Source organism: Roseateles sp. GW821-FHT02E12 (assembly GCF_059421665.1).
In genome coordinates, this window is sequence record NZ_JBWKVK010000002.1 from 783,881 (window position 1) to 1,010,768 (window position 226,888).

A 226,888-nucleotide genomic window follows, 5' to 3' on the forward strand; every position below is an offset into this window, starting at 1 on the left:
ATTACCTGGAGCTGGCCAGCCAGTTCCACACCGTCATCCTGTCCGACGTGCCCGAGATGCCGGTGCGCCTGGCCAGCGAGGCGCGCCGCTTCACCTGGCTGGTGGATGTGCTCTACGACCGCCGCGTCAAGCTCATCATCTCGGCTGCCGTGCCGGCGGAGCAGCTTTACACCGAAGGCCCCCTGGCCCACGAGTTCCCGCGCACCGTGTCGCGCCTGCAGGAGATGCGCTCGGCGGAGTACCTCGCGCTCGCCCGCCGCGAGGTCGATACTTCGCTGACATGAGCCTTCGCCCCCTGATCCTGCTGCTCGTCGCCACGGCGGCCGCAGCCCAGCCCGCGACTCGCGCCGAGGTTGCTGCCCAGCGCGCCGCGATCGAGCAGCGCTTTGCGCGAGACAAGGCCGAGTGCGAGCAGCGCTTCACCGTCGCGGCCTGCCTCGACGAATTGCGCCAGCGCCGCAACGAGGCCCTGGCACCGCTGGTCCGCCGCGAGCATGAGCTGGCCACAGAAGAGCGGCGCCAGCGTGCAGCCGCCCAGACCCAGCGCGTGCGGGAGCGCGAACAGGCGTCGGCTCAGGACGAGGGCCAGCGCCGCGAACGCGCCGTCATGACGGTGCGGCCGTCCGCACCGTCTGTGCCCGCGTCACATCCGAGCCGCGCCCGCAGTGCCGAGGATGCCGAGCAGGCGCGCCGGCAGGCCGTCAACAAGGCCGAGGGCGAAGCCGCCAAGCGCCGCGAGCAGGCCCGAGAGCGTGAGCTGCACCAGCAGCAGCGAATCGCCGAGCACGAGGCCAAGGAGAAGCACCGCACCAAGCCGCTGGCGGCACCCTTGCCGCTGCCTGGGGCTGCCGCAGCCTCGGCAGCGTCGAAGCCGAACTGACCCCTCAGTCGAGGTTTTCGAGCTTGATGATGGCGAGCGACAGGTTGTCGCCGCCGCCACGGGCGCGCTGGCGCGCCTTGCTCACCAGCAGCTCGGCCGCTTCACGCGGCGGCAGGCTGTAGAGCACGCTGCCCAGCTCCTGGGCGGTGAAGTAGTGCCACAGCCCGTCGCTGCAGCACATCAAGGTGTCACCCACCTCCATGCCCTCGAAGCGCTCTGAGCTTGAGGTCGGGTCCTGCACCGTGCCCAGGCAGGCCGTCAGCAGATTGCTCTGTGGGTGCGAACTGGCCTCGGCTTCGCTGAGCTGGCCCTCGTCGACGAGGCGCTGCACGTAGGAATGGTCCATCGAGCGCTTGACGAGGCGGGCGCCGCGGAACCAGTAGATGCGCGAGTCCCCGGAGTGGATCCAGTGCGCGCAGCGGTCGCTGGTGACGACGAACGCGGCAATCGTGCTGTGCGGCTCCTCCTCGGCGGAGATGGCCGTCAGCTTGATCATCAGATGCGCCTCGGACGTGATCTGGCTCAGCAGCTCGGCCGGCAGCTCGTCCTCGGGCGAATAACGCTCGAACAGCTGGCGCGCGGTCAGGACAACCTGGTCGGCCGCCTTGCGTCCGCCGCTCTTGCCCCCCATGCCGTCGGCCACGATGCCCAACACGCAGCCCGCGATGCGCGGGTGAGCGATGACGGCCACCTGATCCTGCTGATAGGCCCGGTCCCCGCGATGGGTGCCGGTGGCTGCGGTGAGTCGGAAACCGACGGCGGTGGGTGAGGGCATGCCGAAAACTATACTGGCCAGTGAGCTTTCGCTCCGCCGCAACTTGCCCCGGAAACCCTCGGATGGATGAACAACTTCACTCGTTGCCGCGGCGGCTTATCGAGTTGCGCATGGAGCATGCCGACCTTGACGCCATGATCGACCGATTGGTCGAGCAGCCGCCCGTGGACGAATTGGCGCTGCAGCGGCTGAAGAAGCGCCGGCTCGCCTTGAAGGACATGATTGCGCGGCTTGAGGCCACCACGGAGCCCGATGACCTCGCCTAGGAGTGTGTTTGTACGCCGGGCATGGCGCCCGCAAGGCAGCCCAGCGACGCAATCTAGGCGTGCGACGCAGTGCAGGCTGGGTGCCTGCACCAGTCGCGCAACAACGAGTGCGTCGCTGGGCTGCCTTGCCCTTCGGGTTGCCCCGCAAAAACAGCGTCTGCGGCGTTGCAAATCCTCGCCGGGCAGGGAGCCCGGCTGCGGTTTGCGCCTTGCATCCACTGCTTTTGCGGGGCAACGGGCGCTATGACCGGCGTGCAAACACACTCCATTGACGACTGGCTCGACGCCCTCGATCAGGCCACCCCTCCCGCCCCGCCCGCCGCCGACGAACTCGAACAAGCCGTTCTGGCCGCCTTTGACGTCGACGGCCCCTTGGCGCGTCTGGACAAGGGCTACAAGCCGCGCGAGCCGCAGCTGCAGATGAGCCGCGCCGTGGCGCGCGCACTCAGCCGCCGCCAGGCCCTGGTGGTGGAGGCCGGCACCGGTGTCGGCAAGACCTTCGCCTACCTCGTGCCGGCCCTGCTGGCTGGCAGCCGTGCGCTGATCAGCACGGCCACCAAGAGCCTGCAGGACCAGCTTTTCCTGCGCGACCTGCCGCGGCTGACGAAGGCGCTGAACACGCCCGTGCGCCTGGCGCTGCTGAAAGGCCGCAGCAGCTATCTGTGCCTGCACCGGATGAAGGAGGCGCGCGTGTCCGGCGAATTCCCGGACCGTCGCACGGCGCTGTCGCTGGCACGCATCGAACGCTGGGCTCTGGGCACGACGACTGGCGACTTCGCCGAGATCGACGGCCTGGACGAGCGCTCGCCCATCATCCCCATCGTCAGCTCCAGCCGCGAGAACTGCCTGGGCCAGGAATGCCCCGACTGGCGCGCCTGCTACGTCGTGAAGGCCCGGCGCGAGGCGATGGAGGCCGATGTCGTCGTCGTCAACCACCACCTCTTTTTCGCCGACATGACGCTGCGCGACACCGGCGTGGCCGAGCTGCTGCCCAGCGTCGAGATCGCCATCTTCGACGAGGCCCACCAGCTGGCCGAGGCGGGCGTGCAGTTCCTCGGCACGATGCTTGGGACGGCGGCGCTGATCGACTTTGCCCGCGATGTGCTGGCCCAAGGACTTGCCCATGCGCGCGGTGTGCATGACTGGCAGGCCTTGCACGCCGGCGTGGAGAAGGCGGCGCGCGAGCTACGCCTGGCCGCGGCCGGCCCGCTGGCGACGGCCGGCCGCGAACTGCGCGGCACGCTCAAGCTTGGCTGGAAGGAGCGTGCCAGCCAGCCGGCATTCGGCACGGCGCTGGCGGGCGTCGAACAGGCGACGGCGGCGGCTCTGGAAGCGCTGACGGCCGTGCGCGACGCCTCGCCTGATTTCACCCGCCTCTGCGAGCGTGCCCAGGAACTGCGCGACCTGGCCAAGACCTTCGCCGCTGACCCCGATCCGGGCGACGTGCGTTGGATCGACATCAGCCCATATGCCGCCCGCCTGGTTGAGTCGCCGCTGGACATCCGCGACGCGATGCAGCAGCAGCTCGAAGGTGCACCAAAGGCCTGGGTGTTCACGTCGGCGACGCTGGGCGACGACGAGGGCCTGACCTGGTTCACCGAGCCCGCCGGCCTGACCGACGCCGAGGTGTTGCGCGTTGGCAGCCCCTTCGACTATCCGGCCCATGCCCGGCTTTACGTGCCGCGTGGCTTTCCCAAGCCCAGTGAGCCCAGCCACCCGGCCAGCGTCGCGCTGCTGGCCTCGCGTCTGGCCCGCGCCCTCGGTGGCCGCACCTTTGTGCTGACGACGACGCTGCGCAACCTGCAGACGGTGGCGGATGCACTGCGCGAGCGCTTCGAGGAAGGTGGCGACGCGATCGCCGTGCTGCAGCAGGGCGCGCTGCCCAAACGGCTGCTGCTGCAGCGCTTTCTGGACAACCCGGCCGCCGTGCTGGTCGGCTCGGCCAGCTTCTGGGAAGGCATCGACGTGCCAGGGGACGCGCTGCAATGCGTGCTCATCGACAAGCTGCCTTTCCCGCCGCCCAACGACCCGCTCGTGGAAGCGCGCGTGCAGCGCCTGGAAGCACAGGGCCGCAATGCCTTCTCGGAGTATTTCGTCGCCGAGGCGGCCATTGCGTTGAAGCAGGGCGCCGGTCGGCTGATTCGCACCGAGACCGACCGCGGCCTGCTGGTGGTGTGCGACCCGCGCATGGCGGGCATGAACTACGGGCGCCGGCTGCGGGCGGCGTTGCCGCCGATGGCGCCGGTGGCCAACGAGGCCGAGGCGCTGGCCTGGCTGCAGCGCCTGAATGAAGAACGGGCCTGAACGGCCCGTTATCTTCGAATCAGCTTCGACTTACCAAAGCTGCCACCAGGGCTTGCGCTTACCCTCATTGCCCGAGGCGTACACGCTGCTCGGGAAGTTCTTGTCCAGCACGCGGCGGGCGTCGTCGCGCAGCTGGGTCAGGCCGAGCTTGTCGTAGCTCTCGCTCATGATGAACAGGCCTTCCTCGATGCCGGGCGCGTACTGGAACTCGGCCACGGCTGATTGGGCGCGGTTGGCCGCGGCCACATAGGCTTTGCGGTTGAAGTAGTAGCGCGCGACGTGGATCTCGTAGGCCGCCAGCGTGTTGGTGATGAAGTTGATGCGCGTCGTCGCCTCGGCCGAGTACTTGGACTCGGGGAACTGCTCGACGAGCTGGCGGAAGGCCAGCAGCGCTTCACGCGAGGCCTGCTGGTCGCGCTCGGACACGTCCTGGTTGGCCAGGCGGCCGAACAGGCCCAGGTCTTCGTTGAAGTTGACGATGCCCTTCATGTAAAGGGCGTAGTCCATCGCCGGGCTGGACGGGTTGAGCTTGATGAAGCGGTCCAGCGTCGCAATTGCCTGCGCGCGCTCGGCCGTGCGGTAGTAGGCCCAGGCCACATCCAGCGTCGCTTGCTGGCCCATCGTCGTGCCCGCGGCGCGGCCCTCGATCTTCTCGAGCGACTTGATGGCGCGGTCGTAACTGCCCGCGTTCAGGTCGTCCTTGGCGTCTGCATACAATTTGTCCAGCGCCGCCTGGGAGTTCGGATCCTCCTTGGGGGTGGACCCGCAGCCGCTCAAGCCAAGCGCGAGCGCCATCAGGACAGTGCCAGCGACGAAGCGGCTGGCCTTGAATTTCTCAACAAACATGTCTGAAGTCGACGGCGATGCTGCCGGCTGGTCACAGGGAACAATGGACGCGGAGTATAGGGTGGGGGGTCAAGAAGATTTCGAGCAGGACGCCGAGGACAGTGGCGACGCCGAGCGGCGGAGCGCTGAAGTCGATGCCCAGGGGCATGGCGAGCGTCTCGATCGCTGGCTGACGGCACAAGCGCCGGAGTTCTCGCGCAATCATCTGCAATCGCTGATCGAGCGCGGCTGCGTGACGGTGGACGGCAAGGTGCTGGAGAAGGCTGCGCACAAGCTGCGCGCCGGCCAACGCGTCGAGATCGAGCTGTTGCCGACCGACGAGAGCCGCGCCTTCCGCGCCGAGGCGATGGCGCTGGACTTCGTCTACGAGGACGAGCACCTGCTCGTCGTCAACAAGCCGGCCGGCCTTGTCGTGCATCCGGCGGCAGGCAACTGGTCGGGCACGCTGATGAACGGCCTGCTGGCCTATCACGCCGCCGCGGCGACGCTGCCGCGCGGCGGCATCGTGCACCGGCTGGACAAGGACACCAGCGGCCTGATGGTCGTCGGCAAGACGCTGGAAGCCGTCACGGCGCTGAGCCGCATCATCGGTGCGCGCGAGGTGCACCGCGAATACCTGGCGCTGGCCTGGGGCCGTGTCGAGGAGCCCTTTGTCGTCGAGCAGGCGATGCGCCGCGACCCGATCTCGCGAGTGAAGATGGCCATCGCCCCTGCCAACCTCGGCAAGCCGGCACGCACTGATTTCTTCCCGCTCGGCGTTGGCGAGGTGAATGGCCGGGCCGCCAGCGCTGTGCACTGCGTGCTGCACAGTGGCCGCACCCACCAGATCCGTGTGCACCTGATGCATAGCGGCCACCCCATGATGGCCGACGTGCTCTACGGCGGCGCGCCTGCCCTCGGGCTCACACGCCAGGCGCTGCACGCGGCAAGGCTGTCCTTGACCCATCCGATCACGGGCGAGCCCCTGGTGGTGACCGCGCCGCTGCCTGCCGACCTGGCCGCTGCGTGGGCCGAGATCGGTGCCGCTGACCTGCCGGGCTGACACGGCTATACAATGCATTCCGGTTGTTGTGGCAGCCAGCGCGTCCCGAGCTCGACAAGAGGGGCGCGACCCGCGCGGTTAGCAGTCCATCCGCCCGCCGGTCAACCACCCCGATCGCGTCCCGCTGGAAGGCTGTTGAGCCCCACGGTGACGCCCGGACAGACCCCGTCCGCTTCGCCTGAGGAACGCTGTGAGCGCCCAGGCCCGGACGGATTGCCAAGCTAGGCTTGATTGAGGGCGCAATTGCGTTCATGAACACCCAGGATGCCAAGCGCGTCCTTGAGACCGCGCTGATCTGTGCCTCGCAGCCGCTGACGCTACGCGAGATGCGCAGCCTGTTCGCCGATGAACTCGGCGCCGACAGTGTGCGCAGCCTGCTCGACGAACTTTCGCGCGACTGGGAAGGCAAGGGCGTCGAGCTGGTCGCGCTGGCCTCGGGCTGGCGTTTCCAGAGCCGCCCCGAGCTGCGCGAATACCTCGACCGCCTGCACCCCGAAAAACCGCCGCGCTACTCGCGGGCTGTGCTGGAGACGCTGGCCATCATTGCCTACCGCCAGCCCGTCACGCGCGGTGACATTGAAGACATTCGTGGTGTCGTCGTCGCCAGCCAGATCGTCAAGCAACTCGAGGACCGCGGCTGGATCGAGGCCATCGGCCACCGCGAGACGCCTGGCCGCCCGGCGCTTTACGCAACGACCAAGTCCTTTCTCGACGACCTTGGCCTGGCCAGCCTGGAACAGCTGCCGGCCCTGGACGTCGGCAGCGAGCCGCCGGCCTTCGAGGCCCTGCAAGGCCAGTTGCTGGATGCTGCCGACGACCTGCCGGCCGAAGCTCCAGCCGAAGCCGTGGTTGAGGCGCCCGCCGAAATCGCCGCCGATATGCCTACTGAAGTACCCGTGCCCAGCCTGAGCCTGTTTGGCGACGACGGCACGCCCGCGCTTCCCAGCCCCAATCCCTCCGACCCCACCGCCCCGCCCCCGCAACTTCAGCCCGAATCCGCATGAACGACGCCGCCGATCAAGACAAGCCCCTGCCTACTGCCGCTGACGCCGAGGCGCCCGCTGCGCCCAAGCGCCGCCGAGCCGCGCCCAAGGCCGCGGCCGCGGTCGAAGCTGCACCCGAGGTGACGGAAGTTGCCGAAGCTGCCGTGCCCGTGAAGCGCACGCGCCGCAAGGCTGAGGCCGTTGCCGAAGAGGCTGCCGCGCCTGAGGCCGCGCTCGCCGAAGAGGTGGCTGCGCCGGCCCGCAAGCGTGCGCCGCGCAAGACGGCCGTGGCCGAAGCCGCGGTCGAGGAGGTTTCGACGGTGGCTGTCGACGCGCCCGCACCTGCGCCGGCTCCGATCTTCACGCTCGGGGCTGATGCGCCGGCTGTGTCGACCGGGGAGGGCGGCGACGGGGATGACGGCGAAGGCGAAGGTGAGGACGGTGAAGGGGGCGAAGACGGCGAGCGTGGTGGCCGCAGCCGCAACCGCCGGCGCAACCGCAAGGAACGCGCCGAGCGCCAGGCCTCCGTGCAGGGCAGCGGTGGCGGTAGCGGCGAGCTGCCCGGCCCGGTGATGGCGCCTGAGCTGGTCGAGGCCGCGGGGGCGCGCTTTGCTGATGTGTTGTCGGGCAACCTGGATGCCGAGTCTGAAGCGCCGGACGCAGAGCCGCCCGTGCTTGCGCCGGCAGCCGAGGCCGCCGAAGAAGGCGCCGACGAGGCTGAGGGCGAGACCAAGCGCGTGTTGGCCGCGGATGCCGACGCGCCCAAACTGCAGAAGGTGCTGGCCCAGGCCGGCATCGGCTCGCGCCGCGACATCGAGGAATGGATCGCGGAAGGCAAGATCGAAGTGAATGGCGAGGTCGCCCACGTCGGCCAGCGCATCTCCTTCGGTGACCGGGTGCGCGTCAACGGCAAGGAAGTGCGCGTGCGCATCTCGCCGCCGAATCCGCGCATCCTGGCCTATCACAAGCCCACCGGCGAGGTCTCGACCTTCAACGACCCGGAAGGCCGCCCGACGGTGTTCCGCTCGCTGCCGCGCGTGCAGGGCCAGAAGTGGCAATCCGTCGGCCGCCTGGACATCAACACCGAAGGCCTGCTGCTGTTCACCAACTCCGGCGAACTGGCCAATCAGCTGATGCACCCGCGCTTCGGCGTCGAGCGTGAGTACGCGGCCCGCGTGCTGGGCGCGTTGACCGACGAACAGCGTGCCAAGCTGCTCGAAGGCGTCAACGTTGAAGGCCAGACGGCCTCCTTCAAGAGCATCGAGGACGGTGGCGGCGAAGGTGCCAACCGCTGGTATCGCGTCGTCATCACCGAAGGCCGCAACCGCGAGGTGCGCAAGCTGTTCGAGGCCGTCGGCATGGTCGTCAGCCGCCTGATCCGCATCCGCTACGGCACCGTCGTGCTGCCGCGCGGCCTCAAGCGCGGTGTCTGGGTTGAACTGGGCGACGACGACGTGCGCGTCATCCGCCGCTTGGCCGGGCATACGTCCAACAGCGGCCAGGGCCAGGCACAACGCCAGGAGGGCCCAGGCCAGGGCCACGGTCAAGGCAAGGGTCAGCCGCAACAGCCTCAACAGCAGCAGGGCAACAAGAACGATCGCAACAAGCGCCGTTCCGACGACCGCCACGGCGGCGTCGGCCCGCGTCCGAGTCGTCCGCCAGAGGCCCAGCCGCCTCAGCTGGCCCGCCCGCCGCGCGAGGAGCGCGCCCCGCGCCGCGACGACGAGGAGGATGACGGCTTCATCCCTCACCACGTCAACCCGTTGGAGCAAACCTTCGACCGCCGCCACGCCACCAGTGGCAAGCGCGGCCTTCCGCAGGGCTTCGGTGCCGGCGGCAGCCAGCAGGACGACCGGTCCGGCAGGGGCGGCGGCAACAAGGGCAACGGCCCGCGTGAGCCCGATCCGATGCAGACCTCGGTGGGCTACATCGGCGGCGACGCCTTCCTGCGCCGTGGCGGCGGTGGTGGCGGCCGCGGTGGCAAGGGTGGCGGTGGTGGGGGCGGTGGTGGCCGCTCCGGCGGCGGCTACGGCGGTCGGCGTTGAAACTCGGCGGGCGGCGTAACTAGGGTCATCCCTGCCCGCTACAATCGCAGGCTTTGTCCAACACGCCCCATCAGGAGAACTCCATGGCAATCGAACGCACCCTGTCCATCATCAAGCCCGATGCCGTGGCTAAGAACGTCATCGGCCAGATCTACGCCCGTTTTGAAGGCGCCGGCCTGAAGATCGTTGCGGCCAAGCTGGTCCAGCTGTCGCGCGCCGACGCCGAGGCTTTCTACGCTGTGCACAAGGCTCGCCCCTTCTTCAACGACCTGGTGACCTTCATGATCTCCGGCCCGGTGATGATCCAGGCGCTGGAAGGCGAGGGCGCCATCCTGAAGAACCGTGACCTGATGGGCGCCACGGACCCGAAGAAGGCCGAGAAGGGCACCATCCGTGCCGACTTCGCCGACAGCATCGACGCCAACGCCGTGCACGGTTCGGACGCCGCCGAGACCGCTGCGGTCGAGATCGCGTTCTTCTTCCCCGGCATGAACGTTTACGCCGGTCGGTAATCCTCTCAAAACGGGGTCGGTGACCCCGGTCCAGGAAGCTCGTATGGATGCGGTCAACCTGCTCGGTTTGACGAACCTGTTAGGTTTCGATCTGCCAGGCTTGGCCGCCTACTGCGAGCAACTTGGCGAAAAGAAGTTCCGTGCGACCCAGCTGTTCCGATGGATCCACCAGAAAGGCGCGTCGGACTTCGAACAGATGTCCGACCTCGCCAAGTCCTTGCGCGAGAAGCTCAAGGGCCGCGCCCATATCGCGGCGCTGCCAGTCATCTCCGAGCATGTCTCGACTGACGGCACCATCAAGTGGCTGTTCGACGTCGGCGCCGGCAATGCGGTCGAGGCTGTCTTCATTCCCGAGGATGACAGAGGCACGCTGTGCATCTCGAGCCAGGCGGGCTGCGCCGTCGGTTGCCGTTTCTGCTCGACCGGCCACCAAGGCTTCAGCCGCAATCTGAGCACCGCCGAGATCACGGCCCAGCTCTGGTTTGCCGAGCACAACCTGCGCAAGCGCCTCAACACGACGGAGCGCGTCATCTCCAATGTCGTCATGATGGGCATGGGCGAGCCGCTGCAGAACTACGACCAGCTCGTGCCGTCGCTCAAGACCATGCTGGACGACCACGGCTACGGCCTGAGCCGCCGCCGTGTGACGGTCTCGACATCGGGCGTCGTGCCCATGATCGACCGGCTGCGCGATGACTGCCCTGTGGCCATGGCCGTCAGCCTGCACGCGCCGACCGACCCGCTGCGCGACCAGCTCGTGCCGCTGAACAAGAAATACCCCATCGTCGAACTGCTGGACGCCTGCAACCGCTACCTCGACAAGGCGCCGCGCGACTTCATCACCTTCGAGTACTGCATGCTGCAGGAGGTGAACGACTCGCCCGAACAGGCCCACGAGCTGGTGCGTTTGTTGAAGCACAAGGTCAGCTGCAAGATCAATCTGATCCCGTTCAATCCCTTCCCCGCCTCGGGTCTGACACGCAGCACGAACGAGCGCGTGCAGGCCTTTGCCGAGGTGCTGATCCAGGCCGGCATCGTGACGACCGTGCGCAAGACGCGCGGTGACGACATCGACGCCGCCTGCGGCCAGCTCGCGGGTGAGGTGCAGGACCGCACCCGCGCGCATATCCGCATGGTCAGGGCACCCGTGACGGTGGCCAAATCCACGTGACACGCCTTGTGCCGAACGTTGAGGATTTGATGAAGCGACTGCTGACCGTTCTGACCACTGTCCTGCTCGCCGCCTGTGCGGGCACCGGGACCGCGCCGACTGCTGATCGCGAGATCAAGACCGATTCCGACCAGACCGACGCCGATCGCAAAGCCGGCATTCGGCTGGAGCTGGCCCAGGGCTATTTTTCACGTGGGCAATTCAACACCGCGCTGGACGAGCTCAAGATGGCGCTTCAGACCAAGCCCGATATGCGCGAGGCGGTGAACCTGCGGGGCCTGATCTACGCGTCGATGGGTGAGAACCAACTCGCCGAGGACGCTTTCCGGCGCGCGTTGGTCGTCTATCCCAACGACCCCGACACCTTGCACAACTACGGCTGGTTCATGTGCCAGCAAAAGCGCTGGGAGACAGCCGACTCGCTGTTCGACCAGGCCGTGGCTCAGTCTACTTATCGCGCGCCGGCGCGCACGCTGCTCGCCAAGGGTGTCTGCGAAGCCCGCGCCGGACGCCTGCTGGTGGCCGAGAAGACGTTGTCTCGTGCCTTCGAGCTCGACCCCGGCAGCCCGGCCGTCGCCGTCAACCTGTCCGAGGTGCTGTTCCGCAACCGCGAGTTGGAGCGTGCGCGTTTCTACGTGAAGCGCGTCAACGCCCAACCCGACCAGGTCAATGCGCAGAGCTTGTGGTTGCAGCTGCGCATTGAACGCAAGCTCGACAACAACGGCACGGTCGACGACCTGGCCCTGCAGTTGCGCCGCAAGTACCCCCAGGCGCCCGAGACGCAGCTCCTGGACACCGGCCGCTACGACGAATAAGCCGCAACCGCGGCGCACAACAAGAACGACCAGACGATGGAACCCATCTCCGAGGGACGCACCAACCAGGCAGCCACCGCTGGCGCCTGGCTCAGGAATGCGCGCCAGCAACGCGGCCTGCACATCGCGGCGCTGGCCGTGATGCTCAAGGTGCCCCAGGCCAAGCTGGAGGCCCTGGAGGCCGACCGCTTCGACCTGCTGCCCGATGCCACTTTCGCCCGCGCGCTGGCCACGGCCATGTGCCGCGCGCTCAAGGTCGACCCGTCTCCCGTGCTGACCCTGCTGCCGCGCACCGACGGTAGCGGGTTCGACGTGCGCCCGGGCCTGAACCAGCCCTTCCGCGAGCGCGGTGCCGGCCCCATCGACGGTGGCCTGCTGGCTTTTGTCACACGCCCGTTGGTGTGGGGTGCTGCGCTGCTGCTGATCGCGGCGGCAGCCGTCTACTGGATCCCGGCCGGCTGGCTGCCCGAGCGTGGCGACAGCAGCGTCGCGACGGCCGCTTCCGGTGCCGTCGCCGCGAGTGCCGTGCCGGTGGAGTTCGTCGCAGCGCCGCCGGCTGCTTCGGCGCCCGACGTCGTGGCCACGGCACCCGCTTCCGCCCCTGTGCTCAAGCCCGAGCCCATTGCATCCGCGCCGCTGCAGATCCGCGATGTCGCGCCGCCTCCGGCCGTTGCAGCGGTCGCGCCTGCGCCAGCGGGTGAGCCGCTGCGCATCACCGCCACGGCCGACAGCTGGGTCGAGGTGGTCGATGCCAAGGGCCAGATGCTGTTGTCGCGAGTGCTGCGTGTGGGTGAGCAGCAGGAATTCGCCGGTGCCGCGCCCTACAAGCTGCGCATCGGCAACGTCAGCGGCACCAAGCTCGAATGGCGCGGCAGCGCCGTCGACCTAGGCGGCCGCAGCAAGGACAACGTCGCCCGTCTGGAGTTGAATTGATGAGCGGACTGATCATTCCCGAAGCCATGCCGGCACCACGCCGCAGCCGCCAGGCTCGCGTCGTCTGGGGCTCGCGCATCGTCACCGTCGGCGGCGACGCACCGGTGCGTGTGCAATCCATGACCAACACCGACACGGTGGACGCCATCGGCACAGCCATCCAGATCAAGGAGCTGGCCATTGCCGGCTCGGAGATGGTGCGCATCACCGTCAACACGCCCGAAGCGGCGGACGCGGTGCCCTACATCCGCGAGCAGCTCGACCGCATGGGCATCGATGTGCCGCTGGTTGGCGACTTCCACTACAACGGCCACCGCCTGTTGACCGAGCACCCGGCCATGGCGCAAGCCCTGTCCAAGTACCGCATCAACCCCGGCAACGTGGGCAAGGGCGACAAGAAGGACCGCCAGTTCGCCATGATGGTTGAGGCCGCGGCCAAGTACGACAAGGTCGTCCGCATCGGCGTCAACTGGGGCAGCCTGGACCAGGAACTTCTCGCGCAGTTCATGGACGAGAACGCCAAGCGCGCCCAGCCCTGGGACGCCAAGCCGGTCATGTACCAGGCGCTGGTCGAGTCCGCGTTGACCTCGGCCGCTTACGCCGCCGAGCTGGGCCTGAACCCCGACAACATCATCATCAGCTGCAAGGTCAGCGGTGTGCAGGACCTGATCTCGGTCTACCGCGAACTGGCCCGCCGCTGCGACTACGCGCTGCACCTGGGCCTGACCGAAGCCGGCATGGGCACCAAGGGCACGGTGGCCTCCTCCGTTGCGCTGGGCATCCTGGCGCAAGAGGGCATCGGCGACACCATCCGTGTCAGCCTGACGCCCCAGCCGGGCGAGTCGCGCACGCAGGAAGTGGTCGTGGCGCTGGAGATCCTGCAGGCCCTGGGCCTGCGGCATTTCAACCCGAGCGTGACCGCCTGCCCCGGCTGCGGCCGCACCACCAGCACGACCTTCCAGGAGCTGGCCAAGCAGATCGACGACTTCCTGCGCCTGCAGATGCCGGTCTGGCGCGGCAAATACCCGGGCGTCGAGGAGATGAAGGTGGCCGTCATGGGCTGCATCGTCAACGGCCCCGGCGAGAGCAAGCATGCCGACATCGGCATCAGCCTGCCCGGTACCGGCGAGGCGCCGGCGGCGCCCGTCTTTATCGACGGCGTGAAGGCGCTGACACTGCGCGGCGACAACATCGCGGCCGAGTTCCACGCTCTGGTCGAGAACTACATCGAGAAGCGCTTCGGCGCCACAGCTGCTGCATGAGCGACAAGCCCAAGATCCTCCCCGCCGTGAAGGGGATGAACGACATCCTGCCCGCCAGCGTCACCCGCAAGGACAAGCTGCCTAGCAGCGAACTGTGGAGCTGGTTCGAGACCACGCTGCGCCGTGTGCTGTCCAGCTACGGCTACCAGTACATGCTGACGCCCGTCGTCGAGCCCACGGCGCTTTTCGTGCGCGGCCTGGGCGAGGTGACCGACATCGTCGAGAAGGAGATGTATTCCTTCACCGACAGCATGAACGGCGACCAGTTGACGCTGCGCCCGGAGGCGACGGCTGGCATCGTGCGCGCCATGGTCGAGCACAACGCCCTCTACAACGGCCCGCTGCGCCTGTGGACCCTGGGCCCGATGTTCCGCCACGAGCGCCCGCAAAAAGGGCGTTATCGCCAGTTCAACCAGCTCGATGTCGAGGCCCTCGGGTTTGCCGGCCCGGACGTGGATGCCGAGATCATCCTGATGGTGCGCCGCCTGTGGCAGGCGCTGGGCCTGGTTGTCGGCCAGCATCTGCGCCTGGAGCTGAACTCCCTGGGTCAGCCGGCCGAGCGCGCCGCCCACCGCGAAGCGCTCATCAAGCACTTCGAGGCCCATGCCGACAAGCTGGATGAAGACGGCAGGAAGCGCCTGCACAGCAACCCGCTGCGCATCCTGGACAGCAAGAACCCGGTGATGCAGCCCGTCATCGAGGCGGCGCCCAAGCTGATGGATTTCCTCGGCGAAGAGACGCTGGCCCACTTCAATGCCGTGCGCGCCATCCTCGACGCGGCGGGCCTGGAATATCGCGTCAACACGCGCCTCGTGCGCGGCATGGACTACTACAACCTGACCGTCTTCGAATGGGTGACCGACCAGCTCGGCTCCCAGGGCACGGTCTGTGGCGGCGGCCGCTATGACGGCCTGTTCGAGCAGCTCGGTGGCAAGCCGACGCCGGCGGTCGGCTTCGGCCTGGGCATCGAGCGCCTGCTGCTGCTGATCGACGAACTGGGCCTGCCCGTGCCGTCATCGGCACCGCACGCCTACGCCATCCTGCCCGACGCTGCGGCACTGCCCCAGGCCATGCTCGTGCTGGAAGCGCTGCGCGAAGCCGGTGTCAGCGTGCAGATGCATGCCGGCGGCGGCTCCTTCAAATCGCAGTTCAAGAAGGCCGACGCATCGGGTGCCCGCTTCGCATTGGTCTTCGGCGCCGACGAACTGGCGCGCGGTGAAGTGGCGGTCAAGCCGCTTCGTGACGGCACCGAACAGAGCAGCCGCCCGCTCGCCGACGTGGCCACCTGGGCCGCCGATCTCCTCCCCGCATAATCCCGGGCCTCCCGAGCCCTTTATCGTTCAGTTTTTCGCACAGCTTTCCCCATGGCAGCCCATCTCGACCTCGAAGAACAAGAACAACTTGATCAACTCAAAGCGTTCTGGAAGCGCTGGGGCAACCTCATCACCTGGGTGATCACCGCCGCGCTGGCCGCTTTCGCCGCCTGGCAGGGTTGGAACTGGTACCAGCGTGACCAGGCCGCTAAGGCCTCTGCGATGTACGACGAGTTCGACCGCGCGCTGGCCGCGCAAGACCTCGACAAGGCCGCCGGTGCCGCGGGCGACCTGAAGGCCCGCTTTGCCAGCACCAGCTACGCAACCCAGGCCAGCCTGCAGGTCGCCAAGCTGCAGCTCGACAAGGACAAGGCCGACGACGCCAAGCAAAGCCTCACCTGGGTGGCCGAGCATGGCGCCGAGGGTGGCCCCTACCGCGACATCGCCCGCCTGCGCCTGGCCGGCCTGCAGTTCGATGCCAAGGCCTATGACGAAGCCGGTAAGACGCTGGACGCCATCAAGTCCCCCGAGTTCGCCGGCCTCGTCGCCGACCGCCGTGGTGATCTGCTGCTGCTGCAGGACAAGCGCGACGCCGCCAAGGCCGAATATCAGAAGGCGCTCGCCGCGCTGGAGAAGACCCAGGACTACCGTCGCGTCATCGAGGCCAAGCTCGCGACGCTGGGCGTGCCCACCGCCATCGACGCCACCGGAGCCCCGCAATGAGGCGCGCCGTCCTGATTTCGCTGCTGGCCGCATCGCTGGCCGGCTGCTCGACGATCAGCTCGACGTGGAACTCCTGGTTCGGCGACGAGAAGAGCAGGCCTGCTGCGCTGGAAACGCTGTCGGGCCCAGCATCCGGCCGCATCGTCTGGAGCGCCAAGGGCGACAGCATCGGGTTCCCGCTCAGCATCGCGACGCCTGGTGACCGCTTCGTGGTTGCCGGCAGCGACGGCAGCGTGCGCGCGCTGGCCGCTGCCGATGGCCGCGAACTGTGGCGTGGTGACGCTGGCGGCAAGCTCGCGGCGGGCATCGGCAGCGATGGCCGCTTTGCCGCCGTCGTCAACCGCGACAACGAACTCGTCGTGCTGGACAACGGCCGCGTGGCCTGGAAGAAGGCCCTGCCGACGCCCGTCGTCGCTGCGCCGCTGGTGGCCGGCGAACGCGTCTTCGCGCTGACGCTGGACCGTCAGGTCCTCGCCTTCGACGCGCTGGACGGTCGCAAGATCTGGGAACTGAAGCGCCCCGGTGAGCCGTTGACGCTGGCCAAGGCTGGCGTGCTGCTGGCCTACAAGGACACGCTGATCGTCGGCCAAGGCCCGCGCCTGGCCGGTGTCGATCCGGTCAAGGGCCAGTTGCGCTGGGAGGCCAGCGTGGCCACGCCGCGCGGCACCAACGAGGTCGAGCGCCTGGCCGACCTCGTCGGCCCGGCCGTGCGTCAGGGTGAGGTGGTGTGCGCGCGCGCCTTCCAGTCCTCGGTCGGCTGCATCAACGCCGAGCGTGGCAGCGCGCTGTGGAACCGTGTCGTCGGTGGTACCAATGGCATCGGCGCCGACGATCAGGTCGTCGTGGCCGGAGATGCCTCGGACCGCCTTTCTTCCTGGAAGCTGGCCAACGGTGACCTCGCCTGGTCGGCTGACCAGTTCCAGCGTCGCAAGCTCTCCGAGCCCGTGCTGCTGAACAAGCAGGTGCTCATCGGCGATTACGAAGGCCAGCTCCACCTGCTGGATCGCGACACCGGCAAGACCCGTTCGCGCCTGGCCACCGATGGCTCGCCCATCGTCACGATCGCGCTGCAGGGCGGCACGGCGCTCGTCGCGACCAAGAGCGGCGGCCTGTTCGCCGTCAAGGCCGAATGAAACCAGTTATCGCCCTCGTCGGCCGCCCCAATGTGGGCAAGTCGACGCTGTTCAACCGCCTGACGAAGTCGCGCGACGCCATCGTGGCCGACTTCGCCGGCCTGACGCGCGACCGCCATTACGGTGACGGCCGCCTGGGCGATCGCGAGTTCATCTGCATCGACACCGGCGGCTTCGAGCCCGACAGCAGCACGGGCATCGTCAAGGAGATGGCCAAGCAGACGAAGCAGGCCGTGGCCGAGGCCGACGCCGTCATCTTCGTCGTCGACATCCGCCTTGGCCTGTCGGCGCACGACAGCGACATCGCGCGCTATCTGCGCAGCGTCAACAAGCGTGTGCACCTGGCCGTCAACAAGGCCGAGGGCATGACCGAGTCGCCGCTGCTGAATGAGTTCCATGAACTCGGCATGGGCGAGCCGCACCCGATCTCGTCGGCCCACGGCCAAGGCATCCGCAGCCTGTTGGATGCAGTGCTGGAGCCCTTCGAGGACGCCAGCGAAGAGTTCGGCGCCGGGCCTCAGCAGGATGGTGTGATCCGCCTGGCCGTGGCCGGCCGGCCCAATGTGGGCAAGAGCACGCTGATCAACACCTGGCTGGGTGAGGAGCGCCTCGTCGCCTTCGACATGCCGGGCACGACGCGCGATGCAATCTCGGTCGACTTCGAGCGCAATGGCCAGAAGTTCAAGCTCATCGACACGGCTGGCCTGCGTCGCAAGGGCAAGGTGTTCGAGGCCATCGAGAAGTTCTCGGTCGTCAAGACGCTCCAGGCCATTGCCGACGCCCACGTCGTGCTGCTGCTGCTGGACGCGACGCAAGGCGTGACCGACCAGGATGCCCACATCGCCGGCTACATCCTCGACAGCGGTCGTGCGGTGGTGCTGGCTCTCAACAAGTGGGACGCCGTCGACAGCTACCAGCGCGAGACGCTGCAGCGCCAGATCGAGCAGCGGCTGACCTTCTTGAAGTTCGCGCCGATGCACAACATCTCGGCGCTGAAGCGCCAGGGCCTGTCGGCGGTATGGAACTCGCTGGCCGACGCCTACGCCTCGGCCTACCGCAAGATGACGACGCCGGTTCTGACCCGCCTGATCGCCGAGGCCGTCGAGCATCAGCAGCCCAAGCGCTCCGGTGTTTCTCGCCCCAAGATGCGCTATGCCCACCAAGGTGGCCAGAACCCGCCCATCGTCGTCATCCATGGCAACGCGCTGGATGGCGTGACCGAGGTCTACAAGCGCTATCTGGAAGGGCGCATCCGCGCGCACTACAAGCTAGTCGGAACGCCGCTGAAGATCGAGCTACGTTCTTCGAAGAATCCCTTCGACGAAAAGACCTAGGCTGACCCCGGCGCCACGGGGACGCTGTGTTAAGGTCTTACCCGTAGTCCCCTCACCCCCCGATAACTCGGAGCATACCGATGAGCAACAAAGGCCAACTTTTGCAGGACCCCTTTTTGAACCTGCTCCGCAAAGAGCACGTGCCAGTTTCGATCTATCTCGTCAACGGCATCAAGCTCCAGGGCCATATCGAATCCTTTGACCAGTACGTCGTTCTGCTTCGCAACACCGTGACGCAGATGGTCTACAAGCACGCGATCTCGACCGTCGTGCCGGGCCGTGCGGTCAACTTCCACGCTGGCGACGCTCCGGCGGACGCCTGATACCCACCCCCTTGTCCTCGACCTCATCCAACGCCGCGACGCCGCCCTCCGAGGCGGCGCGCGCCATTCTTGTGGGTGTCGATTTCGGTCGACGCAACGCGGCTCAGGGCTTCGACGAAAGCCTGGATGAGCTGGCTCTGCTGGCCGAATCCGCGGGCGACACGCCCGTGGCCAAGGTGATCGCCAGGCGGCCGGCACCCGACGCGGCCCTGTTCGTCGGCTCCGGCAAGGCCGACGAGATCAAGCTGCTCGTGCAGGCCCATCAGGCCCACACGGTGCTGTTCGATCAGGCCATCTCGCCGGCACAGCAACGCAACCTCGAGCGCGTCCTTGGCGTTCCCGTGGCCGACCGCACGGCGCTGATCCTCGAGATCTTTGCAGCCCGCGCTCAGAGCCACGAGGGCAAGCTGCAAGTCGAACTGGCCCGCCTGCAATACCTGGCCACGCGGCTGGTGCGGCGCTGGAGCCACTTGGAGCGCCAGAGCGGCGGCATCGGCATGCGTGGCGGCCCGGGTGAGGCCCAGATCGAGCTGGACCGCCGCATGATCGATGACCGTATCAAGGTCACGAAGGAGCGCCTCAAGCGCGTGCAGCGCCAGCGCGGCACGCAGCGCAAGGCCCGTTCACGCAACGGCGTGTTCAAGGTCTCGTTGGTGGGCTACACGAACGCGGGCAAGAGCACGCTGTTCAACGCACTGACGAAGGCGCGTGCCTACGCCGCCAACCAGCTCTTCGCGACGCTGGACACGACGACGCGCTCGCTCTACCTCGAGCAGGCGGCGGCCAGCGTGTCGCTGTCTGACACCGTCGGCTTCATCCGCGACCTGCCGCACAAGCTCGTCGAGGCCTTCCGGGCCACACTGCAGGAGGCGGCCGATGCCGACTTGCTGTTGCACGTCGTCGATGCCGCCAGCCCCGTGCTGGAAGAGCAGATGGCCGAAGTCGAGCGTGTGCTGGCCGAGATCGGTGCGGCCGATGTGCCGCAAATCATTGTCTACAACAAGCAGGATCTGCTGCCCGAGGATCAGCGCCCGCGCGAGATCGTCGACGCCGTGCTGCGCGCCAACGGCAGCACCGAGCCCTCGCCGCGTGTCTTCGTCAGTTCCCTCGATGGCAGCGGCCTGGCCGAGCTTCGCCAACTGATCGCGACCGCCATGCAGGTCCAGCCCTTGATTCCCGACGAACGAGACCCACGTTTCGACGCTGACCCGTTGCAATCCTCGGACTGCGACGAGCCCTCTTCCTCAGACCCTTCCCAGGCATGAGCAGCACTCCCCATACCCCGTCTCGTAGCCCGTGGGCGCAGCGTCTGATGACGCCGATTGCCCGCGCCGCAGGACGTTTGCTGAACAACGGCCGCAACGACGGCCCGCCCGACCTCGACGAGCTCTGGCGCGATTTCAACCGCAAGCTCTCGGGCATGTTCGGCGGCAAGTCCGGCGGGCCGTCCAGCCCGGGCGGTTCGGGTGGTTCACCCGACATGAAGAGCGCAGGCATCGGCGTGGGGCTCATCGCGGGTGTCGTCGCCTTGGGCTGGTTGGCCAGCGGCTTCTTCATCGTGCAGGAAGGCCAGCAGGGCGTTGTGACGTCCTTCGGCAAGTACAGCAAGACGGTCGAGGCCGGCTTCCAGTGGCGGCTGCCCTATCCCTTCCAGGCGCACGAGATCCAGCCGGTCTCGCAACTGCGCCAGGTCGAGGTCGGCCGCAGCTCGATCGTCGCGGCTACGGGCCTGCGCGATTCGTCCATGCTGACGCAGGACGAGAACATCGTCGACATCCGCTTCACGGTGCAGTTCACGATCCGTGATCTGCGCGACTTCCTGTTCGAGAACCGCGACCCGGAGCAGGCCGTGCTGCTGGCCGCGGAGTCTGCCGTGCGCGAGATCGTCGGCAAGAACACGATGGACTCCGTGCTCTATGAGCAGCGCGACGCCATCGCCACCGATCTGGTCAAGTCCATTCAGGCCCAGCTCGACCGCCTGAAGGCAGGCATCCAGGTCAAGAACGTCAATGTGCAGAGCGTTCAGCCGCCCGAGCAGGTGCAGGCTGCGTTCGAGGACGCGTTCAAGGCCAACGCCAACCGCGAGCAGCTCAAGAACGAGGCTCAGGCCTATGCCAACGACGTGATCCCGCGCGCCCGCGGCGAGTCCGCCAAGCTGCGCGAGCAGTCCGAGGGCTACAAGGCTCGCGTCATCGCGACCGCCGAGGGCGATGCGCAGCGCTTCAAGAGCGTGCTGGCCGAGTACCAGAAGGCGCCGCAGGTCACGCGCGACCGCCTCTACATCGACGCGATGCAGCAGGTCTACACCAATGTCAGCAAGGTCATGGTGGACAGCAAGAGCGGCTCCAACCTGCTCTATCTGCCGCTGGACAAGCTGCTGCAGCAGGGCAGCAGCGGTACGGTGACTGTGTCGCCGCCGCAGCCGACCACCGTGCCTGAGCCACAGACCGTGCCCGCTGCCTCCGACCTGCGCAGCCGTGACAACCAGCGCAGCCGTGACGGCCGCTGATTGAGGATCCTCTCATGAACCGTATTGCCGCCATCCTCGCCGGCGCTATCGTCGTGCTGATGCTGCTGTCGTCGACGCTCTTCATCGTCGACCAGCGCCAGTTCGCCGTCATCTACGCGCTGGGTGAGATCAAGGAAGTTGTTGTCGAGCCGGGCCTGAAGTTCAAGCTGCCACCGCCGCTGCAGAACGTCGTGCTGCTGGACCGTCGCGTGCAGACGCTGGACAGCCCCGAGTCGCGCCCCATCTTCACCGCAGAAAAGAAGAGTCTGGTCATCGACTGGCTCATCAAGTGGCGCATCACCGAGCCGCGCCAGTTCATCCGCAACAACGGGGCGGACATCCGCAACGTCGAGAACCGTCTTGCTCCCATCGTGCAGGCGGCTTTCAATGAGGAAGTAACCAAGCGCACCGTCATCGCCGTGCTGTCCGCCGAGCGCGAGAAGGTCATGAACGACGTGCGCAAGCGCCTCGCCGACGAAGCCAAGCAGTTCGGCATCGAGGTGGTCGACGTGCGTATCAAGCGTGTTGACTTCGCGTCCACCATCACCGACTCGGTCTACCGCCGCATGGAGTCCGAGCGCAAGCGCGTGGCCAACGAGACGCGCTCGACCGGGTCGGCAGAGGGCGAGAAGATCCGCGCGGACGCCGACCGCCAGCGCGAAATCATCGTTGCCGAGGCCTACCGCGACGCGCAGCTGATCAAGGGTGAGGGCGATGCCAAGGCTTCGGCCTTGTACGCTGAAGCCTTCGGTCGCGACCCGCAGTTCGCGCAGTTCTACCGTTCGCTGGAAGCCTATCGCGTGAGCTTCCGCAGCAAGAGCGACGTCATGGTCGTCGACCCGGGCAGTGAGTTCTTCAAGGCCATGCGGGGTTCCGGTTCCGCGCCTGCAGCCGCACCTGCGCATAAGTGAACGAGCTGCTCACCGCGCTTGCGCTGGTGATGATCATCGAGGGGCTGATGCCCCTGATCAGCCCGGCGCGCTGGCGTGAGGTCTTCAGCCGCATCCTCGCCTTGAGCGATGGCCAGATCCGCTTCATCGGGCTGGGCAGCATTCTGATGGGCCTGCTCGCGCTGCTCTGGTTGCGCTGATCCGAACGCTCATCTGAGGCCTGAGGCGGGGAGGGCACCGGTACAATGCCGTTTTTAACCGCCTGCCTTCGCCCATGTCCTCTGCTTGGCTGTTGCCCGAGCACATTGCCGATGTCCTGCCTTCGCAGGCGCGCCGCATCGAAGAGCTGCGCCGAGAGCTGCTCGACATGGCCCGCAGCTACGGCTGCGAGCTGGTCATCCCGCCTCTGCTTGAGTACCTGGATTCGCTGCTGTCCGGCACGGGCAGCGGCTCCGACATCAAGCTCTTCAAGTTGGTTGACCAGCTTTCTGGCCGGTCCCTGGGGCTGCGCGCCGACACGACGCCGCAAGTCGCCCGCATCGACGCTCATCTGCTGAACCGCCTGGGCGTGACCCGGCTGTGCTACTGCGGCCCCGTGGCGCACACACGGCCGGACGGCCTCAACACCAGCCGCGAGCCTCTGCAGTTCGGTGTCGAGATCTATGGCCACGCAGGCCTGGAAGCCGACCTCGAAGTTCATGAGCTGGCGTTGGATGCGCTGCGCCGCGCCGGCTTGAGTGACGTCATGCTGGACCTGGGTGACGCGCGGCTGCTGCAAGGCGTGCTCGACGGCGTCAAGCTCAGTGCCGAGGCTCTGGAGGCGCTGACCGCGGCGCTGGCCTCAAAGGATCTCGCGGCGCTGTCGGCACTGAGTGCCGAGATGCCGGCCGTCGCGCGCGACGCGCTGCTGGCCCTGCCCAGCCTGTTCGGCGGCCGCGAGGTGCTGGCCGAGGCCGCGCGCCGACTGCCCGACCATCCCCTCGTCAAGGCCGCACTGGCCGACCTGGACTGGCTGGCCGGCCATCTGGCTGCTGTCCACCCCGAGGTGGCGCTGGGCTTCGACCTGGCTGACCTGCAGGGCTACGCCTACTACACCGGCATCCGCTTCGCTGCCTTCGCCTCGGGTTGCTCCGATGCTGTGCTGCGTGGCGGGCGCTACGACGAGGTTGGCGCCGCCTTCGGCCGCCGCCGGCCAGCCGTTGGCTTCAGCCTGGACCTGAAGACGCTGGTGACGCTGGCGCCCGTGTCGCCGCTGCGCGCCGCCGTGCGCGCCCCCTGGGGTGACGATGCCTCGTTGCGCCAGGCCGTGCGTGCGCTGCGTGAGCAGGGCGAGACGGTGGTTTGCGTGCTCCCGGGGCACGAGCAAGAGGCCGATGAATTTGACTGTGATCGCGAACTGGTTCGCGAGCACACTGATTGGGTCGTCCGGGCGCTCTGAGCGCCGGCGACCCTTCCTAATCTAAAGCTAAGCAGGCAAACAAGATGCAGAGCCAAACCGCGCGTGGACGCAATGTAGTCGTCGTCGGCACCCAATGGGGCGACGAGGGCAAGGGCAAGGTCGTGGACTGGATGACGGATCACGCCCAGGGCGTGGTGCGCTTCCAAGGCGGCCACAACGCGGGCCATACGCTCGTGATCAAGGGCGTGAAGACCGCGCTGCAGCTGATCCCCAGCGGCATCATGCGAGACGGTGTGGCCTGCTACATCGGCAACGGCGTGGTGGTGGACCCGACTCATCTGCTGACCGAGATCGAGCGCCTGGAAGCCGCCGGCGTCGAGGTGCGTTCGCGCCTCTTCATCAGCGAATCCTGCCCGCTGATCCTGCCCTTCCACGTCGCTGTGGACAAGGCGCGCGAGCAACTGCGCGAGACCAGCGGCAGCGGCAAGATCGGCACGACGGGCAAGGGCATCGGCCCGGCCTACGAGGACAAGGTCGCCCGCCGCGCGCTGCGCGCCCAGGACCTGAAGCACCCCGAGCGCTTCGCCAAGAAGCTGCGCGAGCTGCTGGAGCTGCACAACTTCGCGCTGGCCGGCTACCTGCATGGCGAGACGCTGGCCTTCGAGCCCATCTTCGAGCAGGCCATGAAGATGGCCGAGGCGATCAAGCCCATGCTGGCCGACGTCGGCTACATGATCCACAAGGCGAGCAAGGCCGGCGCCAACATCCTGTTCGAGGGTGCCCAGGGCACGCTGCTGGACATCGATCACGGCACCTACCCCTACGTCACCTCCAGCAACTGCGTGGCCGGCAACGCCGCCGCCGGCGCTGGCGTGGGCCCGCAGATGCTGCACTACATGCTGGGCATCACCAAGGCCTACACGACGCGTGTCGGCTCCGGCCCGTTCCCGACCGAACTCGACTGGGAAGAGCCCGGCACGGTGGGCTACCACCTGTCCACCGTCGGCCAGGAGCGCGGCACCGTCACCGGCCGCGCGCGCCGCTGCGGCTGGCTGGACGCCGCCGCGCTGAAGCGCTCCATCATCATCAACGGCATCACGGGCCTGTGCCTGACCAAGCTCGACGTGCTGGACGGCCTGAGCGAGATCAAGATGTGCGTGGGCTACGAGCTCGATGGCCGCCAGCTCGACATCCTGCCGCTGGACGCCGATGAAATCGACGCCTGCACGCCGATCTTCGAAACCTTCCCTGGCTGGACCGAAACGTCCTTTGGCGTCACGTCCTGGGATGCACTGCCGGCCAACGCGCGCAGCTACCTGAAGCGAGTCGAGGAAGTCATCGGCGCGCCCATCGACATGGTCTCGACCGGCCCGGACCGCGAACACACCATCGTGCTGCGCCATCCCTATTCAGCCTGATTCGCCTGACACTTCAAACCTACTCGACGGAGACCCCGCCACCATGCTGACTGACGACGGCAAACACCTCTACGTGTCCTGGGACGAGTACCACCTGCTGACCGAGCGTCTCGCGCTCAAGGTGCACGCCTCCGGCTGGCAGTTCGACCAGATCCTCTGTCTGGCCCGCGGCGGCATGCGTCCGGGCGACGTGCTGTCGCGCGTGTTCGACAAGCCGCTGGGCATCATGTCCACCAGCTCCTACCGCGCCGAGGCCGGCACCATTCAGGGCCGCCTGGACCTGGCCAAGTACATCACCATGCCCAAGGGTGAACTGGCGGGCCGCGTGCTGTTGGTGGACGATTTGGCGGATTCTGGCGTCACGCTGAAGGCCGTGGTCGAGCGCCTGCGTGGCATGCCGTCCATCCAGGAACTGCGCTCGGCTGTCATCTGGACGAAGAAGGTCTCGGCCTACACACCGGACTACTACTGCGAGATGCTGGAGACCTCGCCCTGGATCCATCAGCCGTTCGAAGAGTACGACGGCATGGGGCCGGAGTTGCTGGCGAAGAAGTTCGCCGTTTGAATCGACTGAAGATGGGTGTCAGGCCAGACTCGCCGAAGCGCCCATCCAGGGTGCATCGGTGGGGCCCCGGTCACGCAGATGCGACCCTGGCTTGGAGCGCGGCTTCAAGCCTTTTCCGTCCTGTCATGATGTCCGCCGGACATCGCTTCCTGAGCCACAAACGACAAAGGCCAGCACTTTCGTGCTGGCCTTCTTTGTTTTGGTGCCCAGGAGAGGACTCGAACCTCCACGGAGTTACCCGCTAGTACCTGAAACTAGTGCGTCTACCAATTCCGCCACCTGGGCAAGGTGCTCAAGACTTCCGTAAAGAAGAACTTGGCCGTTTCAGGAAAGCTAGGATCATATCATCAAAAACTTGAAGAACACAAACTCCTCGCCTACGGGCGACGGCGCGGGCCCGCTCGGCGAGGTTGAGGGCACGCTGCAAGGCCATCGGGACGGCCATGGTTTCCTGATCCCCGACGACGGCTCCGCCGACATCTACCTGTCCTCACAGGAGACGCACGCCGTCATGCACGGCGACCGCCTGCGCGTGCGCATCGTGCGCTTGGACAAGCGTGGCCGGCCCGAGGGCCGCGTGCTCGAGATCCTCGAGCGCAAGAAGCGCCCGCTGATCGGCCGGCTGCTGCTGGAGTCGGGCATCTGGCTCGTCGCGCCCGAGGACCGGCGCATGGGCCAGGACATCCTCATTCCCAAGAACGGCATCGCCAACGCGACTGCGGGCCAGGTCGTTGCCGTCGAGCTGACCGAGCCGCCCTCGCTGTACTCGCAGCCAGTCGGCCGCGTCGTCGAGGTGCTGGGCGAAATCGACGACCCCGGCATGGAGATCGAGATCGCCGTGCGCAAGTACGACGTGCCGCACCGCTTCAGCCCCGACACGCTCACGCAGAGCGCCAAGCTGCCCGAGAAGTTGCGCGCGGCCGACCTCAAGAACCGCATCGACCTGCGCGACGTGCCCTTGGTGACGATCGACGGCGAGGATGCGCGCGACTTCGACGACGCCGTCTACTGCGAGCCGCACAAGCAGGGGCGCGGCAAGAATGCCTTCCAGGGCTGGCGCCTGCTGGTGGCGATCGCCGATGTGTCGCACTACGTGAAGCCCGGTGAGCCGCTGGACGCCGACGCCTACGAGCGCGCCACCTCGGTCTACTTCCCGCGCCGTGTCATCCCGATGCTGCCGGAGAAGCTGTCCAACGGCCTTTGCTCGCTGAACCCGTACGAAGACCGGCTCAGCATGGTCTGCGACATGCTCGTGTCCACCGACGGCACGGTCGCGGCCTACCAGTTCTACCCGGCGGTGATCTGCTCGCACGCACGCTTCACCTACACCGAGGTCGCGGCTGTCCTGGCCAACACCCATGGCCCCGAGGCGGCCAAGCGCCGCGAGCTGGTGCCGCATCTGCTGCATCTGCACGAGGTCTATCGCGCGCTGCTGTCCGAGCGTGGTCGGCGTGGCGCCATTGACTTTGAGACCACCGAGACGCAGATCGTCTGCGACGACAACGGCCGCATCGAGAAGATCATCCCGCGCACGCGCAACGACGCGCACCGGTTGATCGAGGAGGCCATGCTGGCCGCCAACACCTGCTCGGCAGACTTCATCCAGTCGTCCAAGCATCACGCGTTGTTCCGTGTGCACGAAGGCCCCACGCCCGAGAAGCGCACGACGCTGCAGGCCTATCTGCGCTCGCTGGGCATTGGCATGGGTATCTCCGACGACCCAACGCCGCGCGAGTACCAGGCCATCGCGCAGTCCACCAAGGACCGCCCCGACGCGCAGCAGATCCACACCATGCTGCTGCGCTCCATGCAGCAGGCCATTTACACCGGCACCAACTCCGGCCACTTCGGGTTGGCCTATCCGGCCTATACCCACTTCACGAGCCCGATCCGGCGCTACCCCGACCTGCTGGTCCACCGCGTCATCAAGGCCTTGCTGACCAACAAGCGCTACACGCTGGACGCGGCCAAGATGAACGTGCCGCAGGCGCCCAAGCGCCCAGGCCGTGCGGCCCCTCCCAATCCCGCTGACGCCCGCAACGAATCCGAGCGTTGGGAGGTCGTCGGCGCGCACTGCAGCGCCAACGAACGCCGTGCCGACGAGGCCAGCCGCGACGTCGAAGCCTGGCTGAAGTGCCGCTACATGCGCGACCGTCTCGGCGAGGAGTTCGCCGGCACCGTCAGCGCGGTCACGTCCTTCGGGCTTTTCGTGCAGCTCGATGCCCTCTACGTCGAAGGCCTCGTCCACATCACCGAGCTCGGCGGCGAGTACTACCGCTTCGACGAGGTGCGCCAGGAGCTGCGTGGCGAGCGCACCGGCATCCGCTACGCCACCGGCGCACGCGTGCAGGTGCAGGTCAGCCGCGTCGACCTGGATGGCCGCCGCATCGACTTCCGCCTGGTGCGTGACAGCAATGAGTCGCGGGTGCCGAGCCGTGGCGCTGCGGCGAAGTCGTCCGGCAAGCCGCCGGCCAAGAAGCGCGCGCCAAAGACCGCCGTCGAGGCGTTGGACGACGTGCGCCAGACGGATCGCGACGTGAAGCAGAGCCGCAAGGCCGTCGTCGCGTCCCTGCACCCCGTCAAGGCGGCGCAGCAGGCCGCTAAACGGGCAGCAAGCAAGGCGTCCAAGAAGACTGCAACCAAGGCGGCGCCGCGCAAGCGCCGCTAGGAGGCCCCGTCAGCGCTGTGCGGCCAGGCGTTCGATGAGATCGCCGGCGCGCAGCGTGCCCTCCACCTCGCCGGCGCGGCCGTGGGCGTCCACGCCGGCGCAGGCGATGGCATGCGCCTCCGATGCCGGCTGCTGCGCCCAGAGGCCGGCTAGCCAGCCGGCCAGCACGTCACCGCTGCCGGCCGTGGCCAGCGCAGGCCCGCCGCTGGCGCAGATCGCCGGCCGCTTGCCGGGCGACGCGATGACGCTGCCCGAGCCCTTGAGCACGACGGTGCAGTTCAGCCGCCGGGCCAACTCGCCGGCGGCGGCCAGCCGGTCGGCTTGCAGGCTCGCCGTGCTCATGCCCAGTAGGCGCGCGGCTTCGAGCGGGTGTGGCGTCAGCAGCGTGGAACCCGCAGGGCGTGCGCGCACTAGGTCCTGCAGCGTGGTGTCGGCGGCGATGGCATTCAGCGCGTCGGCGTCGAGCACCAGGCGTGGCAACCTCCGCAGCAGCCCTGGCAGGGCTGCCGCAATGCCCGGCCCGGCGCCGCAACCGATGACGCCGATGGCGCTGGGCAGGTCGTTCAGCCGGCCGCGCATCAGCTCGGGCCGGCCGGGGTCGGCGGCTTCGTCCGCCGCAAGCCCCAGCAGATCGACATAGACCCGTCCCGCACCGCAGGCCAGGGCCGCGCGCGCGGCCAGCCGTGCGGCGCCCTGCATGCCCGGCGCACCGCCCATCACCAGCACCTGGCCATGGCTGCCCTTGTGGCTGGTCGGGCCTCGAGCCGGTGCGGCCGTGGGCCCGAGCAGTTCGGCCGTGGGCGGCTCGTCCGGCGCGATGCCCAGGTTATCGAACCAGATGCGGCCGCAATGCGCCCGGCCCTCGCCGGTGAACAGGCCGGGCTTGAGCGTCAGCAGCGTCAGCGTGTGGCCGGCGCACACCGCACGCCCGCCGGCGGGCTGCCCGGTGTCGGCGAGCAGGCCGCTGGGCAGGTCGACGGCCAGGATGGGTGCGCCGCAGCCCTCCATCGCGGCGAACGTGGCCAGTATCTCGGCCGACGGTGCGCGGTTCAGGCCCAAGCCGAGCAGGGCGTCGATGACGAGGGAAGGGCTCTGCGGTGCCGCATGGCCGATGTGGACGGGTAGCCCATGCGCCATGAGCCGGCGAGCCGCCACCTGGCCATCACCGCCGTTGTTGCCGGGGCCGCAGGCGACCCAGACCGGGCCTTCACCCCGTCGCAGTGCCAGCGCCAGCTTGGCGACGGCCAGGCCGGCCCTTTCCATCAGGTCGGGTGAGTGAACGAGGGCGCGTGTCTCGATGCGCCGGCTGGCGGCGACGTTGAACAGCGGCAGCGTGGCGGTCGTGGGCAGCAGCGCGTGCATGCCCATGAGCTTAGGCCAGGCGCTGGGCGCCCAGCGCGCCGATGTCGAGCACGGGTGTTTGACCCGCCACCTGCTGGGCCAGTGCCTGGGCGGCGCCGCAGGCCAGGCCCCAGCCCCAACCGCCGGGCGACAGGTTCAGCCACAGGCCGGCACGGCCGCTGGCGCCGAGCACCGGCAGGCCGTCGGCCGCGAGCGCGCGCCGGCTTTGCCCATGCTGGACCTGGCTGTGCAGCACTGAACCCGGGAACCAGTGCTGCAGGCCCCGATGCAAGGCCTCGAAGTCGGTTGCGGCCTTGGCCCCGGCGCTGGTGACGCTCAACCCGCCGGTCACGCGCACGCGCTGGCCGGTGCGGGTGACGGCCAGGCCCAGCGTGGGGTCGACCCAGGCGGCCTTGGGGCCGAGGTCGGGATGGGCCTCTAGCAGTCGCAAGGGTGCGGTGACCGAGGTTTCATGCTGGGCGGCGAGCGGCAAGCGCCGGCCGAGCAGGTGGATGGCATCCAGCCCGTTGCACATCACGACGGCATCGAAGCGCTCATCCATGGCGTCAAGAGCTTGCGGCAGCGTGTCGCCGGCTTCGTGTTCGGCGCCGTTGACGCGTGTGGGTGCTTCAGGCGGTGGCGTGTATTCGTGGCGCAGCGTCAGCCCTGCGCCGTCCGTGGCGATGGCGCGCACGGTCGTGTGGAAACGAAATTCAGCGCCCAGGCGTTGGGCCTGCTGGCGGAGCTGCTGGGCGAACAACCGAGCATTGCCGGTGCCACCGTAGGCGACGGCGAGCGCGCCAGCCAGCGTTGCGTCGGCGTTCAGCCCGGGCTCGCGACGGCGTGCCTGTTCCGCGTCCATCAGTTCGACCAGCAGGCCCAGGGCCTTCCAGCCCTCCAGCCTGGCCTCCGCTGCGGCGACGCGTCGGGCATCGGTCAGCGCAATGAGCAGGCCGCTGGCCGCTTCGTCTTCGAGGCCCAGGCCGTGGCGCAGCTCCGCGGTGCGGGCCAGGCCGAGCTGGCTCAGCGCGGCCAGCGCCGAGGCAGCGTCACCGCCGCGCCGGCCGGCACGCCAACGTCGCCAACGCCAGGCGAGTGGGGCGGGCGTTGTTGACTCGGCCAGTTGGGGCAGAAAGGGGGAGAGCAGAGCGCTGCCGGCAAAGCTGGCCTGCTCGGCGACGCTGCCGCCGCGCTCGAACACCTGGACCTGGCAGCCCAGGAGGGCCAGTTCATAGGCCGTCGCCACACCGGCGAGGCCGGCGCCTACCACCGCGACGCGGCGGCTCAAGCGCTCACCCGGCGGGAACTGTTGGCGGTCAGGCAGGCGGCCGCGGTGAAGCGGCGTCGGCGGGGAAGGGCCATGGATTGTGTATACTCTGCGGGTTTTGCCGGGGGGCTCAGCGCTTTTTCAGCGCTCTGGGCCTCGGCAGAACGGTTGTGAGGGTGTCGTGGCTGAAATGTTCGGTCGCCACCTTTGCAGCAAATCGCAAACCGGCCACGCAAAGGTGTTGTGGTTTGCGGCGTCAGGAAACATAGGTTTCCAGATGCTGCAGCGCAATTCGGGCCGGATTTTAGACACAACCTTCGGAGTAAGACCCATGTCTGTCACGATGCGCGAGATGCTGGAAGCCGGTGTCCATTTCGGTCACCAAACCCGCTTCTGGAACCCCAAGATGGCCCCGTATATCTACGGCCATCGCAACAAGATCCACATCATCAACCTGGAAAAGACGCTGCCCGCGTTCCAGGATGCCCTGAAGTTCGTCCGCTCGCTGGCTGCCAAGCGCGGCACGATCCTGATGATCGGCACGAAGCGTCAGGCCCGTGAGGTTGTCGCCTCGGAAGCCCTGCGCGCCGGCATGCCCTACGTCGATGCCCGTTGGCTCGGCGGCATGATGACCAACTTCAAGACGGTCAAGACGTCCCTCAAGAACCTGAAGGATATGCAGGCCCAGATCGACGCCGGCACCCAGCCCGCGATCAAGAAGGAAGCGCTGATGTTCCAGCGTGACATCGCCAAGCTGGAAAAGAACATCGGCGGCATCCAGGACATGACCGCGCTGCCCGACGCGATCTTCGTCATCGACGTCGGCTATCACAAGATTGCCGTCGCCGAAGCCAAGAAGCTCGGCATCCCCGTCATCGGCGTGGTGGACACGAACCACTCGCCCGTGGGCATCGACTACGTCATCCCCGGCAACGACGACTCGGCCAAGGCTGTGGCTCTGTACGCCCGCGCCATCGCTGACGCCGTGCTCGAAGGCAAGGCCAACGCCACGAACGAAGTGCTGGCTGCGGTTGCCCCGGCCGGCGACGAGTTCGTCGAGGTCTCCGAAGAGGCCTGAGCCCTTTCGACCCCGCATCTGAAAGGGGCCGCGAGGCCCCTTTTGCCAACCGAAATCTGGAGAAGAGATATGGCTGCTATCACCGCAAGCATGGTGGGCGAACTGCGTGCTCGCACCGACGCCCCGATGATGGAATGCAAGAAGGCGCTGACCGAGGCCGACGGCGACCTGAGCCGCGCTGAAGAGATCCTGCGCGTCAAGCTGGGCAACAAGGCCGGCAAGGCCGCCTCGCGCATCACTGCCGAAGGCATCGTCGCCTCGGCCGTGGTCGGCGGCAACGGCGCGCTGATCGAAGTGAACTGCGAAACCGACTTCGTCTCGAAGAACGACGCCTTCCTGGCTTTCGTGAGCGCGCTGGCTGGCCTGGTGGCTGAACAGAACCCCGCTGACGTGGTCGCCCTGTCGGCCCTGCCGCTGTCCCAGGAAGGCTTCGGCCCGACCGTGGAAGACGTGCGCAAGGGTCTGATCGGCAAGATCGGCGAGAACATGTCGATCCGTCGCTTCCAGCGCTACACCGGCAGCAAGCTGGCCACCTACCTGCACGGCACCCGCATCGGCGTGGTCGTCGAGTTCGAAGGTGACGACGTCGCCGCCAAGGACGTCGCCATGCACATCGCCGCGATGAAGCCCGCTGCGCTGTCGAGTGCCGACGTCTCGGCCGATCTGGTCGAGAAGGAACGCCGCATCGCCACCGAAAAGGCCGCCGAATCCGGCAAGCCCGCCGACATCATCGCCAAGATGGTCGAAGGCTCGGTGCAGAAGTTCCTGAAGGAAGTCTCGCTGCTGGACCAGGTCTTCGTGAAGGCCGCCGACGGCAAGCAGACCGTGGGCGCCCACCTGAAGGCTGCCAACACGACGGTCAAGGGCTTCACGCTCTACGTCGTCGGTGAAGGCATCGAGAAGAAGGTCGACGACTTCGCGGCCGAAGTGGCTGCCCAGGTGGCAGCTGCCAAGGGTCAGTAAAGACTCTTGCGAAATGAAAGGGCGCCAAGTTGGCGCCCTTTAAACTTCCGGGTCACCACCAGGCCCCCCGACTTTCGAGGACACCATGCCCGCGTACAAGCGCATCCTGCTCAAACTCTCCGGTGAAGCCCTGATGGGTGACGACGCCTACGGCATCAATCGCGCAACCATCGTGCGCATGGTGCAGGAAGTCCGTGAGATCACGCAGATGGGTGTCGAAGTCGCCGTCGTCATCGGCGGCGGCAACATCTTCCGTGGCGTGGCCGGCGGCTCGGTCGGCATGGACCGCGCGACGGCCGACTACATGGGCATGCTGGCCACGGTCATGAACTCGCTGGCCCTGGCCGACACGATGCGCCAGGAAGGCATGATCGCCCGCGTGATGTCGGCCATTGCCATCGAGCAGGTCGTCGAGCCCTATGTGCGCCCCAAGGCGCTGCAATACCTCGAAGAAGGCAAGGTCGTCGTCTTCGCCGCCGGTACCGGCAACCCCTTCTTCACGACCGACACGGCCGCTGCGCTGCGTGGCGCCGAGATCGGTGCCGAAATCGTGCTGAAGGCCACCAAGGTCGACGGGGTCTACACGGCCGACCCGAAGAAGGACCCGACGGCCACCCGCTATTCGCGCATCACCTTCGACGAGGCCATCAGCCGCAATCTGCAGGTGATGGACGGCGCCGCCTTCGCGCTGTGCCGCGACCAGAAGCTGCCGATCAAGGTTTTCAGCATTTTCAAGACCGGCGCGCTGAAGCGCGTCGTGCAAGGTGAGGATGAGGGCACGCTCGTCCACGTTTGAAATCGTCAAGCTTTGAGTCAGTTGGGGGCAGAGCTACCCGCAGCCGCACGGGTGGCCTGTTCCGCAAGGAAATGAAATGAGCATTGCAGACATCAAAAAGAACGCCGAAGCCAAGATGGCCAAGTCGGTGGAGTCCCTGAAGAACGACCTGCACAAGATCCGCACGGGCCGCGCCCACCCCGGCATCCTGGACCAGGTCAGCGTTGACTACTACGGCTCCATGGTGCCGATCTCGCAGGTCGCCAACGTGACCCTGCTCGATGCCCGCACGATCTCCGTCCAGCCCTGGGAAAAGGGCATGGGCGCGAAGATCGAGAAGGCCATCCGTGAGTCGGACCTCGGTCTGAACCCCGCCAGCCAGGGCGACCTGATTCGCGTGCCGATGCCGCCGCTGACGGAAGAGCGCCGCAAGGACCTGACCAAGGTCGTGCGCAACGCCGGCGAAGACGCCAAGATCGCCGTGCGCAACCTGCGCCGCGACGCCAACGAGCACGCCAAGAAGATGCTCAAGGACAAGGAAATCAGCGAGGACGACGAGCGCCGCAGCCTCGACGAAGTGCAAAAGCTCACCGACCGCGTGATCGCCGAGATCGACAAGCTGATCTCGGGCAAGGAAGCCGAGATCCTGGCGGTTTGAGCGCCGTCCCCATGGCGCAAGACCGCCCGGCGCCGCCGCGCCACGTCGCCATCGTCATGGACGGCAATGGCCGCTGGGCGAAGAAGCGCTTCCTGCCGCGCTTCTTCGGTCACAAGGCTGGCGTGGACAGCCTCGTCAAGATCGTCCAGGCCTGCATCGACCGCGACATCGAGCACGTCACTGTCTTTGCCTTCTCCAGCGAGAACTGGAAGCGGCCGAGCGACGAGGTGTCCGGTCTGATGGGCCTGGTGCTTGCCGCGGTCAGCCGCTACCTGGCCAAGATGGGCGCGATGGGCGTTCGCATCCGTATCGTCGGCGACCGTGACGCGGTGTCCGACAAGTTGCGCAACGCCTGGAATGAGGCCGAGACCAGCACCGTCCACAACACCAAGCTGACGCTCAACGTCGCCTTCAACTACGGCGGCCGCTGGGACATCGTGCAGGCCTGCCGCAAGGCCATCGAGGCCGGCGTGCCCGCCAACGAACTGACCGAGGCCAGGCTGTCGGAATTCATGGCCATGAGCTATGCGCCCGACCCTGATCTCTTCATCCGTACGGGCGGCGAAGTGCGCATCAGCAACTTCCTGCTCTGGCAGGCTGCCTACACGGAGTTCGTGTTCTCAGACTGCCTGTGGCCCGAGTTCGGTGAGCGTGAATTGGACGCGGCCATCGCGGCCTTCCACGAGCGCGACCGTCGCTTTGGCGGCGTCAAAGAAGCGCCCACCGCTGCCTGAAGGCTCGACATGCTGAAGACACGCGTCATCACCGCCGTCGTACTGCTGGCCATCCTGCTGCCGGTGCTCTTCCAGGCCTCGCCCTGGCCCTTTGCCTGGGTCACTGTCGTCATGATGGGCGCGGCCGGCTGGGAATGGGCGCGGCTCAACGGCCTGCCCGGCACGGGTGCGATTGCGGCGGGCGTGGCCCTGGCCCTGGCCTGCGTCTGGACGCTGCTGATCGGTGGCCTGAACGCACCGCCGATCTGGGTCTGGTCGCTGGCCAGCCTGGTGTGGGTGCTGGGCGGTGCCTACGCGCTGCGCGCCGGCCCCGCCGGTTGGCCCCGCATCGCGCGCGGCGCGCGGCTGGCGCTCGGCGCCCTGCTGCTGTGGGGCGCCTGGCTGGCCATCGTGCAGGCTAAGGTGCATGGCATCAACTTCATCCTGTCGGTCTTCTGCCTGGTGTGGATGGCCGACATCGCGGCCTACTTCGGCGGCCGCACCTTCGGCAAGCGCAAGCTCGCGCCCAGCATCAGCCCGGGCAAGAGCTGGGAGGGTGTCTGGAGTGGCATGGCGGGCGTCATCCTGCTCGGCTTCATCTGGGTCCACGTCATCGATGTGAAGGTCGCCATCGACTCGCCCAGCCTCTACACGCTGCTGGTTCAGCGCCACGGCTGGGTGTCCTTGCTGGCCCTGGTTTTCCTTGGCGCGATGAGCGTCGTCGGCGATCTGTTCGAATCCCTCGTCAAGCGCGCCGTGGGTGCCAAGGACAGCAGCAATCTGCTGCCCGGGCATGGCGGAGTGCTTGACCGCATCGACGCGCTGCTGCCCGTCTTCCCGTTGGCCCTCGCGCTGATCAGCCTCTGATATGACTCGCCAACGCGTCTGCGTCCTCGGTTCGACCGGCTCCATCGGCGTCAACACGCTGGACGTCATCGCCCGCCACCCGGAGCGCTACGAGGTCGTTGCCCTCAGCGCGATGAGCCGTGTCGACGAACTGCTGGCGCAATGCCTGACCTGGAAGCCTCGCTTCGCCGTCATGCCCGAGCGCGCTGCGGCTGCCCAACTACGCGAGCGTCTGCGTGAAGCCGGCAGCAAGACCGAGGTGCTGGACGGCGCCCCTGCCCTGGCCGACATCGCCGCCCACCCGGACGTCGACACCGTCATGGCGGCCATCGTCGGCGCGGCGGGCTTGGCGCCGGCCATCGCTGCGGCGCGGGCCGGCAAGCGCCTGCTGCTGGCCAACAAGGAGGCCATCGTCGTCGGCGGTGCCCTCTTCATGCAGGCGGTGGAGCAGGGCGGCGCAACGCTGCTGCCCATCGACAGCGAACACTCGGCCATCTTCCAATGCCTGCCCGAGGACCGTGCAGCTTGGGCGCAGCGCATCGACCACATCGTGCTGACTGCCTCGGGTGGCCCCTTTCGTAGTCGGGATCCGAAGACGCTGGCCGACGTGACGCCAGACCAGGCCTGCGCCCACCCCAACTGGGTCATGGGCCGCAAGATCTCGGTCGACTCGGCCACGATGATGAACAAGGCGCTGGAGGTCATCGAGGCGCGCTGGCTGTTCAACCTCACGCCGGATCAGATCAAGGTGGTGATCCACCCGCAGAGCATCATCCATTCGATGGTGGTCTGCCGCGACCAGTCGGTGCTGGCGCAGCTGGGCACGCCCGACATGCGCGTGCCCATCGCCTACGGCCTGTCCTTCCCCGAACGCATCACGTCGGGCGCCAGTCGCCTGGACCTGCTGACGACGCCCAGCTTGACGTTCGAGGAAGCCGACGCCGTGCGCTTCCCGGGCCTGCACCTGTCCTGGCAGGCGCTGCGGGGCGCGGAAGGCAGCACGACGGTGCTGAACGCGGCCAATGAGATCGCCGTGGATGCCTTCCTGAATGGCCGCCTGCGCTTCGACCGCATCCATGCGATCAACGCGCAATGCTTGGCCAATGTGCAGCCCGGGGCTTGCAGCAGCATCGAAGCGCTGCTGGATCTCGATGCCCGCACGCGTCAGCACGCGCTCAGCCTGATATGACCACGATCGTTGCTTTCCTCGCCGCGCTGGCGCTGCTGATCGCGGTCCATGAATGGGGCCACTACCGCGTCGCGCGGGCCTGTGGCGTCAAGGTGCTGCGCTTCTCCATCGGCTTTGGCCGCGTGCTCTGGCGCCGTGTCGGCCGTGACGGCACGGAGTTCACGCTGAGTGCGTTGCCGCTGGGCGGCTACGTTCGCATGCTGGACGAGCGCGACGGCCCGGTGGAGCCGCAGGAGCGCGAGCAGGCCTTCAACCAACGCCCGCTGCGCCAGCGTGCCGCCATCGTTGCGGCTGGGCCGGCGGCCAACTGGGTGCTGGCCGTGCTGCTGTTTGCCGTTGTTGCCTGGCTCGGCAGTGAAGTGCCCAAGGCCGTGCTCGGCACGCCACCAGCCGGCTCGCTCGCCGAACGCGCCGGGCTGCATGCCGGCGACTGGGTGCGGGCCATCTCCGTCGACGGCCAACAGTGGCAGGACGTGGAATCCCTGCCCGAACTGCAGTCCGCCGTCGCGCGTGCCCAGGCACTCGGAGAGCCCCTGCATCTGTCGGTCAACGGGACTCAGGGCCATGGTTCGCGCAGCGTTCATCTGGAGATGGAACGTTTGGTGGGCAGGGCGCCCGATGCCAAGCTGTTCAACGATATCGGCCTTGCACCGTTGGCCGAGCCATTGATCCGTCAGGTGGCCGCTGGCGGCCCGGGTGCCGCCGCTGGCTTGGTGGCGGGGGACCGCGTGCTGTCCATCGACGGTCAGGCCGTTCCCGATGCCGGTTTTTTGCGCGATGCCATTCGCCGTGCCCGCGATGGCGATCAGCCGCGCGCGATGGCTTGGCGCGTCGAACGCGGCGGCCAGATCGTCGAACTGAACCCGACACCGCGCCTGGTCGACGATGCTGGTCAGCGCATAGCCCGGCTCGAGATCGGCGTGGGCTCGCCGCCCGAGCGCGTCTTCGTCAGCTACGGCCTCTTCGATGGCCTGGCGCGTGGCTTCGAGCAGAGCTGGGACATGGCCACCACGACCGTTCGGCTGCTTGGCCGCATGCTGATTGGTGAAGCTTCAGTAAAGAACCTCAGCGGGCCCCTCACCATCGCCGACTATGCCGGCCAGTCCGCCCAGGCGGGACTCTCCCCGTATCTGGACTTTCTCGCGAAGATTTCTCTGAGCCTCGCCGTCCTGAACCTGCTGCCGCTGCCGATGCTCGATGGCGGGCACCTCATGTATCATCTTTTCGAGGGTTTGAGTGGCCGCCCCGTCTCCGAATGGTGGCAACGGCAACTGCAGCGCGCTGGTGCGCTGATCCTGATGCTGATGATGGCCTTGGCCCTTTCCAACGACGTCGCCCGCCTCGCGGGCTGGCACTGACACTCCCCGGTTCCCATGTCCTTTCCTTTCAGTTCGGGAGCGAAGCGTCGCCCCTTCCGCCTCGGCTTGCTGGCTCTGGCTATCACGGGGATGTTCCAGTCGGGGCTAGCCTGGGCGGTCGATCCCTTCGTGCTGAAGGACATCCGCGTCGAGGGCCTGCAGCGTACCGACCCGGGTACCGTGTTCGCGTCGCTGCCCTTCCGCATCGGCGACACCTACAACGATGAAAAGGGCGCCGCTGCCCTGCGCGCGCTGTTTGCCACGGGCCTGTTCAAGGACGTGCGGATCAGCATCGACGGCAATGCCGTCGTCGTCATCATCGACGAGCGCCCCATCATCGCCAACGTGAACTTCGTCGGCCTGAAGGAGTTCGACACCGAGGCGCTGACCAAGTCGCTGAAGGACGTCGGCATCGGCGAGGGCAAGCCCTTCGACAAGGCCCTGGCCGACCGCGCCGAGCAGGAGTTGAAGCGCCAGTACCTGACCCGCAGCCTTTACGGCGCCGAGGTCACGACGACGATCACCCCGATCGAGCGCAACCGCGTCAACGTCAGCTTCAACGTGACGGAGGGCGAGCCGGCCAAGATCGCCGAGATCCGCATCCTCGGTAGCAAGGTCTTCTCTGAAAGCACCCTGCAAGGCCTGCTGGAGCAAACGACGACCGGCTGGTTGACCTGGTACACCAAGACCGACCGCTACTCGCGTGCCAAGCTCAACGCTGACCTGGAAACCATCCGCAGCTACTACCTGAACCGCGGCTACCTGGAGTTCAACGTGACCTCCACGCAGGTCACGATCTCGCCGGACAAGCAGAGCATCAGCATCGCGATCACGGTCAGCGAAGGCCAGCCCTACACGGTCACCGGCATCAAGCTCGAAGGCGACTACCTCGGCCGCGAGGAAGACTTCAAGCACCTCATTTATCTCAAGCCCGGCCAGTCCTACCAGGGCGAGGCCGTCGCGCAGACGACGCGGGCCTTCAGCGACCTGTTTGGCACCTATGGCTATGCGTTTGCGCGCATCGACAGCCGGCCCGACATCAATCGCGAGACCGGCCAGGTCGTCGTCACGTTCGTCGCCGAGCCGCAGCGCCGCGTCTACGTGCGCAAGGTCATCCTGTCGGGCAACTCGCGCACGCGGGACGAAGTCATCCGCCGTGAGTTCCGTCAGTTCGAGGCGGCCTGGTACGACGGCCAGAAGATCAAGGCCTCGCGCGACCGTGTCGAGCGCCTGGGCTACTTCAAGGACAAGGAAGTCACCATCGACACCCAGGAGGTGCCGGGTGCGCAAGACCAGGTCGATGTCATCCTGACCGTCGTCGAGCGTCCCACTGGTGCTATCACCGTCGGTGCCGGCTACTCCAGCCAGACCAAGCTGTCCTTCACCGGCTCCATCCGCCAGGACAACGTGTTCGGCTCGGGCAACTACCTCGGCATCGACGTGGCGACGGCCCGCACCGGTCGCCAGTTGCAGATCAGCACGGTCGATCCGTACTTCACGGTCGACGGCGTGTCGCGCTCCATCGACATGTTCTACCGCACGACCCGCCCGATCAACACGCTGGGCGAGGAATACCAGTACGTCACCAAGGGCGGCGCGATCCGCTTCGGCGTGCCCTTCTCCGAGGTCGACACCGTCTTCTTCGGCGTTGGCTACGAGCAGACCAACATCACGACGTCCAAGGGCCTGCCGAACAGCTACTTCCTGTTCGCCAACCAGTTCGGCCAGCGCAGCAACTCCGTGCCGCTGACCATCGGCTGGCAGCGCGACAGTCGTGACAGTGTCATCTCCCCGATGAAGGGCCGCTACCAGCGCGTCAACGTCGAAGCGAGCGTCGTTGGCGATGCCCAGTACGCGCGGGTCAACCTGCAGTACCAGCACTACTTCGAGATCACGAACAAGATCACTCTCGGCATCAACAGCGAGTTGGGTTGGGGTGTGGGCCTGGGCGGCAAGCCCTACCCGATCTTCAAGAACTTCTACGGCGGCGGCCTGGGCTCGGTGCGCGTCTTCGAGGCCGGCTCGCTGGGCCCGGTCGACGTGACCGGCTCCTACAGCGGCGGCAGCAAGCGCTTCAACACCAATGCCGAGCTCTACTTGCCGGTGCCCGGCAGCGGCAACGACAAGAGCTTCCGCATCTTCGGCTTCATGGACGCCGGCAACGTCTGGGGCACGGGTCTGGCAGAGAAGGTCAGTTTCGACACCGTGCGCGTGTCGGCAGGTATCGGCCTTTCCTGGATCTCGCCGATGGGCCCGCTGCGGCTGAGTTACGGCAAACCTATCCGCAAGGAACGCACGGATAGAATCGAGAAATTCCAATTCCAGATCGGGACTGCATTCTGATGATGAGCAAGCTCTTGCAATCGGTGGCTCTGGCCGCTGTGATGGTTGTGGCCACTTCGGCCGTGCAAGCCCAGGAACTGAAGATCGGCTACGTCAACAGCGAGCGCGTGCTGCGCGAGGCCAACCTGGCCAAGACGGCACAGGCCAAGTTGGAGGCTGAGTTCGGCAAGCGCGAGAAGGATTTGCGCGACCTGGAAACCAAGCTGCGCGGCGCTGCAGAAAAGCTGGAGAAGGACGCCCCGACGCTGTCCGAGAACGAACGCAATCGCCGTCAGCGCGATGTCGTCGAGCAGGAACGCGACCTGCAGCGCAAACGCCGCGAGTGGCAGGAAGACCTGAACCAGCGCAAGAACGAAGAGCTGTCGGGCGTCGTCGAACGCGCCAACAAGGTCATCAAGCAGATCTTCGAAGCCGAGAAGTACGACCTCATCCTGCAGGATGCGATCCACTTCAGCGCCCGCGTGGACATCACCAAGAAGGTGATCGACGCGCTGAACGGGCAGAAGTAATTCGCGCAGCGCCATGAGCACGACAACGGTCGCGCTCTCCGAACTGATCGCCGCCTTGGGCGGCGATTTGCTTGGTGACGCCGATATTCGCATCGCGCGCATCGCGCCGTTGGAAGAGGCTGATCGCGAGAGCATCAGCTTCCTCGCCAATGCGCGCTACCAAGCGAAGCTCGCAACGACGGCGGCCGCCTGCGTCATCGTTGCTCCGGCGTTTGCCGAGGTTGCGGCCGCGCGCGGCGCGGCCATCGCCACACCCGACCCGTATCTCTACTTCGCACGCCTGACGCAGTGGTGGGCAGCACGCACGCGCCCGGCCGTGAGCGCGGGCGTCCACCCGAGCGCCATCGTGTCGCCCGACGCGACCTTGGGGCAGGGCGTCGAGATCGGCCCGCTGGCCGTCATCGAAGCCGGTGCCGTCATCGGTGACAACGCCCGCGTCGGCGCTCATTGCGTCGTTGAACGCGATGCTGCCATCGGGGCAGGCACGCGCCTGGCACCACGAGTCGTGCTCGGCTATGGCTGCCGCATCGGTGCGCGCGGCCTGGTGCACAGCGGCGTCGTCATCGGTGCCGATGGCTTCGGCTTTGCGCCCAGCAAGAGCGGCTATGTGAAGATCGAACAGCTGGGTGCCGTGACGATTGGCGACGATGTCGAGATCGGCGCCAACACCTGCATTGATCGCGGTGCCTTGAGCGACACCGTCATCGAGGACGGCGTGAAGCTGGACAACCTGATCCAGATCGCGCACAACGTGCACATCGGCAGGAACACGGCCATGGCCGGCTGCGCGGCCGTCGCGGGCTCGACGAGCATCGGCGCCAACTGCACCATCGGTGGTGCGGCCAACATCATCGGCCACCTGACGTTGGTGGACGGCGTGCACATCTCGGCCGCAACGACCGTCACCCGCAGCATCAGCGAGCCGGGCGTCTACAGCGGCCCCTATCCCTTCGAAGAGAATTCGAGCTGGCAAAAGAACGCGGCCACGCTGCGCCAGCTCCACACCCTGCGCGAGCGCGTGCGCGCGCTGGAGAAGAAATAAATGAACGAACCGACCTCGACCCCCACCCCGACTTCGACCGCGCTCCCGACGACGATGGACATCCACGAGATCCTCAGGCGTCTGCCGCACCGCTACCCCATCCTGCTGGTGGACCGCGTCGTCGAGCTGATCAAGGGCGAGCGCATCCGTGCCATCAAGAACGTCTCCATCAACGAGCCCTTCTTCCTCGGCCACTTCCCGCACCGCCCCGTCATGCCGGGCGTGCTCGTGCTGGAAGCGCTGGCCCAGGCTGCAACGCTGCTGGCCATCGAGACCGTGGGCATCGTGCTGGACGAGAAGTCGGTCGTCTACTTCGCTGGCATCGACGGTGCCCGCTTCAAGCGCCCGGTGGAGCCGGGTGACCAACTGGTGCTGGAAGTGACGCTGGGCCGCGCCAAGGCCGGTATCTACAAGTTCAACGCCCGCGCCCTGGTGGGCGAGCAGCTCGCCGCCGAAGCCGAGTTGATGTGCACGATGCGCCGCATCGAAGCCTGATCCTGTCAACGATGGCCATTCATCCCACCGCCATCGTCGACCCCGGCGCGGAGCTGGACTCCAGCGTCGAGGTCGGTGCCTACTCGCTGATCGGCCCGCACGTGAAGATCGGCGCCGGCACCAAGGTCGGCCCGCACGTCGTCATCGAAGGCCACACGACCATCGGGCGCGACAACACCTTCTTCCAGTTCAGCTCCATCGGCGCTGCCAACCAGGACAAGAAGTACGCCGGCGAGCCGACCACGCTGGTCATCGGTGACCGCAACACCATCCGCGAGTTCTGCACGCTGAACATCGGCACCGTGCAGGACCGCGGCGAGACCACGGTCGGCAACGACAACTGGATCATGGCTTACTGCCACTTGGCCCATGACGTCGTCATCGGCAACGAATGCGTGCTGGCCAACAACGCCACGCTCGCCGGCCATGTGCAGGTGGGCGACTGGGTCACCATCGGTGGCCTGACCGGCGTCCTGCAGCGCATGCGCATCGGCGACCACGCCATGATCGGCTTCCAGGCCCACGTGGCGCAAGACGTACCGCCCTTCATGACCGTGGACGGCAACCCGCTCGCGGCGCGCGCGGTCAACGTCGTCGGCCTGAAGCGCCGCGAATTCAGCAGCGAGCGCATCAGCGCCATCCGCCAGATCTACAAGCTGCTCTACCGCAGCGGCCACACGCTGGACGAGGCCAAGGCCGGCATCGCGGCGCTGCGTGGCAGCGATGGCGGTGCAGCCGATGGCGACATCGACAACATGCTGAACTTCCTCGCCGCGTCGACCCGCGGCATCGTCCGATAACCGATGCAGACCGCGCCCCGCCTCGGCATGGTGGCCGGCGAGGCCAGCGGTGATCTGCTGGCCGGCCTGCTGCTGCAAGGCCTGCATGCGCGCTGGCCCGCGCTGACGGCGCAGGGCATCGGCGGCCCCAAGATGATCGCCCAGGGCTTCGAAACCTGGTGGCCGCACAGCAAGCTGTCGATCTTTGGTTACGTGGACGCGCTGCTGAACATCCGCGAGCTGTTGTCCATCCGCAAGCAGCTTGGCACGCGCCTCATCTCGAACCGGCCGGATGTCTTCATCGGCGTCGATGCCCCCGACTTCAATTTCGGGCTGGAGACACGGCTGCGCGAGGCGGGCATCAAGACCGTTCACTTTGTCTGCCCGTCCATCTGGGCCTGGCGGCCAGAGCGTGTCGAGACGATCAAGCGGGCGGCGGACCATGTGCTGTGCCTGTTCCCGTTCGAGCCCGAGATCCTGCACAAGGCCGGCATCGGCGCGACCTATGTGGGCCATCCGTTGGCCGACGCTATTCCCGCGGATCCACCGCGTGCGGCGTCGCGTGAGGCGTTGAAGCTGCCCGAAGGCGACACCGTCATCGCACTGCTGCCCGGCAGCCGCAAGAGCGAGATCAACTACATCGCGCCGGCGCTGATCGGCGCGGCCAAGCTGCTGGCCAAGCCGGGTCGGCGCTTCGTCATGCCCGTCGTGCCGGGGCTGCGCGGCCTTGTCGAACCCATGCTTGGCGGCGTAGACATCCAGCTCGTCGACGGCCAGTCCCACGCCGCGCTCGCAGCCTGCGACCTGACGCTGGTGGCCAGCGGCACCGCCACGCTGGAAGCAGCTCTGTTCAAGCGCCCCATGGTCATCGCCTACCGCATGAACGCACTGAACTGGTGGCGCATGAAGGGCAAGGGCCTGTTGCCCTGGGTGGGCCTGCCCAACATCCTGGCGCGCGAGTTCCTGGTGCCCGAACTGATCCAGCACGCCTGCACGCCCGAGAACCTGGCGCGCGAGGCGGAAGGCCTGCTCGCCGACGAACCGCGCCGTGCCGCCCTGCACGAGCGCTTTGTCCAACTCCACGAACTGCTGCGGCAAGACACCGCGCGGCGTGCCAGCGATGCGATCGCGAGCCTCATCAGTGCCTGAACAAGTGTCCCTGGACTGGGCGCCCACCACCGGCCTCATCGCCGGCGTGGACGAGGCCGGCCGTGGCCCGCTGGCCGGGCCGGTGTTCGCGGCCGCCGTCATCCTGGACGACCTGCAACCCATCAAGGGCCTGGCCGATTCCAAGGTGCTGACCGCCGCCAAGCGCGCCAAGCTGTTTGATGAGATCCGCGCCAAGGCGCTGTGCTGCTGCATCGCGCAGGCCAGTACCGAGGAGATCGACCAGATCAACATCCTCCAAGCCACGATGCTGGCCATGCAGCGCGCAGTCCACGGCCTGCGGCTCAAGCCCGCGCTGGTGCGCATCGACGGCAACCGCCTGCCCGTGCTGCCGATGGCGGCCGAGGCCATCATCAAGGGCGACGCCACCGTGCAGGCCATTTCCGCGGCCAGCATCCTCGCCAAGGTCGCGCGCGACCTGTTCTGCGAGCAGATGCACCAGAGCCATCCGCAATACGGCTTCGCCACGCACAAGGGCTATGGCACGCCCGAACACCTGGCCGCGTTGAAGGCACACGGTGCCAGCCCCTGGCACCGCCGCAGCTTCGCGCCGGTTCGTGAGGTCTGCGCCGAATGAAGCTCGACCACATCACGTCCCGTGACAACCCGGCGCTGGTGCGCCTGCGCAAGCTGACGACGGACGCCGGCGGCTACCGCAAGACCGGCAGCGTGTGGATCGAGGGCGACCATCTGTTGCGAGCGGCGCTGCAGCGGGGCTGGCAGCCGGCGCTCGTGGTGCTGACCGAAGGCGCGATGCAGGACCACGCGCTGGCGGCGCTGGCCGAATCGGCGCCGCGTGCGCTGGTCGTGCCGACGGCGCTGTTCAAGGGCCTGAGCGGCCTGGAATCGCCCGCGCAGATCGGTGCCGAGCTGACGCTGCCCGAGACAGCTGCCATCGACCCCAACGCCGCCAGCGTCGTGCTGGACCGCCTGCAGGACGCCGGCAACGTCGGCGCCATCCTGCGCAGCGCGGCGGCCTTCGGTGTGCGGCAGGTGCTGGCGCTGAAAGGTACGGCGGCACTGTGGTCGCCCAAGGTGCTGCGTGCAGGGCAGGGCGCGCACTTCGGCCTGCGTCTCGTTGAAGGCCTCGCCGCGGACGACTTGGCAGCGCTCACTGTGCCGCTGGTCGCGACCAGCTCACACACCGAGCACGCGCTGCACCGCATCACGCTGCCATCCCCCTGCGCCTGGGTCATGGGCCACGAAGGGCAGGGTGTGTCGCCCGAGCTGATGGCCCGTTGCGCGTTGACCGTGGGCATCCCACAGCCCGGCGGCGAGGAGTCGCTGAACGTGGCGGCGGCGGCGGCGATCTGCCTGTACGAGAGCGAGCGGCAAAAGGGTTGAGCGCGGGGCCTGCAAGTTCAGGCTGGCGCAACAAGTGAAACACAGGCCTGCGTCGCCTGGAACGCGGCTGATACGGCTGCTGCTCACAGTCATGGCTTTCATCCCCCGAAAGCCCAGCATGACCAAGATCCTCATCGTCGCCCTGCTCACCGTGGTGACCTGCGCGGTCGGCATCCACAGCCTGTCAGCCGAGACCGTAGCGAACAGCGAAGCTGTCCCGCAGTCGTTCGACGTTGCGGTGCCCGCGCAGCAGGAACCGGCCGACGGCCCTGCCAGGACTGAGGTCGTCGCGGCCAAGCGCTGATCCTGTGCCCAGCCTCAAGCGCCTGGGTGTCGGTCGGCCTCGGCCACCATCACCGGCCCGGGTCTGAGTCGGTGTTCGTGAACGGGGCTGATGAAGCTGCTGCTCGAGAGCATCTTTACCCGCGTCGCCGTGGTCGACCGCGAAGGCCAGCCCGCCGGCGGAGGGCGCTGAGTTGAGCGCGCAGGGTCACTGCCGGTAGAAGTAGTAGCAGCCCATCAAGCTGGTTTTCGCCGGCCCGTTCAGTGGCGCCCTCAGCACCACCGTTTTCTTGGCACCCACATTCAGCTCGCAGGCGTGCATGCCGTCGCCCTTGGCGCGGGCCATGGGCTTGCCCAGCTGCTTCTCGCCCAACAAGGGCTATCGAATCGATAGCTGCGACTTGCAATCGAGAATGATTCTCATTACAGTGACGCCATGCTTGCTGACCACAACCCGCCAAAACCGCTGGCAGCCCCGCCGGCTTTGACGGTGGGTGCGGGCCAGGGCCAGGCTCGTCACATCGACAGCACCACGCTGCTCGGCCCGCAGGGCGAAGTCTTCATCGTCCACCAGCAGCAGGTCTACCGACTGCGTGTCACGTCCTTGGGCAAGCTGATCCTGACCAAGTAAGTCCCCCCGTTTCGATACCCCGCGCCAGCCAGCCGCTGCCAGCCCGCGCCTCCCACCGGAGCCCCCGTGCTGAAGACCGCTGTTGCGCTGGCCGCCGCCTGCGCCTGCCTTGCCACCTTTGCGCAAGCCCAAACCGAACCTCATCCGGCGATTGCAGCCACCGAGCTGCCTGAGCTGACCAACACCGCCGCTCGTGGCGACCGCCGCGTGGACGAAGTGCCCGCCACGGTCAGCGTGTTCAAGCCCGCCCCCGGCGCGCGCGACCTGCGCGAGCTGCTGAGGAACGAGGTCGACCTCGCCGTGCGTGCGCCCAACCCGCGCTTCAGCCTCGCCGGCAGCGCCACCGGCCGCGCCGGCAACGAGGGCATCAACATCCGCGGCCTCGAAGGCAACCAGGTGCTGATGCTGGTGGACGGCATCCGCATGCCGCAGAGCTTCAGCTTCGGCCCCTTCGTGACCGGCCGCGCCGGCATGCTCAACCTGGAGGGCGCACAGGCCCTCGAAGTGCTGCGCGGCCCCGCGTCGACGCAGTTTGGCAGCGACGGCCTGGCCGGTGCGCTGGCCCTGCGCACGCTGCGCGCCAGCGACCTGCTCAAGCCCGGCAAGGACTTCGCCGCCCGGGCCCAGGCCTTGGCCTACACGGGCGACGACGCCGTGGGTGTGAACCTCGCCGGCGCCTGGCGCTCGGGCGCCTGGGACTGGCTGCTGCAGGGCGCCACGCGCCGCTCGCACGAGCTGGACAACAAAGGCACGGTCGGTGGCGATGGCGTCACGCGCAGCGAGCCCGATCCACTGGATCGCGAACGCCACACGCTGCTCGGCAAGGCCGGCCTGGCGCTCAGCGCACAGCAGCGCGTTGAGCTGACGCTGGAAGGCGTGAAGCAGCGCGACAAGACCAACGTGTTGTCGGCCCGCACCGCCACGACGCTGGACCTGCGCGCCGACGACGAGAGCCACCGCTGGCGCTCGTCGCTGGCCTGGACGCTGGACGACCCCAATGCCGAGTGGCTGCAGCAGGCCAGCGTGCAGGTCTACCGCCAGGCCTCGCGCGTCGGGCAGTACGCCTTCGAGGACCGCACCAGCACCGACCGCGCCCGCGACAATCACTACGACGAGACGCTGACCGGCCTGTCGGCCACCGGCCAGATCGGCTGGGGCGCACAGCGCGTGACCGTGGGCCTGGACGCCAGCCGCAACACCGTGGCCGGCCTGCGCGACGGCATCACGCCGTCGGCGGGCGACCCGTTCCCGGCCAAGCCCTTTCCCGATACCGACTACCGCCTCATTGGCGCGTTCGTGCAGGGCGAGTTCACCGAAGGCGATTGGCAGGTCGTGCCCGCCGTGCGCTACGAGCACTTCTCGCTCAAGCCTTCGGCCAACGGCTTTACCGGCGCCATCGTCAACCTCGGCGACAGCGCCGTGACGCCGCGCCTCGGCGTGGTGTGGAAGGCCGCGCCCGGCCTCGTGCCCTATGCGCAATGGGCCAAGGGCTTCAAGGCGCCGACGCCCTCGCAGGTCAACAACGGCTTCACCAACCTGGCGCAGGGCTACACATCCATTGGCAACCCCAACCTGAAGGCCGAAAGCGCCGACAGCCGTGAGCTGGGCCTGCGCGGTGATGTCAGCGGCTGGAAGTGGCAGCTCAGCGCGTTCGACAACCGCTACGACGACTTCATCAGCCAGGAAATCGTGGGCGGCACGGGTGCGCCGGGCAACCCGCTGGTGTTCCAGTCCATCAACCTCGACGGCGCACGCATCCGCGGCGTGGAGTCCAAGCTCAGCGGCCAGATCGACAAGCAGTGGCGCCTGGGTCTGGCCTATGCGCGCACGCATGGCAACGCCGAACGCAACGGCGTGAAGCGGCCGTTGGACACCGTCGAGCCCAGCAAGGCTTCGCTCAGCCTGCGCCAGCAGCGCGCCGACTGGCATTGGGAGGCCACCGTGCTGCACGCCTCCGGCAAGCAACCCAGCCGCGTCTACGCCACCAACCCGTTCACGCCCGCCGGCTACACGGTGCTGGACCTTGCGGCCGGCTGGCAGATCAGCCCGGTGTGGTCGCTGTCGGCGCGTGTCGACAACCTGACCGACCGCAAGTACTGGCGCTGGGCCGACGTGCGCGGCCTCACGCCCGCCAGCGCGGCGCTGGACTCCTACACCGCCCCCGGCCGCCAGTTCGGCCTTGTTCTGCAAGCCACGCTTTGAAAGAGCCACGCATGGACCTCCGCCAAGCCTATGTCGACGCCCGCGCCGCCGGTGCCACGCGCCACCGCGACATCGCCATCTCCCTCGGTGTCACCGAGGGCATGCTGATCGACGCCCACGTGGGGGCCCCGAATGGCGGCCTGCAGGCCCAGCGGCTGCGGCGCGACTTCCCGCGCCTGCTGTCCGAGCTGAGCCGCGCCGGCGAGCTGATGGCGCTGACACGCAACCCGCATTGCGTGCACGAGCGCACCGGCGTCTACGAGCATGTCAGCGCCCAGGGCGAGCCCGGCCGCGAGATGGGTATGGCGCTGGGCGACGAGATCGACCTGCGCCTGTTCTACAGCCACTGGGCGCACGGCTACTCGGTGCGTGAGGGCGAGCAGCAGAGCCTGCAGTTCTTCGACGCCCAGGGCGTGGCCGTGCACAAGGTCTTCACGCGGCCCGCCACGCAGTTCGCCGCCTGGCAGGCGCTGCGCGTGCGCTGGGCCGACCTGGACGCGCCGGCGCCGCAGTGGCGCACCGAGACGGCCGTGCTGGCCGTCGATGCGCCCGATGTCGACACGGGCGCCTTTCGCGCCGGCTGGGCCGCGCTGCGCGACACGCACGAGTTCTTCGGCCTGCTGCGCAAGCACGGCGTGCGCCGCATCCAGGCGATGCAGCTCGCCGCGCCCGAGTTCGCGCAGCCGGTGGACCTGCATGCCGCCCGCGTCGTGTTGCAAGGCGCCGCGGCCAACGGCACGCCCATCATGGTCTTTGTCGGCAACCCCGGCGTCATCCAGATCCACGGCGGCCCCGTGCAGCGCATCGCGGTCATGGGTCCATGGTTGAACGTGCTGGACCCGCGCTTCAACCTGAATCTGCGCGAGGACGCCATCGCGCAGGCCTGGGCCGTGCGCAAGCCCACTGCCGACGGCCTCGTCAGCTCGCTGGAGCTGTACGCGCAAGACGGCGAACTCATCGCCCAGTTCTTCGGCCAACGCAAGCCCGGCCAGCCCGAGCGCTGCGCCTGGCGCGAGCTGCTGGATGCGCAGGTGGACGACCGCGCGTGGAACGAAGAGACCGCAGGGTGTGCGGCATGAAGCGCCGGAGTTTGATGCTGGCGGGGCTGCTGCCAGGGCTGGGTGTAGCCCAGGCGCAGCCCCGCATGGTCAGTGTGGGCGGCGCCGTCACCGAGACGGTGTTTGCGCTCGGCGCGCAGAGCCAGCTGGCGGGTGTGGACACCACCTCGCTGTTCCCGGTCGATGCCACGCGGTTGCCCCAGGTCGGGTATGCGCGCACGTTGTCCGCCGAAGGCGTGCTCGCGCTCAAGCCGCAGCTGCTGCTGGCCAGCGGCGAGGCCGGCCCACCGCAGGTGCTGACCCAGCTCAAGAGTGCCGGCGTGCGTGTCGAGGTGCTGGACGAGCACCATCGCTTCGAAGGTGTGCTGGCGCGCACCCAGCGCATCGGCGCGCTGTGCGGCCGCGAACGGGAAGCCGCGCAGCTCATCGCCAGGCTGCAGCAGGAGTGGGCCGCACGCCCCAAACCACCCACCGGCCCCTTGCCGCGCGTGCTCTTCGTGCTGGCCCATGCCGGCGGCCAGCTGCGCGTGGCGGGCGAAGGCACCGGAGCGGACGCGATGCTGACCCTGGCCGGCGCCCGCAACGCCTTCGCCGGCGTGCGGGGCTACAAGCCGCTGACGGCCGAGGCCGCGCTGCAGGCGGCGCCCGACGTCATCCTCTGCACGGACCAGGGCGTGGAAGCGCAGGGCGGTGCTGATGGCTTGCTGAAGGCGCCCGGCCTGGCGCTGACGCCTGCCGGCCGCGCCCGCCGCGTGGTGGGCATGGAAGCCCTGCTGCTGCTGGGCTTTGGCCCACGCCTGCCGCAGGCCGTGGCTGAACTGACGGGCAAGCTGCATGGACGCACCGCTTGAACGCGTGACCCTGCGCTGGCCCGCCTTGCCGGGCTGGCCCATCGCCTTCGCGCTGCTGGCCATGGCCATCGTGCTGGCGGCCAACAGCGGCGCCATCCGCCTGGGCGTGGCCGACTGGCAGGCGCTGCTCAATGGCGAAGACACGCAGGGCGCCCTCGTGCTCGCGCAACTGCGCCTGCCGCGTGTGGCCTTTGCCATCGTCGTGGGCGCGGCGTTGGGCCTGGCAGGGGCGTTGTCGCAGGGCGTGTTCCGCAATCCGCTGGCCGAGCCGACGTTGCTGGGCATCCCTGGCGGCGCGATCTGTGCCGTCGCGCTGATGCTGACCGTACTGTCCGCCTGGGCCGGTGGCCTGCCGGCGGCGTGGCGGCCGTTTGCGGTGCCGGTGGCGGCGCTGGTGGGCGCCTGGGTCATGTGCGGCCTGCTGCAAGGCCTGGCGCAGCTGCTGGTGCCGGGCGCCGTGGCCGGCCTGCTGCTGGCGGGGCTGGCGCTGAACGCGCTGGCGATGGCCATCGTCGGCTTGTGCACCTACCTAGCAACGGATGAGCAGCTGCGCAACCTGACCTTCTGGCAGCTCGGCTCGCTGGCGCTGGCGAGCTGGCCCATCGTCGCGGTGCTGGGCGTTGCCGTCGTGGGTGCATTGGGGATGTCACGGCGCTGGGGTCAGGCGCTCAATGCATTGGCGCTCGGTGAAGCGGTGGCGGCCCAGGTTGGCGTGCCCGTCGCGCGCACGCGGCGCGTGCTGGTGCTGGCCCTCGCGCTGCTCTGCGGCCTGGCCGTGGCCTGGTGCGGGCTGATCGGCTTTGTCGGCCTGCTGGCACCACATGCCGCGCGTGGCTTGGTGGGCGCCGATGCGCGGCGTGTGCTGCCTGCGTCTGCCTGGTTCGGCGCCGTGCTGATGCTGCTGGCCGACACCGCTGCACGCACCGTCGTCATCCCGGCCGAGCTGCCGGTCGGCATCCTGACCGCGCTGTTCGGCGCGCCGGTGCTCTTCCTGCTGCTCAAGCGCGCCCAGCGTGAGATCGGGGGCGGCTGGTGAGCACGACGCACCACATGCTGCTGCTCGACGACGCCATGCTGGCCCGCCACGGCCAGGGTTTCGGGCCGTTTGACCTGCGTGTCGACCCCGGCGAGCGCGTGGCGCTGCTGGGCCCGAGTGGCGCGGGCAAGTCCACCCTGCTGAAGCTGATGTCCGGCGAGATTGCGCCCACGCTGGGCCGCGTGTTGCTCGATGGCCAGCCCCTGGCCGCGATGGACCCACGCCAGCGCGCCCGCCGCCGCGCCGTGTTGCCGCAGTCGCACCAGATCGCCTTCGGGCTGCCGGTGGAACTCGTCGTCAGCCTGGGTCGCTGGGCGGGCCAGGACGATGACCGCTGGGTGCGCCAGGCGTTGGCCTGGGCGAGCGCAGGCCACCTGCTGGGCCGCCGCTACGACCAGCTCTCCGGCGGCGAGCAGGCGCGCGTGCAGCTCGCCCGCGTGCTGGCCCAGCTGGCTGATGTCGAAGGCGGCCTGCTGCTGGTCGACGAACCGCTCGCGTCGCTCGACCCCGGCCTGCAGCTCGAGCTGCTGGACACGCTGTCCACCTTCTGCCGCGAGCGTGGCCATGCGCTGGTGGCCGTGCTGCACGACATCCAGCAGGCGCTGAACGGCTTCGAGCGCCTCGTGCTCGTGCGCCGCGGCCAGATGGTTGCGGACCTGCCCGCCGGCGCCTCGGCCTTGCCGGCGCTGGAGACGCTGTTCGGCCTGCGCCTGCAGGCCCTGCCGATGCAGGACGGCGGCTGGGCGCTGGCCGCACGACGACTCGAGGCCGTGGCATGAGAGCGGGCGTGCTGATGGCTGTGGCGGCGCTGCATGGGGCGCTGCTGTTGGCGCTGTGGTCGGTGCAGCAACGCTCGGCGCCAGCAGGCGCGCGGCGCGAGTTGGCCGTGCAGCTGCTGCCGGTCGCGGCAACCCCCGCCGCGCCCGCACCACGTGCCGCGCCGCCCCTGTTGAGCCTGCCCACCTTTGCCGCCATCGCACCGCCCAGCTTCGACGTGCAGGCCGAGGCCCGCCCTGCGCCGCCCGCCGCCGTGGCTGCACCCGCTGCCGCGCCGCAACCGGTCGCCTTTGTCGTGCCGCCCGCGCTGCGCGATGACCCGCCCACCGCCGAGCCCTCGCTGCAATCCGCTCGCCGTGCCACCTGCGCGCCCGCGCCACACCCGCTTGCCTTGCGCGAGCGCGGCATCGAAGGCGTCGTGCGCCTGCGCGTTTGGGTGGACGAGCTGGGCCGCGCCGGCCAGGTGCTGCTGGCCGCCAGCAGCGGCTGGCGTCTTTTCGACGACGCGGCCGTGGCGCAAGCCCGCCGCTGTCCCTTCCAACCGGCGCTGCGCGGCTCACAGCCCGTCGGCAGCTGGGTGGAGTTCCCCGTCCGCTTTGCCTTGGAGACTTCATCAAATGGCTGAAGCCTGTTGTGAATCCCTCGCCGCCCACGCGGCCCTGCCACCCACCACCGGCTCGCGCCGCCGCCGCCTGTGGGAGCTGGGCAGCCATGCACACTGCCCCGTCATCGGCGTCTGCCTGCCGCTGGAGCGTGTGCGCCAGTTGGCCAAGAAACTGCTCGTGCTGCAGGGCGACGAGGACGACTACACGCTGCACTGCAGCCTCGTCACCGCCGCGGCGCGCCGCAACGCGGTGGCCGAGGCGCTGCAGAAGGACCTGGAGCAACGCTTCGCACTCGACGTGCGCGCCGCTGCCCAGGCCAAGTGCCGCGACACGCTGATGACCTGGTGGCGCAACCGCGCGGCCCAGGGCGAGATTGCCGGCGCACTGTGGGCCACGCTGGCGCATGCGCGTTGCGACGAGTGGCTGGAGATGCGCGTGCTGGGCCAGGTGCACATGCTGCAGCACCAGGTGGGCGCCGCGCAGCGCGTGGATATGGTGCGCCACCGTGAGCTGTCCGCCGAGCACCAGGCGCTGGCGCGCGACTACGCCGAGGTACAGCAGCGCGTGACCGGCTGGAGCCTGGAACGCGCCCGCGAGCAGCAGGCCTGGGAGCAGGAACGCATGCAACAGCGAGCGTTGCTGATCGGCCTGCAAACCCAGCTCGCGCAGGCGCACGAGCAGCTGCAGCATTGGCAGGCCGCGCGGCCCGACCTGCCCGAGCGCGAGGCGCTGCGAGAGCGCCTGGCCGAGCAGACGGAGCGCAACCAGGCACTGCAGCGCGAGATCAACCGGCTGGCTTCGCGGCCGCCGGCCGTGGCTGAAGTGCCCGAGGCCGTTGAGGCGCCGGCCGTGGCGGAAGACGCCGCCGCCGTGCCCGTGAAGCTGGTGCACCGCGTGGTGCTCTGCGTGGGCGGCCGTGGCGGCAGCGTGCCGCAGTACCGCCAGGCCGTGGAGGGCTGCGGCGCGCAGTTCCTGCACCACGACGGCGGCAGCGAGCACAAGCCGGCCCAGCTCGAGCCCCAGCTCGCCGCGGCCGACCTCGTCATCTGTCAGACGGGCTGCATCAGCCACGACGCCTACTGGCGCGTGAAGGACCATTGCAAACGGCATGGCAAGCGGTGTGTCTTCGTCGAGACGCCCAGCCGCAGCGCCTTCGAGCGCGCGCTGGCCCAGGCCGCTGTTACCGACAAGGTGCCGAGCGCGGTCTGAGGGGAAGCCCGTGGAGGGGCGGAGAGAGACTGGGAGCAAACTGCAAGCGTTTGCAGCCCCAGCGGAGATTCGTCGTCATGCCTCCCCCCGCCGCCTCGCCCCATCAGCTCGCGCGCCGCGCCATCGCCCTCGTCCTGGCCGGCGGCCGTGGTTCGCGGCTCAAGCAACTGACCGACACGCGCGCCAAGCCGGCCGTCTACTTCGGCGGCAAGTTCCGCATCATCGATTTCGCGCTCAGCAACTGCGTGAACAGCGGCATCCGCCGCATCGGCGTGGTCACCCAGTACAAGAGCCATTCGCTGCTGCGCCACATCCAGCGCGGCTGGAGCTTTCTGCGCGCCGAGCTGAACGAGACGGTCGACCTGATGCCGGCCCAGCAGCGCACCGACGATGAGAGCTGGTACCGCGGCACGGCCGATGCGGTGTTCCAGAACCTCGACATCGTGCAGAGCACCGGCGCCGACTACATCGTCGTGCTGGCGGGCGACCACATCTACAAGATGGACTACTCCAGCATGCTGGTCGACCACGTCGCCAGCGGCGCGGGCTGCACGGTCGGCTGCATCGAGGTGCCCAAGGCCGAGGCCAGTGCCTTCGGCGTGATGGCCGTCGACGGTGAGCGCCACATCACGGCCTTCCAGGAGAAGCCCGCCAACCCGCCCACCATGCCGGGCCAAGACAACGTCTGCCTGGCCAGCATGGGCATCTACGTCTTCAACGCGGACTATCTGTACCGCCTGCTCGCCGAGGACCTGGCCGACCCCAACTCCAGCCACGATTTCGGCAAAGACGTGATTCCCAAGGTCGTCTCCGAAGACCGGGCCGTGGCCCACCCCTTCGGCATGAGCTGCATCATGAATCCCAACGGCGCCACGCCCTACTGGCGCGATGTGGGCACGCTGGACGCCTTCTGGGCCGCCAATCTCGACCTGGCCTCCATCAGCCCCGAGCTCGACATCTACGACACCGACTGGCCGATCTGGACCTACCAGCGCCAGCTGCCACCGGCCAAGTTCATCCCCGACCACAACGGCATGCACGGCATGACGGTCAACACCATCGTCAGCGCCGGCTGCATCGTGTCGGGCTCGCACGTCGTGCAGTCGGTGCTGTTCAACAACGTGCGCATCCGTTCCTTCTGCAACATCCACCAGAGCGTGCTGTTGCCGGGCGTTTCGGTGGGGCGCAACTGCCGGCTGACCAAGGTCATCATCGACCGCGCCTGCGAGATCCCCGACGGCCTCGTCGTGGGGGAGGACGCGGCGCTGGATGCCGCCCGCTTCGAGCGCACGGAGAACGGCGTCGTGCTGATCACCAAGCAGATGCTCGCGCGGCTGTAGGCGCATGGTGCGAGTCCTGCAAGTCAGCGCGGAGCTCTACCCGCTGCTGAAGACCGGTGGCCTGGCCGACGTGGCCGGTGCGCTGCCCGCGGCGCTGGCCGCAGCGGGTGCCGAGCCGCGCCTGCTGGTGCCGGGCTTCCCCGCCATCCGCGAGTCGCTGACCAAGGAATGCGCCGTCGCTCCCGTGGCGCTGCCGTGGAGCGAGGGCAGGGCGGCCCTGCTGCGCGGGCATTTGCCGGGCTTCGACGTGCCCGTGTATGTGCTGGACGCCCCCGGCCTCTTCGACCGCCCCGGCAACCCGTACGGCGATGCGGTCGGTGTGGCCTACGCGGACAACCACCGCCGCTTCGCGCTGCTGGGCTTGGCCGCGGCCCGCCTGGCCGAAGGCGTGGATGCTGCCTGGCGGCCGCAGATCGTGCATGCCCATGACTGGCACGCCGGCTTGGCCTGCGCCCACATCGCCGCCAGCCGCTCGCGCCGGCGCAACGAGGCGCGGACGGTCTTCACCGTGCACAACCTGGCCTACCAGGGCCTCTTTCCGGCCGACCACTTCTGCGACCTCGGCCTGCCGCCGCAGCACTACGCGGTGGAAGGCGTCGAGTTCTATGGCCAGGTCAGCTTCATGAAGGCCGGCCTGCACTTCGCCGACGCGATCACGACGGTGAGCCCGAGCTATGCGCATGAAATCCAGACGCCCGAGCAGGGCTGCGGCCTCGACGGCCTGCTGCGCAACCGCGCCGGCGTGCTGCACGGCATCCTGAATGGTGTGGACTACGGCGTCTGGGCGCCCGCCCACGACCGCAGCATCGCCCAGGCCTACGACCTTGACCGCCCCGAGGGCAAAGCCGACTGCAAGGCTGCGCTGCAGCGCGAATGCGGCCTGGCCGTGAAGCCCGACGCGCTGCTCTTCGGCGTCGTCAGCCGCCTGACCGAGCAGAAGGGCCTGCCGCTGGTGCTGGAGGCGCTGAGCGATCTGATCGACGCCGGTGGCCAGCTCGTCGTGCTGGGCAGCGGCGAGGCCCGCCTCGAAGCCGCCTTCGCCGATGCAGCCGCCAGGCACCCCGGCCAGATCGCCCGCCGCACCGGCATGGACGAAGGCCTGGCCCACCGCATCTACGCCGGCAGCGACGTCGTTCTCGTCCCCAGCCGCTTCGAGCCCTGCGGGCTGACACAGCTCTACGGCCTGAGCTACGGAGCGCTGCCCTTGGTCCACCGCGTTGGCGGCCTGGCCGACACCATCGTCGACACGACGCTGGAAGACCTTGCCGCCGGCACCGCGACTGGCTTTGTCTTCAACGCCTTCACCGCAGACGCCTATCGCCGTGCACTGCGCCGCGCCTTTGCGCTGTGGAGCCGGCAGGAATACTGGGCCCGCGTGCGCGACGCGGCGATGCGCCAGCACTTCGGCTGGGACGACGCAGCACGGCACTATGTAGATATCTACCAAGCGCGATGAGCTTGCCGATTCATCCCGGTCCTCTCAAGCTGCCACCTCTACTCGCCAGCGCCTTGCTTTGCGAGGTGTTTTCGGCGCAGCAGTACTTCGGCAGCTTCGTCCGACTGCGTTGCAGGATGGGCTCGTTGCGTGAGTTGGAGATCAGAATCTATCTGGCCGATTGGGTGCTCTTCAGCGATGGGCAGTTTCTGGCGGACTGTGAAGGTTCGGCAGCAGCCAACCAAGTTGCGATAGAGCGACTCGTGGGACAGCGGCTGCAGGACGTGTCGGCTCTGAATCGCCATGAACTTTGGCTGTGCTTCGGCGCTTCATTGACGATGAAGCTTTCAGCGAACCTGGAGGAGTACGAGCCGGGGGACGAATTGCTGATCGCGTCGTCAGGCCCGGAGTTTGTCAAGTTTTCGCCGAAGCGCGGATTCGAGACGACCTTTTCTGGCGCGGTCAGACATTGATCAGATCGCTAGCGCGACGACACCCACGCCGATCAGCGCGGCGCCGGCCAGCCGCCAGCCGCGCTCACCCTCGCCCAGCAACTGCCCGCCCAGCAACGCCGCGAACAGCATCGACACCTCCCGCGCCGGCGCCACGCGTGACAGTGGTGCCTCGCGCATGGCCATCAGCACGAGGATGTAGGCCAGCGGCCCCAGGCCCGCGACGGCGAGCACGCCTTTCCAGCTGCGCTTGAACTCTGGCCAGAAGCTCTGCGGGTTGCGCAGCAGCGTGGGCAGTTGCAGCGGCACGCGCAGCACATTGCCGAAGTAGTCCAGCATCAGCGGCGACACGGCCAGCACCTTGACCGCATAGCCGTCGAGCACCGTGTAGCCGGCGATCAGCGTACCGGTCGCAGCGCCCCAGTAGAGGCCGTGGCGGCGGCGCATGGCGGTCTCGGCATCGTGATTCACACCACGGCCGATGAGGCGCGGGCCCATCGTGATGAGCAAGATGCCGCCGACGACACCGGCCAGGCCCAAGGCGCCGGTCGGCCCCAGATGCTCGCCCAGCAGCAGCACGGCGGCCAGCGCCGACAGCAGCGGCCCGCTACCGCGCGCTACCGGATAGACAACGGTCAGGTCGCTGGCCCGGTAGCCGGCGATCAGGCAGTTGAAATAGCCCAGGTGGACGACGGCGCTGGCGGCAACAAAGCCCCAGGCCAGCATCGACCAGCGCGGCAGTTCGTCCAGGCCGACCCAGAGCACGGCGGGCAGCCACAGCACGCAGACACCTAAAGCGCAGCTGAATACGAAATGCGTGCCGCCGCCCCAGCGCTTGGCGGCAAGGTTCCAGATGGCGTGGAGGAGGGCGGCGGTGAGGACGAGGGCTAGGGCGTGAAGCGGCATCAGTACATCAGCCTGTCGGGCCGGATGTCGCGCAGGATGGTCGTCGCGATCTCTTCGATGGACTTGTGCGTGGACGACAACCAGGAGATGCCCTCGCGCTTCATCATGCCCTCGGCCTCGTTGACCTCGTAGCGGCAGTTCAGCACGTCGGCGTACTTGCTGCCCGGGCGGCGCTCGTTGCGGATGGAGGACAGGCGCTCGGGGTCGATGGTCAGGCCGAAGCATTTGCGCCGGTGTGGCATCAGCGAAGGCGGCAGCTTGCGGCGCTCGAAGTCCTCGGGGATCAGCGGGTAGTTGGCGGCCTTGATGCCGTGTTGCATGGCCAGGTAGAGCGACGTCGGCGTCTTGCCCGAGCGCGACACGCCGACGAGGATGACGTCGGCCACGTCGAGGTTCTTGCTGCTCTGGCCGTCGTCGTGCGCCAGCGAGAAGTTGATGGCCTCGATGCGGTCGTGGTATTCCTGGCTCTGTGCCACGTCGGAGAAGCGGCCCACGCGGTGGTTGCTCTTGATACCGAACTCGTCTTCCAGCGGCTCGATGAAGGTGCCGAACATGTCCATCACGCGGCCCTGGCAGTGCTCGCGCACGATCTTGAGCACGTCGCGGTCCACGAGGGTGGCGAAGACGATGGGGCGCTGCTCCTCGCGGATGGCGGCTTCGTTGATCTCGGCGACGACGGCATGGGCCTTCTCGGCCGTGTCGATGAAGGGCCGGCGCACGTGGCGGGCCTTCATGGAGAACTGCGCGAGGATGGAATTGCCGAAGGTCTCGGCGGTGATGCCGGTGCCGTCAGAGACGAAGTAAACGGTTCTGGCGGTCATGGCTACAGCTCGTGAAAGTCAAGGCTGGCTCATGATAGCCAGGGGCTCTAAGTCGCCGCCTTCAGTTTGGCGATCATCTCGCCCATGACGGCGCTTTCCGCCGGCGGCAACTGCCCGGCGCGCAGCAGCGACTCGCGCTCCAGCTCGCGCAGCCGCCATTCCAGCTCGCCCACTACCGTCATCAGCTCGACCTGCAACTCGGCGTCCAACCCTTCTGACAGCACGGCCGCGAGGGCCTCGGTGTCGTGGGCGTCCAACCCGGTGCTGGAGAAGGCCGTCTGGATGCGCAACAGGCGCTGCAGGCCGGCCTCCAGCACGGCGCGCAAGCCCGGGCGGGCGGCACCGATGCGCTGCTCGATCCAGGGGCGCGCCTCGCGAAAGCGTTGCAGCGTCGCGGCGATGCTGACGACGCGCAGGATGGACTCGTCCAGCGGGGGCGGTTCGTTCGGCGCCGCCATCGGCACGGCATCGGCCGCCGCAGCTGCGGCCGCGATGGCTTCGGTCAGCTCGCGGCTGAATTCGCCCGGGATGAGCTTGGTGGCGACGCTGGCACGCGTCATCGGCGTCATGCCGTTCTCGATCAGGGCCATCAACCACTCGGCGGCGGCGAGGACCTGGCCGTTCATCGGCAGGGCCGCGCCGCTGACGCCTTGCGGGTAGCCGAAGCCGTCCAGCCGCTCGTGGTGGTGCAGCACGGCGCTGGCTACCTCCTTGCCGGCACCGGGCATGTTGCGCAGCACGCGCTCGCCCACCACGGGGTGGGAGGCCACGTGGCGCCACTCCAGCGGGCCCAGCGGCGTGCCAGGGCGCATGTATCGAGGGTCGATGTAGAGCTCCCCCACGTCGTGCAGCAGCCCGGCCAGGGCCAGCATGCGGTGGCGCTCCGGTTCGCCGGGCATCATGCGCCGCGCCAGCGCCAGTGCCAGCATGGCCACGCCGGCCGTGTGCTTGAGGCGGTCGCCCTGGTGCTCGGCATAGACGGTCAGCAGCGACTGCACCGGGTTGCTGAGCTTGAGCGCGGCCAGCGTCTTCGGCGCGCTGGGGTAGAGGTCGTGGGCACAGATGGCCTTGAGCAGCGGGTGCTGCTCGAACAGCGCCTCGCCGATGGGCCCGAAGCTTTCAGGCATGACGCCGTCGGTCACCTCGATGCAATCTTCGAGCGGCTTTTGCAGCTTGTGCATCAGCAGGCGCTCGCGCACCTTCTCGTTGATCTGCGCGCCTTTGGCCAGCAGCTTGATGCCGTTCTGGCTGACGATGTCCTCGCTGGCCTCGACGGGTCGCGACTCGGCGACGTGGATCACATGATCCAGGTAGTGGGGGTTGACGTCCTCGGGGCCGGCTTCTTCGCTGCTCACCGGAGCATTGTGCACAGACTGGCGTCTAGGTCGCCCGAACTCGCCCCGCGGGATGACAACGTTTTCACGCCACCCCGAAAGAGGGGACATGGCGCCGGGACAGGACTTATTGCACAGCCCCTCGCCGTACCTGCGTGAAACCCAACGCCTAGAATCCGCCGCAATCCTTCGCGATCAGCCCCATGCGCGCCTCCCTCCTCCTCAAAGAATCCAGAAATGGACGGAGTTGCGCCTGCCTTGAGCCCATGAGCTCGGCAGTGAAAATGGACAACACGGCCGACGCGACGACACCGGTTTTTCAACCTCCCGGAGTTTCCCCATGTCCACGCTGTTCGAGGCGACCGCCCTGGTCGTACCGTTTGAGAACCTGAGGATGACCGATGTCGAGGCAGTTGGCGGTAAGAACGCCAGCCTCGGCGAAATGATCTCGCAGCTCGCCGCCAGTGGCGTGCGCGTCCCCGGAGGGTTCGCCACCACGGCGCATGCCTTCCGGCAGTTCCTGAAGCACGAGGGACTGGACGCGCGCATCGCCGCGCGCCTGAGCACGCTCAACACCGACGACGTCCGCGCGCTGGCCGAGGCCGGTGCCGAGATCCGCGGCTGGATCGAGAACCAACCCTTCCCGGCCGATCTGGAAGCCGGCGTGCGCTTGTCCTTCGCGCAGCTCACCGCTGACAACCCCGGCGTGAGCTTCGCCGTGCGTTCGTCCGCCACGGCGGAAGACCTGCCCGACGCGTCCTTCGCCGGCCAGCAGGAAACCTTCCTGAACGTCGTCGGCATCGACGACGTGCTGCACAAGATGCGTGAGGTGTTCGCGTCGCTCTACAACGACCGCGCCATCAGCTACCGCGTGCACAAGGGCTTCGCCCACAACGACGTGGCGCTGTCTGCCGGCGTGCAGCGCATGGTGCGCTCTGACCTCGGCTCGGCCGGCGTCATGTTCACCATCGACACCGAAAGCGGCTTCTCGGAAGTCGTCTTCATCACCTCCAGCTACGGCCTGGGCGAGACGGTGGTGCAGGGCGCCGTGAACCCGGACGAGTTCTACGTCCACAAGCCCGCGCTCAAGGCCGGCAAGCTGGCCATCATCCGCCGCAACCTGGGCTCCAAGCTGCTGCGCATGGAGTTCGCGACGCCCGAGGAAAAAGCGGCGTCCGGCAAGCTGGTCAAGACCGTGGACACCGTGCCCGAGCAGCGCAACCGCTACTCGCTGAACGACACCGAGGTGACCGAGCTGGCGAAGTACGCCCTCATCATCGAGCAGCACTATGGCCGCGCGATGGACATCGAGTGGGGTCGCGACGGCGTCGACGGCAAGATCTACATCCTGCAGGCACGCCCTGAGACGGTGAAGAGCCAGATGGGCGGCCAGGTCGAGCACCACTACAAGCTCAAGGCCCACAGCGCCGTGCTGGCCGAGGGCCGCGCCATCGGCCAGAAGATCGGCACCGGCCCCGTGCGGCTGGTGGACAGCGTGGCCGAGATGGAACGCGTGCAGCCCGGCGACGTGCTCGTCACCGACATGACCGACCCGAACTGGGAACCGGTCATGAAGCGTGCGAGCGCCATCGTCACCAACCGCGGCGGCCGCACCTGCCACGCGGCCATCATTGCCCGCGAACTGGGCATTCCGGCGGTGGTCGGCTGCGGCGACGCCACGACCAAGCTCAAGGACGGCCAGCTCGTCACCGTGGCCTGCTCCGAAGGCGACACGGGCTACATCTACGACGGCCTGCTGGAGACCGAGATCAGCGAGGTGCACCGCGGCGAGCTGCCGTACTGCCCGATCAAGATCATGATGAACGTCGGCAACCCGCAGCTCGCGTTCAACTTCGCGCAGATGCCGTCCGGCGGCGTGGGCCTGGCCCGGCTCGAGTTCATCATCAACAACAACATCGGCGTCCACCCCAAGGCCATCCTGGACTATCCGAACATCGACGCCGACCTGAAGAAGGCCGTCGAGTCCGTCGCCCGAGGCCACGCCTCGCCGCGCGCCTTCTATGTGGATAAGCTGGCTGAAGGCATCGCGACGATTGCCGCCGCCTTCTACCCGCGCCCGGTCATCGTTCGCCTCTCGGACTTCAAGAGCAATGAGTACCGCAAGCTCATCGGCGGCAGCCGCTACGAGCCGGATGAAGAGAACCCCATGCTGGGCTTCCGCGGTGCGTCGCGCTACATCAGCGGCGAGTTCCAGGATGCGTTCGCGATGGAGTGCGAGGCCTTGAAGCGCGTGCGCAAGGACATGGGCCTGACCAACGTCGAGATCATGGTGCCCTTCGTGCGCACCGTGAAGCAGGCCTCGCGCGTGGTGGAGATGCTGGCAGAGCGTGGCCTGAAGCGCGCTGCGTCGGGAGGCACGGATGGCCTGCGCATCATCATGATGTGCGAGGTGCCCAGCAACGCCATCCTGGCCGAGCAGTTCCTCGAGCACTTCGACGGCATGTCCATCGGCTCCAACGACCTGACGCAGCTCACGCTGGGCCTGGACCGCGACTCGGGCCTGGAGCAACTGGCGGGCGACTTCGACGAGCGCGACCCGGCCGTCAAGGCCATGATCTCGCGCGCCATCCGTGCCTGCCGCGCCACCGGCAAGTACATCGGCATCTGCGGCCAGGGCCCCAGCGACCACCCTGACTTCGCCGACTGGCTGGCCGAAGAGGGCATCGTGTCGATTTCGCTGAACCCCGACACGGTCATCGAGACCTGGCAGCGCCTGGCTGCCAAGTAACGCGCCAAGCAAGCTTTCGCGATTAACGACCAGCCCGGGTTCTCCGTAAGGGGAATCCGGGCTTTTTGTTGCCATGATCGCGGCCGTGCCCGCCCGCCATCTTCATCGCCGCTACGTCCTCTTCGCGCTGAGCTTCATTGCCCTGGTGGTCGGCCTCGGGCTGGCCGAGCAGCGCGGCCTGCCCAAGGCCTGGATCGGGTACACCTTCCTGGGTGCGACGGTGGCGGTCTACGCCATCATTGGCATCCTCTGCCGCACGACCGACCCGGCCGAATACTTCGTCGCCGGCCGGCGCGTGCCACCGCTGTACAACGGCATGGCTGCCGGCGCCGACTGGATGAGCGCGGCCACGTTCATCGGCCTGACGGGCACGCTGTACGCGAGCGGCTATGCAGGCCTGGCCTACGTGCTGGGCTGGACCGGGGGCTTCTGCCTGGTGGCGCTGTGCATCGCGCCGTACCTGCGCCGCTTCGGCCAATTCACGCTGGCCGACTTCCTCGCCGAGCGTTTCGAGAGCCGCACGCTGCGCCTCGTCGGCGCGTCGGCGGCCATCCTCGTGTCCTTCGTCTACCTGGTCGCGCAGATCTACGGCGTGGGCCTCATCACCACACGGCTGACCGGCCTGGGCTTCGAGGTTGGTGTCTTCGTCGGCCTGGGCGGCGTGCTGGTCTGCTCCTTCCTGGGCGGCATGCGCGCCGTCACGTGGACGCAGGTGGCCCAGTACCTCATCATGATCCTGGCCTATCTCGTGCCGGTCATCTGGCTCAGCGTGAAGCAGACGGGCTGGCCGCTGCCCCAGCTGGTCTACGGTCAGCAGCTGCACCAGCTGGCCGAGCGCGAGCGCGAGCTGATCCGCGACCCCGCCGAGCTGCAGGTGCGCGCCATCCATCAGCGGCGCGCCGACGACGCTGCCGCTCGGCTGGCAGACGTGCCCAGGGCGCTGGCCGATGATCAGGCGAAGGCGGCCGCGAGCGTCGCCGCGCTGAAGGCGGCGAACGCGCCGCTGGCCCAGATCCAGTCCGCCGAGAAGCAACGCGCGGCCTTGCCGCGCACGCCCGCCGAGGCCGAGGAGCGATGGCGGCGCGAGCAGGCCGGCGAAGCCCAGCTGGCCCGGCCGCTGTCGGGCCTGGTGCCGCATATGCAGCCCTTCGCTGGTAACCCCGACGGCAGCCTGGCGGAGCGCGAGCAAGCCAGCGAGGCGCGCCGCAATTTCATCGCGCTGGCCCTGTGCCTGATGGTGGGCACGGCCGGCCTGCCGCATCTGTTGACCCGCTACTACACGACCAGCTCGGTCGCAACGGCGCGCGAGTCGGTCGCCTGGTCGCTGGGCTTCATCTGCCTGCTCTACCTGACGGCGCCGGCGCTGGCCGTGATGGTCAAGACCGAGGTGTTCAACGATCTGGTCGGTACGCCGTTCGACCAGTTGCCCGCTTGGATACGGCAATGGCAGCGCGTCGACCCGGCGCTGCTGTCGGCGGTGGACTTGAACGGCGATGGCCGGCTGCAACTGGGCGAGCTGAGGCTGCACCCCGACCTCGTCATGCTCGTCATGCCCGAGCTGGGCGGGCTGCCCTACGTCATCTCGGGCATGGTTGCCGCCGGTGGGCTGGCGGCGGCGCTGTCCACCGCCGATGGCCTGCTGCTGGCCATCTCCAGCGCGCTGTCGCACGACCTGTATTACAAGGCCATCAACCCCGAGGCCTCGCGCACGCGCCGGGTCACGTTGTCCAAGGCCTTGCTGCTGGCGGCGGCGCTGGCGGCGGCGGCGGTGGCGTCCAGCCGGCCGGCAGACATCCTGGCCGTCGTCACGGCGGCGTTCTCCATCGCCGGCTCGACGTTCTTCCCGGCCCTGGTCGCCGGGGTGTTCTGGCGCCGAGCCAATCGCGCTGGCGCGTTGGCCGGCATGCTGACCGGGCTGGGTGTCTGCCTTTTCTATCTGATGGTGGCCCACCCGGGGCTCAGGGCCATGATCGGGCTGCCCGGGCCGGCGTCGCAGATCTGGGGCATTCAGCCGGCGTCGGCTGGTCTGTTCGGCGTGCCGGCTGGGGCGCTGGCGCTGGTGCTGGTCAGCCTGATGACAGCGGCGCCGGGGCCACGGCAGCGTGACTTCGTCGACATGCTGCGCAGCCCGCAGCAGCCTTGATTCCGTGCCAAACCGGTTCTGATTTGGCAGATCGGCCTTACCGGGCTAGAATCCTTGGTTCCCCCTTGCCGAGTCACGAGTCGACGCTGTGACACGGCTTCCACAGCCAGGGCAGTTCATTTCGACAGCGCCCGGCTGGAATCCACAAGGAGTATTCATGCGTCACTATGAAATCGTTCTGCTGATCCATCCGGATCAAAGCGAACAGGTTCCGGCCATGCTGGAGCGCTACAAGAGCCTGATCACCACCGGTGGTGGTGTCGTGCACCGAGTCGAAGACTGGGGCCGCCGTCAACTGGCGTACCAGATCCAAAAGCTCGGCAAGGCTCACTACCTGTGCCTGAACATCGAAGCCACCAAGGAAATCCTGGCTGAGCTCGAGACCGGCTTCCGCTTCAACGACGCCGTGCTGCGCCACCTTACCGTGGTCCAGGACAAGGCCGTCACGACCCCCTCGGTCATGATGAAGGCCGTCGAGCGCGAAGAAGCCCGCAAGGCGCCGCAGCAGCAAGAAGCGGCCTGAGCTCAGGTCATCGCTAAAGAACCAGGTTTTTCGAGCAGCGTGCCAACAGCGTGAATCAACTTCACCTGAAGGCGCAGATCCAGCAACTCGGACAAGTTCGCTACACACCCGCCGGGCTGATGGCCCTGGACGCAAGCCTCAAGGCCGAGTCCGAAGTCATCGAAGCCGGCAAGCCGCGCAAGATCTCCCTGGAGATCAAGGCAGTTGCGGTGGGCGAATTGGCCAAGCAGTTGCAGGCGCTGGGAGTTGGCGGTATCGCGGTTTTCCGCGGTTTCCTGACCCACCAGCGCAACGGCCGGGGCTTCATCGCCCACGTCACCGTGATCGAACCCGCTGCCCCGTGAACCCGGAATTTTCTGAATCCGGATAGATTTAACAGAGGTCCTCTATGCCCCCGCCACGTGGTAAAGGTCGCTTCTCCAAAGACAAGAAGCCCAAGCGCAACCAACAATCGTTGCTGTTCCGTCGTAAGCGTTTCTGCCGCTTCACCGTCGCCGGTGTCGAGCAGATCGACTACAAGGACATCGACACGCTGCGCGATTTCATCTCCGAAAACGGCAAGATCACGCCCGCTCGCCTGACCGGCACGCGCGCTTTCTTCCAGCGTCAGCTGACGGTGTCCATCAAGCGCGCGCGCTTCCTGGCCTTCCTGCCGTACAGCGACCAGCACAAGGTCTAAGGAGCTGACGACATGCAAGTGATCCTGCTCGAAAAAGTGGCCAACCTCGGCAACCTCGGCGACGTCGTCAAGGTCAAGGACGGTTATGCCCGCAACTTCCTGATCCCGACCAAGCAGGCGCGCCGCGCCACCGAGGCCGCGATCAAGGAATTCGAAGTCCGCCGTGCCGAGCTCGAAAAGGCTGCCGCCGCGAAGCTGGCCGAAGCCCAGAAGCTGGGCGAAGCCCTGGCCGGCAAGACCGTGCGCATCGCCCAGAAGGCCGGTGTGGACGGGCGCCTGTTCGGTTCGGTGACGAACGCCGACATCGCCGACGCGCTGACCAAGCTGGGTACGCCCATCGCGAAGTCGCAAGTGCGCCTGCCCAACGGTCCGTTGAAGACTGTTGGCGAGTTCCCGGTGAGCGTTGCTGCCCACACGGACGTGGTCGTCGAGATCAGCGTTCAAGTGGTTGCAGAAACCGAGTGATTTCGGAGTAAGCGCCCTTGCGCTGCGGCGCTTGACGCCGCAACATTGAAGAAGGCCGAGGCCCCCAAGGGTTTCGGCCTTTGGTTTTTTGGGGCCGAGTTTTACCGCTCGATCCACCGGTTGCTCCCAGTCAGTTCACAGCGTTATCCACAGGCATGTCTGCGATCTTTCCCGCTTCCTCCTCCACCGCGCCGTATGACGACGAAGTTGCGCGCCTGCGTGTGCCTCCGCACTCGGTCGAGGCCGAGCAGAGCGTGCTCGGCGGCCTGCTGATCGACAACTCCGCCTGGGACAAGGCGGCCGACCTGCTGACCGACAGCGACTTCTATCGCTTCGAGCACAAGCATGTCTACGCGGCCGTCGGCAAGCTCATCAACGCGGGCAAGCCGGCCGACGTCGTCACCGTCTTCGACGAGCTGACCTCCGTCGGCCGTGCCGAGGAATGCGGCGGCCTGGCCTACCTGAACGCGCTCGCGCAGAGCGTGCCGAGCGCCGCCAACTTGCGCCGTTATGCCGAGATCGTTCGCGAGCGCGCCATCCTGCGCAAGCTGGTGGCCACCAGCGACGAGATCGCCACCGCCGCGATGAATCCGCAGGGCCGCGCGGTCACGCAGATCCTCGACGAGGCGGAAGGCAAGATTTTCCGCATCGGCGAGGAAGGCTCGCGCAGCCGCCAGGGCTTCCAGAGCATGGACAACCTCGTCGTCGCGCTGATCGACCGCGTCAACGAGCTGGCCGAGAGTGGCGCGCAGGACGTGACCGGCGTGCGCACCGGCTTCTACGACCTGGACCGCCAGACCGCCGGCCTGCAAGGTGGCGACCTCATCGTGCTGGCCGCGCGCCCGTCCATGGGCAAGACGGCTTTCGCCGTGAACATCGCCGAGAACGTTGCCATCAACGAGGGCCTGCCCGTCGTCATCTACTCGATGGAAATGGGCGCGGCGCAGTTGGCGCTGCGGATGGTGGGCTCCATCGGCCGCATCGACCAGAGCCACCTTCGCACCGGCCAGCTGAAGGACGACGAGTGGGGGCGCCTCTCCGAGGCCGTCGACAAGCTCGGTAAGGCCAGCATCTTCATCGACGAGAGCCCGGGCCTGTCGCCTTCGGAAGTGCGTGCGCGTGCGCGTCGCCAGGCGCGTATCTGCGGCCAGCTTGGCCTCATCGTCATCGACTACCTGCAGCTGATGAGCGGCAATGGCGGTGGCAGCGAAGAGAACCGCGCCACCGTGCTCGGCGAAATCTCGCGCGGCCTGAAGGCGTTGGCCAAGGAGCTGAAGTGCCCCGTCATCGCGCTGTCGCAGCTGAACCGCTCGGTGGAGCAGCGGCCCGACAAGCGCCCGATGATGTCCGACCTGCGCGAGTCCGGCGCCATCGAGCAGGATGCCGACATCATCATGTTCATCTACCGCGACGAGTACTACACCAAGGAAGACTGCAAGGAACCCGGCGTGGCGGAGATCATCATCGCCAAGCAGCGTAACGGCCCGGTGGGCACCGTGAAGCTGATGTTCCAGCGCATGCACACCAAGTTCGAGAACCTCGCGCCCGGCTATGTCGGCGTGGAGCGGGACGAGTACTAGCCTTCGTTCGTGAGCCTTCTGCCAAGGCCACTGATGCGCACGGCGCGTCAGTGGTCTTTTTGTTTTCGGTCGTATCCGATGCAGCTGAGTTTCCTACGCGGGTCGACCCAGCGCGCCCGTCGCCGTCCCGTCAGGCCGGCTGGGAATGCAGGCTGTCGCGCTGCGCCAGCGCCGGGAAGATCTTCCACCACACCAGCACGACAGCCAGCGTACCCACGCCGCCCAGCAGCACCGAGCCGACCGGGCCGAGCAGGGCAGCGGTGGCGCCGGACTCGAATTCGCCGAGCTGGTTGCTGGCGCCGATGAAGACCGAGTTCACGGCGCCGACGCGGCCGCGCATCTCGTCGGGTGTCTCCAGTTGCACGAGGGATTGGCGGATGACGACGCTGACCATGTCGGCCGCGCCGCTGATGGCCAGCACGACGAAGGCGACAAGGAACGACGACGTGAGCGCGAAGGCAATCATCGCGAAGCCGAACACCGCCACGGCGCTCAGCAGCCAGTGGCCGGCGCGGCGGTCGATGGGGTGGCGGGCCAGCCACAGGCCGACGCTGACCGCCCCGAGCGCCGGCGCTGCGCGGAGCAGGCCCAGGCCCTCGGGGCCGGTGTGCAGGATGTCCCGCGCGAAGATGGGCAGCAGGGCGGTGGCGCCGCCCAGCAGCACGGCGAACAGGTCCAGCGAGATGGCGCCCAGCACGACGGGGCGTTGCCAGATGAAGCGGATGCCGGCGGTCAGTTGTGCCAGGTCCGGTGAAACGCGCCGCGACGGCGCCGGGCGGTGGCGGATGGTCAGCACGGCGAGCGTTGCCGCGATCAGCAGCAGCAGCGACACACCGTAGACGATGGCGGCGCCCCAGTGAGCCGCGGTGCTGGCCGCGGCGCTGTGCTCGATGCGACCGGCGGCCCAGGGCCCGAAGGCGTACAGCATTCCCCCGAGTGCCGGGCCGGCAATGATGGCCGCCTGCATCGTCGAGCTTGCAGCGGCCACCGCGCGGGGCAGCAGCGTTGGCGGCACGAGCGTGGGCATCAGCGCCTGCTGCGACGGCATCTGCAGCGCTCGGGCACAGCCCAGCAGCACCGACAGCAGCAGGATCAGCTGCGGCCCCACCCAGCCGCCGCCGCTGGCCAGGGCCAGGCAGGCCGCCGCCAGCAGTTGCAGGCACAGGCTGGATGCCAGCAGCAGGCGGCGGTCGTGCTGGTCCACCAGATGGCCGGCGGGCAGGGTCAGCAACAGGGCCGGCAGAAACTGCGCCAAGCCGACGAGGCCCAGGTCCCAGGCGCTGGTGGTCAGGTCATACATCTGCCAGCCCAGGGCCACCATCAGCATCTGGTTGGCCGCACCGCCGGTTACGCGCGCGCCGAGCAGGTGAAGGTAGTCGCGTTGATCGCGCAGGCGGGCGGGCGGCGGCGATATCGGGTCAGGGAGGTTCATGCAAGGTGAAGGAGTCGTCGACCGCGAGTTTGCAGCCGGCGGCGCGTAGTTCGCGCCTGGCGCGCCCAGAACGCCTTCGCTTCACGATGCGACGGGTTCTCGATCAGGGGGCTGGCGGGATCCAAAATACTGTATATATTTACAGTATGTCGCCCGCTCCCATCCGCATCGCCGCAACCCAGCCGGCGCGCGTCCCGCTCGACTCCATCAAGGGCCGCGGCAGTGCCACGGCCATGCCGCACCGCTTCGAGCAACGCGAGCGAGAGCAGTACGACGACGGCTGGGGCTCGCTGGACCAGGATGCCGCCGAGGAGCATCTGCCGCCGGCCACGCAGGTCATCGAGGAGCATGCGAAGAAGATCGTCACCAGCAACCAGTCGCCCGACATCAGCTTCGATTACTCGATCAATCCCTACCGGGGGTGTGAGCATGGCTGCATCTACTGCTTCGCGCGGCCGACGCACAGCTATCTGAACCTGTCGCCGGGCCTGGATTTCGAGACGAGGATCGTCGCCAAGGTCAACGCGGCCGAGCGGCTGCGCGAGACGCTGGCGGGCGCCCGGTACGAGCCGCGCTCGCTGGTCATCGGCACGGCCACCGATGCTTACCAGCCCATCGAGCGCAAGCTCGGCATCACGCGGCGCATCGTCGAAGTGCTGGCGGAATGCGGCCACCCGTTCTCGGTCGTCACCAAGTCGTCAGGCATCGAGCGTGAGCTGGACCTGATCGTGCCGATGGCGGCGCAGGGCCTGGTGTCGGTCTATCTGTCGGTGACGACGCTGGACAACGATCTCGCCCGCATCCTGGAGCCACGCGCCGCGGCACCGGCCCGGCGGCTGCGCACGATCAAGGCGCTGGCGGATGCGGGCGTGCCGGTGGGCGTCAGCGTGTCGCCCATCATTCCCTTCATCAACGAGCCCGAGCTGGAGCGCATCCTCGAAGCCGCGGCCGAAGCCGGCGCCAGCAGCGCCTTCAGCATCCCGGTGCGCCTGCCCTGGGAGGTGAACCCGTTGTTCCAGGACTGGCTGCAGCGCCACTTCCCGGACCGCGCCGAGCGCGTGATGGCGCGCATCCGCGAGATGCGCGGTGGCAAGGACAACGACGCCCGCTTCGGCACGCGCTTCACTGGCGAGGGCATCTGGGCCGACCTGCTGCGCGCGCGGCTGCGCCGGGCGGTGGCCAAGCTGGGGCTGCGCACGGAGCGGCGGCCGGTGCAGCTGGCGTTGTTCAGGCCGCCACGCAAGCCATCGGCGCAGGGTGATCTTTTCTAGCCAGTTGGGGACAGAGCTACTCGCTGCGCTCGGGCGGTCTGTCCCGCAAGGTTTTCAGCTTCGGCAGCCCGCCAGCAAGTCCCACTCCGGCTTGTAGACATCCGCCCGCGCGCCGACCCAGCCCATGGCCGTGTGGAAGAGGTTGTCGTGCGAGGCTGGCTTGTCGCGCAGGGCCTGCAGGCAGCCGGGTTTGAGCGCCGCCACGCCGCCCTCGGGCAGCCACAGAATCATGGGCACATGGGTCTGCTCTTCGGGTGCGATGGCGTAGGGCATGCCGTGCAGGTACAGGCCGTTCTCGCCCAGCGATTCGCCGTGGTCCGACACGTAGAGCATGCCGGCGTCGAAGCGCGGCGCCTGCGCCTGCAGCCAGGCGATGGAGCGGGCCAGCAGCCGGTCGGTCGTCACGAGGGTGTTGTCGTAGCCGTTGACGACCTGCTCACGCGGGCACTGCTGCAACTCATTGCTGCGGCATTCCGGCTGGAAGGTCTTGAGGTCGGGCGGCGAGCGCTTGAAATAGGCCGGGCCGTGGCTGCCCATCTGGTGCATGACGAGCACCAGGCCGCGCTTGAGGCGTTCCGGGTCCAGCGCCGCGATGCGCTTGTCCAGCTCATGCAGCAGCGACTCGTCGAAGCATTCCTCACCGTCGCACGTCCCGGCCGGCAGTGGCGCGGCGCCCGTGGGCAGCTTGGCCGTGAAACTGTTGGGCACGCGGTCGCACAGGCCCTTGCAGCCGCTCTGGTTGTCCAGCCACAGCACGGCCACGCCGGCACGCTGCAGCACGTCCAGCAGGTTCTCCTGCGGCTTGTCGGCGTCGAAGGTTGAGCGGCCCTGGGGCGCGAACATGCAGGGTAGCGAGGCGGCCGTGGCCGTGCCGCAGGAGCTGACTTGGCGCAGGCTGACCAGGCTGGTGGCCGGCAGCTTGGCGAGTTCGGGGTTGGTGGGCCGGGCGTAGCCGTTCAGGCTGAAGTTCATCGCCCGCGCCGTTTCGCCGACGACCAGCAGCAGCAGCGGTGGCTTGGCGCCATCGGCGCGCGGCAGCAGGCGAGCATCCGCCCCGATGACGGCCATCGGGCCCTTGGGGCCGGAGAGGCTGCGCACACCGACGGCACTGACCGAATAGACCGCGTTCAGCGGCGTGACCATGTAGCGAATGCTCTTGTTGTTGCGCATCGTCGAAGACAGCGTGGCGAAGACGCTGAGCGCCAGCAGCACCATCACGACGATAGCCAGCCCGAAGGCCGTTAGGTTGCCGCCCAGGCGCTTGCCAAAGGCCTGCGCGGGCGCCCGAGGCCGGCGCAGCAGCCACCAGGCGGGCAGGGCGCCCAGCAGCAGCAGGCTGACCAGCAGCCGCCAGCTCAGCAGGTCGCGCGTTTCGCGCACATCGGTCTGCACCATGTTCACGACCATGGTGGGGTCGAACACGATGCCGTAGGTGCCAATGAAATAGGCCAGCGCGGCGCCGGCCAGCAGCAGAAACACCAGCACGCCCTTGATGAGCCTGGGCCAGGCCAGCAGGCTCAGCACCGCGCCGGTGGCGGCCGTGACCATGCCGGCGAAGGCCAGCGTGAAGCCCATGCCGATGCCGGGCAGGGTCTGCAGCTGCTTCCACAGCGGCCAGTTGGCCAACAGGCCCATCCACAGCGAGGCCAGCCAGGCTTGGGTCAGGGGGCGTGAGGTGTCGGGCTGGAACCAGGCCAGCAGGCGCTTGATCAGGGGCATTCGGAGGGGCAAAGGAGGCAGCGGGCGGCACGCATTTTGGCCCGCTGGCCCGAGCCCGCACCCCAAGCGGTGCGTGACCGACAGCCTCGGGTCAGGCCGCGACCTCTGCCGTCGGTGCGCGCAGCGCAACCCCACCGGCAGACTGCGTCTTGCTCGAGCCACCCATGGGCTTCACGTAGCGCCCGTGCAGAACGTCGATCTGCTGGGCCAGCGTGGCGGCGTCGTCGATCTTCTCGGCATGGCGCTTCAGCACGAGGCCGGCCATGTCGATGAGCTTGGCGTTGCGCGTCTTGTCGCCCTGCTGGATCAGCAGTTCGACGGCGATCTTGGCACTGCCGCGCAGCGAGTAGCGCATGGCCGTCTCGGCGACGTTGAAGATCTGCTGGTGGCAATCGCGGAACTGCGCTGCCGCGGCCTGGTGGCCCTCGGACATGGCGACGAGGATCTCGGTGCTGGCCTTGGTGGAGCAGTGGCGCATGCCCAGGCCGTGGAGGATGGGCATCATTTCCTCGAGCTCGACTTCCTGGCTGGAGAGCCGAATCCACAGCGCCGTCAGCAGCGACGCGGCCTCGAGGTCGAAGTTGCCGCTGTCCGTGTGCTCGGTGAACTCGCGCGCGATGACCAACGCCTGGCCGACGCGGCGCTCCAGCAGGAAGGCAAGGCCACGGAACACGAGGTCGAAGCGCTGCAGCCGGATCGAACCCGGTGCGCGCTCCAACGCGGCCACCAGCGAGTCGTGGGCGTACTTGAAGCCTTTGTAGTCCTTGGAGTCGAAGCGCATCAGCCCGATCAGCACGATGCTGAGCATGTCGAAGAGCTTGGAGCGCAGGCCTTGTGACATGGCGCGCTCGAGCATGCGCAGCGACTCGGCGCGCTCACCGGCGTAAAAACCCAGCGACCCGCAGCGTTGCAGGCGCAGCAGGCAGCCGGGCGTCAGCGTCGCGGCGGTCTGGTAGGTCTTGAGAGCCTCGCGCAGGTCGCCCTGCTCCATCTGCACGTGGCCCATCAGGTCGTGCGAGTCAGCGTAGTCGGGCAGTTCGCCGATGAGGTTCTCCAGCGTGCGGCGTGCCGCCTGCAGATTGCCACTGACGACCTCGGTGCGGGCGACGCCCAGCCGCGCCCAGGGCACGGTCTTGGCGGCGATGATGGCTTCGTACAGCGTGCGGGCGTCGCCGAAGCGCTTGAGCCTCAGCAGCAGCTCGGCGCCGATGCGTGCGGCGTAGAGCCAGTATTTGCCCTTGGTCTCGAAGCGGGCCATGCAGAGGTTGGCGGCCGTCTCGAAGTCCTGGTTCTCGACGGCCTCGAAGATGTCTTTCAGGATGCGCTTGCGCAGCCGGGCACTGGCCAGTCGTTCGGCGAGGTTGGCGCTGGTGTAGGGCTTGATGAGGTAGGCATCCAGCGCGGCCTCGGCGGCTTCGGCGACCTTGGCGTAGGTGGCCTCGCTCGTCACCATGACGAAAACGGTGGAGTAGGGCAGCAGGCCTTCGCGGCGCAGCTCATCCAGCAGATCCTGGCCCGAGGTGTCGCTGGCGTCGAAGTGGTAGTCGCACAGCACGATGTCGTAGGTCTGGTGCTCGAGCATCACGCGAGCGTCCTTGACCCGTGGCGTCTGCCGCACGGTCCCCACACCCAGATCGCGCAACTGGGCAGACATCAGGCTGCGCGAGTTGGCGTTGCTGTCGATGATCAGTGCCGATGCGGCCTGGATGGTGTCGTCCATCAAGAACATGCAACCCCCTTCCCCGGCGCGAGGCCGTGGACCATGAGCGGAAGTTGAGTCAATGGAATCACTTATGAGTCATCGGTGTGACAGTCGGTCGACTTTAGGGTTTCCCAATCAAGAGTAGTGAGCTGGTTTACACGCGCTGTTGGTGCATGGCGTGACTTACGACGCAGGCAGGCTTCGCGTGACACGCAAGGAACGCGCACAAAAAAGCCGCGGGACCCTTGCGGGTGCCGCGGCTGTTTGACGTGATGCTGGCTTACTTGAACAGGTCCTTGACCCGGTCCGTCCAGCTCTTGGCGTTGGGCGAGTGGCGCTCGCCGCCCTTCTTCAATGACTCGTCGAGCTCCTTGAGCAGCTTCTTCTGGTGCTCGGTGAGCTTGACCGGCGTCTCGATGGCGATGTGGCAGTAAAGGTCGCCGGGGTAGCTGGAGCGCACACCCTTGATGCCCTTGCCGCGCAGGCGGAAGGTCTTGCCGTGCTGCGTGCCCTCGGGCAGTTCGATCTCGGCCTTGCCGCCCAGCGTGGGCACTTCGATGTTGCCACCCAGCGTGGCGGTCACCATCGACACCGGCATCGTGCAATGCAGGTCGTCGCCGTCGCGCTCGAAGAGATCGTGCTGCTTGATGCGGATCTCGATGTAGAGATCACCGCTCGGGCCGCCATTCACGCCGGGCTCGCCATTGCCCGCCGAGCGGATGCGCATGCCCTCGTTGATGCCGGCCGGGATCTTGACCTCCAGCGTCTTCTGCTTCTTGACCTTGCCCTGGCCGTTGCAGGTCGTGCAGGGGTCGGGAATGATCTTGCCGCTGCCGTGGCAGTGCGGGCAGGTCTGCTGGATGCTGAAGAAGCCCTGGCGCATGTGCACCGTGCCCGAGCCGCTGCAGGAGCCGCAGGTCTTGGCGCTGGTGCCGGGCTTGGCGCCGGTGCCGCTGCAGGTTTCGCAGCTTTCCCAGCTGGGGATGCGGATCTGCGTTTCCTTGCCGCGGGCGGCTTCCTCGAGCGTGATCTCCATCGCGTAGCTGAGGTCGCTGCCGCGGTAGACCTGCTGGCCACCGCCGCCGCCCGGGCGACGCCCGCCGCCCTGGCCGCCGAAGATGTCGCCAAAGATGTCGCCGAAGGCCTCGGCAAAGCCGCCAAAGCCTTCCGCGCCCGGGCCGCCGCGGCCGGCGCCCATGTTCGGGTCCACGCCGGCGTGGCCGTATTGGTCATAGGCCGCGCGCTTCTGCGCGTCCGACAGCATCTCGTAGGCTTCCTTGCCCTCCTTGAAGCTCTCCTCGGCCTTCTTCGCCCCGTCGCCCTGGTTGCGGTCGGGGTGGTACTTCATGGCCAGCTTGCGGTAGGCCTTCTTGATGTCTTCGTCGGTCGCGTTCTTGGCGACGCCGAGGACTTCGTAGTAATCGCGTTTGGAAGCCATGCTCGTCTCGTAAAGCAAAGGCCCGGGGGCGCGTGAGCGCTCCCGGGCCGGGGTCAGGGAGGCTTACTTGCTGTCCTTGACTTCCTTGAACTCGGCATCCACGACGTTGTCGTCGGCCGGGCGCTTGGCTTCACCTTGCGGCGCGGCCTGGGGCTGCTCGGCCCCACCGGCGCCAGCGGCCGCGGCTGCAGCGGCGGCTTGTGCACCTTGCTGGTCGGCGTAGACCTTCTCGCCCAGCTTCTGGCTGGCCGTCATCAGCTTTTCGGTCTTGGCCTCGATGTCGGCCTGGTCGTCACCCTTGATGGCTTCTTCCAGGTCCTTCGCCGCGGCCTCGATCGCTTCCTTCTCGGCGGCGTCGAGCTTGTCGCCATGCTCGCTCAGCGACTTGCGCACGCTGTGCACCATGCCGTCGGCCTGGTTGCGGGCCTGCACCAACTCGACCTTCTTCTTGTCCTCGGCCGCGTTGGCTTCGGCGTCCTTCACCATCTTCTCGATCTCGGCCTCGCTCAGGCCCGAGTTCGCCTTGATGGTGATCTTGTTTTCCTTGCCGGTGCCCTTGTCCTTGGCGCCGACGTGCAGGATGCCGTTGGCGTCGATGTCGAAGGAGACCTCGATCTGCGGCGTGCCGCGCGGTGCCGGCGGGATGCCTTCGAGGTTGAACTCGCCCAGCGACTTGTTGGCCTGGGCCAGCTCGCGCTCGCCCTGGTAGACCTTGATGGTCACGGCCGGCTGGTTGTCGTCGGCGGTGGAGAAGGTCTGCGCGAACTTGGTCGGGATGGTCGTGTTCTTCTTGATCATCTTCGTCATCACGCCGCCCAGGGTCTCGATGCCCAGGGAGAGCGGGGTGACGTCCAGCAGCAGCACGTCCTTGCGCTCGCCGCCCAGGACCTGGCCCTGGATGGCGGCACCGACGGCCACGGCCTCGTCGGGGTTCACGTCACGGCGCGGTTCCTTGCCGAAGAACTCCTTGACCTTGTCCTGCACCTTGGGCATGCGGGTCATGCCGCCGACGAGGATGACGTCGTCGATGTCGGTCAGCGAGACGCCGGCGTCCTTCACCGCGGTGCGGCAAGGCGCAATCGTGCGTTCGATCAGCTCGTCAACCAGCGACTCCAGCTTGGCGCGGGTCAGCTTGACGTTCAAGTGCTTCGGGCCGGTCGCGTCTGCCGTGATGTAGGGCAGGTTGACGTCGGTCTGCGACGAGTTGGACAGCTCGATCTTGGCCTTCTCGGCGGCTTCCTTCAGGCGCTGCAGGGCCAGCACGTCCTTGGTCAGGTCGACGCCTTGTTCCTTTTTGAACTCGGTGACGATGTAGTCAATGATGCGCTGGTCGAAGTCTTCGCCGCCCAGGAAGGTGTCGCCGTTGGTCGACAGCACTTCGAACTGCATCTCGCCGTCGACGTCGGCGATCTCGATGATGGACACGTCGAACGTGCCGCCGCCGAGGTCATAGACGGCGATCTTGCGGTCGCCCTTGCCATGCTTGTCCAGGCCGAAGGCCAGGGCTGCGGCGGTGGGCTCGTTGATGATGCGCTTGACGTCCAGACCGGCGATGCGGCCGGCGTCCTTCGTCGCTTGACGTTGGGCGTCGTTGAAGTAGGCCGGCACCGTGATGACGGCTTCGGTCACTTCTTCGCCGAGGTAGTCCTCGGCGGTCTTCTTCATCTTGCGCAGCACTTCGGCCGAGACCTGGGGAGGCGCGAACTTTTTGCCGCGCACTTCCACCCAGGCGTCGCCGTTGTCGGCGGCGGCGATGGTGTAGGGCATCAGGTCGATGTCCTTCTGCACTTCCTTCTCGGCGAACTTGCGGCCGATCAGGCGCTTCACGGCATACAGCGTGTTCTTCGGGTTGGTGACCGACTGGCGCTTGGCCGAGGCACCGACGAGGATCTCGCCGTCTTCCTGGTAGGCAATGATGGACGGCGTGGTGCGGGCACCTTCGGCGTTCTCGATGACGCGCGTGGTGTTGCCTTCCATGACGGCCACGCACGAATTCGTGGTGCCCAAGTCAATGCCGATGATCTTTCCCATTTGGAACTCCTGAAGATTTGTTGGATGTGTTCGATTTGTGGATAACTTGCTGCCCTTTCAAGGGCAGCAGGCTGTGAATTACTTCGGCGCCGAGACCGTTACGAGCGCTGGCCGCAGCACCCGGTCGGCGATCAGGAAGCCCTTTTGCAGCACGGTGACGACCGTGTTGGGGTCCTGCAGCGCCGGCACCACGGAAATGGCCTGGTGCTGGTGGGGGTCGAACTTGACGCCCTGGCCGGGGTTGATCTCCACGACCTTGTTGCGCTCCAGTGCGCTGGACAGCTGGCGGCGCGTGGCGTGCACGCCTTCGAGCACGGTGTCGACACTGGCGCTGGGCGTGGCGATGGCCGCCTCCAGGCTGTCCATGATGGGCAGCATGGCTTCGGCGAAGGCTTCGACGGCGAACTTGCGGGCCTTGGCGACGTCTTCGTCCGCGCGGCGGCGGGCGTTCTCCGTCTCGGCCTTGGCGCGCAGATAGGCGTCGCTCATCTCGGCGAGGCGGCCTTCAAGCTCGGCAATCTTGATCTCGGGATTCAGCTCGGCGGCCGTGGGTTCGGCAGCGCCGGCTGCGTCTTCGGGCAGGGAGTTTTCGGTAGTCATGGCAGAAATAGACGGAACCGCGTCGATATGGGACGCGATGTCCCGGTTTCAAGAGGGGGGATTCAAAACGGATTATCCGGGTCAACCCGGTTCTTCCTCGTCCAGCGAGGCAGACCAGCGGTCCCAGTCGGCCAGCCGGCGGCGGTCCTGCTTGGTCGGGCGGCCCTGTTCGATGCTGGCCGCCGGCTCCGGCGCCAGCCGGCGCGCCTCGGCTGCGGCCTCGCGGGCGGTGATGCTGGCCTGGGTTTCGGCATAGAGCGCCTGGGCCTGCGGCGCCGGGCCGCGCTGGTTGGACAGGCCGAGCACTGAGACCTCGCGCGCCGTGGTGCTGATGCGGATGGTGAGCACATCACCCACCTTGACGTCACGCGCCGGCTTGACCGGCTGGCCGCCCACGCGCACGCGGCCGAGGTTGATCTCATCGACGGCCAGGGCCCGCGTCTTGTAGAAGCGCGCAGCCCAGAGCCATTTGTCCAGGCGCATCGAGATCGGGGAATCGGGCACGGGCTAGAGATCCTCAGGTTTAGGGATGATTGTCGCCAACCGCGTGGATAGCGTCCGGCTCTGGCTTCGGGGGCGCTGGAGCCATCAAAGGGGGCAACATGCGGAATTGCAACAAGCGTTGGACGGCTGCCGCGGCGGCTTTGCTGCTGGCGGGCGTCGCCCAGGCCGATGTGGCGGTCGGCGGCACCGTTTACGTCTACCCCACCAGCCTGCCCATCGGGCCTGGCAATACCGACCTGGGCAGCAACACGCTGTCGGTGGGCAACGGTGGCACGGGCTCGTTGTCCATTGACGGCGGCTCCTGGCTGTCGGCGGCCTCGGTGCGTTTCGGGGATGCGGGCAACGGCATCGGCACCGGCCTGCTCAGCGGTGCCGGCTCACGGCTGACGCTGACCGGCGATGGCTACACCAACCGACTGGACCTGGGCGGCTGGGGCCAGGGCAGTCTGGTCGTCGCCGCCGGCGCGACGCTGGACGGCCGCGCCAACTCGGCGAACTGCATGCTGGGCCCGCGCTATTGCAACAACTTCATCGGTGAAGCCGCGGGCAGCGACGGCACACTGACCATCACCGGGGCCGGGTCCAACGCGAGCTTCCTGCGCGCCTTCGTCGTCGGTGCCGTGGCCGTGTTCCGGCCGCCGATCGAGACCTTCACCTTCGGCACGCCCGGCGGCATCACGCGCGGTCGGGTCGAAGTGCTGAACGGCGGCGCGCTGACGACCGACAACGCGTCGCTGGGCGTGGCACCGGGCGGGTCCAGCCCGCTGGGCAGCGAGCGCAGCTTCGCGTCCGTCGTCGTCGACGGCGCGGGCTCGATCTGGACGGTCACCGGCGCCACGCTGGACAGCGGCGCAGCCTTCATCAACCTGGCCCAGCATGCCAACGCCTGGGGCACGCTGAGCGTGACCGGGGGCGGGCAGGTGGTGGTGCAGGGCAAGACCAACGTCGGCTCGTCGGTCAACGTCGGCAGCCAGGGCGGGCGAGCCGAGATGCTTGTCAGCGGCGCAGGCTCGAACCTGCTGTTCACCGGCGATGCCGGCATCCTGAAGATCGGCCGCAACAACAGCACGGCGTCCATGCGCATCGACGCCGGCGGCCAGGCCAGCGGCATGTACTACCTGAATGTGGGCCGCGACGGTGGCCACGGCGACCTGACCGTGGACGGCGCGGGCAGCCGCGTCCTCGTCAACGGCACCTCGACGGCGGCGGCCAACGGGGGCACGGCCAACAACCCGTCGATGGACATCGGCCGCAACGGCACGGGCACCGTGACGGTCAGCAACGGCGGGCGCATCGACCTCATCTCGACGACCGCGCAACCGCTGGGCACCGCGATCAGCCTGGGCCGCGATGCCGCTTCGTCCGGCACGCTCAACATCATTGGCAGCGGTTCGGTCGTGTCCGTCAGCGCGGCCTCCACGCTGCCGGGCGGCGGCCCAGCCGAGGCGCTGAACCCGAACGTGCGCGTTGGCCGCGACGGCTCGGGCTTCCTGAACATCACCGCGGGCGGCAAGCTCCTCATCGATGGCCAGGCCATCTCCACGCCGACCGATTCGCGCAGCACCAACCTCCTCATCGGCGGCACCAGCGACACGGTGCCGGGCGGCCGCGGTATTGCGTTGGTCAGCGGGCTCGGCTCCGAAATCCTCATGACCGGCAACGACACCTACATCGGTGTCGGCCACGGCCCGCAGACCTTCGGCCAGTTGACCGTGGCCGACCAGGCCAGCGTCAGTGCCATCGGCATGAACGTGGGCCGCTCAGGTGGCGTGGGCGTGCTCAGCGTGGACAACGCCACCCTGAACTTCAGCGGCCAGCAGACCGGCAGCACGCTGTCCGGTGCCTTCCTGTCCATCGGCCGCTCCGGCGGCGTGGGTGTGGCCAGCATCGGCAACGGCAGCCAGGTGACGATCCACAACCTGGGCACCCTCGGCGCCACGCTGAACCTGGGCGGCACCAGCAACGGGCCGTTGGGCGATGGCACGCTGACGCTGTCGGGCGGCTCGCACATCAGCATTGAGGGCGCGCCGGGCAGGGCCTCGATGACGGTGGCGCGCGACGGCAGCGGGCTGATGCGCATCAAGGGTGCCAGCAGCGTCGACGTGCTCGGTGGCGGCGTCTTCGTCGGCCGGCTGCACGGCTCGGACGGCACGCTGCTGATCAGCGAGGGCTCCAGCTTGACGACGAGCTGGCTGGGTGTCGGGCGCGACAAGACCGCCACGGGCAGCGTGGATGGCGGCACCGGCACGCTGGTGGTCAACAACAGCACGCTGACGGCCAACACCATCGTGATCGGCACCAACGGCTTTCTGGGTGGCAACGGCACCATCGTCGGCAACGTCACCAATTACGGCATCTTCAGCCCCGGCAACTCGCCCGGCCAGATGCGCATCGACGGCGGCTTCACCGCCGCCACCGGCAGCCGCCTCATCCTGGAGGTGCAGGCCGACGGCGGCGGCTACCGCACTGACAGCGTCGTCTTCGGCGACGGCAGCACGCTGGACCTGAGCCATCTGTCGGTCGAGTTCCGCTTCCTCGGCAACACCGACCCGAACGCCTTCCAGGCCAGTGGCGGCTTCAACATCAATACCTTCTTCCAGACGGTCGATGCCGGTGGCGGCAGCCAGGGCCTGGACCCGACAGCCTTTGCCGGCGCGAGCTTCAGCGCGCAGGCCGACGCCTACCAGTTCAGCAGCTTCAGCTTCAGTGCTGCGGGTGGGGCCGTCTTCACGGCGCAGGCCGTGCCGGAACCCGGCGCGGCCTGGATGGTGCTGGCCGGCCTGGTGGTGCTGACCGGCGTGGCCCGGCGTCGTCAGTCGCGCGAGCCGGCGGCCACGGCGCGCTGACGCTGCAAGGCCAGCGTGTCCGGGTGGGGCGCTTCGGTAGGCCAGCCCTGCAGATGGCGCTCGGCCAACTTGGCCAGCGCGCGCATGCCGGCGGGGTGGTCGTTCAAGCAAGGGATGTAGGCAAAGCGCTGGCCGCCGGCGGCGAGGAAGGCGGCGCGGGCCTCCTGCTCGATCTCTTCCAGCGTCTCCAGGCAGTCCGCCGCGAAGCCGGGGCAGATGACGTCGACCGACTTGAGGCCGCCCTTGGCCAGCTCGATGAGGCGGGGCTCGGTGTAGGGCTGCAGCCACTTGGCCTTGCCGAAGCGGCTCTGGAAGGTCACCTGCCATTCACCGTCCTTCAGGCCCAGCGCCTCGGCGAGCAGGCGGCCGGTCTTCAGGCATTCGCAGTGGTAGGGGTCGCCGAGGTGCAGGGTGCGCTCGGGCATGCCGTGAAAGCTCATGACGAGGCGTTCGCCGCGGCCCTCGCGCTGCCAGTGCTCGCGCACGCTCTTGGCGAGGGCGCCGATGTAGCCGGCGTCATCGTGATAGTGGTTGATGAAGCGCAGCTCGGGCAGGTGGCGGGTCTGCAGCGCCCAGCGGGCCACGTCGTCGACGACGCTGGCCGTCGTCGCGCCCGAGTACTGCGGATAGGCCGGCAGCACGAGCACGCGCCGCACGCCGTCGCGCTTGAGGGCATCCAGCGTCGTGCCGATGGCAGGCTGGCCGTAGCGCATGGCCGGGGCCACGCGCACGCGCAGGCCGAGGTCGCCGAGCTGGCCCTGCAGCAGCTTGGCCTGCTTCTCGGTCCAGACCTTGAGCGGCGAGCCGTCGGTCGTCCAGACGGTGGCGTACTTGGCCGCCGACTTGGCCGGCCGCACGCGCAGGATGATGCCGTGCAGGATGGCCAGCCAGATCAGCCGCGGGATCTCGACGACGCGCGGGTCGGCGAGGAACTGGGCCAGGTAGCGGCGCAGGGCGGGTGCAGTGGGCGCGTCGGGTGTGCCGAGGTTGCACAGCAGCACGGCCACATCGGTTGCCAGCGGGCCAGCAGGCGGTGCGCCGTGGCGCTGCGGCGGTTCGGGAAGAAAGGGCATGTCAGTGGTGATGCGCGGGGTTTGCGGGCCGACCGCCGGGCCGCTCCCAAGCCGGCCCGGCTGGGCGATGTGCTTGCGGCTTAACGCCGCAAGCATCGCCGTCCCCTAGGGGGACCGGCCAAGGTACTCCTTGGACGAGGGGCCTCATCTCCGGGAGCGTGGGCCGCCAAAAGGTTGCGGCTCGGTGTCGTAGAAGTGCAGCACCTCGAAACGCACGACGGGTGACTGGTCGTCGGTCGGCAGGCCGCCCAGGCCGATGACGCCGCTGCCATGCAAGGTGCAGCTGCCGCGCTTCAGGCTGAGCAGCTCGCCGGAGTCTCCGAAGCGGACGTAGGTGCCGTTGTAGGAGAGGTCGGTCAGCTCGAAGCTGCTGCCTTGCCAGTCGATGCGGGCATGTGAGCGCGACACACGGGCATCGGTGATGCAGTAGGTGGCCTGCACGCTGCGGCCCAGCACAATGGGCATGGCGCCGATGTCGAAGACCCGGTCCAGGTCTTGCCAGACCAGGCGCATGCCATCGGGCTCGACCGAGCGCATCGGCTCGCCGAACTGCGTGGCGGTGTCGTCGGCGCTGACCAGCGGTGCCGCGTCCAGGCGGTAGACATGCACGGGCTCGATGCGGCCACGCACAGAGATGCGGTCCAGGCTGCGGAAGCGCCCCTTGGACGCATGGTGCAGGCCGATCAGGACCTCGGCCGTGATGAGGATCTCGCCGTCGCCGGCGTGGTCGATGAGGCGGGCCGCGACGTTGACCGCGTCGCCAAAGCAGTCGCCGTTCAGCTCGACGACCTCACCACGCGCCAGCGCCACCTGCAGGCGCATGGCCAGCATGGCCGGGTTGCTCTGGCGGCGGGCGCGCTGCACGGTCTTTTCCAGCATCTCCTGCATGCGCTGGGCGGCGCGCACGCCATCGCGTGGCGTGTCGAAGGCGGCCATCAGGCCGTCCCCCAGCGTCTTGATGAGCTGGCCGCCGCTCTCCAGCACGGCCTCGCTGATCTGGCCGACGGTCTGCGTGACCATGCCGCTGGCCTCGGCGTTGCCGAGTGATTCGTACAGCCCGGTGCTGCCGCGCAGGTCGGCAAAAAGGACGGTGCGTTCGCGAATCGCGGTCATGTTTTCAGTGTACCGGCGTAGAAAAGGCCGGCAGAGCCGGCCTTTCGTCACGGACAAGTGCGAATTACAGGTTGTCCAGGTAAGTGCGCAGCTTGTCAGAGCGGCTCGGGTGCTTCAGCTTGCGGATCGCCTTGGCTTCGATCTGGCGGATGCGTTCACGCGTCACGTCGAACTGCTTGCCGACTTCTTCCAGCGTGTGGTCGCTCTGCATCTCGATGCCGAAGCGCATGCGCAGCACCTTGGCTTCGCGAGGCGTGAGGCTGTCGAGGATGTCCTTCACCACGTCGCGCAGGCCAGCCTGCATCGCGGCCTCGATGGGCGCCGTGTTGTTGGTGTCCTCGATGAAGTCGCCCAGGTGGCTGTCGTCGTCGTCGCCGATCGGCGTCTCCATGGAGATCGGCTCCTTGGCGATCTTCATGATCTTGCGGATCTTGTCTTCCGGGATCTCCATCTTCTCGGCCAGCGTCGGCGCGTCCGGCTCGAAGCCGAACTCCTGCAAATGCTGACGCGAGATGCGGTTCATCTTGTTGATCGTTTCGATCATGTGAACCGGGATGCGGATGGTGCGGGCCTGGTCGGCAATGCTCCTCGTGATGGCCTGGCGGATCCACCACGTGGCGTACGTCGAGAACTTGTAGCCGCGGCGGTATTCGAACTTGTCCACCGCCTTCATCAGGCCGATGTTGCCTTCCTGGATCAGGTCCAGGAACTGCAGGCCGCGGTTGGTGTACTTCTTGGCGATGGAGATCACGAGGCGCAGGTTGGCCTCGATCATTTCCTTCTTCGCGTCACGAGAGGCCTTTTCGCCCTCGTTCATCTTCTTGTTGATGTCCTTCAGGTCGTCCAGCGGCACCACGGCCTTGGCCTGGATGTCCGTCAGCTTCTGCTGCAGTTCCTGCACCGGCGGCAGGTTGCGCGCCAGGATGATGCTGTACGGCTTGCCGGCAGCAACTTCCTTCTCGGCCCACTTCAGGTTCAGCGCGTTGGGCGGGAAGGTCTTGATGAAGTGCTCTTGCGGCATGCCGCACTTGTCGACCACGATCTTGCGCAGTTCGCGCTCGTAGCGGCGCACGTCGTCCACCTGGCTGCGCAGGATGTCGCACAGCTTCTCGATCGTCTTGACCGTGAAGCGGATGGTCATCAGCTCGCCGCTGATGGCCTGCTGGGCCTTGTTGTACGGCACCGACTTGTAGCCGTCCTTCTCGAAGGCCTTGCGCATCTTGTCGAAGGCGGCGGACATGGTGTCCAGCTTCACCAGCGCGGCGTTCTTCAGCTCTTCGAGCTTCTTGGTCAGCGCCTTGGAGCCGCCGTTGCCGTCGTCGTCGTCTTCCTCGTCGAACTCGTCGAAGTCTTCTTCAGCGACGTAGTCGTCTGCCTCGTCGGCGGCGACGAAGCCGTCCACCACTTCGGAGATCTGCATCTCGCCGGCGCGGATCTTGGTGGCGAATTCGAGGATGTGGGCGATGGTCGTCGGCGACGCCGAGATCGCCAGCATCATGGCCTGCAGGCCGCCTTCGATGCGCTTGGCGATTTCGATTTCGCCTTCACGGGTCAGCAGTTCAACCGTGCCCATTTCGCGCATGTACATGCGCACCGGGTCGGTCGTGCGGCCGAACTCGGAGTCCACCGTCGACAGCGCGGCTTCCGCGGCTTCTTCGGCTTCTTCTTCGGTCGACGTGGCCGTCGTGTTGCCCTGGATCAGCAGCGTGGCGGCGTCAGGCGCCTGCTCGTACACGGCGATGCCCATGTCGTTGAGCATCGACACGATGGCTTCGAGGATTTCCTCGCTGACCAGCTTTTCTGGCAAGTGGTCGTTGATTTCCTGGTGCGTCAGGAAACCACGCGTCTTGCCCATCTTGATGAGGGTCTTCAGCTCGCTGCGGCGCTTGAGGGCTTCCTCTTCGGTCAGCGCGGTCTCTTCGAGGCCGAACTCACGCATCAGCGCGCGCTCCTTGGCGCGGCTGACCTTCATGCGCAGGGGCTTGGCCTTGGGCGTGTCTTCCGCAACGGCGGTGACTTCCTCGACCTCGGCCTCAACCTCGCCCTCGAGCTCGGCGTCGACGTCCGACAGGTCCACGTCTTCCTCGACGTCCTTCTTGCTGCCGGCCTTCTTCGACTCGGTCTCCGCCTTGGGCTTGCGGCCGCGCTTGGGCTTGTCTTCGTCGGCCACGGCCGCCTTGGCGGTTTTCGCGGCCGGCTTGGCTGCCGCCTTCGCGGTCTTGGCCGATGCCTCTGGAGCAGCCTTCACGGCAGTCTTCTTCTTGAGTTCTTCGGCGGGAGCGGGGCTGGCCTTGGGCGCGGTCTTCTTGGCGGTCATGCAGGTCCTTCGGGTTTGCGCGGTCAATTCAGAAATGCAGCAGCCACCGCTGCCAGCCCGGGCTCGGCATCAAACCGGCGGGGCAGGGGGCGGTGGCTTTCGTCGCTGGGGTGTCAGTCGGATATCGGGGATATCGGCCGAGGGACCCTGGCGTGGCGCGAACAAGCTGGCGTGATCGTTTGGTATGCAGAGCTGGCGGATGTATTGGCCATTAAAACCCTCATTGGGTTACCCAGTGTCGCTGGGTGGCCGGGTCCGGCATTTCTCTGCCGTCACTCTTGTTGACGCGCGCGGAAAACGCAAGATTATCGGCCAAATTCATACCAAGGTCAAAAATAGGCCTGCTCGGCCGCTGGTCAAGCCGCCTGCGCGCCTCCGCCCTTGAACTCATCGGCACGGGCACGCAGCTCTCGGTAGCGGACGCGATCGGCCTCGCTGAGCGAGGGTTGTGCCAGCAGGCTGGCGATTTCGGCGTCGATCTGGGCGCGACGGAGCTTGGCAAGCGCCGCGGTCAACTCCTTGCCTGGATCCGCGTCAGCGCCAAGGTCGTGGACCGGGTGTATGACCTGTGCAGCCCGGCTGTCCAGCCCGGCATCGGCCAAGCCGGCCTCGACAGCGGCCCACGGCATCGCGCCGTGATGGGTCAACTGGCGCTCCAGCCACTGAATGAGCTCGCCGTGCACCCCCGGCAGGTCATGCAGCAGGGCACGGTCTTCGTCGACCAGCGTCTCCCACAGCTCGGTGTGCTGGAGCAGCAGTCGGGTGGCGTGATCGGTGGCCGTGGCTGGTGCGGTACGCGGGCCAGCCGGGCGGGGTTCGGCATCGCGGCGCGATTTCCAGTCACCCTTGCCTTTCCATTCGCCTTTGGGTTTCCATTCGGCCTTGGGCTGCCAGCGCGGCTTCTCCGCGGGCGCTGCGGCCTCCGTGGCGGGTGCAGCGGCAGGAGGGGGTTCACCCAGCCACAACGCCTGCAGCTCGGCCTCGGGCATCTGCCCCTGGCGGGCGATCTCGCCCAGCAACTGGCGGCGCAGCAGGCTGTCGGGCAGCAGGCTCCACAGTGGGCGGGCCTGGCTGAGCATGCGGGCGCGGCCCTCGGGCGTGCCGAGATCGCAGCCTTCGCCTGCGACGGCGATGAGCTGGCGCGACAGCGGCACCGCCGTCTCGATGCAGCGCTCGAAAGCCTCGGCGCCCAGCTCGCGCACGTAGGAGTCGGGGTCGTGCTCGGTCGGCAGAAACAGGAATTTGACCGAGCGCGTCTCGGTTGCGTGGGGCAGGGCGGCTTCCAGTGCGCGCACGGCGGCGCGGCGGCCAGCGGCGTCGCCGTCGAAGCTGAAGACGACGGATTCCGTGTGGCGGAAGAGCTTGTGCACGTGGTCGGCCGTGCAAGCCGTGCCCAGCGTCGCCACGGCGTTGGCGATGCCGTGCTGGGCCAGGGCGACGACGTCCATGTAGCCCTCGACGACCAGCGCATGGCCGCGTTGGCGCATCGCCTGGCGGCCTTCGAAGAGGCCGTACAGCTCCTTGCCCTTGTGGAAGACCGGCGTCTCGGGCGAGTTCAGGTACTTGGGTTCGCCCTTGTCCAGCACACGGCCGCCGAAGCCGATGACCTCGCCCTGCACGTTGCGGATGGGGAACATGATGCGATCGCGGAAGCGGTCGTACCTTTTGGCGTCCTCGCCGGGTTCGGCGTCGGGCGTGATGACGAGGCCGGATTCGACGAGCTGCGGGTCGTCATAGCTCGGGAAGCCGCTGGCCAACGAGCGCCAGCCCTCGGGCGAGTAGCCCAGGCCGAAGTTGGCGGCGATCTGGCCGGTCAGGCCACGGCCCTTCAGGTAGCTCACGGCGCGCGGCGATTTGCGCAGCTGGGCCTTGTAGAACTCGGCCGCGCGGGCCAGCACGTCGGTCAGGCTCTGCTGCCTGGCTTTCTCGGCCTTGGCGCGTTCACGCTGCTCGGGGCTGCGGTCGTCCTGCGGCACCTGCATGCCGACCTGCTGGGCCAGGTCCTCCACCGCCTCGACGAAGGTCGCGGCCGTGTGCTCCATCAGGAAGCCGATGGCATTGCCGTGCACGCCGCAGCCAAAGCAGTGGTAAGTCTGGCGGCTGGGGCTGACGATGAAGCTGGGCGATTTCTCGCCGTGGAAGGGGCACAGGCCCTTGTGGTTGATGCCGGCCTTCTTCAGCTCGACATGGCGGCCCACCACCTCGACGACGTCGACGCGGGCCAGCAGGTCTTGGATGAAGGCGGGTGGGATCACCCCCGGAGTTTAAAGAGGGGCCTGGGACGGGCTGCGAAGTTGCCCCGCCCAGTCGCCGTTGCCGAAGGCATCCATCCAGCCTGGCAGGGCCGTGGGGTGCATGGCGGCGGCAATGCCATTGCCCTGGCCCAGGCGGCAGCCCAGGCGCAGCAGTTCGCGGGCGTGGGCGCGGCTCTCCACGCCCTTGGCCAGCACTGAGCAGCCGATATTTCGGGCCAGGCCGATGACGCTTTCGACGAGAGACAGGTCCTGGGCGTCGCCCAGCATCCCCTGCACGAAGCTGCGGTCGAGCTTGAGGGTGTCGACGGTCAGCCGCTTCAACGACGACAGCCGCGAATAGCCGGCGCCGAAGTCGTCCAGCGCGATGCCGACACCCAGCCCCAGGCAGCGCTGGATCAGCGCCTGGGTGGCGGCCGTCTCGGCCAGCGCGTCGGCCTCCAGTACGTCAAGGTGCAGCAGATGGGCCACCTCGGGCGGCTGGCGCTGGATGAGCTCCTGCAGGCGCTGCGGGAAATCATGGCGACCCAACTGGCGCAGGCCGACGTTGACGCTGACTGGCAGGCCCCGGCCGCTGTTGACGCCGGCGCGCGCCCAGGCCGCGGTTTGCGCGAGGGCCTGCTCGATGACCCAGTCGCCGATCTGCACGGCCAAGCCGGTGGTCTCGATCAGCGGCAGGAAATGGGCCGGTGCCAGCAGGCCGCGCTCGGGGTGCTGCCAGCGCAGCAGCGCCTCGACGCCCATGACCTGGCCGGTGCGCAGGTCGATCTGCGGCTGGTAATGCAGCAGCAGTTCTTCCTTGTCCAGCGCCTGCTGCAGGCGGGCCAGAGCGATAAGGCCCGCCTCGTCGCGCTGGTCCAGCGTCGGGTCGTGGAACTGGATGCCGCCGCGGCCGGCGTGCTTGGCCCGGTACAGGGCGTGGCCGGCGTGGCGCAGCAGGGTCTCAGGATCGGCGTCGTCCTGCGGATACAGGGTGGCACCCATGCTGGCGCCGATCTCGATGGCCAGCCCGTTGCCAGCCCGGCTTTCGCGGATGGCGACCGGCGTCGACAGCACGGTCAGCAGGCGGTCGACGCCGCGTTGGGCTTCTTCCGGGGTCTGCACGCGCATCAGCACGGCGAATTCGTCGCCATGCAGGCGGGCGAGCTGATCGGCGGTGTCCGGCTCGGCGCCACGCGAGCCGCGCAGCGTGGCCTGCAGGCGGCCGCTGAGCTGCAGCAGCACGGCATCGGCGACGAGCTGGCCGTGCTCGGCGTTGACGCGGCCGAAATCGTCCAGGTCGATGATGCCGACGACGAGCCTGAAGCCGTCGCGGTTGGCGGCGGACAGGGCCTGCTGAAGCAGGCGCATGAATTCGTCGCGGTTGGCCAGGCCGGTGGCGAGGTCGTAGCGCAGGCGGCGTCGCAGCAGGTCCTGCTGGCGCAGGCTCTCGCCGAGGTCGGTCAGGCTGAGCAGGCGCCAGCGTGGGCTGACGCCGTCGGGCTCGGGCACAGGGCTGAGCTTGGCCGCGAAGACATGGCGGCCGCCGTCGTCCAGCTCGGCCTGCAACTGGCCGCTCCAGGTCATGCCGCTGCCCAGTTCGGCCTGCAGCTCGGCGGGTTCGTGGCCGCTGCGCTGCAGGTTGGCCGCGCTCAGCGGCGTGGCCAGGCGGCCCACCAGTGCCTCGCGCGGCGCATGCAGGATGTCGCAATAGGCCGGGTTGACCTCGACGACGCGCCACTGCGTGTCGACGACGGCCAGGCCCTCGCTGGCCTGCTGGAAGAGCGTGGCCGACATGCGCTCACGTTCTTCGGCCGTGTGGCGCCAGCTGACGTCGGCCAGCGACGCGATGAGGCCGCGTGCCCGGCCCTGGCGGTCGCGCAGCGGCACGTGGGCCTGCAGCTCGTGCCAGCGCCAGTCGCCTCCGTCGGCGGCGAGGCGCAGCGACAGGCCGAGGTGGTTGCGCAGCGGGTCGCCCAGCATCTCGCGCAGCGCGCGGCGCACCGGCTCGCGGTCGCGCGGGTGGGCCAGGCGTATCCAGTCCAGCGGCGCGTTGCCGGTCAACGCGCCGTCCGGCGACGTCGTCAGCGCCATCCAGCGCGCCGACGCGTGGCGCCGCCCCTCGGGCAGGCGCCATTCGGCCAGGGCCAGGCCCTGGGCGTCGAGGGCGCTGCGCCAGCCGTCGCGGTCGCGCAGCTGCTGCTGGCTTAGCGCGACGACGATCAGCGGCAGCACGGCCAGCGCCGCGCCGAGCGCGTAGGCGGCCAGCGTGGGCGGCGCGCAGACGGCCCAAATGACCAGCAGGCCGGCGCCCAGGGTGGCGTTGGCGCGCGGCGAGGCCTGCAGCGCGTGCAGGCACAGCAGCAGATGCGGCAACAACTGCATGGGGCCGGCGCTCGGTAGCCAAGCCAGGCTGGCCTGGGTCGCAACCGCTGCCAGCGCGAGCCCATGGCCCATGCGGCGGCTGCCGCGGCGCGGCCGCTGGGAGCTGGCCTGCAGGGTGGTGCCGGCGCTCAGCAAGGCCAGGGCCCAGGTGAAGGCCAGTTCCAGCGCGCCGGCGCCCGCAGTGCCGGTCGACAGACCCGCGCCCAGCAGTGCACCGAGCGCCAGCAGGCCGGCCAGGCTGGGCGCGGCAACGCCCGCCAGCAGCCCGAACAGGCCGACCTCGCGCCAGCCCGTCAGCCGGCCGGTCAGGCGCAGGCGGCGCAGCAGCGTCCTGTTCAGCGCGATGGCCAGCAGGGGGAGGGCCAGCGCGCTCAGCACCGGGGCTGAAATCAGCAGGTCCAGCGCCGCGCCAGGGTCGGGCGCCGTCTTGAAGAGCAGGGGCAGGCCGCCGCCGAGCAGCAGCCCAGCCATCACCAGGGGCAGCACCCAGGCGCTGAGGCGCCACAGCGTCAGCAGGCCCAGGGCGGCCAACAGCATGGGAATCAGCAGATCCTGGGCCGGCATCGCACCGGCTGGCTGGGGCAGGCGCAGCAGCGGCGGCAGCGCGTCCCCGGCGAGGCCCCAGGCGGTGATCACGCCGCCAACAAGGCCGGCCAGCGCCGCCAGGCCGACGCGGCGCAGCCGGTGCCAGCCACGGCGGTCGTGGATGCGGCGGGGGCCGGGCGGCACGGTGGTGGACGGTGGCGGTTGCACGCTCAGATCAGCGCCCTCTTGGTGGGTGCTGAAATCAGGCGTACCGGAATGCAGGTCCATGCTCAGCCCGATATCCGGGCAATCCACCGCTCGGCTGCCGCGGAGCTGTCATGGAAAAGTTGGAGTAAGACGGGCATCCGAGCAATTTCGTCTTCCTCGTCATGGGACGAACCCGGGGAAAACCCGCAAGGTTTGGTTCCGGACAGCGTGACGAAAGGCATGTCGCAGTTTAGGCGTGGTGCCGGCCACAAAAGAAAAGGGCCATCCCGTAGATGGCCCTGCTGGGTGCTGCGCTGTTGTTGGCGCGTCGCGGTGATTCTTCAAATTGCGCTTGGCGCGGGCATCAAGTGGCCGCGGCTTGCGGCCAAATGAGCTTGATGATGTTCAGACGGCGAAATCGGTCAGCTTGGCGCCGCCGGCAACGGCAGCCTTGAGCCATTTGGGCTGCAGGCCACGGCCGCTCCAGGTTTCACCGGTGGCTTGGTTGCGATATTTGGCGGCCACCTTGGAGACCTTGGGCGGCTTGGGGGTGCGCACGCTGAGGTCAGCCAGCGTCAGCCCATACTCGCTCATCAGGGATTTGACCTTGGCCACGGCCTCGCTGCGCTCGCGCTCCTTGGTTTGGCTGATCTGCTCATCCAGCGCAGCGCGCTGGGCCAGGAGTTCCTTGAGATTGGACATGCTGCTATTCCTCTTGCGATTTGACCGGTGAGACTCTCGATGACCGGCATCGAGGCCCTGGAGAGGCTGACTGGGAAGTCGAGCGATTATCTCCGCGCTTGAATTAAATCGCGTACCGGGAATTCAGGCAAGAGTTTTCGTTGGATGTCAGCGACGGGTTTTGAATTCGTGCCGGGAGTTTGATTGCAGTGGATTTCGCCGCTTCAGCGCGCGTGGCGAAGCGGAAATACCGCGCACTCCGGCCGTGCCGGAGGTATTGCCCGTGACGAATGCCACGGTTCGCACGATGAATAGCCCGATTCAGTTCAAGGGCGACAGTGGCGACACATAGGCCGCCACTGCGTCACGACCGGTGCCCAGGACGGATTGTTGGTGCACCTGGCCGGGCCTGCGTTCGAATGAGCCCGGCCCGGAATTCTTTCCTGCTCGGCGCTCAGGCCGGTGGCGGGACGTAGCCGGCCACTGCTTCGGCACCGGTGCCGAAGAAGAATTGCTCGGCCTGGCGCATCAGGTATTGGCGGGCGCGCTGGTCGGCGAGGTTGAGGCGGTTTTCATTGACGAGCATGGTCTGATGCTTCATCCAGGCCGCCCAGGCCTCCTTGCTGACGTTTTCCCAAACTCGTTTGCCAAGTTCGGTGTGAGCCGGATAGGGCGGGAAGTCCAGCCCTTCGGCTTCCTTCTTCAGATAGGCGCATTGAACGACGCGGGGCATGACGGACTCCTGAGACACAAAAAGAGAAAACGGCCGGCACTTTAGCGCCCAGGCCATTTCGGGTGGCGACGATGGGCTTAGTTGAATCTCTTGACGAGCACGAGAGAGCGCCGATCCCAGTTGTATTTGCGCTTGCGTTCCTCGGGCAGCCATTCGGGATCGACCTGCTGGAAACCGCGTTTGATGAACCAGTGCATGGTGCGCGTCGTCAGCACGAAGATGCTGTCCAGGCCCATGGCCTTGGCGCGCTGTTCAATTCTTTTCAGCAATCTGTCGCCGTCGCCCTGGCCCTGCACCTCGGCGGATACGGTCAGCGCGGCCATTTCCGCGGTGCGCGCCTCGACATAAGGGTAGAGCGCCGCGCAGCCGAAGATGACGCCGTCGTGCTCGATGACGGTGTAAAGCTCGGCATCGCGCTCGATCTCCGTGCGGCTGCGCTTGACGAGGGTGCCGTCGCGCTCGAAGGGTTCGATGAGCTGGATGATGCCGGCCACGTCGTCGGCACTGGCCTCGCGCAGGCTCTCCAGCTTCTCGTCGACGACCATGGTGCCGATGCCATCGTGGGTGTAGACCTCTTGCAGCAGCGCGCCGTCGACGGCGAACGGAATGATGTGCGAGCGCTCGACGCCGGCGCGGCAGGCCTCGGCGCAGTGGCGCAGGTAGAAGGCGACGTCGGTCGGCTCGGGCGTCTGGCTGGCCTTGGCGAGCATGCGGTCGGCGTCGGCCACGGCCAGCTCGGTGTCGATGGCGCTTTCGGGGTCATCCGGGTTTTCGGGCACGCCCGGCACCTCGCAGACGAACAGCAGCTTGTCGGCCTGCAGTGCGATGGCCGCCGACGTAGCTACGTCTTCCATGCTCAGGTTGAAGGCCTCGCCGGTGGGCGAGAAGCCGAAGGGCGACAGCAGCACGATGGCGCCGATGTCGATGGCGCGCTGGATGGCGGCGGCGTCGACCTTGCGCACCAGGCCCGAATGCTGGAAATCCACGCCGTCGACGATGCCGACCGGGCGGGCGGTCAGGAAGTTGCCGGATACGACGCGCACGGTGGCGTTGGCCATCGGCGTGTTGGGCAGGCCCTGGCTGAAGGCGGCCTCGATCTCGAAGCGCAGCTGGCCGGCGGCTTCCTGGGCGCAGTCCAGCGCCACGGCGTCGGTGATGCGGCGGCCATGGCTGTAGCGCGGCGTCTGGCCTTTGGCGGCGAGCTGTTCATTCACCTGGGGTCGGAAACCGTGGACGAGCACGATCTTGATGCCCATGGCGTGCAGGATGGACAGGTCCTGCACAAAGGCATTGAGCTTGCCGGCGGCCACCAGCTCGCCTGGCATGCCGACAACGAAGGTTTCGCCGCGGTAGGCGTGGATGTACGGCGCCACGGCGCGGAACCAGGGCACGAAGGTGTGGGGAAAGACGAGGCTGAGCGCGGTCATGGGGCGAATTGTGGCCTGTGACTCGGGTCACTTGACGCTGTCACATTCGCCTCGGAGGATCGCCGCTTCATCACTCGGAGACTGCGATGAAGGACTATCAAGACGTCTACATGACCCCCGGCGCCTTCAGCTGGAACGAGCTGGGCACGCCCAACCCCAAGGCCGCCTGCGAGTACTACGGCAGCCTGTTCGGCTGGACGTTCGACACGATGAACATGGGGCAGGGCGATTACCACGTCATCAAGGTCGGTGACGTCGCGGTGGGTGGCGTCATGACGCCGCCAGCACCCGGCCCGGCCATGTGGGGCGCCTACATCACCGTCGAGTCCTGCGACGCCACCGTCGAGAAGGCCAAGAGCCTGGGCGGCACGGTCTGCGCCGGGCCGTTCGACATCCCGACCATCGGCCGCATGGCCGTGCTGCAGGACCCGCAGGGTGCCGTCGTCCAGGTCATCAGCTACTTCCCGCGAACGGAATGACCGGCTGCGGGACAATCCCGCCGCAATGAATCCTGAATCGTCCGAGAGCCGGTTGCCTCAACCGGCTCTTTCCATTTCCTTTCCCGAAAGCCTGCCGGTCAGCGCGCGGCGCGACGAAATCGCGCAGGCGATGGCCGAGCACCAGGTCGTCATCGTCTGCGGCGAGACCGGCTCCGGCAAGACAACGCAGCTGCCCAAGATCGCGCTGGCGATGGGCCGTGGGCGTCTAAACGGCGGCGGCCTGATCGGCCACACCCAGCCGCGGCGTATTGCCGCCAGCAGCGTGGCCAAGCGCATTGCCGAGGAGCTGAAGACGCCGCTGGGCGATGTCGTCGGCTACAAGGTCCGCTTCCAGGACCGCCTCACGAAGACGGCCTCGGTCAAGCTGATGACGGACGGCATCCTGCTGGCCGAGACCCAGAGCGATCCGCTGCTGAAGGCCTACGACACCATCATCATCGACGAGGCTCACGAGCGCAGCCTCAACATCGACTTCCTGCTGGGCTATCTGCGCGAGCTGCTGCCGCGCCGGCCAGACCTGAAGATCGTCGTCACGTCGGCCACCATCGACGCGGACCGGTTTGCGAAGCATTTCGAGTCGGCCAAGGGGCCGGCGCCGGTGCTGACGGTGTCGGGGCGCCTCTACCCGGTCGAGCAGCGCTACCGGCCCTACGAGGAAAGCCGCGAGTACGACCTGAACAACGCGATCACCGACGCGGTGGACGAGTTGTGGCGCGAGGGCGGGGGCGACGTACTGGTCTTCCTGCCAGGTGAGCGCGAGATCCGCGAAGCGGCCGAGGCCCTGCGCAAGCACCACCCGCCCGGCGTGGACGTGCTGCCGCTGTTCGCTCGGCTGTCGCCAGCCGAGCAGGACAAGGTGTTCGAGCCGCACGGCCAGCGCCGCATCGTGCTAGCCACCAACGTGGCCGAGACCTCCCTCACGGTGCCGGGCATCCGTTACGTCATCGATCCCGGCCTGGCGCGGGTCAAGCGCTACAGCTATCGCAACAAGGTCGAGCAACTGCTCATCGAGCCGATCAGCCAGGCGGCCAGCAACCAGCGCGCGGGCCGCTGCGGCCGGGTGTCCAACGGCATCTGCATCCGCCTGTACAGCGAGAAGGAATTCAACGAGCGGCCGAAGTTCACCGACCCGGAAATCCTGCGGTCGAGCCTGGCCGGCGTCATCCTGCGCATGAAGGCCCTGCACCTGGGCGAGGTCGAGCGCTTCCCCTTCCTGGAGGCACCTCGCCCCAAGGCGATTGCCGACGGCTACCAGCTGCTGGCGGAACTCGGCGCGACCGATGACGACAACGAGCTGACGCCGCTGGGCAAGGAACTGTCGCGCCTGCCGCTGGACCCGCGCGTGGGCCGCATGATCCTGGAGGCCAAGACGCGCGAGGCGCTGACGGAGGTGCTGGTCATTGCCTCGGCCCTCACCGGCCAGGACGTGCGCGACCGGCCCATGGAAGCGGCCCAAGCCGCCGACGAGAAGCACAAGAAGTTCGACGACGAGAAGAGCGAGTTCAGTGGCTATCTGAAGCTGTGGAAGTGGCTGGAAGAGAGCAAGGGCGGCGGCACCGAGCACAAGCTCAGCAACCGCCGCTACGAGCAGCTGCTGCGCGAGAACTTCATCAGCATTCGCCGTGTGCGTGAATGGCGTGACGTGCATTCGCAGCTGCTCACGGTCGTCACAGAGCATGGCTGGCGGCTGAACCAGAGCCCGGCCACCTACGAGCAACTGCACCTGTCCATGCTGGCCGGGCTGCTCGGCAACATCGGGCAGAAGAGTGATGACGAGGACTGGTACCTCGGTGCGCGCGGCATCAAGTTCTACCGCCACCCCGGCGCGCATCTCTCCAAGAAGCCGGGCCGCTGGATCGTGGCCGCCGAGCTGGTCGACACCTCGCGCCTGTACGGCCGCGGCATCGCCAACATCGAGCCGCAGTGGCTGCCGCCCATCGCCGGCCACCTGATCAAGACCCAACTGCTGGAGCCGCACTGGGAAAAGAAGGCCGCCGAGGTGGTGGCGCTGGAGCGCGCCACGCTGTACGGCATCGTGCTGTACAGCAACAAGCGCGTGAACTTCGGCCGCGTGGACCCCAAGGCCGCGCGCGAGATCTTCATCCGTGAGGGCCTGGTCAATGACGACCTGCCGGACGACCTCGTGCGGCAACTGCCCTTCCTCGGCCACAACCGTCGCCAGATCGCCAAGGTCGAGGCGTTGGAGCACAAGTCGCGCCGGCAGGACGTGCTGGTCGACGACGAGCTGATCTACGCCTTCTACGACGACAAGCTGCCGGCGAACGTGTTCTCCGGCGCCACGCTGCTGAAGTGGTGGCGCGAGGCCAGCAAGAGCAACGACAAGCTCCTGCAGCTCAGCCAGGACGAGCTGATGCGCCACGAGGCCGCGGGCGTCACCAGCGAGGCCTTCCCCAAGGTCATCCGCCTTGGCGGCGTGGACTGCGCGGCCACCTATCTGCACCAGCCCGGCGACGCACGTGACGGTCTGACCGTGACCGTGCCCATCTTTGCGCTCAACCAGGTCAGCGAGGAGCGCGCCGAGTGGCTCGTGCCCGGCATGCTCGCGCAGAAGGTGACGGCCCTGCTGAAGAGCCTGCACCAGAAGCCGCGGGCGCGGCTCACGCCGCTGCCGGACTTCGTCGCCGAATTCATCGAGCTGCAGCCCTTCTGCCAGGGTGGTTTGGTGGACACGCTGCTCCGGGCCGTGAAGGACCGCAGCCAGATCGCCGTGCAGCGCAACGACTTCAAACTGGAGCAGCTGGCGCCGCACCTGTTCATGAACTTCCGCGTGGTGGACGAGCACGGCCGCCAGCTCGGCCAGGGCCGCCAGCTCGCTGCGCTGAAGGCGGAGCTGGGTGGGCAGGCGCGGTCGGCCTTCCAGGCGCTGGCGGCGCTGAAGCTGCCGGCGGCTGAAGCACCGCCAAAACCCCAGCAAGCGCAACCCGAGCGCGGTATCCGCGCCGAGATCGTCAAGCCCGCCGCGCCGGCGCGCGACGCCAGCCAGGCCTACACGGACTGGACCTTCGGCGAACTGCCCGAGCTGCTGGAAGTGCGCAAGAGCGGCCAGACGCTGATCGGCTTCCCGGCGCTCATCGACAAGGGCGCCCACGTGGAGATCGAGGTCTTCGACGAGCCCGAGGTCGCCGCCGCCAAGCACCGCGCCGGGCTGCGCCGCCTGATCGCCTTGCAGCTCAAGGAGCCGCTGCGTTTTCTCGAGAAGAACATCCCCGACCTGCAACGCATGTCGGTGCTGTTCATGGGCCTGGGCACGGCCGAGGACTTGCGCGACCAGGTGATCGGTGTCGCGCTGGACCGCGCTTTTCTGGGCGACCCGCTGCCCACCGACCCGATGAGCTTCAAAAAGCGCATCGAGGAGGGCCGCAGCCGGCTCAACCTGATCGCGCAAGAGGTGGCCCGCGCCGCCCACGCCGTGCTGCAGGAGCTGGCCAACGCAACGCGCAAGCTCAAGGATTCGCGCCCGCCCAAGGACGTCGGCGATGACATCACGGCCCAGCTGCAGCGCCTGGTGCCCAAGCGCTTTGCGCTGGACACGCCCTGGGCTCAGCTGCAGCATCTGCCGCGCTACCTCAAGGCCATCACGGCGCGCCTGGACAAGCTGCGTGCCGACCCGCTGCGCGACGCCAAGCTGATGGCCGAGCTCAAGCCCCTGGAGCAGCGCTGGCAGCGCCGTATCGCCGAGCTGAAGGGCGTGCGCGATGGGCGCGTGGACGACTTCCGCTGGCAGCTGGAGGAGTTGAGAGTGAGCCTGTTTGCCCAGGAGCTGCGCACGCCGCAGCCGGTGAGCGTGAAGCGGCTTCAGAAGGTGTGGGATCAGATCGCACAATGACGGCGTGATTTCTCGTGCAATTCCGCGCCTGATTCGCCCTTGGCCTGTACCGAGCTGGCGTCCAATGTGACGTTCAGACACATTTCCCGCCGTGCCCGAAAACTCTCCCGCACCTTCCGCCAGCCCTTTGCGCAGCTTCGGCCGTTTCGAGCTGCGCGCGCTGCTGTCCAAGAGCGCCCGCAGCCTGATCTGGCGCGTCTTCGACGCCCGCCACGGCCAGGAGCTCATGCTGTGCATGCCGCGCGACAAGCCCAACAGCGCTGCAGCGCTGGAGCACTGGCTGCGCATGGCGCAAGGCGGCGAGCGCGTGCAGCATCCCAACCTCGCACCGGTGTTCGAGATCGGCCAGGTTGAGGGTTGGCCTTATGTGGGCTACGACCGCGCCCTCGGGGAGACCTTGGACGAGCGCCTGGCGCGCCAGAACGCGCCGCTGCCCATCGACGCCGCCGGCTGGGTGGCCCAGCTCCTGGAAGGCCTGGCCTTTGCGCACGAGGCCGGCCATGCCCACCGCGACATTCAGATGACCAGCCTCGTCATCGACGCGAGCGACAAGGTGCGCCTCATCGGCCTCGAAGTGGCGCAGGAGGTCTTCCCCGCCACGGTCGACTTCAACGCCGTGACCCGCCGTGCGGTGCGCGAGTCGGCCGAGGAAGACGTGCTCTGCGTCGGCCTGCTGCTCAACCGCATCCTCAGCGGCAAGCCCGTGCTGGAGGAGAACGACCTGCAGCACGTGGTGCAGCAGATGCAGCCCCTCGGCCGTGAAATGGTTCGGCTGGGCTGGGAGGCACCGCACCCCATCCCCGACCCGCTGCGCGCCATCTGCAACCGCGCAACGGACCGCCAGCTGCGCCAGCGCTACCACCTGGCGCGCAGCTTCTGGCGCGCGCTGGACGGCTGGCGCCAGGCCGCTGCCTACGACAGCGGCGGGCCCGTCGCGCTGCTGATGGACAAGCTGCAGCGCATCGGCCACCTGCCGACGACGACGACCGGCCTGCATCGCTTCACGGGCGGCTCGGGCCTGGAGTCCCAGCATGCCAGTGCGCTGTCCGAGTTCGTGTTGAAGGACATGGCGCTGAGCCTGGAGCTGGTGCGCCGCGTCAACAACGCGCTGAAGCAGAGCGGCCACCAGGGCGAGACCGTGCTGAACATGCAGCGCGCCATCCAGATGCTCGGGCTGGACGGCTTGCAGCTCGCGGCCAATTCGCTCAAGCCCTGGCCGGGGCCGCTGGCGCCGGTGGCCGCCGAGATGCTGCGCCAGCTGATGACCCGCGTCTCCAAGGCCGCCCAGGTCGCGCAGGCCCTGCGCCCGGCAGGCTATGACGGCGAGGTGGTGCACCTCATCACCATCATGCAGAACCTCGGCCGCCTGCTGCTGCAGTACCACTTTCCGGATGACGCCCAGCAGATCCGCCAGCTCATGGTGCCGCCGGAGCCCACCGAGGAACAGCCCAACCCGCCCGCCATGAGCGAGCAGGCCGCGGCCTACGCCGTGCTGGGCTGCGACCTGGACGCGCTGGGCATCGCCGTGGCCCGCCACTGGGGCCTGGGGGACGAGCTGCTGCAGATGATCCGCCGCCAGCCGCTGGACGCTGCCGTGCAGGCGCTGCGCAGCGACACCGACACCATCCGCCTGACCTGCAGCTTTGCCAACGAGCTGATCGACGCGCTCGGCCTGCCCGAGGCGCGCCGCCGCCCAGGCCTGGAGGTCGCAACGCGTCGCTATGCCAAGGTGCTGGGCGTCGGGCTGCGCGAGGTCATGGAAGCGCTCAACCCCGGCACGCACAAACCTGCGGCCACCGCACCCAAGCCTAGCGAGGACGCTCAGGCTGCGTCGTCGTCGTCGTCGTCGTCGTCGTCGTCGTCGTCGTCTTCGCTGCGCGACCGCCTGTCCGCCCGCGGCGGCTCCTGAACCTCACGCCATGGCCGACGACCTGCCTCCCCAGCTCGGCCGCTTCCGCCTGCTGCAGCGCCTGGGCGAGGGCGCGCAGGCGACGGTCTGGCTGGCCCACGACCCGCTGCTGGACCGCGAGGTGGCCGTCAAGCTGCTCAAGCCCGCGGCTGAACCCGGCAGCGTCGACGAGTGGCTGCACGAGGCCCGCGCCGTCAGCCGCCTGACCCATCCCAACATCGTGCCGGTCTTCGAGGCCGACACCCAGGGCGGGCATTCCTACCTCGTCTTCGAGTACGTGTCCGGTGGCACGCTGAGCCAGCGCCTGCGGGCCGGGCCGCGGCCCTCGGCGGCCGAGGCCGTCACGATCATGCTGAGCATCCTGGACGGCCTCACCGCCGCCCACGCCGCCGGCCTCGTGCACCGGGACCTGAAGCCCAGCAACATCCTGCTCGACGGCCGTGGGCGCTCGCGCGTCATGGACTTCGGCATCGCGGCGCGGGTATCGCCAGACGCCAATCACCCGTCGCGCATCGTTGGCACGCCGGGCTACATCTCGCCCGAGGCTGCGCGCGGTGCGCCGGCGCATCCGCAGATGGACGTGTTCGCGGCGGCCGTCATGCTGGCCGAGATGCTCAGTGGCCAACGCCTCAACCAGGACCCCGACCCCTGGCGCGCCATCCAGCGCGTGCAGACCACCGACCTCATCCTGCCCTCGGGCCTGGACGCCAGCGTGGACGACGCGCTGCGCGCCATCGTGCAGCGCGGCCTGGCCCGCGAGCCGTCGGCGCGCTGGCCCAGCGCGGCCCTGCTGCGCGACGCGCTGGCCGCCTGGCTGCGGCCCGTGGCCGAGCCCGATGCCGAGGCCCAGGACGCGCCGGTGCTGGACTTCCTGCTGCGCCGCATGCGCCACAAGAGCGACTTCCCGGCGCTGTCCGAAGCCATCGGCCGCATCCAGCGCCTGACGCAGTCCGAGAACGAGAGCCTGGCCAGCCTCTCCAACGAGATCCTGAAGGACGTGGCCCTCACGCAGAAGCTGCTGCGCCTCGTCAACACGGCCCAGTACCGGCATGCGGGCGGTGGCGGCATCAGCACCGTGTCGCGCGCGGTTGCGCTGATCGGCTTTGCCGGCATCCGCAATCTCGCGTTGAGCCTCGTGCTGCTGGAGCGCATGGAGAACAAGGGCCATGCCAAGCGGCTGCGCGAGGACTACCTGCGCTCGCTGATGGCGGCGTCCCTGGCGCGCGAGCTCTGCCCCAACCCGCGCGAGGCCGAGGAGGCCTTCCTCGGTGCGATGTTCCACCACCTCGGGCGTTCGCTGACCGAGTTCTATTTCCCCGAGGAGGCAGAAGCCGTGCGCCGCCTCGTCAGCCCGACCGACGATGGCCAGCCGGCGCTGAGCGAGGGGGCCGCATCGGCCCAAGTGCTGGGCATGAGCTACGAGGCCCTGGGCCTGGGCGTGGCCCGGCAATGGGGCCTGCCCGACAGCCTGCAGCGCGCCATGCGCCGCCCCGCGGGCGAACCGCCGGCGCGCCTGCTGGACGACGGCATCGAGCGCCAGCGCTGGCTGGCCCGCGCCAGCAACGACATGGCCGACCTCATCCTGAACACGCCGCCCGAGCAGGCCCACGCCAAGCTGCGCGCCATGGCGCAGCGCCACTCGCGGGCCCTCGGCCTGAGCGCCGAGGCCTTCGAGCAGGCCGCCGATACAGCCCGCCAGCACCTCGCGCAGATGACGGAGGCGTTGGAGCTGCATCTTCCCAAGGATTCGCGTGCGCAGCGCCTGCTGGCGCCGTTGACGCCCTCGGTGCAGGACTCGCTGACCGCGCATGAGCTTGCGCCCACGCAGGTGCTGGAGCGCACCCAGGACAAGGGCAAGACATCGCCCGCCGAGCAGGCCACCCAGTTGCTGGCTGCCGGCGTGCAGGACATCACCGACGCGATGGTCGAGAACTTCCAGCTCAACGCCGTGTTGCGCATGATCCTGGAGACCGTCTACCGCGCGTTGGGTTTTCGCCGCGTCATCTTCTGCCTGCGCGACGCGCGCGGGCAAGCCCTGACGGGGCGGCTGGGCGTTGGCGCCGACGTCGAGCGCCTCGCGCCGCTGCTGCGCGTGGACCTGACGGCCCAGCCGCCGGACCTGCTCGCCGCCGTTTGCCTGAAGGGCGCCGACACGCTGATCCAGGATGCCCGCGCGGCCAACATCGCCACGCGGCTGCCGAGCTGGTTCCGAGGCGAGTTGCAGTCGCAGAGCTTTCTGCTGCTGCCCCTCATGCTCAAGGGCGCGCCGCTGGGGCTGATCTACGCCGACCACGCCGTGGCCGGTGCCGTGCAGCTGGGCGACAAGGAGCTCTCCTTGCTGCGCACACTGCGCAACCAGGCCGTGATGGCCTTCAGGCAGGCCTCCGGCGCCTAGCCCTACAGCGCGGTAAGGCGTCTCCGACACGCAGCGGCGCTGCCGGCTGACTGGCCGAAGGCACGCCGCCGCGAATACTGGTGATGCACCGCCAGGAAACCCTGGCCCCGGCGCATCCAACGTTTTTCTGCGGCCGCCGGGTTGGTCCAACCAGCAGGAGCTCGTATGAAATTCCCTTCGACGCACGGCAGAACGATGCTCGCCATCGCGGCCGCCCTGGCCCTGGCCGCGTGCGCATCGCCACCTCCGCCCAAGGAGCAACTGGCGGTCGCCAACTCGGCGGTCGACCAGGCCTCCAGCAACGCGGCAGACGCCCCGGCCGAACTGGCCTCGGCGCGCGACAAGCTGGGCCGCGCCAACGCGGCCATGGCCGCCAAGGACTACGTCGCAGCCCGCCAGCTCGCCGACCAGGCCGCTGCCGACGCAGCACTGGCCCAGGCCAAGGCCCGCTCCGCCCGCTCAGACCGCGCCTTGGGCGAACTGAACGAAAGCATTCGCCAGCTGCAGGTGCAGCTGAACCGCTCGTGATCCGAGTGACCCGACCACAAGGAAGCATTGCCATGAACAAATTCGCCACCACCCTGACCACGCTCGCCGCCGCGGCTCTGTTCGCCGGCTGTGCCAGCGGCCCCACCGTTACACCTCAACTGGAGCAGGCCCGCAGCAGCGTGTCGCGCGCCTCGAGCGACCCGGCCGTGTCCAAGTACGCCGCGCTGGAGCTGAAGAAGGCCTCCGACTCGCTGCGCCGCGCCGACGAGCTGAGCGCCAAGCGCGAGTCGCCGGCCGACATTGACTCCGCCGCCTACGTCGCGATGCAGCAGGCCCGCACGGCCCTGACGATCGCCAAGGCCGCTTCCGACGAAGACGCGATCAAGGCCGGCGAGGCCGAGCGTGAGCGCGCCCGCGCCGATGCGAACGGTGTGGCCGCTGCCCGTGCCCGCGCCCAGGCTGACAGCGCCCAGACCCAGGCCGCCACCGCAAACGCGCAGGCTGCCATGGCCAGCGCTGACGCGAACAGCGCGCGTGCCCAGGCCGCCGCTGCGCAGACCACTGCCGCCGTCGCCCAAGCCCAGGCCGCCGAATTGCAGCGCGAGCTGGCCGAGCTGCAAGCGCAACAGACGGACCGCGGCATGCTGGTCACGCTGGGCGATGTGCTGTTCGAAACCGGCCGTGCCGAGATCAAGCCTGCCGCGCAGAACGCCATCGGCAAGCTGGCCAACTACCTGAACCAGCACCCGGACCGCCGCGTGCTGATCGAAGGCTTCACCGACAGCACCGGCAGCGATGCCAGCAACCTGACGCTGTCGCAACGCCGCTCGCAGGCGGTGGCCGACGCGCTGCGCGCCCGTGGCGTCGATCCGACCCGTGTCGCGACCCGCGGCTATGGCGAGGCCTATCCGGTGGCCAGCAACTCGAGCACATCCGACCGCGCAATGAACCGCCGTGTCGAGGTCTACATCTCGAACGACAACCAGCCGGTCCGCGCACGGGGTTGATCCCCGCGCCTGTCATCACTCATCAAAGGAGATTGCGATGACGATTCAGTACACCCCCCGATGTCTGGCCACCGCCTGGATTGCCGCCGGCCTCATGGCCGTGAGTGGCATCGCCCAGGCGGCGCCCAAGGCCAAGAACGTCGATGAACTGCGCATGCAGTACGAACGCGAACGCGCCAGTTGCATGACAGGCCAGACCAGCCAGCCACGCGACGTCTGCCTGCGCGAAGCCGGGGCGGCCTACGCCCAGGCCCGCCAGGGCCGGCTGATCTCGCCCGATGACGGCCCTGAGCAATGGGCCAGCAATGCGCTGAGGCGCTGCCAGGTCCAGCCCGCGGGCGACCGCGAGCTGTGCGAGCGCCGTGTGCGCGAGGGCCAGGTGGACGGCAGCGTCTCCGGTGGCGGCCAGATCAAGTCGCTGACCGTGCGCTCGACCGACATCCCGAAGTCGCCAGGCGGCTGAGTTTGTTTGTCAGCAGGGAAGGTGGCAACCCTTCCCTGGATCGGCCGGAACCCGCATCCATGCGGGTTGCCGGCCGATTTCGCTTTCTCAGTTCGGTGGCTGGAAGCGGTACAGCGCGCGCGACTCGGTGCCCACTGCATCCGCGCCGGCCGTGAAGCCGCCCATCACGTAGATCGCGTTGCCCACCGTCACGGCGCCCAGGCCGTGGGCGCGGTAGGGCATGGCGTCCAGCACCTGCCAGCTGTTGGTGGCCGGGTCGTAGCGCTCCACCGCGTTGCTGACCGTGCTGCCGCTGGCTGTCGTCGCTTCGCCGCCGAAGACATAGAGCTTGCCGTTCAACACCGCCGCCGCAATGCTGCCGCGTGCGGTGGGCATGGCGGCCGCCGTCTGCCAGCTGTTGGTGACCGGGTTGTAGACCTCGTGCGTGGCCAGGCTCAGGTGGTCGTTGGCGCGGATGCCGGGTGAGCGGCCGCCGATGACGTGGATCTGCGCGCTGATGACGCCAGCCGCTGCCGCGTTGCGGGCGGTGGGCATGGGCGTCAGCGCATCGGTCGCCCAGGCGTTGCCAGCGGTGTCGAAGGCCGAGAGGCTGGCCAGCGAGGCGCTGGCGGCGTTGCTGAGGTTCCAGCCACCCAGCAGATAGAGCTTGTTGTTCAGCGCCGCCGCGGCGCTGGCGAAGCGGCCGCTGGGTAGGTTCGGGCCGAGAGTCCAGCTGTTGCTGGCCGGGTCGTAGACCTGCAGCGAGGTGCTGGCCTCGCCGCCCAGCGCGTAGACCTTGCCGCCCGACGCCAGCGCGGCGACGTTGTCCGTGCCGCGCGGCAGGTTGGGGCCGGCCGCCCAGGTGTTGGCGGCGACGTCGTAGATGTAGACCGTGCGGCTGGTGTCGTAGCCGCCAGTGACGAGCAGCTTGCCGTTCGCCTCGGCCACGCCGAATTTCGCGGCGCCGGCGGGCAGATCGGCCAGTGCAGTCCAGCCGGCCGGGGCGGGAGCGGGCGCAGGTGCGGGCGCGGGCGCGGGCGCAGGGGCCGGTGCGGGGGCTGGTGCAGGAGCCGGCGCTGGAGCTGGGGCCGGGGCCGGGGCCGGGGCCGGCGAGGGTGCCGGGGCATCACCCCCGCCGCCCCCGCAGGCGGACAGGCTGGTCAACAGCGTGAGCAGGGGCAGCATGGTGTTCGGGTTGCGTGCGGGCAAGGCTTTTCTCCTGGGTTGGCTTGGTCAGGCCATTAGGAAATCCCGCCTCAGTACCGTGCAAGCGTTCGCGCTCCAATCGGCATCCAGCCGCAATCCAAAATAAATTCGGCTTTCAAATCAACGCTTTGCAGAGCGTCAGTGAGCCAGCATCAGGTCCGCGTAGGCCAGGTCGGCCAGCTCCACAAAGACGCTTCGGCCGCCTTCGCCCAGGCTGAACGCGGCCATCTCCGGGAAGCTGCCCAGCGCATGCCGGGCCAGCACGCGGCGTTGGCCGCCACGCCAGGGTGTCAGCTCGAAGCGTTCGGCGTCCGAGCGGGTCAGCGCCAGCAGGCCGTCGGGGTGCAGGGCCCAGTCGACGAGGCTGGCGCCTTCGGCCGCCACGTCCAGGCGCTCGACCGCACCGCTGGCCGGCGTCAGCGCGAGCAACTGGGACGAACTGGCCGGCTGGTAGTAGACGCGCCGACCATCGCTGGCGACGCGGCCCGCTTCGGTAGGAGCCGGTGCGCCGGCCAGGGCTTGGCCGCCGCTGCCGTCCACCGCGAAGCGCCAGACTTGCCAGGCACCTCCCCGGTTGCTGGTGACCCAGATCTGCGTGCCATCCCAGGCCGGCGGCCCGTAGAGGAAGCCGTCGGCGGCCAGTGCGCGGGGTTTGCCACCCTCAGGGCCGCCGTTGTCGTCCAGCAGGCACAAGCCCGAGCGCTGCTGCTCACCGCAGTGCCCGAGGAAGGCCAGCCGGCGCCCATCGGCGGACCAGGCCGGCGCGGTGGCCCTGCCTGGCAGTCGCGTGAGGCCCTGGGCCTGGCCACCGTCCAGCCGTGCTGTCCAGATCTGCGGCAGGCCCGAGCGCCGCGAACTGAAGGCCAGCAGCCGCTGCGTGGCGTTGAAGTCGGGCTGGCGGTCTGACGCAACGGAGCCGATGAGCCGTCGCGGCGCGGTATCGCTGCCGTCCAGCAGTACCTCGCCGATGCTCACATGGCTGCGCATCAGCGCGTAGACGAGCTGGCCGTCGCGGCCCATGGCCGGCGCGCTGCCTTCCAGCCCCAGCGGCACGGCGCGCGCGTGGCGGCGGTCCCAGCGCATCAGCATGCGGGCGTCGTGCTGGGTGGTGGCGTAGATCAGGTCCTGCCCGTCGGCCGCGTAGGTGATGCCGTGCAGATAGTGCAGCTTCTCGCGGCTCAGCCGGGTGATGGCGCCGCTGGCCACGTCCAGCTCGAACAGGTCACGCGTGCCGCCGACCGCATCGCCGCGCGCGAAGGCCAGCCGCCGGCCGTCGGGCGACCAGGCGGGCTGGTGATCGGGCAAGGCCTGGGGAGGGCTTTGTGTGAGGCGCTGAATCGCACCACCGTCAGGTGAGATCAGGAACAGGCCGGCCTCGCCACCCTGGTCGCCGGTGAAGGCGATGCGGTCGCCGCGCGGCGACCAGGCCACGATGGGCGTGAAGAGGGGGTGGCAGGCACCCAGCGCGCGCCGGCCCTTGCGCAGGTCGTAGATCCAGAGCTGGCATTGCTCGGGCGTGGGCCGCGCAGCGTAGACCAGCGCGCTGCCGTCCGGTGCCCAGGACAGGCCAACGATGTCGCCCACGCCGCCGCCGATGGCCTGCGGTTTGCCCTGAGGGTCGGCCACGGTGCGCAGATACAGGTCCGCCTGGCCCTGGCCCTGCCACCAGCCAAAGGCGAGCTGGCGACCGTCGGGCGACAGCGCACCGACGAACTCGTGGCCGGCGTACTGGGTCAGTGGCGCGATGGTCCAGCGGGCGGGTTCGCTTGCGGTCGGCGCACTGCCGCGTTGCAGCCAAAACCCACCGGCCGCCAGCACGACGGCCAGCAGCGCGGCCGCGATGACCGGCCAATGCCGGGCCGTCGCTGGCGTGGGTGCGGGTTCCGGCGAAGCAGGCTCGGGCGCCAGCACGCGCACGGGTGCGATGAGCCGATAGCCCTTCTTCGGAATGGTTTCCAGGTAGCGCGGCGATTCGCTGTCGTCGCCCAGCGCCTGGCGGATGGACCAGATCGCGTTGTTGATGGCCTGGGGTGCGACGTATTCGTTGCCGTCCCAGATCAGCGCGACGATGTCCTCGCGTGGCACCGTCTGGCCCGCACGCTCGGCCAGCAGCAGCAACAGCGCCATGGCCTTGAACCGCAGCGGCCGGGTTTCGCCGTCGCGCAGCAGCCGGTTGCCGGCGGCATCCACCGTCCAGTCGCCGACCTGAAAAGACTGCGCCGCGAGCGCGCGCACGTCAGCCGTCGACATGGAGAGCGTCGCGGTTCAATAAAGCGGGGGAGGGGTGACGAGCCTGACCCCGGCACTGGTTGCAACGCTTAGGGCTGCTTGGTTCCCCACCTGACCCGGTTGGGCGCGCTTCCATGCGGGGAGGCCCGTCGAGGAGCATTCTAACCGGGGAGAAGCTGGCGGTTGATCGAAAGGTCCATCGCCAGCGCCAGCAGTGCAAGGGCCGTCAGATAGCCCAGCAGGTGCAGGCGTGCCTGGCTCATGGCCCAGTGGCCGCAGATCATGTAACCCACCAACGCAACGAGCTTGGCGCCCAGCCACCAGTCGCGCGTGAGGCTGTAGCCGATGGAGCCCCACAGGCTCAGGCCCGAGACGACGAGGCAGGCGTTGACGCCGAACACCAGCACGAGCAGGCGTGCGTCCTTGGCGATACTCTGCAGCTGCTGCGTGCCGAACTGGAAGAGCAGCCCACGCACGAAGAACAGCGCCACGCTGCACCAGGCCAGCAGCACATGCCACTGGACCATCTGCGAGTAGTACCAGGTCATGGCTGGTGCGCGCCAGTTCAGCGCAGGTGCAGGTCGTCTTCGCTGAAGCGGATGGACAACGGCTCGATCAGCAACTGCTTCTCGCCTGCCTCGACGTTGCCCGCCACCCAGGCCTCAATGCCGCAGTCGCGTGCGACCTGGGCGGTGCGCTCGGCGTCCTCGGCCTTCACGAAGATGGCGAAGCCCGCGCCCATGTTCAGCGTGGAGTAGGCCTCACGGTCGTCCTGGCCAGCTTGCTTCTGAATGAAGTCCAGCACCGCTGTCTTCGGCGGCACGGTGTGGATGCGATAGGTCAGGGCTGCGGGGTGGCGCAGCAGCTTGCGCCAGCCATGGCCGGTGATGTTGGCGCAGTAGTGGGGTGCGATGCCGGCCTTCCACAGCGCTTCCGTCACGGGCGAGTACAGCGCCGTGGGGGCCAGCAGCGCCTCGCCATAGGTGAGGCCCGGCTCGATCTCGGTGAGGTAACCCTGGGGCAGGCGCTCGGCCAGCTTGCGGGCCAGGCTCAGGCCGTTGGCATGGATGCCGCTGGAGGCCAGCAGCACGATGGCATCGCCAGCGCCCAGCTTGTCGCCGACCGACAGGCGTTCCTTGGGGTTGATGAGGCCGGTGCAGGACGCGGCCAGGTCGATGCGGCCGTCTTCCACGATGCCGGCCAGGGCGGGCGTCTCGCCGCCGCCCCAGGCGACCTGGCAGGTGTCGCAGGCCGCTTTCCAGCCGGCCACGAGGGCTTGGGAGCGCTGTGCGTCGCCGAACCAGTCGCTGCCGCCAGCGGCCCAGTAGGCCTGCACGACCAGCGGCGTGGCGCCGACGGTGATCAGGTCGTTGACGGCCATCGCGATGGTGTCCTGAGCGATGCCGGCGAAGAAGCTCTTGCCCGTCAGCTTGGCCATCTCGTCGGCCACCAGGGTCTTGGTGCCCAGGCATTCGACGATGGACGCCAGGTAGAACGGGCCCACGTCGACGACATAGGCCGATTCGCCGCGCGAGGCCTTGACCTCGGTGAAGCCGTGGCCGGCAAGGTGGGTCGCCGTGGCGGCGGCGGCGCGTTGGGCCGTGATCTTCAGCGGGTCGATCAGGTCGTAGTTGACGCCGGCCTGGTCGTAGGTGAGGGGGGCTGCGGGGGAGGTCATCCGGCAATTATCGGCGGACCTTTCCGTGGCTACCATCCGGCGCCTGTCCAAGGGAGAGAACGACATGCCCAGCCTGGTCATTGCCAAGGGAGAACTCTGGCTGCACGCCGATGGCGCCGCGCCGCAACAGATCACGTCGCAGTTCGCGCGTGAAGTGATGGAGCGTGACGAGCGCAGCCGGCGCAGCTCGTCCTGGAAGCATGCGCCGCGGGAGCAGCAGACGGGTGTCATTCCCAGCCATTCGCTGTGGGGCAGCCAGAACGGCGGCATCACCGCGCCACCGCGCTTCCTGCACGCCTGCTTCGGGCCGGACACTCAAACGGTTTACTACGTGCAGCGCGTGGGCGAGTCCGTCGGGCTGTTCCGGCTGCACGTGCAAGAGCAGCGCGAGGTGCGCCTGTTCCACAAGGCCAAGATCGACATCCGGGGCCTGGCTTACCACCCTGGGCAGAAGCACCTGATCCTCGGTGTGGGCCACGAGGACGGCACGGCCCAGATTGAGGTCTACGACGAGGAAGGCACGCTGAAAGGCGCTGTCACCGGTGGCGACAGCATCGATGCTTCGCCCTCGGTGGTGCCCGGTGCCGCTTCGGCGCTTCTGTTCCAGAGCAGCGGCGTGGCGCGCCACCCCGATCACGGCTTCGTGAGAGCCGTCGGCCATGCGACCCTGTGCCGACTGGACTACCGCAGCGGCAACCTGGAAGTGCTGGCCGATGACGCCCGCTTTGATTTCCTGGCGCCGCGCATCGACGCGAGCGGTGCGATATATGCCATTCGCCGGCCCATCGAGAAGCCGGCTGGCGAGCGGGCGGGCAGTGCGTTGATGGACACGCTGCTCTTTCCGGTCCGCCTGCTGAAGGCGGTGTTCGGCTTTCTCAATGTGTTTTCGATGATCTACGGCAAGGAGCCGCTGCGCTCTGCCGGCGGGCCGCGCACGCCCGAACTGGACCAGGACCTGGGCAAGATCTGGCTGCAGGGCCGCCTCATCGACCTGCAGCGCGTGCGCGATGACCCGCAGTACGCCGGCAAGCTCGTGCCAGCCTCCTGGGAGCTGGTGCGGCGGCAGGGGCGGGGTGACTGGGACGTCCTGGCCCGCCACGTCCTGAGCTTTGATCTGGCCGCCGACGGCGCCGTCGCGTACAGCAACGGCAACGAGGTGCTGGTGCAGCGCGGTGACGCCGCGCCGACCCGTCTGGCCCAGCACGAAATCATCGAGTCGGTCTCCGTCGGCTGAGCTTCCCGGCACTTGCCCAGACCCTCCCTAAAATCCCCCCATGAGTTATCAGGTCCTGGCCCGCAAATACCGTCCGCAGAGTTTCGAGCAGCTCGTGGGGCAGGAGCATGTCGTGCAGGCCCTCGCCAATGCGCTGACGCAGGGGCGCCTGCACCACGCCTACCTGTTTACCGGCACGCGCGGCGTCGGCAAGACGACGGTGTCGCGCATCCTCGCCAAGAGCCTGAACTGCGTGGGGCCGGACGGCACGGGTGGCATCACGGCCCAGCCCTGCGGCGTGTGCCATGCCTGCCGGGACATCGATTCCGGCCGCTTCGTCGACTACGTGGAGCTGGACGCCGCGTCCAACCGCGGTGTCGAGGAAATCTCGCAGCTGCTGGACCAGGCCGTCTACAAGCCGGTCGTCGGGCGCTTCAAGGTCTACATGATCGACGAAGTGCACATGCTCTCGAACACCGCCTTCAACGCGATGCTGAAGACGCTGGAGGAGCCGCCCGACTACCTGAAGTTCGTGCTGGCGACGACTGACCCGCAGAAGGTGCCGGTCACCGTGCTGTCGCGCTGCCTGCAGTTCAACCTGCGGCCCATGGCGGCGGCCGACGTGCAGATGCACCTGGGCAATGTGCTGGGTGCCGAAAGCGTGCCGGCCGAGCCGGGTGCGCTGCGGCTGCTGTCGCGTGCCGCGCGGGGCTCGATGCGTGATGGCCTGTCGCTGACCGATCAGGCCATTGCCTTCGGCGCCGGCTCGCTGACCGAGGCCGGTGTGCGCCAGATGCTGGGCAGCGTGGACCGCGGCCACGTGGTGGCCATCGTGGATGCGCTGTCCGCCGCAAGTGGCGAGGCCGTCGTGGCCCAGGCCGATGCGCTGCGCGGTGCGGGCCTGTCCGCCGCCGGTACGCTGGAAGACCTGGCCACGCTGTTCCAGCAGATGGCACTGGCCCAGGCCGCGCCCACGGCGCTGGACGATGCCGACAACGAGACTGCCGAGATCCGTCGCCTGGCCGCCGCACTGCCGGCCGACGAGATCCAGCTGATGTACAGCATGGCCCTGCACGGCCGCGCCGAGCTGCATCTGGCGCCGGACGAGTACGCGGGCCTGCTGATGGTGCTGCTGCGCATGCTGGCTTTCCGGCCGGCGGGCACCGGCACGAAGCCGGTCAAGGCCGCGGCCCTGGTGAGGCCCACGGCAGTGGCCAAGGCGGTCGTGGCCGTGCCTTTGCCCAAGGTGGCACTTCCCGCGCCGGTCGCGGCGCCTGTTGCTGCCATCGTCGCTGCACCCGTTGCGGCACCTGTCGCCGCGCCCAAGGTTTTTGCGCCGCCCCCCGTGGTCGCAGCGCCCGTGGTTGCCGAGCCGTCAGCCCCCAAGCTCAGCGACCGCCTGCGGCCGCGCCCGGTCGAGGTCGAAGCCCAGGCCGACGACATGGACCTGGACGGCCCGCCACCCGACGACGCGCCGCCACCGTGGATGGAGGCGGATGACGCACCCGCGCCGGTGACTGCCGCCGCGCGCGAACCTGATGCTCCGCGCCGCGCTGAACTGCGCGAGACGCCCGAAGGCGCGCAGTGGTCCGAGCGCATCGCGGCCCTCAACCTCGTGGGCATGACGGGCGAACTGGCCCGCCAGGCCCAGGCCCTCGGCTTTGCGACCGCTGACGGCCGCGAGGTCTGGACGTTGCGCGTCGAACGCGAATCGCTGCGCGCGCCCGCGCTTGTCTCCAAGCTCGAAGCGGCGCTGAATGCCAGGCTCGACATCGAGGTCGGCGTGGCCGAGGATTCCATCGCGCTGCGCACCGTGGCTCGTGCCGAGGCCCAGCAGCGCGCGGCCGAGGATCTGGCCGCCCAGCATCCGATGACACGGACGCTGCTTTCCCAATTCCCGTCGGCGCGCATCCTGCCGGGCTCCGTGCAGCCGCTGACTCCCTCTCTTTGACAAGGACACGATCATGATGAAAGGCCAACTCGCCGGCTTGATGAAGCAAGCCCAGGCGATGCAGGACAACCTGAAGAAGGCGCAGGAAGAGCTCGCCAACATCGAGGTCGAGGGCCAGAGCGGCGCCGGCCTCGTCAAGGTCGTCATGACCTGCAAGAACGAGGTCCGCCGTGTCACCATCGACCCCAGCCTCCTGGCCGATGACAAGGACATGCTGGAAGACCTCGTGGCCGCCGCCTTCAACGACGCGGTGCGCCGCGCCGAGGCCACCAGCGGCGAGAAGATGGGCAAGCTGACCGCCGGCATGCCCATGCCCCCGGGCATGAAATTCCCGTTTTGAACTCGCTTGATGCGCTGATCGAGGCGCTCAAGCGTCTGCCCGGCGTGGGCCAGAAGTCGGCCCAGCGCATGGCGTATCACCTGCTGCAGCACGACCGGCTGGCCATGCCGCGCCTGGCCGACGCGCTGACGGCTGCCGGCGAGCGCATCAAGCACTGCGAGCGCTGCCACACCTTCAGCGAGACGCCGATCTGCAGCGTCTGCTCTGACGCCGAACGCGATGCACACCTGCTTTGCGTCGTCGAGACACCGGCCGACCAGGCCGCGCTGGAGCGCACCGCTTCCTACCGCGGCTACTACTTTGTGCTGCTCGGGCGCCTCTCGCCGCTGGACGGCGTGGGCACGCGCGAGATCGGCGCGGCCGAGCTGCTGGCGCGGGCTGCGGAGGAGGGCGTCGAAGAGGTCATCCTCGCCACCAGCTTCACCGCCGAGGGCGAGGCCACGGCCCATGTGCTGGCCGAGGCGCTGCGCGCGCGGGGCATCCGGTCGACGCGACTCGCGCGCGGCGTGCCGGTGGGCAGCGAGCTCGAATACGTGGACCTGGGCACCATCGCCCACGCCCTGACCGATCGACGCTGAAAGACGCTGAAGGAAGCCCCGATGACCATTGCCCAACTCTGCCTGCTGGTGGCTTGTGCGCTGCCCCCGCTCTGCGCGGGCCTCGCCAAGTCCAAGGGCGCTGGCAAGCGCAGGCGCGATGGCGGTTTCGACAACAACCGGCCGCGCGAGTGGCTGGCCAGGCTGGATGGTTGGCAGGCGCGCGCGAACGCCGCGCAGGCCAACAGCTGGGAGGCACTGCCGATCTTTCTGGCCGGCCTCTTCGTTGCCCACCAGCACCAGGCCGTGCAGGCTACGGTGGACGCGCTGGCTGTGGGCTTCATCGCCGCCCGGCTGGCCTTCATCGGCCTCTACGTGGCAGACAAGGCGACGCTGCGTTCGCTGGTCTGGACGGCTGGCATTGCTGCCAGCGCGGCGCTGTTCTTCGTGCGCTGAACGTTTCTTACGGCGCAGCCGACGCGACGACGTTGCCGCGGCCCTTGCCACCGCGGTCCTTGGCGATGGCGCGCGGCGCGGCCGGCTTGGCGGCCGTGCGCGTCGGGGCCTTGGCCTTGGTGGTCGACTTGGCCGCCGCGGGGGCTGCCGACGCCTTGGCCACCACGGGCTGGAATGCCGTGTAGACGACGACGGCCTGCCCCGGCTTGAAGCGCGTGGCACTGGCCACCTTGTTCCACTGCGCCACCTGCTCGGCCTTGACCTTGTAGCGTGCGGCAACGCTGGCGACGGTGTCGGCCTTGCCGGCCTTCAACGTCACCTTGCGCAGCGGCGGCGCGTCGGGTGCGAGGTTGAGGCTGGCCGTGTCCGCCAGGCGCTCGGAGACGTCGTCGTGCACATGCTCGCCACGCGGCACCAGCAGCGTGGAGCCCGCCTTGACGAGCATCTTGGGCGGGATCTTGTTGATCTCGCGCAGCAGGCTCTCGGGCATGCCGGCGCGCTTGGCTGCGTCGGCCGGGCTCATGGTCTTGGGCACGACCCAGGCCGTCCAGCTGGCCATCGGGCCGGTGTGGCGGGCGAGGTTCTCGGCGAAGGCGCTGGCCTGGTCGTAGGGCAGCAGCACCTGGGGCGTGGCCGCGGCCAGGATGACCGGCTTGTTCATCTGCGGGTTGAACTGCTGGAAGGTCTCCAGCGAGATGCCGGCAAACTGGGCGGCCAGCGCCACATCGACGTCGCGCTCGATCTTCACGCTCAGGAAGAAGGGGTGGTTGGACACCACCGGCAGCGCTAGCGCATAACGGTCGGGTGCGAAGACGATGTTCTTCACGGCCTGCAGCTTGGGCACGTAGTAGCGCGTCTCGTCGGGGATCTTCAGGCTGGCGTAGTCGGTCGGCAGGCCCAGCTTCTGGTTGCGGGCGATGGCCTTCTGCACATTGCCCTGGCCCCAGTTGTAGGCGGCCAGCGCGAGGTGCCAGTCGCCGAACTGCTTGTGCAGGCGGCCGAGGTAGTCCAGCGCGGCGCGCGTGGATGCCAGCACGTCGCGGCGGTCATCACGGAAGATGTTCTGCTTGAGGTCGAAATCGCGCCCGGTGGCGGGCATGAACTGCCACATGCCAGTGGCCTTGGCGCTGGACACGGCGTGCGTGACGAAGGCGCTCTCGATGAAGGGCAGCAGGGCCAGCTCAGTGGGCATGCCGCGCTTCTCGACTTCCTCGACGATGTGGAAGAGATAGCGGCTGCCGCGCGTGGTCATGCGCTCGACGTAGTCGGGCCGCGCGCTGTACCAGGCCTCGGCCTTGCGCACCCAGTCATCGTCCAGGTCCTGCAGCTGAAAGCCTTTGCGCACGCGGGCCCAGAGGTCTGCGTTCACATCCGGGCCGTCGAGGTCGATCTTCTCGCCGGGGCGCAGGTTGTCTTCCAGCAGGTCGGCGGCCGTCATGTGCAGCGGCGCAGCGGCCACGACGGGTGCAGGCGCGGGCTGGGCCTGGATGGCTGCAGGAGCGGGGGAGGGTGGGGCGGCGAGACCGGGCTCGGTCGGCGGAGCGGTGGCGCAGGCGGCGAGCAACGCGGCCAACACCAGAGGAGCGAGTCGGTGGATCAGGGTCATCGGAATCCGTTCTTCCATTCGCGCAGCGTGGCGAACACATCGACCGGGCTGGGCGCGGCCGGTAGTTTGAGGGGGGCGTGGCGGCGGGCGGCTTCGCGCAGGGCCGGCTCGGTACAGCGCAGGAAAGGGTTGATGCGAATCTCGTTGCCGATGCGGCCCGGCAGCGTGGGCCGGCCAGCGGTGCGCTCGGCCTCGCACCAGCCGGTGTAGTCGATCAGCGCCGTGTTGGCGGGGTCCACCTCGCGCGCGAAGCGCAAGTTGGACAACGTGTATTCATGGGCGCAGCAGAAGCGCGTTTCGGTCGGCAGCGCGGCCAGCGACTGCAGTGACGCGTGCATCTGCGCCGGTGTGCCTTCAAACAGCCGCCCGCAGCCGCCGCTGAACAGGGTGTCGCCGCAGAACAGCAGCGGCTCGCTGCCGGGCACCTTGGCCGCGAAGTAAGCGATGTGACCGGCTGTGTGCCCCGGCACGTCCATCACGGCAAACTGCAAGCCCAGCAGCTCGACGGTGTCGCCACCCTGCACGCGCTGCACCGGCTCGGGCATCTTCTCGTGGGCGGGGGCGTAGATGGGACCTTGCAGGCGTGCCCGCAGCGCGTCGACGCCGCCGACGTGATCACCGTGGTGGTGGGTCAATAGAATGCCCGCGAGCGTCAGGCCCCGGGCATCCAGGGCCGCCAGCACCGGCGCGGCATCACCGGGATCGACGACGAGGGCCTCGCGGCCGTTGTCAAGCAGCCAGAGGTAGTTGTCGTCGAAAGCGGGGACAGGCGTGAGCGTCAAACCGAGCGTCAATGTGGCGCCAACCCATGACAGATAAAGCGCCGAGTATAGATTTGGCAGCCTGGCTGCAGACCCCGCCCGGCCGCCACCTTCTGGCCTGGGAACAGACCCAGGTGGATGCCGCCGTGGCCGACCTGTTCGGCTTCCACGCGCTGCAGCTCGGCCTGCCCGAGCTGAACGGCCTGCAGACCAACCGCATGCCCCACCGCTGGCTGGCCGGCCGCGACCCTGTTTGTCACCTCCAGTGCGACTTCGACGCACTGCCCTTCGAGAGCGCCAGCCTCGACCTCGTGCTGCTGCCGCATGCGCTGGAGCTGGCCTGCGACGCCCACGCGCTGCTGCGCGAGGTGGAGCGGGTGCTGCGGCCGGAAGGCCGGCTCATCGTCTTCGGCCTGAACCCGGCCAGCCTCTGGGGCCTGCGCCAGAACCTGGGGCGGCTCAAGCGCCGCGGCGAGCCCTATCTGCCGCGCGACGGCGACTTCATCGGCTACTGGCGCCTGCGCGACTGGCTCAAGCTGCTGAGCTTCGACGTCGAGGCGGCGCGCTTCGGCATCTACCGGCCGCCGCTGCGCTCCGAGGCCTGGCTGCAGCGCTGGCGTTGGGTCGACGGCGTCGGTTCGCGCTGGTGGCCGGTGCTGGGCGCCGTCTATTTCATCCAGGCGGTCAAGCGCGTGCACGGCATGCGCATGATCGGCCTGGCCAAGAACTCGCGCGTGGCGGCCAATAAAGCGCCCGCCGTCGCACTGAACAACAACCACAAGAAACGATGACTGAACCCACCAAGCCTGCGCTGGCCATCAAGAAGCCCCAGGTCACGATCTATACCGACGGCGCCTGCAAGGGCAACCCTGGCCCCGGCGGCTGGGGTGCCTGGCTGTCCAGCGGCGGCCACGACAAGGAGCTTTTCGGCGGCGAGCGCGAGACGACCAACAACCGCATGGAGCTGACCGCCCCCATCGAGGCCCTGGCCTCGCTCAAGCGCAGCTGCGACGTCGTCGTCTACCTGGACAGCGAATACGTTCGCAAAGGCATCACCGAATGGATCGTCAACTGGCAGCGCCGCGGCTGGAAGACGGCCGACGGCAAGCCGGTCAAGAACGCCGACCTTTGGGCGCGCCTGGACGCGTTGCGCAAGCTGCACACGGTGGAATGGCGCTGGGTCAAGGGCCATGCCGGCGACCCCGGCAACGAGCGCGCCGACATGCTGGCGAACAAGGGTGTGGCCTCGCTAAGTAAAGTCCGCGCCACCTAACGCCACAGGGATCGCGCCCATGAAGCTCCTGCCCCCGCTGCTCGCACTGCTGCTCGTTGGCGCTGCCCATGCCCAAACCTACACCGTGCTCTGCGCCAAGGTGGCCTGCGGGCGGCTCCTGGTCACCGAGGGCCCCGGGCGGCTGGACGTGGACTACAGCTACCGCAACAACGGCCGCGGCCCCGACCAGAAGGAGGTGCTGGAGCTGGCGCCCGATGGCGCCTGGCTGGGCTACCGCACCGAGGGCGTGTCGACCTACGGCGCGCGCATCGACGAGAGCTTCGAGTTGAAGGACGGCCGCGCGAGTTGGCGCTCGCCCGTGGACCGCGGCGAGCGCGCCGGTGCGGGGCGCGAACTGGTCTATCTGCCGGTGCAGGCCAGCCCGGCCTGGGCAGGGCGCCTGGCGCAAACGCTGCTGAAGCGGCCCAACCAGCGCGCCGCTGCGCTACCCGTGGGCCAGCTCGGCATCGAGCGTGTGCAGACGCTGAAGCCCGCCGGCGCCGGCTACGAGGTGGGCCTGTACGCCATCGATGGGCTGGACCTGGAGCCGAGCTATCTCTGGCTGCGCGAGGACAACCACACGCTGTTCGCCAAGGTGGACCCCGGCTGGGGCGGCACGCTGCTGCAGGGCTTCGAGGCCGAGATGGATCGCCTGTCCGACTTGCAGAAGGCGGCGCAGCTCGCGCGGCTGGAGCGCCTGGCCAAGACGCTGCCCAAGCCGCTGCCGGGGTTGACCGTCATTGAAGGCGTGCGCTGGTTCGATTCGCAGGCGGCCGTGCTGCGCGGGCCGTCTGATGTCTACCTGCTCGATGGCCGCATCGCGGCAATAGCCAAGCCCGGCAGCCTGAAGAACGCCGAGCCGGCCCAGCGCATCAGTGGCAAGGGTCGCACGCTGCTGCCCGGCTTCATCGACATGCACGCCCACCTGGACGCCAGCGCGCTGCTGCTGAACCTGGCCTCCGGCGTGACGGCCGTGCGCGACGTGGGCAACAGCAACGCCGACCTGGCCGAACTGCGCGGCCGCATCGAGCGCGGCGAGGTGCTGGGCCCTCGCGTCGCGGCCAATGGCTTCATCGAAGGCAAGAGCCCGTTCTCGTCGCAGGCCGACTTCGTGCCCGACAACCTGCCCGATGCGCTGGCTGCCATCGACTGGTATGCCGCCCACGGCTATCGCCAGCTCAAGCTCTACAACTCCATCCGGCCCGAGTGGGTCAAGCCCATGGTGGCACATGCCCGCGAGCTGGGGCTGCGCACCGGCGGCCATGTGCCGGCCTTCATGACGGCGCGCCAGGCCGTCGAGGCGGGCTATGACGAGCTTCACCACATCAACCAGGTCACGCTGAACTTCCTCGTCAGCAAGGGCGACGACACGCGCACGCTGCTGCGCTTCAACCTGCCTGGCGACAAGGCCGCCGATCTCAAGCTCAACGACCGGCGCACCCAGGATTTCCTGTCGCTGCTCAAGAAGAAGGGCACCGTCGTCGACGCGACGATGACCGCCTTCGAGGCGCAGTACACGCAGCGCCAAGGCCAGCCCAACCCGAGTTACGCCATGGTGGCCGCCAACCTGCCGGCCGTCGTGCAGCGGGGGTTTCTGTCGGCCGAGGTCGACATGGACGACACCAAGGCCAGGCGCTGGGGTGCGAGCTGGAAGGTCATGACCGACCTGCTGCGCCGCATGTATGCGGCCGGCATCCCGCTGGTGGCGGGCACCGACGCGACACCGGGCTTCGCGCTGCAGCGCGAGATGGAGTTGTATGTGCAAGCCGGCATCCCAGCCGCGCAGGCGCTCAAGATCGCCACCTGGAACGGCGCGAAGCACAGCGACCGCCTGAGCGAGATCGGCAGCATCGAGCGCGGCAAGCGGGCTGACCTCGTGCTGGTGGACGGCGATCCGGTGGCCGACATCCGCGCCATCCGCCGTATCGCTCTCGTCGTGCAGGGCGACAAGGCCTTGTCGCCGTCGGCCCTGTACCAGTCCATGGGCATCCTGCCCTTCGTTCCCGCCGCGGAGATCACCAAGTGAAGTGTCTTACCGCACTGCTGCTGACGCTGCCCCTGCTGGCGGGCGCCGACACGACGCTGCGCTTCTGCGCCGCAGGCAGCCCCAAGACCTTCGACCCGGCGATGACCGACAGCGGCATCGACCATGTCACCCATCTGCCCATCTTCGGCAATCTCGTCGAGGTCAAGCGCGGCGCCGATCAGTACATCCCTGGCCTGGCGACGAGCTGGAGCCTGAGCCCCGACGGCCTGGCCTATACCTTCGAGCTGCGCCGTGGTGTGGCCTGGCAGTCGAACGAAGCCTTCAAGCCGACGCGCGAGTTCAACGCTGACGACGTGATGTTCACCTTCGGCCGCCTGCTCAGCCGCGACAGCGCCTTCGCCAAGGCCCTGCCCGGCGTGTCGCCCTATGTGGCGTCTTTCGGCTGGGAGAAGCTGATCCAGAAGGTCGAGAAGCTCGGCGACTACCAGGTCCGCATCACGCTGGCCGAGCGCGACGCGAGCTTTGTGCATGCGCTGACGCTGGCCTTCGCGGCCATCGAATCTGCCGAGCTGGGTGCCCAATTGCTGAAGGCCGGTACACCCCAGCGGCTGGCGCAGTTGCCCATCGGCACCGGGCCCTTCCAGCTCAAGAGCTTTCGTGCCGACGCCGTCATCCGCTATGTGAAGCACCCAGGTTGGTGGCGCAAGGACGAGAAGCCGCGCGCCGATCAACTTGTCTTTGCCATCACGCCCGACGCCACCGTGCGCGCCCAGCGCCTCAAGCGCGACGAATGCGACATCGCATATCCCGTCGGCCCCGCCGAGCAGGCCGAGCTGGCAAAGAACCCGGGCATGAAGTTCGCCACCGCGCCCGGCATGAATGTGGGCGTGCTGGCCTACAACACCAAGCGTGCGGCCCTGGCGAAGCTGGAGGTTCGCCAGGCCCTGGACATGGCCATCGACCGGGCTGCCATCCTGCGCACCGTGTATGGCGATGCCGGCACGCTGGCCACCACCATCGTGCCGACGGCCAACTGGGCTCATGACGCGACGCTGAAGGCCGCGCCCCACGACCCCGCCAAGGCGCGTGCCTTGCTGCAGAAGGCCGGCGTGCTGCCGCTGGAGATCACGCTCTGGGCCATGCCCGTCACGCGCGTCTACAACCCCAACGGCCAGCTGATGGCGCAGATGATCCAGGCCGACTGGGCCAAGGTGGGCGTCAAGGCGCGCATCGTCACCTACGAGTGGGGCGAGTACCTGCGTCGCGTCGATGCCGGCGAGCATGATGCGGCCCTGAGCGGCTGGAACGGCGATCCCGAGCCGGCCGGCACCCTGGGCCAACTGGCCTGTGGAGCCGCCAGCGGCACCGGCGGCTGGTGCGATCCGGCCTACGACAAGCTGCTGTCCGACGCCCGCCAGGCCCTCAAACAGGACGAGCGCAAGGCCCTCTATGCCAAGGCGCAGCGACTGGTGCTGGAGCAACTACCCTGGACGCCCATCGCCTACGGACGCCCGGCCATCCCACAGCGCGCTGCGGTCAAGGGCTTCGTGCTGGACCTCGACGGAAGCATGTATTTCGATGGCGTGACTCCACGCTAAGCAAGGAAAAGAGATGACCATCAAGAGCGACAAATGGATCCGCCGCATGTGCGAGCAGCACGGCATGATCGAACCCTTCGAGCCCGGCCAGGTGCGCGAGCAGGACGGCCGCAAGATCGTCAGCTACGGCACCAGCAGCTACGGCTACGACATCCGCTGCGCGCCCGAGTTCAAGGTCTTCACCAACATCCACAGCACGGTGGTGGACCCGAAGAACTTCGACGAGAACAGCTTCGTCGACATCAACAAGGATGTCTGCATCATCCCGCCCAACAGCTTCGCGCTGGCGCGCACGATGGAGTACTTCCGCATCCCGCGCAACGTGCTGACCGTCTGCCTGGGCAAGAGCACCTATGCCCGCTGCGGCATCATCGTCAACGTCACGCCCTTCGAGCCCGAGTGGGAAGGCTATGTGACGCTGGAGTTCAGCAACACCACGCCGCTGCCGGCCAAGATCTACGCGGGCGAGGGCTGCGCCCAGGTGCTGTTCTTCGAGAGCGATGAGGTCTGCGAGGTCAGCTACAAGGATCGCGGTGGCAAGTACCAGGGGCAGGTGGGTGTGACGCTGCCCAAAGCTTGAGCACCTTCAGCTTCTTGCTTCACGCAAACACTGCTGCAATCGTTCGATAAATGCTTCGACTTCCTGCTCGGACAGGTCGAGTGGGTCGCCGTGGCTCCCTATGGCGATTACGCAGATGGCGCCGTTGTCCTCGACCCATGCCTCCATGCGGTCAGCACTTGGCAATTGCATCGGTTCTTTCATCATCGGCCTGTCACCCACCCATCAACGCCAGATACTGGATCAACCCCATTCGCCCCGCCCGCATCACCCTTTTGTGATTCCACCTGAACAACGGCGCCAGCAGCGGTGCCGTCCAGCGCAGGATGCCCGGCGGCAGCGTGACGCGCCAGACGAAGGTCACGTCGGTATGCCCGCCCGCTTCCGGTAGCGCCTGCTTCATCAGCCAGATGCCTTCGCCGGCCAGCGTCCCGGCAGCCCGGGCGCGCAGGCGTTGTTCGCGCAGCACCTCGGTTACTTCCAATTGCAGGTGCAATCGGTAGCCCAGGCCGGTGCGAAAGGTGATTTGCTGCAACAGTCCCACGCCCGTACCGTCGCCGCTGCGCAGCTTCTCCACGCCCACCACGCCCGGCCACCAGCGGGGCCAGTGCTCGGTTTCCGTGATGGCCCGCCAGACGTGCGATACCGGTGCATCCAGGCGCCAGTGGCTGACAAGGTCGAAATAGGCGATCTGGGACATGTGAAAGGAATACGACCGGGCGCGCAGGCTAGATGCTAGAGCCTGTTAACAACGCAGCTCGTTACAGCAGTATTGGCAGGCTCAACGCTTGCGAAGGAGTACGCTGCATCCGGAAACAAGTTCATTGCGTACTGTGCTTATGACCTCGTCCTCCGCCACCCCCGCCCAGGCCCGCGCGATCCGCCGGCGCCTGCTGGAGCGGGTTGCCGACACCGAAGACAGCCACCTGACCATTCCTGCCGGCGCCTTTGGCTGGCAACCCTATGGTGATGGCGTGCAGATCAAGGTGTTGCATGAGAACGAGGGCATTCTGAGCTATCTGCTCAAGTTCGCGCCCGGCGCCCGCATCGACGCCCACCGCCACCCGGTGGACGAGGAATGCCTGGTGCTGGAAGGCGTGCTCAAGGTGGGTAGCCAGACGGAGGTGGGCCCCGGGGGCTATCACCTGGCCCGCGCCGGCAGCCTGCATGCCGGCATCAGCACCGAGACGGGCGCCACCATCTTCCTGCGCGGCGCCGAGCCGCACGTGGACCAACTGCTGGTTTGAGGAACACCATGAACCTCCCGCACTCCCAAGAAGCCAACGGCGACGAGCCGCCCGCGCATTCACTGCTGTTCGACGACGTGGAGCTGCACGCCGACGAGGCCGAGGCCCTGGACGCCTGCGCTGCGGTGGCGGCCAAGGCGGGCTGCACGCCGCTGGACGACACGCTGCTGGAGACCTGGATCGCCGGCATCGTCGACCACGACGAGCGAGCCCTGCTGGCCCTGTACGAGGCCACGTTGTCGCGCGTCTACGGCCTGGTGCTGCGCCTGGTGCGGCGCAGCCAGCTGGCCGAGGAGGTGGCCGAGGAGGTGTACTTCCAGGTCTGGCGCCAGGCACCGCGCTTCGACGCCGAGCGCGGCCGGCCACTGACCTGGCTGCTGGGCATGGCCCGTTCGCGCGCCATCGACGCCATCCGCCGCGAGGCGCGCTTCCAGCACGAGGAGCTGGACGAGGAGGTGCACAACTTCACCACCTCGCTGTCGGCACCGGCCACCGAGTCGGGCGACGAGCTGCTGTCCGTCGCCCAGGGCCATGCCGAGCTGCACCGCGCGCTGCTGCTGCTCAAGCCGCAGCCCCGCCAGCTCGTCGCGCTGGCCTTCTTCAACGGCCTGTCGCACGAGGAGATCGCCAGCCAGACCAGCCTGCCACTGGGCACGGTCAAATCGCAGATCCGCCGCGCGCTGATCACGCTGCGCGAAGCGCTGGGCGACAACGGCGCGCACGCGCTGCCGGCTTGAGGGGCATGCCATGACGACGACGAACACCCCGACATCCACCGCCAACGACGACAACGACATGAGCCCGCTGCTCAGCGAACCCTTCGCCCAAGCCTGGGCCACCCCCACGCCGGGCCTGCCCGGCCGACTGGGTGAGCGCCTGGGTGAGCGCCTGGCCCAGTCCATGAAGGCCGAGCAGGGCATGGTCACCGTGCGCCGGCGCAAGGCCGAGGCCGAGGCCGAAACACTGGCCGGCGGCGCGCAGCGGCGCTGGCTTTACCGTGCGTCTTCTGGCCGCGCTCTGCGCCCGGGCGAACCCCGGGCCGCCAGCGTCATCGAGCTGCCGGCCGGCGCCCAGCTCACGCTGCCCCCCGGCGGGCCGTGCGAATTCCTCGTCACTCGCGGCAGCATCGAGGTCGATGCCGAAGCCTTGGCCCTGCGCGACTTCCTGCTGCTGCCGGCGGGTTCCGCACCCGTGCTGAGCAGCAAGGACGGCGGCCATGTCTTCGTGCGTGAAGCCGATGGCGACGGCGTCAAGCGCACGCTGGTGCGCGATGTCGAGGCCGGCTGGCCTGAGTTCGCGCCCGGCATCCGCCGTCGCGTGCTGTGGACCGGCGGCGGCCAGGCGGCGCTGCTCTACCGTGCCGACCCCGGCGCCAGCGTGCCCAACCACAGCCATGGCCACGACGAGGAATGCCTGATGGTGCAGGGCGAGCTTTTCCTGGACGACGTGCTGCTGCAGCAGGGCGACTACCAGCTCGCCCCGGCCGGCACCGGCCACCGCGTCACCGAGACGGACGTCGGTGTCGTGCTCTACGCGCACGGCGACCTCGATCTGCAGTTCTGCTGACTTGAGCGGCATCAGCGGCGGATAGCCCGGCCTTTTCGGGCTTTATCCGGCCTTCGAAAAGCCGAGGCCCGGGCACGATGGCAGCCATCACGCCCCACGCTGTCCGAGGCCCGCCATGCTGATTCCCCTGCACCTGATCCCCGTTCCCGCCGACGAGCCCCGCGGCCTGGGCGACCCGGGCCATGCGTGGCAGCGCGACAGCGGGCTGAAGATTGCTCCGGGCGTTCACCTGGGCGACATCCGCGCCCTGGGCCTGACGGTGTCCGGCGCCACCAGCGGCCCGGTCAGCAGCGGCGACCTGCTGCGCTTCGGCCAGCTGATGAACGACGCGGGCCTGGTCATCAACCCCACCCGCATGCTCTACGACCGCCAGTACGCCTACGAGCGCCTGGCCGACGGCCACGCCAGCGAGCACGCGGGCCTGCGTGAGCTGGCCCTGGACCTGTTCGAGGCCTACCAGGCCGCAGGCGAGTGGATCGGGCTGGTGCACTGAACGTCCCCTGATCACGGGGCTTTCCCGCAGCCGAAGCCTGCCTTTCCTCACCCCGGGTATTTGACGCCCCCGGGTTACCCTCGCGGTTTCGTCTTTTTGCCGAACCGCTCCATGACACGTCACTCCCTCACGCTGCTGGCCGCTGCTGCGCTCGCCGTCACTTCCGCCCATGCCGACGAAGGCATGTGGATGCCCAAGCAACTGCCGCAGATCGCCAAGAGCCTCAAGGCCGGCGGCCTGGCGCTGGACCCGGCCAAGCTCAAGGAGCTGACCGACTTCCCGATGGGCGCCGTCGTGGGCATTCCCGGCTGCACGGCCAGCTTCGTGTCGCCCCAGGGCCTGGCGGTCACCAACCACCACTGCGCCTACGGCAGCATCCAGTACAACTCCAAGCCCGACCGCGACCTGCTGAAGAACGGCTTCTACGCCGCCACGCTGGCCGACGAGCTGCCCGCCGCGCCCGGCACCCGGATGTGGGTGACCGTGGACATGAAGGACGTCAGCGCCGACGTGCTGAACGCCAAGACGCTGGCCCTGACCGGCAAGGCCCGCACCGACGCCATCGAGACGACCCAGAAGGGCCTCGTCGCCGCCTGCGAGGCCGACAAGGGCCACCGCTGCACCGTGCACGCCTTCTTCGGCGGCCTGCAATACCAGCTCATCAAGCAGCTCGAGATCCGCGACGTGCGCCTGGTGCACGCGCCGGCCACCGGCGTGGGCCTGTTCGGCGGCGATGCCGACAACTGGGTCTGGCCGCGCCACACCGGCGACTACAGCTTCTACCGTGCCTATGTCGGCGCCGACGGCAAGCCGGCCGATTTCAGCAAGGACAACAAGCCCTACACGCCCAAGCACCACCTGAAGATGCCCAGCAGCCCGCTGAGCCAGGGCGACTTCGTCATGGTGGCCGGCTACCCGGGCGGCACCGACCGCCACCGCCTGCCGCGCGAAGTCGACTTCGCCTTCGGCTGGCAGCAGCCGGCCCAGGCCAAGGCCATGGGCGAGGCGATCGACCTCATCAAGGCCGAGACCGCGGGCCGCCGTGACGGCGAGATCAAGATGGCCGCCCGCATGCAGGGCCTGCAGAACTACTACAAGAACCTGCAGGGCCAGCAGCAGAGCTACGACGGCAGCGACATCCTCGCCCGCAAGCAGGCCGAGTTCGACAAGCTCAAGGCCTGGGCCAACGGCTCGCCCGAGCGCAAGGCCCGCTACGGTGCCGACATTGCCGCCACCGAAAGCCTGCTGGCCGAGCGCCAGGCCATCCTGCGCGCCGAGTACCTGGGCAACTTCATCGTCCCGTCGCTGCTGAGCTCCGCGCGCCAGCTCTACCTGGTGGCGCAGGAACGCGCCAAGCCCGATGCCGAGCGCAAGGCCGGCTACCAGGACCGCGACCTGCCGCGCCTGCGCGCGACCCAGCAGCAGCTGGACCGCCGCTACGACGAGCAGACCGACAAGCGCGTCGTCGCCCACTTCCTGGCCCAGTACCTGGCCCAGCCGGCCAACACGCTGAACCCGGCGTGGTTGGACGCGCTTGGCCTCAAGGCCGGCCAGGACGAAGCCAGCATCCGCGCCCAGCTCGACAAGGTCTACGCCGGCAGCAAGCTGTCCGACAGCGGCTTCCGCATGGGCTGGCTCGACAAGGACTCGGCCGCCTTCAAGGCCAGCGACGACGCCTTCATCAAGGCCGCCGTGGCGCTGTACGACGATGACCGCCGCCTGGAGACCCGCGACAAGGAACTGGGCGGCAAGCTGCAGAAGGCTTACGCCGGCGTGCAGCAGGCCATGATCGACTACCACGCCAGCCGTGGCGAAGCCGTCTACCCCGATGCCAACAGCACGCTGCGCATCAGCTACGGCAAGGTCGAGGGCCGCAACCCCGGCACCGACGGCAGCACCTGGACGCCGTTCACGACGCTGCGCGGCATCGTCGCCAAGCACAAGGGCCCGGACGAAGCCGGCGGCGAGTTCAACGCGCCGGCCGAGCAGCTGGCCGCCATCAAGGCGCGCAACTTCGGCAAGTACTACGTCAAGAGCCTGGACTCGGTGCCCGTGAACTTCCTGTCCACGCTGGACACCACCGGTGGCAACTCCGGCTCGCCCGTGCTTAACAAGAACGCCGAGCTGGTCGGCCTGCTGTTCGACGGCACGCTGGACGCGGTGATCGCCGACTGGAGCTTCGACCCCAAGATGGTTCGCAGCATCTCGCTGGATGCGCGCTACATGCTGTGGCAGATGAGCATCGTCGACAAGACGACGCGCCTGCTCGACGAGATGGGTGTGAAGTAACCCGTACCGCCCCGTGCAAAACCGGCCTCGAGGGGCCGGTTTTTCTTTGGCTTATTCCTTGGCGACTGCCTCCACCTGGATGCGCAGCTGCACGTCCATCTTGAAGCCCCAGTCCTTGCCCGCGGCCAGGCCGAAGTCCTCGCGGTTGAAGCTGCCGGAGGCGTCGGCGCCGCACAGCTCGCGCTTGTAGAGCGGGTGAGGAATGCACTTGAGCTGGTGGATGGCCAGCGTCATCGGCTTGCTGCGGCCGTTCAACGTCAGCTCGCCCACCAGGCGGCTGGGCACGCCGCCCGCTGCGCCATCAAAGCGGCCCTTGAAGCTCGCTTCCGGGTTCTTGGCCACGTTGAAGAACTGCTCGCCCTTGGCCCAGGCGTTCATCGCCGGCAGGCCGAAGTCGATGCTGGCCAGGTCCATCTGCACATCCACGCTGCCGCTGCCGTCGGCCTTGTCGTAGACGATGCTGCCAGTGTTCTTCGTGAGCTTGCCGCGCCAGAACGACAGGCCCATGTGGTCAGCCTCGAAGCTGGGGTAGGTGTGCGTGGGGTCGACGACGTAGGTCACCGGTGCGGCAGAGGCGGCAGAGGCGGCGGTGGTGGCGAGCAGGGCGCAGGCCAGCAGGGGTAGGGCTTTCATCGGGAGTCCTCGGTAGGGGGTGGGGTTGACAGGCATCAACCCGACGACGAATGGCGGCGCCGGTTTTCGACAGGCGCCGTGCAACGGCCCGTTAGTATCTTTGGCATGCCTCGCCTCCACCCGCGTTTGCTCGGTTTTCTGCTGCTGGCCTTGGCCGGCTGCGCCACCGTCGCGCCGCCACCCGATGGCTGGCAGCCGCTGGCACCGGGCCTGGCCCACCGCGCCTGGGCGCCGCTGCCCGACAGCGAGGTGCAGGCCCTGCGCGTGGACCTCACGCAGCTGCGCGTGAGCCTCTCGCCACCCGCAGACGCCGGCCAGCCGCTGGACCAGATGCCCAGCAGCCGCGGCGCACTGGCCAGCGTCAACGCCTCCTTCTTCGACAGCGAGTTCCGCCCGCGTGGGATGACCATGTCCGACGGCCAGCCATGGCCCGAGTTGCTCAAGCTCGCCAAGCCCGCGAGCGACCCGCTGCTGGCCTGTGACGAACGCTGCGTGATCCGCTTCGACGCCCCCGGTGCGCCCCAGCCCGGCTGGCGGCTCGCCGTCAGCGGCACCCCCTGGCTGGTGCGCGACGGCCACGCGCGCACGCCCGACGACGACGCGACCTGCGCCTACCTCTGCGCCCACACCCACCCGCGCACGGCCGTGGGCCTGGACGCCTCGGGCCGCCATCTCATCCTGCTGCTGGCCGCCGGCCGCCGCGGCGAGGTGCTGGGCCTGACGCTGGCCCAGACCGCCGAGCTGATGCGTGAGCTCGGCGCCGTGCAGGCCTTCAACCTCGACGGCGGTGGTTCGTCCACGCTGCTGATCGCCGGCGAATCGCGCCTGCCGCGCCCCTTCAACGAGCCCGCGCTGCGCCGCGTGGCCAACGCCTTGCACCTGCTGACCCCATGAGCCTTCGCCACCTGTTTGTGTTGAGTGCCGCCGTGCTGCTGGCCGCCTGCGCGCCACTGAAGCCCGCACCGCCTGCCGAGAAGCGCTACACCGCCGCCGAGCTGCTGGCCCTGCGCCCCGCCGACCTGAGCTGGCCCGCCATGTCGGTGGACGGCGAGCGCGCGCTGCGCGAAGCAGCCGTTGCCGACATCCGCGCCCGCATCGCGCTGCCGCCCGGCCCCGAGCGAGACGCGGCGCTGCCCAAGCTGTTCGACCTCGTCGCCCAGTACAACGCCGAGATCGACGCCGCGCGCCCGCTGCTGCTCGAAGCCCTGCCCACGCTGGGCCAGCGCGACGCCGGTACCCAGCGCGCGCTGCTGACGGCGGCACACACCCTGTACGCCGCCGACGCAGAGCCGCTGTTGTGGAACCTGCTGCCGCAGCTGACGCAAAGCAAGCCCTTTGCCATCGCGATGTACACCTTGCTGCAAGCCCGTCCTGGCACCTATGCCACGTTGGCCATGATCACGGTGACGCACTTCCCCAACTGGACCGATGATGCACGGCTGGCGGCCCTGGTGCGGCGGTTGTTCGAGTACGCAGATCCCCCGTCGCCGCCTCTGCCCGACCTGCTGGCTGCACCGCTGCGGCCCGGCTATCCGGTGATCTACAGCCTGCAGCGACCCGGCCGCCAGCAGGTGGGCCTGGTGCTGGTGCGCGCGGCCGACGGCCGCTTCGTGCGCGACGCCGCTGGCCAGCTTTTCGCCCAACCACAACTCGCGCTGGCCCGCAGTGGCCTGCCCGGCACCATCACCAATGGCAACACGCCGCAGGGCGTTTTCACCATCGTCGGCGCCGGCACGGCCACCAACCCCAACATCGGCCCCACGCCCTACCTGCACAGCAAGCTGCCCATCGAGGCGACAACGGCCGAGTTCGAGCATGCCGACGCGCCACCCGCCGCTGACTGGAGCGAGGCCGTCTACGAGGGCTTTCTGCCGACGAGCTGGCGTGGCTTTCGCCCCATCAAGGAAGCCTGGCTCGCCGGCCGCGCCGGCCGCGACGAACTGCTCATCCACGGCACGACGATCAACCCGGCCTACTACGCCGGCACAAGCTACTTCCCCGGCACGCCGCAGCAGGGCTGCATGATCTCCAACGAAGACTGGGAGCCGGCTACCGGCCGCTTGCTCGCCAGCCGGCAGCTGACGCTCGCGCAGACCTACGCCGCCGCGAGCCCGCGCAGCGATCTGGCGGGCTATCTCGTCGTCGTCGAGCTGGCGGGCGAGGGACCGGTGCGGCCGGCCGAGGCGGCCGCGCTCGTCCAGGCGGCCGGGCGCTGAAGGAGCCGCCATGCGACCCTGCTTGATTGCCGCCCTGGCCACTGCGCTGGCAACGCCTTGCGTGATGGCGCAGGACACTGCCCCCAAGCTCACCGCCAGCGCGGACGGTCGCGAGCTGATCGACGCCGGCACGGGGCTGGTGTGGGCGCGCTGCGTGGAGGGCCTGCAGTGGGATGGCCGCCGCTGCGCCGGCGAGGTCAAACTGGCCACCCACGCCGAGGCGCTGGCCCTGGCCCGCGCGCGCAGCGAGGCCGAGGGCCGACTGTGGCGCGTGCCGCGTGTGCAGGAGCTGAAGCGGCTGCCCGGGCACGGCGGCACCGCGCAGCAGGCCGCCGCGCTGATGCCCGATGCGCCCCGCGGCTGGTACTGGACGAGCACCGTGCGCATCGAGAGCGAAGCCGTGAACACCTACAGCTACGCCAATGTGCAGCGCGGCGCGACTGAGCGGCAGGTCGACCGGCTGGCCCCGCAGACCGGCTGGGTGGTGGAGCAGCCCGGTGGTGCGGTGCGCGACAGCCCCAAGCGCGAGAAGCTGCCGGTGCGCCTGGTGCGCGCGCTGGCGCCCTGATCGTGCGTCAGCCGCAGCAACGCGCTGCGGCGGGTTTGCCAGCCGGCGCGGCCAGGTCTTCGAGGATGGTGCAGTCCACCGCCGCGCCACCCACGCAGGCCGAGTCGCAGCTGCGCACGAAGGCGACGAGGCTAGCTTCGATAGCCACCATCTCCCTGAGCTTGCGCTGCAACTCCGCGAGGTGGACAGCTGCAATGTCTCGCACCTCTAGGCAGGGGCGGCCGGGCTCCTCCATCAGGCCAACGAGCCCACGAACCTGCTCGACAGAAAAACCGAAGTCGCGACAGCGGCGGATGAAGCTGAGCCGCCGCAGGGCGGCGTCGCCATAGCTGCGCCGACCGGCTTCGGTGCGCGCCGCGGGCGGCATCAGGCCGATGTCCTCGTAGTAGCGGATGGTCGGCACGCTGCAGCCCGCGCGTTTGGCAACGGTGCCGATGGACAGCGACAGCTCAGTCATCCGTCCATCCTAGGTCACGGGCCGCAGCTGCCACCGCAGCCCACCGCGCAGGCCGACTTCTGGCTGGCCTTGCGCCGGTGGCGCCAGAGCAGCGTGGCCGCTATCGCGGCCAGTGCCAGCGCTGCCAGCACCATGTCCACGCGTGCCAACAGCAGCGACCCCGCCGCGGCCGCCGCCGTCATGCCGAAGAGCGGCAGCGCACAACAGGCTGCGCAGGCGAGGGCCAAGCCCAACAAGGCTTTCCAGAATGTCATCTTCATTGCTCCGTGACCGGGCTTGATCGCCCAGCCGCGAAGGTAGGACCTCAAGCCACTTGAGGGTCAAGCCCCGCCACCACAATCTGCGCATGGAGCTGCTCAAGACCTTCGCGCTGTTCGTCGTCACCGCCGTGGCGGAGATCGTTGGCTGCTACCTGCCCTGGCTGTGGCTGAAGCAGGGCGGCTCGGCCTTGCTGCTGGTGCCGGGCGCGGCGAGCCTTGCGCTGTTTGCCTGGCTGCTGTCGCTGCATCCGACCGCCGCCGGGCGCGTCTACGCGGCCTATGGCGGCGTGTACATCGGCGTGGCCGTCGTCTGGCTGATGCTGGTGGACAAGGTGAAACCCACGGCGACGGACTGGGTCGGCGTGGCGCTGTGCCTGGCCGGCATGGGCGTCATCATGTTCGGCCCTCGGGCGAGCTAGGAGCAGGCCCGATCAACGCACGAAGGTCATCCCGCCGTACTCCCAGCTCCAGGGCACGCCCGTCTCGCCGAGGATGAACTCGACGAGGCGAGGGAAGGCCGCTTCGGCGCGCACGTCGTTGGCCAGGATGACGACACAGCGCTTGCTTGCCTTCACGCAGACCCAGGTGTTGCCGGTGCTGTCGTCGTGCCCGCCCTTGTAGAAGCCCGGGCCTTGCGGCCCGTCGAAGACGATGACGCCCAAGCCGGCGGCGAGGTCGGCACGGCGTTTGGCCGGCGGCAGCTCGGGCTGCCGCGTCGGGAACTGCGAGGCTGTCGTGATGGGCAGCTGGGGTGACGTCAGCGCGGCGGCGCTCTCGGCCGACAGCGTCACGCCACGAACGTAGGCCGACGCCATGCGGGCCATGTCGTTGATGGTGGTGTCCATCGAGCCGGCCACGCGCACCTTGCTGCGCTCGGCGTGCGGCACGGCCTTGCCCTCGGCCGTCCAGCCATCGGCCAGGTTGGGCCGGAAGTCGGCACGCCACATCATGCCGGTGCGCTGCATCGCGAAGCGGTCGAAGATGCGGCGCTGGATCTCGGCACCCATGTCCAACCCCAGGCCGCGCTCCATGACGAACTGCAGCAGCACCAGGCCCTCGCCCGAGTAGGCGTAGCGCGTGCCGGGCTCGAAGTGGATGCGCAGCTTGCGGTCGGGCTCCAGGAAGGAGAAGTTGCCGAAGCCGCCGCTGTGCGTCAGCAGCATGCGCGCGGTCAGGCGGCGCCAGCGCTCGTCGCCGGCCAGGTGATGCCACGGGCCGTACTTGGCTTCGGTGGCGTACTCGGGCAGGGGCTGGGGCAGGTAGTCAGCCAGCGGCTGGTCCAGTTTCAGCCGGCCGGCCTCCACCTGCTGCATCACCGCGTAGGCGAAAACGGGCTTGGTCAGCGAGGCGCCGTACATGACGGTGTCGGGCAGCAGCGGCTCGCCGGCCTCGTTGCGTTTGCCGTAGGCGCCGATGTGAACGATCTGGCCACCGTCGACGACGGCAACGGCCAGGCCCTGGGCCTGCGTGGCCGCCATCAGCCGCGCGGCCTCGGCGGCGATGGCTTCGCTGGACGGGATGGCCGGCTGGGCCAGGGCGGTCAGCAGCGGCAGCGCGGCCAGCAGGCCGGTGAGTCGGGGCAGGTGCATGGGCGCGTAGCCTAACGTCGCCAGCCAGAGGGGTGAAGCGGTGTGATCCGAGGGGCTGTTCAAATGGCCGCGTGCCGGCCCTTCACCTCCTCCCGCCCACCCTCGACGTCGCCGACGAACTGCTGCGTTTCGAGACCGACAACCGCGCGTTCTTCGAGGCGCGCATCAACTCGCGGCCGCCCGGCTATTACTCAGCCGATGGCGTGCGGGCTGCCATCGCGCTGGCCGAACGCGAGGCCACCGAGGACAAGGGCTACCAGTTCCTCGTGCGCACCGACGCGGGCGAACTGGTGGGCCGCGTGAACCTGGCCGGCGTGAGGCGCGGCCAGTTCCAGATGGCCGACCTGGGCTATCGCATGGCCGAGTCGGCCTGCGGCAAGGGCTATGCGAGCGAGGCCGTGCGCCTGGTGCTGGCCCAGGCCTTTGGCGAGCTGCGCCTCATGCGGGTGGAGGCCAACGCCCGCGTCGGCAACGAGGGCTCGGTGAAGGTGCTGCTGCGCAACGGCTTCCTGCAGTTCGGCCACTCGACGCGCAGCTTCGAACTCGGCGGCGTCTGGCACGACCGCCTGCACTTCGAGCGGCACGCCACCTAACGCCACCTAACGCCGCTTCACCCGCGCGGCGAGCCACAGCGCGCCGGCCACCAGCAGCAGGCCGGTTGCCGGCTCGGGCACCGCCGCCGCCACGTTGCCGAACTGGCCCACGGCGAGGATCTTGCCCGCGTTGAGGCTGTCGTTGTTGGTGAAGGTCAGCGTGAACAGCGGCAGGTTGTTGTTCAGCACCCATTGATTGCCGGTATGCGTCCACGAGGCCAGGTTGATGGCCGACTGGATCTGCGCGTCGTCGCGGTCCGACGCGACCGAGAAGCCCGACAGGCCGCTGGGCACCGCGCCGCTGACGACGGCGGCCATCTGGGTGCCGGCGGCGTTCGGCTTGAGCGCGATCGTGAAGATGTCCATGGCCGAGGCCGGCGCCGCGCCGGGTATGCCGTCGGTCGACGTGCCCCATAGCGTGGATGGCACGCTGGCGTCGAAGCCCGGGCCCAGGCCCATGCGCGAGTACAGCATCACATTGGCCACGCCCGGCTGCACGGCGCTGTCCTGGAAGGAGGTGCCCGCAGCCAGCGAGTAGGCATAGGTCTGGCTCGTGCCCGACGCGCCGACGATGTAGGTGTAGGGGTTGGCGATCCAGGCCTGGGCCCACACGAAGGGGCCGGTGCTGGTCACGACCGCGTCGTAGGTGATGGTCGCCGTGAAGTTCTGGTCGATCACGCCGGCCAGCGTGTAGGTGCGCGTTGCGGTGCCGCTGCCGCTGGCCGTGCCGCCGCCAAACACATTGGTCGTCTTGACGGACGTGTTGATCGTGCTCGGGCTGGCGCCCTGGCCCTTGAAGTCGACGGCGCCCTGCGTGGCCTGCCAGGTCGGCGGGTTGGTGAACGAGACGCGGGCGTCCAGCGTGTACTTGGGTGCGCCGGGGCCGGGGAACCAGTTGGTGCCGGTCACCGTCACCGTGATGGGTACGGCCTGCGCCGGGGCGGCGCACACCAGCAAAGCGGCAGCCAGGCGCCGCAGATTGCGAACTGCACACATGGCCATCTCCTCGGCCGTCTGTGCTTGCAGCTGACGTGAGCGCGGCCGATGGGTCACGCAGCCATCGCCAAACATATGCGCTGGTTTCGGCCAATCCACCGCTCATTTGCGGGTGGTGTTGTCCTCAGACAGCGCTTGAAACCCGGGCTGCGGTGGTTGTCAAGGAAAGCGCTGCAGCGTCTTGCGCAGCGGTGCCAGCAGCCGGTCGCGCAGGGCCGTGTCCTTCAGGTCGAGCACGCCGGCCTGCAGCGGCCACAGGAACTCGCGCAGGTTGTGCAGGTCGGTCAGCGCCGTCTCGTCCCAGGCCTTGGCCTGCTTCAAGGGCTCCAGCAACTGGTCCAGCCAGCTTGCCCAAGCCGTGTCGTCGGGGTTGAGCTTGAGCTGGATGTTCAGCGCCGCACGCGCCAGTCGCTGGCCCTCGCCGAAGCGGTAGGCATGCTTGTGGTCGGCCAGCACCTGGGCGCTGATGGCGGCCAGCAGTTGCTGGCGCTGCGCCGCGGTCAGCGCGTCGTTCATGCCCAGCTGCAAGGCCAGGTCGGCGCCATGGGCCACGCCGTGGCGCCAGCCCTCGCCGGGCGTGAAGCCGCGGTAGTCGCGCACGCCGCCCAGGAAGCGCGCCGCGTGCTCGACGAGGGCCCCGCGCTGCTCGGCCGTCATGAAGGGCTTGAGCCGGTCGGCCCGTGCCACCTCGGCCAGCGTCAGCACGGCAAAGGGCTGGTGCACGCCGGCCGCGTCGGGCTTCGCGTCGAGCACGGCGATGAGGTCGGTGCGCAGGCGCTGCAGCGTGGCCGCGTCCAGCTTGCCGCCGCGCGCCCAGGCCGAGAGCTGCTCGAAAGCGATGTCGTCGCGCAGCTTCGGGTCGAGGTGCCCCAAGCAGGGCAGCAGCGCGATGGCCTGTTGCTGGATGCGCAGTGGGTCGGCCTCTTCTTTCATGCCGGCGGGCGGCGCGCAAGTCTGGGCGGCGGCCGCCAGGGTCAGGGATGAGAGCAGGGCGGCGGCGAGGGTCTTCATGCCCCGCAGTAGCTCATGCCCGTGCCCGCCGGGCAAAAGTCACCACGAGCAGCCCCAGCGCCATCAGCAGGCCGGCGGCCGGCTCCGGCACCGCGGCCGTGGGGTCGTACACGACGAAGAGGCTGGCGCCCGACTGCTCCACCGAGAACTGTGCGCCGGCGGGCAGCGGGTTTTGGAAGGCGCTGGCGTCGACGAGGATGAGGTCGGCCGCGAAGCCGCCGATGCCGTCGGACGCACGCGCGAATTCCCAGCGGTAGGGGCTGTTGGCGTCGAACAGGCCTGGCGCCAGCGCGCCTGCCAGGCCGCTCTGCGTGAAGCTGCGCAGCTCCAGGCTCAGCGGGCCGTGCAGCGCCATGCCGCCGGTGATGTCCATCAGGCCCCAGCCCTGGGTCTGGCCGGCCGCGCCGAGGGCCGAGTTGATGTCCAGCTCGAAGATGGAGCCAGCCTCCATCTCCACGTCGCCTTCGATGCTCAGCGTGCCGGGGTCGCCGCCGCCGTTGACGCGACCCTGGTTGTTGAACTTGCCCACCAGCTTGCCCGCGCCCTTGAGCTTGCCGGCCGCGCCGTTGAACAGGCCCGTGCCCACGGAGACGATGGCGTCCCGGGCGATGCTGAGCTCGCCGGCCACGATCTTGGCGCGCGTGCCGATCGTCGTGTTGCTGCCGGTGTTGAAGAACAGCGTGCCCTCGCCCGACTTCGTGAACTGCGCCTGGCCGGCCGTGATGCCGGTGTTGAGGACGACGGTGTTGCCCTTGTCGACCCAGATGCCGGCGCTGTCGCCCGGCCGGCTGTTGCGCACGAAGATGGGCCGGTCGGTGAAGAAGGTGCCCGACACGCGCAGCACGCCGTCGCCCACCAGCGTCAGCGGGCCGTCGCGCTTGCCCAGGCCGGTGTTGCTGGTGATGGCCAGGCTGCCTTCGCTGATCACCGTCGAGTCGTGAGTGTTGATGGCGCTGAGCAGCAGCGTGCCGGCGCCGTCCTTGATGAGTTCGCCGCCGCTGATGACGCCGCCCACCTCGAAGGGCTTCTTGGGGTCGGCCGCAATGTTGGCGCGCAGCCTGCCGAAGTCGGTGATGCGGATGTCGCGCGGCGTCACCAGCGGTGCGTCGGCGCGCAGCACGCCGCCGCTGCGGATGAGGATGCCTCGGCCGGCCAGGCCGAGCTGGCTGTCCTTGCTGAAGGCCAGCACGCCGGCGTTGATGGTGTTGCCGCGCTGGCTGTTGCCGTCGTTGGCCAGCACCAGCGTGCCGCGGCCTTGCTTGATCAGCCGGCCGATGCCCCCGATCTGGCCGGTTGTCGTCAGCGTCTTGTCGGGCTCGACGCGCACGCGGCCGTTGAGGTCCAACTGCAGCGGCGTGGGCAGCGTGAAGCTCTCCTCGGCAACCAGCTGGCCGTCGGCCATCACGATCTTTGCGGCCGCGCCCAGCACGTCGGGGCGGATCAGGCGCAGGCTGCCGGCCTGGCTGCCGTTGCCGACGAAGATGACCTTGAGCGCGGCGCCGAAGTCATTGGCCGGATTGGTCAGCCGCACCGAGTCCAGGATCGTCGGGCTGCCCGTGCCGGTCAGCTTGCCGTCGACCTGGAACACCAGGTCACTGCTGGTGTCGTCGCCGGCCAGCACGGGCCGCCCCCCCAGCGTCACCGTGCGGGCCTGGCCCAGCGTCGCGCCGGCGCGGCCTTGCAGTGTGGCGCTGGTCAGGCCGACGCTGTTGCTCGCGTCGCCCAGGGCGGCATCCTTGTCGATGGCGAGGTAGGCGCCGGTGCTCACCTGCACCCGACCCTTGAACGTGCTGTTGCCGGTCAGCAGCACCTCGGCCGGCACGTCGACGCCCGAGCGGAAGGACAGCCCCACCTGGTTGCCGGAGATGGCGCCCGAGATGGTCAGCCGCGCGGGCGCCGTGTTGGCGTCGACGCCGACGCTGTCGTTGCGCACGATGACGCCGGTGTTGTCGAGGATGCGCAGCGGCACGGCGATGGTGTGCGGCGCACGGTTGTCCTCGGTGACGTGGATGAAAGTGCCGTTCAGCGTCAGCTGGCCTTGGGCATTGGCGCCTCTCAGCAGATAGGACTGCGTCGGCGTCATGCTCTCCAGCAGCAGCCGGTTCAGCGCGTAGTTGCCGGCGATGGTGACGACGGCCTGGTTGACATTGAGGTTGCCGCGGAACTCGGCCTCGGCGTCGTTGGCATTGGGAAACCCGGCGACCGTGGAGGTCCAGTTCGCGGCCGCGCTCCAGCTGCCGCCCTGCTTGGGCTTCCAGACGTAGACCTCGGCATGCGCCATCGTGGCGGCCAGGGCCAGCAGGCCGGCCAGCCAGGCCGCGCGGGTTACCGAACGCCGAGACACAGCGAGCGTCGTCATGATGTGCTCCTCAGGCCGGTGGCCTGAAGAACATACTAGGCAGCGACCCCGCCGGCCGCAACGCGTTCAGGGCGTCGGGTAGGTGCCCGGCACGAGGATGTCGCGCGTCACGTTCGTCAGCTGCGTGTGGCCGCAGAAAGCCATGGTCACGTCCAGCTCCTTGTGCAGGATGGCCAGCGCCTTGGCCACGCCTTCCTCGCCCATCGCGCCCAGGCCGTAGGCCATCGCGCGGCCGATCATGGTGCCGCGCGCGCCCAGGGCCCAGGCCTTCAGCACGTCCTGGCCGGAGCGGATGCCGCCGTCCATCCACACCTCCGTCTGCGCGCCCACCTCGGCCGCGATGGCCGGCAGCGCGTGGATGCTGCTGGGCGCGCCGTCCAGCTGCCGTCCGCCGTGGTTGCTCACCACGATGGCGTCGGCGCCGGCCTGCACGGCGAGCTTGGCGTCTTCCACGTCCATGATGCCCTTGAGGATGAGCTTGCCGCCCCACTGTTCCTTCACCCAGGCGATATCGGCCCAGGACAGGCGCGGGTCGAACTGCTCGTTCGTCCAGGCCGAGAGCGACCGCATGTCGCTCACGCCCTTCACGTGGCCCACGAGGTTGCGGAAGGTGTGGCGTTTGGTGCCGGCCATGCCGAGGCACCAGCGCGGCTTGGTCATCAGGTTGAGGATGTTGGCCAGCGTCGGCCTTGGCGGCGCGGTGAGGCCGTTCTTCAAATCCTTGTGGCGCTGGCCGATGACCTGCAGGTCCAGCGTCAGCACCAGCGCCGAGCACTTGGCGGCCTTGCAGCGGGCAATCATGCGCACCATCGCGTCGCGGTCGCGCATCATGTAAAGCTGGAACCAGAACGGCGCCGAGGTGTTCTCGGCAATGTCCTCGATGGAGCAGATGCTCATCGTCGACAGCGTGAACGGGATGCCGAACTTCTCGGCCGCGCGCGCCGCGTGGATCTCGCCGTCGGCGTGCTGCATGCCCGTCAGGCCCACGGGCGCGATGGCCACGGGCATCTTGGCCGTCTGGCCCACCATCGTCACCGCCGTGCTGCGGCCTTCCATGTTGACGGCCACGCGCTGGCGCAGCTTGATGGCCTGGAAGTCGCTCTCGTTGGCACGGTAGGTCGTCTCCGTCCAGGAGCCGGAATCGGCGTAGTCGTAGAACATGCGCGGCACGCGCTTCTCGGCGAGCTGGCGCAGGTCTTCGATGCAGGTGATGACGGGCATGGCGAGGCAGGTCGGAGTGAGGCAGCGATGCTAGGCCCGCCCCGGCCGGTGCGCCCCGGAAAAAACCTCAGCCCGAGGCGGAAGAGTTTTCCGCCTGTGCCGCCTCGACGGCACGGCAGTGCGCGTGCAGCCAGTCGGCGAAGGCCTCGGCGGCGGGGCTGGCGCGGTGGCGAATGAGGCCGTAGTGGCGCTCGGCCGGCACGGTCAGCGCGAAGGGCTGCACGAGGCGGCCCTCGGCCAGCTCGTGGCGGGCCAGGCTGAGCCGGGCCAGCGCCACGCCCTGGCCGGCCAGGGCGGCGGCGAGCGTCAGGCCCAGGTCGACGAAGCGCGGGCCTTCGTCCGGCTCCGGCACATCGCCCAGGCCGGCGGCGCGCAGCCAAGGCGCCCAGGGCTGCAGCGGCGTGCGCAGCAGCGGCAGGGTGAGCAGGTCGGCCGGCTCGCGCAGCGCAGGGTGCTGCGCCAGCAGGGCCGGCGCGGCCAGCGGCGTGAGGCGGTCGCGCAGCAGCACCTGGGCAGGAGCGACGTCGTCCGGCACGGCGCCGTGCCGGATCTCGACGTCCGCCCCCGCGTCGCCCTCGGCCAGCAGCGGCACCGACAGCGTCAGCTCCAGCTCCACCTGTGGGTGCGCAGCCGTGAAGCCGGGCAGGGCGGGCACCAGCAGCTGCCGGGCGAAGGTGGGCGTGGAGCTGATGCGCAGCCGCTCGCGCTGGGTGCTGGCGCGCTGGTGCAGCGGCATGGCCTGCAGCAGGGCCAGGGCCTGGCGCACCTGGGGCAGGTATTCAAAACCGGCCGACGTCAGGCTCGGGCCCTTGGCGGGCTGGCGCAGGAAGAGGGGTTGGCCCAGCCGCTCCTCCAGCCCGGCCACGCGCTTGGCGACGGCGCTGGCCGTCAGCGCCAGTTCTGCCGCCGCCGCCTCGAAGCTGCCGGCACGCGCCACGGCCTCGAAGGCGAGCAGGGCGTCGAGCGAGGGCAGGCGGATGGGGCGGGTGGACATGCGGGCATCCTACCCAGCGGCCCGGTGCGGGCCGCGGCCTCCAAGGCGCGTCAGAAGTTGATCGTCGTCGGGCCGGCGTCGCGCGACGGGCGCCGCAGGTAATGGCCCAGGGTGCCGGCGACTGCCGCCACCACACCCGCGGCCAGTTGCAGGGCCTTGGGCCTTGACGCGGTCGCGCCACCCAGGCGCGGCGTGTCTCGGGGCTGCGCGACGGCGTGTACCAGCGCCAACTCCTGCTGGCGCTCCTGCACGAGGAAGAACATGCGGTTCGGGTCGGCGAAGCGCTTCGCCAGCGCGCGCACCGCCTTCAGCTCGTGCTTGCGTACCCGCACGCCTTGCGGGCTCAAGGTGCAGCCCAGTGCACGTGCGCGCACATAGAGCGCCTTGGCGGCCAGCCGGTCCGGCAGGCAGCCCACGCCGGCGTGCAGGCAGTTGGCGAGATTGAAGGTGGCCTCGGCATGGCCCATGGCCGCAGCCGTCACGTAGGCCGTCAGGCCCGCCGCCTCGTCGGCCGGGCCGCCCCGGCCGGTCACCAGCACCCGCCCGAGCTGGAAGCGCCCGATGGCACTGCGCCGCGCCGCGGCCTGCTGCAGCAGCTGGCGCGCCTGCACCGCGTCGGCCGGCAGGCCCAGGCCTTCCAGCTGGCACAGCCCCAGCATGGCCAGGCCGTCCTTGTCGCCACCGTCCGCCGCGGCGCGGAACCAGCCCACGGCGCGCTCGTAGTCCGGCGGTGTGGCCTGGAACAGCGCCATGCCGTGCTGGAGCGGGTCGATGGCTACCGGTGGCGGGATCGGGCCAGGGCCCAGGTTCAGGGGATTCATGCGGCAGGCAATCGTTGACGGCGGCTCTGGTGACCCGGGGCTGGCGCTCCGGGCCTGGTGAGGCGTATCCGTAGATTGTTGGCGAGCCCTGGGGTGCGACAGGGCCGCGCGGTTTGCGGCCGTGCCGCAAATTGCCGCAAAGCGTGGTTGTCGTGGTGAGAATGGACGGCCCTGCCCATCGGTTGGGCCCGCGCACCGGCCGGCACCAGCCCGCGAACCCCCACTCGACACCATGAGTTTTCAAGCCCTTGCCAAATACGCCATGGAACTGCCCGGCGCCACGCAGGACATCAAGTGGGGCGCCGACTGGGTGGCCAGCGTGGGCGCCAAGATGTTCTTCGTCGGCGGACCGCACCCGGGCACCTGGACGCATTGCAGCTTCAAGGTCGACGAGCACCGCTTCCTGGAGCTGACCGGCCTGCCTGGGTTCGCGCCGGCGCCGTATGCGGCGCGGTATCACTGGGTGGCGGTGTCGGATGCGAAGGCCCTGCCGTTGTCGGAGCTGAAGGCGCTGGTGAAGCGCTCGCATGAGCTCGTCGCCAGCAAGCTGCCCAAGAAGCTCAGGCTGAGCCTGGACATCCCGGTCTAGCCAGGCCCGGAGCTACGAGGGCTTCGACTTCTCACGGGCCTCGGCATGGGGCGTTGATGCACCAGTCGGTGGTGCCCGATGCCCTTGACACGTTTCGATGATTAGCTAATCATCGAGCCATGAACAAGGTTTTCAGAGCCCTTTCCGACCCGACCCGCCGCCAGGTGCTGCAGCTCCTGCGGCAGGGGCCCCTGAGCGCCGGTGAGCTGAGTGACCAGTTCCACGTCTCCAAGCCAACGATGTCGGCGCACTTCGCAGTGCTGAAAGAGGCCGACCTCGTTCACGCCGAAAAGGCGGGCAAGTCAGTCCTGTATCACCTGAAGCTGTCGGTGCTCGAAGAAGCGCTGCTGGGCTTCGTCCATTCGTTCAGCCCGAGCGCCGACGCGCCGGAACCCAAGAAGGAGATTGCGCGATGAAAAACGACTTGATCGAAGGCCTGGCGTGGGGCGGCAGCATCGTCGCCGTGGCGCTTTGCATGACCTCGGCGCGCAAGCTGGGTTATGTGGACGGCGACACCGTCACCCGGGTGGTCATCGCCATGAACGGGCTCATGATTGCCTGGTACGGCAACCGCATGCCCAAGCGTTTCTTCCCGAGCGAACTGGCCCGCAGGGTCAGCCGGTTCGGCGGCTGGTCCATCACCATCGGCGGGCTCATCTATGTCGCGCTGTGGGCGTTCGCCCCCATCCCTGTGGCAGTCGCGGCCGGGTCGGCCGCAGTCCTGACGGGTGTCGCGTTGCCGTTGATCTATTGCTTTTCGCAACGGGACAAGTTCAAGAACGCGACCTGAGCAGTCTCAGCGCCCGCCCACCTGCCAGGTGCGAGCCGTCGGGACGATGCGCTCGTCATAGCCGCCGGCCACGAGGGCGCCACCCGCGGGCAGGGCCGTGGCCGTGCTGAACGACAGCTCGCTGCCAATGCCGCTGCCCAGCCGGGCAAAGGCCGGCGTGCCGGGTGCCCAGGCCTCCACGTCGTTCGCATTGCCGGCGATGAGCACGTCGCCGTTGGCCAGCACCGTTGCGGCGCTCGCGATCTTGTAGCGCGCGCTCAGCAGTGGCGGCCCCGCCTCGAAGCGGCCCGTGGCGGGGTCGTAGATCTCGGTGCTGGCCAGGCGGTTGCGGTCCTCGCAGTCCGTCGAGCCGGCGATGACCATGACGCGGCCATCCTGCAGCACCAGCGCGGCAAGCTTGCAGCGCGGCTGGCTCAGCGAGCCCGTGGGCGTGAAGCGGCCCGTGGCGGGGTCATAGATCTCGGCCGTGGCCGTGGCCACGCGGCGCTCCACCAGCCCGCCGACGATGAGGACGCGGCCGTCCCGCAGGCGTGCCGCGCCGTGATGCGCCCGCGCCGTTGCCAGGCTGGCCGTGGGCTGCATGCGGCCACCTGCGGGGTCGAAGACCTCCACCGCGGCGGTGGGCTGGTTGGTACGCACAGCGCCGCCGACGATCAGCACGCGGCCGTCCAGCAGCGTGGTGGCCGTGCCGTCCATCCGGGGCACGGCCATGGGTGAGGCGGATTCGAAGCGGCGCGTGGAAGGGTCGAATACCTCCACCGCGGCGCTGACGCCGGTGCCCGTCCAACCGCCGGCCACGAGCACCCGCCCATCGGCCAGCGCCACTGCCGCATGCGAGGCGCGCGCCTCGCGCATGGAGCCGGTCGTGGCATGGCGGCCGGTACTGGGGTCGTAGAGCTCGGCCGAGCGCTGCACGGCACCGCAGTTCGCCTGCGCGCAGCCGCCGCTGAGCAGCACCAGCCCACCGGCCGTCGGTGTTGCCTGGTGGGCGGCGCGCGGGATCAGCATGGCGGAGCCCTCGGTCACGGGCAGCCGGCTTGCGGTAGGCAGGGGTGCCGCGATGAGGGCGGCGAGTGGGGCCAGAAGGAGAGGAAGGGCGAGGACTTGTCTATTCATGGTGGCGCATCTTGCCGGGATGGTGACTGGTGGCTAAGCCCCAAGCTTGAAACGGCTACCGTCTTTATTTTGCGATTGCAGCTTTAAGAATTTCTAGCAAACTCAATTCCCAGTCCGTTCTATCTTTCTCTTCTCGCCACCATAGTGCAAAGGCTGAAAGGCAATAGATTGTGCGTAAGGCCTCGAATCGTCCAAGTGGGATTCTGGTTTTGTGCGAGGCGGCATTTCTGTTTCGAATTAACTCCATTAAATTTTCGTGGAGCCAGTCTGGGAATACTGAAATTCGCCGAGGCTGGCGAGTGCTGGAATCGATTCGATCGGAAAAATACTTGCGATCGGATTTGATAATATTCAGTACCTCGCGCAGAGTTGCAATCAATTCCGGCGTCGATGTGGTTGCGGATTCTTTGTATTTCTTTTGTATTGCTGTAAGATTCTTGTATGTATCGTCTATGTTCGCCAATTCCAAGGGTTTTGGGGCTAGAATTTCGCGAATATTATTATGCAGATGATCGTATAGCTGACCAAGGGTGCTGCCTTTAGGGGAAGGTGCGCGAAGGTAGTATTCTGATATTTGAGTTAAGTAGTCTTCTGCGATAATTCCGAGCGTACTAATTGTATGAGTGAAGTCGCTCTTCTCAAAGTACTCAAACGCGGTTTCGAGCTGTGGTCGCAGCCGCTTATCGCGAATGGCTGCGTCATGTCCCAGTTTTAGAAATTCAAAGTATGGGGATAACAATTCTTCTTCAGGGGCGAAGATGCGCTCGATATGGGCTCCGTTGATCAAGTCTGCGGACTCAAGTAGTTCCGCGATTGCGGCTAATGGTTCACGAGCAACAGCTACGAAAACAACTTCGGCAAGATGCCAATCGCTCAGTAGCATTAGCGTCCCGCTTTTGACTTCAAGACATCCGCGCCGGACAACAAAACTAGAAAAGTTTGTATGCGTTATGCGGTCATTAAAAACCCGCACTGAATCCGGGAATTTTTCTAGTACCTCGTCGGCATCAAAATACTCTGCGCTACGAATGCCGTGATCATCAGCTTTAAGAAGGACTTCAAGGTTGTGGCCCTGTTGTCTGAGTGATGCTGCATTGATTGCGCTTAGAAATGTTGTTAGCCTAGTTATTTGTAAGATCTTGTGATCATCTGACAGGCCGTAAGATTTGTCGGTGATTTCGATCTGATAGGTTGATATGTCGCAATTATTGCGGGAAAAAATGTACTCTAGAAATTTTCCACTTGCGGACTTTGAAGCCGTGAGACGCCAATATCCGGTACTGGTTGGATGGCGAAGATAATTTCCCAGCGTTGCAGATTCGTCGGATCTGAAGCCTTCTGCAGGCATCCGTTTTCGCGTTTTGACAGGTGCGGCGCTCGCAGTACGTCGCTTAGCTGGTTCCTTCGCGTTGCCGGGGGAACCGGAGGCGTTTTGGGTAGCGCTTTTCATTCGACTTTTCCCTGTCGCGTTATCACTTGTCACTCAAGGTGGATGGTGACTCTTGGAGCGAGGACGCACTAGGAGTTTGGCGTGCGCTTGCAAGTTGCAGCATCGCGGGAACCCTAGTCGGTCACTCTTCTAGCGACATGGCCGCACCGAGCTGCTACGAAGAATGTGCCCGAGGCACCAAGCTAAGTCTTAGCGCTAGCCCGAGGCTTGCCGGCAGGCTAAGCCTTCAGGATGGTTTTCATCCCCGACTCCACCGACTCGGAATCGACCAAAAGACCAGCAACCCCACCAATGCCACCGCCGCCACCACATGCGGCGTATCCAGCGGTCCATTCGCGCTCGCCATCACCGCCGCCGTGCCGAAGGCCGCGACGCTGATCGCCACCCATTGAGCTCGCCTGACCCAGCGCGCCCAGCGGCGCTGCTGAGCTGATACGCCTTTGGGCGCCAGCGCCGCCATCACTCGCAGGCTGAAGCCGTCGTCATCGGGCTCACCGCCCTCCTGCAACTGCTGCCGCAGCGCATCGTCAAAAGAAGCGTCGTTGCTGTCGTCGTCGTGATTCGTCGTCATGGCGTGGGCTCCCATGCTTGCAGTTGCGCGCGCAGCTTGGCCTTGGCGCGTAGCACTTGGGTTTTGACCGTGCCGAGCGGCCAGCCCAACACCTGGGCGGCCTCGGCATGGCTGAGGTCGGCGCCGTAGCAGAGCAGCAGTGCGTGGCGCTGGGCCTCGCTCAGCTCGGCCATGGCGCGGTCGAGGTCGATGCGCCAGTCGGCGCCGGGGGCGAAGTCGCTGTGCGCGCCGAGCTCTGGCGGCGCGTCGTCCACCAAAGGCAAAGCTGGCCGTTCGGCCGACAGCGCGGAGTAGGCCAGCCGCGTCAGCCAGGTGCGAAAGCGCGCCTCGCCGCGGAACTTGGGCAGCGCGCGCCAGGCGCGAACAAACGCCTCTTGCGCGAGGTCGTCGGCGCGGCCCTGGTCGCCCCGGCAGACGCGGCCGAGCAGCTTGCGCAAGTACCCCTGGTGGGCCTGCACGAGGGCGGCGAAGGCCGCACGGTCACCGGCGCCAGCGCGGGCCACGAGGCGGGCCTCCTGCTGGGCCACCTCGGCTGCCGCGGCGGGGACGCCGGAGGTCACGGCTGGGGCGGTTGCTGCTTGCGTTCAACGGCCCAGTAGACCGCCAGGCCCAGGCCCAGGAAGAGCGGGATCAGGCCGATGCTCCAGAGCCAGGCGCCGGGCATCATGGCCGAGAACATGCCCATCAGGCCGAGGCCGACGCCGATGTTGATGACGGCGGGAATGAGGATGCGGTTGGGGTTGGACTGGTCGCGCTTGGCGCGGTGCCAGTCGCTGTCCTGCACGTCGTTCAGCAGCTCGGGCGGGATGGGCTGGCCGGCCCGGGCGAGTTCGCGGATGGTCTCGTGCCGCTGTCGCTCGGTGTGGGCCTTGCTCATGTAGTGCGCCACGATGGCGATGATGGGAATGAGCAGCGACAGGATGGGGATCATCAGCGGGCTGACGTCCTGAAAGCGGTCGAAGAACATGGGCGGGCTCCAGGGAAGCAGGTGAATGGTGCTTCCTTTGAGCGGCCGGCCGCGGCGTTTGGATTCAGTCGGCCAAGAAAATTCTGCGGGGCTCTGTGTTTCGGGCCGAGCGTCGGGCCGCCCCAAGCCGGCCCGCCATGGCGATGTGTTTGCGGCTCAACGCCGCGAACATCGCCGTCCCCGTGGGCGAGGGGCTCACCGTGGACTGCCGAAGTCCTGCGTCCAGTAGGTGCGATAGCTGGTGCCGACGTTGCCGGCCACGCAAGCCGCACCGATCTCGCGAAAGGCTGCGTTCATCAGGTTGGCGCAATGGCCGTCGCTCTTCATCCAACCGTCCACCACCTCGGCGACCGTGGCCTGGCCTGCGGCGATGTTCTCGCCCAGGCCGCTCCAGACGTAGCCCGCGGCGGTTGCCCGGGTGCCGAGCGTGCTGCCGTCGCTGCCGGTGTGGCTGAAGAAGTTGCGCGTGACCATGTCGTCGCTGTGCGCGGCGGCGGCCTGGGTGAGCGCGGCGTTCCAGGTGAGGTCACGCGCCGGAGCGAACGCACCCTGGGCGCCGCAGGTGGCGCCTTCGCGGCGACGGGCGTTGACGGCCGCCAGCATGTCGGCCTGGAAGTTGGCGAGATTGCAGGTGATGCGGGTGCCGGCGGTCGGCGGAGGTGGCGCCGGAGCCGGGGCAGGGGCAGGTGAGGGCGCGGGAGGGGCGGCCGGCGCTGCGGCCGGTGAGCTGGCATCGGAGCCGCCACCGCCGCAGCCGGTCAGCGAAAGCAGGGTGGCAACAGCGAGAGGTGCAAGGCGAAGGTGACTCATAGGCCGCCAGCGTGGCACGGCCGGTGGTGGCGCTCGTTACCGGGTGCAGCCAGGCAAGCCGGCCAGCAACATCCCTGAACAACTGCTGCGGCTGGCCGCCGAGTCCTGCGGCATAAGTCGCATCCGGGGTAGGCGGCGTCAGGCCTCGGGCGCGTGGCAGACCGCTTCGATGTTGTGCCCGTCCGGGCCGATGACGAAGGCGGCGTAGTAGTTCGCGTGGTACTTGGGGCGCAGTCCCGGCGCGCCGTTGTCTTTGGCGCCGGCCTCCAGCGCGGCGCGATGGAAGGCATCGACCTGCTGGCGCGTCTGCGCCATGAACGCGAGGTGCAGGTGGGCCGGCTTCTCCTGGGTTTCAAACAGGCACAAGCTCGCCAGCTGGCCCTTGACGATCAGCTCGATGCCGTAGGTGGGCTCTCCTTCAGCGCCAACCGTGACGCCGAGCGGCGCCAGCGCTTTGACATAGAAGGCCTTGCTCGCAGCGAAGTCGCTGACGCCGAACTTGACGTGGTCAAACATGGGTTTCCTTGTGGGTGTGAGGTGCCGCGCTGGCCTCAGTCCTGCCGCGTTCGGCGCGGTTGGCAGGGATAGGCCTGATGGAGGCCGCCGAGCAGCAGATTGCCCAGCACAGACTGCTGGCCAGGTGCGATCGACTTGAGCACGGCCACCGTAAACTCGACATCGGAGACCGCCTCGGGGATGCAGAAGTGCCGCGGGATCGGGTGGTCCTCGCTCTGGACAAAGCTCTCGTGGGCCTGGATCGCGCCTTTGACGATGCCGATGCAGAAGTCGGCCTTGGCCCGGTCGGCAGGCTGCGTGGACGACAGCAGCTTGACGGAGCAACGCGACAGGAACTGCTGAGCCTTGATCTCGCCGGTGAAGCTGGGTTCCGCCTCCCAGGCGGACGGCTTGGGCCGCACCAGCTTGCAAGGCACGGTCGCGACGCGGCCCTGGAACTGGCTGATCGGGCCTTGCAGGATGTCGCAGTCCAGCATCGTCCGGTCATCCTTCTGGCGGCTGGACGACAGGTTGACCAGCACCTCATAGTCAGGATCAGGGAGAACGGCCGCCAACTTGGGGTCGAAACGGACATTGCTGACCACGGCCACACGCTGGTCCTTGATGCTCTGCGTGTGGGTGGCCAGGTGGAGGCCGCCCGGCCCGATCTCGTCGGCAAACCAGCTGCGGATCTCGATGGACTCGCCCGACTCGCGCATCCACCGCTCGGCCTCTTCGGTCAGCTCGACCTGGATCTTGAAGTCGGGGTGCTGCGGGCGTCCGGCGCGGCCTTGGGTGGACTGCTGGCAGTACAGCACGATGAACAGCACGAGCAACAGGTTGCGCAGCCATGCCGATGGGTTCATGTAGTGGATTGCCGTTGGTCGTCCCGGGGCGCAATCTAACCCGGCTGCTGCATCACAGCTGCCACCACCCCGGCAACAGCGCCCGCACCTCGGGCCGCGCGTAGCGCTTGTCCAACAGCCACACCCAGCCGCGGTCATCCACGGAGCGCAGCACGCGGCCGGCGGCCTGCACGACCTTTTGCATGCCGGGCACGAGGTCGGCGTAGCCGTGGTCGGCGCCGAACATCGTGTCCAGGCGTTCGCGCACCTGCTCCTGCAGCGGCGACACGGGCGGCAGGCCGAGCGTGGCAATGAAGGCACCGATGAGGCGTGTGCCGGGCAGGTCCACGCCCTCGGCGAACGCGCCGCCCAGCACGGCAAAGCCGATGCCGCGGCCGCCCGCCACGAAGCGGTCGAGGAAGGCACGCCGTGCCCCGTCGCCCATCGCGCGGGACTGGCTCCACTGCGGCACCTCTGGGTGGCGCAGCGCCAGCCGGGCGGCGGCCTTGTCCAGGTAGTCGAAGCTGCTGAAGAAGGCGAGGTAGTTGCCGGGGTGCTCGGTGAACTGCGTGGCCAGCAGGTCCACCAGCGCGCCGAGCGAGGCCTGGCGATGGTCATACCGGGTGGAGAGGTGCTGGGCCACGCGCACCGTCAGGTGCTCGGGCGGGAAGGGCGCGGGCACGTCGATCCAGGCGGTGTCGTCGGGCAGCCCGAGCAGGTGGCGCGGGTAGTCCCGCGGGCCCAGCGTGGCCGAGAACAGCGTGACGCTGTGGCAACCCTCGAAGCGCTCCTTCAGGAAGTGGCCGGGCACGATGTTGCGCACCGACAGCAGCACGTCGCGGCCATCGTTGGGGTCGTCTTCGTCGTCTTCTTCCAGCAGCGAGAGGTTGCGCGGTGCGTCCAGCGCCGAGGCGGGCCGCTCGGGAGCGGCGCTGCGCTGCAGGTCGCACAGCGAGTGCGTGTCCAGACGGTCCAGCAAGCGTTGCAGGCCCAGCACCTCGAAATAGAACTCCAGCATCGCGCCGACTTCGAGCGGGTGGTTCTGCACATGCTCGCCCAGGGCGACGTTGACGCGTTGCAGTGCCTCGGCCAGCGCATCGGGCACCTGGCTGAGCGGCTGGTAGTCGCTGGCCTGGGCGCGGCCGAGCGTGGCCAGTTCCTTGGCGAGGCGGCGCAGCGGTGCGCGCAGGCTCACGGGCGCGGCGGCCACGGCCTGGCGCACCCGCGCCAGGCTGAGGCTGACGCTGTACATGTCTCGTGCACGGTCGATGAGGTTGTGGGCTTCGTCCACCAGCAGCGCGAGCTTCCAGCCCTGGGCCTGCGAGAGGCCGTAGAGCTGGCCGTGGGGGTCGAAGGCGTGGTGCACGTCGCCCACGACGACGTCGGCCCAGCGCAGCAGCTCCTGGCCGAGGTAGTAGGGGCAGACGTCGTGCTGCAGCGCGATGCGGCGCTGGGCGGTGGGGTCCAGCCAGCCCACCTGCACGGCCTCGGCGCGGGCGGCGGGCAGCTTGTCGTAGAAGCCGTGGGCCAGCGGGCAGGCGTCGCCGTGGCAGGCCTTGGTGGGGTGCTCGCAGGCTTGCTCCTTGGCCACCAGCGTCAGCACGCGCAGCGCTTTGCCGGGCGTGTGCTCGCGCAGCCCGTGCAGGGCCTCCAGCGCGGTGATGCGGCCGGTGCCCTTGCAGGTCATGTAGCCGATCTTGTCGAGCTGCTGCAGCGGCATGGCGCGCAGCAGCGGGTACAGCGTGCCCAGCGTCTTGCCGATGCCGGTGGGCGCCTGGGCCAGCAGGTGGCGGCCGTTGGCGGCCACGCGGTAGACGGCCTCGGCCAGCAGGCGTTGGCCCGGGCGCAGCTCGCCCAGCGGGAAGGGCAGGGCACTCAGGCCGGCATCGCGTGCCGTGCGGTGCTCGGCCTCCTGCCGCGCCCAGGCCTCGAACTGGTTGCAGCGCACCTCGAAGGCGGCCTGCAGGGCGGCGGCGGTGGCGGTCTCGCGCAGCACGGTTTCGTTCTGCGTGTCAGCGTCCACGTAGACGAGGGCCAGCTCCAGCTCGGCCAGGCCGCGGTCTGCGGCGATGAGGGCGCCGTAGGTTTGCAGCTGGGCCCAGTGCAGTGCGCGGCGGTTCTCGGGGATGAGTTCGACGGGGCCACGGATGGTCTTGATCTCTTCCAGCCGGTTCACGTCGGCCTCGTAGCCATCGGCCCGGCCGCGCACGCGCAGGTGACCGTGCTGGCCCTCCAGCGGCAGCTCGGTCTCGTAGCCCGGCGAGCGGCGAGCGAGCACCGCCAACTGGCCGGCCTGACCCTCCAGCGCGGTGGCCGAGGGCGTGAAGCGGCGGTCCAGGCTGCCGTGCTTGGCGGTGAACTCGCACAGATTGCGCACCGAGACGGTGTAGGTCCAGTCGCTCATGCGCTGAAGCACCGGCTCGCCCACGGCCTCAGCTTTGCCGGCAAGATGCGGCGTTGGACAACAGAAGGGCGGCGCATGACGGCGGTGAATGTACTGGGCACGCCTTTGCAGGCCTGCTCGTTCGACCCCTTGACCGGGTTCCTGCGCGATGGCTGCTGCACGGCGGACTCCCAGGACCGGGGCACCCACCTCGTCTGCGTGCGTGTGACGCAGGAGTTCCTGGACTTTTCGCTCGCGCGGGGCAATGACCTCAGCACGCCGCGCCCGCAGTGGCGCTTTGCGGGCCTGAAGCCGCGCGACCGCTGGTGCCTGTGCGCGCTGCGCTGGCTGGAGGCGCTGGAGGCGGGCGTGGCGCCGCCGGTGGTGCTGGAGGCCACGAACCAGGTGGTGCTGCGGCTCATCCCGCTGGCGCGGCTGCAGCAGCACGCGTTGCCCATCGTGGCGTCGCCGTGAACCCGCTGCACCCCAAGAAGCTGCTGCTCAGCAAGTGGACCGCAGTGGCCCCCGTGGCCAAGGACAAGCATTTCGTCGTCATCAAGGTGCTGGAGCCCGAGCTGCCCGGCGCGCCGGTGGAATGGGTGGAGCTGGAGGCGCTGTTCTCCAAGCGCGTGCAACGGCTGGCGTGGCGCGAGCTGCGCGACCGGGCGGTGTGGCGCCAGGGCTGGGTCTGAGCGTTTCAAGGGTCGGACGGCAGCCTCAGAACAGGTCGAGGTTTTGCTCGGCCGGAACCTGAGCGACCGCCGCTGCGGAGGCCCCGGCCGCCGGGGTGGCGAGCGCCTCGCTGGCATGCACGAGGTTGCCGATGCGCACGCCCATCAGCCGCAGCCGCTTGTCGAACTTGACGCGCTTGAGGCACAGGCCGACCGCGGCGCGGATGTCGGCGGCGCTGGTGATGGGCGCCTTGAGCGTCTGGTCGCGCGTGACGGTGATGAAGCCTTCGAAGCGCAGCTTGATGCCCACCGTCTTGCCCGCGTAGTGCTTGCGGGCGAGGTCACGCGACAGGCTTTCGCACAGCTCGTCCATGATGCCGCCGAGCAGGGCGCGGTCGTGCACGGCGTGCAGGTCGCGCTCGAAGGTGGTTTCGCGGCTGATGGACACGGGCTCGCTGTGCGTGACGACGGGGCGCGAATCACGCCCGTGCGAGGCGGCGTGCAGCCACTGGCCGTAGCTCTCGCCGAACTGCTCGACGAGCCAGGTGGGGTCGGCCGCGGCGATGTCGCCCACGGTCTCCAGGCCGAGCTTGACGAGCTTGTCGCTCGCCTTGGGGCCGATGCCGTTGATCTTGCGCACGGCCAGCGGCCAGACGCGGGCGGGGATGTCGTCCAGCGTCAGCACGCTGATGCCGTCGGGCTTGTCCAGTTCGCTGGCGATCTTGGACAGCAGCTTGTTGGGCGTGACGCCGATGGAGCAGGTCAGGCCGGTGGCGCGGCCGACGGAGTTCTTGATCTCGCGCGCCACGGCCTTCACGCCGCCCAGCGGGTCGTGGCCCACGGCGTCGCGCACGCCGGGCACGTCGGTGAGGTCGATGTAGATCTCGTCGATGCCGCGGTCCTCGATGACGGGCGCGACTTCGGCCACGGCGGCCTTGAAGAGGCGCGAGTACTTGCGGTAGGAGTCGAAGTCGGCCGGCAACAGGATGGCGTCGGGCGCGCGCAGGGCTGCTTTCATGAGGCCCATGGCCGAGAACACACCGAGGTCGCGGGCGGCGTAGGTGGAGGTGGTGACGACGCCGCGGCCGGTGTAGTCGCGCAACTTGGAGTAGCGCCAGGAGCCGTCTTGCAGCTGCTGCGGCGCGTCGGCCCGCCGGCCGCCGATGACGACCGCCTCGCCCTTGAGCTGCGGATAGCGCAGCAGCTCGACAGACGCATAGAAGGCGTCCATGTCGAGGTGGGCGATCCAGCGGTCGGGTTGGTGCATGTCAGCGATGCACGGCCGCCCGGAACCGCTGATGCGCGCCGTTGGGCGGCAGCGAGCGGATGCGAGCGTGGGGGCAGTTCATTCTCGCGATTGTCACTGGGAATAAAGACAGGATATGGCAGCATCGGCAGAATGCGCCCGCCGCCCTTCACCGCCCATCACTGAGACAGGCCCCATGCGCGTTCTGCTGCTGCTTTGCACCTGCCTGCTGCTGGCCGCCTGTGCCAGCGCGCCCATGAACGCGCCGCGCAACAAGCCGGCGGCTGCGCAAACGATGCAGCGCGCACCCAGGCCGCTGGATTCGGACACCTTCGTCGCCTTGAGCTTCTCGGGCGGCGGGCTGCGTGCGGCGGCGTTTTCCTACGGCGTGCTGGAGGGGCTGCGGGAGCAGGCATCCACGCCGGGCCGCACGCTGCTGGACGAGGTGAGCTTCATCACCAGCGTGTCGGGCGGCTCGCTGACGGCGGCCTACTTCGGCTTGCATGGCGCCGAGGGCCTGCGCGAGTTCCGCGACAAGGTGCTGACGCACGACGGCGAGGCGGGGCTGCGCTTCAGCCTGCTCAACCCCAACAACCTGCGCCGCCTGTTTGCCGGCGGGCTGAACGACCGTAGCGACTTCAGCGACTGGCTGGAGAAGGACGTCTTCAAGGGCGCCACCTTTGCCGACATGTTCAAGCGCCCGCGGCCCGTGGTGTGGATCAGCGCCAGCAATGTGCAGTACCGGCTGGCCTTTCCTTTCCATGAGCGCACGTTCGACGCGCTGTGCAGCGACCTGGCGAGCTATCCGGTGTCCGAGGCGGTGGCGGCGTCCATGGCGGTGCCGCTGTTCTTCGCGCCGGTCGTGGTGGAGCGCTTCCCCGGAGCATGCGAGCTGAAGGTGCCGCCGGGCCTGAACGCCCGCCGCGATGACCGCGATGACCAGCATCGGCTGCGGTTGGCGCTGTCACGGCTGTTCCGCGACAACCTCGACCCCAAGGCCGGCCGCTTCCTGAAGCTGGTGGACGGCGGGCTGACCGACAACCTCGGCTTGGTGGCCATCCTGCAAAGCCGCGTGCTGCTGAACACGCCCTACGGCCCCATCCCCGAGAACGATGCGGCAACGATGCGCCGCCTGCTGTTCATCGTGGTGGACGCCGGCCAGGGCCCCAGCGCCGACTGGGCGCGGGAGGTGGCCGGGCCATCTGGGGTGGACATCGCGGCGGGCGCCGTCGACACCGCCATCGAGAGCACGATGCGCATGAGCTACGCGAGCTTCCTGCCCATGGTGCGCAACTGGGAACGCGACCTGGTGACCTACCGCTGCAGCCTGAGCGACGAGCGCAAGGCCGCGCTGCGTGCGCTGAACCCGGACTGGCGCTGCGAGGACATCAAGTTCAGCGTCACGCAGGTCAGCTTTGCCGACCTGCCCGAGGCCGAGGAGCAGGCGCTGAACGGCATTCCAACGCGGCTCAAGCTGCCTCACGAACAGATCGATCGCCTCATCGCCGCGGGACGTCGGGCCGTCACTCAGGATGCCGGGGTCCGGCGTTTTTCCGATTCAGTTCAGCGCGGCGACTGACGGTTAACCTCATATCTGATCGGCGCGACGGGCGCTCCTGACGAGTCATTTCAGTGCAATGTGCCGCGCCAGGGTTTTCCTCATGTCGAGGTAGTTGCCACCTTCAAACACGGGAGTCATGTCACAGATGTGTGGGACGCGTTGTCCTACTGGAGCTGACAGTTAGCTGTCCTACAGCGGCACGGCTTATGCGGTAGTGAGTTGCGCGGTGCTCATTGCGGGTTGTTGCGGAGTTCGAGCCCGGCTAAACGATTGCTACAACTGGAGACATAAATGATCAAGAAGATGTTCGCCCTGGCCGCCTTGGCCGGCCTGGCCCCCCTGACGGCGCACGCCGCCTTGACGATGCTGACACCGGCGGACGGTTGGCCGCCCGTGGGCAGCAGCGGCCTGAGCACCGTGTTGTTCAACGCTGTGTCCGCCAACGGCGTGAAGGTGGCCATCGGCGCGCATGCGTACAAGAACAGCCCCTCCCTGGCCAACGACGGCGTGCGCAATTTCAATGCACAGAGCGGCGTTTACGGGCCGGACGGCAAGAACTACGCGAATTGGAGTTTCGACTTCGTCTACGACATCCGTGGCTGCCAAGGCTGCAAGGTCTGGCTGGGCATCGATACCGACAGCACCGCGGGCGTGAACTACACCGACATCGACCTGCTGGCCAACGGCCTGCCGCCGGCGCTGGCCGAGTCGTGGAACCTGGAGATGGCTTTCCTGACGTCGCCGGCGTTCAACTTCAACCCTTATGCGGCCAGCTCGACGGACTTCCGGCTCTTCGTGACGAATGCTGCGGGCGCTCGGATTGCATTCACCGACATCAACGTCACCGTGCCGGAGCCGGCGTCGCTGGCCCTCGTGGGCATCGCACTGGCCGGCCTGGCGGTGGGCCGCCGTCGCCGCGTTTGATTCACCGACGTGCAAAAGCAAAGCGGCCCTCGGGCCGCTTTTTTCATGCCCAGCCAGGGCTCACCAAAGGCCGTGCACCTGCGGCGCGATGCGGCGCTGGTACAGGTCGGCCAGGGCCTGCATCAGCGGCGCGGGCAGGGCAGCCAGGTCGGCGGCGCTGACGTTCTCGTCCACCTGCTCGGGCGTGCGGCCGCCGGGGATGGCGGTGGTGATGGCTTCGTTCATCAGGATCCAGCGCAGCGCCAGCTTGGCCATGCTCACGCCGGTGGGCAGCAGCGCGCGCAACTCCTCCACGGCGGCCAGGCCCTGCTCGTAGTCGACGCCGGAGAAGGTCTCGCCCTTGTCGAAGGCCTCGCCCTGGCGGTTGAAGGCGCGGTGGTCGTCGGCGCTGAAGCTGCTGTTGCGCGTGAACTTGCCGCTGAGCATGCCGCTGGACAGCGGCAGCCGCGCCAGCACGCCCACCTGGGCGGCCTGCGCGGCGGGGAGGAAGGTCTCGGCCGGCCGCTGGCGGAACAGGTTGTAGATGATCTGCACCGACTGCACGCCGGGGAACTTCAACGCGGCCAGAGCCTCGTCGATGCGCTCGACGCTGACGCCGTAGTGGCGCAGCTTGCCTTCCTTCACCAAGTCGTCCAGCGCGCCGAAGACTTCGGGCATGTCGTAGACGGCCGTGGGCGGGCAGTGCAACTGCAGCAGTTCGATGGCGTCGGTTTCCAGGTTCTGCAGGCTGCGCTCGATGAAGGGGCGCAGGTCGCGGTAGCCCTCGGCCACGTGCGGGTTCAGGCGGCGGCCGGCCTTGGTGGCGATGTGGAAGGGGTCGCTGGGGCGCTCACGGCGCAGGCGGGCGAGCAGGCGCTCGCTGTGGCCGTCGCCGTAGACGTCGGCCGTGTCGAAAAAGTTAACGCCGCGGTCCAGCGCGCGGTGCAGCGCGGCCAGCGCCGCCGTGTCGTCGGTGTTGCCCCAGGTGCCGCCAATGGCCCAGGCGCCGAAGCCGATTGCAGAGACGTTCCAGCCGGTGCGGCCGAGGGGGCGGTAGAGCATGGTCGATGGAGGAATGGGAATTGAGTCAATGATGATAGCGCTCACATGCATCCCTATGAATGGCCAACCGGGCCGTGAAACCCGGGCCTAGACTGCAGCGAGTCACTTCATCGGAGATCGAAATGGGACTTCTCGACAACATGCTCGGCGCCGCAACCCAGAGCCTCGGGCGCCAGCCGGCCGGTGGTGGGCAGGACTGGGTGGCGCTGATCTCGGGCCTGTTGGCCAATGGCTCGCTGCAGGGCGGCCTGCCGGGGCTGTTGCAGCAGTTGCAGGCGAGCGGCCTGGGCGACCAGGTGCAGAGCTGGATCTCGACGGGCGCGAACCAGCCGGTGTCGGGCGACCAGCTCAGCGGTGCGCTCGGTGGTGCTGGCGGGCTGCTCGGCCAGTTGGCGCAGCAGGCTGGCGTGTCGCACGTCGAGGCGGGCGATCAGCTCAGCCAGCTGTTGCCGCAGATCGTGGACCGGCTGACGCCGAACGGGCAGTTGCCGGCCAACCTGGGCGCGGGCGGCCTGGGCGATCTCGCCGGCATGCTGGGTGGGCTGCTGAACCGCTGAAAAAGAAACGGCCCCTCGCAAGGGGCCGTCGGGGTGCCGAATGGCGTGGCTTTAGAGCACTTCGGACGCGAAATCGGCCAGCCGTGAACGCTCGCCGCGTGCCAGCGTCACATGGCCGCTGTGAGCCCAGCCCTTGAAGCGGTCGACCGCAAACGTCAGGCCCGAGCTGCCCTCGGTGAGGTAGGGCGTGTCGATCTGCGCGAGGTTGCCCAGGCAGACGATCTTGGTGCCCGGGCCGGCGCGGGTGATCAACGTCTTCATCTGCTTGGGCGTCAGGTTCTGGGCCTCGTCGATGATGACGAACTTGTTCAGGAACGTGCGCCCGCGCATGAAGTTCAGGCTCTTGATCTTGATCTTGCTGCGCACCAGGTCGTTGGTGGCCGCGCGGCCCCATTCGCCCGCGGTGGAGCCGCCCTTGGCCAGCACTTCCAGGTTGTCGTCCAGGGCGCCCATCCAGGGGCCCATCTTTTCCTCTTCGGTGCCGGGCAGGAAGCCGATGTCCTCGCCCACGGGCACGGTCACGCGGGTGACGATGATCTCGCTGTAGCGGCGGTCATCGAACACCTGGCTCAGGGCCGCGGCCAGCGTCATCAGCGTCTTGCCGGTGCCGGCCGTGCCGGTCAGCGTGATGAAGTCGCACTCGGGGTCCATCAGCAGGTTGAGCGCGAAGTTCTGCTCGCGGTTGCGGGACGTGACGCCCCAGACGGCGTGCTTCTGGTTGCCGTAGTCCTTCAGCGTGCGCAGCACGGCCGTCTTGCCGGTGATCTCGGTGACCTTGGCGTAGAGCGGCGTCGTGCCGGGGGCTTCGAGGTAGACCAGCTCGTTGATCAGCAGTGTGGGCACGAGGGGCCCGCTGATGCGGTAGAAGGTCGTGTTGCCCTGCTGCCAGCTCTCCATGGTCTTGCCATGGCGGTCCCAGAAGTCGCTCGGCAGCGCCTGGACGCCGGTGTAGAGCAGGTCCGAGTCTTCCAGCGTCTTGTCGTTGCGGTAGTCCTCCGCCGGCAGGCCCAGGGCGCGGGCCTTGATGCGCATGTTGATGTCCTTGGACACCAGCACCACTTCACGGCCCGGGTGGATGCCCTTCAGCGCCTGGACGACGCCCAGGATCTGGTTGTCGGCCTTGCCTTGCGGCAGGCCCTGGGGCAGCGGGGTGTCGATCAGCTCGGTCTGGAAGAACAGCTTGCCTTCGGCCTCGCGGTGGCCGGTGCCGGCGAGCGCCAGGCCCTTGGACATCTCCTCGATGCCGCTGGTCTTGAGGCTGGCTGCCAGCTGGTCCAGCTCGCGGCTGACCTGGCGCACGTTGCGGGCGACCTCGGTCATGCCCTTCTTGTGCCCGTCCAGCTCCTCGAGCGTGATCATGGGCAGGAAGACGTCGTGCTCCTCGAAGCGGAACAGCGACATCGGGTCGTGCATCAGCACGTTCGTGTCGAGGACGAACAGCTTGGGCGTTTCGGTCGGCTTGCGCGTGCGTTTGGGCGCGGCGGATTTGGCTGGTGCCTTGGTGGGCGCCTTGCCGGGCAGCCCCTGCTTGGCGGCCGCGGGGCTGGAGGCGGGGGTGGGGAGGCGCAGCACTTCGGCTGTCGCGGCCACGCTCGGCGCGGCGGCGGGCGCTGTGACCGGCGCCACATGGGGCGGGGCGGCGCGAGGTTTGCTGGGAGTCAGGGTGGCCGAGTAGGCGGCGGTTTCGAGGCGGCTTGCGCGTTGTGCAGGAGGCTTGGGCAGTGGCATGTACGGCTAGGCAGCAGGGGGTGGGCCCCACGACATCCTGGCTCCAGAAAGCAAAAAGCCGCGCAGGATGAGCGCGGCTTTTGTGGTCTGAGACATGGATTCGACTCGGGGCATGCGCTGATTATGCACATCCGCCGAGGCAGTTTCGCCTCAGGGAAGAACCTGAACAAATGATGTCAGGCGGCTTCCTTCTTCAGGCCCTTGACGGCCTTGAGCACTTCGTCGACGTGACCGGCGACCTTGATGCCGCGCCACTCGCCCACCAGGATGCCATTCGGGGCGATCAGGAAGGTCGAGCGCTCGATGCCCTTGACCTTCTTGCCGTACATGATCTTGTTCTTGACCACGCCGAACATGTGGCAAAGCTTCTCTTCGGTGTCAGCGATCAGCTCGAAGGGCAGCTCCAGCGCCTGCTTGAACTTCTCGTGCGACACCATGTTGTCGCGCGAGACGCCCAGCACGACTGCGCCGGCCTTCACGAAGTCCTTGTGGCGATCGCGGAATTGCATCGCCTCAGTGGTACAACCCGGCGTGTTGTCTTTCGGGTAGAAGTACAGCACGACCGACTTGCCCAGGAAGGCATTGGCAGTGAACTTCACGCCGCCGGTGGCTTGAGCCTCAATTTCCGGCAGGGGTTTGTTGAGCGCAGGCGTCATTGGGGGGGTGCAGCAAGTTGGGCTCACGGGGTCCCCGGGTCGTGACTGCTGTTGTGGAGCAATTCACGCGGGCGCCCGCAAGCAATAGCCAGCGATTATAAGGCCTTGTCCTACTCCCGCCCCCGCCAGGTCATCCCTCGATCAATAGCGCGGCCAGCACATTGCGGCCTTCACTGGCCAGCACGTTGTAAGTGCGGCAGGCTGCGGCGAGGTCCATCACCTCGAAACCGATGCGTGATTCGACCAGCCCGCGCCACAGGGCCGGGTTCGGAAAACGCAGCCGGGCACCGCTTCCAAAGACGACCAGTTCCGGGTTCAGCGCCTTGATTGCTTCGAAATGCGCGGGTTGAAGTTCCTCGAAGCGCGAAGGCGACCAGGCGACGACGTCGCCCTTCCAGGGGACGAGGACGCTGGCCGTGTGCGGCCGGCCGTTGACCCAGACGCCACTGGTGTCGTGGCGCGAAATGCTGTTGCCGCCTTGCGGCTCGTCGAGCTGGAACTTCATTGAAAACAGGGCAGGAAGACGGGCGCGAGTGTCGCGCAGATCGGCAGGCCGCGTGCCCGGGCCTTGCTTAAACTCCAAGGCTCACCTTTTAGCCCTTTCTTGCACTGCAGCAAACGCTGCGCCGGAGCCCCTTTTGAAGCCCATTGCCAAGTCCAGCAAGCTCGCCAGCGTCAGCTATGACATCCGCGGCCCCGTGCTGGACAAGGCGCGCCAGATGGAGGAAGAGGGCCAGAAGATCATCAAGCTGAACATCGGCAACACGGCGGTGTTCGGCCTGACGCCGCCGGACGAGATCGTGCAGGACATGATCCGCAACCTGGCTGATGCCGGTGGCTACACCGACAGCAAGGGCCTGTTCGCGCCGCGCAAGGCGGTCGTGCACTACACGCAGCAGCAGGGCGTCAAGGGTGTCACCGTCGACGACGTGTACCTCGGCAACGGCGCCTCCGAGCTGATCCAGATGTCGATCAACGCGCTGCTCAACGACGGCGACGAGATCCTCATCCCCGCGCCGGACTTCCCGCTCTACACGGCCGTGGTCGGCCTGTCGGGCGGCCGCCCGGTGCACTACCTGTGCGACGAGGGCGCCGGCTGGCTGCCGGACCTGGCGGACATCGAATCCAAGATCAGCCCGCGCACCCGCGGCATCATGGTCTGCAACCCGAACAACCCCACCGGCGCGCTCTACCCGACGGACCTGCTGCTGGGCATCATCGAGCTCGCGCGCCGCCACCAACTCGTCATCTTTGCCGACGAGATCTACGACAAGACGCTGTACGACGGCAACACCCATACCGCCATGGCATCGCTGGCCGATGACGTGCTCTTCATCACCTTCAACGGCCTGTCCAAGAACTACCGCGCCTGCGGCTACCGCGCCGGCTGGATGATCGTCAGCGGCGAGAAGCGCCATGCCCGCGACTACATCGAGGGCCTGAACATGCTGGCCTCGCTGCGCCTGTGCTCCAACACGCCGGGTCAACTGGCGATCCAGACGGCGCTGGGTGGTTACCAGAGCATCAAGGACCTCGTTGCGCCGACCGGGCGGCTGTGCCACCAGCGCGACCTGGCCTACGAGCTGCTGACGCAGATCCCCGGCGTCAGCGTCGTCAAGCCCAAGGCAGCGCTCTACATGTTCCCGCGGCTGGACCCCAAGGTCTATCCGATCAAGGACGACCAGCAGTTCGCCTACGAGCTGCTGGCCGAGGAGAAGGTGCTCATCGTCCAGGGTACCGGCTTCAACTGGCCTGAGCACGATCATTTCCGCCTGGTGTTCCTGCCGAACGTGGACGACCTGCGCGAAGCCATTGGCCGCATCGACCGATTTCTTGCCGGGTATCGCCGGCGTGTTTCTTCCTGAGAGCGTTGCAGATGAAAGCTATTCAAGTTGGCCTGATCGGCCTCGGCACCGTCGGTGCCGGCACCTTCCACGTCTTGCAGCGCAACCAGGCCGAGATTCGCGGCCGCGCCGGCCGGGGCATCGAGATTGCGATGGTGTCCGCCCGCAACGCCGAGCGCGCCAAGGCCTACCAGGCCATCGTCGGTGACGGCGTGCCCTGCGTCGGCGACGCGCAGCAGCTCGTCAACAACCCGGCCATCGACATCGTCGTCGAGCTGATCGGCGGCATCGAGCCGGCGCGCTCGCTGGTGCTGCAGGCGATCGCCAACGGCAAGCATGTCGTCACCGCCAACAAGGCGCTGCTGGCCTTGCACGGCACCGAGATCTTCGAGGCCGCCCGTGAAAAGGGCGTCGTCGTCGCCTTCGAGGCGGCCGTGGCCGGTGGCATTCCCATCATCAAGGCGCTGCGCGAAGGCCTGACGGCCAACCGCATCGAGTGGATCGCCGGCATCATCAACGGCACCACCAACTTCATCCTGTCGGAGATGCGCAGCAAGGGCTTGGACTTCAGCGTCGTGCTGAAGGAAGCCCAGCGCCTGGGCTATGCCGAGAGCGACCCGACCTTCGACATTGAAGGCGTCGACGCCGCCCACAAGCTGACGTTGATGAGCGCCATCGCCTTCGGCGTGCCGGTGCAGTTCGACAAGGCCCATGTCGAGGGCATCAGCAGCCTGCAGGCCACCGACATCAAGTACGCCGAGCAGCTCGGCTACCGCATCAAGCTGCTGGGCATTACGCGCCGCCGTGACAACGGGATTGAGTTGCGCGTGCACCCCACGCTGATCCCGTCCAGCCGCCTCATCGCCAACGTCGAAGGCGCGATGAACGCTGTTGTCGTGCAGGCCGATGCAGTCGGCACGACGCTCTACTACGGCAAGGGCGCCGGCGCCGAGCCCACCGCTTCGGCCGTGGTCGCCGACCTGGTGGATGTGACCCGCCTGGCGACCGCCGACCCCGATCACCGCGTGCCGCATCTGGCCTTCCAGCCCGACGCGATGAGCGACACCCCCATCCTCGAGATGGCCGACGTGCACACCGCTTTCTACCTGCGCCTCGTCGTGGCCGACCAGCCGGGCGTGCTGTCACGCATCACCACCATCCTGGCCGAGCACGACATCTCCATCGACGCCGTGCTGCAGCGCGAGTCCGGCGAAGGCGAGCGCCAGACCGACCTCATCATCCTGACGCACGACACCGTCGAGGGTCGCATGAACGAGGCCTTGGCCAAGATGCAGGGCCTGCCCACGGTCCTTGCCCCCATCGTCCGCATCCGCAAGGAAGAACTGGCCTGAGCCCGACATGAAGTACATCAGCACCCGCGGCGACCAGACCGAGCGCGGCTTCTCCGACATCCTGCTGGAAGGCCTTGCCCCCGACGGCGGCCTCTACCTGCCCAAGGCCTACCCGAAGGTCGACGCGGCGACGCTGACACGCTGGCGCGGCCTGGCCTATGCCGACCTCGCCTTCGAGATCCTGTCGCTCTACATCGACGACATCCCGGCCGATGACCTGCATGCGATCACGCGCAAGGTCTACACGGCCGAGGTCTTCGGCACGGAGCAGATCACGCCGCTGACCTGGCTGGGCGATCGCATCGCCCTGCAAGGCCTGTCCAACGGCCCCACGCTGGCCTTCAAGGACATGGCCATGCAACTGCTCGGCGCGCTGTTCGAGTACGAACTTGGCCGCCGCGGCGAGACGCTGAACATCCTGGGCGCCACCTCGGGCGACACCGGCAGCGCCGCCGAGTATGCCATGCGCGGCAGATCAGGCGTCAACGTCTTCATGCTCAGCCCCGACGGCCGCATGAGCCCTTTCCAGCAGGCGCAGATGTTCAGCCTGCAGGACGAGAACATCCACAACATCGCCGTGGAAGGCGTGTTCGACGACTGCCAGGACATCGTCAAAGCGGTGTCCAACGACCTCGCTTTCAAGCGTGAGCACCGCATCGGCACGGTCAACTCCATCAACTGGGCGCGGCTGCTGGCCCAGGTCGTCTACTACTTCGCCGGCTACTTCCAGGCGACCAAGACGAACGCGGAGAAGGTCAGCTTCACGGTGCCGTCGGGCAACTTCGGCAACGTCTGCGCCGGCCACGTGGCGCGCATGATGGGCCTGCCCATCGCCAAGCTCGTCGTTGCGACGAACGAGAACGATGTGCTCGACGAGTTCTTCCGTACCGGCGCCTACCGCCCGCGCGGCACGGCCGACACGCACGAGACCTCCAGCCCGTCGATGGACATCTCCAAGGCCAGCAACTTCGAGCGCTTCGTGTTCGACCTGTTCGGCCGCGACGGCGCGCGCGTGAAGCAACACTTCGGTGCCGGCCAGTTCGAGCTGAGTGCCGGCGAGCATGCCGACATCGCCGGCTTCGGTTTCATCTCCGGCCGCAGCACGCACGCCGACCGCGTGGCCACTATCCGCCGCTGCCATGCCGAGCACGGCGTCATCATCGACCCGCACACAGCCGACGGCCTCAAGGTGGCGCTGGAAAAGCGCGAGCCCGGCGTGACCATGCTGGTGCTGGAAACGGCGCTGCCGGCCAAGTTCGCCGCCACCATCCACGAGGCCCTGAGCATCGAGCCGCCCCGGCCCGCCGGCCTGGAAGGCATTGAGGAACTGCCCAAGCGCGTGAAGGTCATGCCGGCCGATGTGGCGCAGGTGAAGGCCTACATTCACGCCCATGTCTGAAGCCAAGAAGTCTCCGCTGATACCGCTGGACGAAGCACTGGCCCGGCTGCTGGCCGAGGCCTTACCGCTGGCCGAGCGTGAGACGCTGGCGACCAGCGCCGCCGCCGGCCGAGTGCTGGCGGCTGACCTGATCTCGCCGGTCGACGTGCCACCGGCCGACAACTCGGCGATGGACGGTTATGCCTTGCGCGCCGCCGACGCCGGCCAGCCGCTTCCCGTCACCCAGCGCATCCCCGCCGGCAGCGTACCCGTGCCGCTGCCGCCCGGTGAAGCGGCGCGCATCTTCACCGGCGCCCATGTGCCGCCGGGTGCCGACACCGTCGTCATGCAGGAATTCACCGAACTGGTGGGCGACAAGGTCAGCGTGACCCAGCCCATCACCGCCGGCGCCAATGTGCGTCTGCGTGGCGAGGACGTGCGTGCCGGTGCGGTGGTGCTGCCTGCGGGCACGCGGCTGGACGCAGTCGCCGTGGGCCTGGCTGCTACCGCCGGCGCAGCTCAGTTGACCGTGGCACGCCGCCCGCGCGTGGCGCTGTTCTCGACCGGCGACGAGCTCGTCATGCCCGGCGAGCCGCTGCCGCCCGGCGCGATCTACAACTCCAACCGCTTCACGCTGCGCGCCCTGCTCGAAGGCCTGGGTTGCGAGGTCATCGACCTCGGCATCGTGCCGGACCGTCTCGATGCCACCCGCGCCGCGCTGCGCGAAGCGGCGTCCAAGGCCGACGTCATCCTGACCTCGGGCGGCGTGTCGGTCGGTGAGGAAGACCATCTGCGCCCCGCCGTGCAGGCTGAGGGCCAGCTCGACCTCTGGGCCATCGCCATCAAGCCCGGCAAGCCTTTCGCTTATGGCCGCGTGGGTGAGGCGCACTTTATTGGCCTGCCCGGCAACCCGGTGTCCAGCCTGGTGACCTTCCTGGTGCTCGTGCGCCCCTTCCTGCTGAAGCTGCAGGGCGCCACGCGCGTGGCACCGCGCGGCTACCGCATCGCCGCCGGCTTCGACTGGCCCAAGCCCGACAAGCGCCGCGAGTTCCTGCGCGTGCGCCTGGACGAAGAGGGCGGCCTGGCCATGTTCGGCAACCAGAGCAGCGGCGTGCTGACCTCGGCCTTCTGGGCCGACGGCCTGCTCGACAACCCCGCCGGCCAGGCTTTCAAGGCTGGTGACGCGGTGCGCTTCATCCCCTTCTCGGAACTGCTGGCATGACACCCACCCCCACGCTCGCTTCGCTCTCTGCCCCCCGAGGGGTGCGTCAGCGCCTTCGGGCGGCCGGGCGCCGCTGACATGATCACCGTCAAGCTGCGCTTCTTCGCCTCGCTGCGCGAAAAACTCGGCGAGGGTGAGGCTCTCACGCTGCCCGATGGCAGCACGGTTGCCGCGGCGCGCGAGGCGCTGCTGGCACGCGGTGGCGTCCACGCCGAGGCACTGGCCCGCGGTCGCGCGGTGCGCGCGGCGCTGAACCAGAAGATGTGCGCCGAATCTGCCGTGCTGGTGGAGGGCGACGAACTGGCCTTCTTCCCTCCCGTCACCGGCGGATGAACGGCCTGCACCTGACGGCCGACCTGCACGGCGTCGACCCGACGTTGGCGGTCATGCGCGACGCCGACGCGCTCGCCGCACTGTGCCGCGATGCCGTGACCCGTTCGGGGCTCACCGGCGTCGCCGAACTCTTCCACCGCTTTGCGCCCAAGGAAGAGCAGAGCGGCGTCACGGGCGTCGTGCTGCTGGCCGAATCGCATCTGGCCGTGCACACCTGGCCCGAACTGGGCGGCGTGACGCTGGACGTCTATGTCTGCAACTACGGCGCCGACAACAGCGCCAAGGCCGAGGCGCTGCTCGATGCGCTGCTGAAGGCCTTTGCGCCGCACGAGGCCCAGGTTCAGAGGCTGAGCCGCGCCGCCGCCTCGACGCCGGCCGTGTAGGCCTCTTCAAACACCGAGTACCCCGCCAGATCGCTGTGCGCGAAGACAACGCGGCCGCGTTGGGCGTTCAGCGCGGCCAGCTCTGGCGAGCCGCGCAGGCCTGGCGTCGGGATGCTCATGGCATGGCCGAAGCGGCACAGGTCCACGCGTGCCAACTTGGCTGGCAGGTCGGGGTGGGTGGCCGCGAGTTCGGTGGTGACGACCTGGGCCCAGTGCTGCCAGGGCTTGGCCAGCAGGTCGCCGCGGCTGGTAGCGGGCAGCGCGAAGTAGGCCGTCAGCAACGGTGTGCGCGGCGGTGTGGGGTCCAGCGCCTGGTGGCGGGCGTCGACATAGCCGAGCGCCGTGGAGCCGTAGCGCACGTTGTCCCAGGACGGTGGCGCACCGGCGCGGTCCAGCAGCGGCTCGCGCAGCAGCAGGTTGGCCGTCAGCCAGGGCGCGTGGGGCTGCTTCAGCGTGCGCAGCGCGTCAGGCGGCGAGGCCAGCAGCCGCGCCGAGATGAATAGCGGCGCTGCCATCACGACGGCGCGGGCGGCCCAGCGCTCGGGCGCACCGGTCGCCTCGTTCCAGGCCAGCAATTCGACGCCGTGCTTGCCCTCGCTCACGCGCAGCACGCTGCGGCCGAGGTGGGTGCGCTGTTGCAAAGGCTCGGCGATGCGAGCGCTGAGCCAACCGTTGCCCTCGGCCCAGGTCAGCACGGGCTCGCGCTCGGCGGCCTCGTCGCCCGGTGCGTGGAAGCCATGGCGGCTGGCGAAGTAGTGCAGGCCCGCCCAGGCCGAGACCGTGTCGGCGCCGGCGCCGAAGTCGTCGCGGCAGCAGTAGTCGAGATACCAGCGCAGGCGGGTGTCGGTCAGCGCATTCGCGTCCAGCCAGGCGGCAAACGTCTGGGCGTCCAGCGCGGCATGGCCCGGTGCCCAGCGTGAGCGACGCGTGGGCATGGCGAAGCCGAGTTCGTGCTGGGCCTGGGTGACCAGGGTGGAGAAGCGCCGGTACTGCTCGCGCGCCGCCGCCGACTCGGGCGGCGGCAGCAGGCCGTCGTGCCATTCGCCATCGATGAAGAGGCGTTCCTGCGGGCTGTGGCACAGGTGGCGCTCGTCCCATTCGGTGCGGCCCAGCACCTGGCGAGCCAGGCCCAGCTCATGCAGCAGCTCGCTAACCTCGTGAGCCTCAGCGCCGGGCAGGGGCAGGTAGTGGGCACCGAGCGGGCAGGGCGAGCCGGCCACGCGGTGGCCGCGGCTGTTGCCGCCGGCCTGGTCTTCGAGGTCGAGCAGGGCGACGTCGTCGACGCCGCGCTTGGCCAGGGCCCGCGCGCAGGCCAGGCCGGCGATGCCGGCGCCGACGATGACCACATCGGCTTTGCGCAGCGGCCCGTTGGCCTGCGGCAGTTCGCCGCGCAGCCGGTGGCCGCGCTCGGGATGCGTGCCGACCCAGCCGCCTTGCAAGGGCGCAGCGTCGGGCGTGCAGCCTGCCGTGGCGAGGCCGGCCAGCAGCAGCTCGCGCCGCTTCATCATCAATGCACCTTGCCCCACTCGGCCTCGAATTCCTGCACCAGCACCTGGTTGGACAGCCGGTTCACCTCGGTCGGCACTCGTGCCATGTCGGGCGGGAAGTCCAGCAGCGCCGGCAGGCTCTGCGGGCTCAGGAAGCGCAGGCCCTGCGGGAAGGCGGTGGGCAGCCTGAAGGGCCGGCGCGAGGCCAGCACGAAGCCCCATTCGCCGAAGCTGGGCACATGGGCGTGGTACGGCGTCGTTGTCAGGCCCGTGGCCTCGATGGTCGTGACGACGGTCCAGAAACTGCGCCGTGCGATCAGCGGCGACGTGGTCTGCACGACGGCATAGCCGCCCGCTGAGAGGCGCTGGTCGACGAGCTCGTAGAAGCTGGCCGTGTAGAGCTTGCCCAGGGCGAAGTTGGACGGGTCGGGGAAGTCGATGACGATGACGTCGAAGGTCTCGTGCTGCTGCTCCAGCCAGCCGAAGGCGTCGGCGTTGACGATGCGCAGCTTGGGTGACGACAGCGCGTGGCCGTTCAGCGCCGACAGCTTGGCGTTGTCGCGGAACAGCGTGGTCATCAGCGGGTCCAGCTCGACGAGGGTGACCTGCTCGACGCTGGCGTACTTCAGCACCTCGCGCACCGCCATGCCGTCGCCGCCGCCCAGTACCAGCACGCGCTTCGGTGCCCCGTGCGCCGCCATGGCGGGCTGCACCAGGGCCTCGTGATACCGGTACTCGTCCTTGGAGTGGAACTGCAGGTTGCCGTTCAGGAACAGCCGCGTGCCGGCGTGCCCGTCGGTGACGACGATGCGCTGGTAGGCGCTGCTCTGCTTGAAGACGATGTGCTCGCCGTAGAAGCGGTCCTCGGCCCAGGTGGTCAGCTGCTCGGCGCCAGCCAGTGCGGCCAGCAACAGCAGGGCTGACAGCGCGCAGGCGGCCGCGTGGGCGCGCTTGGCGCGCAGGTCGGCGCGGAACAGCCACAGCGCCCAGATCGCCACGGCAACGTTCAGCAGGCCGAAGGCGACGCCGGTGCGCACGAGGCCCAGGTGGGGCACCAGCACGAGGGGGAACGCCAGCGCGACGAGCAGCGCGCCGAGGTAGTCGAAGGTCAGCACCTGCGAGACCAGGTCCTTCAGGCCATAGCGCGCGCTGAAGTGGCGCTTCAGGATGCGCATGACCAGCGGGATCTCCAGCCCCACCAGCGTGCCCACCAGCAGCACCAGCGCGTACAGCAGTACGCGGAATGCCATGGCCTCGCCCGGTGGCAGCAGGCTGTGCACGGCGAACAGGGCAGCCGGCATCAGCCCGCCGACAACGCCGACGAGCAGCTCCACCTGCAGGAAGACGCCCACGAGCTGGCGCTCGACGAAGCGCGACAGCCAGGAGCCCAGGCCCATCGCGAACAGGTAGACGCCGATGACCGTGGAGAACTGCAGCACCGAGTCACCGAGCAGATAGCTCGCGAGCGCGCCCGCCGCCAGCTCGTAGACCAGGCCGCAGGCCGCGATGACGAAGACGCTGGCGAGCAGCAGCAGCTCGGCCAGCGAGGCGCGCGAGTGGGGCTGCTCGGTCACGGCTTGGGTGGGGTCAGCAGCACCGAGAAGGCCAGGCGCTTGCCGTCGGGGCTGGCGGTGATGTTGCGGATGGCGCCGCCCAGGTCGGCGAGCTCAGCGAAGGGCTGGAAACCGCCGCCCGGCTTGCCGTCCCAGCGCAGCAGCAGGTTGCCGCGCGCCATCAGCATGGAGCCATCCGGCAGCCAGACAAAGTATTGGCTGCGGTTGGGGTCCTTCTCACCTTCGGGGCCGACGGGCGTCTCCACCAGCACCTGCGGCTGGGCGTCGCCCTCGCCCATCGCGCAGATGCGCCAGTGGGCCGGGTCGGTCTGGTCGACGAAGCTGGCGCGCTTGCCGTCGGGCGTGCGGCCAAGAGACCGGCCAGGCTTGGTGGTCAGCGGCGTCGTCTTGCCGGTGGTGCGGTTGAACAGCACGGCCTGGTGGGCGTTGCGCTCGGCCACGTCGTCGACGAGGAAGAGGGCCAGGCGCTGCTCGTCGATCCACGCGTGATAGCCGACCCGCATCACGGGAACGGCCGGGGCGATCTCCTTGCCGTCCCAGCCGAATCGCCACAGCGACGGCTCCTTGGTCTCGATGCCGTAGTTCGGGTCGGCGTTGACGACGCGAATGGCGGAGAAGCCACTGCCGTCCGGCAGAGGTGTGGGCGAGTAGAGGTTGTGTGGCACGGCTGTCACTGCCGCCGTCTTTCCGCTGGCGATGTCATGGCGGTAGACGTTGTTGGAGCCCGTGCGGTCCGAGGCGAACAGCACGGCGCTGCCGTCGCGCGTGAAGGACGGCTGGAAGTTGGCGCCCTTGCCGGGGGTGATGTTGCGCACCTCGCCCACAGTGCCGGCGGCCAGGTCCAGCCGGGCCAGGAAGAGGCCGACATCGGGCTTGGCGTCGGCAGCCTCGACGGACGCCGTGAACAGGGCGATGACAGGCGTGGCCAGCGCCTGAAGGGCGAGGCGGCGGGTCGGAGCCGGCAATGACATGGCGGGCCTTTGCGAGAGGTGGATGGAACGAGGCGCGCGCAGTCTAAGCGGGCGGTTTGCCTAAAACCGGACACGAGACCACGGGGGCCGGCCGTCCCGTCTTCATGGGGCGCTGCGGCTGGCGTCGCGCCGGGCCGACGGACACACTGCTGCCGGCGTGTTCAGACATGGAGCTACAGCGATGACGACGATGGACAAGAGACTGGTAGGCCTGTTGCTGGGCATGGGTCTGGGCATGGGCATGGCGGCCGCCCAGGCTGCGCCGACGCTGTGGGTGTACGGCGCCTACGGCTACAGCAACCCCACCACCGGCGCGAACTACAACATCTTCACGCCGGGCAACCTGACTCACGTGGACGCCAATGCCTCCTTCGCCTCCATGGCCAGCATGAATGGGCCCGTGGCCCAGGCCTATGTGGGCACCTCGGGCTCCATGTACACGGGCTTGCCCAATGCCAACGCACAGGCGTCCGCGGCGGTGCAGTACGACTTCTATGTGGTCAACGGGCTGACCTTCAGCGACCTCGTGCCCATCACCGTCAAGGGACAGGCCTTCATGTCCGGCACGAGCGACGCGGTGGCCAGCGGCTATGCGCGCGTGGTGCATTCGAACACGCTGGGCGGCGTGAACAACGGATCCTTCGGCAACCAGGTCACCAACTGGACCTGTGGTGGTGGCGGCAGCGATTGCGGCCTGTTCGATTTCGAATACACCTTCTACGTCAGTGCGTTCGCGTTCGGCCAGCCCGGCGAGATCGCGCGCGTCAACCTGCTGGCCGCGGCGAGGCTGAACAACTCGCTCTACGCGACGCAGGCCAGCGCCTGGGTCGACCCCATCATCACCATCGACCCGGCCTATCTCGCCAGCCATCCCGGTGCGGCGCTGGTTTACGACCCGTCGATCACGAACGCGATCGGCGTCGTGCCCGAGCCAAGCGTGGGTGCGCTGTTGCTGGCCGGGCTGGCCGTCGTCGGCACGCGTCTGCGCCGCCGCCAGGGCCGCTAGAACGACACCGGCTGGGGCAGGGCCTTGCTCCAGTAGAAGATGTCCCAGCCGGCGCGCAGGCCGCCGGTGGTGAAGGGGTCGGTGGCGATCAGGGCTTCCACGGCGGCTTTGCTCGGCGCGCGCACCACCCACAGGCCACCGACGGGCGTGTCCTCGGGCGACTCGCGCAGCGAACCGATGGCCCTCACCATCTCGGCGTTCGCTGCCGCCCATTCCAGATGGGCCTGCAGCAGTTGCCGGCGCAGTTCGCCCACGCCGGGCCGGTCGTGAAAGCGCACGGCGAACAGCGTCCAGTCCTCGTGGGCGTTGGTCGTCAGGGCGGTGAAGTCGTGTTGTGGCGTCGTCATCAGGGCGTGCCCATGGCCTCGCGCCAGCGCATCGCGTCGTGGACGCGGTGACGGGTACTGGGGTGATGGAAGAAGATGATTTCCTCGATCGGGCCGGGGGAAGCCTTGCGGTATTCCACCAGGCGCAACTGGGCCTCGGCAAAGCCGTGTGGTTCGCGCGTCAGGTTCAGGGCGAAGCGGTCGGCCTCGATCTCCTGCATGCGCGTGATGCTGTGGTTGATCGGCGTTGCGAGCGTGAAGAAGACCGACAGCACGGCAACCAGCATCGGCAGGCCCGCCACGTCGTCGATGCGGCTCACGCCGGTGGCACCGGCAAAGCGCGCGAGCAGGCGCTTCATGGCCCAGGCCACGACGGCGAAGCCGACGAAGATCAGCGGCGTCAGCATCGCGATGTTCTTGGCCATGTGATTCATCACATAGTGGCCGAGCTCATGGCCCATGACGGCGCGAATCTCGGCCTCGGACGTGCGGCGCAGCAGGTTGTCGTTCAGCCGCACGGCGGCAGAGCCCAGCAGGCCGGACACATTGGCGCTGATGCGCGTCGTCTGCCGTGAGGCATCGAAGACGTAGACGTTGTCCACCGGCACGCCGTTGGCGTGGGCCATCTGCAGGATGGACGCCTTGACGGGGCCGTCCTCGATCGGCTTGTAGGTGTTGAAGGCCGGCTGGATGAGCACGGGCGAGATGGCGATCAGCGTGATGAGCGCCGCGATGCCGCCGGCCGTGCCCCAGATCCACCAACGCTCGCCCGCACGGCGGATGACCGCATAGAGCCCGGCGACGACGAGGCCCATCATCACCATGTCGAAGACCTGGGATAGCGCCGCCTCGCCCAGCCAGGCGAAGAAGGTCTGCGTCGACATGCCATAGGCCTGCTCGCGCCACCAGCCGCTGTAGATGGCCAGGGGCAGCGTCAGCACGGCCGAGGCCAGCACGAAGGCGGCGCCGAACAGCATGTCGCGCCGCACAGGCCCGCGCCCGACGCGCTGGGCCCAGTCGCGCATGCGCGCTGCCCGTCGCCCGCTCATGAGGACGACCGCGACGCCCAGGCCGAACAGCAACTCCCAGAGCAGCAGCCAGTAGCCGCCGGTGTAGTAGGCGTCGGACTTGGCCACGACGTCGGCGGGCAGGCGGTCCAGATAGGCCTGGGTGGCGGCCTCGGCGTTGCGGGGCAGGGCGGCGCGCCAGGCGTCGTCGACGGGGCGGATCTTGAAGCCGGAAGCTTGAGCGGTGGCGTCGGCCTTCTGGACCTGGGCCGCGGTGCTGTCCGCGTCAGCGGCGTGGGCCAGCGTGAGGCTGAGCGCCAGGGCGGCTGCGGTCAACCATGTCTTCATCGAGTCCTCCTGTTTTTGAAGCGGCGCGATTGTGGCGACGCTCGCCCCACCGGGAGGCCCGGTGCGACAGGCTGCGTGCGGGAAGGTTTGGACGGTTTTATTGTCCGATGGCCGGTGGCGAGCCTGCCCTACCCGCAACGGACGTCGCGGGCGCTGGCCGGGCCTGTCAGCGCCCAGCCCCTGGCGCCATGCGTCAGGCGCACGGTGGCCGTCGTGGCTTGCGCGCCAGGGCAGAACTTCAGGTAGGAGTGGCTGTAAAGCTCCAGCTCGGCAACTTCACTGCCTATCCAGCGCCGGAAGGTGAAGAGGCCGTAGTCCGCATGCTTGAGGTGAGCGCGCCGCAGGAGCTGGTCACCGCTGATCTGCCAGATGAAGACACCCTCCGGCCCGAATGCCTCCCAGTGCAGCGCAGTGACGGCGTAGCGGCCATCCGGCGAGACTTCGGGCGGGGCATAGACCTCGATCTTCTTGCCGGTCGCGCGCGATACCCAGAAAAGACTCTCGTGCTCGTAGGCCTTGCCGGACACGACGAAGAAGCTGCCGTCGCGCGTGACGCCGGTCAGGCGGAAGTCCACGTACTCGGCGGCGTGGGCGTCGTCCTCGGGATGAACGCTGTCGAAGCGGGCAGTCTGGCCGTTCGTCGCGCTGAGCTGCAGCCGCAGCCCCTGGCGCGCGGCGGCGGGAGCCAGCGCGGACAACTGCCCGGCCTCCTTGACTGCGGCGTCGTCGCCTTGAGCCACAGCTCGGCCGTTGCCGGCCAGCAAGGCCAGGCTCAGCAGCCCCGCGGAAATCAACTGCCTGCGGTCACCCATGGATCGCCGCAGCGACGATGTTGCCGATGGACAGGCACATCGCGCCGACGACGATGGCGAGCGCAATGTTCTTGTGCTCGACGAGTTCTTCCCACAGCTTGTAGGGCGTGATCTTGTCGACGATGACAAAGGAGATCCAGAAGATGGCGACGCCGATGACGGCATACATCGTCGAGCCGAGGATGACTTCGGGTTTGAGCCAGTCGAGGGTCATGTGAGTGCTCCTGGGGTGTCGTCTTACTTGTGGCCGCCGCCACCGCTGCTGTAGCCACCATAGCTGCCGCCGCTGTTACCGCTGCCGAAATAGCCACTGCTTCGCGAACTGCTGCGGCATTGGCGGTACTCGTTGCTGTTCTCGCCGAAGCTGGTCTTGTACTGCTGGCAGTCGTCGCTGGAGCAGGCACGCATCAGCGCGAACAGCAGCACGATGACGAAAAGGGCGATGACGATGTTGCGCAGCAGGTTGCCGCCGCTCTTGAAGGCCGAAGTGTCGCGCGCGAACTGCACCGCCGGCCCCACCAGGCCGAAAGCGTTCTTCACGGTCTCGGCTGGCATCGGGCGGCCGCCGCTCCAGGTGATCTCGGGGCCTTGGCTCTCGCGGCTCAGCAGGTATTGGCCGTCGCGCGTGATGTAGTCGGCCACCTGCACGCGGTCTTCCAGCCGCACGGGCCAGTAGAACTCGCCCAGCACATGGGTAGTCTTGGCCTCGTAGACCCAACGCTGCGTGTAGGCGCGGTTCTGCCAGGTCACGCCGGCGTCGCGGCCGGACGCGGGCGCACCGGTCAGCGTGCGTACGAAGCTCCAGCCCTCGCGCGTGTCGACAAGGAAGGCGAAGCCCGCGAGGCGGTTGAAGAGCAGGTATTCGCGCCAGAAGCTCTGCTCGTCGTCGGCATCCTGGGGGATGTCGCAGCGCTCCTGGTAGCCGACGACCTGCCAGGCCTGGGGCTTGTCGCCGTCGATGGCCAGCGTGCCGCTGCGGCCCAGCGGAATCAGCGGCGGCAGGCCGCGGTCTTGTGGCGTGAAGCCCAGTGCCTTGGACTCACCCTCGGGCAGGTCGACAACCGCGTTGCACTGGGCGCAGACCATGCTCTTGGTCTGCGAGAGCTTGGGCTCCAGCGGCGCGCCGCAGCTGGGGCAGCCGATGCTGCGGCCCTTGAACTTGGCCTCGGCCACGGACTCGCCCTCGGCCGTCGTGCGCAGGCCTTGCAAGGCCAGGTCCGCGAGTTGCACGGCCCGGCCGACCGACCAGACCGGCGCGCCGTCCTCGCGGTACTCCAGCGTGCCGACCTCGCCCTGGGCGTTGCGCAGCTCGACGATGCGGCCCGCCCGCGGCACGCGCGGCAGCTCGCCTTCGGCCGCGCGCAGGGCGGCCTGCACGACGGCGGCCACCTGCCAGCGCTGGCCGGCCAGCGTCAGCGGCAGGCCGATGCCAGGGGCTTCGGGCGGTGTGTCCGAAAGCGGCGCTTCCAGGCTGAGGACGAACTGGCCGTTGTCCTCGCTGAGCCAGGCGACGCGCGGGGTGTCACCGCTGGCATCGAACAGCAGATGCCATTCGTTCCAGTTGCCCAGCTCGGAGCCGCGCTGCACGCGGCCGACGACGGCAAAGCCCTGGCCCATCCAGCGGCCGCTCGCGCCGAGCTGCAGCGGGGAATAGTCCTCAAAGATCTCGGCGCTCTGGCCGATGCGGGAGAGCGTGTCGCCGTCGCGCAGCAGCGTGCTGCGGCAAAAGCCGCAGACGGCGCTGGCCGACGCGGCGCTCGCGAACTCGACGGGCGCGCCGCAATTCGGGCATGCCGCCCGCCAGCGGCGCTGGGCTTGTTCAGCCAAGCTTCTTCAGGAGGTCCGCTTTTTTGGCGGCGAATTCCTCGTCGGTCAGGATGCCCTTGGCCTTGAGGTCGCCGAGCTTTTCCAGCAGCGAGACGATGTCCTCAGGCTTGCTGGCTGCAGGCGCAGGCGCCGCGGTGCCGACGCCGGCCAGGCCCTGGCCCAGCGTCTGCGCCAGCGTCTGGCCCAGGGCCACACCGGCGCCCAGGCCGATGGCCTCGCCAGCGATGCCGCTGCCGCCACCACCACCCTTTGCCATCTCCGGCAGCGCCTGTGCGGCCTGGTACTGCATGAACTGGCCCATGTTCTGGCCAATGATGCCCATGCCGATGCGCTGGTCGAGGATTTTCTGCAGCTCTTCGGGCAGGGAGACGTTCTGCATCGTCACCGACAGCAGCTCCAGGCCCAGCGCGGTGAAGGCCGGCGCGGTGGCGTTCTTCAGCGCGGCGGCGAACTCGACCTGATTGGCGGCCAGGTCCAGGAAGGGCGTGCCGCTGCTGGCCACGGCGTCGCTGATGTGCTGCAGCATGGTGCCGCGCAGCTGGCCTTCCAGCTCCTGCACCGTGTAGCGCTCGCGCGTGCCGGAGATCTGGCTGTGGAAGACCTTCGGGTCCTGCACACGGTAGGCGTAGTTGCCGAAGGCACGCAGGCGCACGGCGCCGAAGTCCTTGTCGCGGATGGCCACCGGCTGGCTGGTGCCCCAGCGCTGGTCGATCTGCTGGCGGGTGCTGAAGAAGTAGACGTCGCTCTTGAAGGGCGACTCGAAGAGCTTGTCCCAGTTCTTCAGGTAGGTCAGCACCGGCAGGGTCTGGGTCGTCAGCTTGTGGGTGCCGGGGCCGAAGACGTCGGCCACCTGGCCTTCGTTGACGAAGACGGCGACCTGGGATTCGCGCACCACCAGCTGGCCGCCGTTCTGAATTTCCATGCCGGACATCGGGAAGCGCCAGGCCAGCGTGCCGTCGCTGTCCTCGGTCCACTGGATGACGTCTATGAACTGTTTCTTGATGAAATCCATCAGGGCCATGTTGGTACCTGTGAGCGGTGAAAAGGGAATGACGACGAGTATCCGGCGGCGGCGGAAGACTTCAACGGCCAAACATGTGAATCTCACCGCGCGCCAAGGTGAGAATCCGTGACATGCCCAGAGTTTGCATCCAGACGGGGGACTTTGACCTCACGACCGAAACGGCCGCGCTGCGCGCCGCGGATGGCGGCGTCGGCGCCGTCGTCGCTTTTGTTGGCACTGTGCGCGAGCACAGCAGCGGTGCCGCCGTGTCCCAGATGGAGCTGGAACATTACCCCGGCATGACGGAGGCAGCCATCGAGGCCATGGTGGACGAGGCGTTCGCCCGCTTCGACATCCGCGCAGCCCGCGTCATCCACCGCGTTGGCACCTTGCAGGCGCGCGACCAGATCGTTCTCGTGCTGGTGACCAGCGCCCACCGCGGACAGGCCTTCCAGGCCTGCGAATTCCTGATGGACTACCTCAAGACCCAGGCGCCGTTCTGGAAGAAGGAACACACGCCCGGCGGCGCCCATTGGGTGGACGCCCGCACGGCGGACGACGAGGCGCTGGCGCGCTGGGGCATTGCCGGGGGGAATGCGGTTTGAATGCGTTGGCCGTTTCGATAGGCGCTGCCCTGGGCGCCTTGACGCGCTGGCAGGCGGGGGTGCTGTTCAACACCCGCTGGGCGGGTTTTCCGCTCGGCACGCTGATGGTCAACCTCGTGGGTGGCCTGCTGATCGGCATGGCGCTGGAGTGGTTCGGCCGCCAGCCCAACGAGTTGATGAAGCTGCTGCTGGTGACCGGCTTCCTGGGTGGGTTGACGACGTTTTCAGCCTTCTCGGGCGAATCGCTGGCGTTGCTGAAGCACGGTGAGCTGGGCATGGCGCTGGCTCATACGTTGGCTCACGTCGTGGGATCGCTTCTTGCCGCGTGGGTGGGCATGAAACTCGTTCAGGCCTTGATCTAAGGCAACTTGAAAAGCGTCGATGGGCGCCCACTTGGTTTTGCAACCGGAGGATTCCCACCATGCGTGCCGACAAGTTCACTACCCGCTTCCAGGAGGCCCTGGGTGAGGCCCAGAGCCTGGCCCTGGGCCGCGACAACCCGTACATCGAGCCTGCCCACGTGCTGGCCGCCATGCTGGCCCAGGAGGACGGGCCGCGTGCGCTGCTCGAGCGCGCCGGCGTGAAGGCCGCGGGGCTGAAGACGGCGCTGGACGGCCTGATGGCCGGCCTGCCCCAGGTCAGCGGCTCGGGCCAGACCGTGCAGGCTGGGCGCGACCTCGTTGCGCTGCTGCAGGCGGCCGAGAAGGAAGCCACCAAGCGCGGCGACCAGTTCATCGCCAGCGAGATGTTCCTGCTGGCCCTGGCCGATGCCAAGACCGACCTGGCCGGCGTCGTGCGCGGCCACGGCCTGACGCGCAAGTCACTGGAAGCCGCCATCGAGGCCGTGCGTGGCGGCCAGAAGGTGGATTCAGCAGAAGCCGAAGGCCAGCGCGAGGCGCTGAAGAAATACACGCTGGACCTGACTGAGCGCGCCCGCCTGGGCAAGCTGGACCCGGTCATCGGCCGCGACGAGGAAATCCGCCGCACGATCCAGGTGCTGCAGCGCCGCAGCAAGAACAACCCGGTGCTGATCGGCGAGCCGGGCGTGGGCAAGACGGCCATCGTCGAGGGCCTGGCCCAGCGCATCATCAACGGCGAGGTGCCGGACAGCCTGAAGAACAAACGCGTGCTGGTGCTGGACATGGCGCTGCTGCTGGCGGGTGCCAAGTACCGCGGCGATTTCGAGGAGCGCCTGAAAGGCGTGCTCAAGGAGGTGAGCCAGGACGCCGGCCAGACCATCCTCTTCATCGACGAGATCCACACCATGGTTGGCGCCGGCAAGTCCGAGGGCTCCATCGACGCCGGCAACATGCTCAAGCCCGCGCTGGCGCGCGGCGAGCTGCACTGCATCGGCGCCACGACGCTGGACGAATACCGCAAGTACGTCGAGAAAGACGCCGCGCTGGAGCGCCGCTTCCAAAAGGTGCTGGTGGATGAACCCACGGTGGAGGCCACCATCGCCATCCTGCGCGGGCTGCAGGAAAAGTACGAGGTGCACCACGGCGTGGAGATCACCGACCCGGCCATCATTGCCGCGGCCGAGCTGAGCCACCGCTACATCACCGACCGCTTCCTGCCCGACAAGGCCATCGACCTCATCGACGAGGCCGCCGCCAAGATCAAGATCGAGATCGACTCCAAGCCCGAGGCGATGGACCGCCTCGACCGCCGCATGATCCAGCTCAAGATCGAGCGCGAAGCCGTGCGCAAGGAGAAGGACGAGGGCTCGCAGAAGCGCTTCGGCCTCATCGAGGACGAGCTGCTGAAGCTGCAGCGCGAGTACGACGACCTGGAAGAGATCTGGACGGCCGAGAAGGCCCAGGCCCAGGGCTCGGCCCATGTGAAGGAAGAGATCGACCGCATCAAGCAGCAGATCGAGGAGCTCAAGCGCAAGGGCGACTTCAACAAGCTGGCCGAACTGCAGTACGACCGCCTGCCCAAGCTGGAAAAGCAGCTCAAGGAAGCGCAAGACAAGGAAGCCGGTGCCCACGCAGCCAACAAGCCGCGGCTGCTGCGCACGCTGGTGGGCGCCGAGGAGATCGCCGAGGTCGTTGCGCGCTCAACTGGCATTCCGGTCTCCAAGCTGATGCAGGGCGAGCGCGAGAAGCTGCTGCAGATGGAAACCAAGCTGCACGAGCGCGTCATCGGCCAGGACGAGGCCATCCAGGCCGTGTCCGACGCCATCCGCCGCTCACGCGCCGGCCTGAGCGACCCCAACCGGCCGCTGGGCAGCTTCCTGTTCCTCGGCCCCACGGGCGTGGGCAAGACCGAGCTGTGCAAGGCGCTGGCGGGCTTCCTGTTCGACAGCGAAGACCACATGGTGCGCATCGACATGAGCGAATTTATGGAGAAGCACTCGGTGAGCCGCCTGATCGGCGCGCCTCCCGGCTACGTGGGCTACGAGGAAGGCGGCACGCTGACTGAGGCCGTGCGCCGCAAGCCTTACTCCGTGCTGCTGCTCGACGAGGTCGAGAAGGCTCACCCCGACGTGTTCAACGTGCTGCTGCAGGTGCTGGACGATGGTCGCCTGACTGACGGCCAGGGCCGCACCGTGGACTTCAAGAACACCGTCATCGTGATGACGTCCAACCTTGGCTCGCAGCACATCATGGCACTGTCGGGCGAGAGCGACGAGGTCATCCGCGAGGCGGTGTGGGGTGAGGTCAAGAGCCACTTCCGGCCCGAGTTCCTGAACCGCATCGACGAGACCGTCATCTTCCACGCGCTGGGCGCCGCGCACATCAAGTCCATCGCCCGCATCCAGCTGCGCCTGCTCGAAGCGCGCCTGGAAAAGATGGAGATGAAGCTCGATGTCAGCGAAGCGGCGCTGGACGAACTGGCCAAGGTCGGCTTCGACCCGGTGTTCGGCGCGCGGCCGCTGAAGCGGGCCATCCAGCAGCGCGTGGAGAACCCGCTGTCCAGGCTGATCCTGCAGGGCAAGTTCGGCCCGAAGGACCTGATTCCGGTCGACGTGGACGGCGGTGAGTTCTCGTTCGGGCGGGTCGTGCACTGAAGGCGGAACTGCCGGCTGCCTAAACGGTGGTCGGCGAGTCGCTCTGCAGCGTCCGGTCCATCTCGACGCGGTTGCGGCCGATCTCCTTGGCGCGGTACAGCGCCTCGTCGGCGCGCTTGAGCGCGTCGGCCGTGGACCCGCCAGGTGGCGTCAGCGCCACACCAAAGCTCGCCGTCACTGAGATACGGCCGCCAGGCCCGGTGATTTCGCTGAGCTGCACGCGCTCGCGCAGCTTTTCGGCCAGGCGTGCCGCGTCGCGGATGCGCGTGCCCTGGCAGGCGATCAGGAACTCCTCGCCACCCCAGCGGCCGAAGACATCACTGGCGCGCAGATTGGCCGCCACGATCGCGGCGACACGGCGCAGCACCTCGTCGCCGCGGTCATGGCCGAAGCGGTCGTTGATGCGCTTGAAGTGGTCGATGTCCACCATCACCAGCGTCATGCCGTGGGCCTGTTCTTCCAGGTCGTCCAACGCCTGCTCCAGGCCGCGCCGGTTCAGCACGCCGGTGAGTTCGTCGACGGTGGCCAGGCGGCGCAGCTGTTCCTGCTCGATGCGAAGCTGGCGAGTACGCAACGTCAGTGCATCGATCTCGCGCCGCTGGCGCCTGTGCACCTGGCGCAGCTGACCCCAGCCGCGCAGCACGACAAGGCTCGCGCCGATCAGCCAGCCGCACAGGATGCCCAGGTAGACGCGGTCGCGGCTGACCCAATCGCCCTTCAGCGCCAGGCTGCGCAGTTGCAGCTCATGTTCCTTGCCGGCCAGGTCCGAGGGCAGGTCGATGGACAGCGCGGTCGCGTTCTCCAGGCTGGGCCGGTTGTACTCGCGCGCCAGGTCGAACTGGTGGATCCACCACTCGGGCACCGTCAGCTCGTTGAGATCGATGCGCACCGGCTTGGCGACATCGCGCGGCCTCAGGTTGATCGAGTGAATGCGCGCGCTGTTGCCGTCCTCGGCCTTGGAGAAGCGCGCATCGAAATTGCGGATGGCCACGCGCACGAAGGGCGACGGGCCCTCGTAGGCGAGGTCCATCTCCAGCGTGTCGAAGCGGCTCAGGTCGCGGCCGCGGGTGGGGTCGTCGCCGGCGAGGATCAGCGTCAGGCCGCAGGGTTGGTACTTGTCGGCGGCGGTGTAGCGGCAGCGCCAGCGCAGGTGCTCGGCGTCCAGCCACTGCACCGGTGCGTCGGCGCCCGTCTGGCCCGATGTCATCAGAAAGAGGTTGCTGACGGCACCGGGCGCGGTCAGGTTGAGGGTGCGCGCCGGGAGCAGCTCCAGGCCGACGAGGGCGGCGAGCGTGAGCGCGATGCCACCGGCAAGAAGACTCGGGTTGCTCAGGTCGTGGCGCACGGGTCGGGTTCGACAGGCAGGGTATGGGGCACTGTAGGGCCTTGCCGCCGGCGCGTCACCAGAGCGAGCGGTGGTCTTCGGTCACGCCGAGCAGCTGCTCGATGCGCCGAGGCGGGGCCTGAGGGCCGGCCCGCAGCGTGCCCGAGAAGCTGCCCACCGGCTGCACGTAACGGCTGGCTGCAAAGCCGAAGTTCTTGTCCGCCGCGCGCGCGCCTTCCGGGGTGAAGACGAGGTCGAGCAGGCCGTCGTCGGTGTGCACATGCCAAGGGTCCAGCGGCCGCGCGGCGTCGAACTCGAAGTGAGCTGCACCGAGCGCAATGGGCTGGCCGTCCAGCCACAGTACGTTCTCCTGGTTGCCGAAATAACCTTGTTGCAGGTTGAAGCCGACGTCGGGCCGGTGGGCGCTGGCCCAGCGCCAGGCGGTGTCGCGCGCCAGCAGGCCGTTGGAAGCGTCGACGGCGGCCCAGGCGTCGTCGAGGGCGAAGCGCTGGCCTTCAGCTTGCGCCCAGCCAAGCACGGGGAGGGCGCTGGTCTTCTGCGTTGCATGCGCCAGGCCGCCGCTGACGGGGCCGATGGCCAGCAGCGGCGGCGCCATGTTCCGCAGATCCAGCTCGGCCTCGATGCGCAAGGCGCGCGTGCTGACGCGCAGGTGCAGCAGGTCGCCCGGCCCGTGCTTCAGCGACAGCCGCGCGCCGGGGCCGCGGAACCAGGCGTTGGCGCCGGCCAGCGGCGCGTCGGACACGCCAGCCTGCAGGCCCGGCAGGCCGTCCTGGCTCCAGTCAGCCAGCAGCTTGCGGCGGCGACGGTCGAAGAGGTAGGCGAAGGCGGTGCAGGTCCAGCCGACGTCGACGATGGCCACGCCGATGAAAAGCTGCTCGTTGCCCAGGCCCACGTAATGCCAGCGCTTGTGGTGCAGCCTGCGCCACAGCCAGGAAGGGCGTGGCTGCAACCCGGCCCAGTCGATGTGCGAGATGCGGCCGGCATAGCGGCCGTGGGCCGTAGCGCCATGGATGAGGACGGATTCGGGAGCCAGGTTCATCGTGTGTGTTGCCTGCGCCATTGCAGCGGCGCCTGCCCCGTCCACTGACGGAAGGCGCGCGTGAAGGCGCTCTGTTCGGAATAGCCCAGCAGCAGGGCCACCTCGGCCAGCTCCACGCTCGCGTCGCGCAGATAGGCCTCGGCGAGCTGCTGGCGAGTCTGGCCCAGCAGGGCCTGGAAGCTCTGGCCTTGCTGGGCCAGGCGCCGCTGCAGGCTGCGCGGGCTCATCTGCAGGCTCTGGGCGAGGTCGGGCAGCTGGGTGCGGCCGCTGCGGATCAGGCCCACCAGGGCCTGGCGCCAAACGCCGACCGGCTCGCTGACGGCGGCCACCTCCCGCAATAGCGCTTCGGCTTGCGCGTCAAGCAGGGCCAGCAGAGCCGCGTCGGCGCCGCGCAGGGGCAGGGCCAGGTCGCGCAGCGACAGCACGAGGCGGGTGCTGGGCTGGCCGAAGCGCACCGGGCCGCCGAAGAAGTCCTCGTAGGGCCGCACGTCCGTCGGGCGGCGGTTGACGAAATCCACCGCCAGCGCGGGCAGCGGTCGGCCGGTGAACTCGCGCGTCAGCTGCACCAGGGCGGCGATGGCCGTCTCGTCCACCAGCGCGCCGGGCCGGCCGCGTTCCACACCCCATTCGATGCAGATGCCCTCCGGGCAGGGCTTTACCTGGGCGATGTTCACGTCATAGACCGAGCGGTGATAACGCTCCAGCCGCTGCAAGGCCTCGCCCAGCGTGCCGCAGGCCAGCGCCGCGAAGCCGACGACGCCGAAGTGGCGCGGCGCGATGCCGCGCGCCAGGCGCAGCGGGAAGGTCGACTTGGGTCCTGGGTCGAGATCGCGCGCCCGTTCCAGCAGGGCCTGCCAGCGGCGCAGTGCGACGAAGGTCTCGGCCGGTGCCGGCGGCTCGCCCAGCGCCTGGGCGAGGCCCAGCTTGCCCATGTGCTCGAAGAGCAGCTGGACATAGCTGGCGGCGACACGGGTCTCATCCATGGGGGCGCGATGATGCAGCAGCAGGGGTGGCGCTGGCGGCGGGGATAACGCCAGCGCTGGCGTGATTTGTCAAAAACCTGGGGCCGCCCGTCAAGTCGGCGTGGCTCAGAAGTCGCATCATTCCGCCATGGACTGGCTGCTCGACCTCTATCACCGCCACGGCGACTGGCGCGACCTGACGCTGGTCATGCTGTCGCCCATCTTCGGCGTCTTCATCGCGATGGAGGCCTGGCGCTTTCGCAAGACCGGCGTCTTCGATCTCTGGGACACCTTCGACAGCATGAACAGCGGCGGCAGCTATCTGGTGGCCGACCTGATCCTGCTCGTCGTGCTGGTGCTGCCGGCCATGGGCTGGGTCTACGACCACCGCCTCTTCACCATCGACGTCACCGTCTGGCGCTTCGTTGGCCTCTTCCTGCTGGTCGAGTTCCTGTACTACGGCTTTCACCGTGGCAGCCACCGCATCCGCTGGTTCTGGTGCGCCCACGTCGTGCACCACGGCTCGGAGAAGATGAACTTCGGCACGGCGCTGCGCCAGAGCTGGTTCTACCCCATCGCCGGCAACTGGCTGTTCTACCTGCCGGCCGTGTGGCTGGGCTTCGAGCCGCGCTGGGTGCTGTTCGCGCTGTCGCTGAACCTGGGCTACCAGTTCTTCGTGCACACCAGCTGGGTGGGCAAGATGCCGGCCTGGTTCGAGTTCATCTTCAACACGCCCTCGCACCACCGCGCCCACCACGGCCGCAACCCGCAGTACATCGACAAGAACTTCGGCGGCATGCTGATCATCTTCGACCGCATGTTCGGCAGCTTTGTACCCGAGGAGGCCCCGGTGGACTACGGCCTGGAGCACCCCTTCCCCACGCACAACCTGTTCTGGCTGAACGCGCACGAGTGGCGCGCGATGTTCCACGACATGGCCCAGGAGAAGACCTGGGGCATGCGCCTGGCCCATCTGTGGAAGCCGCCGGAGTGGCGGCGGCATTACAACGGGTTCAAGGGCTAGTTCGGGCCCAGGTGCTTGGCCAGGAAGGCGGCCATCCGCTCGGCGAGGGCGGCCCCGGGCCCTTGACGACGACTCGCCGGTCCTCCAGGCAAAATCCAGATGATCGGGGCGAGCCTGGCGTCAGGCCTGCTGGGAAGCCCACCTTGAAGAATGGAGCAGCATCAATGGCGCTGACGAAGAAGGGCGAGTTCTGGTACGGGACGACGTCCGGTGACACCCAAGCCGAGCTGCGCAGCTACAGCGTTGCTAATCGCCATGAGGCCGTCCGGTTTGCCGCGTCCAAATGCGATTGCGGGTGCCGGATCTTCGCGCTGCAGACCGATGAAGAAGCCGGCGTGGCGATCCGCACCTGCACCGACTGCGGGCAGGAACACCTGATGGGCGACAGCGCGGACTACGTTGAAGAAGCCGCGCCCGAGGCGCACGAGTGCGTGTGCGAGAACGAGGTGTTCGAGCTGATGTCCGGCGTCTCCGTGTACGAGGGCACACATGACGTGCGCTGGTACTACATCGCTTGCCGCTGCGTGGAATGCAATCTGGTCGGGGTCTTCGCAGACTGGAAGTGTGAAGCGGGTGATGCGGCGACCTTCCTCGCCAAGGTATGAGCGGCCGAACCCAGCAGAGATCAGGCTCACAGGCTCGGGGTCACGCAAGGCTCAGAGTCAGGGCTCAAGTTTCATACCCTAGCTAGAGCAATACCTGACTCTTTCGCGCTGGAGCGCCTAGCCTCGGCACATCGACGGCGCCATGGGCGCAGTTACCGCGCGAGCGGCCGAGGGGTGTCATGAAGTGGTCGGCGGACTTGGCTGTATCAATGACAGCTAGCGCTGCAAGGCCGTCATCCGGTGACGCATAGCCGTCAAGGCTGCGAGGGGCCCAGGTGCTTGGCGAGGAACTTCTCCATTCGCTCGGCAAAGTCGACCTGGTTCTTGACGACGCCAAAGCCATGGGCTTCGCCGGTGTAGGTTACCCACACGGGATCGTTGCCGGCAGCGCGCAGGGCCTCGCGCATGCGCTTGCCATGAGCCAGTGGCACGCGCTGGTCCTGCTCGCCGAAGGCCAGCAGCACGGGCGCCTTGATGCGCGCAGCCTGCTTGACGGGTGAGTTGGCGGCCAGCATGGTGGCGTCTTTCATGGCGTCGCCGACCCGGTCCGGCATCGCGTACTTGCGGTAGTCGTCATTCAGGTCGTCTTTGACGAACCAGGAGCCGCTCACCATCAGCTCCAGGTCGGTCACGGCCAGCCAGGCGACGCCGCAGCGGTACAGCGCCGGGTCCTTGATGAGGCCCATCAGCGTGCTGTAGCCGCCGTAGCTGGCGCCGGCGATGCAGGCCTTGTCGCTGGCCAGGCCTTCCTTTTGCGCCCAGCGCAGCGCGTCGGCCACGTCGTCCTGCATGGCCTGGCCCCACTGCTTGAAGCCCGCCTCGAGGTGGACGCTGCCGTAGCCGGCGCTGCCGCGGAACTCGGGTTCGATGACGACGTAGCCGCGCGAGGCCAGGAACTGGGCGTCCGCGTCCCACCGCCATTCGCCGCCGCGGACCCAGGGGCCGCCATGCACCAGCACGACGGCCGGCAGTGGCCCCTTGGCATCCGGGTGCCGGGTGATCCACACGGGCAGCTCCAGGCCGTCACGTGCCTTGATGCGCTGCAGCTCCAGCGTGGCCATCTGGTCGGGCTTGATGTCCTCGCGCACGGCCTTGAACAGCCGCCAGTTCTTCTCGCCCTCCGGCGGCTTGGCCTGGAAGAGGTAGAGCTGGCCCGGGTTGCGGTCGCTGTAGCTGTGCACCAGGGCCACCATGTCCGGTGCGCCGCAGCGGCGGCACTCGATGCGGTTGACGCGGCCGGCGAAGAGGTTGTCGGCGCGCTGCTGGAAGGCCTTCATCGCGGCATCGAACCAGACCGTGGTTTCGCCATCGGCCACGATTCGAACACCCAGCGTGCGGCCGGCCTCGTCGGTGACGAAGCTGCCTCGGTAGTCGAAGCCCGGCACGGCGGCCAGGGGTTTGGCCTCGGGCTTGCCGCTTGCGAAGTCGTAGCGCGACAGCTCGCGGGTGCCCTGTGCGCCTTCAGCCCGCGACACGAACAACGTGCCGGCGTCGTCCACCGCCTCGACGCGGAAGGGCAGGGTGATCAGGTCGCTCTCGTAGAGCTGAGTCCAGGTCCGGGTGCCGGGCGGCTGCCAGTAGGCGGCCTGGCGGTTCTTGTGCTGGGTCAGGGCGACGCGCGGCTCGCCGAGGCTGTCCGCCACCCAGCCCACCGTGTGCAGCGGGTCCTTGTAGTCGACGCTGCGGGTGGTGTTGTTGACCACGTTCAGCCAGACCGGCGTTTCGACGTAGTCCCCGCTGTGGGCGTACTCGACGAGCAGCACCTCCTCGTTGACCTTGCCGGGCCGCGATGGCGGCACCGTCAACAGGCGGTGGTTCCAGTCCAGCATGCGGTCGTCGCGGCCGTCGTTGATGACGGGCTTCCATTGGCGCCGTACCAACTGGCGGGCCGGCGAACCGTCGGTCTTCACCGTGAACAGCCCCGGCGCGCCCGCGGGTCGGCCGCTGCCCGCGCTGAAGTCGGTGACGCCGAACACCAGTCGTTCGTCGTTGACCCAGTGCACGTTCATCACGTCCGCCTCGGGGAACTGGGCGACGCGCAGGCTGCGCCCCCCCGGTGCGAGGTCGTAAACGACGAGGGCCACGCGCGGTGTGCCCTTGGCTGTGGTGACGGCCAGCCGGCGGCCCGAGGGGGACAACACGGCGTCGGCGATGTCGGCGTCCTTGTAGAACACCTCCGCTGGCGGCGATGAGGCCTGGGCGTGCTGAATGCCCAGGCAGACCAATGCAAGCGCGAGCGCGCCCGTGTGCAGACGTGAAGGCATGACCTCTCCCTGATTGAGATTGTTTTTTTCGGCGCGCAGGATAACTGCCTCCCCAAGGGGGCGGCCCCTGGTCTCAGGGTTGCACGGGGCCGATGTGCTTGGCCAGGAAGGCCGCCATGCGTTCGGCGAAGTCGACGCGGTTCTTCACGATGCTGAAACCATGTCCCTCTCCCGGGTAGGTGACCCATTCGGGCTCGTTGCCGGCCTCGCGCAGCGCCTTGCGCATGCGGTCGCCGTGGGCCATCGGCACGCGCAGGTCAGCCTCGCCGAAGGCCAGCAGCACAGGAGACTTGATGCGCGCGGCCTGCTTGACGGGGGAATTAGCGATCAGCAGGGCCGCGTCTTTTTCCGCGTCGCCGATCATCTGCGGGACGGTGAACTGGCGGGCCACCGAGCTGTTGTCATCGTTCACCCACCAGGAGCCCTTTACCAGTAGTTCCAGGTCGGTCACGGCCAGCCAGGCCACGCCGCAGCGGTACAGGGCTGGGTCTTTGATGAGGCCCATCAGCGTGCTGTAGCCGCCGTAGCTGGCGCCGGCGATGCAAGCCTTGTCACTGGCCAGGCCTTGATCCTGGGCCCAGCGCAGCGCGTCGGCCACGTCATCCTGCATGGCTTGGCCCCACTGCTTGAAGCTGGCACGGAAATGGGCGTTGCCATAGCCCGTGCTGCCGCGGAACTCGGGCTCGATGACGACGTAGCCGCGCGATGCCAGGAACTGCGCCATGCCGTGCCAGCCCCAGACATTGCCCCGCACCCACGGCCCGCCATGCACCAGCACGACGGCCGGCAGCGGACCCTTGGCGTCGGGCTGTTTCGTGACCCAGACCGGCAGGTCCCGACCATCCCTCGCCTTGACGCGGTGGAAATCCATCTGGGCCATCTCGGCCGGCTTGATCTCGTTGCGCATGCGGCCCACGGGGCGCCAGTTCGCCTCGCCGTCGGTTGGCTGAGCCTGGTAGAGCCAGAACTGGCCCGGTTCGCTGTCGCTGTAGGAACGCACCAGCGCAACCACATCGGGCTGGCCGCAGCGACGGCAGCTGATGCTGTTGATGCGGCCCGGCATGCGCTCGTCGGCCAACTTCTGCAGGGCCTGCATGGCGGGGTTCTGCCAAAGCGTGGTCTCGGCATCGGTGATGACGCGCACGCCCAGTGCCGTGCCGGCCGCATCGTTGAGCACACGGCCGCTGAAGTCGAAACCCGGCGTCACGACCAGGGGCTTGGCACCGGGTGCGCGGTGTTCAAAGTCGTACAGGCTCAATACGGTCTCGCCTGCAGGGCCTTGCGTTCTCGTCACATAGAGCTGGCCGGCGTCGTCCACGGCGTTGATGCCGAAGGGCGGGTTCAGCAGGTCGCTTTCATACAGGGGCTGCCATTCCTGCTGGCCAGGCCCGCGCCACTGCGCGCCCCGGCGGCCATCGCGGCGGGTCAGCGCGACGCGCAACTCGCCGCGGCTGTCGGTCAGCCAGCCCACGCTGTTGGGAGGGATGGTGACGTCGGTGGCCCGCGTGCGGCCGGTGCGGGTGTTGAGCCATAGCGGCGTTTCCAGATGGCGCTCGTCGGTCGTGAACTCGATCACCAGGACTTCCTCGTTGACCTCACCGGCCTGTGGCCGCGGCACGGTCAGCAGGCGGTGGTTCCAGTCCAGCAGCCGGTCGTTCCGGGAACTGCCATCGGAAACGACGGGCCGCCCCATGCGCCGTACCAACTGGCGTATCTGGCTGCCATCGGGATTGACCGCGAACAGGCCCGGCGCGCCGTTGGGGCGGCCGCTGCCATCGGACAGGTCCGTGACGCTGAAGACCAGGCGGTCATCGTTGACCCAATGGGCTTGAGAGATGTCTCCGTCCGTGAACTGGGCGGTACGCATGGGCTTGCCACCCGGGCTGAGGTCGAACACGCCCAGACCGATGCGCGTGGCGCCAAAAGAGCTCCGCACGGCGAGCTTGCGGCCCGAGGGCGAGAGCACGGCCTCGACGATGGCCGGATTCTTGAAGAAAGCTTCGGTAGGCGGCGGGGCGGCCTGTGCGGCGGTGGCGGACAGCAAAAAGCCGGCAACGATGCCGGCCCAGCGTTTCAAAGTCTCCAAGATTTCCTCCCTGTGCTGCTTCGTTGACAGCGCTGGACAGCATAAAACAGGCGCCGCGTAGCCTGGCTGCGCAACTTGGCAATCCTCACCCTCCTGCCGAGGCCTGCCCCCTGCAGGACAATGCCCGGCCATGACTGCTGCTCCCCACGACGCTCCCGTCGTCATCATCGGCGCCGGCCTCGCCGGCCTGACCGTGGCCCTGCACCTGGCTGACAGCGTGCCCGTCGTCATCCTCGCCAAGCGCGAGCTGACCGAGGCGGCCACGGCCTGGGCCCAGGGTGGCATCGTCGGCGTGCTGGGCAGCGACGACTCCATCGAAAGCCATGTGCGCGACACCCAGGACGCCGGCGCCGGCCTCGTCGACGAAGCCGCGGCGCGCTTCATCGCCGAGCGCAGTGCCGCGGCGGTGGGCTGGCTGGTGGATCAGGGTGTGCCCTTCACGCCCGACGACACGGGGCCGATGGGCCTGCACCTGACGCGCGAGGGCGGCCACGCGGTGCGCCGTATTGCCCACGCGGCCGACGCGACGGGCAAGGCCATCCATGACCAACTGCTGGAGGTGGCGCGCCGCCACCCCAACATCACGCTGTGCGAGCGCTGGATGGCGCTGGACCTGATCACGTCCCGCCACGCGCAGCGCGACGAGCCTACGCGCTGCTACGGCGTCTACGCGCTGGACATGGACCATCAGCGCGTCGAGACCCTGTCGGCCCGCGCCGTCGTGCTGGCCACGGGCGGCGCCGGCAAGGTCTACCGCTACACGACCAACCCCGACACCTCCACCGGCGACGGCATTGCGATGGCCTGGCGCGCCGGCTGCCGCGTGGCGAACATGGAGTTCATCCAGTTCCACCCGACGTGCCTGTACCACCCGCAGGAGCGCAGCTTCCTCATCACCGAGGCGCTGCGCGGCGAGGGCGGTCACCTCAAGTTGCCGGATGGCACGCGCTTCATGGCCGCGCACGATGCGCGCATGGAGCTGGCGCCACGCGACATCGTCGCCCGCGCGATCGACTTCGAGATGAAGAAGCACGGCCTGGACCATGTGTGGCTGGACGCCACGCACCTGGGCGAGGCCTTCCTCATCGAGCATTTCCCCACCATCCACGCGCGCTGCCTGAAGCTCGGCATCGACATCGCGAAGCAGCCCATCCCCGTCGTGCCGGCCGTGCACTTCACCTGTGGCGGCGCGGTGACCGACCTCAGCGGCCGCTGCGACCTGCCCGGCCTCTATGCGGTGGGCGAGACCGGCTACACCGGCCTGCACGGCGCCAACCGGCTGGCGAGCAACTCGCTGCTGGAGTGCGTGGTACTGGGCCAGACCTGCGCGGCAGACATCCTCAGCAAGGAAGCCCTGCCACCGGCGCCGCTGCCGGCCTGGGACGAAAGCCAGGTCGAGAACGCGGACGAGCAGGTCGTCATCGCCCACAACTGGGACGAGCTGCGCCTGCTGATGTGGAACTACGTCGGCATCGTGCGCACCACCAAGCGGCTGGAGCGCGCCCTGCATCGCATCGCGCTGTTGCGCAGCGAGATCGACGACTACTACGCCAACTTCCGCGTCACGCGCGACCTGCTGGAGCTGCGCAACCTGGTGGACTGCGCCGAGCTCATCGTGCGCTCAGCCCTGATGCGGCACGAGAGCCGCGGCCTGCACTACAGCCGCGACTACCCGCAGACACTGCCGGTGAGCTTCCCGACGGTGTTGATCAGCGAGAGACGGCGGCGCTGAGCCTGGAGCCGCCTTACTTGCGCGACCTCAGCGCCGTTCTTGCCTGCACGAAGTTGAACGCATAGCTGACCGCCTCGACGATGGCGTTGTCGATCTCCAGGCGCTCGTGCTCCGTCAGGTAGAAGCTGAAGTCCACCTCGTGGCGGATGTAGCGCGGGGGCAGGCGGTTCAGGGCCACGCAGGCGACGTCGCAGAGCAGGTCGTTGCTACCTGCGATCTCCGGGTAGTCCTTGGATGCGTCGATCACCGAGCCGAAGACTTCGCGCTCGTGGTGGTTGTACAGGGAGCTGAAGTCGGCATTCATGGCGGGCCTTCCTGATGGGATGACGGATTTATAGCGCGTTCATGCGGCGCCGATGCCTGGAGTCATCCCGCTGGCGGTAGCCTTTCGCGCGGCGACGAAATTCAGCATGCGGTTGATGCAGCCCTGCGCCTTCACGCGGATGGGCTCGTCGACCTGGATCTCGGGCTGGCCGCTTTCGAGGCAGTCCACCAGGTTGGCCAGGCCGTTCATCGCCATCCACGGGCAGTGGGCGCAGCTCTTGCATGTCGCGCTGTTGCCGGCGGTGGGCGCCTCGATGAGCGTCTTGCCCGGCGCCAGCTGACGCATGCGGTGCAGGATGCCGTTGTCGGTCGCGACGATGTAGGCCGGCGCCTTGCCGTCGACGACGGCCTTGATCAGCGCCGAGGTCGAGCCGACGACGTCGGCCTGCTCGACGACGCTCTTGGGCGACTCGGGGTGCACCAGGACGAGGGCACCGGGGTGCTGCTCGCGCAGCAGCTCCAGCTCCAGGCCGCGGAACTCGTCGTGCACGATGCAGGCGCCGTTCCACATCAGCATGTCGGCGCCGGTCTGCTCCTGGATGTAGCGGCCGAGGTGCCGGTCGGGCGCCCACAGGACCTTCTGGCCCTTGGCGTGCAGGTCGGCCACGATCTCCAGCGCACAGGAGCTGGTCACCATCCAGTCGGCGCGTGCCTTCACGGCAGCACTGGTGTTGGCGTAGACGACGACCTGGCGGTCGGGATGGGCGTCGCAGAAGGCGGCGAAGTCGTCAGCCGGGCAGCCCAGGTCCAGCGAGCAGGTGGCGTCCAGGTCGGGCATCAGCACGCGCTTCTCGGGGCTGAGGATCTTGGCCGTCTCGCCCATGAAGCGCACGCCGGCCACCACCAGGGTCTGGGCGGTGTGGTCGCGGCCGAAGCGGGCCATCTCGAGCGAGTCGGACACGATGCCGCCGGTCTCCAGCGCCAGGTCCTGCAGCCAGCCATCCACGTAGTAGTGGGCGACCAGCACGGCGTTGTGTTTTTGAAGCAAGGCCTTGGCGCGGTCGGCCAGCGCGTGGCGCTCGGTGGGGGTCAGCGGCGCGGGCGTCTTGGCCCAGGCATGCGCGGTGGAGCAGGTGCCGGCGGCGTCCTGCTTGGTGTAGTCGAACAGCTGTGTGTCCATGGCGTAAGTCTCGGGGAATACGGGGGCGCGTCGTCAGCGGCTGGCGGGTCGGCTGGGCCTTCCTACACTCGGCGCATGGCGATGTTGGGTGATTGTCCGTCCGCTTGCGATTCGACCGGCACCGCGGGGCCTTGGGCGCGGCGATTTGCCGGGCTGGCGCTGGCGCTGGGCGGCCTGGGCGCCGCGCAGTCTGCACCGGACGACGCCAAGCCCGTGCTGCGCTTCATCGTGGGCGAGGACTGGGCGTCGCCGTATCTTGAACTGAGCGGCGGCCGGCCGGTCGGCGGGCTGGCCTTCGACATCATGGAAAAGGTGGCCGCCGCGGCAGGCGCCCGGCCCGAATACCTCATGCTGCCGCCCAAGCGCACCCAGGCCGCGCTGCACGCCGGCGAGGCCGACCTGATGTGCATGATGAGCCCCAAGTGGATGGCCGAGCCGCTGGGAGCCGACCGGGTCGGCCCGGCCATGGCGGTGCTGGAAGACGTGCTTGCCGTTGCGCCCGGCATGGGGGACGGAAAACCGCTGGACCTGTCGGCCCAGCGCGGCCTTCGGGTGGGCACGGTGTTGGGCTATCGCTACCAGGAGCTCGGGCCGCTTTTCGATGCGGGGCAACTGGCGCGCGAGGACGCTGGTACCCAGCAGGGCGTGCTGGACAAGCTCGCGCGCGGCCGCACCGCGGTGGCCGTGGTCGACCGCCTGGTGCTGGCCCAGTACAACCGCGCCCGCCCAGCCGCCGAGGCGCTGCGAGCGCTGCAGGTGGTGAGCCAGACGGTGACCCACTGCCTTCTCGGTGGCAAGACGCAGTTGCCGACCCGCCGGCTGCACTTGGCCTTGCGGGCCGTGGTTGACAAGGGCGAAGTGGCCCGGCTCGTGCAGCGCTACCGCTGAGCCGGGTGGGAGAGGGTCAACGGCCCCAGTCGCCGCGACGCCAGCCGGTGAACTGCGCGCCGTCCACCCAGCTGTGTTCCGCGTACTCGAAGGCGCGCTCCTGACCGCGCTGGTCCCTCGCGATGATGCGCAGCCGCTTGCCGCGGCCCGGGTCGGGGTCGACGCCGAAGGTGTCATTGCCCATGCGGAACTTCTCGTCGCGGCGGGCCAGTTCACGCAGGCGGCCGGACACATCCACCTCGCGGCCCGGCGTGCCGTAGCTCGCGGAGAGGATGGTGAACTGGCCTTCGTCCTGGTTGTCGCGGTCGCGGTGGGGGTTGCCCGCCCAGCCGCCGTTGTAGTTCGCTTCGCCCCAGCGGCCGCCGGCCCAGCCGGTGAACTGCATGCCGTCGATCCAGGCGCGCTCCGGGTAGTCGAAGCGGCGCTCGCGGCCCTGGCGGTCGCGGGTGAAGATGCGCAGCGTCTTGTCGCGGCCGGGGTCGGGGTCCACGCCGAACAGGTCGTTCGTGAGGCGCACGCGGCGGTCGCGGCGGGCGAACTCACGCAGCTTGTCCGTCACGTCCACGTGATTGCGCTCGGTGCCGTAGCGGGCCTGCAGGATGGCGAACTCGCCGTCATCCTCGCCGCGCTGCGCCAGTGCGGGCGTTGAGAGCCCGGCCAGCAGGGAGGTCGCAAGGGCTGCGCCTGCGCCCAGTACATAGTTGCGTCGAATCATGGTGCCTGTCTCCGTAGTGGTGGCAGGCTTCATGCTGGCCTTGGCCGAGGGTGCGCTGCGTCGGATGACAGGCCGTTTGCAGGCCAGCGGGCATGCATGCCCGCCCTCGATCAAGGCAGGCGCATCGTGTCGCGCTCGCTGACTCTCACCGTGTTCGTCGGCTCGTTGCCCCAGCGATAGGTCACGCTCAAGGCCTTGCGGTGGCCCGGTGCGGGGTCGAAGCCGAACAGCTCGTTGCGCACGTCCAGTTCGAGACGATCGCCGCGCACCTGGGCGCGCACGGCCTGGGTCACGTCCACCCAGCGGTTTTCGCCGCCGCCGTAGCTGGCGCTCTCGATGACGAGGCGGCCGGTGGCCACGGGCCTGGCCGGGCCGCGGTCGCCCCGGTCCCCGCCGCGGCCGCCCCAGTCACCGCGGCCCCAGCCGACGAACTGGTTGCCGTCCACGGTCTGGTACTCGCGGTACTCGAAGCTGCGCTGCTGGCCGGCGCGGTCGCGGGCGACGATGCGCAGGATCTTGGTCTGGCCCGGCAGCGGGTCCACGCCGAAGACGTCGTTGGTCAGGCGGAATTGCTGGTCGCGCCGCGCTAGTTCGCGCAGTCGGTCGGTCACGTCCACGTCGCGGCCGCTGGCGCCGTAGGTGGCGTAGAGGATGGTGAACTCGCCATCGTCACGACGGTCACCGCGATCACCGCGATCACCATGCCAGCCGCGCGAGCCACCCGAATCGCCCCAGTTGCCCCCGCCCCAGCCGATGAACTGCGCGCCGTCCACCCAGTCGCGTTCGCGGTACTCGAACTGGCGCTCCTGGCCCTGGCGGTCGCGCGCAAAGATGCGCAGCGTCTTCGTGCGGCCCGGGTCGGGGTCGACACCGCCGAACAAGTCGTTCGTCAGCCTGAAGCGCCGGTCCTGGCGCGCCAGCTCGCGCAGGCGGCCGGTCACGTCCACGTGGTTGCGCTCGGTGCCGTAGCGGGCCTGCAGGATGACGAATTCACCGTCGTCTTCGGCACGGGCTGGCAGGGCCAGGCCGGCTGCGAGGCCGCCGAAAAGCGCGAGGGTCAGGTGGCGTCGTTGCATGGCGAATCTCCTTGTTGTCGTTGATGCAATCCATCCTACGGCGCCAGCCGGTGCTCCGGTGCCAGCGCGTGTGCATTGCAGCCGGCTCTTTAAAGCGCGGCAATCAGCACAACGCGCAGGCCCTCCACCTCGCGGACCACCCGCCGCTGCGCGAGCCGGTTTTCGTCGTAAGGGGTCGTAACGCAGCATGGCGCTGCCCAGCCACCGCACTCGCTCCGCACGGGCAAGAAGCACCTTGGCTTGGCAGATACTCGCGGCCCCCGCAGAGGGAGCGTCGTTGGAGAGCCTGTTTGCCCCCGTCCTGGATTGCGCGCCTGGCCTGGCTGGCCGGCCTGCTGTTGTTGCCCCTGATCGTGCTTGCCCAGACGCGGCCGGGCCTGGTCAGCTTCCAGCGCGTCGCCATGCCCGACGACGTGCCCGCCCACCTCGGCACCGCGCTGGCCCAGGACGCCCAGGGTTTCCTGTGGATAGGCACCCAGGACGGCCTGGTGCGCCACGACGGCTATGGCTTCAAGGTCTACCGGCCGAGGCCGGGTGACGCGGCCTCGCTGGGCGGCAGCTATGTGCGGGCGCTGCAGGTGGCGCGCGACGGGCGGCTGTGGGTAGGCACCATCAGCGGCGGCTTGAGCGCCTTCGACCCCCGCACCGAGAGCTTCCGCCAGTTCCGCCACCGCGACGGCGATGCCGCCAGCCTGGCGCATGACCGCGTCGAGTCCATCGCCGAAGACCGCGATGGCGCGCTGTGGATTGCCACCGACGACGGCCTGGACCGGCTGGACCCGGCCAGCGGCGCCATCCGCCACCACCGCCACGACGCCAAGCGCCCGAACAGCCTGGCGCACGATCAACTCCGCGCACTGCTCGTCGACCGCGGTGGCCGGCTCTGGGTGGGTGGCCGGGGCGGCCTGCAGCAGTGGCGCGGCGAGGCCGAAGGCTTTGTCGCCATTGCCAAGGACGAGCTGGCCGGCCAGCATGTGACACGCCTGTTCGAGGACAGCCGGGGCCGACTCTGGATCGGCACGGCTGCCCACGGCCTGGCCATGTTTGACCCGGCCGCGCCAGGCCCGCTGAAGCGCTGGCCGCCCGCCGCCAAGGGCCCGCAGGGCGGCGACGCCTTGAGCCACTACTGGGTCTACGGCATTGCCGAAGGCGCCAGCGGCGAGATCTGGGTGGCGACCTTTGGCGGCGGCGTCGACGTCATTGACGGCGCCTCGCTGCGCGTCGTCGACCGTTTGCGCCACGACGCCGGCCTGCCCAGCACGCTGGGCAACGACCGCATCGGCGGCGTGCTGGCCGACCGCTCCGGCCTGATGTGGGTGGCCACCTGGGGCGGCGGCCTGGCGCGCCACGACCCGAGCACGCGCGGCTTCCTGAAGCTGCGCCATCGCGCTGGCGACACCGATGGCCCCAGCCACCCCGCCATCGTGCGCGCGCTGGAAATGGCAGACGGCCGGCTCTGGCTGGGCACGAATGGCCACGGCGTCGACGTGTTGGACGGCGAGGGTCATCTCGTCGACGGCCTGCGCCCGGAGGCAGCCAGGCCCGACGCGCTGGCCGACGGGTCGGTCACCTGCCTGGCCCAGGGCCCGGACGGCAGCGCGTGGGTGGCGACGTTGGACGGCAGCCTGCACCGCCAGCGCCCGGGCCGGCGCGGCTTCGAGCGCCTGGGCACGGCGCAAGGCCTGCCGGGCGGGCCGATCCGGGCGATGGCCTTCGGCCGTGACGGGGCGCTGTGGGCCGGCTCGCTGAACGGCCTCGCGCGCATCGCGCCGGACGGCGCCGTCACGAGCTTTGTCCACCGCGCCGACGACCCGGCCACGCTGGCCGGCCGCAGCGTCGAGTCCCTGGCCTTCATGCCCGATGGCCAGCTCTGGGTGGGCTCGGACCGCGGCCTGAGCGTGCTTGACCCGGCCACCGGCCATGCCACGCGCATCCAGCGCGACCCGGCTCGCGCCGACAGCCTGCCCAACAACTGGGTGCCCGACCTGCTGGTGGCCCGCGACGGCCGCCTCTGGGTCGCGACGCCCGACGGCGTGGCCATCCTCAAATCCTGGGACGGCAAGACGGCGAGCTTCGACGTATTGAACCGCCGCCTGGACCTGCCCAGCAGCCCGACCGAATCGCTGATCGAGGACGCTGACGGCCAGGTCTGGCTTTCAAGCCGCGCACGCATCGACCCCAAGAACTGGCGCGTGCAGCGCTTCGACGCGTCGGATGGCAACGAGTTCCGCAGCCTCTTCATCGCCAGCCGTGCACTGACGCGCGATGGCCGCCTGCTGTTCGGCTCGCCCGAGGGGCTGCTTGTCGTCAAGCCGCAAGCGCTGAAAGCCTGGGCCTACGCGCCGCCGTTGCGTGCCACGGCCATCAGCATCGACGGCCAGGCCTTGCCCGCCACCCAGCAGGCGCTGATGCTGCAACCCGGCCAGCGCAGCCTGCGCGTCGAGTTCGCGGCGCTGGACCTGAGTGCGCCGCAGAAGCTGCACTACCGCTACCGCCTCGACGGCTTCGACCGCGACTGGAACGCGGCCGCTGCCGACCAGCGCCTGGCCGCCTACACCGGCCTGCCGCCAGGCCGCTACAAGCTGGTCGTGCAGGGCAGCAACCGCGCCGGTACCTGGAGCGAGCCGGCGTTGACCCTGGACGTGCAGGTGATGCCTGCGCTGCACCAGACCTGGTGGTTCCGTGCCGGCATGGCCTTGCTGGCCCTACTGCTCGTCGTCGCCGTGTTCCGGCTGCGCCTGCGCACGCTGCGCCGCCGTGGCGCGGAGCTGGAGCGCGTCGTTGCCGAGCGCACGGCCGACCTGCAGGCGGCCTACGAGCGCATCGAGCAGGCCAGCCTGACCGACCCGCTGACCGGCCTGCACAACCGTCGCTTCCTGGAGCAGATGCTGCCGGCCGACCTGGAGCTGGCCACGCGCAGGCACACCGCCGGCCACCCCGTGCCGCCAGACTCCGACCATGTGCTGCTGATGCTGGACCTGGATCACTTCAAGTCCGTCAACGACAGCCACGGCCACGCCGCCGGCGACGCCGTGCTTGTGCAGACGGCCGCACTGCTGCGCCGCGCCCTGCGTGCGTCGGATTACGTCGTGCGCTGGGGTGGCGAGGAGTTCCTCGTCGTCGCCCGTTTCGTCGAGCGGGCGTCGGGTGCTCAGTTGGCCGAGAAGATCCGCTCGGCCGTTGCGGCGCACGAGTTCCGGCTGCCGGGCGGCGGGGTGCTCCGTCGCACCGTGTCCATCGGCTTTGCCGCCTTCCCGATTGCGCCGGGCCAGCCGGGCGACCTGGATACGTTGCAGCATCTGGCCGACCTGGCGCTGTACGCGGCCAAGCGCAGCTGGCGCGATGCCTGGGTGGGTATGGAGCTGCGTGAGGGCAGGGCGGTGGAGGACTTCTTCGCCGACCCGGCGGCGGCTGCCGAGGCTGGCGTCGTCACGGTGCTGGCGCCGCAGCGTGCGACACCGCTGCGCTGGGTTTAAGCCTCCGCAAAGAACCGGCTCGGCGGCATGCCCACCGTGCGCGTCACCATGGCCGTGAAGGCGCTGGCGCTGGCATAGCCCAGCTCGCTGGCGATGAAGCTCATCGGCCGGCCGCGGGCGGCCAGCGTCAGCGCGTGAGCCAGCAGCAACTGCGAGCGCCATTGCGCAAAGCTGGTGCCCAGCTGCTCGCGGAACAACCGGCTCAGCGTGCGCGGGCTGGCGCCGGCCTCCGCGGCCCATTCATCCAGGCCGGCGTGCCGGCCCGGCTCGCGCAGCATGGCCTCGCAGAGCTTGCGCAGGCGTGCGTCCTGCGGCAGCGCAACGCCCAGGGCCAGCGGCCGGGCGCGCTGCAGTTCGATGAGAACCAGCTGCTCGATGCCGCGGCGGCGCTCGGTGTCCTCGTGGCTCTCGGCCGGCGCCGGGTCGGGCACGGCGGGCAGGGCCAGCACCAGCTCACGCAGCAGCGGCGATACCTCCAGCACCCGACCCACCTGCCAGGCCGCGCTCGTCAGCAGCTCGGGGCCGAGATAGAGCGTGCGCAGGTCTGCCTGCTCGATGGCTGTGACCGCGTGGACGATGCCGGGCGGGATCCACACCGCGCGCGACGGCGGCACGATGTAGGTGGAGGCCTCCGTGCTGACCCGCACGGCCCCGGTCATCGAGAACACGAGCTGGGCCCAGTCGTGGCGGTGCGGCTGGATGTCGGTCAGGTGCTCCAGCACCCGCGACTTGGCGCGCAGCGGGCGCTCCGCCGAGGGCGCAAAGAGCTCGGGTGAGAAGGCAGGGATGCTGGTGCGACCGGCCATGGCGGGATTTCGATAGAACTTGACGAACCATCGTAACCAAGCCGAGCCTGGCTTGCCTAGAGTGATGGAATGGATACCGCCCTCGCTTCTTCCCTGGATGCCGGCCTGCAGCGCCGGCGCGACGTCACGACGATCTCCACCATCGGCGTCGCCCACGGCACCTCGCATTTCTTCCACATGCTGCTGCCGCCGCTGTTCCCGGCCTTCATCCAGGCCTTCGGGCTGAGCTATTCGGAGCTGGGCCTGCTGGTGACGACCTTCTTCGTCATCTCGGGCGCGGGGCAGGCGCTGTCGGGCTTCATCGTCGACCGCATCGGCGCGCGCCCGGTGCTGTTCGCAGCGATGGCGAGCTTCTTCCTCGCCTCCATCGCCGCCGGCCTGGCCCAGGGCTTTGGCGGCTTGATGCTGGCGGCGGCCCTGGCGGGCATGGGCAATGCGCCCTTCCACCCGGCGGACTTCACCATCCTGAACAAGCGCGTGTCCCAGCCGCGCCTGGGCCATGCCTTCTCGGTGCATGGCATCAGCGGCAACCTCGGCTGGGCGTTCGCGCCGGTTTTCTCGATTGGCATTGCGGAGGCGACGGGCAACTGGCGCTTCGCCTACCTCGGCACCGCGCTCGTCGCGCTGACGGTGATGGCCGTGCTGTTCTGGCAGCGCTCGGCAATCGACGACCGCCAGGGCTCCTGGGGGCATGCCAAGCCCGCTGCTGGCGCCAAGGAAGAACACCCGATGGCCTTCCTGAAGCTGCCGTCGGTCTGGCTGTGCTTCTCGTTCTTCTTCTGGAGCACGGCGGCGCTGTCGGCCATCCAGAGCTTTGCCAGTCCGGCCCTGCACGACATCTACGGCCTGCCACTGGCTCTGACGGCCTATGTCGTCACCGGCTACATGCTGGCCGGCGCGGCGGGCATGGTCTGCGGTGGTTTCCTGGTGGCCAAGGCCGAGCGGCTGGAGCGCACCATCGCGCTGGCACTGGCGTTGGCAGCCGGCCTGCTGCTGCTTGTTGCGACCGGCGTGCTGCCGGGCCTGCTGGCCGCCATCGTCGCGGCCCTGGCTGGCTTCGGCACCGGCCTGGCCGGGCCTTCACGCGACATGCTCATCAAGCGCGCCTCGCCGCCCGGTGCGACGGGTCGCGTCTACGGCACCGTCTATTCGGGTCTGGACATCGGCTTCGCGCTCGCCGCGCCGGTGTTCGGCGCCATCCTGGACCACGGCATGCCGCGTGGCGTTTTCGCCGGCTCGGCCGCGGCGCTGCTGATGGGCGTGGCGTCGGCCGGCCTGGTGGGCATCGGGCTGGCGCGGCGGCGCGCCATGGTGCCTGCGGCCACCTGATCCGCGGGCGCTCATGCCGTCCACGCCCAACCTCCTGCTCTTCGCGGCAGCGGCTTTGCTGATGGCCGTCACGCCGGGGCCGAACATGGTCTACCTGATCTCGCGCTCCATCTGCCAGGGGCGCATGGCCGGCGTCATGTCCTGGCTGGGCGTCGTGCTGGGCTTCACGGTGCACATGGTCTGCGCCGCGGTCGGGCTGACGGCGCTCTTCATGGCCGTGCCGCTGGGCTATGAGTTGCTGAAGTTCGCCGGCGCCCTCTACCTGCTGTGGATGGCCTGGCAGGCGGTTCGCCCCGGTGCGCGGTCACCCTTCGAGCCGCGGGCCTTGCCTGTGGAGCGGCCCCGCAAGCTGTTCACCATGGGCCTGCTGACCAGCATCCTCAACCCCAAGGTGGCCATCTTCTATCTCTCCGTGTTGCCCCAGTTCGTCTCGCCCGAGGCGGGGTCGGTGCTGGCGCAGAGCCTCGTGCTCGGCACCACCCAGGTCTGCATCGGCTCGGCGGTCAATCTGTTGGTGGCCCTGTCTGCAGCACGCGTCGCGCTCTGGTTCTCGCGCAACCGCTTCTGGCTCGCGGCGCAGCGTTATGTGATGGGGCTGGTGCTGGGGGCGCTGGCCGTCAGGTTGCTGGGCCAGCAGCGCGCAGCTTGACGGGCGAGCGCCCGCCGGGCATCGTCGCGGCCCGGTTCGGCCAGGAGCAGCCATGCGAAACGACAGCCTTTTCGACGCCCTTGGCGGGCAAGGCGCCGTGCTGCGCCTGGCCCAGGCCTGGCATGCGCGGGTGCTGGCCGACGAGGTCGTCGCCCACGCCTTCAGCCACGGTTTCCACCCGCAGCACACCGAGCGCCTGGCGGCCTACTGGTGCGAAGCCTGGGGTGGCCCGGCGCTGTATAGCGGGCAGCTCGGCAGCCACTCGGCCGTTGTGAGAAGCCACAGCGGCAACGGTCCTCACGAAGAGATGGACCGTCGTGCCATCGCCTGCTTTGATCAGGCGCTCGCGGACATTGGCGTGGCCGATGCCGAGCTGCGGCGCGTGCTGCACGACTACTTCGCCTGGGCCACCACGCAGGCGATGGCGGCCTACCCGAGCCGCGGGCAAGCCGTGCCCGACGACCTCAGGCTGCCGCAGTGGTCTTGGCAGGGCCTGGTGAAGCCGTAACGGCGAGCCCGGCCGGTAAAGTGCCGGCCACCTTGTCCTTTGCAGGCTCTCCATGTCAATTCGTGGCCTCATTGCCCTGATGTTTCTTCTGGCCGCGGTCGGCCTGGGCTGGCAGCAGCGGGACCGGCTGCAGGCCTGGGCGGGCTCAGCCACGCTGCCGGCCGCGCCCAACCTCAGCTTCAGCGAGCCCCGGCCTGCGTCCGATGCGGCGGCACCCAAGGCGTCATCCAAGTTCCGGCCCGGTGAGCTGCGCAAGTGCGTCAACGGGCAGCAGGTGTCCTATTCGAATGTCGAATGCCCAGCCGGCGCCAAGGAGCTGGCCGTGGCCGCCGGGGCGGTCACCGTCGTGCCCGGCACCCCGGTCGCCAAGCCTGACGCGGCGGGCAGCGGCCCGTCAGCGCTTCACAAGGCGCTGGACATCACGCGCGACGACACGCTGCATCAGAAGATCATGGAGCGCCAGATCGAAGGGGCCCGTTGACGACGCAGCCCGACCGCGCCCGTACCATGCGCGACTCCCTACGCCTTGAGCCGATCCGGCGCGCTGCATGAAATTCAAGCATTTCGTCACCTCGCCCGTCCTTGAGAACAACGCCTTCCTGGCGCTGATGCTGGCGGTCAGCGTGGCCTTCGTCTGGATCCTGTTGCCCTTCGGCGGCGCGGTGTTCTGGGGCACGGTGATCGCGATCGTCTTCATGCCGGTCTACACCCGGCTGCTGCGCCGATGGAAGCAGCGGCGCACGCTGGCGGCACTCGCGACGGTCTCCCTGGTCGTGCTGATGGTTGTGCTGCCGCTGACGCTGTTGACCGGCATGTTGGTGAAGGAGGGCGCCGCGCTGTACCAGCGCGTGCAGTCGGGCGAAACCAACTTTGGCCGCTACTTCGAGCAGGTCGTCGCGGTGTTGCCGAGCTGGCTGCACGACGTGCTGGAGCATTTCGGGCTGACGGACCTGAAGGAGCTGCAGACGCGCATCACCGACACCATCACGAGCGGCAGCCAGATGATCGCGACGTACACCGTGAGCATGGGCCAGAACGCGCTGGACCTCGTCGTCGGTTTCTTCGTGATGCTCTACCTGGCGTTCTTCCTGCTGCGCGACGGTGCGTCTTTGAGCCGGCGCATTCGCGCCGCAGTGCCGCTCGCGCCTGAACATCGGCAACACCTGGCGGCGAAGTTCATCACCGTGATCCGCGCCACCGTCAAGGGCAACGTGCTGGTCGCCGCCGCGCAGGGCGCCTTGGGCGGCCTGGCGTTCTGGTTCTTCGGCATCAAGGGTGCGCTGCTGTGGGCGGTGCTGATGGCCTTCCTGTCGTTGCTGCCAGCCATTGGTGCGGGGCTGATCTGGCTGCCGGTGGCCATCTACTTCCTGGTGACCGGCGCCATCTGGCAGGGCGTGGCGCTGATCGCCTACGGTGTGCTGGTGATCGGCCTCGTGGACAACGTGCTGCGCCCCATCCTCGTCGGCAAGGACACGCAGATGCCGGACTACCTGGTGCTGATCTCCACCATCGGCGGCATGGCCGTCTTCGGCATCAACGGCTTCGTCATCGGCCCGGTGATCGCGGCGATGTTCATGGCGGTGTGGGACCTGTTCGCCACGGCGCGGGAAGAGGCAGCGGCGGAGCCGCAATCGCCCGAGGGCGACGGACCGGCAGCGTCATAGGTTCAAGCGCCGTCAGCATGGGCGGCGAGCTAAAGTCCCAACATGACTAGACAAGCTAACACCCCCCGTCTGGCCGGCCACAAGCTGGTCGAGGCGCTGATTGCCCAGGGCGTCGACACCGCGTTCGGCGTTCCCGGCGAATCCTTCCTCGCCGTGCTCGACGGCTTCCACGAGTACGCCGACAAGATCCGCTTCATCGCCTGCCGCCAAGAAGGCGGCGCGGCCTTCATGGCGGAGGCGCAGGGCAAGCTGACCGGCAAGCCCGGCATCTGCTTCGTGACGCGCGGCCCGGGCGCGACGAATGCCAGCATCGGCCTGCACACGGCTTTCCAGGATTCGACGCCGATGATCCTTTTCATCGGCCAGGTCGCCAGCGACCAGCGCGACCGCGAGGCCTTCCAGGAGGTGGACTACCGCCAGATGTTCGGCCCCGGCACGCTGGGCATGGCCAAGTGGGTGGGCGAGGTGCATGACGCCGAGCGCCTGCCCGAGTACGTGGCGCGCGCCTTTCACACGGCCATGCAGGGCCGGCCCGGCCCGGTCGTGCTGGTGCTGCCCGAGGACATGCTGACCAAGCCGATCACGGCCCCCGTCGTCGCGCCCGCGCGGCCGGCCGAAGCCGCGCCCACGCCGGCTGCGCTGGCTGAACTGCGCGAGCGCCTGGCCGCGGCGAAGAAGCCGCTCGTCATCGCCGGCGGCGGTGGTTGGACGCCCGAGGCCACGACGGCGCTGCAGGCTTTTGCCGAAGCCTGGCAGCTGCCCATCGGCTGCGCCTTCCGCTTCCAGGACCTGTTCGACAACGTGCACCCGAACTACGCCGGCGACGTCGGCATCGGCATCAATCCCAAGCTGGCCGCACGCGTGAAGGAGGCGGACCTCATCCTCGCCATCGGCCCGCGCCTGGGCGAGATGACGACCGGCGGCTACACGCTGCTGCAGGCGCCGCGGCCTGCCCAGGCCCTCATCCACATCCACGCCGGCGCCGAGGAGCTGGGCCGCGTCTACACGGGCGAGCTGCTCATCAACGCGAGCATGAGCCAGGCCGCACCGGCGCTGGCCGCGCTCACGCCGCCCGCCGACATCGCCTGGCGCGACTGGACGGCTGCCGCGAATGCCGACTACCGCGCCAACCTCGTGCCGGCGCCCGTTGCGCCGCTGGACATGGCCGAGGTCATCCACCTCATCGATGCCAAGCTGCCCGAGGGCACCATCTTCACGAACGGCGCCGGCAACTACAGCGGCTGGCTGCATCGCTTTCACCGCTACACGGCGCTGCATCGTTTCGGCAAGACGCAGCTGGCGCCGACCTCGGGCGCGATGGGCTACGGCGTGCCGGCCGCTGTGGCAGCTGCACTCCTGCAGGACCGCTGGGTCGTCAACATCGCCGGCGACGGCGACTTCCTGATGACCGGCCAGGAGCTGGCCACGGCCACGGGCTATGGCGCGAAGAAGCTGCTCGTCGTCGTTGTCGACAACGGCACCTACGGCACCATCCGCATGCACCAGGAGCGCGAGTACCCGGGCCGCGTGTCGGGCAGCGATCTCTTCAACCCCGACTTCGCCCAACTGGCCGAGGCCTTCGGCTTCGCGGCCTTCAAGGCCGAGAGCACGGAGCAGGTCGGCCCGGCGCTGGATGCGGCCATTGCGGCGGGCAAGCCGGCGCTGCTGCACCTGCGCCTGTCCAGTGACGTGTCCACGTCGCGCAGCACGCTGACCGCCATCCGCGAGGCCGGTGAGAAGGCGCAGAAAGCCCACCATGCTTGAGCTGCAACTCCGCGGCGAGTACATCGAACTCGACAAGCTGCTCAAGGCCATGGGCCTGGCCGACAGCGGCGGCCAGGCACGTGCGCTGATCTCGGCCGGCGAGGTGAGGGTGGACGGCCAGGTCGAGCTGCGCAAGACGGCCAAGATGCGCGCCGGCCAGGTCGTCGATTTCGGCGGCCAGCAGGTCAGGGTCATCCAGGGGCCGAGCGGCGGCTGAGCGGCATGACACTCGTGAGCGGCACTTTCTGCCGCTCACTTGGATCGTCATGCGCCGCTTCACTCTTGCCCTGCTGTTTGCCGCCTGCAATGCCGTCGCCGCGCCGGGTGAGACGCTGATCCACGCCGGCCGCCTCGTCGACACCGAGGCCGGCCGCGTGCTGGAGCGCCAGTCCATCGTCGTCTTTGGCGACAAGATCAGCGCGGTGAAGCCGGGCTATGTCGATGCCGCCGGCTATGACCGCCTCATCGACCTGACGGACCGCACGGTCATGCCCGGCCTCATCGACGCCCATGTGCATGTCAGCCACGAAAGCGCCCCGGGCGCCTACAGCGAGCGCTTCTTCCAGAACCCGACCGATGCGGCGCTGCACGCGACCGTCTATCTGCGCCGCATCCTCGATGCCGGCTTCACGACGGTGCGCGACCTCGGCGCACCCGACGGCCTGGCCATCAGCCTGCGCGACGCGACGGCCAAGGGCTGGATCACCGGCCCGCGCATCTTCGCGGCCGGCAAGGCCATCGGCACGACCGGCGGCCATGCCGACCCCACCAACGGCCTGAACAACCAACTCCGCGGCGACCCCGGCCCGGTCGAGGGGGTCATCAACGGCGCCGACGACGCACGCAAGGCCGTGCGCCAGCGCTACAAGGAAGGTGCTGACCTCATCAAGCTGACCGGTACCGGCGGCGTGTTGAGCCTGGCGACGAATGGCGTCAACCCGCAGTTCACCGATGCCGAGTTGAAGGCCGTCGTCGATACGGCCAAAGACTATGGCTTCGCCGTCGCCGTGCATGCCCATGGCAAGGAGGGCATGCTGCGCGCCATTCGCGCCGGCGTGGATTCCATCGAGCATGGCTCCTACCTCGACGACGAGGTTGTGGCCGCGATGAAGCAGCACGGCACCTGGCTGGTGCCAACGCTGTCGGCCGGGCGCTTTGCGAGCGAGAAGGCGCAACAGCCGGGCTACTTTCCCGAGGTGGTCAGGCTCAAGGCGATCAGCGTCGGCATCCTCGTGCAGCAGGCCTTGAACCGCGCCTGGAAGGGCGGCGTGAAGATCGCCTTCGGCACGGACTCGGGTGTCGGCCCGCATGGCGCCAATGCCAAGGAATTTGGCTACCTCGTCGAGGCCGGCATGCCGGCGATGGCCGCCATCCAGAGTGCGACGGTCCATGCCGCACGGTTGCTGCGCCAAGAGGGCCAGCTCGGCGCGATCGCGCCCGGCCGCCTGGCCGACATCGTCGCCGTCAAGGGCGACCCACTGGCCGACATCCGGCTGATGGAAAAGGTCGACTTCGTCATGAAGGCGGGCCGCGTCATCCCGCCTGGCGGCTGACAACGTTGCCTGCGGGTTCGCCTCGCCCCCTGAACAAATGCCCTCAGGGAATGCCCGGCGTTGACCCCAAATCAAAAAAACGAAACACTGTTTCACCTGCTCCTGAAACGAGACCACTGACCGGATGCCACCGGGTAGCCGGGGTCTCGCCAGCCGAAGCGGTGCGGTGCGCCTGCTGTGCCCGCTCACCCTCCTGACGCCTGAGCGAGCCGGTGCCGCACAGGTCGAAGCGCCCCTCGGCCTGCCGCCGATCCCCCCGTTCCCTGCTGCTGAAGCGCTGCGCGCCTGACCCCTGACGGGTCGGGTGCCGGGTGGGCTCATGCCTGCTTTCTTGCGAACGTTCAGACCCAGGGGGCGGCATGCCCAGCAAAGACAAAGCGCGCGCTGTACGAGCGCGCCAGGAGACATGCCATGACCTCAAGCAAGCCCAAATTGGGTCTGCTGGCTTCGTCCATCTCGCTCGGCCTGCTGGCCTGCGGTGGCGGCCAGGAGAACCCTGCGAACTTCGTGACCGTCCAGCAGGCCGGCGAGCAGGCAACGGCAGGACGCCTCGATACCGCGGCAGCCACTACCGAGACCGCCACCGCCAAGGCTCTGGCCGCGCGGGACCCGCGCCCGGCCACGCCGCCCCCGGCGCCCGCCATCGACGCGATGTCGCTGACCGACACCAGCGCGCCGCTGCTCTTCGACGTCGGCACCCGCACCTATGCCGCGCCGGCCACGATCAGCGGCCTGCACAACCCGAGCAACTACCGCGCGGCGCCCAAGCTGCCGGCCTGGCAGTTCGCCACCGTCGACCCCACCGGCGGCGCGCTGACTTTCGAGCGCGAGACCGCGCCCGACATCGGTTGGCATGGCCGGTCGCGCTCCGGCAAGGTGCTGGTCACCGGCGGCTCCGCAGCCGCGGCCAACCGCGTCTACACGGTGTTCAACAAGGAGCAGTTGCTGGCGGCGCTGCGCGAGGCGAAGAACGAGCCCAAGATCATCCGTGTCGTCGGCCACATCGACTTCCGCTGGCGCGATGGCAACACGGTGTTCGAGGAGTACACGGGCTTCCTGGACCAGAAGAACGGCGGCTCGCTGTCCATTCCGTCCAACACGACGCTGGTGGGCATCAACGACGGCAACGGCCGCCCGGCGCGCATCACCGGCACGCAGGTGCTCATCGGCATCGAGGCCGCGCTGGCGCCCGGTGGCGACCCCGAGGCCGACTTCAAGAACTGGGTGGCGGCGGGCAAGAACCCGGAAACCTACCCGACCTGGACGCGCAACATCATCCTGCGCAACCTGCAAATCGACACGCCCTGGGACGTCAACCCCGAGGACAGCGGCAACGCCTACATGGACGGCCTGACCGTCACGCGCGGCCAGCAGATCTGGATCGACCACGTGACGATCAGCGACGGCGACACGCCCGATTCGCTGGCGAGCGACACGCGGCACGATGGCGCTCTCGACGTGGTGCGCGGCAGCGACTACGTGACCATCTCCAACAGCGTCTTCAGCAAGCATCACAAGACGACGCTGGTGGGCAATGGGGACTCCGGCCGCGCCTGGAGCGACGCCGGCCGCCTGCACGTGACGATGGCCGGCAACTGGTGGAACGGCACCGGCTCACGCCTGCCGCTGGTGCGCTTCGGCCAGCTGCACATGTACAACAACCTCGTCAGCGGCAGCACGACGACCAGCGACGCGGACCTGAAGTTCGCCTCCGGCCTGGACGCGCGCTACCAGTCCGACGTCATCAACGAGAACAACTTCTACGAGTTCACCGGCCTCAAGCCCAAGGAGGTTTGCGGCAAGCTGGCCGGCGGCAAGGACGCGATCTCGATGCGCAGCAGCGGCCACCGCTTCATCAGCGACAAGGACGATCTCGGCAAGCCCATGGCCGGCGTCATCGACATCGAGCTGCAGGGCTGCGAGGGCGTGCCCGTTGCGCAGAACTGGGTGCCGCCGTATGCCTACACGCTGCGCACCGCGGATGCGGCGCGCGGTGCCGTGCAGTCCACCGCCGGTGCCGGCCGCGTGGGCATGTTCGCCGTGCAAGGCCCGGTGCCCGCACCGCTGCCGGGCGCACCAGCACCCAGCCCCACGCCCAGCCCCGCACCGAGCCCGACACCTTCGCCGGCTCCATCACCGAGCCCGACACCTGCACCCGCACCCGGCCCGAATCCGGCTCCGCTGATCCCGGGCACGGCCTGCACGCCGACGCTGCCCTGCGATGCGAACGGTGGCAACGAGCTGGTGTTGAGCCCGCTGGTGACCGTGCCGGCCCCGGCCGCGAGCTATGTGCAGGCCACCGGCACCTACACGATGTCGGGCGCCGGCGTCATCAACACCGGCAGCCCCTACGCGTTCAACTTCAAGTACAGGGCACTCACAGGCAACTTCACCTTCACCGCGCGCGTCGTCACCCAGGGCGGCAACGCGGACTCCGGCCGCGCTGGCGTGGTGGCGATGAACGGCCTGACCGGCACGCCGGCCTATGCCTGGACGGCGCGTTACTCGTCCACCGGAGCGATCAGGGCGGCCATCAACGGCAACAACAAATCCAACATCGGCAGCTTCTCCACGTCGGCCCTGCCGGTGTGGGTGAGGGTGGAGCGGCGTGGCAACGCGGTGTATTCCGCGGCCTCGGCCGACGGCCTCAGCTGGTCGGAGACCACCAACCTGACCGTGAGCGTGCCCACGCTCTACGTGGGCCTGGCCCTCTCGTCCGGCAACAACGGTGCGGTCGTCACGGCCGATTTCGACAACGTCACCGTCGTCGGCGGCCAGTAATCAAGGAGATCCCCATGAAGTTCAAACACCACACCCTGGCCGCGCTGCTGCTCGGCCTCGTCACGGTCCAGGCCCACGCCGCTGCCACCCATGAGGTGACCTACGCCTCGCTGGGCGCCGCCACCGTCAGCTTCAACGAGCTGGCCGCCAACGCGTTCGACAGCGTCAGCCTTGACGGCCTGCTGACCAGCGGCGGCGTGCAGTTCGGCGAGAGCTTTGCCGGCCAGGAGCTGGCCGTGGCCAAGGCCCCGCGGCCCGGCGCGGTGGCCCAGGACTGGTTCGACGACCTCAGCTTCGGCACGCCCACCGTGGGCCTGACACTCTTGGCCGGCTCGGTCGGCGCCAACCTGGGTGCGTACCACTACGGTGATGCCGACGGCGCGGCGCTGTTCGGCGTAGGCCCGCAGGCCGGGGCCGCCGATGGTTTCGGCGCGATCTCGGCGCGCTTCAGCTCGCCCGTGTCGGCGCTGGGCCTGCAACTGCGCGACGCCGACGGCGGTGCGATCACGTTGAGCCTGTACCGCACCGACGGCAGCCTCATCGAGGCCGTCGACCTGAGTGGCCGCACCGATGGCCGCTACGCCTTTGCTCGCGACGGCGGCGCGGCCGACATCGCCGGCTTCACGTTGAGCAACCGCGACAGCTATTACGGCGTGTCCATCGACAACCTCGTGCTCGCCGCCGCCCCCGTGCCCGAGCCGGCTTCGGCCCTGCTGCTGATCCCCGGCCTGCTGACCCTGGCCGCCGCCCGCCGGCGCGCCCGCTGATTTCCCCCCACGACAACCGACAACCACCCAACGGAGACAAACCATGAGCAAGTTCCTGACCCTGATCGCCCTTGCAGTCGCATCCATCGGCAGCGCCCAAGCCGCCGGCACTACGCTGGGCAACACCGACTTCGCCTTCACCGGCGTGAACGGCAACACGACGGTGGGCGGCTGGTCCTTCGTCAGCTTCGTCGACATCGCCGCCGGCACGACGATCTACTTCACCGACACCAATGTGCTGCAGACGACGGTGGCGGCGGGCGTGTTCTCTACAACGGCTGAGACCTTCTGGTCCTGGACGGCCGGCGCCGACGTGGCCGCGGGCACGTCCGTGGCCCTGCTGGGCACGGGTGTCAACGGCCAGTACGCGGCCAAGGCCGGCGCGGCTGGCGGCACGGCCAACGGCACGGTCACCAACCTGAACGCCGGTGCGTCCAACATCTCCAGCGGCGGCGACATCCTCTACGCCTACCAGGCCGCGTCGTACGCCACCAACTACCAGCCCACCGCCATCACCTTCCTGGGTGCCATTTCCAACCGCGGCACTTACGCCTCGTCGGACAACCCGACGGCCGCCACCGGCCTCAGCGGCATCCAGCTGCGCGAGTACAAGATCGACGCTGCCACGGCAACGCGCTACACGCAGTTCACGGCCCAGGTGACGACCAACGACGTGCCGTTCAGCTCCATCGCCCAGCTGCAGTCGGCGCTGGCGGTGGGCGCGAACTGGACGACCGTTGCCAGCTCCAACTCGACGCCCATCGTGGCGGACGTGCTGGCCGTGACGGCCGTGCCCGAGCCCGAGAGCTATGCACTGATGCTGGCTGGCCTGGCCGTCATCGGTGGCATTGCGCGCCGCCGCATGCGCTGAGCGACGTGTTCATCGGTAGCGTGCGAGCACACGCTCCACGCTGCCGTCGCTGACGAGGCGGTCCAGCACCTGGGCCACCTCGGCAAAGGGCACGCCGGAGCGCGGCGAGAAGGCGCAGCGTGCGTCGAAGCGGTCGATGACCCAGGCGATGTGCACGGGCGCGTTGGGCTGCTCGTGCAGGAAGAACTGCAGCGAGGTCTTTTCCACCAGCGCGTAGCGCACCTTGCCTGCGGCGAGGCGGCGCAGGTTGGCCGCCATGCTGGGCACGTCGGTGCGCTTCAGGCCCTTGCCCAGGGCTTGCTGGACGCGCGGGTAGTTGTAGCCCAGCACGGTGCCCACGGGCTGGCCTGCCAACTGCTGCAGGCTTGTCAGCGCCGGGGCATCCGCGTGCGCCGCGACGAGGCTGGCATCGGGGATGAGGCCGCGCGTCCAGCGGAAGTCGCCCTGCAGCCACTCCGGCAGCACGAAGCAGACGGCGTCGGCCTCGCCTGCGAGCAGCGCGGCGCTGACGCGCTTGCCGGGCAGCGGCACGAAGCTGACCGGCCGGCCCAGGCCCGCGGCGATCAGCTCGCCCAGATCCTTGGCGATACCGCCGACCAGGCGCTCCTGGGCGTCGAATTCGGCGATGGGCAGCGTGTTGTTGGTGGCCGCGACAAAGCGCAGCGGCGGCGGTGACTGCGCAGCCGCCGTGCCCGCAAGCACGGTGGCCAGCAGCGCCGCCAAGCGGGTCACGGCTCTATCAGCTCCAGCAGCCGCTCGAGCCCGCCCTCGTTGATGGCGATGCGCGCCTGCTCACGCACCTTGGGCTTGGCGTGATAGGCCACCGACAGGCCCGCGGCACCCATCATCGGCAGGTCGTTGGCGCCGTCGCCAACGGCCATGGCCTGGGCGGGCTGGCAGCCGATCAGCTCGCAGCATTCCAGCAGCATCAGGCGCTTCTGCTCGCCGTCGCAGATGTCGCCCCAGGCCTGCATGACGACGCGGCCGGTGAGGGCGCCATCTTCAATCTCCAGCTCGTTGCTGCGCACGAAGTCCATGCCCAGCTCCGCGGCGACAAAGCGCGTGAAGAAGGTGAAGCCACCGGAGACGAGCACGAGCTTGAGGCCCGCGGCTTTCAGCGCCGCGCAGAGTTCGCGCGCGCCGGGGTTGAAGGTGAGCCGCTCGGCCAGCACGCGGTCCAGCACGGTGGCGGGCACGCCGGCCAGGATGGCCAGGCGGCGGCGCAGGCTGTCGCGGAAGTCGGTGATCTCGCCGCGCATCGCGGCCTCGGTGATGGCGGCCACTTCCTCGCCCTTGCCGGCCAGCGCCGCGATCTCGTCGATGCACTCGATGCTGATCAGCGTCGAGTCCATGTCGAAGGCGGCGAGCTTGAAATGGGACAGGGGCGGCAGCGCGGGGCCGTCGCGCAGGACGAGGCCGTCAGAAGCGGGGGAGGTCACGGATTCAGGATAGGGCAGGCCATCGATGGCCCGCATTATCCCGGTGCGTTCAGCGCCTGCGTCGTGCGGCGGCCAGCAGCGCCAGCCCGCCAAGCAGCAGGGCCGCGCTGGCGGGCTCGGGCACGGGCGCCGTCTGGATGTCGAGCTGGAAAAAGGCCTGCGGGCCGCTCACGCTCACGCCAGCCATGTAGACCTGCACCGCGTGCGCCGAGAAGCTGACGCGCGAAGCGTCCAGGCCGGTAACGCCGCTGCTCGTCAGCGTCACGCCGGTGATCACCGTGCCGGCGTCGAACAGCGACTCGAAAGCGAAGCCGTTGACCGGGATGCTGTTGAAGCTGCTGCCCGTGCCGGTGTAGTCGTAGCGGATGCTGTTGTCGCTGAGGTCCAGCGTCTGGGTCGACGCCGTCAGCGCCTGGCAGATCTGGGCGGCACTGGGGCAGCTCAGCTCGGTGCCCGCGCCAACGAGGACGCTGTCCAGCGTGTGGAAGATCTGAGCGCCGTTCTCGAAGTGGTAGCGCACGTCGACTGTCGTGCCCAGCAGGCCGGCGGCGCTGGCCAGGGCGGGCAACAGCAGGGTGGACACGAGAACCAGCTTCTTCATCGCAGATCTCCGGGAGCGGCCGGCCAGTCTAGACACCTCGCCCGCGCGGCGCAGTCCCTAGTTCGCCTTCAACGGCTGCCCCAGCAGCCGCAACACTTCGCGCACGGCCTGGGCGCGGTCCTGCGGGCTACTCAAGGCTTTCTCGACACGCAGCTTCTCGTTGCCCACCAGCTTGATGTTGCGGTTCTTCTGCACCAGCTCGATGACGCGCATCGGGTCGATGGGCGGGTTGGGGCGGAAGTTGATGTTGATCAGCGCCGGAGACGCGTCGATCTTGCTGACGCCGTAGGGCTTGGCCAGCACGCGCAGGCGGTGGGTGTCGAACAGCGTCTGGCCCTGCGTGGGCAGCTTGCCGAAGCGGTCGGTGATCTCCTCCAGCATCGAATCGATCTGCTCGTTCTTCTCGGCCGTGGCCAGGCGCTTGTAGAGGCTCAATCGCACTTGCACGTCGCCACAGTAGGCGTCGGGCAGCAAGGCCGGGGCGTGCAGGTTGATCTCGGTGGTAGCGGCAAAGGGCGACAGCAGGTCGGGCTCGCGGCCGGCCTTCAGCGACCGCACGGCTTCGGCCAGCATGTCGTTGTAGAGCTGGAAGCCCACCTCCATCATGTTGCCGCTCTGGTTCTCGCCCAGCATCTCGCCGGCACCGCGGATCTCCAGGTCGTGCATGGCGAGGTAGAAGCCCGAGCCGAGTTCTTCCATCGCCTGGATGGCGTCCAGCCGCTGCAGGGCCTGCTTGGTGAGGCCTTGCATGTCCGGCACCATCAGGTAGGCATAGGCTTGGTGGTGGCTGCGGCCGACGCGGCCGCGCAGCTGGTGCAACTGGGCCAGGCCGAACTTGTCGGCACGGCTGATGACGATGGTGTTGGCGCTTGGCACGTCGATGCCGGTCTCGATGATGGTGGAGCACAGCAGCAGGTTGTGCTTGCCGGCCACGAACTCGCGCATGACGCGCTCCAGCTCGCGCTCGGGCATCTGGCCGTGGGCGATGACGATGCGCGCCTCAGGCACCAGCTCCTCCAGCTTCTGGCGCCGGTTCTCGATGGTCTCGACCTCGTTGTGCAGGAAGTAGACCTGGCCGCCACGCTTGAGCTCACGCAGCACGGCCTCGCGGATGGTGCCGCTGCTTTCGGCGCGAACAAAGGTCTTGATCGCCAGGCGGCGTTGCGGCGCGGTGGCGATGACGCTGAGGTCGCGCAGGCCCTCCAGCGCCATGCCCAGCGTGCGAGGGATGGGTGTGGCCGTCAGCGTCAGCACGTCCACCTCGGCGCGCATGGCCTTCATCGCCTCCTTGTGGCGCACGCCAAAGCGGTGCTCCTCGTCGATGACGAGCAGGCCCAGCCGGTTGAACTTGACCTCGGCGGACAGCAGCTTGTGCGTGCCGACGACGATGTCGAGCGTGCCGTCCGCAATGCCTTCCATCGCGGTCTTGATCTCCTTGGCGGAGCGGAAGCGACTCATCTCCGCCACCTTCACCGGCCAGGCGCCAAAGCGGTCGACGATGTTCTGGTAATGCTGCTCGGCGAGCAGCGTCGTCGGCGCCAGGATGGCGACCTGCTTGCCGCCCATGACGGCGACGAAGGCTGCGCGCAGCGCCACCTCGGTCTTGCCGAAACCCACGTCGCCACAGACGAGGCGGTCCATGGGCTTGGGCGAAATCATGTCCTGGATGACGGCGTGGATGGCGGCGCGCTGGTCGGGCGTTTCCTCGAAGCCGAAGCTCGCGGCGAAGGCCTCGTAGTCGTGGCCCGAGTAGCGGAAGGCGTGGCCCTCGCGGGCAGCCCGGCGCGCGTAGAGGTTGAGCAGCTCGGCGGCGGTGTCGCGCACCTGCTCGGCGGCCTTGCGCTTGGCTTTTTCCCATTGGCCCGAGCCGAGCTTGTGCAGCGGCGCTTCTTCCGGGCTCACGCCGGTGTAGCGGCCGATCAGGTGCAACTGCGCCACCGGCACGTACAGCGTGGCTTTGTCGGCGTACTCCAGGTGCAGGAACTCCGAGCTGCCGTCACCCACGTCGATGTTGATCAGCCCTTGGTAGCGCCCGATGCCGTGGTTGATGTGCACGACCGGGTCGCCCACCTTCAGCTCGGACAGGTCCTTGATCAGCGCGTTGACGTCGCTGACCTGCTCCTGCTTGCGCCGGCGACGCGTGGTGGGCGTGGTCGCGAACAGCTCGGTCTCGGTGAAGAGCTGGACCGGGTGCTCGGCGTCGTTCCAGAAGAAGCCCTCGGCCAGCGGCGCGGCCGTGATGGCGAACCTCTCACCGTCCTTGCCCTGGGCGAAGAACTCGGCCAGGTCCTTGACCGACGGCGTGTCGATCTTGCTGTCGCGCAGTTGCTCCAGCAGGCTCTCGCGCCGGCCCTCGCTCTCGGCCAGCAGCAGCACGCGGTGCGGCGTGGCCTTGAGGTGGGCGGCCAGGCGCGCCAGTGGCTCCTGTGCGCCGCGTTCCACGCTGATGTCGGGCAGCGGCCGCGCAAAGTCGACCGGGTCGGTGCCGCGCACGGACAGCACGGCGTGTGCATGCGTCAGGCCGAAGAAGTCCTCGGTGGTCAGGAAGATCTCGCCGGGCGGCAGCAGCGGCCGCTCCGGGTCGTGCTGCAGGAAGCGGTGGCGCTCCCTGGTGTCGGTCCAGAAGCGCTGGATGGCGTCGTCCACCTCGCCGTGCAGGGCCAAGCCCGCCTCGGCACCGAGGTAGTCGAAGACAGTCGCCGTCTGCTCGAAGAACACCGGCAGGTAGTACTCGATGCCGCCCGAAGCGATGCCGTCGCCGATGTCGCGGTAGATGCGCGACTTGGTCGGGTCGCCGTCCATCTTCTCGCGCCAGCGCTCGCGGAACTTCTTGCGCGCCGCGTCGTCCATCGGGAACTCGCGGCCCGGCAGCAGGCGCACATCGGGCACCGGGTAGAGGCTGCGCTGGGTGTCGGGATCGAAGGTGCGGATGGAGTCGACCTCGTCGCCGAACAAGTCCACGCGGTAGGGCACGACCGAGCCCATCGGGAACAGGTCGATGAGGCCGCCGCGCACGGCGTACTCACCGGGCTGCACGACCTGGCTGACGTTGGTGTAGCCGGCCAGCGTCAGCTGCGAACGCAGCGAGGCTTCGTCCAGCCGTTGCTTCTGCTTGAAGTTGAAGGTCGTGCCGGCCAGGAAGCTGGGCGGGGCCAGGCGCGTCAGCGCGGTGCTGGCCGGCATCAGCACCACGTCGATGCTTTTCGTTTTTTTGCTTTGCAGCAGCTCCCACAGCGTGGCCAGCCGCTCGGAGATCAGGTCCTGATGGGGGCTGAAGCTGTCGTAGGGCAGGGTCTCCCAATCGGGGAAGACGGCGATCTTCAGCTCCGGCGCGAAGAACTTCAGCTCGTCTTCCAGCCGCTGCGTGTCGCCCGGCTCGGCGGTGAAGATGGCGGCCAGCCGCCCGGCGTCGCGCTGCTGCTGCACGAAGCGCGCGAGCAGCAAGGCGTCGGCCGAGCCGACAGGGCGGGAGTGGGTGAACTTCTTGCCGGGCGCAATTACCGGCAGCGAGGGCAGATTCATCGAGGCCTACAAACGACAACAGCCCCGCAAAGGCGGGGCTCGCCCAAATTGTAGGGAAGCCATGTCCTTTGGCTTGTCAGCAGGGGCATCGCTAGCATCGCGGCCATTCGAAACCGGAGACTCCATGCGCCGTCGTCACGCCCTCAGCCTGTTTGCGACCTCTGTGGCCCTGAGCCTGCCCGCCTGGGCCGCTCCCACGGAGAGCGAACGCTTTCACCAGTGGCTGGATGCCCAGTGGGAACTGGTGCTGCAGCGCCAGCCCGTCCTCGCCACCTCGCTGGGCGACCCGCGCTACAACGACCGCCTCGTCGACACGACGACCGCCGCCTACCGTGCCCAGGCCAAGCGTGACGCGCAGGCGCAGCTCAAGGGCCTGGCCGGCTTCAGCAAGGCCAAGCTGGATGCCAAGGACCGCGTCTCCTACAGCATCCTCAAGCTCGACCTGGAGCAGAACCTGGCCGGCGAGCGCTTCCCGGACTGGATGCAGCCCATCAGCCAGATTGGCGGCCTGCCGAGCTTCCTCGCGCAGATGGGCACGGGCCAGTCCATCCAGCCTTTCAAGACGACCAAGGACTACGACGACTGGCTCAAGCGCCTGACGCTGGCCGTGCCGGTGTTCGACGGCACGATCGCGAACATGCGCCAGGGCCTCAAGGCCGGCGTGACCCAGCCCCGCGCCGTCATGGACAAGGTGCTGCCGCAGCTGACGGCCCTGGCCGTGACCGACCCCGAGAAGAGCCTGTTCTGGGGGCCCATCAAGAACTTCCCCGACGCCGTGCCGGCCGCGGACCGCGAGCGCATCACGGCCGAGATGCACAAGCTGCTGGCGGACAAGGTGCTGCCCGCCTACGCCCGCCTGCTGGCCTTTGTGCGCGACGAGTACACGCCCAAGGCGCGCACGAGCACCGCCTGGGCTGCGCTGCCGGACGGCAAGGCCTGGTACGCCTACCGCGTGCGGCAGTCCACCACCGTCACGTTGACGCCCGACCAGATCCACGACATCGGCCTCAAGGAGGTGGCGCGCATCCTCGGCGAGATGGAGGGCGTGCGAAAGCAGGTGGGCTTCCCCGGCGACCTGAAGGCCTTCTTCAAGCACCTGCAGGACGACCCCAAGTACTACTACGCCAAGCCCGAGGACTTGCTGGCTGGCTACCGCGAGCTGCAGAAGAAGATCAACGGCCTGACGCCCAAGCTCTTCGACATCGCGCCCAAGGCCGACTACGAGGTGCGCGAGGTCGAGGCCTTCCGCGCCGAGAGCGCCGCGGGTGCGTCGTACCAAGGCCCGTCGGCCGACGGCTCGCGCCCTGGCGTGTTCTACGTCAACACCTTCAACCTGAAGGCCCAGCCCATCTTCGGCATGGAGACGCTGTCGCTGCACGAGGCCTCGCCGGGCCACCATTTCCAGGTGTCCATCGCGCAGGAAGACAAGAACCTGCCCAAGTTCCGCCGCTACGGCAGCTTCTACGTCGCCTACGTGGAAGGCTGGGCGCTGTATGCCGAAAGCCTGGGCAAGGAGCTGGGCCTGTTCACCGACCCCTACCAGTGGTACGGCCGCCTGTCTGACGAGCAGCTGCGCGCCATGCGCCTGGTGGTGGACACCGGCCTGCACCACAAGGGCTGGACGCGGGAGCAAGCGATCAAGTACATGCTGGACAACTCGTCCATGGCCGAGAGCGATGTCACCTCCGAAGTCGAGCGCTACATCGTCTGGCCCGGCCAGGCACTGGGCTACAAGATCGGCCAGCTGGAGCTGACCCAACTGCGCGCCGAGGCGGAGAAAGCCCTCGGCGCCAAGTTCGACATCAAGGGCTTCCACCGCGTCGTGCTGACCGCGGGGCAGGTGCCGCTGCCGGTGCTGCGCGAGCTGATCATGGAGTGGGTCAAGTCCAAGCGCTGATCCTGGGCTGATCTGGTCGTCGGCCGCCCCTGCGGCCTGTCCCCGCCGCCGTGCAGTCCGTCGCGGCGGCGTCGCGGGTAAGGCCGGCGGCACATAGCCTGAGCGCATCCTTCAACAACGCTCAGGGGATTGTCATCATGAACAAGCGCCATGTTCTCGCCGGCCTCGCCCTCGTGCTGGCCGCCTCGGCCGCGGTGGCCGGAGACGGCGACAAGGAATTCAGCATGGGCATCCAGGGCAACGCCCGCACCGAGGCGGCCGATGTGGGCCTGCCGGTGTACGCGGGTGCCGTGCCCTTCAAGGAGGGCGGTGACGACAAGGCCGGCGCCAGCTTCGGCGCCTGGGCCGGTGGCTTCGGGCTGCAGATCCACGCGATGAAGTTCCGCAGCAGCGCGTCACCCGAGCGCGTGGCGGCCTTCTATGCCAAAGCCCTGGGCCGTTACGGCGAGGTGCTGGATTGCCGCGAGCCGGCCAACCGCGTCAAGGCGCCCAAGGACTCCGACAAGTTGACCTGCGAGGCCAGCGAGCCCAAGGCCGGCGTTCTGGAGTACCGCGTCGGCACGGCCAAGAGGTTTCGCGTCGTCAGCGTGAAGCCGGATGGCGATGGCAGCCGCTTCGACATGGCGAGCATCGACCTGCGCTTCTGAGTCCGGACCGAGGACAGGCCCTGCGGCCTGTCCGACGCCTGACGAAGGACAAGCGGCCTGCCAGCCGCTTGGCATGAGCGCGGCGGATTGCCGCCGATGGCGGCAATCCGACCGGCCGAGTGGCGGGAATCCGCCAAATCCGCCCCTCTGACGACCGCGCCTCCCTGGTGCGGCACCGCGCACGCTGTTGGCACGCAAGCTGCTCATCCTGGGGCACAACTCCAGGAGACAAGCCCCATGTCAGCGATCTTTCCCCCGGCTTCGGCCGCCATGGCCGCAGCGCCCGACCGCATCGAATTCAGCCGCCTGAAGGCCATCCTCGTCGGCTCCCTCGGCAACCTCGTCGAGTGGTACGACTTCTATTGCTACGCGGCCTTCTCGCTCTACTTCTCGTCGTCCTTCTTCCCCTCGTCCGACCCGGTGGCCCAGTCGATGTCGACGGCGGCCATCTTCGCCTTGGGCTTCTTCATTCGCCCGGTCGGCGGCCTGCTGTTCGGCTACCTCGGCGACCGCCATGGCCGGCGCCTGGCGCTGATGGCCTCGGTGCTGCTGATGTGCGGCGGCTCGCTGCTGATCGCCTGCTCGCCCACCTACGCCGCCGTCGGCGTCTGGGCCCCGGCCATCCTGCTGTTCGCGCGACTGCTGCAGGGCTTGAGCCTGGGGGGCGAGTACGGTTCCAGCGCCACCTATCTGTCGGAGATGGCCACGTCCAAGCACCGCGGCTTCTATGCCAGCTTCCAGTACGTGACGCTGATCGGTGGCCAGCTGACGGCCCTCGTCGTGCTGCTGGTGCTGCAGAACTTCGTGCTCGATGCCGCCCAGCTCAAGGCCTGGGGTTGGCGCATTCCCTTCTTCATCGGCGCGCTGCTGGCCATCGTTGCGCTGATCATGCGTTCCGACCTGCCCGAGACCGACGCCTTCAAGGCCGAGAGCAAGCGCAACAAGGACCGCATGGGCGGCTTCAAGCTGCTGATGCAGCACCCGCGCGAATGCCTCATCGTCATCGGCCTGACCATGGGCGGCACGCTGGCCTTCTACGTCTACACGACCTACATGCAGAAGTTCCTGAAGCTGTCGGTGGGCCTGACGGATGCGCAGACCACGGCCGTCTCCGCCGGCAGCCTGGTGTTCGCCGCGCTGCTGCAGCCTCTCTACGGCGCGCTGTCGGACCGCATCGGCCGCAAGCCGCTGCTGCTGGGCTTTGCCGTGCTGGGCACGATCTTCACCGTGCCGCTGCTGACGGCGCTGCGCCACGCCCAGGGGCCCTGGGAAGCCTTCGGCCTGATCGCCTGCGCCTGGCTGATCGTCAGCGGCTACACGTCCATCAACGCAGTGGTGAAGGCCGAACTCTTCCCGGCTTCCATCCGCGCCACCGGCGTGGGCGTGCCGTACGCGATCGCGGTGTCGGTGTTTGGCGGCAGCGCCGAGTACATCGCGCTGTGGTTCAAGCAGCAGGGCATGGAGAGCGGCTTCTATTGGTACGCTACTGCGGTGATCGCCTGCTCGCTGCTCGTCTACCTGTTGATGCGTGACACGCGCCGGCATTCGAGGATCGATGCCGAATCAGCTGCCCACTGAAGTTTCTGCACGTCGCTGGCGGCGCAGCGTTGCGCTGCTGGCGCTTGTGGTGCTGGGTGGCGCAGTGGTTGCCTATGCCGCCTGGCGCTTGTCGCTGGACCTCGCCCTCGGGCAGACTCGTGACGACGCCCAGCGCCATCTGCGCTTTGTCGCCCACGAGCTGACCGGTGCGCTGGACAAGTACGAGGCTGTGCCGCAGGTGCTGGCCCGTCACCCCGCGCTGGCCGGCCTACTGGCCGAGCCGGGTTCACGGCAGCGCCAGGCCGACGTGAACACGCTGCTTGAAGGCGTGGCTCACGATGCCGCCGCCGCGGCCATCTTCCTCATCGACGCGCAGGGCCTGACGCTGGCTGCCAGCAACTGGCGCGACCCGCAGACCTTCGTCGGCCAGAACTACGCCTACCGGCCTTACTTCCGCGACGCGATGGCGCAGGGTGGAGGCCACTTCTATGCGCGCGGTTCCACGACCGGCACGCCGGGCTATTTCATCGCCCACCGGCTTTCCGGTGCGGTTGCCGGCGTCGTCGTGCTGAAGGTGTCGCTCGACGAAATGGAAGCCAACTGGGCACGCAGCGCCGGCGAGCTGATGCTGGCCGATGCGCGCGGCGTGGTCTTCCTCGCCAGCCGGCCGGCGTGGAAATACCGAACTCTGCAGCCGCTGTCGGACGAGACGCGCAAGGAGCTGCACGACACGCAGCAGTACGGCGACCTGCCACTGCCGCCGCTGGCACGCGAGCCGTCACGCGCGTCGACCGAGTTCCGCATCGAGCGCATCGCCACGGCGGCCGCCAAGCTGCGCGCCCTCGTCACCGAGCAGCCCGTCGAGGACCGCGGCTGGACGCTGCTGTCCTTCACCGAGATCCGCGGCGCCGAGCAGATTGCCGCCGGCCGGGCCTGGGCCGCCGGCCTGGGCTGGGTGTCGCTGCTGCTGACCCTGGCCTACGTTCAACTGCGTCGCCGCCGCGCCCGCGAGCGCCTGGCCGCCCAGGGTGAGTTGCGCGCCGCCTACGACAGCCTGGAGACGCGCATCGCCGAGCGCACGCGCGAACTGCAGGCACGCGTGGACGAACTGCACCGCACCGAGCAGACGCTGCGCGCCACCCAGGACGACCTCGTGCAGGCCGGCAAGCTGGCGGTGCTCGGGCAGATGGCCGCGAGCATCACGCACGAGATCAACCAGCCGCTGGCCGCGCTGCGGGCGCTGAACGACAACGCCCGCGTCTTCCTCGAGCGCGGCATGCAGGCCGACGCCGAGACCAATCTGCAGTCCATCGACAGCCTGACCCAGCGCATCGCCGCCATCGTCGGCCAGCTCAAGGGTTTTGCGCGCCGCGACGAGCTGCGCGTGCAGCCGGTGGTGGTGGCAGAGGCGTTCCAGGCCGCGGCGGCCTTGGTGAGCGCGGAGGCACGCCGCCAGCGCGTCAAGCTCGACTGCCCGCCCGTGCCCGAAGGCCTTGCCGTGATGGGCCAGCAGGTGCGCGTCGAGCAAGTGCTGGTGAACCTGCTGCGCAACGGCATCGATGCCAGCGCGGAGAAGGGCGGCGGCACAGTCACGCTGCAGGCGGAGATTGAGGCCGGCCAAGCGCTGCTGCGAGTGAGCGACGATGGCCCGGGCCTGAGCGACGACGTGCAGGCGCGGCTTTTCGAACCCTTCTTCACGACCAAGCGCCGCGGTGATGGCCTGGGGCTGGGCCTGTCCATCTCGGCCTCCATCGCCAACGCGCTGGGTGGCTCGCTGCAAGGCAGCAACAGGCCAGAAGGCGGCGCCCAGTTCATCCTCAAGCTGCCCGTCTCACAATCGCCGCATGGCCCCGCCTGAACCCACCGATGTGCTGCTTGTCGAAGACGACGAGCATGTGCGCCTGGCCACGGCGCAGAGCCTGCGCTTGGCAGGCCTGAAGGCCGAGGCTGTCGAATCCGCCGAGGCGGCACGTGCCTGGCTGCAACCCGGCTTTGCCGGCATCGTCGTCTGTGATGTCCAGCTGCCCGGCGACAGCGGTCTGGTGCTGCTGCAAGGCCTGCGTGAGCGAGATCCCGAACTGCCCGTCATCCTCGTCACCGGCCATGGCGATATCGGCATGGCGGTCGAGGCGATGCGCGATGGCGCCTGGGATTTCATCGAGAAGCCCTTCTCGGCCGAGCACCTCGTCGAGGTCGTTCGCCGCGCGCTGGCGCAGCGCCGCCTCGTGCTGGAGAACCGGCGGCTCAAGGCCCAACTCGCTGGCGGGCCCGCCGACGGCCTGTTGGGCACGAGTGCCGCGATGGAGCAACTGCGCACGCTGATCGCCACGCTCGGTCCGACGCGGGTGGACGTGCTCATCCACGGTGAGACCGGTGCCGGCAAGGAAGTCGTGGCTCGCGCTCTGCACGCGGCCAGTGGCGCGAGCGGCCCCTTCGTCGCCATCAACTGCGGCGCCTTGCCGGAGAGCGTCTTCGAGTCGGAGATCTTCGGCGCCGAGGCCGGGGCTTATACGGGGGCCGCCAAGCGCCGCATCGGCAAGCTGGAGTTCGCCGGCGACGGCACGGTCTTCCTCGACGAGATCGAGTCCATGCCACTGGCCCTGCAGGTCAAGATGCTGCGTGTTTTGCAGGAGCGCAGCGTGGAGCGGCTAGGCGCCAACACGGCTGTGCCGCTGGCTTGCCGCGTCGTCGCGGCGACCAAGGTGGACCTGCTGGAGCTGGCCAGCGATGGGCGCTTCCGCGAGGACCTGTTCTACCGCCTGGACGTCGCCAGCATCGCGTTGCCGCCGCTGCGCCAGCGCCGCGAGGACGTCCCGCTGCTGCTGAGCCACTTTTGCGCCCAGGCCGGCGAGCGACTGCAGCGCGCGGTGCCGGCCTGGAGCGCAGCCCAGTTGGCGGCCTGGCAGGCGCGCGACTGGCCCGGCAACGTGCGCGAGCTGCGCAACTTTGCCGAGCGCTGGGTGCTGGGCCTGGTCACCGAGACCGTGCCGCCCAGGCTGCCGACACCCAGCGAACCCGCGGCCCTGCCGCAGGCGCCGCTGGACGAGGCGCTGGCCTCGGTCGAGCGGCAGTGGATCGTGCAGGCGCTGCAGGAGAGCGGCGGCAACATCGCCAAGGCCGGCGAGCGCCTGGGCCTGGCGCGCAAGACCCTGCACGACCGCATCCGCCGGCTAGGCCTGGACGCTGACGCCTATCGCTCCAGCTGAAACTCCGCGCTCGCGGTGCGCCCAGCGATAGAGCAGGGGCAGCACCAGCAGCGTCAAGGCCGTGGACGACAGGATGCCACCGATGACGACGGTGGCCAGCGGCCGCTGCACCTCCGCGCCCGTGCCGGTGGCCAGGGCCATGGGCACGAAGCCGAGTGACGCCACCAGCGCCGTCATCAGCACCGGCCGCAGCCGCGAGAGTGCGCCATCGCGAACGGCCTGTTCCAGGGGCAGGCCGTCGTCGCGCAGTGCACGGATGAAGGCGATCATCACGAGGCCGTTCAGCACCGCCACGCCCGACAACGCGATGAAACCTACACCGGCAGAGATCGACAGCGGGATGTCGCGCAGCCACAGCGCCGCGACGCCACCGGTCAGCGCAAAGGGCACGCCGGTGAAGACGAGCAGCCCGTCGCGCACGTTGCCGAACATTGCGAACAGCAACGCAAACACCAGGCCCAGCGCCACCGGCACGACCAGCTTGAGCCGCGCCGTGGCGGACTGCAGCTGCTCGAAGCTGCCGCCCCAGGTCGTCCAGTAGCCGCTGGGGATCTTGATTTTCTCCTGCAGCTTGGCCTGCGCCTCTGCCACGAAGGAACCGATGTCGCGCCCGCGCACATTGGCCGTCACGACGACACGTCGCTTGCCGTTCTCGCGGCTGACCTGGTTGGGGCCGGGCGCCTCGTCGAAGCTGGCCACCTCGCCGAGCTGCACATGAGCCCCGTTGGGTAGTCGGATCGGCAGGCGCTTGAGCGCGTCGACGTCGCTGCGCACGCTGTCCGGCAGCCGCACCTGGATGTCGAAGCGCCGGTCGCCCTGAAACAGCACGCCGGCCTCCTGTCCGCCGATGGCCGCGGCGGCAGTCTGCTGCACATCGGCCACGCTGATACCCAAGCGGGTGAGCTTGGAGCGGTCGATGCGCAAGGTCAGCATCGGGAGTCCGGTCGTCTGCTCGACCTTCACGTCAGCGGCACCGTCCACGCCCTGCAGCACCTTGGCGATCTGCCCGGCGGTGGCCTCCATGACGGCCATGTCGTCGCCAAAGACCTTCACCGCCACGTCGCTGCGCACGCCCGAGATCAGCTCGTTGAAACGCATCTGGATGGGCTGGGTGAACTCGTAGTTGTTGCCCGGCACGCCGCCGGCAAGGGCTTGCAGGCTTTCGAGGATCTCGGCGCTGCTGCGTTTGGGGTCGGGCCACTCGCCGCGCGGTT

207 protein-coding genes, 1 tRNA gene and 1 other RNA gene (2 of these 209 cut by a window edge) are annotated in these 226,888 nt (G+C 68.3%); 128 read left to right on the forward strand and 81 right to left on the reverse strand.

The features are described from left to right. A protein-coding gene (gene zapE / locus AC07V5_RS14375; protein ID WP_495116354.1) for a cell division protein ZapE crosses the window boundary here: on the forward strand, window positions 1-284 show its final stretch. It extends 817 nt beyond the left edge of the window; 284 of the gene's 1,101 nt are visible here — the last part of the coding sequence; its start codon lies beyond the left edge, outside the window; its stop codon occupies window positions 282-284. Next, window positions 281-880: a hypothetical protein gene (locus AC07V5_RS14380; protein WP_495116355.1), complete on the forward strand. Its 600-nt coding sequence runs from the start codon at window positions 281-283 to the stop codon at window positions 878-880. The genes zapE and AC07V5_RS14380 overlap by 4 nt, the downstream gene beginning before the upstream one ends. 4 nt (window positions 881-884) lie before the next feature. Here AC07V5_RS14380 and AC07V5_RS14385 read toward each other — a convergent pair whose 3' ends face one another. Further along, window positions 885-1,655, reverse strand: a complete 771-nt coding sequence (locus tag AC07V5_RS14385; RefSeq protein ID WP_495116356.1) for a PP2C family protein-serine/threonine phosphatase — start codon at window positions 1,653-1,655, stop codon at window positions 885-887. Between the two features lie 62 nt (window positions 1,656-1,717). Here AC07V5_RS14385 and AC07V5_RS14390 point away from each other — a divergent pair, with 62 nt between their 5' ends. Next, window positions 1,718-1,921 carry a YdcH family protein gene (locus AC07V5_RS14390; RefSeq protein ID WP_495116357.1) on the forward strand — a complete coding sequence of 68 codons (204 nt, stop codon included), beginning with the start codon at window positions 1,718-1,720 and terminating at the stop codon, window positions 1,919-1,921. Between the two features lie 345 nt (window positions 1,922-2,266). Then, window positions 2,267-4,225 carry a DNA repair helicase YoaA gene (gene yoaA, locus AC07V5_RS14395; RefSeq protein WP_495117066.1) on the forward strand — a complete coding sequence of 653 codons (1,959 nt, stop codon included), beginning with the start codon at window positions 2,267-2,269 and terminating at the stop codon, window positions 4,223-4,225. 30 nt (window positions 4,226-4,255) lie between these two features. Here the strand turns inward: yoaA and AC07V5_RS14400 are convergent, their stop codons facing one another. Next, window positions 4,256-5,071, reverse strand: a complete 816-nt coding sequence (locus AC07V5_RS14400; RefSeq protein ID WP_495116358.1) for an outer membrane protein assembly factor BamD — start codon at window positions 5,069-5,071, stop codon at window positions 4,256-4,258. Between the two features lie 43 nt (window positions 5,072-5,114). Here AC07V5_RS14400 and AC07V5_RS14405 point away from each other — a divergent pair, with 43 nt between their 5' ends. The 20 genes from AC07V5_RS14405 (at window position 5,115) to AC07V5_RS14500 (ending at window position 25,441) form a co-directional block, all read left to right on the forward strand. Then, window positions 5,115-6,113: an RluA family pseudouridine synthase gene (locus AC07V5_RS14405; RefSeq protein WP_495116359.1), complete on the forward strand. Its 999-nt coding sequence runs from the start codon at window positions 5,115-5,117 to the stop codon at window positions 6,111-6,113. Between the two features lie 251 nt (window positions 6,114-6,364). Next, a complete protein-coding gene (gene scpB, locus AC07V5_RS14410; protein ID WP_495116360.1) occupies window positions 6,365-7,117 on the forward strand; it encodes an SMC-Scp complex subunit ScpB in 753 nt (250 codons plus the stop codon). After that, window positions 7,114-9,141 carry a pseudouridine synthase gene (locus AC07V5_RS14415; RefSeq protein WP_495116361.1) on the forward strand — a complete coding sequence of 676 codons (2,028 nt, stop codon included), beginning with the start codon at window positions 7,114-7,116 and terminating at the stop codon, window positions 9,139-9,141. Before scpB ends, AC07V5_RS14415 begins: the two co-directional genes overlap by 4 nt. Window positions 9,142-9,224: 83 nt before the next feature. After that, complete coding sequence (gene ndk / locus AC07V5_RS14420) at window positions 9,225-9,653, forward strand: nucleoside-diphosphate kinase (protein WP_495116362.1); 429 nt, start codon at window positions 9,225-9,227, stop codon at window positions 9,651-9,653. Window positions 9,654-9,696: 43 nt separating this feature from the next. After that, window positions 9,697-10,824: a dual-specificity RNA methyltransferase RlmN gene (gene rlmN / locus AC07V5_RS14425; protein WP_495116363.1), complete on the forward strand. Its 1,128-nt coding sequence runs from the start codon at window positions 9,697-9,699 to the stop codon at window positions 10,822-10,824. Window positions 10,825-10,853: 29 nt separating this feature from the next. Continuing rightward, on the forward strand, window positions 10,854-11,639 hold the full coding sequence (gene pilW, locus AC07V5_RS14430) for a type IV pilus biogenesis/stability protein PilW (protein ID WP_495116364.1): 786 nt from the start codon (window positions 10,854-10,856) through the stop codon (window positions 11,637-11,639). A gap of 36 nt (window positions 11,640-11,675) precedes the next feature. After that, the gene (locus AC07V5_RS14435; protein ID WP_495116365.1) at window positions 11,676-12,572 is read left to right on the forward strand and encodes a helix-turn-helix domain-containing protein; all 897 of its coding nucleotides are present in this window, start codon (window positions 11,676-11,678) and stop codon (window positions 12,570-12,572) included. Continuing rightward, entirely contained in the window at window positions 12,572-13,834 is a 1,263-nt protein-coding gene (gene ispG / locus AC07V5_RS14440) for a flavodoxin-dependent (E)-4-hydroxy-3-methylbut-2-enyl-diphosphate synthase (protein ID WP_495116366.1), read from the forward strand. The genes AC07V5_RS14435 and ispG overlap by 1 nt, the downstream gene beginning before the upstream one ends. Then, window positions 13,831-15,147 (forward strand): histidine--tRNA ligase, encoded by a 1,317-nt coding sequence (hisS, locus tag AC07V5_RS14445; RefSeq protein WP_495116367.1) that lies wholly within the window; start codon window positions 13,831-13,833, stop codon window positions 15,145-15,147. The genes ispG and hisS overlap by 4 nt, the downstream gene beginning before the upstream one ends. A 51-nt stretch (window positions 15,148-15,198) precedes the next feature. Next, entirely contained in the window at window positions 15,199-15,870 is a 672-nt protein-coding gene (locus AC07V5_RS14450; protein WP_495116368.1) for a YfgM family protein, read from the forward strand. Beyond that, window positions 15,867-17,003, forward strand: a complete 1,137-nt coding sequence (gene bamB, locus AC07V5_RS14455; protein WP_495116369.1) for an outer membrane protein assembly factor BamB — start codon at window positions 15,867-15,869, stop codon at window positions 17,001-17,003. Before AC07V5_RS14450 ends, bamB begins: the two co-directional genes overlap by 4 nt. Beyond that, window positions 17,000-18,337 (forward strand): ribosome biogenesis GTPase Der, encoded by a 1,338-nt coding sequence (der, locus tag AC07V5_RS14460; protein ID WP_495116370.1) that lies wholly within the window; start codon window positions 17,000-17,002, stop codon window positions 18,335-18,337. The genes bamB and der overlap by 4 nt, the downstream gene beginning before the upstream one ends. Before the next feature lie 80 nt (window positions 18,338-18,417). Next, complete coding sequence (gene hfq / locus AC07V5_RS14465) at window positions 18,418-18,660, forward strand: RNA chaperone Hfq (protein WP_056198163.1); 243 nt, start codon at window positions 18,418-18,420, stop codon at window positions 18,658-18,660. 11 nt (window positions 18,661-18,671) lie between these two features. Continuing rightward, the gene (gene hflX, locus AC07V5_RS14470; RefSeq protein WP_495116371.1) at window positions 18,672-19,925 is read left to right on the forward strand and encodes a GTPase HflX; all 1,254 of its coding nucleotides are present in this window, start codon (window positions 18,672-18,674) and stop codon (window positions 19,923-19,925) included. Between the two features lie 47 nt (window positions 19,926-19,972). Continuing rightward, the gene (hflK, locus tag AC07V5_RS14475) at window positions 19,973-21,169 is read left to right on the forward strand and encodes an FtsH protease activity modulator HflK (protein WP_495116372.1); all 1,197 of its coding nucleotides are present in this window, start codon (window positions 19,973-19,975) and stop codon (window positions 21,167-21,169) included. 14 nt (window positions 21,170-21,183) lie between these two features. Further along, window positions 21,184-22,080 carry a protease modulator HflC gene (hflC, locus tag AC07V5_RS14480; protein ID WP_495116373.1) on the forward strand — a complete coding sequence of 299 codons (897 nt, stop codon included), beginning with the start codon at window positions 21,184-21,186 and terminating at the stop codon, window positions 22,078-22,080. Beyond that, the gene (locus tag AC07V5_RS14485; protein WP_495116374.1) at window positions 22,077-22,259 is read left to right on the forward strand and encodes a DUF2065 domain-containing protein; all 183 of its coding nucleotides are present in this window, start codon (window positions 22,077-22,079) and stop codon (window positions 22,257-22,259) included. The genes hflC and AC07V5_RS14485 overlap by 4 nt, the downstream gene beginning before the upstream one ends. Before the next feature lie 74 nt (window positions 22,260-22,333). Next, window positions 22,334-23,497, forward strand: coding sequence for an ATP phosphoribosyltransferase regulatory subunit (locus AC07V5_RS14490; RefSeq protein WP_495116375.1), 1,164 nt, complete (start codon window positions 22,334-22,336; stop codon window positions 23,495-23,497). 44 nt (window positions 23,498-23,541) lie between these two features. Further along, a complete protein-coding gene (locus tag AC07V5_RS14495) occupies window positions 23,542-24,876 on the forward strand; it encodes an adenylosuccinate synthase (protein WP_495116376.1) in 1,335 nt (444 codons plus the stop codon). Between the two features lie 43 nt (window positions 24,877-24,919). Continuing rightward, window positions 24,920-25,441, forward strand: a complete 522-nt coding sequence (locus AC07V5_RS14500; protein WP_495116377.1) for a phosphoribosyltransferase — start codon at window positions 24,920-24,922, stop codon at window positions 25,439-25,441. 200 nt (window positions 25,442-25,641) lie between these two features. Here the strand turns inward: AC07V5_RS14500 and AC07V5_RS14505 are convergent. Further along, window positions 25,642-25,726 (reverse strand) — tRNA-Leu (locus AC07V5_RS14505). A 70-nt stretch (window positions 25,727-25,796) separates the two neighbouring features. Here AC07V5_RS14505 and rnr point away from each other — a divergent pair. Beyond that, a complete protein-coding gene (gene rnr, locus AC07V5_RS14510) occupies window positions 25,797-28,109 on the forward strand; it encodes a ribonuclease R (protein WP_495116378.1) in 2,313 nt (770 codons plus the stop codon). Between the two features lie 9 nt (window positions 28,110-28,118). Here the strand turns inward: rnr and AC07V5_RS14515 are convergent, their stop codons facing one another. Both AC07V5_RS14515 and AC07V5_RS14520 read right to left on the reverse strand, forming a co-directional pair. Continuing rightward, window positions 28,119-29,471, reverse strand: coding sequence for an NAD(P)H-hydrate dehydratase (locus tag AC07V5_RS14515; RefSeq protein ID WP_495116379.1), 1,353 nt, complete (start codon window positions 29,469-29,471; stop codon window positions 28,119-28,121). A 10-nt stretch (window positions 29,472-29,481) separates the two neighbouring features. Beyond that, the gene (locus tag AC07V5_RS14520) at window positions 29,482-30,738 is read right to left on the reverse strand and encodes an NAD(P)/FAD-dependent oxidoreductase (protein ID WP_495116380.1); all 1,257 of its coding nucleotides are present in this window, start codon (window positions 30,736-30,738) and stop codon (window positions 29,482-29,484) included. Window positions 30,739-31,048: 310 nt separating this feature from the next. Here AC07V5_RS14520 and rpsB point away from each other — a divergent pair, with 310 nt between their 5' ends. The 17 genes from rpsB to AC07V5_RS14605 all read left to right on the forward strand — a co-directional run bounded on the left by rpsB (window position 31,049) and on the right by AC07V5_RS14605 (window position 46,280). Further along, window positions 31,049-31,795, forward strand: coding sequence for a 30S ribosomal protein S2 (gene rpsB, locus AC07V5_RS14525; protein ID WP_495116381.1), 747 nt, complete (start codon window positions 31,049-31,051; stop codon window positions 31,793-31,795). A 69-nt stretch (window positions 31,796-31,864) separates the two neighbouring features. Next, window positions 31,865-32,758, forward strand: a complete 894-nt coding sequence (tsf, locus tag AC07V5_RS14530) for a translation elongation factor Ts (protein WP_495116382.1) — start codon at window positions 31,865-31,867, stop codon at window positions 32,756-32,758. Between the two features lie 85 nt (window positions 32,759-32,843). Beyond that, on the forward strand, window positions 32,844-33,554 hold the full coding sequence (gene pyrH / locus AC07V5_RS14535) for a UMP kinase (protein WP_495116383.1): 711 nt from the start codon (window positions 32,844-32,846) through the stop codon (window positions 33,552-33,554). A gap of 76 nt (window positions 33,555-33,630) precedes the next feature. Further along, complete coding sequence (frr, locus tag AC07V5_RS14540) at window positions 33,631-34,191, forward strand: ribosome recycling factor (RefSeq protein ID WP_495116384.1); 561 nt, start codon at window positions 33,631-33,633, stop codon at window positions 34,189-34,191. 11 nt (window positions 34,192-34,202) lie between these two features. Then, window positions 34,203-34,925 (forward strand): polyprenyl diphosphate synthase, encoded by a 723-nt coding sequence (gene uppS, locus AC07V5_RS14545; RefSeq protein WP_495116385.1) that lies wholly within the window; start codon window positions 34,203-34,205, stop codon window positions 34,923-34,925. Window positions 34,926-34,934: 9 nt separating this feature from the next. Continuing rightward, window positions 34,935-35,771 carry a phosphatidate cytidylyltransferase gene (locus tag AC07V5_RS14550; protein WP_495116386.1) on the forward strand — a complete coding sequence of 279 codons (837 nt, stop codon included), beginning with the start codon at window positions 34,935-34,937 and terminating at the stop codon, window positions 35,769-35,771. A 1-nt stretch (window position 35,772) separates the two neighbouring features. Then, entirely contained in the window at window positions 35,773-36,939 is a 1,167-nt protein-coding gene (ispC, locus tag AC07V5_RS14555; RefSeq protein WP_495116387.1) for a 1-deoxy-D-xylulose-5-phosphate reductoisomerase, read from the forward strand. Beyond that, window positions 36,936-38,297, forward strand: a complete 1,362-nt coding sequence (gene rseP, locus AC07V5_RS14560) for an RIP metalloprotease RseP (RefSeq protein ID WP_495116388.1) — start codon at window positions 36,936-36,938, stop codon at window positions 38,295-38,297. The genes ispC and rseP overlap by 4 nt, the downstream gene beginning before the upstream one ends. Window positions 38,298-38,312: 15 nt before the next feature. Further along, the gene (bamA, locus tag AC07V5_RS14565) at window positions 38,313-40,640 is read left to right on the forward strand and encodes an outer membrane protein assembly factor BamA (protein WP_495116389.1); all 2,328 of its coding nucleotides are present in this window, start codon (window positions 38,313-38,315) and stop codon (window positions 40,638-40,640) included. A 2-nt stretch (window positions 40,641-40,642) separates the two neighbouring features. Next, window positions 40,643-41,149 (forward strand): OmpH/Skp family outer membrane protein, encoded by a 507-nt coding sequence (locus AC07V5_RS14570; protein WP_495116390.1) that lies wholly within the window; start codon window positions 40,643-40,645, stop codon window positions 41,147-41,149. Between the two features lie 13 nt (window positions 41,150-41,162). Next, window positions 41,163-42,191 (forward strand): UDP-3-O-(3-hydroxymyristoyl)glucosamine N-acyltransferase, encoded by a 1,029-nt coding sequence (lpxD, locus tag AC07V5_RS14575; protein WP_495116391.1) that lies wholly within the window; start codon window positions 41,163-41,165, stop codon window positions 42,189-42,191. After that, a complete protein-coding gene (fabZ, locus tag AC07V5_RS14580; protein WP_495116392.1) occupies window positions 42,192-42,686 on the forward strand; it encodes a 3-hydroxyacyl-ACP dehydratase FabZ in 495 nt (164 codons plus the stop codon). Window positions 42,687-42,697: 11 nt separating this feature from the next. Continuing rightward, the gene (gene lpxA, locus AC07V5_RS14585; protein WP_495116393.1) at window positions 42,698-43,486 is read left to right on the forward strand and encodes an acyl-ACP--UDP-N-acetylglucosamine O-acyltransferase; all 789 of its coding nucleotides are present in this window, start codon (window positions 42,698-42,700) and stop codon (window positions 43,484-43,486) included. 3 nt (window positions 43,487-43,489) lie between these two features. Then, window positions 43,490-44,614 (forward strand): lipid-A-disaccharide synthase, encoded by a 1,125-nt coding sequence (gene lpxB / locus AC07V5_RS14590; RefSeq protein WP_495116394.1) that lies wholly within the window; start codon window positions 43,490-43,492, stop codon window positions 44,612-44,614. Further along, on the forward strand, window positions 44,586-45,209 hold the full coding sequence (gene rnhB, locus AC07V5_RS14595) for a ribonuclease HII (RefSeq protein WP_495116395.1): 624 nt from the start codon (window positions 44,586-44,588) through the stop codon (window positions 45,207-45,209). The genes lpxB and rnhB overlap by 29 nt, the downstream gene beginning before the upstream one ends. Then, complete coding sequence (locus AC07V5_RS14600; protein WP_495116396.1) at window positions 45,206-45,976, forward strand: TrmH family RNA methyltransferase; 771 nt, start codon at window positions 45,206-45,208, stop codon at window positions 45,974-45,976. The genes rnhB and AC07V5_RS14600 overlap by 4 nt, the downstream gene beginning before the upstream one ends. Before the next feature lie 118 nt (window positions 45,977-46,094). Continuing rightward, on the forward strand, window positions 46,095-46,280 hold the full coding sequence (locus tag AC07V5_RS14605; RefSeq protein ID WP_495116397.1) for a hypothetical protein: 186 nt from the start codon (window positions 46,095-46,097) through the stop codon (window positions 46,278-46,280). Window positions 46,281-46,466: 186 nt separating this feature from the next. Here AC07V5_RS14605 and AC07V5_RS14610 read toward each other — a convergent pair whose 3' ends face one another. Further along, a complete protein-coding gene (locus tag AC07V5_RS14610; RefSeq protein ID WP_495116398.1) occupies window positions 46,467-46,634 on the reverse strand; it encodes a hypothetical protein in 168 nt (55 codons plus the stop codon). A gap of 60 nt (window positions 46,635-46,694) precedes the next feature. Here AC07V5_RS14610 and hemP point away from each other — a divergent pair, with 60 nt between their 5' ends. From hemP to AC07V5_RS14665, 11 genes are all read left to right on the forward strand, one after another. Continuing rightward, window positions 46,695-46,889: a hemin uptake protein HemP gene (hemP, locus tag AC07V5_RS14615; protein ID WP_495116399.1), complete on the forward strand. Its 195-nt coding sequence runs from the start codon at window positions 46,695-46,697 to the stop codon at window positions 46,887-46,889. A gap of 66 nt (window positions 46,890-46,955) precedes the next feature. Then, on the forward strand, window positions 46,956-49,091 hold the full coding sequence (locus AC07V5_RS14620) for a TonB-dependent receptor domain-containing protein (RefSeq protein ID WP_495116400.1): 2,136 nt from the start codon (window positions 46,956-46,958) through the stop codon (window positions 49,089-49,091). An 11-nt stretch (window positions 49,092-49,102) separates the two neighbouring features. Further along, window positions 49,103-50,170, forward strand: a complete 1,068-nt coding sequence (locus tag AC07V5_RS14625; protein ID WP_495116401.1) for a hemin-degrading factor — start codon at window positions 49,103-49,105, stop codon at window positions 50,168-50,170. After that, the gene (locus AC07V5_RS14630; RefSeq protein ID WP_495116402.1) at window positions 50,167-51,000 is read left to right on the forward strand and encodes a heme/hemin ABC transporter substrate-binding protein; all 834 of its coding nucleotides are present in this window, start codon (window positions 50,167-50,169) and stop codon (window positions 50,998-51,000) included. Before AC07V5_RS14625 ends, AC07V5_RS14630 begins: the two co-directional genes overlap by 4 nt. Continuing rightward, complete coding sequence (locus tag AC07V5_RS14635; protein WP_495116403.1) at window positions 50,984-52,036, forward strand: FecCD family ABC transporter permease; 1,053 nt, start codon at window positions 50,984-50,986, stop codon at window positions 52,034-52,036. Before AC07V5_RS14630 ends, AC07V5_RS14635 begins: the two co-directional genes overlap by 17 nt. Beyond that, a complete protein-coding gene (locus AC07V5_RS14640; protein WP_495116404.1) occupies window positions 52,033-52,815 on the forward strand; it encodes an ABC transporter ATP-binding protein in 783 nt (260 codons plus the stop codon). Before AC07V5_RS14635 ends, AC07V5_RS14640 begins: the two co-directional genes overlap by 4 nt. Then, window positions 52,812-53,438, forward strand: coding sequence for an energy transducer TonB (locus AC07V5_RS14645; RefSeq protein WP_495116405.1), 627 nt, complete (start codon window positions 52,812-52,814; stop codon window positions 53,436-53,438). The genes AC07V5_RS14640 and AC07V5_RS14645 overlap by 4 nt, the downstream gene beginning before the upstream one ends. Further along, complete coding sequence (locus AC07V5_RS14650) at window positions 53,431-54,627, forward strand: DUF2325 domain-containing protein (protein ID WP_495116406.1); 1,197 nt, start codon at window positions 53,431-53,433, stop codon at window positions 54,625-54,627. Before AC07V5_RS14645 ends, AC07V5_RS14650 begins: the two co-directional genes overlap by 8 nt. Before the next feature lie 77 nt (window positions 54,628-54,704). Beyond that, window positions 54,705-55,967 (forward strand): glucose-1-phosphate adenylyltransferase, encoded by a 1,263-nt coding sequence (gene glgC, locus AC07V5_RS14655; protein WP_495116407.1) that lies wholly within the window; start codon window positions 54,705-54,707, stop codon window positions 55,965-55,967. A 7-nt stretch (window positions 55,968-55,974) separates the two neighbouring features. Continuing rightward, complete coding sequence (gene glgA / locus AC07V5_RS14660; protein ID WP_495117067.1) at window positions 55,975-57,423, forward strand: glycogen synthase GlgA; 1,449 nt, start codon at window positions 55,975-55,977, stop codon at window positions 57,421-57,423. After that, window positions 57,420-57,875, forward strand: a complete 456-nt coding sequence (locus tag AC07V5_RS14665; RefSeq protein WP_495116408.1) for a hypothetical protein — start codon at window positions 57,420-57,422, stop codon at window positions 57,873-57,875. The genes glgA and AC07V5_RS14665 overlap by 4 nt, the downstream gene beginning before the upstream one ends. Here AC07V5_RS14665 and AC07V5_RS14670 read toward each other — a convergent pair whose 3' ends face one another. The 3 genes from AC07V5_RS14670 to AC07V5_RS14680 are packed head-to-tail and all read right to left on the reverse strand — an operon-like array spanning window position 57,876 to window position 60,936. Then, on the reverse strand, window positions 57,876-58,760 hold the full coding sequence (locus AC07V5_RS14670; protein WP_495116409.1) for an EamA family transporter: 885 nt from the start codon (window positions 58,758-58,760) through the stop codon (window positions 57,876-57,878). It abuts the gene before it with no gap. Continuing rightward, the gene (ppsR, locus tag AC07V5_RS14675) at window positions 58,760-59,581 is read right to left on the reverse strand and encodes a posphoenolpyruvate synthetase regulatory kinase/phosphorylase PpsR (protein WP_495116410.1); all 822 of its coding nucleotides are present in this window, start codon (window positions 59,579-59,581) and stop codon (window positions 58,760-58,762) included. The genes AC07V5_RS14670 and ppsR overlap by 1 nt, the downstream gene beginning before the upstream one ends. Window positions 59,582-59,628: 47 nt before the next feature. Next, window positions 59,629-60,936: an HD-GYP domain-containing protein gene (locus AC07V5_RS14680; RefSeq protein ID WP_495116411.1), complete on the reverse strand. Its 1,308-nt coding sequence runs from the start codon at window positions 60,934-60,936 to the stop codon at window positions 59,629-59,631. A gap of 319 nt (window positions 60,937-61,255) precedes the next feature. Between AC07V5_RS14680 and ppsA the strand changes: the two genes are divergently transcribed. The 7 genes from ppsA to dnaB all read left to right on the forward strand — a co-directional run bounded on the left by ppsA (window position 61,256) and on the right by dnaB (window position 69,054). Beyond that, the gene (ppsA, locus tag AC07V5_RS14685) at window positions 61,256-63,664 is read left to right on the forward strand and encodes a phosphoenolpyruvate synthase (RefSeq protein WP_495116412.1); all 2,409 of its coding nucleotides are present in this window, start codon (window positions 61,256-61,258) and stop codon (window positions 63,662-63,664) included. 85 nt (window positions 63,665-63,749) lie between these two features. Continuing rightward, on the forward strand, window positions 63,750-65,807 hold the full coding sequence (locus tag AC07V5_RS14690; protein ID WP_495116413.1) for a sodium:solute symporter family protein: 2,058 nt from the start codon (window positions 63,750-63,752) through the stop codon (window positions 65,805-65,807). 157 nt (window positions 65,808-65,964) lie between these two features. Then, complete coding sequence (gene rpsF / locus AC07V5_RS14695; protein ID WP_495116414.1) at window positions 65,965-66,330, forward strand: 30S ribosomal protein S6; 366 nt, start codon at window positions 65,965-65,967, stop codon at window positions 66,328-66,330. A 50-nt stretch (window positions 66,331-66,380) separates the two neighbouring features. Next, window positions 66,381-66,674: a primosomal replication protein N gene (priB, locus tag AC07V5_RS14700; RefSeq protein WP_495116415.1), complete on the forward strand. Its 294-nt coding sequence runs from the start codon at window positions 66,381-66,383 to the stop codon at window positions 66,672-66,674. Window positions 66,675-66,718: 44 nt separating this feature from the next. Continuing rightward, window positions 66,719-67,009 carry a 30S ribosomal protein S18 gene (gene rpsR, locus AC07V5_RS14705; protein ID WP_495116416.1) on the forward strand — a complete coding sequence of 97 codons (291 nt, stop codon included), beginning with the start codon at window positions 66,719-66,721 and terminating at the stop codon, window positions 67,007-67,009. Between the two features lie 12 nt (window positions 67,010-67,021). Further along, complete coding sequence (rplI, locus tag AC07V5_RS14710) at window positions 67,022-67,474, forward strand: 50S ribosomal protein L9 (RefSeq protein WP_495116417.1); 453 nt, start codon at window positions 67,022-67,024, stop codon at window positions 67,472-67,474. Window positions 67,475-67,629: 155 nt separating this feature from the next. Further along, a complete protein-coding gene (gene dnaB / locus AC07V5_RS14715) occupies window positions 67,630-69,054 on the forward strand; it encodes a replicative DNA helicase (protein WP_495116418.1) in 1,425 nt (474 codons plus the stop codon). Window positions 69,055-69,184: 130 nt separating this feature from the next. On the opposite strand, the gene AC07V5_RS14720 is transcribed toward dnaB, so the two are convergent. Further along, a complete protein-coding gene (locus AC07V5_RS14720; RefSeq protein WP_495116419.1) occupies window positions 69,185-70,486 on the reverse strand; it encodes an MFS transporter in 1,302 nt (433 codons plus the stop codon). 146 nt (window positions 70,487-70,632) lie between these two features. Here AC07V5_RS14720 and AC07V5_RS14725 point away from each other — a divergent pair, with 146 nt between their 5' ends. Further along, window positions 70,633-71,757: a PA0069 family radical SAM protein gene (locus AC07V5_RS14725; protein WP_495116420.1), complete on the forward strand. Its 1,125-nt coding sequence runs from the start codon at window positions 70,633-70,635 to the stop codon at window positions 71,755-71,757. 54 nt (window positions 71,758-71,811) lie between these two features. Here the strand turns inward: AC07V5_RS14725 and AC07V5_RS14730 are convergent, their stop codons facing one another. The 6 genes from AC07V5_RS14730 to AC07V5_RS14755 form a co-directional block, all read right to left on the reverse strand. Beyond that, a complete protein-coding gene (locus AC07V5_RS14730) occupies window positions 71,812-73,476 on the reverse strand; it encodes a phosphoethanolamine transferase (protein WP_495116421.1) in 1,665 nt (554 codons plus the stop codon). Between the two features lie 91 nt (window positions 73,477-73,567). Continuing rightward, window positions 73,568-75,205 (reverse strand): response regulator, encoded by a 1,638-nt coding sequence (locus AC07V5_RS14735; protein WP_495116422.1) that lies wholly within the window; start codon window positions 75,203-75,205, stop codon window positions 73,568-73,570. Between the two features lie 253 nt (window positions 75,206-75,458). After that, window positions 75,459-76,616, reverse strand: a complete 1,158-nt coding sequence (dnaJ, locus tag AC07V5_RS14740) for a molecular chaperone DnaJ (protein WP_495116423.1) — start codon at window positions 76,614-76,616, stop codon at window positions 75,459-75,461. 63 nt (window positions 76,617-76,679) lie between these two features. Next, window positions 76,680-78,647, reverse strand: coding sequence for a molecular chaperone DnaK (gene dnaK, locus AC07V5_RS14745; protein ID WP_495116424.1), 1,968 nt, complete (start codon window positions 78,645-78,647; stop codon window positions 76,680-76,682). 78 nt (window positions 78,648-78,725) lie between these two features. Continuing rightward, window positions 78,726-79,247 carry a nucleotide exchange factor GrpE gene (gene grpE, locus AC07V5_RS14750; protein WP_495116425.1) on the reverse strand — a complete coding sequence of 174 codons (522 nt, stop codon included), beginning with the start codon at window positions 79,245-79,247 and terminating at the stop codon, window positions 78,726-78,728. Window positions 79,248-79,328: 81 nt separating this feature from the next. After that, entirely contained in the window at window positions 79,329-79,730 is a 402-nt protein-coding gene (locus AC07V5_RS14755) for an RNA-binding S4 domain-containing protein (RefSeq protein WP_495117068.1), read from the reverse strand. Between the two features lie 119 nt (window positions 79,731-79,849). Between AC07V5_RS14755 and AC07V5_RS14760 the strand changes: the two genes are divergently transcribed. Continuing rightward, on the forward strand, window positions 79,850-82,597 hold the full coding sequence (locus tag AC07V5_RS14760; protein ID WP_495116426.1) for a beta strand repeat-containing protein: 2,748 nt from the start codon (window positions 79,850-79,852) through the stop codon (window positions 82,595-82,597). Here the strand turns inward: AC07V5_RS14760 and hemH are convergent. The 8 genes from hemH to argA form a co-directional block, all read right to left on the reverse strand. Next, window positions 82,564-83,670 carry a ferrochelatase gene (hemH, locus tag AC07V5_RS14765; RefSeq protein WP_495116427.1) on the reverse strand — a complete coding sequence of 369 codons (1,107 nt, stop codon included), beginning with the start codon at window positions 83,668-83,670 and terminating at the stop codon, window positions 82,564-82,566. The two genes, AC07V5_RS14760 and hemH, sit on opposite strands and share 34 nt — an antisense overlap. 144 nt (window positions 83,671-83,814) lie before the next feature. Next, entirely contained in the window at window positions 83,815-84,783 is a 969-nt protein-coding gene (locus AC07V5_RS14770) for an adenylate/guanylate cyclase domain-containing protein (protein WP_495116428.1), read from the reverse strand. Between the two features lie 64 nt (window positions 84,784-84,847). Continuing rightward, the gene (gene rpoD, locus AC07V5_RS14775) at window positions 84,848-87,100 is read right to left on the reverse strand and encodes an RNA polymerase sigma factor RpoD (protein WP_495116429.1); all 2,253 of its coding nucleotides are present in this window, start codon (window positions 87,098-87,100) and stop codon (window positions 84,848-84,850) included. 356 nt (window positions 87,101-87,456) lie between these two features. Further along, entirely contained in the window at window positions 87,457-89,355 is a 1,899-nt protein-coding gene (gene dnaG, locus AC07V5_RS14780) for a DNA primase (RefSeq protein ID WP_495116430.1), read from the reverse strand. A gap of 9 nt (window positions 89,356-89,364) precedes the next feature. Beyond that, window positions 89,365-92,529 carry a putative bifunctional diguanylate cyclase/phosphodiesterase gene (locus AC07V5_RS14785; RefSeq protein ID WP_495116431.1) on the reverse strand — a complete coding sequence of 1,055 codons (3,165 nt, stop codon included), beginning with the start codon at window positions 92,527-92,529 and terminating at the stop codon, window positions 89,365-89,367. 324 nt (window positions 92,530-92,853) lie between these two features. Beyond that, window positions 92,854-93,150: an H-NS histone family protein gene (locus AC07V5_RS14790; protein WP_495116432.1), complete on the reverse strand. Its 297-nt coding sequence runs from the start codon at window positions 93,148-93,150 to the stop codon at window positions 92,854-92,856. A 433-nt stretch (window positions 93,151-93,583) separates the two neighbouring features. Then, window positions 93,584-93,862 (reverse strand): oxidative damage protection protein, encoded by a 279-nt coding sequence (locus tag AC07V5_RS14795; protein WP_495116433.1) that lies wholly within the window; start codon window positions 93,860-93,862, stop codon window positions 93,584-93,586. Window positions 93,863-93,939: 77 nt separating this feature from the next. Next, window positions 93,940-95,289, reverse strand: a complete 1,350-nt coding sequence (gene argA, locus AC07V5_RS14800) for an amino-acid N-acetyltransferase (protein WP_495116434.1) — start codon at window positions 95,287-95,289, stop codon at window positions 93,940-93,942. 86 nt (window positions 95,290-95,375) lie between these two features. Between argA and AC07V5_RS14805 the strand changes: the two genes are divergently transcribed. The 7 genes from AC07V5_RS14805 (at window position 95,376) to AC07V5_RS14835 (ending at window position 105,899) form a co-directional block, all read left to right on the forward strand. Beyond that, window positions 95,376-95,768 carry a VOC family protein gene (locus AC07V5_RS14805; protein WP_495116435.1) on the forward strand — a complete coding sequence of 131 codons (393 nt, stop codon included), beginning with the start codon at window positions 95,376-95,378 and terminating at the stop codon, window positions 95,766-95,768. Window positions 95,769-95,793: 25 nt separating this feature from the next. Next, window positions 95,794-99,636, forward strand: a complete 3,843-nt coding sequence (gene hrpA, locus AC07V5_RS14810; protein WP_495116436.1) for an ATP-dependent RNA helicase HrpA — start codon at window positions 95,794-95,796, stop codon at window positions 99,634-99,636. A gap of 91 nt (window positions 99,637-99,727) precedes the next feature. After that, entirely contained in the window at window positions 99,728-101,545 is a 1,818-nt protein-coding gene (locus tag AC07V5_RS14815; RefSeq protein WP_495116437.1) for an HDOD domain-containing protein, read from the forward strand. Window positions 101,546-101,555: 10 nt separating this feature from the next. Further along, a complete protein-coding gene (locus tag AC07V5_RS14820) occupies window positions 101,556-103,940 on the forward strand; it encodes a protein kinase domain-containing protein (RefSeq protein WP_495116438.1) in 2,385 nt (794 codons plus the stop codon). 165 nt (window positions 103,941-104,105) lie between these two features. Further along, entirely contained in the window at window positions 104,106-104,468 is a 363-nt protein-coding gene (locus tag AC07V5_RS14825; RefSeq protein WP_495116439.1) for a DUF4398 domain-containing protein, read from the forward strand. Between the two features lie 32 nt (window positions 104,469-104,500). Beyond that, window positions 104,501-105,436: an OmpA family protein gene (locus AC07V5_RS14830; RefSeq protein ID WP_495116440.1), complete on the forward strand. Its 936-nt coding sequence runs from the start codon at window positions 104,501-104,503 to the stop codon at window positions 105,434-105,436. 37 nt (window positions 105,437-105,473) lie between these two features. Beyond that, window positions 105,474-105,899, forward strand: coding sequence for a hypothetical protein (locus AC07V5_RS14835; RefSeq protein ID WP_495116441.1), 426 nt, complete (start codon window positions 105,474-105,476; stop codon window positions 105,897-105,899). Between the two features lie 87 nt (window positions 105,900-105,986). Here AC07V5_RS14835 and AC07V5_RS14840 read toward each other — a convergent pair whose 3' ends face one another. The 5 genes from AC07V5_RS14840 to AC07V5_RS14860 form a co-directional block, all read right to left on the reverse strand. Further along, window positions 105,987-107,087 carry a Kelch repeat-containing protein gene (locus AC07V5_RS14840; RefSeq protein ID WP_495116442.1) on the reverse strand — a complete coding sequence of 367 codons (1,101 nt, stop codon included), beginning with the start codon at window positions 107,085-107,087 and terminating at the stop codon, window positions 105,987-105,989. A 135-nt stretch (window positions 107,088-107,222) separates the two neighbouring features. Next, a complete protein-coding gene (locus AC07V5_RS14845) occupies window positions 107,223-109,334 on the reverse strand; it encodes a winged helix-turn-helix domain-containing protein (protein WP_495116443.1) in 2,112 nt (703 codons plus the stop codon). A 33-nt stretch (window positions 109,335-109,367) separates the two neighbouring features. Beyond that, window positions 109,368-109,464: signal recognition particle sRNA small type (ffs, locus tag AC07V5_RS14850), an RNA gene on the reverse strand. Between the two features lie 10 nt (window positions 109,465-109,474). Next, on the reverse strand, window positions 109,475-109,861 hold the full coding sequence (locus tag AC07V5_RS14855) for a SirB2 family protein (protein ID WP_495116444.1): 387 nt from the start codon (window positions 109,859-109,861) through the stop codon (window positions 109,475-109,477). 17 nt (window positions 109,862-109,878) lie between these two features. Further along, the gene (locus AC07V5_RS14860; RefSeq protein WP_495116445.1) at window positions 109,879-110,991 is read right to left on the reverse strand and encodes an AIR synthase-related protein; all 1,113 of its coding nucleotides are present in this window, start codon (window positions 110,989-110,991) and stop codon (window positions 109,879-109,881) included. A 64-nt stretch (window positions 110,992-111,055) separates the two neighbouring features. Between AC07V5_RS14860 and AC07V5_RS14865 the strand changes: the two genes are divergently transcribed. From AC07V5_RS14865 to AC07V5_RS14885, 5 genes are read left to right on the forward strand one after another with little or no spacing between them, the layout of a single operon-like run. Then, entirely contained in the window at window positions 111,056-112,225 is a 1,170-nt protein-coding gene (locus tag AC07V5_RS14865; RefSeq protein ID WP_495116446.1) for a hypothetical protein, read from the forward strand. A gap of 40 nt (window positions 112,226-112,265) precedes the next feature. Continuing rightward, complete coding sequence (gene dnaX / locus AC07V5_RS14870) at window positions 112,266-114,155, forward strand: DNA polymerase III subunit gamma/tau (RefSeq protein ID WP_495116447.1); 1,890 nt, start codon at window positions 112,266-112,268, stop codon at window positions 114,153-114,155. A 13-nt stretch (window positions 114,156-114,168) separates the two neighbouring features. Next, window positions 114,169-114,495: a YbaB/EbfC family nucleoid-associated protein gene (locus tag AC07V5_RS14875; protein WP_495116448.1), complete on the forward strand. Its 327-nt coding sequence runs from the start codon at window positions 114,169-114,171 to the stop codon at window positions 114,493-114,495. Beyond that, window positions 114,483-115,073: a recombination mediator RecR gene (gene recR, locus AC07V5_RS14880; RefSeq protein ID WP_495117069.1), complete on the forward strand. Its 591-nt coding sequence runs from the start codon at window positions 114,483-114,485 to the stop codon at window positions 115,071-115,073. Before AC07V5_RS14875 ends, recR begins: the two co-directional genes overlap by 13 nt. 21 nt (window positions 115,074-115,094) lie before the next feature. After that, window positions 115,095-115,487 carry an MAPEG family protein gene (locus AC07V5_RS14885; RefSeq protein WP_495116449.1) on the forward strand — a complete coding sequence of 131 codons (393 nt, stop codon included), beginning with the start codon at window positions 115,095-115,097 and terminating at the stop codon, window positions 115,485-115,487. Window positions 115,488-115,494: 7 nt separating this feature from the next. On the opposite strand, the gene AC07V5_RS14890 is transcribed toward AC07V5_RS14885, so the two are convergent. Both AC07V5_RS14890 and gloB read right to left on the reverse strand, forming a co-directional pair. After that, on the reverse strand, window positions 115,495-117,093 hold the full coding sequence (locus AC07V5_RS14890; RefSeq protein WP_495116450.1) for a transglycosylase SLT domain-containing protein: 1,599 nt from the start codon (window positions 117,091-117,093) through the stop codon (window positions 115,495-115,497). Further along, complete coding sequence (gene gloB / locus AC07V5_RS14895) at window positions 117,090-117,875, reverse strand: hydroxyacylglutathione hydrolase (RefSeq protein WP_495116451.1); 786 nt, start codon at window positions 117,873-117,875, stop codon at window positions 117,090-117,092. The genes AC07V5_RS14890 and gloB overlap by 4 nt, the downstream gene beginning before the upstream one ends. Before the next feature lie 53 nt (window positions 117,876-117,928). Here gloB and AC07V5_RS14900 point away from each other — a divergent pair, with 53 nt between their 5' ends. From AC07V5_RS14900 to dcd, 5 genes are read left to right on the forward strand one after another with little or no spacing between them, the layout of a single operon-like run. Beyond that, on the forward strand, window positions 117,929-118,645 hold the full coding sequence (locus tag AC07V5_RS14900; protein WP_495116452.1) for a class I SAM-dependent methyltransferase: 717 nt from the start codon (window positions 117,929-117,931) through the stop codon (window positions 118,643-118,645). After that, window positions 118,642-119,127: a ribonuclease HI gene (gene rnhA / locus AC07V5_RS14905; protein ID WP_495116453.1), complete on the forward strand. Its 486-nt coding sequence runs from the start codon at window positions 118,642-118,644 to the stop codon at window positions 119,125-119,127. The genes AC07V5_RS14900 and rnhA overlap by 4 nt, the downstream gene beginning before the upstream one ends. 19 nt (window positions 119,128-119,146) lie before the next feature. Continuing rightward, a complete protein-coding gene (locus AC07V5_RS14910; protein WP_495116454.1) occupies window positions 119,147-121,153 on the forward strand; it encodes an amidohydrolase family protein in 2,007 nt (668 codons plus the stop codon). After that, window positions 121,150-122,712, forward strand: coding sequence for an ABC transporter substrate-binding protein (locus AC07V5_RS14915; RefSeq protein ID WP_495116455.1), 1,563 nt, complete (start codon window positions 121,150-121,152; stop codon window positions 122,710-122,712). Before AC07V5_RS14910 ends, AC07V5_RS14915 begins: the two co-directional genes overlap by 4 nt. A 13-nt stretch (window positions 122,713-122,725) precedes the next feature. Beyond that, the gene (dcd, locus tag AC07V5_RS14920; RefSeq protein WP_495116456.1) at window positions 122,726-123,292 is read left to right on the forward strand and encodes a dCTP deaminase; all 567 of its coding nucleotides are present in this window, start codon (window positions 122,726-122,728) and stop codon (window positions 123,290-123,292) included. Window positions 123,293-123,298: 6 nt separating this feature from the next. On the opposite strand, the gene AC07V5_RS14925 is transcribed toward dcd, so the two are convergent. Further along, window positions 123,299-123,478 (reverse strand): hypothetical protein, encoded by a 180-nt coding sequence (locus AC07V5_RS14925; RefSeq protein WP_495116457.1) that lies wholly within the window; start codon window positions 123,476-123,478, stop codon window positions 123,299-123,301. Between the two features lie 7 nt (window positions 123,479-123,485). Beyond that, window positions 123,486-123,971, reverse strand: a complete 486-nt coding sequence (locus tag AC07V5_RS14930) for an SRPBCC family protein (protein ID WP_495116458.1) — start codon at window positions 123,969-123,971, stop codon at window positions 123,486-123,488. Between the two features lie 139 nt (window positions 123,972-124,110). On the opposite strand from AC07V5_RS14930, the gene AC07V5_RS14935 reads away from it, so the two are divergent. From AC07V5_RS14935 to AC07V5_RS14955, 5 genes are all read left to right on the forward strand, one after another. After that, entirely contained in the window at window positions 124,111-124,518 is a 408-nt protein-coding gene (locus AC07V5_RS14935) for a cupin domain-containing protein (protein WP_495116459.1), read from the forward strand. An 8-nt stretch (window positions 124,519-124,526) separates the two neighbouring features. Continuing rightward, entirely contained in the window at window positions 124,527-125,255 is a 729-nt protein-coding gene (locus AC07V5_RS14940) for a sigma-70 family RNA polymerase sigma factor (RefSeq protein WP_495116460.1), read from the forward strand. A 10-nt stretch (window positions 125,256-125,265) separates the two neighbouring features. Then, window positions 125,266-126,084 carry a cupin domain-containing protein gene (locus tag AC07V5_RS14945; protein WP_495116461.1) on the forward strand — a complete coding sequence of 273 codons (819 nt, stop codon included), beginning with the start codon at window positions 125,266-125,268 and terminating at the stop codon, window positions 126,082-126,084. Window positions 126,085-126,199: 115 nt separating this feature from the next. Further along, the gene (locus AC07V5_RS14950) at window positions 126,200-126,577 is read left to right on the forward strand and encodes a hypothetical protein (protein WP_495116462.1); all 378 of its coding nucleotides are present in this window, start codon (window positions 126,200-126,202) and stop codon (window positions 126,575-126,577) included. Between the two features lie 111 nt (window positions 126,578-126,688). After that, complete coding sequence (locus AC07V5_RS14955) at window positions 126,689-128,866, forward strand: S46 family peptidase (protein ID WP_495116463.1); 2,178 nt, start codon at window positions 126,689-126,691, stop codon at window positions 128,864-128,866. Between the two features lie 51 nt (window positions 128,867-128,917). Here AC07V5_RS14955 and AC07V5_RS14960 read toward each other — a convergent pair whose 3' ends face one another. After that, complete coding sequence (locus AC07V5_RS14960; protein ID WP_495116464.1) at window positions 128,918-129,499, reverse strand: YceI family protein; 582 nt, start codon at window positions 129,497-129,499, stop codon at window positions 128,918-128,920. Window positions 129,500-129,604: 105 nt separating this feature from the next. Here AC07V5_RS14960 and AC07V5_RS14965 point away from each other — a divergent pair, with 105 nt between their 5' ends. Genes AC07V5_RS14965 through AC07V5_RS14975 form a run of 3 tightly spaced genes read left to right on the forward strand, consistent with a single transcriptional unit; the run spans window position 129,605 to window position 132,283 of the window. Then, complete coding sequence (locus tag AC07V5_RS14965) at window positions 129,605-130,393, forward strand: phosphodiester glycosidase family protein (protein WP_495116465.1); 789 nt, start codon at window positions 129,605-129,607, stop codon at window positions 130,391-130,393. Then, a complete protein-coding gene (locus AC07V5_RS14970; RefSeq protein WP_495116466.1) occupies window positions 130,390-131,715 on the forward strand; it encodes a hypothetical protein in 1,326 nt (441 codons plus the stop codon). Before AC07V5_RS14965 ends, AC07V5_RS14970 begins: the two co-directional genes overlap by 4 nt. A gap of 10 nt (window positions 131,716-131,725) precedes the next feature. After that, window positions 131,726-132,283, forward strand: coding sequence for an Lcl domain-containing protein (locus AC07V5_RS14975; RefSeq protein WP_495116467.1), 558 nt, complete (start codon window positions 131,726-131,728; stop codon window positions 132,281-132,283). 7 nt (window positions 132,284-132,290) lie between these two features. On the opposite strand, the gene AC07V5_RS14980 is transcribed toward AC07V5_RS14975, so the two are convergent. After that, entirely contained in the window at window positions 132,291-132,740 is a 450-nt protein-coding gene (locus tag AC07V5_RS14980) for a MerR family transcriptional regulator (protein WP_495116468.1), read from the reverse strand. Window positions 132,741-132,754: 14 nt separating this feature from the next. After that, window positions 132,755-132,994, reverse strand: coding sequence for a hypothetical protein (locus AC07V5_RS14985; protein WP_495116469.1), 240 nt, complete (start codon window positions 132,992-132,994; stop codon window positions 132,755-132,757). A gap of 92 nt (window positions 132,995-133,086) precedes the next feature. Between AC07V5_RS14985 and AC07V5_RS14990 the strand changes: the two genes are divergently transcribed. Next, entirely contained in the window at window positions 133,087-133,419 is a 333-nt protein-coding gene (locus AC07V5_RS14990; protein WP_495116470.1) for a YnfA family protein, read from the forward strand. Between the two features lie 12 nt (window positions 133,420-133,431). Here the strand turns inward: AC07V5_RS14990 and AC07V5_RS14995 are convergent, their stop codons facing one another. After that, complete coding sequence (locus AC07V5_RS14995; RefSeq protein ID WP_495116471.1) at window positions 133,432-134,589, reverse strand: serine hydrolase domain-containing protein; 1,158 nt, start codon at window positions 134,587-134,589, stop codon at window positions 133,432-133,434. Window positions 134,590-134,660: 71 nt separating this feature from the next. On the opposite strand from AC07V5_RS14995, the gene AC07V5_RS15000 reads away from it, so the two are divergent. Further along, entirely contained in the window at window positions 134,661-135,182 is a 522-nt protein-coding gene (locus AC07V5_RS15000; RefSeq protein WP_495116472.1) for a GNAT family N-acetyltransferase, read from the forward strand. Window positions 135,183-135,188: 6 nt separating this feature from the next. On the opposite strand, the gene AC07V5_RS15005 is transcribed toward AC07V5_RS15000, so the two are convergent. The 6 genes from AC07V5_RS15005 to AC07V5_RS15030 form a co-directional block, all read right to left on the reverse strand. After that, on the reverse strand, window positions 135,189-136,178 hold the full coding sequence (locus AC07V5_RS15005) for a PEP-CTERM sorting domain-containing protein (RefSeq protein ID WP_495116473.1): 990 nt from the start codon (window positions 136,176-136,178) through the stop codon (window positions 135,189-135,191). A 159-nt stretch (window positions 136,179-136,337) separates the two neighbouring features. Next, complete coding sequence (locus AC07V5_RS15010) at window positions 136,338-137,189, reverse strand: DUF2785 domain-containing protein (protein WP_495116474.1); 852 nt, start codon at window positions 137,187-137,189, stop codon at window positions 136,338-136,340. 13 nt (window positions 137,190-137,202) lie between these two features. Continuing rightward, window positions 137,203-139,548, reverse strand: coding sequence for an autotransporter-associated beta strand repeat-containing protein (locus AC07V5_RS15015; protein WP_495116475.1), 2,346 nt, complete (start codon window positions 139,546-139,548; stop codon window positions 137,203-137,205). Window positions 139,549-139,614: 66 nt separating this feature from the next. Continuing rightward, on the reverse strand, window positions 139,615-140,769 hold the full coding sequence (locus AC07V5_RS15020) for an alpha-hydroxy acid oxidase (RefSeq protein ID WP_495116476.1): 1,155 nt from the start codon (window positions 140,767-140,769) through the stop codon (window positions 139,615-139,617). Window positions 140,770-140,836: 67 nt separating this feature from the next. After that, a complete protein-coding gene (locus AC07V5_RS15025; RefSeq protein ID WP_495116477.1) occupies window positions 140,837-141,763 on the reverse strand; it encodes a LysR substrate-binding domain-containing protein in 927 nt (308 codons plus the stop codon). 50 nt (window positions 141,764-141,813) lie between these two features. Further along, the gene (locus AC07V5_RS15030; RefSeq protein ID WP_495116478.1) at window positions 141,814-142,584 is read right to left on the reverse strand and encodes a tetratricopeptide repeat protein; all 771 of its coding nucleotides are present in this window, start codon (window positions 142,582-142,584) and stop codon (window positions 141,814-141,816) included. A 232-nt stretch (window positions 142,585-142,816) separates the two neighbouring features. Here AC07V5_RS15030 and AC07V5_RS15035 point away from each other — a divergent pair, with 232 nt between their 5' ends. From AC07V5_RS15035 to AC07V5_RS15045, 3 genes are all read left to right on the forward strand, one after another. Further along, complete coding sequence (locus tag AC07V5_RS15035) at window positions 142,817-143,173, forward strand: MmcQ/YjbR family DNA-binding protein (RefSeq protein ID WP_495116479.1); 357 nt, start codon at window positions 142,817-142,819, stop codon at window positions 143,171-143,173. Window positions 143,174-143,292: 119 nt separating this feature from the next. Further along, window positions 143,293-143,589 (forward strand): autorepressor SdpR family transcription factor, encoded by a 297-nt coding sequence (locus AC07V5_RS15040; RefSeq protein ID WP_495116480.1) that lies wholly within the window; start codon window positions 143,293-143,295, stop codon window positions 143,587-143,589. An 8-nt stretch (window positions 143,590-143,597) separates the two neighbouring features. Then, window positions 143,598-143,963 carry a hypothetical protein gene (locus AC07V5_RS15045; protein WP_495116481.1) on the forward strand — a complete coding sequence of 122 codons (366 nt, stop codon included), beginning with the start codon at window positions 143,598-143,600 and terminating at the stop codon, window positions 143,961-143,963. A 6-nt stretch (window positions 143,964-143,969) separates the two neighbouring features. Here the strand turns inward: AC07V5_RS15045 and AC07V5_RS15050 are convergent, their stop codons facing one another. From AC07V5_RS15050 to AC07V5_RS15090, 9 genes are all read right to left on the reverse strand, one after another. Further along, window positions 143,970-145,079: a Kelch repeat-containing protein gene (locus AC07V5_RS15050; protein ID WP_495116482.1), complete on the reverse strand. Its 1,110-nt coding sequence runs from the start codon at window positions 145,077-145,079 to the stop codon at window positions 143,970-143,972. Between the two features lie 64 nt (window positions 145,080-145,143). After that, on the reverse strand, window positions 145,144-146,529 hold the full coding sequence (locus AC07V5_RS15055) for a hypothetical protein (RefSeq protein WP_495116483.1): 1,386 nt from the start codon (window positions 146,527-146,529) through the stop codon (window positions 145,144-145,146). Between the two features lie 238 nt (window positions 146,530-146,767). Further along, window positions 146,768-147,100 carry a hypothetical protein gene (locus AC07V5_RS15060; protein ID WP_495116484.1) on the reverse strand — a complete coding sequence of 111 codons (333 nt, stop codon included), beginning with the start codon at window positions 147,098-147,100 and terminating at the stop codon, window positions 146,768-146,770. Continuing rightward, entirely contained in the window at window positions 147,097-147,660 is a 564-nt protein-coding gene (locus AC07V5_RS15065; RefSeq protein ID WP_495116485.1) for an RNA polymerase sigma factor, read from the reverse strand. The genes AC07V5_RS15060 and AC07V5_RS15065 overlap by 4 nt, the downstream gene beginning before the upstream one ends. Then, entirely contained in the window at window positions 147,657-148,067 is a 411-nt protein-coding gene (locus AC07V5_RS15070) for a DUF6249 domain-containing protein (protein WP_495116486.1), read from the reverse strand. Before AC07V5_RS15070 ends, AC07V5_RS15065 begins: the two co-directional genes overlap by 4 nt. 195 nt (window positions 148,068-148,262) lie before the next feature. Next, on the reverse strand, window positions 148,263-148,877 hold the full coding sequence (locus AC07V5_RS15075) for a CAP domain-containing protein (protein ID WP_495116487.1): 615 nt from the start codon (window positions 148,875-148,877) through the stop codon (window positions 148,263-148,265). Window positions 148,878-149,015: 138 nt separating this feature from the next. Then, on the reverse strand, window positions 149,016-149,393 hold the full coding sequence (locus AC07V5_RS15080; RefSeq protein ID WP_495116488.1) for a VOC family protein: 378 nt from the start codon (window positions 149,391-149,393) through the stop codon (window positions 149,016-149,018). A gap of 35 nt (window positions 149,394-149,428) precedes the next feature. Beyond that, on the reverse strand, window positions 149,429-150,238 hold the full coding sequence (locus tag AC07V5_RS15085) for a hypothetical protein (protein ID WP_495116489.1): 810 nt from the start codon (window positions 150,236-150,238) through the stop codon (window positions 149,429-149,431). Between the two features lie 52 nt (window positions 150,239-150,290). Beyond that, window positions 150,291-152,621: an ATP-dependent DNA helicase gene (locus tag AC07V5_RS15090; protein WP_495116490.1), complete on the reverse strand. Its 2,331-nt coding sequence runs from the start codon at window positions 152,619-152,621 to the stop codon at window positions 150,291-150,293. Window positions 152,622-152,696: 75 nt separating this feature from the next. Here AC07V5_RS15090 and AC07V5_RS15095 point away from each other — a divergent pair, with 75 nt between their 5' ends. Together AC07V5_RS15095 and AC07V5_RS15100 are read left to right on the forward strand one after the other, a co-directional pair. Continuing rightward, on the forward strand, window positions 152,697-153,074 hold the full coding sequence (locus tag AC07V5_RS15095) for a DUF2237 family protein (protein WP_495116491.1): 378 nt from the start codon (window positions 152,697-152,699) through the stop codon (window positions 153,072-153,074). Beyond that, window positions 153,071-153,292, forward strand: coding sequence for a TIGR02450 family Trp-rich protein (locus tag AC07V5_RS15100; RefSeq protein ID WP_495116492.1), 222 nt, complete (start codon window positions 153,071-153,073; stop codon window positions 153,290-153,292). Before AC07V5_RS15095 ends, AC07V5_RS15100 begins: the two co-directional genes overlap by 4 nt. Before the next feature lie 25 nt (window positions 153,293-153,317). Here the strand turns inward: AC07V5_RS15100 and dinB are convergent, their stop codons facing one another. Then, window positions 153,318-154,538: a DNA polymerase IV gene (gene dinB / locus AC07V5_RS15105; RefSeq protein WP_495116493.1), complete on the reverse strand. Its 1,221-nt coding sequence runs from the start codon at window positions 154,536-154,538 to the stop codon at window positions 153,318-153,320. Window positions 154,539-154,713: 175 nt separating this feature from the next. Between dinB and AC07V5_RS15110 the strand changes: the two genes are divergently transcribed. Next, window positions 154,714-156,096 (forward strand): patatin-like phospholipase family protein, encoded by a 1,383-nt coding sequence (locus AC07V5_RS15110; protein WP_495116494.1) that lies wholly within the window; start codon window positions 154,714-154,716, stop codon window positions 156,094-156,096. A 273-nt stretch (window positions 156,097-156,369) separates the two neighbouring features. Then, window positions 156,370-157,002 (forward strand): PEP-CTERM sorting domain-containing protein, encoded by a 633-nt coding sequence (locus AC07V5_RS15115; RefSeq protein WP_495116495.1) that lies wholly within the window; start codon window positions 156,370-156,372, stop codon window positions 157,000-157,002. A gap of 60 nt (window positions 157,003-157,062) precedes the next feature. Here the strand turns inward: AC07V5_RS15115 and AC07V5_RS15120 are convergent, their stop codons facing one another. Continuing rightward, complete coding sequence (locus tag AC07V5_RS15120; protein WP_495116496.1) at window positions 157,063-158,043, reverse strand: aldo/keto reductase; 981 nt, start codon at window positions 158,041-158,043, stop codon at window positions 157,063-157,065. Window positions 158,044-158,165: 122 nt separating this feature from the next. On the opposite strand from AC07V5_RS15120, the gene AC07V5_RS15125 reads away from it, so the two are divergent. Continuing rightward, window positions 158,166-158,600 carry a YidB family protein gene (locus AC07V5_RS15125; RefSeq protein WP_495116497.1) on the forward strand — a complete coding sequence of 145 codons (435 nt, stop codon included), beginning with the start codon at window positions 158,166-158,168 and terminating at the stop codon, window positions 158,598-158,600. Between the two features lie 51 nt (window positions 158,601-158,651). On the opposite strand, the gene AC07V5_RS15130 is transcribed toward AC07V5_RS15125, so the two are convergent. The 3 genes from AC07V5_RS15130 to AC07V5_RS15140 form a co-directional block, all read right to left on the reverse strand. Next, a complete protein-coding gene (locus AC07V5_RS15130) occupies window positions 158,652-160,328 on the reverse strand; it encodes a PhoH family protein (protein ID WP_495116498.1) in 1,677 nt (558 codons plus the stop codon). Between the two features lie 176 nt (window positions 160,329-160,504). Further along, complete coding sequence (locus AC07V5_RS15135; protein ID WP_439463346.1) at window positions 160,505-160,984, reverse strand: peroxiredoxin; 480 nt, start codon at window positions 160,982-160,984, stop codon at window positions 160,505-160,507. Window positions 160,985-161,114: 130 nt separating this feature from the next. Continuing rightward, window positions 161,115-161,489: an Mth938-like domain-containing protein gene (locus AC07V5_RS15140; RefSeq protein WP_495116499.1), complete on the reverse strand. Its 375-nt coding sequence runs from the start codon at window positions 161,487-161,489 to the stop codon at window positions 161,115-161,117. A gap of 133 nt (window positions 161,490-161,622) precedes the next feature. Here AC07V5_RS15140 and AC07V5_RS15145 point away from each other — a divergent pair, with 133 nt between their 5' ends. The 6 genes from AC07V5_RS15145 (at window position 161,623) to speD (ending at window position 167,496) form a co-directional block, all read left to right on the forward strand. Next, the gene (locus tag AC07V5_RS15145; protein WP_495116500.1) at window positions 161,623-162,849 is read left to right on the forward strand and encodes a pyridoxal phosphate-dependent aminotransferase; all 1,227 of its coding nucleotides are present in this window, start codon (window positions 161,623-161,625) and stop codon (window positions 162,847-162,849) included. A gap of 11 nt (window positions 162,850-162,860) precedes the next feature. Continuing rightward, a complete protein-coding gene (locus AC07V5_RS15150) occupies window positions 162,861-164,180 on the forward strand; it encodes a homoserine dehydrogenase (RefSeq protein WP_495116501.1) in 1,320 nt (439 codons plus the stop codon). A 7-nt stretch (window positions 164,181-164,187) separates the two neighbouring features. Then, entirely contained in the window at window positions 164,188-165,579 is a 1,392-nt protein-coding gene (gene thrC, locus AC07V5_RS15155) for a threonine synthase (RefSeq protein ID WP_495116502.1), read from the forward strand. After that, entirely contained in the window at window positions 165,572-166,780 is a 1,209-nt protein-coding gene (locus tag AC07V5_RS15160) for a molybdopterin molybdotransferase MoeA (RefSeq protein ID WP_495116503.1), read from the forward strand. The genes thrC and AC07V5_RS15160 overlap by 8 nt, the downstream gene beginning before the upstream one ends. Before the next feature lie 78 nt (window positions 166,781-166,858). Continuing rightward, a complete protein-coding gene (gene moaD / locus AC07V5_RS15165; RefSeq protein WP_495116504.1) occupies window positions 166,859-167,113 on the forward strand; it encodes a molybdopterin converting factor subunit 1 in 255 nt (84 codons plus the stop codon). After that, window positions 167,110-167,496, forward strand: a complete 387-nt coding sequence (gene speD / locus AC07V5_RS15170) for an adenosylmethionine decarboxylase (RefSeq protein WP_495116505.1) — start codon at window positions 167,110-167,112, stop codon at window positions 167,494-167,496. Before moaD ends, speD begins: the two co-directional genes overlap by 4 nt. Here the strand turns inward: speD and AC07V5_RS15175 are convergent. The 3 genes from AC07V5_RS15175 to AC07V5_RS15185 are packed head-to-tail and all read right to left on the reverse strand — an operon-like array spanning window position 167,454 to window position 171,528. Then, window positions 167,454-169,001 (reverse strand): flavin monoamine oxidase family protein, encoded by a 1,548-nt coding sequence (locus AC07V5_RS15175; protein ID WP_495116506.1) that lies wholly within the window; start codon window positions 168,999-169,001, stop codon window positions 167,454-167,456. The two genes, speD and AC07V5_RS15175, sit on opposite strands and share 43 nt — an antisense overlap. Before the next feature lie 2 nt (window positions 169,002-169,003). Continuing rightward, complete coding sequence (locus AC07V5_RS15180) at window positions 169,004-170,557, reverse strand: polyamine aminopropyltransferase (protein WP_495116507.1); 1,554 nt, start codon at window positions 170,555-170,557, stop codon at window positions 169,004-169,006. Then, window positions 170,554-171,528: a hypothetical protein gene (locus AC07V5_RS15185; protein ID WP_495116508.1), complete on the reverse strand. Its 975-nt coding sequence runs from the start codon at window positions 171,526-171,528 to the stop codon at window positions 170,554-170,556. The genes AC07V5_RS15180 and AC07V5_RS15185 overlap by 4 nt, the downstream gene beginning before the upstream one ends. A gap of 190 nt (window positions 171,529-171,718) precedes the next feature. Here AC07V5_RS15185 and AC07V5_RS15190 point away from each other — a divergent pair, with 190 nt between their 5' ends. Then, window positions 171,719-172,534 carry a PEP-CTERM sorting domain-containing protein gene (locus tag AC07V5_RS15190; protein WP_495116509.1) on the forward strand — a complete coding sequence of 272 codons (816 nt, stop codon included), beginning with the start codon at window positions 171,719-171,721 and terminating at the stop codon, window positions 172,532-172,534. Here the strand turns inward: AC07V5_RS15190 and AC07V5_RS15195 are convergent. The 6 genes from AC07V5_RS15195 to AC07V5_RS15220 all read right to left on the reverse strand — a co-directional run bounded on the left by AC07V5_RS15195 (window position 172,531) and on the right by AC07V5_RS15220 (window position 177,875). Beyond that, window positions 172,531-172,881, reverse strand: coding sequence for a YciI family protein (locus AC07V5_RS15195; protein WP_495116510.1), 351 nt, complete (start codon window positions 172,879-172,881; stop codon window positions 172,531-172,533). The genes AC07V5_RS15190 and AC07V5_RS15195 overlap by 4 nt on opposite strands. After that, window positions 172,881-174,215, reverse strand: coding sequence for a M48 family metallopeptidase (locus AC07V5_RS15200; protein WP_495116511.1), 1,335 nt, complete (start codon window positions 174,213-174,215; stop codon window positions 172,881-172,883). The genes AC07V5_RS15195 and AC07V5_RS15200 overlap by 1 nt, the downstream gene beginning before the upstream one ends. Before the next feature lie 128 nt (window positions 174,216-174,343). Continuing rightward, window positions 174,344-175,027, reverse strand: coding sequence for a hypothetical protein (locus tag AC07V5_RS15205; protein ID WP_495116512.1), 684 nt, complete (start codon window positions 175,025-175,027; stop codon window positions 174,344-174,346). Beyond that, on the reverse strand, window positions 175,020-175,241 hold the full coding sequence (locus AC07V5_RS15210; RefSeq protein WP_495116513.1) for a DUF350 domain-containing protein: 222 nt from the start codon (window positions 175,239-175,241) through the stop codon (window positions 175,020-175,022). The genes AC07V5_RS15205 and AC07V5_RS15210 overlap by 8 nt, the downstream gene beginning before the upstream one ends. 23 nt (window positions 175,242-175,264) lie before the next feature. Further along, window positions 175,265-176,854, reverse strand: a complete 1,590-nt coding sequence (locus AC07V5_RS15215; protein WP_495116514.1) for a DUF4178 domain-containing protein — start codon at window positions 176,852-176,854, stop codon at window positions 175,265-175,267. After that, entirely contained in the window at window positions 176,847-177,875 is a 1,029-nt protein-coding gene (locus AC07V5_RS15220; protein ID WP_495116515.1) for an SPFH domain-containing protein, read from the reverse strand. The genes AC07V5_RS15215 and AC07V5_RS15220 overlap by 8 nt, the downstream gene beginning before the upstream one ends. 113 nt (window positions 177,876-177,988) lie before the next feature. On the opposite strand from AC07V5_RS15220, the gene AC07V5_RS15225 reads away from it, so the two are divergent. From AC07V5_RS15225 to clpB, 3 genes are read left to right on the forward strand one after another with little or no spacing between them, the layout of a single operon-like run. Next, window positions 177,989-178,462, forward strand: a complete 474-nt coding sequence (locus tag AC07V5_RS15225; protein ID WP_495116516.1) for a molybdenum cofactor biosynthesis protein MoaE — start codon at window positions 177,989-177,991, stop codon at window positions 178,460-178,462. 5 nt (window positions 178,463-178,467) lie between these two features. Beyond that, entirely contained in the window at window positions 178,468-178,824 is a 357-nt protein-coding gene (gene crcB, locus AC07V5_RS15230; RefSeq protein ID WP_495116517.1) for a fluoride efflux transporter CrcB, read from the forward strand. 59 nt (window positions 178,825-178,883) lie between these two features. Then, complete coding sequence (clpB, locus tag AC07V5_RS15235; RefSeq protein WP_495116518.1) at window positions 178,884-181,475, forward strand: ATP-dependent chaperone ClpB; 2,592 nt, start codon at window positions 178,884-178,886, stop codon at window positions 181,473-181,475. 19 nt (window positions 181,476-181,494) lie between these two features. On the opposite strand, the gene AC07V5_RS15240 is transcribed toward clpB, so the two are convergent. From AC07V5_RS15240 to AC07V5_RS15250, 3 genes are read right to left on the reverse strand one after another with little or no spacing between them, the layout of a single operon-like run. Then, the gene (locus AC07V5_RS15240; protein ID WP_495116519.1) at window positions 181,495-182,820 is read right to left on the reverse strand and encodes a GGDEF domain-containing protein; all 1,326 of its coding nucleotides are present in this window, start codon (window positions 182,818-182,820) and stop codon (window positions 181,495-181,497) included. A gap of 55 nt (window positions 182,821-182,875) precedes the next feature. Further along, complete coding sequence (locus AC07V5_RS15245) at window positions 182,876-183,859, reverse strand: DUF2804 domain-containing protein (protein ID WP_495116520.1); 984 nt, start codon at window positions 183,857-183,859, stop codon at window positions 182,876-182,878. Next, a complete protein-coding gene (locus tag AC07V5_RS15250; RefSeq protein WP_495116521.1) occupies window positions 183,856-184,842 on the reverse strand; it encodes an AraC family transcriptional regulator in 987 nt (328 codons plus the stop codon). Before AC07V5_RS15250 ends, AC07V5_RS15245 begins: the two co-directional genes overlap by 4 nt. 127 nt (window positions 184,843-184,969) lie before the next feature. On the opposite strand from AC07V5_RS15250, the gene AC07V5_RS15255 reads away from it, so the two are divergent. Both AC07V5_RS15255 and AC07V5_RS15260 read left to right on the forward strand, forming a co-directional pair. Next, the gene (locus AC07V5_RS15255) at window positions 184,970-185,845 is read left to right on the forward strand and encodes a sterol desaturase family protein (RefSeq protein ID WP_495116522.1); all 876 of its coding nucleotides are present in this window, start codon (window positions 184,970-184,972) and stop codon (window positions 185,843-185,845) included. A 164-nt stretch (window positions 185,846-186,009) separates the two neighbouring features. Next, entirely contained in the window at window positions 186,010-186,450 is a 441-nt protein-coding gene (locus tag AC07V5_RS15260) for a hypothetical protein (RefSeq protein ID WP_495116523.1), read from the forward strand. A gap of 254 nt (window positions 186,451-186,704) precedes the next feature. On the opposite strand, the gene AC07V5_RS15265 is transcribed toward AC07V5_RS15260, so the two are convergent. Both AC07V5_RS15265 and AC07V5_RS15270 read right to left on the reverse strand, forming a co-directional pair. Further along, entirely contained in the window at window positions 186,705-188,714 is a 2,010-nt protein-coding gene (locus tag AC07V5_RS15265; RefSeq protein WP_495116524.1) for a S9 family peptidase, read from the reverse strand. 73 nt (window positions 188,715-188,787) lie between these two features. Continuing rightward, a complete protein-coding gene (locus tag AC07V5_RS15270) occupies window positions 188,788-190,800 on the reverse strand; it encodes a S9 family peptidase (RefSeq protein WP_495116525.1) in 2,013 nt (670 codons plus the stop codon). A 130-nt stretch (window positions 190,801-190,930) separates the two neighbouring features. Between AC07V5_RS15270 and nadB the strand changes: the two genes are divergently transcribed. After that, window positions 190,931-192,532, forward strand: a complete 1,602-nt coding sequence (nadB, locus tag AC07V5_RS15275) for an L-aspartate oxidase (RefSeq protein ID WP_495116526.1) — start codon at window positions 190,931-190,933, stop codon at window positions 192,530-192,532. 13 nt (window positions 192,533-192,545) lie between these two features. Here nadB and AC07V5_RS15280 read toward each other — a convergent pair whose 3' ends face one another. Next, entirely contained in the window at window positions 192,546-192,836 is a 291-nt protein-coding gene (locus AC07V5_RS15280) for a late competence development ComFB family protein (protein ID WP_495116527.1), read from the reverse strand. 39 nt (window positions 192,837-192,875) lie between these two features. Then, entirely contained in the window at window positions 192,876-193,976 is a 1,101-nt protein-coding gene (gene nadA, locus AC07V5_RS15285) for a quinolinate synthase NadA (protein WP_495116528.1), read from the reverse strand. Window positions 193,977-194,051: 75 nt separating this feature from the next. Here nadA and AC07V5_RS15290 point away from each other — a divergent pair, with 75 nt between their 5' ends. Continuing rightward, window positions 194,052-194,864: a substrate-binding periplasmic protein gene (locus AC07V5_RS15290; RefSeq protein WP_495116529.1), complete on the forward strand. Its 813-nt coding sequence runs from the start codon at window positions 194,052-194,054 to the stop codon at window positions 194,862-194,864. A 16-nt stretch (window positions 194,865-194,880) separates the two neighbouring features. Here the strand turns inward: AC07V5_RS15290 and AC07V5_RS15295 are convergent, their stop codons facing one another. Continuing rightward, a complete protein-coding gene (locus AC07V5_RS15295) occupies window positions 194,881-195,579 on the reverse strand; it encodes a hypothetical protein (RefSeq protein ID WP_495116530.1) in 699 nt (232 codons plus the stop codon). A gap of 110 nt (window positions 195,580-195,689) precedes the next feature. Continuing rightward, window positions 195,690-196,655, reverse strand: coding sequence for a DNAJC11 domain-containing protein (locus AC07V5_RS15300; RefSeq protein WP_495116531.1), 966 nt, complete (start codon window positions 196,653-196,655; stop codon window positions 195,690-195,692). A 290-nt stretch (window positions 196,656-196,945) separates the two neighbouring features. Here AC07V5_RS15300 and AC07V5_RS15305 point away from each other — a divergent pair, with 290 nt between their 5' ends. Next, window positions 196,946-200,131, forward strand: a complete 3,186-nt coding sequence (locus tag AC07V5_RS15305; protein WP_495116532.1) for a ligand-binding sensor domain-containing diguanylate cyclase — start codon at window positions 196,946-196,948, stop codon at window positions 200,129-200,131. On the opposite strand, the gene AC07V5_RS15310 is transcribed toward AC07V5_RS15305, so the two are convergent. Continuing rightward, window positions 200,128-200,937, reverse strand: coding sequence for an AraC family transcriptional regulator (locus AC07V5_RS15310; protein WP_495116533.1), 810 nt, complete (start codon window positions 200,935-200,937; stop codon window positions 200,128-200,130). The genes AC07V5_RS15305 and AC07V5_RS15310 overlap by 4 nt on opposite strands. A 69-nt stretch (window positions 200,938-201,006) precedes the next feature. On the opposite strand from AC07V5_RS15310, the gene AC07V5_RS15315 reads away from it, so the two are divergent. From AC07V5_RS15315 to AC07V5_RS15365, 11 genes are all read left to right on the forward strand, one after another. Continuing rightward, window positions 201,007-202,266 (forward strand): MFS transporter, encoded by a 1,260-nt coding sequence (locus AC07V5_RS15315; protein WP_495116534.1) that lies wholly within the window; start codon window positions 201,007-201,009, stop codon window positions 202,264-202,266. 13 nt (window positions 202,267-202,279) lie between these two features. Then, the gene (locus AC07V5_RS15320) at window positions 202,280-202,915 is read left to right on the forward strand and encodes a LysE family translocator (protein ID WP_495116535.1); all 636 of its coding nucleotides are present in this window, start codon (window positions 202,280-202,282) and stop codon (window positions 202,913-202,915) included. A 52-nt stretch (window positions 202,916-202,967) separates the two neighbouring features. Then, complete coding sequence (locus tag AC07V5_RS15325; RefSeq protein WP_495116536.1) at window positions 202,968-203,423, forward strand: group II truncated hemoglobin; 456 nt, start codon at window positions 202,968-202,970, stop codon at window positions 203,421-203,423. A gap of 79 nt (window positions 203,424-203,502) precedes the next feature. Further along, the gene (locus AC07V5_RS15330) at window positions 203,503-203,904 is read left to right on the forward strand and encodes a hypothetical protein (protein WP_495116537.1); all 402 of its coding nucleotides are present in this window, start codon (window positions 203,503-203,505) and stop codon (window positions 203,902-203,904) included. 67 nt (window positions 203,905-203,971) lie between these two features. After that, window positions 203,972-205,087 (forward strand): AI-2E family transporter, encoded by a 1,116-nt coding sequence (locus tag AC07V5_RS15335; protein ID WP_495116538.1) that lies wholly within the window; start codon window positions 203,972-203,974, stop codon window positions 205,085-205,087. A 42-nt stretch (window positions 205,088-205,129) separates the two neighbouring features. Further along, window positions 205,130-206,851, forward strand: a complete 1,722-nt coding sequence (locus AC07V5_RS15340; RefSeq protein WP_495116539.1) for a thiamine pyrophosphate-binding protein — start codon at window positions 205,130-205,132, stop codon at window positions 206,849-206,851. Further along, window positions 206,844-207,068, forward strand: coding sequence for an RNA-binding S4 domain-containing protein (locus AC07V5_RS15345; protein WP_495116540.1), 225 nt, complete (start codon window positions 206,844-206,846; stop codon window positions 207,066-207,068). The genes AC07V5_RS15340 and AC07V5_RS15345 overlap by 8 nt, the downstream gene beginning before the upstream one ends. A 49-nt stretch (window positions 207,069-207,117) precedes the next feature. Further along, a complete protein-coding gene (locus tag AC07V5_RS15350) occupies window positions 207,118-208,404 on the forward strand; it encodes a metal-dependent hydrolase family protein (RefSeq protein ID WP_495116541.1) in 1,287 nt (428 codons plus the stop codon). Between the two features lie 411 nt (window positions 208,405-208,815). Further along, window positions 208,816-211,185: a pectate lyase family protein gene (locus tag AC07V5_RS15355; RefSeq protein ID WP_495116542.1), complete on the forward strand. Its 2,370-nt coding sequence runs from the start codon at window positions 208,816-208,818 to the stop codon at window positions 211,183-211,185. A gap of 14 nt (window positions 211,186-211,199) precedes the next feature. Continuing rightward, a complete protein-coding gene (locus AC07V5_RS15360) occupies window positions 211,200-211,952 on the forward strand; it encodes a hypothetical protein (RefSeq protein ID WP_495116543.1) in 753 nt (250 codons plus the stop codon). A 43-nt stretch (window positions 211,953-211,995) separates the two neighbouring features. Further along, window positions 211,996-212,823 carry a PEP-CTERM sorting domain-containing protein gene (locus tag AC07V5_RS15365; RefSeq protein ID WP_495116544.1) on the forward strand — a complete coding sequence of 276 codons (828 nt, stop codon included), beginning with the start codon at window positions 211,996-211,998 and terminating at the stop codon, window positions 212,821-212,823. 9 nt (window positions 212,824-212,832) lie between these two features. Here the strand turns inward: AC07V5_RS15365 and AC07V5_RS15370 are convergent, their stop codons facing one another. Genes AC07V5_RS15370 through mfd form a run of 4 tightly spaced genes read right to left on the reverse strand, consistent with a single transcriptional unit; the run spans window position 212,833 to window position 218,385 of the window. Beyond that, window positions 212,833-213,555, reverse strand: a complete 723-nt coding sequence (locus AC07V5_RS15370) for a substrate-binding periplasmic protein (RefSeq protein ID WP_495116545.1) — start codon at window positions 213,553-213,555, stop codon at window positions 212,833-212,835. Continuing rightward, window positions 213,552-214,298: a phosphoserine phosphatase SerB gene (gene serB, locus AC07V5_RS15375; RefSeq protein WP_495116546.1), complete on the reverse strand. Its 747-nt coding sequence runs from the start codon at window positions 214,296-214,298 to the stop codon at window positions 213,552-213,554. The genes AC07V5_RS15370 and serB overlap by 4 nt, the downstream gene beginning before the upstream one ends. Before the next feature lie 13 nt (window positions 214,299-214,311). Then, window positions 214,312-214,863, reverse strand: coding sequence for a PEP-CTERM sorting domain-containing protein (locus AC07V5_RS15380; protein ID WP_495116547.1), 552 nt, complete (start codon window positions 214,861-214,863; stop codon window positions 214,312-214,314). Window positions 214,864-214,920: 57 nt separating this feature from the next. After that, window positions 214,921-218,385 (reverse strand): transcription-repair coupling factor, encoded by a 3,465-nt coding sequence (gene mfd / locus AC07V5_RS15385; protein WP_495116548.1) that lies wholly within the window; start codon window positions 218,383-218,385, stop codon window positions 214,921-214,923. A 124-nt stretch (window positions 218,386-218,509) separates the two neighbouring features. Here mfd and AC07V5_RS15390 point away from each other — a divergent pair, with 124 nt between their 5' ends. The 5 genes from AC07V5_RS15390 (at window position 218,510) to AC07V5_RS15410 (ending at window position 225,674) form a co-directional block, all read left to right on the forward strand. Continuing rightward, complete coding sequence (locus tag AC07V5_RS15390; RefSeq protein WP_495116549.1) at window positions 218,510-220,282, forward strand: DUF885 domain-containing protein; 1,773 nt, start codon at window positions 218,510-218,512, stop codon at window positions 220,280-220,282. Window positions 220,283-220,419: 137 nt separating this feature from the next. Further along, complete coding sequence (locus tag AC07V5_RS15395) at window positions 220,420-220,929, forward strand: hypothetical protein (RefSeq protein WP_495116550.1); 510 nt, start codon at window positions 220,420-220,422, stop codon at window positions 220,927-220,929. A gap of 237 nt (window positions 220,930-221,166) precedes the next feature. Then, complete coding sequence (locus tag AC07V5_RS15400; RefSeq protein ID WP_495116551.1) at window positions 221,167-222,507, forward strand: MFS transporter; 1,341 nt, start codon at window positions 221,167-221,169, stop codon at window positions 222,505-222,507. Then, entirely contained in the window at window positions 222,485-224,326 is a 1,842-nt protein-coding gene (locus tag AC07V5_RS15405) for a sensor histidine kinase (protein WP_495116552.1), read from the forward strand. Before AC07V5_RS15400 ends, AC07V5_RS15405 begins: the two co-directional genes overlap by 23 nt. Next, entirely contained in the window at window positions 224,313-225,674 is a 1,362-nt protein-coding gene (locus AC07V5_RS15410; protein ID WP_495116553.1) for a sigma-54-dependent transcriptional regulator, read from the forward strand. The genes AC07V5_RS15405 and AC07V5_RS15410 overlap by 14 nt, the downstream gene beginning before the upstream one ends. Here the strand turns inward: AC07V5_RS15410 and AC07V5_RS15415 are convergent. Next, window positions 225,639-226,888 carry the end of an efflux RND transporter permease subunit gene (locus AC07V5_RS15415; RefSeq protein WP_495116554.1) on the reverse strand. 1,882 nt of this gene lie beyond the right edge of the window, so only the last 1,250 of its 3,132 coding nucleotides appear in the window; the start codon falls outside the window, past its right edge — the gene reads right to left on this strand; it ends in the stop codon at window positions 225,639-225,641. The genes AC07V5_RS15410 and AC07V5_RS15415 overlap by 36 nt on opposite strands.

Coding starts and splice junctions, on each gene's coding strand:
- rplI (WP_495116417.1), top strand. CDS start 67,022: ATGCAAGTGATCCTGCTCGAAAAAGTGGCCAACCTCGGCAACCTCGGC.
- AC07V5_RS15005 (WP_495116473.1), bottom strand. CDS start 136,178: ATGTGTGCAGTTCGCAATCTGCGGCGCCTGGCTGCCGCTTTGCTGGTG.
- lpxD (WP_495116391.1), top strand. CDS start 41,163: ATGAGCACGACAACGGTCGCGCTCTCCGAACTGATCGCCGCCTTGGGC.
- AC07V5_RS15405 (WP_495116552.1), top strand. CDS start 222,485: ATGCCGAATCAGCTGCCCACTGAAGTTTCTGCACGTCGCTGGCGGCGC.
- hfq (WP_056198163.1), top strand. CDS start 18,418: ATGAGCAACAAAGGCCAACTTTTGCAGGACCCCTTTTTGAACCTGCTC.
- AC07V5_RS14495 (WP_495116376.1), top strand. CDS start 23,542: ATGCAGAGCCAAACCGCGCGTGGACGCAATGTAGTCGTCGTCGGCACC.
- rpsR (WP_495116416.1), top strand. CDS start 66,719: ATGCCCCCGCCACGTGGTAAAGGTCGCTTCTCCAAAGACAAGAAGCCC.
- AC07V5_RS15140 (WP_495116499.1), bottom strand. CDS start 161,489: ATGAAGTTCCAGCTCGACGAGCCGCAAGGCGGCAACAGCATTTCGCGC.
- dnaK (WP_495116424.1), bottom strand. CDS start 78,647: ATGGGAAAGATCATCGGCATTGACTTGGGCACCACGAATTCGTGCGTG.
- der (WP_495116370.1), top strand. CDS start 17,000: ATGAAACCAGTTATCGCCCTCGTCGGCCGCCCCAATGTGGGCAAGTCG.
- AC07V5_RS15280 (WP_495116527.1), bottom strand. CDS start 192,836: ATGAATGCCGACTTCAGCTCCCTGTACAACCACCACGAGCGCGAAGTC.
- AC07V5_RS15210 (WP_495116513.1), bottom strand. CDS start 175,241: ATGACCCTCGACTGGCTCAAACCCGAAGTCATCCTCGGCTCGACGATG.
- AC07V5_RS14450 (WP_495116368.1), top strand. CDS start 15,199: ATGGCAGCCCATCTCGACCTCGAAGAACAAGAACAACTTGATCAACTC.
- AC07V5_RS14625 (WP_495116401.1), top strand. CDS start 49,103: ATGGACCTCCGCCAAGCCTATGTCGACGCCCGCGCCGCCGGTGCCACG.
- AC07V5_RS14820 (WP_495116438.1), top strand. CDS start 101,556: ATGGCCGACGACCTGCCTCCCCAGCTCGGCCGCTTCCGCCTGCTGCAG.
- bamB (WP_495116369.1), top strand. CDS start 15,867: ATGAGGCGCGCCGTCCTGATTTCGCTGCTGGCCGCATCGCTGGCCGGC.
- rseP (WP_495116388.1), top strand. CDS start 36,936: ATGACCACGATCGTTGCTTTCCTCGCCGCGCTGGCGCTGCTGATCGCG.
- AC07V5_RS15150 (WP_495116501.1), top strand. CDS start 162,861: ATGAAAGCTATTCAAGTTGGCCTGATCGGCCTCGGCACCGTCGGTGCC.
- ispC (WP_495116387.1), top strand. CDS start 35,773: ATGACTCGCCAACGCGTCTGCGTCCTCGGTTCGACCGGCTCCATCGGC.
- pyrH (WP_495116383.1), top strand. CDS start 32,844: ATGCCCGCGTACAAGCGCATCCTGCTCAAACTCTCCGGTGAAGCCCTG.
- AC07V5_RS15090 (WP_495116490.1), bottom strand. CDS start 152,621: ATGAGCGACTGGACCTACACCGTCTCGGTGCGCAATCTGTGCGAGTTC.
- clpB (WP_495116518.1), top strand. CDS start 178,884: ATGCGTGCCGACAAGTTCACTACCCGCTTCCAGGAGGCCCTGGGTGAG.
- AC07V5_RS15195 (WP_495116510.1), bottom strand. CDS start 172,881: ATGACGACGCCACAACACGACTTCACCGCCCTGACGACCAACGCCCAC.
- AC07V5_RS15160 (WP_495116503.1), top strand. CDS start 165,572: ATGTCTGAAGCCAAGAAGTCTCCGCTGATACCGCTGGACGAAGCACTG.
- AC07V5_RS15030 (WP_495116478.1), bottom strand. CDS start 142,584: ATGAATCCCCTGAACCTGGGCCCTGGCCCGATCCCGCCACCGGTAGCC.
- AC07V5_RS14830 (WP_495116440.1), top strand. CDS start 104,501: ATGAACAAATTCGCCACCACCCTGACCACGCTCGCCGCCGCGGCTCTG.
- AC07V5_RS14400 (WP_495116358.1), bottom strand. CDS start 5,071: ATGTTTGTTGAGAAATTCAAGGCCAGCCGCTTCGTCGCTGGCACTGTC.
- AC07V5_RS15315 (WP_495116534.1), top strand. CDS start 201,007: ATGGATACCGCCCTCGCTTCTTCCCTGGATGCCGGCCTGCAGCGCCGG.
- hflK (WP_495116372.1), top strand. CDS start 19,973: ATGACGCCGATTGCCCGCGCCGCAGGACGTTTGCTGAACAACGGCCGC.
- fabZ (WP_495116392.1), top strand. CDS start 42,192: ATGAACGAACCGACCTCGACCCCCACCCCGACTTCGACCGCGCTCCCG.
- AC07V5_RS14940 (WP_495116460.1), top strand. CDS start 124,527: ATGAACCTCCCGCACTCCCAAGAAGCCAACGGCGACGAGCCGCCCGCG.
- AC07V5_RS14490 (WP_495116375.1), top strand. CDS start 22,334: ATGTCCTCTGCTTGGCTGTTGCCCGAGCACATTGCCGATGTCCTGCCT.
- AC07V5_RS14755 (WP_495117068.1), bottom strand. CDS start 79,730: ATGCGCCTGGACAAATGGCTCTGGGCTGCGCGCTTCTACAAGACGCGG.
- AC07V5_RS14855 (WP_495116444.1), bottom strand. CDS start 109,861: ATGACCTGGTACTACTCGCAGATGGTCCAGTGGCATGTGCTGCTGGCC.
- AC07V5_RS15080 (WP_495116488.1), bottom strand. CDS start 149,393: ATGTTTGACCACGTCAAGTTCGGCGTCAGCGACTTCGCTGCGAGCAAG.
- AC07V5_RS14670 (WP_495116409.1), bottom strand. CDS start 58,760: ATGCCGCTTCACGCCCTAGCCCTCGTCCTCACCGCCGCCCTCCTCCAC.
- AC07V5_RS15060 (WP_495116484.1), bottom strand. CDS start 147,100: ATGACGACGAATCACGACGACGACAGCAACGACGCTTCTTTTGACGAT.
- AC07V5_RS14890 (WP_495116450.1), bottom strand. CDS start 117,093: ATGACCCTGATCCACCGACTCGCTCCTCTGGTGTTGGCCGCGTTGCTC.
- AC07V5_RS15300 (WP_495116531.1), bottom strand. CDS start 196,655: ATGCAACGACGCCACCTGACCCTCGCGCTTTTCGGCGGCCTCGCAGCC.
- AC07V5_RS14665 (WP_495116408.1), top strand. CDS start 57,420: ATGAGCTTGCCGATTCATCCCGGTCCTCTCAAGCTGCCACCTCTACTC.
- hemH (WP_495116427.1), bottom strand. CDS start 83,670: ATGCCCTTTCTTCCCGAACCGCCGCAGCGCCACGGCGCACCGCCTGCT.
- AC07V5_RS14875 (WP_495116448.1), top strand. CDS start 114,169: ATGATGAAAGGCCAACTCGCCGGCTTGATGAAGCAAGCCCAGGCGATG.
- AC07V5_RS14770 (WP_495116428.1), bottom strand. CDS start 84,783: ATGACCGCGATTCGCGAACGCACCGTCCTTTTTGCCGACCTGCGCGGC.
- AC07V5_RS14970 (WP_495116466.1), top strand. CDS start 130,390: ATGAGCCTTCGCCACCTGTTTGTGTTGAGTGCCGCCGTGCTGCTGGCC.
- AC07V5_RS14500 (WP_495116377.1), top strand. CDS start 24,920: ATGCTGACTGACGACGGCAAACACCTCTACGTGTCCTGGGACGAGTAC.
- hflC (WP_495116373.1), top strand. CDS start 21,184: ATGAACCGTATTGCCGCCATCCTCGCCGGCGCTATCGTCGTGCTGATG.
- AC07V5_RS15325 (WP_495116536.1), top strand. CDS start 202,968: ATGCGAAACGACAGCCTTTTCGACGCCCTTGGCGGGCAAGGCGCCGTG.
- AC07V5_RS15345 (WP_495116540.1), top strand. CDS start 206,844: ATGCTTGAGCTGCAACTCCGCGGCGAGTACATCGAACTCGACAAGCTG.
- AC07V5_RS15055 (WP_495116483.1), bottom strand. CDS start 146,529: ATGAAAAGCGCTACCCAAAACGCCTCCGGTTCCCCCGGCAACGCGAAG.
- AC07V5_RS14600 (WP_495116396.1), top strand. CDS start 45,206: ATGAAGCTCGACCACATCACGTCCCGTGACAACCCGGCGCTGGTGCGC.
- AC07V5_RS14635 (WP_495116403.1), top strand. CDS start 50,984: ATGGACGCACCGCTTGAACGCGTGACCCTGCGCTGGCCCGCCTTGCCG.
- AC07V5_RS14570 (WP_495116390.1), top strand. CDS start 40,643: ATGAGCAAGCTCTTGCAATCGGTGGCTCTGGCCGCTGTGATGGTTGTG.
- lpxB (WP_495116394.1), top strand. CDS start 43,490: ATGCAGACCGCGCCCCGCCTCGGCATGGTGGCCGGCGAGGCCAGCGGT.
- AC07V5_RS14935 (WP_495116459.1), top strand. CDS start 124,111: ATGACCTCGTCCTCCGCCACCCCCGCCCAGGCCCGCGCGATCCGCCGG.
- AC07V5_RS14790 (WP_495116432.1), bottom strand. CDS start 93,150: ATGTCCAATCTCAAGGAACTCCTGGCCCAGCGCGCTGCGCTGGATGAG.
- AC07V5_RS15320 (WP_495116535.1), top strand. CDS start 202,280: ATGCCGTCCACGCCCAACCTCCTGCTCTTCGCGGCAGCGGCTTTGCTG.
- AC07V5_RS14380 (WP_495116355.1), top strand. CDS start 281: ATGAGCCTTCGCCCCCTGATCCTGCTGCTCGTCGCCACGGCGGCCGCA.
- dcd (WP_495116456.1), top strand. CDS start 122,726: ATGACCATCAAGAGCGACAAATGGATCCGCCGCATGTGCGAGCAGCAC.
- AC07V5_RS15120 (WP_495116496.1), bottom strand. CDS start 158,043: ATGCTCTACCGCCCCCTCGGCCGCACCGGCTGGAACGTCTCTGCAATC.
- AC07V5_RS14835 (WP_495116441.1), top strand. CDS start 105,474: ATGACGATTCAGTACACCCCCCGATGTCTGGCCACCGCCTGGATTGCC.
- AC07V5_RS14435 (WP_495116365.1), top strand. CDS start 11,676: ATGGAACCCATCTCCGAGGGACGCACCAACCAGGCAGCCACCGCTGGC.
- lpxA (WP_495116393.1), top strand. CDS start 42,698: ATGGCCATTCATCCCACCGCCATCGTCGACCCCGGCGCGGAGCTGGAC.
- AC07V5_RS15050 (WP_495116482.1), bottom strand. CDS start 145,079: ATGAATAGACAAGTCCTCGCCCTTCCTCTCCTTCTGGCCCCACTCGCC.
- AC07V5_RS14885 (WP_495116449.1), top strand. CDS start 115,095: ATGACCATTGCCCAACTCTGCCTGCTGGTGGCTTGTGCGCTGCCCCCG.
- AC07V5_RS15135 (WP_439463346.1), bottom strand. CDS start 160,984: ATGACGCCTGCGCTCAACAAACCCCTGCCGGAAATTGAGGCTCAAGCC.
- rpsF (WP_495116414.1), top strand. CDS start 65,965: ATGCGTCACTATGAAATCGTTCTGCTGATCCATCCGGATCAAAGCGAA.
- AC07V5_RS14965 (WP_495116465.1), top strand. CDS start 129,605: ATGCCTCGCCTCCACCCGCGTTTGCTCGGTTTTCTGCTGCTGGCCTTG.
- AC07V5_RS14605 (WP_495116397.1), top strand. CDS start 46,095: ATGACCAAGATCCTCATCGTCGCCCTGCTCACCGTGGTGACCTGCGCG.
- AC07V5_RS14910 (WP_495116454.1), top strand. CDS start 119,147: ATGAAGCTCCTGCCCCCGCTGCTCGCACTGCTGCTCGTTGGCGCTGCC.
- hemP (WP_495116399.1), top strand. CDS start 46,695: ATGCTTGCTGACCACAACCCGCCAAAACCGCTGGCAGCCCCGCCGGCT.
- AC07V5_RS15350 (WP_495116541.1), top strand. CDS start 207,118: ATGCGCCGCTTCACTCTTGCCCTGCTGTTTGCCGCCTGCAATGCCGTC.
- AC07V5_RS14865 (WP_495116446.1), top strand. CDS start 111,056: ATGCCCAGCCTGGTCATTGCCAAGGGAGAACTCTGGCTGCACGCCGAT.
- argA (WP_495116434.1), bottom strand. CDS start 95,289: ATGACCGCGCTCAGCCTCGTCTTTCCCCACACCTTCGTGCCCTGGTTC.
- AC07V5_RS14980 (WP_495116468.1), bottom strand. CDS start 132,740: ATGACTGAGCTGTCGCTGTCCATCGGCACCGTTGCCAAACGCGCGGGC.
- nadB (WP_495116526.1), top strand. CDS start 190,931: ATGACTGCTGCTCCCCACGACGCTCCCGTCGTCATCATCGGCGCCGGC.
- uppS (WP_495116385.1), top strand. CDS start 34,203: ATGGCGCAAGACCGCCCGGCGCCGCCGCGCCACGTCGCCATCGTCATG.
- AC07V5_RS14955 (WP_495116463.1), top strand. CDS start 126,689: ATGACACGTCACTCCCTCACGCTGCTGGCCGCTGCTGCGCTCGCCGTC.
- scpB (WP_495116360.1), top strand. CDS start 6,365: ATGAACACCCAGGATGCCAAGCGCGTCCTTGAGACCGCGCTGATCTGT.
- AC07V5_RS14725 (WP_495116420.1), top strand. CDS start 70,633: ATGTCGCCCGCTCCCATCCGCATCGCCGCAACCCAGCCGGCGCGCGTC.
- AC07V5_RS15225 (WP_495116516.1), top strand. CDS start 177,989: ATGCCCAGAGTTTGCATCCAGACGGGGGACTTTGACCTCACGACCGAA.
- AC07V5_RS15290 (WP_495116529.1), top strand. CDS start 194,052: ATGGCGATGTTGGGTGATTGTCCGTCCGCTTGCGATTCGACCGGCACC.
- AC07V5_RS15040 (WP_495116480.1), top strand. CDS start 143,293: ATGAACAAGGTTTTCAGAGCCCTTTCCGACCCGACCCGCCGCCAGGTG.
- AC07V5_RS15265 (WP_495116524.1), bottom strand. CDS start 188,714: ATGCCTTCACGTCTGCACACGGGCGCGCTCGCGCTTGCATTGGTCTGC.
- AC07V5_RS14975 (WP_495116467.1), top strand. CDS start 131,726: ATGCGACCCTGCTTGATTGCCGCCCTGGCCACTGCGCTGGCAACGCCT.
- mfd (WP_495116548.1), bottom strand. CDS start 218,385: ATGAATCTGCCCTCGCTGCCGGTAATTGCGCCCGGCAAGAAGTTCACC.
- AC07V5_RS15380 (WP_495116547.1), bottom strand. CDS start 214,863: ATGAAGAAGCTGGTTCTCGTGTCCACCCTGCTGTTGCCCGCCCTGGCC.
- AC07V5_RS14730 (WP_495116421.1), bottom strand. CDS start 73,476: ATGCCCCTGATCAAGCGCCTGCTGGCCTGGTTCCAGCCCGACACCTCA.
- rlmN (WP_495116363.1), top strand. CDS start 9,697: ATGGATGCGGTCAACCTGCTCGGTTTGACGAACCTGTTAGGTTTCGAT.
- AC07V5_RS14795 (WP_495116433.1), bottom strand. CDS start 93,862: ATGCCCCGCGTCGTTCAATGCGCCTATCTGAAGAAGGAAGCCGAAGGG.
- AC07V5_RS15095 (WP_495116491.1), top strand. CDS start 152,697: ATGACGGCGGTGAATGTACTGGGCACGCCTTTGCAGGCCTGCTCGTTC.
- AC07V5_RS14990 (WP_495116470.1), top strand. CDS start 133,087: ATGGAGCTGCTCAAGACCTTCGCGCTGTTCGTCGTCACCGCCGTGGCG.
- AC07V5_RS14805 (WP_495116435.1), top strand. CDS start 95,376: ATGAAGGACTATCAAGACGTCTACATGACCCCCGGCGCCTTCAGCTGG.
- AC07V5_RS15400 (WP_495116551.1), top strand. CDS start 221,167: ATGTCAGCGATCTTTCCCCCGGCTTCGGCCGCCATGGCCGCAGCGCCC.
- AC07V5_RS14945 (WP_495116461.1), top strand. CDS start 125,266: ATGACGACGACGAACACCCCGACATCCACCGCCAACGACGACAACGAC.
- AC07V5_RS15035 (WP_495116479.1), top strand. CDS start 142,817: ATGAGTTTTCAAGCCCTTGCCAAATACGCCATGGAACTGCCCGGCGCC.
- AC07V5_RS15075 (WP_495116487.1), bottom strand. CDS start 148,877: ATGAGTCACCTTCGCCTTGCACCTCTCGCTGTTGCCACCCTGCTTTCG.
- AC07V5_RS14925 (WP_495116457.1), bottom strand. CDS start 123,478: ATGATGAAAGAACCGATGCAATTGCCAAGTGCTGACCGCATGGAGGCA.
- AC07V5_RS14785 (WP_495116431.1), bottom strand. CDS start 92,529: ATGGACCTGCATTCCGGTACGCCTGATTTCAGCACCCACCAAGAGGGC.
- dnaX (WP_495116447.1), top strand. CDS start 112,266: ATGAGTTATCAGGTCCTGGCCCGCAAATACCGTCCGCAGAGTTTCGAG.
- AC07V5_RS14550 (WP_495116386.1), top strand. CDS start 34,935: ATGCTGAAGACACGCGTCATCACCGCCGTCGTACTGCTGGCCATCCTG.
- AC07V5_RS14930 (WP_495116458.1), bottom strand. CDS start 123,971: ATGTCCCAGATCGCCTATTTCGACCTTGTCAGCCACTGGCGCCTGGAT.
- AC07V5_RS15200 (WP_495116511.1), bottom strand. CDS start 174,215: ATGAAGACATGGTTGACCGCAGCCGCCCTGGCGCTCAGCCTCACGCTG.
- AC07V5_RS15310 (WP_495116533.1), bottom strand. CDS start 200,937: ATGGCCGGTCGCACCAGCATCCCTGCCTTCTCACCCGAGCTCTTTGCG.
- AC07V5_RS14950 (WP_495116462.1), top strand. CDS start 126,200: ATGCTGATTCCCCTGCACCTGATCCCCGTTCCCGCCGACGAGCCCCGC.
- AC07V5_RS14630 (WP_495116402.1), top strand. CDS start 50,167: ATGAAGCGCCGGAGTTTGATGCTGGCGGGGCTGCTGCCAGGGCTGGGT.
- serB (WP_495116546.1), bottom strand. CDS start 214,298: ATGCGGGCCATCGATGGCCTGCCCTATCCTGAATCCGTGACCTCCCCC.
- thrC (WP_495116502.1), top strand. CDS start 164,188: ATGAAGTACATCAGCACCCGCGGCGACCAGACCGAGCGCGGCTTCTCC.
- rpsB (WP_495116381.1), top strand. CDS start 31,049: ATGTCTGTCACGATGCGCGAGATGCTGGAAGCCGGTGTCCATTTCGGT.
- AC07V5_RS14960 (WP_495116464.1), bottom strand. CDS start 129,499: ATGAAAGCCCTACCCCTGCTGGCCTGCGCCCTGCTCGCCACCACCGCC.
- AC07V5_RS14995 (WP_495116471.1), bottom strand. CDS start 134,589: ATGCACCTGCCCCGACTCACCGGCCTGCTGGCCGCGCTGCCGCTGCTG.
- rnhB (WP_495116395.1), top strand. CDS start 44,586: ATGCGATCGCGAGCCTCATCAGTGCCTGAACAAGTGTCCCTGGACTGG.
- AC07V5_RS14735 (WP_495116422.1), bottom strand. CDS start 75,205: ATGTTCTTGATGGACGACACCATCCAGGCCGCATCGGCACTGATCATC.
- ndk (WP_495116362.1), top strand. CDS start 9,225: ATGGCAATCGAACGCACCCTGTCCATCATCAAGCCCGATGCCGTGGCT.
- AC07V5_RS14385 (WP_495116356.1), bottom strand. CDS start 1,655: ATGCCCTCACCCACCGCCGTCGGTTTCCGACTCACCGCAGCCACCGGC.
- AC07V5_RS14985 (WP_495116469.1), bottom strand. CDS start 132,994: ATGACATTCTGGAAAGCCTTGTTGGGCTTGGCCCTCGCCTGCGCAGCC.
- AC07V5_RS15110 (WP_495116494.1), top strand. CDS start 154,714: ATGCGCGTTCTGCTGCTGCTTTGCACCTGCCTGCTGCTGGCCGCCTGT.
- glgC (WP_495116407.1), top strand. CDS start 54,705: ATGCCTCCCCCCGCCGCCTCGCCCCATCAGCTCGCGCGCCGCGCCATC.
- AC07V5_RS15360 (WP_495116543.1), top strand. CDS start 211,200: ATGAAGTTCAAACACCACACCCTGGCCGCGCTGCTGCTCGGCCTCGTC.
- AC07V5_RS15010 (WP_495116474.1), bottom strand. CDS start 137,189: ATGAAGACCCTCGCCGCCGCCCTGCTCTCATCCCTGACCCTGGCGGCC.
- nadA (WP_495116528.1), bottom strand. CDS start 193,976: ATGGACACACAGCTGTTCGACTACACCAAGCAGGACGCCGCCGGCACC.
- AC07V5_RS15335 (WP_495116538.1), top strand. CDS start 203,972: ATGAAATTCAAGCATTTCGTCACCTCGCCCGTCCTTGAGAACAACGCC.
- AC07V5_RS15205 (WP_495116512.1), bottom strand. CDS start 175,027: ATGGGTGACCGCAGGCAGTTGATTTCCGCGGGGCTGCTGAGCCTGGCC.
- AC07V5_RS14390 (WP_495116357.1), top strand. CDS start 1,718: ATGGATGAACAACTTCACTCGTTGCCGCGGCGGCTTATCGAGTTGCGC.
- AC07V5_RS14415 (WP_495116361.1), top strand. CDS start 7,114: ATGAACGACGCCGCCGATCAAGACAAGCCCCTGCCTACTGCCGCTGAC.
- AC07V5_RS15330 (WP_495116537.1), top strand. CDS start 203,503: ATGTTTCTTCTGGCCGCGGTCGGCCTGGGCTGGCAGCAGCGGGACCGG.
- AC07V5_RS14825 (WP_495116439.1), top strand. CDS start 104,106: ATGAAATTCCCTTCGACGCACGGCAGAACGATGCTCGCCATCGCGGCC.
- AC07V5_RS14515 (WP_495116379.1), bottom strand. CDS start 29,471: ATGCACGCGCTGCTGCCCACGACCGCCACGCTGCCGCTGTTCAACGTC.
- AC07V5_RS15365 (WP_495116544.1), top strand. CDS start 211,996: ATGAGCAAGTTCCTGACCCTGATCGCCCTTGCAGTCGCATCCATCGGC.
- AC07V5_RS14650 (WP_495116406.1), top strand. CDS start 53,431: ATGGCTGAAGCCTGTTGTGAATCCCTCGCCGCCCACGCGGCCCTGCCA.
- AC07V5_RS15190 (WP_495116509.1), top strand. CDS start 171,719: ATGGACAAGAGACTGGTAGGCCTGTTGCTGGGCATGGGTCTGGGCATG.
- AC07V5_RS14760 (WP_495116426.1), top strand. CDS start 79,850: ATGCGGAATTGCAACAAGCGTTGGACGGCTGCCGCGGCGGCTTTGCTG.
- pilW (WP_495116364.1), top strand. CDS start 10,854: ATGAAGCGACTGCTGACCGTTCTGACCACTGTCCTGCTCGCCGCCTGT.
- AC07V5_RS15395 (WP_495116550.1), top strand. CDS start 220,420: ATGAACAAGCGCCATGTTCTCGCCGGCCTCGCCCTCGTGCTGGCCGCC.
- grpE (WP_495116425.1), bottom strand. CDS start 79,247: ATGACTACCGAAAACTCCCTGCCCGAAGACGCAGCCGGCGCTGCCGAA.
- AC07V5_RS15020 (WP_495116476.1), bottom strand. CDS start 140,769: ATGCCCGTCATCACCTGCATCGAAGACCTGCGCCAGCTCGCCGAGAAG.
- hisS (WP_495116367.1), top strand. CDS start 13,831: ATGAGCGACAAGCCCAAGATCCTCCCCGCCGTGAAGGGGATGAACGAC.
- bamA (WP_495116389.1), top strand. CDS start 38,313: ATGTCCTTTCCTTTCAGTTCGGGAGCGAAGCGTCGCCCCTTCCGCCTC.
- AC07V5_RS15070 (WP_495116486.1), bottom strand. CDS start 148,067: ATGTTCTTCGACCGCTTTCAGGACGTCAGCCCGCTGATGATCCCCATC.
- AC07V5_RS15295 (WP_495116530.1), bottom strand. CDS start 195,579: ATGATTCGACGCAACTATGTACTGGGCGCAGGCGCAGCCCTTGCGACC.
- AC07V5_RS14860 (WP_495116445.1), bottom strand. CDS start 110,991: ATGACCTCCCCCGCAGCCCCCCTCACCTACGACCAGGCCGGCGTCAAC.
- tsf (WP_495116382.1), top strand. CDS start 31,865: ATGGCTGCTATCACCGCAAGCATGGTGGGCGAACTGCGTGCTCGCACC.
- AC07V5_RS15260 (WP_495116523.1), top strand. CDS start 186,010: ATGGCGCTGACGAAGAAGGGCGAGTTCTGGTACGGGACGACGTCCGGT.
- AC07V5_RS15255 (WP_495116522.1), top strand. CDS start 184,970: ATGGACTGGCTGCTCGACCTCTATCACCGCCACGGCGACTGGCGCGAC.
- AC07V5_RS15130 (WP_495116498.1), bottom strand. CDS start 160,328: ATGCCACTGCCCAAGCCTCCTGCACAACGCGCAAGCCGCCTCGAAACC.
- ppsA (WP_495116412.1), top strand. CDS start 61,256: ATGTCCACGCTGTTCGAGGCGACCGCCCTGGTCGTACCGTTTGAGAAC.
- AC07V5_RS15340 (WP_495116539.1), top strand. CDS start 205,130: ATGACTAGACAAGCTAACACCCCCCGTCTGGCCGGCCACAAGCTGGTC.
- dnaJ (WP_495116423.1), bottom strand. CDS start 76,616: ATGGCTTCCAAACGCGATTACTACGAAGTCCTCGGCGTCGCCAAGAAC.
- frr (WP_495116384.1), top strand. CDS start 33,631: ATGAGCATTGCAGACATCAAAAAGAACGCCGAAGCCAAGATGGCCAAG.
- AC07V5_RS15085 (WP_495116489.1), bottom strand. CDS start 150,238: ATGAACCCATCGGCATGGCTGCGCAACCTGTTGCTCGTGCTGTTCATC.
- dnaB (WP_495116418.1), top strand. CDS start 67,630: ATGTCTGCGATCTTTCCCGCTTCCTCCTCCACCGCGCCGTATGACGAC.
- AC07V5_RS15220 (WP_495116515.1), bottom strand. CDS start 177,875: ATGGCCCTGATGGATTTCATCAAGAAACAGTTCATAGACGTCATCCAG.
- AC07V5_RS15355 (WP_495116542.1), top strand. CDS start 208,816: ATGACCTCAAGCAAGCCCAAATTGGGTCTGCTGGCTTCGTCCATCTCG.
- AC07V5_RS15245 (WP_495116520.1), bottom strand. CDS start 183,859: ATGAACCTGGCTCCCGAATCCGTCCTCATCCATGGCGCTACGGCCCAC.
- rpoD (WP_495116429.1), bottom strand. CDS start 87,100: ATGACCGCCAAGAAGACCGCGCCCAAGGCCAGCCCCGCTCCCGCCGAA.
- rnhA (WP_495116453.1), top strand. CDS start 118,642: ATGACTGAACCCACCAAGCCTGCGCTGGCCATCAAGAAGCCCCAGGTC.
- AC07V5_RS15390 (WP_495116549.1), top strand. CDS start 218,510: ATGCGCCGTCGTCACGCCCTCAGCCTGTTTGCGACCTCTGTGGCCCTG.
- speD (WP_495116505.1), top strand. CDS start 167,110: ATGAACGGCCTGCACCTGACGGCCGACCTGCACGGCGTCGACCCGACG.
- moaD (WP_495116504.1), top strand. CDS start 166,859: ATGATCACCGTCAAGCTGCGCTTCTTCGCCTCGCTGCGCGAAAAACTC.
- AC07V5_RS15185 (WP_495116508.1), bottom strand. CDS start 171,528: ATGTCATTGCCGGCTCCGACCCGCCGCCTCGCCCTTCAGGCGCTGGCC.
- AC07V5_RS15250 (WP_495116521.1), bottom strand. CDS start 184,842: ATGGATGAGACCCGTGTCGCCGCCAGCTATGTCCAGCTGCTCTTCGAG.
- hrpA (WP_495116436.1), top strand. CDS start 95,794: ATGAATCCTGAATCGTCCGAGAGCCGGTTGCCTCAACCGGCTCTTTCC.
- ispG (WP_495116366.1), top strand. CDS start 12,572: ATGAGCGGACTGATCATTCCCGAAGCCATGCCGGCACCACGCCGCAGC.
- ppsR (WP_495116410.1), bottom strand. CDS start 59,581: ATGACCGCCAGAACCGTTTACTTCGTCTCTGACGGCACCGGCATCACC.
- AC07V5_RS14720 (WP_495116419.1), bottom strand. CDS start 70,486: ATGAACCTCCCTGACCCGATATCGCCGCCGCCCGCCCGCCTGCGCGAT.
- AC07V5_RS15410 (WP_495116553.1), top strand. CDS start 224,313: ATGGCCCCGCCTGAACCCACCGATGTGCTGCTTGTCGAAGACGACGAG.
- AC07V5_RS15125 (WP_495116497.1), top strand. CDS start 158,166: ATGGGACTTCTCGACAACATGCTCGGCGCCGCAACCCAGAGCCTCGGG.
- AC07V5_RS14645 (WP_495116405.1), top strand. CDS start 52,812: ATGAGAGCGGGCGTGCTGATGGCTGTGGCGGCGCTGCATGGGGCGCTG.
- AC07V5_RS15115 (WP_495116495.1), top strand. CDS start 156,370: ATGATCAAGAAGATGTTCGCCCTGGCCGCCTTGGCCGGCCTGGCCCCC.
- AC07V5_RS15025 (WP_495116477.1), bottom strand. CDS start 141,763: ATGTCCACCCGCCCCATCCGCCTGCCCTCGCTCGACGCCCTGCTCGCC.
- AC07V5_RS15015 (WP_495116475.1), bottom strand. CDS start 139,548: ATGACGACGCTCGCTGTGTCTCGGCGTTCGGTAACCCGCGCGGCCTGG.
- AC07V5_RS15175 (WP_495116506.1), bottom strand. CDS start 169,001: ATGAAGCGGCGCGAGCTGCTGCTGGCCGGCCTCGCCACGGCAGGCTGC.
- dinB (WP_495116493.1), bottom strand. CDS start 154,538: ATGCACCAACCCGACCGCTGGATCGCCCACCTCGACATGGACGCCTTC.
- AC07V5_RS14405 (WP_495116359.1), top strand. CDS start 5,115: ATGGACGCGGAGTATAGGGTGGGGGGTCAAGAAGATTTCGAGCAGGAC.
- AC07V5_RS14845 (WP_495116443.1), bottom strand. CDS start 109,334: ATGTCGACGGCTGACGTGCGCGCGCTCGCGGCGCAGTCTTTTCAGGTC.